Below are 229988 nucleotides of genomic sequence, written 5' to 3' on the forward strand. Positions count from 1 at the left end.
CCGACACCCTCGCCCGGGCCAGGAACCTCGACCGGCCCCCACTCGCCTACGTCGTACGCTTCCCGGCGGCCACAGGCACCGTCGACACCGAGCTGACCTGGGCCGAACTCGCCCGCGACACAGCCTGGGTCAGCGACCGGCTGCGCGGCCACGGCCTCGCCGCCGGACAGCGGGCCCTGCTCACCACCTCCGGCTTCGAGGGCTTCTGGTGCCACTCGGTCATCGGCGCGCTGCGCGGCCTCAAGGTGACGTACGGCATCGCGGAGGCGATGGGCTGGGACCACCGCCGTACGTCCGTCTTCCACCGTGAACTCGCACCGCACGCGGTGATCGGCCTGTCCGCCGAGACCCTGGAAGGGCTCAGCGGCACGGCCGACATCGGCGAGATGTTCCGTACGACATCGGTCGTGCTCGCCCGGCCCGCCGCGGTGCCCGTGCTGCGGGCGGCGGGTGTCGGCGCCTTCCTGATCGCGCCGGTTGGACCGGCTCTGGCGCTGGAGTGCCCGGAACGTTCGGGGGCGCATGTCAACGCGGCCGAGTGGCGGGTGGGCGAGCGGGACGGGGAGCTGTTCGTGGCCGCGGGGGAGGGGCGCACGTCCACGCTGCCCGAGACCCCGCTGGGCCTGCCGGGGCGGGTCGAGACCGGCCGCTGCGGATGCGGGAGCGAGGATCCGCGCGTTCTGTTCGCCGACTCGCCGTCATCACATAGGAGTTGAAGAGATGTCTGAAGGAGTGGCCGACGGCCGGGTCGTGGTCGTCACCGGCGCCGGCAACGGGATCGGCCGGGCCCACGCGCTGGCCTTCGCCGCACAGGGAGCCAAGGTCGTGGTCAACGACCTCGGCGGCGCCCGCGACGGAGGCGGTGCCTCGACCGGGCCAGCCCAGGCGGTGGTGGACGAGATCACCGCGGCCGGCGGCCAGGCCGTGGCCAACACCGACGACATCGCGTCGTGGGACGGCGCCGAGCGACTCGTGCGCCAGGCCGTGGAGACGTACGGCGGGCTGGACGTGCTGGTCAACAACGCCGGCATCCTGCGGGACCGGACGATCGTGTCGATGACCGAGCAGGACTGGGACAGCGTGATCGCCGTCCACCTCAAGGGCACCGTCGCGACCCTGCACCACGCGGCCGCCCACTGGCGCGCCCGTACCAAGGCGGGCGAGGCCAACGACGCCCGGGTCATCAACACGACGTCTCCCTCAGGCGTCTTCGGCAACCCGGGCCAGTCCAACTACGGCTCGGCGAAGGCCGGAATCGCCGCCCTCACCATCATCGCCGCCGCCGAACTCGCCCGCTACGGAGTGACGGTGAACGCCATCGCGCCGACCGCGCTCACCCGGCTCACCGAGGACATCGAGGTGATGAAGCAGGCCGCCGAGACGCAGGACCTGACCCCGGAGGCCATCTCGCCCCTGGTGGTGTGGCTGGGCTCGGCCGCCTCGCGCGAGGTCACCGGCCGGGTCTTCGGAGCCGTCGGCAACCGGATCACCGTGCTCGAGGGCTGGGTCAACGGGCCCGGCGCGAGCGCCGAGTCCCGCTGGACCCCGGAGGAGCTGACCTCCGTCGTGCCGAACCTGGTCGCCAAGGCGGCACCGAACGCCGACGCGCTCGGCAACCGGAGGGGCTGACATGACGACCCAGAAACCGGTAGCCGAAGGCCTGTTCACCACCGAGCCCCGTCTCATCGGCTCCGAGTGCACGGCGTGCGGCGAAGTGGCCTTCCCCGCAACCGAGTTCTGCGTGCGATGCGGCGGCGACGCCTCCAAGGAACGGCTGCTGGCGGACCGTGGCACGCTCTGGACGTTCACCACCCAGAACTTCCGCCCGCCGTCACCGCCGTACGACGGACCGGAGTCCTTCGAGCCGTACTCCGTCGGCTACGTCGAACTCCCCGGCGAGCTGCTGGTCGAGGCCCGCCTCACCGAACCCGACCCGGCGAAGCTCGCGATCGGCCAGGACATGCGGCTGACGCTCGTGCCCTACCGGGTCGACGACGACGGTACCGAGGTCCTGACGTTCGCGTTCGCCCCGGTCGAGGAGGAGGTCTGATGGAAGCGGTCATCATCGGCGTGGGGCTGCATCCCTTCGGCCGGTTCCCGGGCAAGCCGGCGATGGAGATGGGCACGGAAGCGGTCCGTATGGCCCTCGCCGACGCCGGCGTGACCTGGCCGCAGATCCAGGGTGGCTACGTCGGCAGCTATGAGGTCGCCAATCCGGACGCGATCGTCGGTGGCCTCGGTCTGACCGGCGTACCCCTGCGCGGTGTCTTCAACGGCTGTGCCACGGCCGGTACGGCGGTGGCGTTGGCCGCCCGTGCCATCGAGACCGGCGAGCACGACCTCACCATCGCCATCGGCATGGACAAGCACCCGCGGGGCGCCTTCGCCGCCGACCCGTCCGTGGCGGGCATCCCCTCCTGGTACGGGCAGACGGGGCTCTTCCTGACCACGCACTTCTTCGGCATGAAGATCAACCGCTATATGCACGACCACGGCATCTCCCACGAGACCCTCGCGCGCGTGGCGTCGAAGAACTTCGGCAACGCGGCGGGCAACGACAAGGCCTGGCGCCGTACACCGCTGTCGGTGGAGGAGATCCTGGCCTCACCGGTCCTCAACCACCCCCTGCGCCAGTACATGTACTGCGGGCCCGACGAGGGCGCGGCAGCGCTCGTGCTGTGCCGCGCCGACCAGGCCCACAAGTACACCTCGACTCCCGTCCGGGTCCGTGCCACCGCCCTGCGCAGCCGCCGCCTCGGCGCCTTCGAGGTGCAGAGCCCGTCGTTCCCGGTCGGGGAGCCGACGCCCAGCCCCACCGTGGACGCGTCCCGGGCGGCGTACGAGAGCGCGGGCATCGGCCCCGAGGACCTCGACGTCGCCCAACTCCAGGACACCGACGCCGGGTCGGAGATCATCCACATGGCCGAGAACGGGCTCTGCAAGGACGGCGACCAGGAACGCCTCATCGCCGAGGGCGCCACCGAGATCGGCGGCCGGCTCCCCGTGAACACCGACGGCGGTCTGCTCGGCAACGGCGAGCCCATCGGCGCGTCCGGACTGCGCCAGATCCACGAGATCGTGCTCCAGCTGCGCGGCACGGCCGGATCCCGGCAGATCCCCGGCACCCCACGCGTCGGCTACACGCATCTGTACGGCGCCCCCGGCGTGTCCGCGGTCACCATCCTGAGCACGTGAGGACCTGAGCGCACATGGACGACGACATGCAGGACTTCACCGCCGACGTACGCCGCTTCCTCGACGCCCACGCGGCCAAGGCCCCCGACCGCACCGCCTTCACCTGGGGCGAGGGCGACGACTCGATGGCGTACTTCAGCAGCCTCCCGCCCGAGGAGGACCGCGAACACGTCCAGCGGGCACGCGACTGGCAGCGCGTCCGCTACGAGAACGGCTTCGGCTGGATCACCGGACCCGAGGAGTACGGCGGTCGCGGACTGACCCCGATCCATGACGTCGTCTACGACGCGATCGAGGCCGAGTACGACGTCCCCGACACCGGCACCATCAGCGTGGTCGGCCTGGGCATGATCGGCCCGACGATCCTCGCCCACGCCCAACCGCACCTCAAGGACCGCTGGCTGCCCGCGATGTACCGCGGGGACGCCATCGCGTGCCAGCTGTTCAGCGAGCCCGGCGCCGGGTCCGACCTGGCGAGCGTGACCACCCGCGCCGTACGCGACGGCGACGAGTGGGTGCTCGACGGACAGAAGGTGTGGACGTCCGTCGCCCAGCACAGCCAGATCGGCCTCGCCCTGACCCGGACGAACCCGGAGGCGCCCAAGCACCGCGGCATCACGGCGTTCCTGGTGCCCATGGACGCCCCCGGCGTCGAGGTGCGGCCGCTCCGGCAGATGACCGGCGGCGCTGACTTCAACGAGGTGTTCCTCACCGGCGTACGCATCCCCGACGACCACCGCCTCGGCGAGGTCGACGGCGGCTGGACGGTCGCCCTGACCACGCTGATGAACGAGCGGGCGACCGTCGGCAGCGAGGGCGCGGGCCCCGTGGGCGCCGCCCTCTCCCCGGACCGGCTGGCCGCCCTGATGCGCGCCACCTGGACCGGGGAGGACCGCGCCCTGCGTGCCCGCCTCGCCGAACTCCTCGTGGACGTCATGGCCACCGGCTACCTCAACGCACGCGCCACGCGCGCCCTGCGCTCCGGAGTCACGCCCGGCCCCGAGAGGTCCGTCTCCAAGCTGATGTACGGCCAGAACCTCACCCGGGCCGCCCACTTCGCGTCCGACGTCCTCGGTCCACGGATGATCGCCGACACCGGCGAGTGGGGCACGTACGCCTGGTCCGAACTCCTTCTGGCCACCCCCGCGTTGCGCATCCTCGGCGGCACCGAGGAGATCATGAAGAACATCCTCGCGGAACGCGTCCTCGGACTGCCCAAGGAGGCACGCTCGTGACCGTCGACGACAGCGGACTGCGCGAACTGCGGTCAGCCGTACGGGAGTTCCTGGAGGCCAAGTCGCCCGAGGACGTCGTCCGCAAGCTCATGGAGAGCGAGCCGCGCTTCGACCCGGCGGTATGGGCACAGGCCGCCGACCAGCTGCGGCTGCCCGCGCTGACCGTCCCGGAGGAGTACGGCGGTGACGGCTTCGGGATGGTCGAACTCGGCGTGGTCCTGGAGGAGATGGGCCGCGCGCTGCTGTGTGCGCCCTTCTTCGCCACGGTCGTCCTCGCGGTCCCGGCCCTGCTCGCGTCCGGCGACGCGGAGGCCTGCGCCCGGCATCTGCCCGGTATCGCTGACGGACGGACCACGGCGACGCTTGCTGTCGCCGAGGACGCCGGATCCTGGGACCCCGCGCTGGTCTCCGCACGAGCCGTGGGGGACGGCCGATGGCGGCTGACCGGCGGCAAGAGCTTCGTCATCGACGGGACGACGGCCGACCTCATCCTGGTCGTCGCCCGTACCGTCGCCGGTCCTTCGCTGTTCGCGGTCGACCGTACGGCCGCGGGTCTGAACGCCGAGCCGATGGAGACGCTGGACGCCACCCGGGCGATGGCGCGGCTCACCCTCGACGCCGTACCCGCGACGCTCGTCGGTGCGGAGGGCGCGGCCGAGCGGATCGTGAGCCGGGTCCTGGACCTCGCGTCCGTCGGACTCGCCGCCGAGCAGGCGGGCGGGGCGCGGCGCTGTCTGGAGGAGAGCGCCGCATACGCCCGCACCCGGCACCAGTTCGGCCGGCCCATCGGCTCCTTCCAGGCCGTCAAGCACAAGTGCGCCGACATGCTGGTCCAGGTGGAACTCGCCGAGGCCGCGAGCCGGGAGGCCGCGCGGCTCGCCGCCGAGGGCTCGGACGAGTTCCCGGTCGCCGCCGCGGTCGCCCACGCCTGCTGCTCCCGGGCGTACATGGTCGCGGCGATGGAGAACATCCAGGTCCACGGCGGCATCGGCTTCACCTGGGAGCACTCGGCCCACCTGTACTTCCGGCGAGCCAAGTCCTCCCAGCTCCTGTTCGGCGGACCGGCGGTGTATCACGAGCGGCTGCTGGACAAGCTGGGCATCTGAGAGGCATCTGAGACCGCGCCGTCAGTCGCGACGGAGGGGCCGCCGGCACAGCCGGCGGCCCCCTAAGCGGGTCCGCCGGAAGTCCGGTGCGGTTCGGCAGCGCCCCGAAGGGGCGCGGGGCTGTATCAATATGCGGCTCCGCCGCGTGGGCGCGACCAGCCACGACGGACCCGCGGCCGACGCACCGGACTTCCGGCGGAGCGCTTAGTGTCTCCCTCAGCCGCGAGCGGCCTCCCCGAGCAGCGCCTTGGCGATGATGACCTGCTGGATCTGGCTGGTGCCCTCGTAGATGCGGAACAGCCGGGCGTCGCGGTAGAAGCGTTCGACCGCGACCCCGCGCATGTATCCCGCGCCGCCGTGGATCTGCACCGCCCGGTCGGCGACCCGCCACACCATCTCGCTGGCGAAGTACTTCGTACAGGACGGGCCGACCTTCAGGTCAGTCCCCGCGTCGAAGCCCCGGGCCGCCTCCAGGACCGTGGCGCGTCCGGCGTAGTAGTCGGTCATGGAGTCGGCGATCAGACCCTGGATGAGCTGGAAGGAGCCGATGAGTTTGCCGGACTGCCTGCGGGTGCTCGCATACGCGACCGACTCGTCGACCAGCCGCTCGGCCATTCCCACCATCAGGGCCGAGATGTGCACCCGCCCGTGCGCGATACAGCCCATCGCCGTGGCGAAGCCGCGGTTCAGGCCGTCCTCGCCGCCGACGAGCGCTTCGGCCGGTACGCGTACGTCGTCGAAGTAGACGTCCGCGGTCCAGGCGCCGAGCTGGCCCATCTTGTGGTCCTTGGGCGCCACGGTGAGGCCGGGCGTGCCGGCCGGGACCAGGAAGGTGGAGATGCCGCGGGTGCGCGGGGCCTCGTCGTCGGTGCGGGCGAAGACCATGAAGACGTCGGCGAGCGGGGCGTTGGTGATGTACCGCTTGGCCCCGTTGATCACCCACTCGTCGCCCTCCAGGCGAGCCTTGGTCGTGAGCGTCGACGGATCGGAGCCGGCGTCCGGTTCGGTCAGCGCGAACGACGCCAGTACGTCGCCGGAGGCGATCCTCGGCAGCCAGTGGGCCTTCTGCTCCTCCGTCCCGCCGACCATCAGCACGTGCCCGGCGATACCGTTGTTGGTGCCGAACATCGAGCGCAGGGACGGCGTCGTATAGCCCAACTCGAACATCAGCTGGGCCTCTTCGTACATCGACAGCCCCAGCCCGCCGTACTCCTCGGGCAGCGCGAAGCCGAACAGGCCCATCTTCTTGGCCGCCTCGCGGATCTCCGCGGGCATCTCGTCCTTCTCGTCGATCTCCGCCTCGAGCGGCACGACGCGCTCCCGGACGAAACGCCGGACCTCGGACAGCACCGCGGAGAAGTCGTCCGCGTCCATGTCGCCTCCCTGGCTCACTGCTGCTCTGAACTCGTCGCTCACTGCTCTGGCGCGGTCTCGTCGGGATCATCGGGATCAGCGGGAGCCGGCCGATAGCACAGGGCGAGCAGCGCCGCCGCGCTCGCCACCCCGACCCCGGCGGCCAGCACGGCCGGCCCCGCGCCCGCACGCCCGCGCCTGAGCAACCCGTCCACCGAATACCGGCCGTTGCCGAGCGCGGCCAACGCCACCGCCGCGCCGCCCACGACACCGACGTACTCCCAGCCGCCCTTGAAGACGAAGAAGCCCTTGCCGCGGTGATCGGTCCGCGCGGCCACCGTCATCAAGCCCACCGTCGCCGCGGCGGGCAGCGGACCGGCGGCCCCCAGCGCGATGGCCGCGCCCGCCGCCATCTCGGTCCCCGCCGCCATCCGGGCGTGCACCTCGGCCGGTTTCAGCCCGAGTGCCTCGAACCAGCCTGTCGTCCCCTTGAGCCCGCCCGGCCCGGCGACCTTGTTCCAGCCGTGCGCGAACAGCATCGGGCCGAGCGTGGCACGCAGGGCCAGCGCGGCGGCGTCCTGGCCCTTCACTGACCCACTCCGGTGGCGCGTCCGGCGGGGGCGACGCCGTACAACTGCGGTACTGCTTCGAGGAGTTCGTCGTAGGTGAGGGCCTTGCCGGTCCGGCTGGGGTGGACGCCCGCGACCGTCCAGCCCTGGAGCCGGTTCAGCCGGTTGCCCTCGATGCGCAGGACCTGACCGGTCAGCCAGGCCGCGCTGTCGGAGGCCAGGTAGACGACGACTCCGGACGCGTTGGCGGGATCGCGCGGGTCGAAGTCGTCGGTGGCCTGGAGGGAGTCGCCGACCGCCAGTCCGTCCGTCATCCGGGTGGCGGCGATCGGCGAGATGGCGTTCGCGGTGACGCCGTACCGGCGCATCTCCAGGGCCGTGAGGACGGTGAGCCCGGCGATCCCGGCCTTCGCGGCACCGTAGTTGGACTGCCCCGCGTTCCCGAACAGCCCTGTCCCCGACGTCGTGTTGATGACGCGCCCGGCGACCCGCTCTCCCCGCTTCGACGCCTCACGCCAGTACGCGCACGCGTGCCGCGTCAGCGCGAACGAGCCCTTCAGATGGACGGCGATCACCGCGTCGAACTCGGCCTCGCTCATCGAGAACAGCATGCGGTCCCGCACGATGCCCGCGTTGTTCACCACGATGTCGAGCCGCCCGAACTCCGCGACGGTGTCCGCCACCATGGCTTCGGTGGCCGCCCAGTCCGAGACCGAGCCGTGATTGGCGACGGCCCGTCCGCCGAGCTTGGTGATCTCGGTGACGACGTCGTCGGCGGGGGAGTCGCCGGTCTGCTCACCGTGCACGCCCGCGCCGAGGTCGTTCACCACCACCGTGGCGCCCGCTTCGGCGAGGGCCAGACAGTGCGCACGGCCCAGCCCCCGTCCACCTCCGGTCACGATCGCGACCTTGTCGTCGAGGATGCCCACGACCTACCTCCCGAGCTCGTTGAGTATGTCGTCCGTGTGCTCGCCGAGTGTCGGCGCACCGGTGCGCGGCTTGTCGTCAACTCCCCAGAAACTGACGGGTGTCGCGACCGTCCGCAGTGGCGGCGCCTCGCCCATGCCGGGCTGCTCGACGAACGCCCCGACCGCCTCCGCCTGCGGATCGGCCGCCACCTCCGCGAGCGTCTGCACGGGTGCCCACCACACGCCTTCGGCGTCGAACCGCTCCGCCCACTCGGCCAGCGGTCGCTTCGCGAACTCCTCGTCGAACACGGCGATCAGCTCGCGTACGTGCCCCCGCCGGGCCTTGCCGGTGGCGAACCGCTCGTCCTCACCCAGGTCCTCACGGCCCAGCGCCTTCAGCACCCCCGGCCAGTGCCGGTTGCCCTCCAGACCGACCAGCCACAACCAGCGGTCGTCGGCGGCCCGGTAGGAGTTGTAGAGGGGCGACTCGTGCTCGGTGCGCGGGCGGGTACGGCCGCGCTTGCCGAAGAAGTTCTGCAGGGCGAGGTCGTTGCCGTTGGCGTACGTCCCGGAACGGAGCAGCGATACGTCGACCACGCCGCCCTCCCCGGTGCGCTCGCGTCGCAGCAGCGCGGCCAGCACGCCGGCCACGAGGTTCGCCGCGGCCGTACGGTCGCCCAGCCCGGGGCGTATCCCGGGCGGCGGCTCACCGGCGGGGTTCAGCATCGCGGCGATCCCGGGACGGGCCCAGAACGCGGAGACGTCGTAGCCCGCCCGGTCACGCTCGGCGCCCGTCCAGCCGTACCCGGTCAACGTGCCGACGACCAGGCGCGGATGGCGTGTGCGTATCTCGTCGGGGGACAGACCCAGTCGCTCCAGGGCGCCCGGTCGGAGGTTCGTCACGAACACGTCGGCACGCTCCAGGAGTTGCTCCAGGTGCGCCTTGCCGTCCTCCGCCCGCAGATCCAGCACGATCCCGCGCTTGCCCCGGTTGTCCGTCTCGAACGGGGGCGCGCTGTCGATCTCCTGGCCGACATGGCGCAGGGTGTAGCGGTTGGGGTCGCCGGTCGGCGCCTCCACCTTGATCACGTCCGCGCCCCAGTCGGCCAGCATGGTGGCCGCGGCCGGTGCCGCCACCCACATGCCCAGCTCGACGACGGCAATGCCCTCCAGTGGCCGCACGACCCACCTCCACTTCGTCAGATCCGCCAAGGCCGCCAACGTGCGCTAAAGGCCCCGGAAATCACCGGGCCGGCGCTCCCGGAACGCCTTCAGCCCCTCCGCGCGGTCCTCGGTCGAGAACAGCACCGTCACGCTCTCGCGCTCGTACGCGATCGCCGCTTCCAGGTCCATGCCGAGCCCGTAGTCGATCAGCCGTTTGCCCGCGGCGAGCGCCAGCGGGGCGCCGGCCGCCAGTCGGCCCGCGAGCGCCTCGGCCGCCGCGAGAGCACCGCCGGGCTCGGCCACCTCGTTGACCAGGCCAAGCTCGCAGGCCCGCGCGGCGTCGATCGGCTCGCCGGTGAGGATCATCTGCTTGGCGATGGCCGGGGGCAGCAGCCGCGGCAGCCGCTGGGTACCGCCCGCCCCCGGCAGCACGCCGAGCTTCATCTCGGGCAGCCCGAGCAGCGCGCCCCGCTCGGCGACCCGCAGGTCACACGCGAGCGCCAGCTCAAGACCGCCGCCGTACGCGAACCCGTGCACGGCCGCGACGGACGGCTTCGGAAAGCCCTCAAGCAGCGCGTACGTCTCCGTCAGGCGCCCCACGAAGGCACGGAACTGTCCGGGCGCGGTGAACGACTCCATCTCCCCGAGGTCGGCACCCGCCGAGAAGCCACGCCCCTCGCCGGCCAGGACGAGAGCCCGTACGTCGTCGTTGTGGCGCACCTCGGCGAGGGCGTCCTTCAGCAGGCCGACCGTCTCGGAGCCGATGGCGTTGAGCCGCTTCGGCCGGTCCAGGGTCAACACCGCGATCCGGTCGCGGAGTTCGACACGCAGCACGCTGTCCACCTCATACCATCGTGAGGCCGCCGCTGACCGAGAGCGTCTGCCCGGTCATATAGGCGGCGTCGTCGGACGCGAGGAAGGCGACGACACCGGCGATGTCGGCCGGCTGCGCGATACGGCGCAGCGGGATCGCGCGGGCAGTCGCCTCGTACATCTTCTGGCTGTACTCGGCGACTTGGCCGAGCAGCGCGGTGTCGGTCGGGCCGGGGCAGACGCTGTTGACGGTGATGCCGTGCCGGGCGATCTCGCGGGCCAGTGTCTTGCCGAAGGCGATCACTCCGCCCTTGGTCGCGGAGTACACCGCCTCCCCGGAGGAGCCGACCCGGCCGGCGTCGGAGGCGATGTGGATGACGCGCCCGCCGCCCCGCTCGATCATCGGGTCGAGAACCGCCCGCGTCATGGTGATCGTGCCGCGCAGATTGACCGCGATGATGCGGTCCCAGTCCGCTTCGCGGCTGTCGGTGAAGCGCGCGATGACATCGACGGCGGCGTTGTTGACGAGGATGTCCACCGGCCCCAGCTCCGCGGTCACCCGCTCCACCGCGACCCGCACCGAAGCGCTGTCGGAGATGTCCGCGCCGACTCCCGTGGCGCGGACCCCGTAGCGCTCGGCGAGTCCGGTGGCGACCTTGGCGGCGGCCTCCGTGTCCAGATCGCAGACGGCGATCGAGCATCCCCCGGCCGCGAGCCGGTCGGCGATCGCCTCGCCGATACCGCGTCCCGCTCCGGTGACGAGTGCCACCCTGTCCCGTTCGCTCACGCGCCCTCCCTGTCCCGGCCGTCGATACAGCGCTATCGTATAACTACTTCAGCTTAATAAGCGAGATGTGTGAGTTGGGGAGCCGAGCATGCGCCGTACGATCTTCACCGCCGAGCACGAGATGTTCCGGGAGACCGCTCGCTCCTACTACCTGCGCGAATGTGCCCCGCACGCGGAGGAGTGGGAACGGGACGGACAGGTGAGCCGGGTCGCCTGGACGGCCGCGGGAAAGGCCGGACTGATCGGCTGGCAGTTCCCGGAGGAGTACGGCGGCCAGGGCATCCGGGACTTCCGCTACAACGCCATCATGGCGGAGGAGATGCACGCCACGGGGTCCGTCGGCATCGGGCTCGGGCTGCAGAACGACGTCATCCCGCCGTATCTGACGCACCTCACCAGCCCGGAACAGAAGGCGCGCTGGCTGCCCGGCGTGACCAGCGGCGAGACGATCTGCGCCCTCGCTCTGTCCGAACCGGCCGCCGGATCCGACCTCAAGGGCATCCGCACCACCGCCCGCCGCGACGGCGACGAGTGGGTGATCGACGGCTCGAAGACCTTCATCACCAACGGCATCCTCGCCGACCTGGTCATCGTCGCCTGCAAGACCGACCCCGAGGCCGGGCACAAGGGCATCAGTCTGATCGTCGTCGAGCGCGGCGCCGAGGGCTTCGAGCGCGGGCGCAAGCTCGACAAGGTCGGCATGAAGGCGCAGGACACCGCCGAGCTGTTCTTCCACGAGGTCCGCGTTCCGGCCGAGAACCTCATCGGCCAGGAGGGGCGCGGTTTCTACCACATGATGGGCAACCTGCCGACCGAGCGGCTGGCCATCGCGGTCGCCGCCCTCGCCTCGGCCGAGCGGGCCTTCGAACTCGCCCTGGAGTACGCCAAGACACGCGTCGCCTTCGGCCGGCCGATCGGCGAGTTCCAGGCCAACCGCTTCGCGCTCGCCGACATCAAGGCGAAGCTCGGCGCCGCCCGGGTCTATCTGGACGGCTGCATCATGGCGCTCTACGAGGGCGAGCTGACCGCCGAGGAGGCCGCCGCCGCCAAGTACTGGACCACGGAGACCGGCTGGGAGGTCATCGACCGCTGTATGCAGCTCTTCGGCGGCTATGGCTACGTCAACGAGTACGAGATCGCGCGGATCTGGCGCGACAGCCGGGTCCAGCGGGTGTTCGGCGGGACCTCGGAGATCATGCAGGAGATCATCGGGCGCTCGCTGGGGCTGTGAGTGTGTCACGCGCATTGATTACCTTCGATAAATAGGTTATCTATTTAAGCGGTAAGGGTGGGGCGGCTCGAGGAGGCATCCATGGTCACGGTCGATGTGAAGCTGCACCAGGACAGGGCCGAGCGGGACCTCCCCCGGCCGCGGCTGGTCATCGGCGGCAAGGACGTCACCGACGGCAGCGGGGGAGCGTACGAGCACCGGAACCCCGCGACCGGTCTCATCCAGGCGTACGTCCCGCTCGCGGGCGCCACCGAGGTGGACCAGGCGGTGGCGGCCGCCCGGGGAGCCTTCGAGGTGTGGGGCCGGATGCGTCCCGCCGAGCGGCGCCGGCTGCTCACCCGGTTCGCCGGGCTGATCCGCGACCACATCGCGGACTTCGCGGCGATCTGCCCGCTGGAGAACGGCGTCTGCATCGGCGGCTGGGCGGAGAACGTCGGGCCGCATGTCGCCGAGTGGACCGAGTACTACGCCGGCTGGGCCGACAAGATCGAGGGCATGGTCGGCGCGGCCTACAGCCCGCACGAGAACGTCGAGTACACCATCGCCGAGCCGTACGGCGTGATCGGCCACATCATCACCTGGAACTCACCCGCGCTGTCGCTGGCGATGAAGGTCCCGCCGTCGCTCGCCGCCGGGAACACGGTCGTGATCAAACCGGCCGAGTCGACGCCCTTCTCCGCGCTGCTCTTCGCCGACCTCGCGCACGAGGCCGGAATCCCGGAAGGCGTCATCAACGTCGTCACCGGGCTCGGCGACGCTGGCGAGGCCCTGGTCTCGCACCCCGGCATCGACAAGATCTCCTTCACCGGCGGCCCCGCCACCGCCCGCCGCATCATGGCGACCGCCGCCCAGAGCCTCAAGCCGGTCCTGTTCGAACTCGGCGGCAAGTCCGCCAACCTCCTCTTCGCCGACACCGACCTGGACGCCGTCGTGCCGTACTGCGCGGCCTTCGCCATGAGCAACACCGGCCAGGGCTGCGCGCTGCCGACCCGGCTGCTGGTCGAGCGGCCGATCTACGAGGAGGTCGTCCAGCGGGTGACCGGCGTCGTGGCGCACTTGCCCGTCGGCGACCCGCTCGACCCGGCCACCTACATCGGCCCGCTCATCAACGCCACCGCCCGCGACCGCGTCCAGAGCATGATCGACAAGGCCGTCTCGGGCGGCGCGGGACGGCTCGTGCACGGCGGCGAACGCATCGACTCCGAGGGCTACTTCGTCACGCCGACCGTCTTCGCGGACGTCGACAACCGCAGCGACCTCGCCCAGCAGGAAGTCTTCGGCCCGGTCCTGGCCATCACGCCCTTCGACACGGAGGACGAGGCGGTCGCGCTGGCCAACGACACCGAGTACGGACTGTCCGCGTACATCCAGTCCCGTGACATCGGACGCGTCAACCGACTGGTGCCGCGCCTGAAGGCCGGGACGGTCTACGTCAACCCCGGCCCCAACCCGATCAGTTCGCCCACCACGCCCTTCGGCGGCGTCGGCATGAGCGGGTTCGGGCGGGAAGGCGGACGGGCCGGGCTCGACGAGTTCATCAACGTCAAGGGCGTCGGCGTCGGCCGCGTCTGACCGAGCATGGGGAGCAACGACGTGCAGACCTTTCCTGGGGGATTCCCCCCAGACCCCCGCGCCCGCCGCCTGACCTTCGGTGACCTCGTCCGCGAGCACCGCCGGTCCTTCCCGGACGCCCTCGCCCTGGTCGACGGTGAAACCCGCCTGACCTGGCCGGAGTTGGACGAACGCACCAACCGGCTCGCGAACGCGCTCAGCGTGACCGGCGTCGGCCCCGGCGACCGCATCCTCTGGCTCGGCCAGAACTCCTTCCGCATCTGGGAACTGCTCGGCGCCGCCGCGAAGCTCGGCGCCATGGTCTGCCCCGGCTACTGGCGCTGGGCCGTCCCCGAGATGGCGTTCGCGGTGCGGGACTTCGATCCGAAGGTCGTGGTCTGGCAGGACGAGGAGATCGGCGAGACGGTCGGCAAGGCGCGGGCCGAACTCGGCGACGGACAGCGGGCGTTGTGGCTGCGCCACGACACCGAGGGCCCGGGCTCCTACGAGGACTTCCTGGCCTCGGGATCGGCCGACGACCCGGACAACGACGTCGACCCCGACTCCGCCCTCCTGGTCATCTACACCGCCGCGATCACCGGACGCCAGTCCGGCTCGATGCTCTCCCACCGCAACCTGCTCGCGATGGGCGCGAGCGCCGCCTGGATGGGCGACATCGGCCACGAGACCGCCTTCCTCAGCGCCGGACCCATGTTCCACATCGGCAACTACCAGTTCTGGGGCGTCCCCGCCTTCGTGCACGGCGGCAAGAACGTGATCGTCCGCCGCGTGGTCGCCGAGGAGCTCCTGCCGCTGCTGGCCGCCGAGCAGTGCACCCACGCCTATCTGATGCCCCCGACCATCGCCCAGCTCGTCGCCCTCAACCGCGAGGCCGGGCACGACCTGTCGCACCTCCGCGCCAGCGTCGCCGCCCAGGTCTGGGAGGGCATGGTCCCCACCGACGTCAGCCGCTTCACCCGCAACGGCGGCGGCGAGGGCCGCGGCTACGGCCAGACCGAGGTCACCGGCTTCGCCGTCACCGGCGCTTACGGCGGCATGGGCGCCGGCAACGCGGGACGCCCCGGCCCCTTCACCGCCGTACGCATCCTCGACGAGCGGGGTGCGGAGTGCGAGGTCGGCGAGATCTGCGTCCGCGGCGACCTCGTCCACCTCGGCTACTGGAACCGCCCCGAGATCAACGAGGAGCGCTTCCGCTTCGGCTGGTGGCACACCACCGACCTCGGACGCCGCGAGCCCGACGGCACGATCAGCTTCCTCGGCACGACGACCCGCATGCTCAAGTCGGCGGCCGAGAACATCTTCCCCGCCGAGGTGGAGAACTGCCTCGAAGCCCACCCGGCCGTGAAGGAGGCCGCCGTGATCGGCGTGCCCAACCAGCGCTGGTCGCAGGACGTCAAAGCGGTCGTGGTCCTCAAGGAAGGGGCGGCGGCCACCGCGGAGGACATCATCGACCACTGCCGGTCCCGGATCGCCTCGTACAAGAAGCCGAAGACGGTCGAGTTCATCGACGCCCTGCCCCGCACGGGCGGCTACGCCAAGGACTACGAGACCCTCGACACCCGCTTCGGCGGCGGCGGTTACCCGGGCGGCGACACGCTCGGCGCGGGACGATGACCGACCGGACGCCCGTCGTCGCGGGCGTGTACGCCACCGAGCAGGCCCTGTCGCTCCCCCACCGGGACGCCATGGACCTCGCCCTGGAAGCGGTACGCGGCGCGATCGAGGACGCCGGTCTCACCCCGGCCGACGTGGACGGCGCCCAGGTCGACTGGCCGGGCCCGGGCGGCGTACCCGGCGAGGGCAGCTCCTGGGCGCGGATGCTCGGCCGGGATCTGCGGTGGACCAGCGACTCGATGCTGGACAACGCGGGATCGAGAGGCCTGCTGAAGGCGGCGGCCGCCATCAGGTCCGGATACGCGGACACCGTGGTCGTCGGCGGCTGCAAGCTCGTCTCCCGCGGCACCGGACCGGTCGGCGCCGGCGTGCCGCTGGAGTTCGCGGACGTGTGGGGCAGCTACGTCGTCGCCCAGTTCGCCCTGGTCGCGGCCCGGCACATGCACGAGTACGGCACGACCTCCCGCCAGCTCGCGGAGGTCGCCGCCACCATCCGCAACAACGGCACCACCAACCCGGAGGCGATGATGTACGGCCGCGGCCCGTACACCGCCGACGACGTCCTCGCCTCCCGCATGGTGGCCACGCCCTTCCACCTGCTGGACTGCTGCATCGTGGGGGAGGGCGGCGCGGCACTCGTGGTGACCACCGCCGAACGGGCCCGGTACCTCAGCCAGCCGCCCGTCGCCGTGCTCGGCGGCGGCATGGAGTACCACCAGGCCGCGTACGCCAACCCCGCACTCCACCGGGAGGTCGGGCAGCTCGGCCGGGACGCGGCCACCCGCGCCTACGCGATGGCGGGCGTGAGCCCTCACGACGTCGACGTGTTCTCCCTCTACGACCCCAACTCCTTCGAAGTCATCCGCCAGTTGGAGATCCTCGGTCTCTGCGGCGAGGGCGAGGGCGGCCCACTCGCCGCGAGCGGCGCCATCGCCGTCGGCGGCAAGCACCCCGTCAATCCGGACGGCGGCTGCCTGGCGTACGCGTGGAACGGGACGCAGCAGATGACGCTCAAAGTCGTCGAGGCCGTACGGCAGTTGCGCGGCACCGCCGTGCATCAGGTCGAGGGCGCCGAGCTGGCCGTGGTGGGCAACGCCGGGTCGGGAGCCCAGCATTACGAGATGAGCGTGCTGGGGAGGATGCGATGACCGGCAGACCTGTGCCCCAGCCGACGGAGTTGTCGAAGCCGTTCTGGGAGGCGGCCCGGCGCGGCGATCTCGTCGTCCCGCACTGCCCCAGCTGCGACCTGCGCTTCTTCGTCCCCGAACCCGCCTGCCCGGGCTGTATGGCGAAGGACTGGCGGTACGCCCCGAGCGCGGGCCGGGGCACCGTCTACTCGGTGACCGTGGTCCACCGCGCCCCCGGCCCGGGCTTCGACGGGCCCTTCGCGCTCGCCGTGGTCGACCTGGACGACGGGGGCACCCTGCTGACCCACGTCGACGCCGGCGACCCCGACAACGTCGTCATCGGCATGCGGGTCCGAGTCGACTTCCGCCCGCTCACCTCGGAGATCACCCTGCCGTACTTCGTACCGGACTCCGGTCACTGAAGGAGATGGACGCCGTGACGAACACGCCGGTACGGGTGCCCAAGATGGCCGAGCTGGTCGCGGCGCAGCTGCGGCGGATGATCGTACGCGGGGAACTCGCCGAAGGAGACGCGCTGCCCGCCGAGACCGCGCTCATGGAGGAGTTCGCCGTGTCGCGGCCGACGCTGCGCGAGGCGTTCCGGGTGCTGGAGTCGGAGGCGCTGATCAGCGTGCGCCGGGGAGCCCGCGGCGGGGCGCGGGTGCAGGTTCCGGAGGGCACGGTGGCCGCCCGGTACGCGGGCGTGGTCCTGGAGTACCGGGGCACGACCCTGAAGGACGTCTACGACGCGCGTACGGTGATCGAGGCGCCCTGCGCCGGGCTGCTGGCCCAGCGCCGCACGGACCAGGACCTTCAGCGGCTGCGGTCGGCGGTCGCCGAGGCCGAGCGGCTGATGGACGATCCGTCGGCGTTCATCCGCGCCCATATGGAGTTCCACGCCCTCGTCGTCGAACTCGCCGGCAACCAGACCCTGACCGTCCTCAACGGCATGGTCCGGCACATCATCGACCAGGCCAACTGGTCCCATGTCGACCTCGACGCGGGCAGTGCCGAGAACGTCCGGGCCAACCGGCGGGGCTTCCGCGCGCATGTCGCCCTCGTCGACCTGGTGGAGTCCCGGCGGTCCGAGGACGCGGAGGAGCTGTGGCGGGTGCACCTTCAGGAGGCCGAGGACTATCTGTTGCAGAACAGGTCCATGACGACCGTCCTTGACCTGCTCGGCTGAGCCGGGCCCCTCATACGGGGCCTCATACGGGGTCGGTGGGCGGCGGCGGGGGAAAGGCCGTGCCGCCCAGCCACACCGGAGTCACCCGCACACCGCTGATGCGCCACTCGCCGCCCTCGCGGAGGTAGGTGTTGTCGTACCAGCCGCCGACCGACCACCAGTGCGTGGGATCGGCCTCTTCCGGCAGGTGAACGGCTTGGAGGTACGAGCGGGAGGCCGCCTCGTCATCGTCCACGGTGATCTGGTGGTTCGTGCTGATGTGGTGGGTGCGGTGGTAGCGGCCGAGGTCCCTGGCCACCAGATCGGCGAGTCCCGCGCGCCCCTGGTGCACGAGGCCGGGCAGTTCCAGCGTCCCTTTCTCGGTGAACAGGGCCGCGTAGCCCTCGAAGTCCTTCTCGTCCAGGCGACTTGCGAAAGCCACCAGCAGGTCGCCGATGGCCATACGGTCGAGGAGCAGGCGCACGTCAGCGTCGGAGGGCATCGTCAGCGAGACCTTTCGTCAAGGTTGATGGGGAGATGGGGAGATGGGGAGATGGGGGGCGCGGGGTCAGGCGCCGCGGAGCAGGACGGCGTAGAAGGTCAGCCCGGGGCCGAAGGCCATCGCCAGGCCGTACTGGCCGGCGGCCAGTGGTGTGCGGCTCTGCAGTTCCCGTATCACCAGGGGCAGGCCGGCGGAGGCGCAGTTGCCGTACTCGCGCAGGACGGACCGGGAGGCGGCGACCGCGTCGGGGGTGAGGCCGAGGCTGCTTTCCACGGCGTCGATGATGCGCCGCCCGCCCGGGTGCACCGCCCACCAGCGGACGTGGGTGAGGCTCAGCGAGTGGCGTGCCAGCAGCTCGCCGACCGCGTCCGGCACCAGGCGTTCGAGGACGTCGGGCACCTCCGGGGACAGGCCCATCCGGAACCCGTGATCTCCCACGGTCCACAGCATGTGGTCCTCGTGCTCGGTGTCCGTGTGTGCCAGCACGTCCACGATCCGCAGACCGGCGCCGCCGTCGGCCGGCGCGTCCGGATGGACGACGGTGGCGGTGACCGCGTCGCCGAACAGGACGTGCACGACGATCTGGTCGCCGTCCCACGGCGGGGGTTGCAGGTGCAGCGACGACAGCTCCGCGTTCAGCAGCACGGCCGGGCGCCGGTGGAGGCGTACGTAGTTGGCGCAGGCGGCCAGCGCGGGCAGCGCCGCGAAGCAGCCCATGTGGCCCACGAGGAGCCGCTCCACCTGCGGTGACATCCCGACGTCCCGGGCGACCCGGGTGTCCAGGCCGGGCGCCGCGTAACCGGTCGAGGACGCCACGCACAGCAGGCCCACGTCGGCCGGGTCCACCCCGGTGGCGTCCAGGGCCGAGGCGACGGCGTCCTTGCCCAGCGGCAGCGCTTCCTGCAGATAGCGGCGCATGCGCGCGGCCGTGGACCAGTCGCTGATGTCCTCCAGCAGCGGGCTCACCGCCAGGTGACGCCGTGCGACGCCGGAGTGCGCGGCGATCCGGGCGGCGACCCGCTGGTTCGGGCTGCTGGCCCGCAGCAGGTCGACGACGTCGTCCTGACGGCAGGCGATCGCCGGCAGCGCGGCACCGAATCCGGCGATCACCGATGACTCAGACATGCGCACCAGGTCCTTCCGCCGGCGACTGATCGAACAGCCTAGGGCGAGTGATCGCGGTGGCGGAGAGGCGCGCGGGGGCACTGTCGATCAGGGCGCAGGGGGCGCGAGCCGGAGTGAAGGGCGTGCTTCCGGCGTGCGGGCGGATCACCGCGCCCGGCCGGTCAGCTGTCGCGCAGCTCCTGCACGATCGGCTCCCATACCTCGGCGTCGATCTCGTACGCCGTGTAGAACGACACCCGGTCGACCAGCGCGCCGTACCGCCGCCGGATCTCCGCCGCCACCCGATCCGGCTCGGCCACCACCGAGAAGGTGTGCAGGACCTCGTCGTCGACCAGCCCGCCCATCGCCTCCCACTTGTCGTCGCGTGTGCTCTTGGACAGCGCGTGCAGTTCGTCGCCGAGGTCGCCCCAGCCGTGCAGTTCCAGGACGCCGCGATAGGCGGGGGTGCTGCCGTAGAAGGCGATCTGGCGGCGGGTGCCGGCCACCGCGCGGGCCATTTCCTCCTCGGTGCGGCCGGTGGCGGTGAGGAGGAGATGGCTGACGGAGAAGTCCTCGCGGCTGCGGCCGGACTGGGCGAGCCCGGCTTCGGCGGTCGGCAGTGTGACCTCGCGCAGATACCGCTCGGTGGTGAAGCCGTGGGCCAGGAGGCCGTCCGCCACCTCGCCTGCCACCCGGGTCATCGCCTCGCCGACGGCGGCCACGAACACCTTCGGCGCGCCTCCCGGTGCGGGCGGCGGGGAGAAGAAGGGGGCCATCAGGGTGTGCGTGTAGAAGTCGCCGCGGAAGTCGAGTTTCGTGCCGTCGTTCCAGGCCGCCCAGATGGCGTGCAGCGCGCTCACGTACTCGCGCATCCGGGCCGCGGGCCTGCTCCACGGCATCGAGAACCGCCGCTCGATGTGCGGCTTGATCTGGCTGCCGAGGCCGAGACAGAAGCGGCCGTCCGCGTAGGTCTGGAGGTCGTGCGCCGTGTACGCGAGCTGCATGGGGGAGCGGGCGAAGGCCACCGCGATGGCGGTGCCGACCTCGAGGCGGTCGGTGTGCTCGGCCGCGAGCAGCAGCGGCAGGAAAGGGTCGTGCTTGGACTCCGAGGCCCACAGGCCGTCGTAGCCCGCCTTCTCGTGGTGCCGGGCCTCCTCGACGACCTCGCTGGTGCGCCATACGTTGAGTTTGCCGTCGACCTTCATGCCGCTCCCTGGACTCGGATGACGCGCTGTGCGAGGCGTTCCCGGTGGTAGGCCGGGTCGCCGAACAGCAGTTGTGAGGTCTTGGCCCGTTTCAGATAGAGGTGGGCCGGGTGCTCCCAGGTGAAGCCGATGCCGCCGTGCACCTGGATGTTCTCGGCGGTCGCCTGGAGACAGGCGTCGGAGCAGAAGGCCTTGGCCAGGCTTGCCACGGCGGGCAGTTCGGGGTCCTCGGCGTCGGCGGCGAGCAGCGCGTAGTGGGCGGCGGCCCGGGCCGACTCCACCTCCAGGAGGACATCGGCCAGCAGGTGCTTGACCGCCTGGAAGGAACCGATGGGCCGCCCGAACTGGTGCCGCACCTTCGCGTACTCCACGGCCATGTCGAGCGCCTGCCCGGCCACCCCGACCTGCTCGGCGGCCAGGGCGACGGCGGCCCGGTCGAGCACCTCCGCCACCAGCCGCCACCCGTCGTCGCCGTGCGCCCGCAGCAGGGTCGCCGGTACGTCGTCGTAGTCGAGGCGGGCCTGGCGGCGGGTCGGGTCCATGGTGGGCAGAGGGGTGCGGGTCAGGCCGGGTGCGTCACCGTCCACGCAGAAGACGCCGATGCCGTCGTCGCCGGTGCGGGCGACGGTGAGGACGACGTCGGCACTCGCGCCGTCCAGGACGAAGGTCTTGTGGCCGCTCAGACGCCAACTCCCCGCTGATTCCCGCGCGGTGAGACACACCCCTGCGGCGTCCCACCGCGCGGAGTCCTCGGTCAGGGCGAGCGTCCCGACCAGTTCGCCGGAGGCCAGTCCGGGCAGCAGGCGCTTGCGCGCGTCCTCGTCGTCGCAGCGCAGCAGCGTGGTGGTGGCCAGGACCGCAGAGGCGAGGAACGGCGCGCACAGCAGTGCGCGGCCCGACTCCTCCATGACCACGCCCATTTCGACCGGTCCGCACCCGGCGCCGCCGTACTCCTCGGGCACGGCGAGCCCTTGAAGGCCCAGCTCCGTCCCCATCCGGCGCCACAGCGCCCGGTCGAAGCCCTCGGGGGTCTCCATCAGCCGCCGCACCTCCGTCTCCGGCGAGGTGTCCGCCAGGAACGCCCTCACGGTGCGGCGCAGTTCCTCCTGCTCCTCGCTGAATGCGAAGTCCACGTGCCTGCTCCTGTTCCGCTCAGCGGGCGCCGCGCGCGGCGATGATCTTCTCGACGGCCGCGATGTGCTCCGGGTCGGTCATGCTGTCCTGCTCGGCGAGCAGAGCCGGTTCCAGTACGGCGGCGATCGCCTGCTCCAGATGGAGGTTCACCGCCCGCTTGGTCTGGCGCAGCGCCTTGACGGGCAGCGTGGCCAGGCGCTGGGCGAGGTCCATGGCCTCGGTGAGGATCTTGTCCTTCGGTACGACGCGGTTGGCGATGCCCAGCCGGACCGCCTCCTCGGCGCTCACCCGGTCGCCCAGGAACAGCAACTCCTTGGCGCGGGTCAGCCCGACGAGCAGCGGCAGCACCAGCGCGCCCCCGTCGCCCGCGACGAGCCCGACCTGGACGTGCGGGTCCGCGATGTAGGCGTCGTCGGCGATCAGGACGAGGTCGCTCAGCAGGGCGAGGCTGCAGCCGAGGCCGACCGCGGGCCCGTTCACCGCCGCGATGACCGGCAGCGGGCAGCGGACCATGCCGGTGATGATCCGGCGGGCCTCGTCGACGTTCCGCTTCCGGAAGGCCGCGTCCTGCTGGACCCGGGTCATGATGCCGAAGTTGCCGCCCGCGCTGAACGCCCGGCCCCGCCCGGTGAGGACGACGACCCGCGCCTCCGGATCGGCTGCCACGTCCTCCCACACCGACGCGAGACCGGCGTGCGACTCCTCGCTCATCGCGTTGAGTTGCTCGGGCCGGTTCAGCTCGACCAGCCGGACCGGCCCCCGGGCCGTCACCACCAGATCCGTCATCTCCACCGCCGTCGACCGCTTGCTAATGAGTCAGTAGAGTTGAATGCTATAACTAATTAAGCGGACTGGGAACCGAATGCGGAGGGCATGTATGCCGGAGCAGGAGTACGAGACCGTCACGGCGGAGTCGGCCGACCGGATCCTCACCGTCACGCTCAACCGGCCCGAGAAGCTCAACGCCTTCAACCCGCGCATGATGCAGGACCTGCTGGACGTCCTGGACGCGGCCGACGCCGACGACGACGTGCGCGTGATCGTGGTGACCGGGGCCGGACGAGGCTTCTGCGCGGGCGCCGACGTCAGTGCCGGCGGCGGCTCCTTCGACCACCGCAAGGCGGGTGACTGGCACCGGGACACCGGCGGACGGGTGGCGCTGCGGATCTTCTCTTCCACCAAGCCGGTCATCGCCGCGATCAACGGCCCGGCGGCCGGCGTCGGCGCCAGCATGACCCTGCCCATGGACATCCGGCTCGCCTCGACCTCGGCGAAGTTCGGCTTCGTCTTCGCTCGCCGCGGCATCGTCCCGGAGTCCGCGGCGAGCTGGTTCCTGCCGCGCGCGGTGGGCATGCAGCGGGCGATGGAGTGGGCGGCCACCGGCCGCGTCTTCGGCCCCGACGAGGCGCTGGCCGCCGGGCTCGTACGCTCCGTCCACCCGCCGGAGGAACTGCTCCCGGCGGCGTACGCCCTCGCGCGCGAGATCGCGGAGAACACCTCGGCCGTGTCGGTCGCCCTGGCGCGGCAGATGATGTGGCGGATGCTCGGCGAGGCCCACCCCATGACCGCGCACCGCCTCGACTCACGGATCATGAGCCAGATCGGCGGCGGCCCGGACCCGACGGAGGGCATCGAGTCCTTCCTCGCCAAACGGCCGCCCGAGTTCCCGGGTCGGGTCAGCAAGGACATGCCGCCGGTGTTTCCCTGGTGGGAGGACGAGGAATTCCGTCCCTTCGGCGCGTAGGCCGCAAGCACCGGGAGGTGTGATGACGACGTTCGACTACATCGTGGTGGGGGCGGGTTCGGCGGGGTGCGTGCTCGCGAACCGCCTGTCCGCGGACCCCGGGACGACGGTGCTGCTGATCGAGGCGGGCGGCAGGGACTCCACGCCGCTGATCAAGATGCCCAAGGGGTTCGGCAAGCTGCTGGGCGACCCCCGGTACGCCTGGCACTACCCGGTGGAGCCGGTGGGCCCGACCGGGCGGGTCGAGCACTGGGTGCGGGGCCGCACGCTCGGGGGATCGAGTTCGGTCAACGGCATGGTCTACAACCGCGGCGACCGGGCCGACTACGACGAGCTGGAGCGGCTCGGCAACCCCGGCTGGGGCTGGGACACCATGCTCCCGGTCTTCCGGCGGATCGAGGACAACGCGCTCGGCGCCTCCGAAGTCCGGGGCGGGGGCGGGCCGTTGCACATCTCGACCGCGTCTCGGCCGGAACCGCTCTGCGAGGAGGTGATCGCAGCCGGAACCGCACTCGGCTGGCGCCGCACCGACGACCTCAACGCGAGCGACGACGAACGCATCGGCTATGCCATGGCCACCATCAAGAACGGACAGCGCTTCAGCGCCGCCCGCGCCTTCCTGCACCCGGTCGCGCACCGGCCCAACCTGACCGTCGCCGTCGACACCCTGGTCACCGCGGTCGTCACCGAGAACGGCCGGGCCGTCGGCGTACGGACTCGCAGCGAGGGACAGCGGACCGAGGTCCGCGCCCGACGTGAGGTGATCCTCTGTGCCGGCAGCATCGCCACCCCGAAGATCCTGCAGCTCTCGGGCATCGGACCGGCCGAGACGCTCAAGGCGGCCGGCGTCGACGTCCTGGTCGACAGCCCGCACATCGGCGGCCGGATGCGCGAGCACCGCTGCTTCGTCGTCCAGTACCGGCTGGGAGACAACCTCGGCTACAACAAGGCGCTGAGCACCCCGCTGCGACAGGGCCTGTCCGGCCTGAAGTACCTGACCACCCGCCGGGGACCGCTGGCCGCTCCCGCCTTCGATGTCATCGCCTTCTTCAAGAGCCGCCCCGAACTCGACCGCCCGGACGCCCAGTTGCTGATGGCACCGGTCTCCCTGACCCCGGAGGTCCCCGGCAAGGAGCCCGGAGTCGAGCGCGAGCCCGGCGTGATGGGCCTCGGCTACATCCTGCGCCCCACCGCCGAGGGAAGCCTGCACATCACCTCGGCCGACCCCGAGGCACCCCTGACGATCACGGCCAACTACTACGGCTCCGACCACGACCGCACAGTCGGCACCGCCCTGTTCCGCAGGATGCGCGAACTCTTCGAGACCGCGCCGATCTCCGGACGGATCACGGCCGAGACCCTGCCCGGCCCCGCGGTGCGGGAGGACCAGGAGATCATCGACGCGGGCCTCGAGCACGGCCGCTGCGGCTACCACGCCATCGGCACCTGCGCCATGGGCCCGGCCGAGGACGACCCCGTCGACGCCCAGCTGCGCGTGCGCGGCATCGAAGGCCTGCGGGTCGTGGACTGCTCGGTCATGCCGAGGATGGTGTCCGGCAATCTCAACGCGCCGATCATGGCGATGGCCTGGCGAGCGGCCGACCTCATCCTCGAGGGGAAGTGATCACCGTGGCCGGTTCGAAGAGATCTGGCTGAAACATTGTCGTAGTTTCCCCGAAGTGTTAGCGTCCGGACGGCGAGCATTGAGTTGAATGCGCTAAACCATTCATCGCCTGGACGGTGACCATGAGCGATGGTTCTCTGTACGACTCCTACCGCGGTGTCGACTGGGGGACGGCCACCGCGGACGCCCTTGCGGCGGCCCCGATGCCCCCGCCCGACCAGGGCGGACATTTCCGGCAGTGGACCGACGACGTCCGGCAAGTGCTCGGTGTCGCCCCCACGACCCACCGGGCCGTGGCGGGCTGGCCGCAGCTCCAGCCCGAGGGGCCGGGCCTGTGGGACCGGACCGCCCTCGACCGCTGCGACCGCGCCCTCGACTCCCTGCTCGCCCTCGGTCTGAAGCCCAGCCTCACCCTGCTCCATCTGTCGCTGCCGCCGTGGCTGGACGCCTCCGGCGGCTGGCTCGTACGCGACACCGCGAACCGCTTCGCCGAGTACGCGGCCGAGATGGGCCGCCGCTTCGGCGACCGGGTGGACCGCTGGGTCACCTCGACCGACCTGGCGAGCCCCACGCTCGCGGACCACGTGGCCGGAATGTATCCCCCGAGCCGAGGTATCGGCAGGGCGGGACTGCCCGCGGTCCACCACATCCTGCTCGCCAACGGGCTCGCCACCCAGGCGCTGAGGGCGACCGGCGCGCAGGGCCGGATCGGCACCACGGTCACCCTCGTCGGCGGCTATGCGGCGACCGACGACCCGTACGACCGCCTGGCCGTGGAGCGGCTGGAGAGCTGGACCAACCGGATGTTCCTCGATCCGATGCTGCTCGGCGAGCACATGGTCACCGAGGACGACGTCTCACCGGTCGAGGCCACCGGCTGCGTACGCCCCGGCGACCTGGACACCATCGCCACCGCGCAGGACCTGCTGAGCCTGTCCTGGTACACCCCGTTCCGCGTCACCGCGCCGGAGAACCTGCCCAGGGCGCTCCCGGTGATGAAGTGCCTCGGCGCACTCAACGAGGTGAACCGGCTGCTCGTCGGTCTCGGTTTCGCCCTGATCCCCTTCGACGACGTGGAGACCACGGCGTACGGCTGGCCGATCCTCCCCGAGGGCCTCGCCGATGCCGTCGCCGACCTGCACGACCTCTACGGTGACCTCCTGCCACCCCTGTCCATCGTCGACAACGGCATGGGCGACCTGGACCTCGTCGACCACCGGGGCCGCCGCGACGACGCCCGGCGCCGGGCGCAGCTCGGGGCCCGGCTGTCCTGGCTGGCCCGGGTCGTGTCGCGCGGAGTCGACGTGTGCGGCTACGAGTACTGGTCGGTGCTCGACAACATCGAGGCGAAGCTGCGCTACACCCGCCTGTACGCGATGGGCGTCCCCGAGCGCACACCGCCGCCCCGTCCGCCGATGCCCGCGGACTGGATCCACGGGGGAGCGTTCGCACCCGCCCCCACCGGATCGCCCACCGGACTCCACGCGGTGCCGCGGGCTCAGAGCGCCGGAGCCTCGTAGTCCCTGCCGCGGATCAGCCGCACCGGCGTGTAGACGAGCACCTCCTCGTCGCGCTGGTTGCGGACGGAGATGCGGCTGGTCACCACGCCCCGGCCCGGTTTGCTGGACGGCCGCGAGTCCGTCGTCTCGACGACGGCGTACAGCGTGTCACCGACGTACACCGGACCCTTGACCGACAACTCCATGTGCAGGAATGCCAGGCCCGTGCCGTGCAGCACGTTCGTCTGCAGCACCAGTCCCTCGGCGAGGCAGTACGTCAGCCCGCCCGGCACCAGCCGGCCCGTGTAGCCGCCGTCCGCGGCGTGCGAGGCGTCCCAGAAGAGCGGCTCGGTGAAACCGCCCCAGGTGACGAAGTTGACCAGGTCGGTCTCGGTAATGGTGCGGCGGGCGGTGCGGAAGATCTGCCCGACGGGCATCTCCTCGTACGTCAACCCCCGGACGAGCAGGGGGACTTCACTGATGGTGGGCTCCGATGTCATCGTGGGCTCCTCAGAGGTCGAGCGGGTGCTTGGCGGCCACGCCCTCGAAGTCCGGGGCGCGCTTGTCACGGTGGGCGGCGAGACCCTCGGTGACCTCGTGCCCGCCGAACCCGAAGAACTCGAGTCCGAGCGAGGCCTCGAAGAGCGGCCCCGCCGTGCGGTACCAGTGGTTGAGGGAGCGCTTGGTCCAGCTCAGCGCGCTGGCCGGGCCGGCGGCCAGCGCGGTCGCGAGGCGCAGCCCCTCGGCGTGCACCTCCCCGTCGTCGACACACTTGGAGACCAGGCCGATCCGCTCGGCCTCCTCGCCGGTGAGGGTCTCGCAGGTCAGCAGGTAGTACTTGGCCTTGGCCATGCCGCACAGCAGCGGCCAGCAGATCGCCGCATGGTCGCCGGCCGCCACGCCGAGCCGGGTGTGCCCGTCGACGATCTTCGCCCGGCGCCCGGCCACGGAGATGTCCGCCAGCATGCCGATCACCAGCCCGGCGCCGACGGCGGGACCGTGGATCGCGGACACCACGGGCTTGGAGCAGTTGATCACCCCGTACACCATGTCCCGCGCCTCACGCATCACCCGCGCCCGCACCGAGTAGTCCTCCGTCATGGCCTCGATGGAGTCGAAGGTCCCGCCCGCCGAGAAGGCCTTGCCCGCGCCCTGGACCAGGACCGCGCGCACGTCGTCGTCCCGGTCGACGACCGGCCAGATGTCGGCCAGCTCGCCGTGCATCCTGGGGTCGACCGCGTTGAGGTGGGGGGCGTCGAGCACGATCCGGAGCACCCCGGGCGCGGGCCGCTCGAAGGTCAGGCTGGTGAACTGCTCATAGGGATCCGTCACGTCATGCTCCTGGTGTATTCCGTTCGGATACTATAATTATCTAACTGTATCTGGGCGGGCAACACCGAGGACGGGAAGCTCGGGATGGATCTCACCTTCAGCGAGGAGCAGGACGAACTGCGCAAGGTCGTACGCGCGTTCCTCGCCCGGCACTCCGGCGAGGCCGCCGTACGCCGCCTCGCCGCCGACCCGCACGGTCTCGACGCCGTGGTCTGGCGGCGCATGGCCACCGAACTCGGCCTGCAGGGACTCGCCATACCGGAGGAGTACGGCGGCTCGGGCTTCGGTTACGTCGATCTCGGCATCGTCTTCGAGGAGGCGGGCCGCGCCCTGCTCTGCGCGCCGTACTTCGCGACCGTGGCCCTGGCCGCCGAGGCGCTCCTGCGCTGCGACGACGAGCAGGCCCGCGCCGACCTCCTGCCCGGCATCGCGTCCGGCGCGACGGTGGCCACGCTGGCGCTGACCGAGGAGAACGGCCGCTGGGACGAGACGGGCATCGGCCTCACGGCAGGCGACGACAACCGGCTCACCGGAGTCAAGACGTACGTCCCCGACGGCCATCTCGCCGACCTGTTCCTGGTCGCCGCCCGCACCGCGTCCGGCATCAGCCTCTTCGCCGTCGAAGCCGACGCCCCGGGCCTCACCCGCACCCTCCTCCCCACCCTCGACCAGACCCGCAAACAGGCCCGCGTGGAGTTCCGGGACACCCCCGCCCGGCTGATCGGCACCGAGGGCACCGCCTGGCCCGCACTGCGCCGCACCCTCGCCACCGCCTCCGTCCTGCTCGCCGCCGAACAGGTCGGGGGAGCCGCCGCGGCCCTGGACACCGCCGTGTCCTACGCGAGGATCCGCGTCCAGTACGGCAGGCCGATCGGCTCCTTCCAGGGCGTCAAGCACAAGTGCGCCGACATGCTCACCGAGATCGAGTCGGCGCGCTCGGCGGCGTACGGCGGCCTGTGGGCACTGGACGCCGGGGACGAGACGCGGACCGCGATCGCCGCGGCGCTGGCCCAGGCCTTCTGCTCGGAGGCGTTCACCAAGGTCGCGGGCGACAGCATCCAGGTGCACGGCGGGATCGGCTTCACCTGGGAACACCCCGCCCACCTCTATCTGAAACGGGCCAAGAGCTCCGAGGTGCTGCTGGGGACGCCCGCGTACCACCGGGAGCTGCTGGCCGCCCGGCTCGGCATCTAGGAGATCTAGGAGATCTAGGAGAGCGTCATGGAGATCCCGGAGAGCGACATGGAGCTGGACTTCGGACCCGCGGTACGCGACTTCCGCGACGAGCTGCGCGACTGGCTCGCCGAGCACCTGGTGGGGGAGTTCGCCGAGCACAAAGGGGTGGGCGGCCCGACCGACGGCGCCGCCTGGGAGGTGCGGCTGGCCTGGGACCGCGAGCTGTCCGCCGGGAACTGGCTGGGCGTGGGCTGGCCGAAGGAGTACGGCGGCCGGGGGCTGGGCCTCGTCGAGGAGATCGTCTTCGAGTATGAGTACGCGCGGGCCAACGCCCCCTACCGGGCCACCTGCGGCGCCCTCGACCTGCTCGGCCCGATGCTGCTCGCGACGGGCAGCGAGGAGCAGAAGAAGCGCTTCCTGCCGCCGATCCTCGCCGTGGAGGAGCTGTGGGGCCAGGGCTTCAGCGAACCCGGCGCCGGCTCCGACCTGGCGTCCGTCCGCACCAGGGCCGGACTCGACGGAGAGGAGTGGGTGATCGACGGGCAGAAGGTCTGGATGTCCTTCGGCGACCACGCCGACTGGCTCTACGTCCTCGCCCGCACCGACCCGGATTCCCAGCGGCACAAGGGCCTGACCATGCTGCTGGTGCCGACCGACCAGCCCGGCGTCGACATCCGCCCGATCCGCAATCTGGCCGGCCAGGACGAGTTCGCCGAAGTCTTCCTGTCCGGCGCACGCACCTCCGCCGACCTGGTCGTGGGCGAGGTCGGCGGCGGCTGGCGCACGGCGATGACCACCCTCGGCATCGAACGCGGCACCACGCTGCTGCCCCTCCAGCTCAGCTACGAGCGCGAGGCCGACGCCCTGATCGAACTGGCCCGGGAGCGCGGCGCCCTCGACGATCCCATGCTGCGCCGCCGGATCCTGGACGCCTGGATCTCCGTACGCATCATGCGCACCACCAACATGCGGACCGTGGCCGAACTGATCGCGGGCCGCACGCCCGGCGCCCAGGCGACCACGGCGAAGCTGTACGCCTCCACGCGCCACCAGCAACTCGGCCATCTGGCCATGGAACTGGCGGGCCCCGCCGGGCAGATCGTCGGCGAGGACTACGGCCTGGACACCCGGCAGCGGTCCTTCCTGCTCTCCCTCGCGGAGACGATCTACGGCGGTTCCAGCGAGATCCAGCGCAACATCATCGGCGAGCAGGTGCTCGGACTCCCGAAGGACCCGCGGCCATGAGCGGGCCGGCGGACCGTATCGACCGCATCGAGTCCCAGCTGGCCATCCAGCAACTCCCCATCCGCTACGCCCTCGCGGTCGACGGCCGTGACCTCGACGCCTGGGTCGGCTGCTTCCGGCCCGACGTGGACATGGGCCGCCACGGCAGCGGCAGGCAGGCCCTGCGCGCCTACATCGAGCCGCTCGTCCGCGGCTTCCACCGCTCCATCCACCAGATCTGCGGTCACCGCGTCGAGTTCACCGGCCGCGACACCGCGACGGGCTCGGTGTACTGCCGGGCCGAACACGAGGTGGGGGAGCGGTGGATCGTCATGGCGATCCGCTATCTCGACGACTACGCGCGCGTGGGCGGCGAGTGGTACTTCTCCCGTCGCCGCGAACAGCACTGGTACGCGGCCGATGTGACCGAACGCCCGCAGTCCGTCGGCTTCGACAGCTGGGCGAGGGCCGGTGAACCAGCACTGCCGGACGCCTTTCCCACCTGGGCCGCCTTCTGGAAGGAGACGTGAATGCGACTCAAGAGGAAGGTCGCGCTGGTCACCGGCGGCGGCCAGGGCGTGGGCCGCGGCATCGCGCTCGCGCTGGCCACCGAGGGCGCCGCCGTCGTCATCACGGGCCGCACCGAGAGCAAGCTGAAGGACACGGCCGCGGAGATCGCCGGGCGCGGGGGCCGGGCACACACCGTCGTGGGGGACGTATGCGAACGCTCCGACGTCGACCACATGGTGGCTCAGACGCTACGGGAGTTCGGCGCGCTGGACGTGCTCGTCAACAACGCGCAGTCCTCGGTTCAGCGGCGGCTCGAGCAGACGTCGTACGACGATCTCGAACTCGCCTATCGCAGCGGCCCGTTGGCGACCTTCCACGCGATGCAGGCCGCGTTGCCCTGGTTGCGGGAGAGCCGGGGCAGCGTCGTCAACCTCGGTTCGTCGACCGCCGTCCAGGGCGATCCGACCTTCGCGTCCTACGCGATGGCCAAGGAGGCGATCCGCGGTCTGACCCGGGTCGCCGCACGGGAGTGGGGCACCTACGGCATCCGGGTGAACGTCATCTGCCCGGCCGCCCTCAGCCCGGCCGCGGAGCTGTATCTCACCGCCCATCCCGAACACGCCGAACGTCTCGCCGCGGACATTCCGTTGGGGCGGCTCGGTGATCCGGAGGAGGACATCGGCCGGGCGGTGGCGGCGCTGGTGAGCGACGACATGGCGTATCTGACGGGGGCGACGCTGATGTTGGAGGGTGGTCGGACGCTGATCGGGTGAGGGATGCGGTTCGCCGGCTGCGGGCCGGTGGGGGCTGGTCGCGCAGTTCCCCGCGCCGGCGATTTCAGGTACGGGCGCGGATCGCGCTCGCGACCACATCGAAGAGGCGATCGGCACGTGGCGCGAGCGAGGGTTGATCGCCGAGCCAGGCGAGCGCCGCGATCAGTGCGAACAAGTCGGTGCCGTCGATATCGCTCCGCGCCGTGCCGGCGGCCTGGGCACGGGTGAGGAGTCGCGCACCCGCTGCGCGCAGGGTGACGCACGAGGCGTGGAGTGCGGATTCGGGGTCATCGATGGCGGCTGCCATCAGCACGGTCACGCCCCGGTACTCGGTGGTCCACGCCACGCAGTCGCGCAGCCACGACACGAGCGCGTCTTCGGGCGAGCCCGACGTCTCGAACTCGCCTGCCTTTGCCGTCAGTTCCTCGAAACTCGTGTGGAGCAGGGCCTCGAGCAGCGCCTCGCGCGTCGGGAAGTGCCGCAGCAGGGTCGCGAGCCCGACATCGGCCCTGCGCGCGATGTCGCGCAGTGACACATCGACGCCTTGCTCTGAGATGGCGGCGCCCGCTACGGCGAGCACGTGGTCGCGGTTCTTCCTGGCGTCGGCCCGCATCTGTCCCTCTTGACTATCCGGATCAGTGGTCCATATATTCGGATCAGTGGTCCACTTATGTGGATCGCTGATCCGAATAAGCCTATCCCGCAGTGCGGGCAGGAGAAAACGATGCCGACACACACGATGAGGGCGGTCCGGCTCCATGAGCACGGCGGCCCTGAAGTCCTGCGCTACGACGAGGTGCCGATTCCCGAGCCGGGGCCGGGTGAGGTGCTCGCTCGCGTGCACGCGGCCGGCGTCAACCCTCCGGACTGGTACCTGCGCGGCGGACTGACCAAGATGCCCGGGGAGGCGGAGTCGACGGTCAGCCTGCCGGTGATTCCCGGGACCGACGTGTCGGGCGTCGTCGAGGCCGTCGCCGCGGACGTGGACGGCCTCGCCGTAGGTGATGAAGTCTTCGGTCTTCTGCGTTTCCCCAGCTTCGACGGCCGCGCATACGCCGAGTACGTGGCCGCGCCCGTGTCGGACCTCGCACGCAAGCCGGCCGGCATCGACCACGTGCACGCCGCCGGGGCGCCCATGGCCGGGCTGACGGCATGGCAGTTCCTGATCGACGTCGGACACGATCACCCGTCGCCCTTCCAGGAGGCGCGGCATCGTCCGACGGCGCTCGACGCCGACACGACGGTGCTCATCAACGGAGCCGCGGGTGGAGTGGGGCACTTCGCGCTACAGCTGGCGAAGTGGAAGGGTGCGCGTGTCATCGCGGTGGCGTCGGCCGCGCACGAATGGTTCCTGAGTGAGCTCGGCGCCGATCAGTTCATCGACTACACCAAGAGCCGTCCCGAGGAACTCGTGCACGACGTCGACCTCGTTCTCGACACCGTCGGCGGCCCCCACAGCAGCCGCCTCCTGCGCACACTCAAGCGCGGCGGGGCCCTCTTCCCGGTGTTCCCGGGCGAATTCGACGAAGCGGAGACCGCCAAGCTGGACGTCACGGTCTCGATCGCCCAGGTCCGCTCGCACGGCACGCAACTCGCTGAACTGGGACGCCTGCTCGACACCGGCACGGTCCGCGTCGCGATCGACAGCACGTTTCCGCTCGCGGAGGCCCGAGCGGCACACGAACGCGCCGCCCGAGGGCACATCCAGGGCAAGATCGTGCTCACGGTCGCTTAGGCGGACAGTTCCTAGCGTCAGGCCACTTCCGTATCGATCGGTGCAGATGTGCTACGGTCCCGTTCGGCATCGTTCAGTACCGATCGGTGCGGAAATTCGTGGAGGTCATGGGCATGGGACAGCTCGAAGGTAAGACCGCCGTCATCACCGGCGGCAGCAGCGGGATCGGCCTGGCGGCTGCGAAGCGACTCGCGGCCGAGGGTGCGCATGTGTTCATCACCGGCCGCCGCAAGACCGCGCTGGACGCGGCCGTGGAGGCCATCGGCCCGTCGGCGGCCACCGCGGTGGCCGGTGATGTCTCCGACCTGGCCGACCTGGACCGCCTGTACGACGCGGTCCGCGCCCGGGGCCGGGGCCTGGACGTGGTCTTCGCGAACGCGGGGAGCGGCGCGCTCGCGACACTGGAGCAGACCACCGAGCAACACCTGGACCAGATCTTCGGTGTCAACGTGCGCGGCACGCTGTTCACCGTGCAGAAGGCGCTGCCTCTCCTCAACGACGGCGCGTCGGTGATCCTGAACTCCTCGGTGCGCGCCGACGACGGGGTCGCGGCGTTCGGCACGTACGCGGCCTCCAAGGCGGCGATCCGGTCCTTCGCCCGGACCTGGGCCAACGAGCTCAAGAGCCGCAACGTCCGGGTCAACGCGATCTCCCCGGGCACCATCGACACGCCCGGACTCGACGCCGTGGTCAGCGCGGAGGACGCGTCCGTCACCAAGGCGCAGTTCGCCGCGGGCGTCCCGCTCGGCCGGATCGCGGACCCGGCCGAGGTCGCCCATGTGGTCGCCTTCCTCGCTTCCGAGCGGAGCAGCTTCATCCTCGGAGCCAACCTGTACGTCGACGGCGGCGAGAACCAGATCTGACCAGCGCTGTCCCAGCTTTCCCAACCAGGCCCTAGACGACCCCCCGCGCACGCAGCTCCGCCAGCCGCGTCTCCGTCACCCCCGCCAGCCTGCCCAGCACCTCGGCCGTGTGCTCGCCCAGTGCGGGCGGCGGGGTGTAGCCGTCGACGGGGGTGGCGGACAGGCGGATCGGATTGGCGAGCAGGGGGAGTCGGCCGGAGAGCGGGTCCTCGACCTCGACCAGCATCTCGCGGTGGCGGATCTGGGGGTCGGCGAAGACCTCGGGCATCTCGTTGAACGGGCCCGCGGGGACGTCGTGTTCGTCCAGGACGGCCAGCCATTCGTCGCGGGTCCGGGTGCGGAGGATCTCCTCCAGCACCGGCAGGATCTGCTCGCGGTGCGCGATCCGGGCGGACGTCGAGGCGAACCGCGGGTCCTGCAACAGATCCGTACGGTCGGCCGCCGTGCAGAAGGCGGCGAACTGTTTGTCGTTGCCCGCGACCAGGAAGATCGGCTTGTCCTTGCACTCGAAGGCCTGGGACGGGATGCCGCCGTAGCCCCCGTTCCCGCGCCGCTGCGGGACCTGACCCGACACCAGGTAGTTCATCGCGAAGTGGGACAGCGAGGCGAGCCCGCAGTCCAGCAGGGACAGGTCGATGAACTGGCCCTCGCCGGTGGTGTCCCGGTGCCGCAGAGCGGCGAGCACGGCCGTGGCGGCGTACAGGCCGGTGAGGATGTCGACCATGCTGACGCCGACCTTCATCGGCTCCTCGGGGTGACCGGAGACGCTCATCATCCCGGACATCGCCTGGAAGATGCCGTCGTAGCCGGGGCGTTGCGCATACGGCCCGGTCTGGCCGAAGCCGGTCACGGAGAGGTACACGAGCCGGGGGTTGAGCGCGCGCAGGCTCTCGTGGTCGAGCCCGTACTTCGCGAGCGTCCCCGCGCGGAAATTCTCCACCACGACGTCCGACCGGGCGGCCAGCGCACGGATCAGCTCCTGGCCCTCGGCGGTGGCGTGGTTGACGGTGACCGACCGCTTGTTGCGGTTGCAGGCGAGATAGAACGCGGCCGTGTCGGTGCGCTCGCCGTCCGGGCCGGCGGGGAAGGGCGGCCCGTACGTCCGGGAGTCGTCGCCGCTGCCCGGCCGCTCCACCTTGATCACCTCCGCGCCCAGGTCGCCCAGCATCTGCGTGGCCAGCGGGGCCGCGAGGATGCGGGACAGGTCGAGGACGCGGATCCCGGCCAGGGCGGTAGACGGCATCGAGCACCCTCCCCTTCTCGAGTTTCTAATGAGTTAGATAAATGCTACATCTACTCCTCGCGGATGGCGTTGAATCATGTAACTATATGGATCTGCACTGCGAGGCAGAGACCGGAAGGTGCGCGGATGACCGTCGCGGCGAGGAGCCTCACCGACCAGGAACAGCGCGAACGCCGCGAGTGGTTCCGGACCCGCTGGGAGCGCGGGGTCAAGTTCAACCGCGACTGCGGCATGCGCATCCTGCGCTGGGACCCGGACGGCATCGAGATGGTCCTGCCCTACGCCGAGTCGCTCTCCGCCCACGAAGGCGTCTTCCACGGCGGGGTGATCTCGGCGCTCATCGACACCGCGGGCGCCGGAGCCGTGATCGCCGGGCACGACTTCGACAAGGGCAGCCTGCTGAGCACCGTGTCGATGTCCGTGCAGTACCTCGCGCCCGCCCGCGGCCGGGAGGCCGTCGCCCACGCGCGCTGCGTCCGACGCGGCCGGCGGCTGCACTTCGCCGACGTGGAGGTACGTATGCCGGACGGCCGGATCTGCGCGCGAGGCCAGGTGGTGGTGACCATCTCCGGGGAACGGGCCGGTGTCGGCGACCCCATCGAACCGCTGACGGAGGAGTGACGACGTGCCCGAGCAAGCCGATCAGGACCTGGTGCTGTACGAGGTCGACGAGGACGGAGTCGCCACCCTCACCCTCAACAGGCCCGAACGCAAGAACGCCTGGAGCATCCCCATGGAGCGCCGCTTCTTCGCGCTCCTGGAGGAGGCCGCACACGACCCGTCGGTGAAGGTCGTGATCATCACGGGCTCGGGCCGGGCGTTCTGCCCCGGCATGGACGTCCAGCGGCTGGAGCAGAACTCCCAGCCCGGCCAGTCCCTCAATCTCCAGGCCCGGGTGCCGATGTACAGCAAGCGCGACATGCCGAAGCCGCTCATCGCCGCCATCAACGGCGCCTGCGCGGGCATCGGCCTGGTCCAGGCCCTCATCTGCGACATCCGCTTCGCCGCCCGAGGAGCCCGCTTCACCACTGCCTTCACCCGCCGGGGCCTGGCGGGCGAGTACAACATGCCGTACGTCCTGCCCCGCGTCGTCGGCCTGGAGAACGCCCTCGACCTCCTGCTCTCCGGCCGCGTCTTCGACGCCGACGAGGCAAAGGAACTCGGGCTCGTCAGCCGGGTCGTGGAGCCCGAGGACCTGCTCGACGCGGCCCGCGCCTACGCCCGCGACATCGCCCGCAACTGCTCGCCGCGCGCCATGGCCGTCGTACGCCATCAGGTGTACGGCGATCTGGACCGGCCGTTCGAGGAGGCGCTGGCCCGCTCGTACTCGGCCATGGAGTTCTTCGCCGGGTCGCCGGACTTCCGTGAGGGCGTGGCGAGCTTCGTGGAGAAGCGGGAGCCGAAGTTCGAGGGGCTGCCCGCCGACTTCGATCCCGAGGACGCCACCCGCGACGCGTTTCTGCCGTACTGACCGAGGAGACGACGAGACATGACAGGGCAGCCATTCCCCGTCGAGGCCGGGCACATCATGATGTTCGCCCGCGCCATCGGCGACGAGAACCCGGAATACGAGCGGTTCGCGCCGCCGACGTTCGCCATGGCGAGCGCGCACTACGACCCGGAGTACCACCTGCGTCCCAAGCCGGGACAGGAGTGGTTCGGCTCCGGAGGCGGCCCCGGGACGATGCCCGAGGGCGGCGGAGGACTCCACGCCGAGCAGCACTTCGAGTACCACCGCCCGGTACGCGCGGGGGAGACGCTGTACGCGCACACCGTGCCCGGGCGCAGCTGGGAGAAGCGGGGCCGCACCGGGCTGCTGCTGTTCAGCGAGCGGATCACCGAATACCGGGACGCCGACGGCGAGAAGGTCGTCACCGCCCTGACCGTGGCCGTCGTCCCCGAGGGCCCCGCCACCCGGAAGGACTCGTGATGCACGTCGACGACATCAAGGCCGGCGAGACCCGCGAGAGCGTGCTCGTCGAGGACCTGAAACGCACCCGGATCGTCCAGTACGCGGGTGCGTCCGGGGACTTCAACCCCCTGCACACCGACGAGCTGTTCGCCAAGCAGACCGCGGGCTACCCCGGCGTCTTCGCCCACGGCATGCTCACCATGGGCATGACCGGACGGGTGCTCACCGACTGGGTCGGCATCGAGTCGCTGCTGACCTTCGGCGTGCGCTTCAAGGCCCAGGTGTGGCCCGGTGACACCCTCACCGCCACGGCCACGGTCGAGTCCGTCGAGGACACACCGGCCGGTCCGGTCGCCCACTTCTCCCTGCGCACGGTGAACCAGGACGGCGGCGAGGTGGTCACCGGCACCGCGACGGCCCGCCTGGAGCCCTGAACCGTGGACCGCCCAGGCGCAGTCGAGCAGGACACCTGGACCGCTATGGTCAACCGCGCCTACGACCACGCACGCCCCGCCACCCGGTTCGGCGGCGAGTGCTGGACCGGACGCGAACTCCTCGACCGGGCGGGCGGCGCCGCCGACTGGCTCGACTCACTCGGCCTCGCAACCGGTGAACCCGTCCCCGCCCTCATCGCCACCTCCGCCGACGCCCTCGCCCTGGTGATCGGCGGCGCGGGCTCCGGACACCCCCTGGCACCGCTCGGGGTGCGGATGACGCCGTACGAGATCGCGGCGGTGGTCTCGGCGGGCACGTCAGAAGTCATGGTCGTCCAGGCAGAGTTCGCGCACCTCGGTGACGAAGTCGCCCACCTCACCGGCCGCAAGACGGTCGTGATACCCGAACTGCCTTGTATCTCCAGGTCACTTACAGCTGCTCCGGACGAACTCGCCGCCGTCCTGCACACCTCCGGCACGACGGGAGCACCCAAGCCCGTCCCCATGAGCCAACGCCGGCTCGCCGCCCGCGCACGCGTCAACGGCGGACTCTGCGCGCTGGACGCCGACAGCTTCTACGGCGGCAGCGCGCCCTTCCACCACATCGCGGGCCTGGGCAACATCGCCGTCGCGCTCGCCGCCGGAGCACTGATCACCGGGCTGCCGCGGTTCACCGTCGACGGCTGGGCCCGGCTCCGCGAACTCGGCACCACGCACACCAGCATGGTCCCCGCCATGCTGGAGACGCTGCTGGCCGCCGGACAGGCCCGGCACGAGAGCCTGCGCGTCCTCCAGTACGGCGGTGCGCCCATCCGCCCCGGCACGCTGCGGCGGACGTACGAGCAGATGCCCGGGGTCCGGATGCTCAACATGTTCGGGCAGACCGAGGGCTCACCGATCAGCGTGCTCACCCCGGACGACCATCGCGAGGCCATCGCCGGGCGCACCGAGTTGCTGCGGTCCGTCGGACGGGCGGCGCCCGGCGTCGAGTTGCGGGTGCGGGACCCCGGGCCGGACGGGATCGGCGAGATCGACGCCCGCGCGGACCATTTCTTCCGGATCGACGAAGCGGGCTGGCTGCGCAGCGGCGATCTGGGGCGGGTCTCGGCGGACGGCTATCTCTATCTCGCCGGGCGGCAGACCGACATGATCATTCGGGGCGGGGAGAACGTCCATCCACTGGAGGTGGAGACCGTCCTCGCCGCCCATCCCGATGTCGCCGACGTGGCGGTCACCGGCGTACCGGACGACCGCCTCGGGCAGACGGTCGTCGCCTTCGTCGTCGCCGCCGACCCCACCGCACCGCCCGGACCGGACACGCTCAGGGCGTACGCCCGCGCCAGGCTGTCCGGCTTCAAGGTCCCCGTCCGCTGGAGCTTCGTCGCCGACCTGCCGCGCAACGCCAACGGCAAGGTGCTGCGCCGCAGTCTGAGCAGGAGAGTGACATGACACGCGAATCCGCGGGCGTCGACCCGCACCGGCTGGATGTGCTGCTGCGCAGGATCAGGCTGGAGGTGGAGCACGGCCCGCTGCCGTCCACACAGGTCGCCGTCGCCCACGCGGGGAAGTTGGTGGCTTTCGAGACCTGGGGGGAGGCCCGGCCGGGCACCCGCTACATCCTGCAGTCCGTGGGCCGGTCGATCGTCGCGGGCGCGGTGTGGAAGCTGATCGGCGACGGCCTGCTCGACCTCGGGGAGCAAGTCGCCGCGATCATCCCGGAGTTCGCGCCCAACGGGAAGGAGACGGTGACGGTCGAGCAGGTGCTCACCCACACCGCCGGCTTCCCCTTCGCGCCGCTCGGCCATCCGAAGATGCTCGACCGCGAGCAGCGCCTGGCCGCCTTCGGCCGCTGGCGGCTCGACTACCCGCCGGGCAGCCGTTTCCAGTTCCATCTCACCTCGGCCGCCTGGCTGATCGCGGAGATCGTGGAGCGCCGGACGGGCCTGCCCTTCGCCGACCATCTCCGCGAGCGGATCGTCGGTCCGCTGGGCCTGGCGTCGATCGAGCTGGGCGTACCGGTGGACCAACAGCCCGGCACGGTCGCCCCGATGACGGCCACCGATCGCACCGACGACGACCAGAAGCCCGACCCCTGGGGTCCCTGGTATCTGTCCGACCCTGAGGTGCTGGCGGCGGGCGAGCCGAGTCACGCGCTCGTCGCCACCGCCGCCGATGTCGCCCTGTACTTCCAGGCGCTGGAGCACTCGGGCCTGTGGAAGCCGGAGGCGGTGGCCGAGGGCACCCGGATTCGGCTGACCGAGCATCCCTACGGCGACCAGGTCTACGGCGGCGGGGGCAGCCGGCGGACGAGCATGGGGCTGTTCGTCACCGTCGCCGGACCCGACGCGGGCAGCGGGCTGCCGTCCACCGGCTCGCCGTCACTCTTCGGGAACGCCGGAGCCGCCTATCAACTGGGCTTCATGGACCCGGAGACGGGGGTGTCCTTCGCGCTGCTGAGCAACGGCTACCCGCTCGCCGGCTACGACCACTCGCGGCGCGGTACGGCCTTCATGACGAACGTCGCCGATCTGGCGGCCGACCTCACGGACTGAGTGGGCTGAGCGGTGTCAGTCGATCAGTTCGAGGACGGTCTTCGGGCCGGCCGAGTTCACCACGTCGTCGGCGCTGGAGATGTGCCGCTGCCACAGCTTCTCGGCCTCGTCGGCCTTGCCGGACTCGATCAGCCCGACCAGCCGGACATGCGCGCGATGACCCTTGAGCGCCTGGGCCTTCTGGGTCTCGGTGTCCGTGGCGGCCGCGGTGTACGAGGCGTTCGCCCGGTCGACGATGGTGCGCAGCATGCCGCACAGCAGGATCAGGGTCTGGTTGCCGGTGAGCTCGACCAGCAGGGCGTGGAAGGCGTCTTGAGCGTCCACGAGCGCGAGCGGGTCGTCCAGCACGGACTTCTCGGCGGCCACCGCGTCACGCAGCCGCTTGATGTCGTCCGCCGTGTGCTTGACGGCGAGCTGGCGGGCGCACGGCGGCTCGATGAGCGCGGCGGCGCGGTAGACGTCGCCGAGGGTGGCGCCGCGGTACTCGAGGATCAGACCGGCGAAGCGGGCCGCGACATCGGCGTCCGGCGCGCTCACCCGGGCGCCGCCGTGGGCGCCGCGGCGCACCGTGATCAGCGACTCCGACTCCAGGACACGGAAGGCCTCACGCAGGGTCGGCCGGGAGATGCCGAACTGCTCCATCAGCCCCGACTCCGGCGGCAGAGCGTCGTCGGGCTTCAGCTCGCCCCGCACGATCTGGCGGCGCAGATGCGCGGCGACCAGCTCGGCCGTCTTCGGTACGCGCACCTGGCGTCCGACGCGGGCGCGGGAGGGGGCGGGCATGGGGGGCGCTTCTGCGCGGGCTGCCTCGGCCACGGCGGAGTCTCCTCGCTGACGATGTGTGCCGTATATAGCAAAATGAATCTGCTTAATGTATCGAGGGTACCAGGTCAAGGGGTCGGTGATCGCGGTCGGGCGGCCCCGGATCTGGCGTCCGTCCACCCCTTGGGTATATAGATGATTCATCTATCTATTTTGTGTCTATTTTGGAGACGCGATGGTGATCCTCTCCGACCTCACCGACGACGGGGTCATGCTGCTGACCCTCAACCGGCCCGAGCGGCACAACGCCTGGACCCTGGAGATGGAGCTGCTCTACAACGAGCTGTTCGACCGCGCCGAGTCCGATCCCGACGTACGGGCCGTGGTACTCACCGGCGCCGGGCGCAGCTTCTGCCCCGGGATGGACATGAGCGTGCTCGACGGGGCGTCCTCCGGGGCCAAGCCGTGGCCGACCGATCAGCTGCCGCCGCGCACCCGGCCGATGACCTTCCCGAAGCCCGTCGTGGCCGCGATCAACGGTGCCTGCGCCGGTATCGGCTTCAACCAGGCGCTGATGTGCGATGTGCGGTTCGCCGTGCCGGGCGCCCGGTTCGCCGCCGCGTTCAGTGCGCGCGGGCTGGTCGCGGAGGACGGGGTGTCCTGGATTCTGCCCCGGCTGGTCGGCTATGGGAACGCCAGCGATCTGCTGCTGTCCTCGCGCCGGATCGAGGGGCCGGAGGCGCTGGCGATGGGGCTGGTCAACCGTCTCGTCGAGCCGGAGGAGCTCTTGCCTGCGGCACTCGCGTACGCCACCGAACTCGCCCGCTCCGCCAGCCCGTACGCGATGTCCCTGATCAAGCGGCAGCTCGCTGACGACCAGGCGCGCGGCTTCGTGGCGAGCCGGGACAGTGCGGCCGCCCTGCTGGCCACGGCGAAACGCGCCCCCGACTACCGGGAGGGCGTGCGCAGCTTCATCGAGCGACGGCAGCCGGAGTTCGCCGCGCTGGGTGAGGCGGCGTCGTGACCCGCGCGGAGCTGCCTCTGCACCGTCGCACGATCACCATCAGCGCCTACGAGGAGGACGGCGGCGGCGAGCTGTCCGTCGAGGCGGAACTGGCCGACGTACGGCCGCGGGAGGACGCGTCGGCCGCGACGGTCCACCGGATGGTGCTGGCCGTGAGGGTTCGGCTCGCGGACATGGTCATCGTGGACGCCGACGCGGACATGCGGACGTTTCCGCATGCCGAATGCCCGTTGATCGTCCCGGCGTTCGAGGGTCTGGTCGGGTTGAGTGTGGCCGCGGGGTTCAATCGGGCGATCCAGGGGCGGTTTCGGGGGACCTCGGGCTGCACTCATCTGTACGAGCTTGCCCGTGCGCTGGGGCCCGCCGTCGTGCAGGCCGCGATCTCGGCGAATGCGCGGCGGCGGGATTCGGGGCGGCCGTCTCATGGTCCGCGCTCCACCGCCGGCGTCCTCAACAGCTGCCATATCTGGGCGCCGGACGGTGTGGGGTTGCGGAAGTTGGATGCGGGGTGGCGGCCGGGGGAGGGGCCGGTGCCGGTGCCGGAGGTTGAAGCGTTCGAGGGGCGTTAGCTGCGCCGGTAGGGTTGTTCGCTGGCTGCGGGGCGGTGGGGGCTGGTCGCGCCCACGCGGCGGAGCCGCAAATTAACACAGCCCCGCGCCCCTAACGGGGCTCTCTCGGCAGCCCCAATACCCGCTCCGCGAGGATGTTCCGCTGTACCTGGGACGTGCCGGCGTAGATCGTGCCGGAGCGGGCGATGAGGTAGGTCGTTGACCAGGATGCCGAGGAGTTCGCGGCGCCGGGGTCGTCGGTGCGGTAGGTGCGTAGGGGTGGGCGGCCCTGTGGGACCTGGGCGTGGAGGCCCATGATGTCCATCGCCAGGTCGGTGACCTCGGTGTGGTACTCGCTCCAGTACAGCTTGGCGATCGACGTCTCCGGGCCGGGCTCGGCGCCCTTGAGCCAGCCGGTGAGGATGCGGTAGCCGAGGAAGCGCATGATCTCGACCTTGGACCAGCACCAGGCGATGCGCTGCCGTACGACGGGATCCTGGTCCTTGCCGTACTGGCGGGCGAGTTCGACGAGACGCTCTACCTCGGCCTTGAACAGGATCGGGTTGGTCGCGGCCTCCTCCCCGCGCTCCACGCCGAGCAGGCTCTGGGCGACCGTCCAGCCGTTGTCGACGCCGCCCACAACGAGGTCGGCCCGGGTGCGGGCGCCGGTGAAGAAGACCTCGTTGAAGTGGAGCTGGCCGCTCATCATGCGGAACGGGCGGACCTCGACGCCGGGTTGGCCGAGGGGGACGAGGAGGAAGGAGATGCCGCGGTGCTTGGGGGCGTCGCGGTCCGTGCGGGCCAGGACGAAGATCCAGTCGCAGTGGTGGGCGCCCGAGGTCCACACCTTCTGGCCGTCGATCACCCAGTCGTCGCCGTCGCGTACGGCCCTGGTGGTGAGCGAGGCGAGGTCGGAGCCCGCGTCCGGCTCGGAGTAGCCCTGGCACCAGGTGTCCTCGCCGCTGAGGATGCGCGGCAGGAAGTGGCTCTTCTGCTCCTCCGTCCCCCAGCGCAACAGGGTGTTCGCCAGCATCTTCACGCCGAACGTGTCCTGTGGCAGCCCGAACGGCACGCCCGCCAGCGCCAGTTCCTCCATCAGGACGACCTGGTGGAGCTTGGAGAGGCCGAGGCCGCCGTACTCCTCGGGCCAGGTGAGCGAGAGGTAGCCGCGCTCCGCGAGCCGCCCCCGCCAGTCGCGGGCGAAGGCCCACGCGGCCTCCTCGTCGAGGGCGCCGATGCCGTGCCAGTCGGCCGGAAGGGCGTCCGCGAGGAACGCCTTGACCTCGCTCCGGAACGCCTGGGTCTGAGGGGGATAAGTGATGTCCACCTGCGCTGTCTCCTCTCGCGGACGGGGGCTCGCCTTATTGATACTTTCAGCGTAATAGGTTATCTATTTAAGTGGAATAGCGTCGAGCCAGGGGACGGGCGGGCATGGGACTGCTGGACGGCCGTAGCGCGGTGATCACCGGTGGCGCACAGGGCATCGGCTTCGAGATCGCCGGTGTGCTCGGCAGCGCGGGTGCGTCGGTGGTCCTCGGCGACATCGACGAGGACGCGGCGGCCGAGGCCGCCGAGCGGCTCACCAAGAACGGTGTCGCCGCCACCTCCCTGCGCTGCGATGTCACGGACGAGGGCGAGGTCGCCGCCCTCGTCGCGCACTGCGCCGACACCTTCGGGCCCGTCGGCGTGATGATCAACAACGCCGGCATCACCCGGGACGCGACCCTGCGCAAGATGCGGATCGCCGACTTCCGCGCCGTCGTCGACGTCCACCTCACGGGCGCCTGGAACGGCACCCGGTTCGCGGCCGAGTCGATGCGCGCGCACGGCGTGGGCGGCAGCATCGTCAACATCTCCTCGATCGCCGGCAAGGTCGGCAACTTCGGCCAGACCAACTACAGCGCCGCCAAGGCAGGCCTCGTCGGCCTCACCAAGGCCTCCGCCAAGGAACTGGCCCGCGCCGGCATCCGCGTCAACGCCGTCCAGCCCGGGCTGATCCGTACGGCCATGACCGAGGCCATGCCGCAGGCCGCCTGGGACGCCAAGCTGGCCGAGATCCCGATGAACCGCGCGGGCGAACCCGCCGAGGTCGCCCAGGCGGTCCTCTTCCTCGCCTCCGACATGGCGAGCTACGTCACCGGAGCGGTTCTCGAGGTGACCGGTGGCCGATACATGTGACGCCCGTTCCCCTGACGAAAGGCATGACCGATGCGTGACGCGGTGATCTGCGAACCCGTGCGCACCCCCGTCGGCGGTTACGGAGGTGTCCTGAAGGACGTCACCGCGGCCGAACTCGCGGCCACGGTCGTGCGGGCGGTGCTGGAACGGACCGGCATACCGCCCGGCGCCGTGGACGACGTACTCCTCGGCCAGTGCTACCCCAACGGCGAGGCACCCGCGATCGGCCGGGTCGCCGCCCTGGACGCGGGCCTGCCCGTCGAGGTGCCGGGCCTCCAGATCGACCGCCGGTGCGGCTCCGGGCTCCAGGCCGTGATCATCGCGGCCATGCAGGTGCAGACCGGCGCGAGCGACCTCGTCCTGGCCGGGGGAGTGGAGTCGATGAGCCAGGCCGAGTTCTACACCACCGACGTACGGTGGGGCGTACGCGGCGCGGGCACCACTCTGCACGACCGGCTGGCCCGTGGCCGGGTGACCTCCGGGGGCGTCAACCACCCTGTCCCCGGCGGCATGTTGGAGACGGCCGAGAACCTGCGGCGCGAGTACGGCATCCCGCGCGAGGAACAGGACCGACTGGCCCTGCGCTCCCACGAGAAGGCCGTCGCCGCCCAGCGGGAAGGCCGGTTCACGGACGAGATCGTGCCGGTCACCGTACGCACCCGCAAGGGCGAGACGGTCGTAGATACCGACGAACACCCGCGCCCCGACTCGACGTTGGAGAAGCTCGCAACACTGCGCCCCGTCCTCGGCCGCACAGACCCCGACGCGACCGTCACCGCCGGAAACGCCAGCGGCCAGAACGACGGCGCCTCGCTCTGCATCGTCACCCACCCCGAACGCGCCGCCGAACTCGGCCTGCGCCCGCTGGGCCGCCTCGTCTCCTGGGCCGTCGCGGGCGTACCGCCGGAGACGATGGGCATCGGCCCGGTACCCGCCACAGCCAAGGCCCTCGAACGAGCGGGACTCAAGCTCGCCGACATCGACCTCATCGAACTCAACGAGGCCTTCGCCGCCCAGGTCCTCGCCTGCACCCGCGAATGGGCCCTGACCGAGGCCGACTTCGAGCGGTTCAACGTCAACGGCTCCGGTATCTCGCTCGGTCACCCCGTCGGCGCCACCGGCGGCCGCATCCTCGCCACCCTGCTGCGCGAACTCGACCGCCGCGACGCCCGCTACGGCCTGGAGACCATGTGCCTCGGCGGCGGACAGGGCCTGGCCGCGGTCTTCGAGCGGCCCAACGACATCACTGCCCAGGGAGGACGCTGATGGCCGGACTGATCGCATACGGCGCCTATGTGCCGTACCACCGCCTCGCCCGCGCCGATCTCGCCGCCGTGCTCGGCACACCGCCCGGCAAGGGCACACGCGCGGTCGCGGGCTACGACGAGGACACCACCTCGATGGCCGTCGAGGCGGCCCGCGGCGCCCTCGCTCCTGACGGGCTGCGCCCCCGCATCGGCCAGCTCTTCCTCGCCACCGCGGCCCCCGCCTACCTCGACAAGACGAACGCCACCGCCGTCCACGCCGCCCTCGGCCTCGACGAGCACGTCCTCGCCGCCGACATGGCGGGCTCCGTACGCTCCGGCCTCGGCGCCCTCGTCACGGCCGCCCGCTCCACCGTCCCGACCCTCACGGTCCTGTCCGACCTGCGCACCGGCCTGCCCGGCGGCAGCGACGAGTCCGCGGGCGGCGACGGCGCGGCGGCGTTCGTGTTCGGCGGCCACCGCGACAGCACCCCCGTCATCGCGGAACTCCTCGCGCACGACACGGTGAGCGACGAGATCCTGGACCGCTGGCGGCTGCCCGGCTCGCCCACCTCCCGGGTGTGGGAGGAGCGGTTCGCCGAGGAGATCTACGTAGACCTCGCGGGCAAAGCTCTCACCGCCGCGCTCGACCGGGCGGGACTCGACATCGACGCCGTCGACCACCTCATCGTCTCCGGCCTGCACGCGCGCGCGTGCGCCTCGGTACGACGCAGGACCGGCGCCCGCCCCGAGGCCGTCACCGCCGACCTCACCGCGGCGATCGGCAACGCCGGCACGGCCCAGCCCGGCCTGCTCCTCGCCGACGTCCTCGACCGCGCCCGCCCCGGCGAGACCATCGCGCTGGTCGTGCTCGGCGACGGCGCCGGAGTCATCCTCCTGCGCACGACGGACGCCCTGCCGACCCACCGCGGCGCCCGCCCGGTCGCCGGGCAGATCGCGGCGGGCAGCGCGCCGATGCCGTACGCCACCTATCTCTCCTGGCGCGGCCTGCTCGACCGGGAACCGCCCCGCCGCCCCGACCCCGAACCGCCGTACGCCCCGCCCGCGCACCGCCGCAACAGGTGGAAGTACGGCTTCGTGGCGGCCCGTTGCGAGAAGTGCGGCACCCGCCACCTTCCGCCGGACCGCGTCTGCACGTCCTGCCGCAGCGTCGACGCGATGACTGAGGAACCCATGGCCGACGTACGCGGCACGGTCGCGACCTTCACGGTCGACCGGCTCGCGCACACGCCGAGCCCGCCGATGCTCGTCGTGGTCGTCGACTACGACGGCGGCGGCCGGTTCCGCTGCCAGCTCACCGACGCCACCGAGGCCGACGCCGTCATCGGCGCCCGAGTGGAGATGACCTTCCGGCGCACCGTCACCGCGGCCGGCGTCCACAACTACTTCTGGAAGGCCCGTCCGGTCCGTACGGACGAGGACTGACGAGGACTGACGAGGGGAACGACATCATGGGCTCGCACGGAATTCGGGACCGCGTCGCCATCGTCGGCATGGGCTGCACGCCCTTCGGCGAACACTGGAACCGCTCGGCCGACGACCTGCTGGTCGACGCGGTCGGCGAGGCGGTCACCTCGGCCGGCATCACCGTCGACGACATCGACGCCTTCTGGCTCGGCACACAGGCCTCCGGCGTCTCCGGCCTCACCCTCAGCCGCCCGCTCCATCTGCCCTGCAAGCCGGTCACCCGCCTGGAGAACATGTGCGCGACCGGCTCCGAGGCCCTGCGGAACGCCTGTTACGCGGTCGCCTCGGGCGCCTACGACGTGGCCATGGCGGTCGGCGTCGAGAAACTCAAGGACTCCGGGATGAGCGGGCTTTCGGGTACGACGATGCCGGGCGCCGGTGACGACAGCCGCGGCGAGATCACCGCACCGGCCAACTTCTCCCTCCTCGCCCCCGCCTACGCCGCCAAGTACGGCCTGGACGAAGCCGAGTTGAAGGACGTCATCACCCGTATCGCCTGGAAGAACCACGCCAACGGCGCGCGCAACCCGCGCGCCCAGTTCCGCAAGGAAGTCCCCCTGGAGCGCATCAAGTCCGCGCCCATCGTCGCGGGCATGCTCGGCGTCTTCGACTGCTCCGGCGTCTCCGACGGCTCGGCCGCCGCGATCGTCGTACGCGCCGAGGACGCCTACCGGTACACGGACAAGCCGATCTTCGTGAAGGCGCTGTCGCTCGTGGCGGGACCGGCGGACGGACTCCAGGACCCGGAGTACGACTTCACCACCTTTCCCGAGGTCGTCGCCTCCGCCCAGGAGGCCTACCGCCAGGCCGGTGTCACCGACCCGCGCGCCGAGATCGCACTCGCCGAGGTCCACGACTGCTTCACGCCCACCGAACTGGTGCTGATGGAGGACCTGGGCTTCTCCGGGCGCGGGCAGGCCTGGAAGGACGTCACCAGCGGCGTGTTCGACCTGGACGGCTCGCTGCCGGTCAATCCGGACGGCGGACTGAAGGCGTTCGGCCACCCCATCGGCGCCTCGGGCCTGCGCATGATGTTCGAGGCGTGGCTGCAGTTGCGCGGCGAGGCACCACCGGAGCGCACCGTGCGCACGCTCGCCGAGGGCCGTTCCCTCGCACTCACGCACAACCTGGGCGGCGGACCCGGCGAATGCGTATCATTCGTGTCATTGGTCGGCAGCGAACTCACAGACTGAGAAAGGGAGTTCGCCATGGGACGACTCGACGAGAAGATCACCGTCGTGACCGGCGCCACCTCCGGGATCGGCGCCGCCACCGCCCGCCGCGTGGCGGCCGAGGGCGCGCACACGGTGGTCGCCGATCTGAACCTCGACGGCGCCAAGGCCGTCACGGAGGAGATCCGGGCCGCCGGCGGATCCGCGCTCGCGGTCCAGGTCGACCTCGGGGACATCGAGAGCGTACGGGCCATGGTGGAGGCGACCGTCCAGACGTACGGCGGCCTCGACGTCCTGGACAACAACGCCGCCGCCACCCACCTGGCGGCCCATCAGGACCTGGCGGTCGCGGAGGCCGACCCGGCCGTCTGGGACGACACCATGCGGATCAACCTGCGCGGCACCATGGTCGCGATCCAGGCCGCCGTCCCGCACATGATCGCGCGGGGCGGCGGGTCCATCATCAACACCTCGTCCTGTTCCGGCATCGCGGGGGATCTGCGCAACCCCGCGTACGGCGCCTCGAAGGCCGCGCTCATCAACCTCACGAAGTACGTCGCCACGCAGCACGGCAAGCAGGGCGTCCGCTGCAACGCCATCGCACCCGGATTCATCGTCACGCCGGCGAGCGACGACTCGGCGCACGGAGCCATCCGGGAAGCGATGCTGCGCCATCACCTCACCCCACGGCTGGGGCTGCCGGAGGACGTCGCCTCGGCGGTCGTCTTCCTAGCCTCCGACGAGTCCGTGTTCATCACCGGGCACACCCTGCGCGTGGACGGCGGGCTGCTGGCCCATCAGCCGTATGTGGCGGATCTGCGCGACAGCATGTGAGTCACCGCAGCAGCAGGTCGATCACGCCCGTCAGATCCTCCTCACCGCTGCCTTCGGCGAGGCGTCGGCGCATCAACTCGAAGAAGGGGCTGAGCAGTTCAGGACTGACGCCCTGCTGCTCGGCCGTGCTCAGAAACGTCGGCGTGCCGGCCACCTGCATGGCGATATTGGACAGGACCCCCTTGGTGTAGTCGCCGCTCGTCAGCTGATCGGCGGTCGTGTGCACGGCCGGCGCCATCGCGACGAGCCAGTCCGCGAGCAGCGGGGCGAGCGACGTGGGGTCGATGTCCTCCTTGCGGATCAGCGCGAAGGCATGAGCGGCCCCGGCGAACATCCCGTACATGGCGCTCAGCAGGGCCACGTCGTGCAGGGCCGCGAAGCCCGCGTCCTCGCCCACGTAGTGGGTGCCGACCGGGACGCCCAGAGCTTCCTGATGCCGCTCGAACAGCTCCCGCGAGCCGCTGTAGAAGACGTAGCCGCCCGCTTCCGGGACGCCGACCATCGGCGGCACAGCCATGATCCCGCCGTCCAGGTAGCGGGACCGCGCTCGCGGGCCCACTCGGCGCGGGCGCGGGCCTCGGCCGGAGTTCCGGTGGTCAGGTTGACCAGGTCCCGGCCGGCCAGATCGGTGCCGCCCAGCACCTCCTCGACCGACGCGTCATCCAACAGGCAGACGACGACCAGCGTGTTCGCCGCGACCGCCGCAGCGGCGCTGTCCGCGACCCGCGCACCCTCGGCGCCGAGCGCCGCCGTGCGGGCCGGGGTGCGGTTCCAGACGGTGATCGGGTGCCCGGCGGCCATCCAGGCCCGGGCCAGTGCGGTGCCCATCGCACCGAGGCCCAGCAGCGTGACGGGGGTCTTCTCAACAGTGTTCTGTGTCATGCCGATCAGGCTGGCCGCAGCCCCGAAGGTGATCAAGTACGTACTTCGGAGTGGGTGGTTACTCTGGGGTGAGCGAGCACGTCAGAGGGGTGGGGCATGACGACGCTGAACCGGCCGGTTACACCAGACGGACACGTCTGCGGCATCGACACCGCGATGGAGGTCATCGGCGGCAAGTGGAAGGTCCTGATCCTCTGGGCCCTCCACGAACACCCCCACAGCCGCTTCGGCGAACTACGCCGCCTGCTCCCGGGGATCACCGAGAAGGTCCTCGCCTCTCACCTGCGAGAGATGGAAGCGGACGGGGTAGTACACCGAGTGTCCTACGACGAGGTGCCGCCCCGAGTCGAGTACTCACTGACGGAGGACGGCACGCGGCTGAACGAGGCGCTGGAGCCGCTAGCTGATTGGGGCCGGGACCGGCAGCGTCCCTAGGGGCGCGGGGAACTGCGCGACAAGCCCCCACCGGCCCGCAGCTCACACTTCCACCGGATCCTCTGGGGACAGGTCCCCCAGATAAGCGGCACGCACCCCCGCATCCCCCCGCACCTCCTCCGGCGTCCCCACACAGATCCGCCGCCCGAAGTCGAGAACAACCACCTGATCACACACGCTCATCACCATGTCGACGTCGTGCTCGACCAGCAGAATCCCCATCCCCCACTCCTCCGCGAGCCTCCGCACCAGATGGGCCAGTTCCCGCGTCTCGTCCTCCGACAGCCCCGCGGCCGGTTCGTCGAGAAGCAGCACAGACGGCGACGCGGCCACCGCGCGGGCGATGGCGAGCAGCCGCCGCTCACCGTAGGACAGGTCGCCGACCGGCCGGTTCAGACTGTCCTGGAGCCCGAACTCCCGCACGGCGACCAGCACATGCGCGGGCAGCGGCCGGCTGCCGGGCCGGATCAGGTCCGTGAGGTACGTCCACGGACCGGGCCGATCGCACGCGGCATAGAGGTTGTCCAGGACGGTCATGTCCTCGAACAGCTCCAGTGACTGGAAGGACCGGCTCAGCCCGGCAGCGGCACGCCGGTGCACCGGTGCGCGGGTGATGTCCCGCTCACCGAGCCGCACTTGTCCGGACGCGGCCCGGGTGAAGCCGGTGACGGCGTCGATGGCGGACGTCTTGCCCGCACCGTTGGGTCCGATGAGCCCGACGACCTGGCCCGGCTCGATGCCGAAGGACAGCCCGTCGACGGCGACGACACCGCCGTATCGGACGGTCAGGCCCTCCACGTGGAGGGGCAGAGGTGCCGCCCGGTCCACGGTCTGCTCGGTGAGGGCGTCGACTTCAAGAGGTTTCGTACGGCGGTCAACTCGTGCCGCTTGCTTGGCCAGTTCACGCCCGATGCCGTCCTGGTTGCCCACCAGCGTCAGCACCAGGATGATCCCGCCGATCAGCGGCATCCACTCACTGAGCCCCGGCAGGACCAGGTCCCCGAAGCGAGCCCCGACCGTGCCCGCCGCGAACGTGGCGCCGAACAGCGGGCCGACGAGGAAGCCGACGCCGCCGATCACCGCGAGCCCGAGCACGGTGATGGAGTCGAAGCTCGCGAAGTCGCTCAGCACCACGGACGTCGAGCGGAAGCCGGTCAGCACTCCGGCGAGTGCGGCGATGGCCGAGGACAGCCCGAAGGCGTACAGCTTGGCCGCGCGGACGTCGATGCCGAGGGCCGCCGCGGCCCGCTCGTTCGCCCGGACCGCGACCAGCCGGCGCCCGCTGCGGCTGCGCCGGACGTTGGCGACGACGAGCGTGGCCGCGACGAACATGACCAGCACGACGGTGGCGTACCGCTGTGGATGGTCGACCCCGGAGATGCTGATGCCGAAGAGCGTCTGCTTGCCCACCGCGATCCCGTCGCTGCCCGGGGTCGTGGCGAGGTCGGTGTTCTGGAACACCATCGTCTCCAGCGTGGTGCCGAGCCCGAGGGTGATGATCGCGAGGTTGACCCCGCGGGTCCGGACCGCCGGGAGCGCGAACAGCAGGCCGATCGGGACGGTGCCCAACACGCCCGCGAGCAGCGCGAGTTCGAAGGGCCAGCCCCAGTCGGCCGCCACATGCCCGGCGATGAACGCGCCGGTCCCGGCGAGGGCGTACGCCGCAAGGGACACCTGTCCCGCGTACCCGGTGACCACGATGATCGACAGGATGATCAGGGAGAGAACCAGGGTGGTGGTGATCGCGTCCGCCCACAGCGGCGACGACACGCTCACGAGCAGCAGCCCGACGGCCACGGCGACGGCGAGCGGCACGGGCCGTACCCGTCCCGTGCCCAGGGTCGGCATCCGGTCCAGGAACGTGCCGCGCAGCGGCAGTGCCTTGCCCCGCGCCACCAGCACCAGGGCGATGAAGAGGAACGGCACCGAGGCGGGGAGCCCGGTGACGTCGGAGCCGAAGCGGGTCAGCTCGGACTGCACGACGCCGATCAGCAGACCGCCCGCCAGCGTGACGGGGAACGAGGAGAAGCGGCCGACCAGGGCGGCGGCCAGCGCGCTCAGCAGCAGCGTCGTCAGACCGGTCACCGACAGGCCGATCACCGGCACGATCAGGATGCCCGTCAGACCCGCGAGCGCCGAGCCCAGCCCCCAGTTGGCGGCGGCGATCAGATCCGCGGACCAGCCCAGCGACGCCGCGGCGCTCTGGTTCTCCGCGACCGCCGTGGTGCCCAGGCCGAACAGGGTGCGCCGGTACAGGACATGGAGGACCACGGTGACCGCGATGGCGATCCCGAGCAGCCACACGCGGTCCTCGGACACCTTCGCACCGGCGATCTCCAGCAGCTGGTTCGGCAGCTTGCCCGGCACCAACTGCACGCTGTCGCCGTAGCGCTTGACGGCGACGGCGGTGAGCACGATGAACACCGCGAGCGTGCCGACCAGCCGAGCCAGCGACGACGCCCGGCGCAGCGGGCGGATGACCAGCAGGTGCGTGAGCAGTCCCAGCAGCGCGGACGCGGCCACCCCGCACGCCACGGCCGGCCAGTAGGGCATGCCCTGTTGCACGGCCAGCTCCCACTGCACATAGGCCCCGGCCATCCCGATCGCGCCGTGCGCGAAGTTCAGGACACCGGAGCCCCGGTAGATCAGCACGATGCCCTGGGCCGTGAGCGCGTACAGCGCACCGAGCCCCAGACCGAGCAGCGCGAAACGCAGGATGTCGTCCACGACAGTTACCTCCCAGGGCCCCAGGGCCTACCTCTCAGGGCTCCATGAGTAGCGAACGTCAGGGGGCCCGGCAAGGCTATAACGCACATTCATTTAAATAATTGCTACGAGAGTACTTCTCTAACGAGACATCTCGCTTCATGCTGTCGGCATCTCGACGTCGCCCATCCGGGCCGACTCCCTCGGAGGGATCATGAACGACTCACGCCGACGCAGAACTGCCGCAGCGAGCTGTCTCGCGGTGACCGGAGTGCTCCTGGCCGCCGGTTGCGGGGGAGAGGCCTCGGGCACCTCGACCACCTCCGAGCTCAAGGGCACCCCGGTCAAGGTGATGGTCTGGGCCCCGGAGGACACCCAGGGCAGCGCCCAGCCCGGGGTCCGGCTCACGGCCCAGGCCTACGAGAAGTGGATCAACGACAACGGCGGGATCAAGGGCGGCCCGCTGAAGGTGCTCACCTGCAACGAGAAGAACGAGCCCGACGAGGCCGAGAAGTGCGCCCAGCAGGCCGTCGCCGAGAAGGTGGTCGCGGTCGTCGGCTCGTACAGCCTGGCCGGCGACCGCTACATGCCGATCCTGGAGAAGGCCGGCATCCCGTACATCGGCGGCACCGGCGTCTCGGCCGCGGAGTTCTCCAGCCCGATGTCCTTCCCGGTCAACGGCGGTACACCGGTGGTGTTCGCCGCGCACGGCAAGCAGTTGGTGGACGAGGGCTGCAAGAAGATCTCCGGCGTACGGTACGACGTGGCCGCCGCCGCGATCGTCTCGAAGTTCCTCACGCTGGGTGTGACCGCGGCCGGCGGCGCGGCGCCCAAGGACCTGAAGGTGCCGGTCACCGCGACCGACCTCGCTCCGCAGGTCGCCGCCGCGACCAAGGGCGCGGACTGTGTCAGCGTCATCCTCGGCACCCACTCGGACCTGTTCGTGACGTCGTACGTGCAGTCCGGCGCCGACACCCAGCTGGGCAGCGTCGTCGGCAACCTCACCCCGGAGCTGGCCGAGAGCACCGGCGGCGCGAGCAGCCCGCTGGAGGGCTCCGCCATCACCGGCTACTACCCGCCCGTCTCGGACGCCTCCTGGAAGGACTTCGTCGAGGCGGCCGGCGGCAACAAGGACATCGACACCACCAACGGCGCCAACGAAACCGCCTGGGTGGCGTTCAAGGTCTTCACCGAGGCCGCGAAGACGCTCCCCAGCATCACGTCCAAGGCCCTGGTCGACGAGCTGAACACGACCGACGGCATCGACACCGGCGGCCTCACCCCGAAGCTGACCTGGCAGGAGTCGACGGCTCTCCCCATGGAAGGCATGGGGCGGATCCACAACACCACCGCCACCGAACTGACCATCCGCGAGGGCAAGATCGAGTGGGCCGAGTCCGGCTCCACGTTCGTCGACGTCCGCAAGCTCCTGACCGCGAAGGCGTCGGGGTGATGCACCCACCGAAGGCACCACTGATCGAGGCCCGTGCCGTCTGTGCCGGATACGGCACGCGGCCCGTCGTACGCGACCTCGACCTGGAGGTCCGCCCCGGAGAGGTCGTCGCCCTGCTCGGGCCCAACGGCGCGGGCAAGTCAACGACTCTCCGGGCGCTGGCGGGCGACCTCGCCGTGATGAGCGGCGAGGTGCGGTGGCTGGGCGACGCACGCCGGGCGCCGCTGCACCGCCGGGCCCGCGAGGGCCTGGCGTACGTGGGGGAGCGGGCGGTCTTCACCGGCCTCGACACGGCCGAGAACCTGCGCGTCGGCCGGGTCACCACCGACCGGGCGATCGCGCTCTTCCCCGAGCTCGGCACCCGCCTGACCACCGGAGCGGGCATGCTCTCCGGCGGCGAGCAGCAGATGCTGTCCCTGGCGCGGGCGCTGTGCCGCTCGCCCCGGCTGCTGCTCGCCGACGAACTCTCCCTGGGCCTGGCCCCCCTCGTGGTCGACCGCCTGCTGCGCGCCGTGCGCGAGGCGGCCGACCAGGGCCTCGGCGCCCTCCTCGTCGAACAGCACGTACGCAAGGTGCTGGACATCGCCGACCGCGTGTACGTCCTGCGCCGCGGCCGGATCGTCATGACCGGCACCCCGCAGGAACTGCGCGAGAACCTGAACGCGATCGAGTCGTCGTATCTGGCCGAGGAGCGTTCCCCGCAGAGGACGGATCTCTGAACCTCACCACCTGACGATGATCAACAAGCAGAGGCGCCGCCTGAGTCGGCGACGACAGCGCAGTGACGCAGCGCCGGTTGCCGGTGCTCAGTGGTGGTACGCGGCTGTCGCGATCTTGATGAAGGAACGGATCAACGGGTTGGTGTCACCTTCGTTCCACACGGCCACCACGCGGCTCGGCGCCATGTCGGTCAGCGGGACCACGGCCAGCTCCGCGGGCAGGTCGTGTCCGAGCGGGGCCAGGCCGACCGTGCCGTTCCACAGCACGGCCTGCAGGCATTCCTGGACGGCGCGCACCACCGGGCCCTCGCGCGGCGTGCCGGCGTTCCAGTACGACTGCCAGATGGGGTCGGTGCCCTGCGGGAACTGGAACCAGCGGCGCCCGCTCAGCTCGGCCAGCCGCAGCCGGTCGCGGCGGGCCAGCGGATCGTCGGCGCGCAGGACCACACCCACCGGATCGGTCCGCAGCGCACGCACCCTCAGGGCAGTCTCGTCGAACGGCGCCCGGGTCAGGGCGACGTCGACCAGTCCGGCGCGCAGTCCGCACGTCGGGTCGGTCAGATCGGTGTCGCGGATGCGGATGTCGATGCCGGGGTGGCTGCGGCGGTAGGCGGCGGCCAGCCGGGACATTCCCGGGTCGGTGCCGTCGCCCAGGATGCCCACGGTGAGGGTGGCGACGCCGGCCGCCGCGCTCACGCGTACCCGGACCTGGTCGGCATGGTCGAGCAGGGCCCGCGCCTGGTCGAGCAGCACGGTGCCCACCGGGGTGAGCGTGACGCCGGTGGGCGAGCGGGCGAACAGCAGGGCCCCGACATCGGCCTCCAACTGCTTGATCGCCCGGCTCAGCGGCGGCTGGCTCATGTGCAGTCGGGTGGCGGCCCGGCCGAAGTGGAGTTCCTCGGCGACGGCCACGAAGTAGCGCAAGGTCCGTAGCTCCACGCTGCAACGATACCGACGAGGTATCGGCGCTGTGGAATGGGTTTTGGACACCGGCAGGGTGTCGGCGGTGCACTCGTGAGCATGACCGAAGAAGCAAGGACCAGCGAGCCGCAGGCCGACCCCGCCGTATCGGTGGTGGGTCCCGGCGACGGCGAGACGATCGTTCTGGGCACCACGCGCATGCGCGTTCTGGAGGACGGCGGCCACACCGGGCACCGCCTCGCGATCGCCGAGTCCGTCCTCGCTCCGCACACCCAGGGACCGCCGCAGCACCGCCACGGCCGACACGACGAGGGGTTCTACATCCTCTCCGGCACGGTGCGGTTCACCGTCGGGGACGAGGATTACGACGCCACTACGGGCACGCTCGTGATGGTTCCGCCCGGTGCCCCGCACACGTTCGCCAACCTGTCCGACCAACCCGCCGTCATGCTCAGCACCTTCACCCCCGACCTGTACGTGCAGTACTTCCGAGACCTCCAGCAGGTTCTCGCCGACGGCCGGCCGCTGACGCCACAGGCTCATACCGACGCGATGAGCCGCTACGCGACCGAGCCCGCCACCGACCTCGCCTGAAGCCGACGGGATTATGAACATCGCCTATTGGATCGTTGCGGGACTGCTCGCCCTCTTCTACGTCTACGCCGGCACGCTGAAGGTGAGCCGCAGCCGCGATCAACTCCGACCGATGATGGCCTGGGTCGACCGCGTGCCCTTGCCCGTCCTCAGGGCGCTGGGGACGATCGAAATACTCGGCGCGACCGGCCTGATCCTGCCGCCGCTGACCGGCATCGCTCCCTCGCTGGCACTGGCCGCGGCCATCGGCTTCGTACTCCTGCAGACCGGTGCGATCGCCGTCCACCTGACCGGCGAAGACCGCCGGATCACACTCAACGTCGGACTCACCGCCACCGCGGCCGTGACTGCCTGGCTGGCCACCACCTGGCTGTGACCGAGCACAGTCCTCGACCGGTGGACGCGCCCGCGGGCCGACCGCCCCACGGCCATGGCCTCGAAGTCCAGCCCAGACACCAGCCGCAAGGTAGCGGGTGAGGGATGCCGGCCCCAAGGGGTGGTAAGGCAGTGCCCTCCCGGCTCACTCCGCCCAGTCGAGCTGATGCTCCGGAGTCCCCACCGACCGTCCGTACGCGATCACTTCGGCACGGCTCGCCTCGTCACCGCGTCGGTACCGGAAGACCTTGCCCGCGAAGACGACGACGCGCTCGTCACCCGCGGTGAAGTCCGCGTACCAGCCGTTCGACGGCTCGAGCGTGGCAGCGAGGGCGTCGGCGACGTCCGCCATGTCGTCGGCGTCCGCCTCCCATTCGACGAACGTCCACAGGCTCGGCTGTCTGTCGGTCGCACTCGCCGAGACATCCATCCGGCGGATCCCGCGCAGGCGCAGACCTCGCGGCTGGAACACCGCGTCAGAACGGAGGCTTTCGCCGATGACGTATCCGGTGATCACGTGTGAACTCATGCACCGAAGCTAACCGTTGCCACTGACAGTGGCGTGGTGGCGGGACGTCACCCTCCCCCGAAGGTGGCGTCCCGCCACCGCTCCCCCGGTGCCGGACAGTGGTCCGACCGTCCGTGAGGGGCGGTCATGTGCCGTCACCAGCACATGACCGCCGTATCCCCCGATCCCCACGTCGAGTGGAGGCGCACACGGACGAAGTAGCGGCGGCCCTTGACGAGCCGGACCTTGATGGCTGCGTTGTGCGGTGTGCCGCCGTCGTCCTGGCCGGCGAGGTAGCGGGGTTCGCCGTCCCGCTCCTCGAAGACCACGACGACGGTGTCGCTGTCGCCGAAGGTGCCCACGCTGTACTCGCGGGTCTCCGGCGGCTCGATGGTGAAGTCGGCCTGCTCGCCCGGGGCGAGGCGGAGCGGCGCCGAGCGGAAGGGCTGCAGCTCGGGTGACTGGAGGACGTCCGCCGGCGGGTACCAGCGCAGGACGAACTCCTTGTCGGCGGGGGAGAGCGTGCCGGGCGGGTTCAGGCCCGCGCGGTACTGCTCCGGCTCCAGGATCAGCCCGTCCGAGAAGGGGTACTCCATGATCGACTGCGGGTCCCAGACGGAGCCGTTGACCTCGTCCGGGTCGAGCTTGCGCAGGATGTTGAAGTGGGTCCTGTCGCGGCTCCAGAAGTTCGGCGGGCCCGCCAGATCGGCGTACACGGCCTCGTCGTCCCAGTGGATGCCGGCGAACGGGTTCTGGTGCTCGTGCAGCATGCCGAGCGCGTGCCCGATCTCGTGCAGGGCCGTCCCGCGCTCCCCGGGCGCGGTCAGGTCCCAGCCGAAGTTCATGGTCCGCTCACCACGCCCGACCCGCAGCGCGTCCTTGCCGACGGTCGACCAGGAGCCGTCACCGAGCTGGAACCCGATCCGCAGCTCGGCCTCCGAGCGGTCCCCGACCTCCACGAAGTGCAGACCGATGCCCAGGTCCCGCCACTCCTGGAAGCACTCCCGCACGACGTCCTGCTGCTCCTTGGGGCCGACCCACGACACCCGGCGGCTCTCCCCGGTCCCCGGTACGGCGATGACGGATCCGTCATCGTCTCCGGCGAAGAAGTAGTAGTGCAGCACCGTGCCGTTGACCCACATCTGTCGACCGCTGATGAGCGCACTGAGCCGCTCGGCGGTCAGCCCCGGTGCGAAGACGGGAGCCGACTGCTGCGCGAGGGAGCAGTAGCGTGCGGTCATGCGATCAGGGTGCCGTCGACCGCCCCCGGGGCGCCTGAGTCGAGGGCTACTCAAGTCGCCCTGTATCAGGTGTGAGTAACCGTGCTCTTGTTCACGTGACGACTTACGAACGGGACACGAAGGCCCTTGAGCTGCCCTGGCCGTTCACCGGCCGGGAGAACGAACTGGAACTGATCCGCCGGTCCTTGGGCGCGAGCCGGCACGGCATCGTGGTGACGGGACCCGCGGGCTGTGGCAAGACCCGGCTCGTCACGGAGGCGGTCCGCGGCACCGACTGCGCCAAGGCGGCCGGCACGCCCGAGGCCCGGCACATCCCCTTCGCCGCGTTCGCGCACCTGCTGCCCGAGACGGTCACCCTGCACAAGGCGGTCCAACTGCTCTCCGCCGTACGGACCTTGCTGGTCGACGACGCGCACCTCCTCGACGACGCCTCGGCCGCCCTGGTCCACCAGCTGGCGCTGCAGGGCCGCACCCGGCTGCTGGTCGTGGCCACGGACGACGTACCGGTGCCCGGCGCGGTGTCCCGGCTGTGGACCGGTGAGCTGCTGCCCCGCCTCACCCTGGAGCCGCTGCCGCGCGAGGAGACGGACCGGCTGGCCGCCGCGGGCGCCGGCGGGCGACTGGAGCCGCTCACCGTGAACCGGCTGCACCGACTGTGCGGCGGCGACCTCCGGCTGCTGCGCGACCTGTCCGGCGCGCTGCGCGAACAGGGCTTGCTCACCAGGACCCCGGGCTCGGACGAACAGGCCTGGCGCGGCCCGCTGCCCCTGACCGCGACCGTGCGCGAACGCACCGCTCACGTCATCCACCGCGTCGACCCCGACGAGCGCGAGACCCTCAAACTCCTCGCCTTCGCCGACCCCCTGCCGCCGACCGCCGACGACTTCGACCTGCGCGTCCTCGAATGCCTGGAGACCGACGGCCTGATCGACATCGACGACCACGGCGCCGTACGACTCGCCCACCCCCTGCACGGCCCGGTCCTGCGGGCCACGGCCGGCCGGCTGCGGGCCCGGCGGCTGGCCCGCACCCCGGACCAGTGCGGCCCGGCCCTCAAGGACGAGGCGGTCGAGCTGGCACGGCAGATCGACGAGGCCGACGTACGGACGCTGCGGACACCCGTGGGGGAGTGGCTCATCGAGGAGGGCGAGCCGGTCCCCGCCGAATACGCGGCCGTACGCGCGCGTGCCGTGCGGCTGCGCGGCGAACTGCGCGAGGCCGCGGCCTGGGCACGCGAGGGCCTGCGGGAATCCCCCGACGACCCCTCCTGCCTCCTCGAACTCACCCTCGCCGCCGCCCAGTCGGGCGAGCGCACGCCGGCACACAAGGCACTCACCACACCTCCGGCATCGGGCGAGGCGGCAACCTGGCTGGCGGCGGCACGCGGCGACATCGACACCGCGGTCCGGTCGATCACCGGTGACGATGCGCTGGCCCACTACGACGCCGTACGCCTAGGCGCTCCCGGACAGACCGCCGCCCGGCTGCCCGCGGACAGCCCATTCGCCGCCCACGCGGACGCCCTCACCCGCGGCGACGGACCAGCCCTGGACCGCGCTGCCGAACTCCTCCAGGAGCGCGGCCTCCTGCTCTTCGCGGCCGAGGCACACGCCCAGGCCGCACGCTCCCACCGCGACCCACGCGCCGCCCGAACCTCCCGCACCCGAGCCGTCGCCCTGACCCGCCGCTGCCAGGGCGCCCGCACCCCGGCCCTGTCCGGCCTCGTCCTCGGCGAACTCACCGCCCGCCAACGCCAGATCGTCACCCTCGCGGCCGCAGGCCTCACCAACCGCCAGATCGCCGACCACCTCACCCTGTCCGTCCGCACAGTCGGCAACCACCTCTACAGCGCCTACACGAGACTGGGCGCAAGCGACAGAACGACGTTGCCATGCCTGCTGGACGCTCAACCGGCGTAAGTGAAGCGCCCCGTGAGGGGCGCGGGGAACTGCGCGACAAGCCCCCACCGGACCCGCACCCGAATACAGCCCCACCAGCGGAGCTAAGCCGCCCCGAACGCCGAAAACGCCCACCCCGTAGCCTGATGCACCGCATCCCCCGGCAACGCCCCGCGAGCATCCCGCAAAGCCTCAGCCAACGACAGCCCCACGCTCAGCCCCTTGTGCAGGGCGACCATCAATGGCACAACCGCCGCGTCATTGACAGGCGCACTGCTCGCCACAACCCCCGCCGTCCCCAGCGGCAACAGCGCCGTGACCAGACCAAGGAGTTCATCCGCACCGACGGACGCCAGCCGCGCGGTATCGCAGCTGGACAGGATGATCCGATACGGGCTGCGGTCCAGCCGCTCGAAGTCGTGCACGATGAGCGGCCCGTCGCCCATCCGAAGCGACGAGAACAGCGGACTGTCCGCACGGAACGTGCCGTGCGCGGCGATATGGGCCAGCGCCGCCCCGTCCAGTTCCTCCAGCACTCGCGGTACGCGCGCGTGGTCCTCCTCCAGAACCGTCGACTTGCCGTACCGGTCGGCCAGTTCCGGCACTTCCGCACCGCCGGTCGCGAGCCCCGGCCCGCGCACCAGGACATGACGGCCACCCGGCGGCGGCTCGGTCTCCCTCGCCCGCAGCCAACTGCTCGCCGACGGCGACACGCTGAGCACCCGCTCCCGCAGCGACGGCAGCAGCGCCCACGGCACCCGGTGCAGCCGGCCCGGCGGCACCACCACGACCGGCCCGGAGCCCAGATGCGCGGCTGCCGGGCCGAGCAGCAGCTCCTCCAGCCGCCGCCCCGCCGCCTCCACCACCGGCAGCCGGCCCTCCGCCCCCGGATGCGCCAGCCGCCGCAGCCCGGCCTGTACATGCTCGGCCTCGACGACCGCGTCCGCGAGCCGCCCGGCCTCGTACCGCCTGACCCGCCCCTGTCCGCACAGCAGCACCTGCACGCGCCCGTCGAGCACCACGAGTTCGACCAGCCGCATCTCGCCGAGCCGCTCCAGCAGCCGGGCCGGGTCGAAGGACGCCCCGTCGCCGGGCGCGTCGCCGCGGATGTGCAGGGTGCGGGAGCGGATCTCCCGTTCCAGCCGCCGCTGTTCACGCTCCAGGGCCGGAACGGGTCGGGCCTCCATCCGGGTGGCCTCCGCGCGTGCGGCGATCTCCCGGTAGGCGGTGAGGGCGCGTTGCAGCGCCGGGTCGGCGGGCGGCCGGGTGGGTGGCGCCGACAGCACGGTGGCCCGCCAGCGTTCGCTCCACACCAGCAACTGCCGAGGCCCGCCGGAGAGCAGACTCGCCTGCTGGGCGAGCGCGGCCAGCTCGGCGCCCTGCGCGGTGGCGCGGGCCCGCAACTCCGAGGCGCCGAGCGTCATCCGGTGGTCGTCGAGTACGTCGAGCCCGCGCCGGCACGCCTCCAGCACCCGTCGGCCGGAACCGGCGGCCTGCGCCCGCAGGGCCTGCGCCGCCCAGCCCGTCAGCCGCGCCAGCGGCGGCCCGCTGCGCCGGCTGCGGGCGGCGACGGTCAAGTGCCGTTCCGCGTCGGTCCGCCAGCCCAGCTCGAGAGCGATCCGGCCCGCGAGCAGGGACGCCTCGGGCGCGGCCGGCGCCCCGAACGCGGCCAGCCGGTCCGCCACCGCGGCGGCGTCCGCGACCAGACGGCCCGAGCCCCGCCCGGCGGCCACCCGCGCCTCGATCAGCACCAGCCGGGCGTGCGTCTCCCACCAGGTGCGGCGCTGCGCCGCGAACAGGCGTACGGCCAGATCCGCGCGGGCGATCGCGGTCTGCGGATCGCCCGCGAGCCGTGCCGCGCGGGCGGCAGCCAGCAGCAGCTCCGCCTTGCGCGTGGACTGCCCGCCGATGCCGTCGAGCACTCCTATGGCCGTGTCGGCCTCGGCGAGCGCCTCGGGGGCGAGACCGGCCGCCATCAGGACCTCGCAGCGGCGGATGTTGAGCATGAACGTCGGCGTGCCGAGCTTGGCGTACCGCTCCTCGGCCTCGTCCAGGAGCCGCAGCGCGGCCGGCACGTCCCCCGACCGGAACGCGGCCAGCCCCCGGCTCTCCACCGCGTCCGCCTTGTCGTGCTCCTGGCCGGTGGTGTCCCACAGCGCCTCGGCGGCGGTGAAGTCGGCCTCGGCCCGCTCCACCGCGCCCAGCGCCAGATGCACGGTCGCCCGCAGCGTCAGCGCCCGCGCCGTCCAGATGACGTCGTCGGCCTGCCGCAGCACGGGTATGGCCCGGCGTACGTCCTCCAGCGCCTCCCGATGACGGCCCAGCACCCACCAGACATACGCCCGGCGGTACAGCACCCGCGCCCGGGTGAGTCCCGTGCCGCGCGCGACACCCCGCTCGAACGCCTCCAGGCCCTGCCGGGTGCTGCCCGCGTGGACCAGCGCCACGCCGAGGGTGCCCAGGACGTCGGCCTCCCGGTCGGCCGATCCGGCGCGTGCCGCCAGATCGCGGGCTCGCCGCAGATGCCGCAGGGCGATCCGCAGGTCGCCGAAGTCCCGCTGCCACATGCCGATCACCTGGTGGGCGACACTGGCGTGCAGCGGTGAGGGATCGTCGGCGAGGACCTGTTCCGCCCGCGCCAGAGCCTCTTTCGGTGCGGCGAACACCATCGGCAGCAGTTCGAGAACCGAGTCGCTTCCCGCTGTCACCCAAAGGATGGTAGTGGCCCCGGATACACGCCACACGGGTTTGGCGCTGTATCAAGCGACGGCTCAGTGACTCTGACTGACGACCGACGCCTCAGTGGGAGGGGACACGCGATGGCACCTCAGCGATTCCATGAGCAGTTCGACCAGATCCAGCGCTCCATGCCCGATGTGCCGCTGGCGATGGGGCCGGACGACTCCGCCGAGTTCTTCTACGAGAAAGGCGTGGTCCTCGCCCGGGACGGGGAGGAGGCCCGGGTCGTCGAGGAGACCGTGCGCACGCACTTCACCGAGGCCACCGGCCTCACCTCGGACCGGGTACGCCGGGCGGGCCCGGAGACCAACCGGTCCGGCATCACCCGCATCCAGGTCGGCGACCCCGGCCACGGCGACCGCCGCGGTGACCGCGCCGTCGCGGGCGCCCTGCGTGCCCTGCGGGGGGCGGAAGAGCGCACCGGGCGCAAGCTGGTCAGCCGTAACCACGTGGTGTCCACGACGGTCAACGCCTGCAACCCGGCGGAGCCCGTGCCCGCCCTGCTCAGCCAGACGCCCAACCCGTCCGCGGCCGAAGCGACGTACGACCCCGACACCGCCGTCGGCGTGCTGGTCATCGACACCGGCCTGGTGCACGACTACCGCTCGTACCCGCTCATGACGCATGTGCGGGGAGACGCCCAGATCAAGGAGTGCGACGAGAACGGAATCCTCCAGCAGTACGTCGGTCACGGCACGTTCATCGCCGGACTCGTCGCGGCTCTGTCGCCCAACACGGACATCGACGTCAGCAACTCGCTCAACGACGCGGGCGCCATCCTGGAGTCAGAGTTCGGCGAGAAGCTCTTCGACGCCGTCGACCGGCACGGCTGGCCGGACATCATCAGCCTGTCCGCGGGCACGCCCAACGGCACCGCGACCGGGCTGCTCGGCGTGGAGAACTTCATGCAGGCACTGCGGAACCAGCCCCGCACTCTCCTCGTCGCCGCCGCCGGCAACAACGCCAGCGCCACGCCGTTCTGGCCCGCCGCCTACGCCGACCTGCCCGACTACCAGGACGTCGTGCTGTCGGTCGGCGCGCTGCGCAGCGACGGCGACTTCGGAGCCTGCTTCACCAACCACGGCTCCTGGGTCAAGGTCTACGCCCCCGGCGAGCAGCTGACGAGCCCCCTCATCGGCTTCGACGCCCCCGTGCCGTACGTGTATCAGCACACCACGTACGACGCCTGCCGGTTCGGCTTCTCCTACCTGTGCACCTGCGTGCACCCCTGCCACACCGGTGAACTGACCTCCGGTTCCGCCAAGCCGGACCAGGTGATGTTCGAGGGGTTCGCGCACTGGAGCGGGACCTCGTTCGCCACTCCCGTGGCCGCAGGCCTGGTCGCCGCCCATATGACCGCGCACAAGGAGGCCGACGCCCGCGCCGCCCGACAGCAGCTGCTCGCCGCGAACACCGAGTTCGCCGAAGTGCGCGGGGCGCACGTGCCGGCGCTGCGGCCGTCGACCTGGCGCCCGGTTCCGGTCGTCCGGCATCCGGCAGGCGCATGACTGCCGGAACCGCCCCTTCCACGGCGTACGATGACGTGCCGTACACGAGGGGTGGGGCTGTGGACCGTGCAGATGTCGGCGCGCTCGTCCAGTCAGCCGTGGACGGCGACGCGGCGGCCTGGAAGGCGCTGGTGGAAGGGCTGAGCCCACTGGTGTGGTCCGTCGTGCGCGCGCACCGGCTCTCCGACGCCGACGCGCACGAGGTGTACCAGACCGTGTGGTTCCGCTTCGCCCAGCATCTCGGACGTATCCGAGAGCCCCAGAAGGCAGGGGCGTGGCTGGCCAGCACCGCACGGCACGAGTCCCTGAAGGTGCTCAAGAGCTTGAGACGGTTGACCCCCACGGACGACGCCCAGCTGCTGGACCGGGTCAGCGAGGACCGTACGCCCGAGCAGTCGGTCATCGACTCGGAGGACGCCGCGGCCCAGACCGAGCGCGTCCGGCGGCTGTGGCAGGAGTTCGAGGAACTGGGCGAGCGCTGCAGGCAGTTGCTGCGGATGCTGATGGCCACACCGCCGCCCAGCTACCAGGAGGTGTCCGCCGCACTGGGGATCGCCGTGGGCAGCATCGGGCCGTTGCGCCAGCGCTGTCTGCGACGCCTGAGGGCCCGACTCGAGGGAGCGTTGTGAACGAGAGCGACGACGAGCGCTTCGGCGACGAAGAAGGGCTGGAAGAGGGGCTGGAAGAGGGGCTGGAGGAAGGTCTGGAGGAAGGGCTGGACAAGGACTTGGCCGACGGCCTGCTGGACGAACTCCGCCAGGCCGCCGCCATCCTCGACCCCGTCCCGGCGGAACTGCGGTGCAGTGCCGTCGAGGCGTACGCGCTGCGCGACCTCGACGCCCGGCTGGCCGAGTTAACGTTCGACTCGCTGATCGACGCGATCCCGGTAAGAGGGGTCACGGACGCGCCGCGGATGCTGACCTTCCGCTCGGGGGACGTGACCGTCGACGTGGAGGTGACCGGGCAGGGGCTGCTGGGTCAGGTGCTGCCGCCGCAGTCGGCCAGCATCGAGGTGCTCGGCGGCCCCCCGACGGCTCCGCCCACCACCCTCACCTCCGACGACATGGGCCGCTTCACCAGCGACGCACCCCCGTCCGGCCCGTTCGCCCTGAGGCTACGGACCGGCGCGGAGGTCGTCGTCACGGAGTGGCTGCGGGCCTGACGGGGCGTGGATGTCCCGGCGCGCTCGGGGTCGCCCGGTTTACTGGGCGCGGGCGGGGTTGGTGGGGGCGCGCATGCCCCGGCATGTTCGGAGCCGTCCACCTCACCACGCGCACGGCAGGGTCTGCGGGCCGCGGATCATTGTCTTGCGGCGCCAGACGACCTGGTCGGCGGGGACGGCGAGCCGCAGGCCCGGCAGCCGGTCCAGGAGGGTGCCGATGAGTAGTTCGGTCTGCAGGCGGGCGAGCACGGCACCGGTGCAGTAGTGCGAGCCGTTGCCGAAGGCCAGGTGCGGATTGGGGGCGCGGTCGAGGTCGATCCGGTCCGGCTCGGGGAAGACCTCCGGGTCGCGGTTGGCGGCCAGATAGGAGACGTAGACGGCATCGCCCGCCGCGATGCGCTGCCCCCGCAACTCGACGTCCTCCAGGGCGATACGGGCAAGGCCGACCGAGCTGCGGTGCGGGATGTACCGCAGCAACTCGTCCAGCGCGGCGTCCCGTACCTCGGGCCTGTTGCGCACCCCCTCCATGAGCTCGGGCCGGGTGAGCAGCAGGTAGAGCATCTGGCCGCAGTTGTGGGTGACGGCCTCGCCGCCGATCTGCAGCGGACCGGCGAGACCCACCGCCTCCGTCTCGCTGATCTCGCCGCGCCCGACGGCGGCGGCCAGCAGCGAGTACACGTCGTCGCCCCCGCTGCCCCCGCCGCGGATCGTCTCCGTGATCCAGGCGTACATGCCGTTCTTCGCACGGTCGGCGGCCTCCGCGCCACCGGACGTGGAGATGATCTGCCGCGTCCAGGCGTGCACCTGCTCCCGGTCGGCGGCGGGTACGCCCATGACCTCGCTCACCAGATTGATCGGGAAGGGCTCCAGCACCCGCTCGATGAGATCCGCGGGAGGCCCGTCCTGCACGACGCCGTCCACCAGGCCGTCGAGCATCTCCTGCGCCCGGGGCCGCAACCGCTTCATCGCACCCACGGTGAACGCACCCGCGACGGCCTTGCGCAGCCGGTTGTGGTCGGGCTGGTCGGCGAAGGCGAGCGAACCCGGCCGCGGCTTGAAGTGCGGGGCCATCCGCGTCACCTGACGTTTCGTCACCTCCGCCCGCCCGAACCGCGGATCGTTGGTGATCATCTTCACGTCGTCGTAGCGAGTGGCCAGCCACGCCCACCCCTCGCCGTGCGGCAGCCGGATCCGGGTCAGCGGGCCCTCGCGCATGAGGTCCGCGAGGAACGGATCGAACTCCGTCCCGTCCAGGTCGAGCGCGGGCCAGTCCCGTACCGGCGGCGGGGCCTGGTCGGCGAGCGTGGTGGTCATCTCGTCGGTCATGCCCCCACCCTCACCGCCCCCGCCCGGTCTGTCGCGCGGGAGTGCTCCAGCCGGAGGGCCGAAGAGCCGGGCGGGGGAGGGTCAGCGCGGCACGGAGTCGACCAGCCGCGCCAACGCCGAGGCGAGCCGAGACAGCCCGCTCCCCGCAGGGCCGCCCGGCTCCGTCATATACGTGTCCCGCCGGATCTCCACCATCAGCGCGCTCACCCGCGGCTCGGCCCGGTAGAACTCCAGCGGCACATACGTACCGCTGAACGGGCTGTCCAGCCCCACCTCGCCGAAGGCCTCCCGCGCGGCGGCCACCAGCTCCGGCGGCGTGTGGAAGGAGTCGGTACCGAGACAGACGGGCGGCCGGGGCCCCGATCCGTGCAGCTCGTACGGCAGCGGGGCGCTGGGATAGGAGTGCACGTCGATGATCACGGCCCGCCCGACGGCCGCCAGCCGATCCGCCACGGCGTCCGTCATGGCTTGTGCGTACGGCCGGAAGTACGCGTCGATCAAGGGCTCGGGGTCGATACCGTCCGCCCGCAGCACCCCCCGCTGAGTGGTCCGCGTATACACGGCCCCCATCCCCACGGCCAGCATCTCCTCCCGCTCATCCGGAAACCGCTCGGGGTCGACGACCAGCCGCGAGAGCCGATTGACGAACCGCCAGGGCGCGAGGGCCGCCAACTCGGCCGCCACGTCCGCGAGTTCCCCCGTATGAGCATCGGTGATGAGATCCAACTCCCGCTCAAGTGCCGCGTCGTCCAGCACGATGCCGGAGCGAACGTCGGGCGGCATCTCCCGCGCCCCGTGCGGCACATGGAGGATCACGGGGGAGTCTTCGGCACCGACCACCAGCTCAAAGGAGGGCGGTGAGTAACGGGACATCGGGAGACTCCTTACAAGCTGCGGGCAGTCGTGCCGCCTGGGGCGGCAAACACGGCTCCGCCCCGGCCGGGCAACGCCAACCGGGGCGGAACAGAACACAAGCGGGCCGGGGTCGTAGAACCCCGCCCCTACGTCAGCTCAGCGACGCAAGCGTCTCGTTCCACGTCGTGGACGGCCGCATCACCGCCGCCGCCTTCGCCGGGTCGGGCTGGTAGTAACCGCCGATCTCGGCCGGGCTGCCCTGGACGGCGTTCAGCTCGCCGACGATCTTCTGCTCGTTCGCGGAGAGCGTCTCGGCGAGCGGCGCGAACGCCTTCGCCAGGTCCGCGTCGTCGGTCTGCTGGGCCAGCTCCTGCGCCCAGTACAGGGACAGGAAGAAGTGGCTGCCGCGGTTGTCGATGCCGCCGACGCGACGGGTCGGGGACTTGTCCTCGTTGAGGAAGGTCGCCGTGGCGCGGTCGAGCGTGTCGGCGAGGACCTTCGCGCGGGAGTTCCCGGTGAAGTCGGCGTACTGCTCCAGGGACGGCACCAGCGCGAAGAACTCGCCGAGCGAGTCCCAGCGCAGGTAGTTCTCCTTGACCAGCTGCTGGACGTGCTTCGGCGCGGAGCCGCCGGCGCCCGTCTCGAACAGGCCGCCGCCCGCCATCAGCGGCACGACCGACAGCATCTTGGCGCTGGTGCCCACCTCCAGGATCGGGAACAGGTCGGTGAGGTAGTCGCGCAGGACGTTGCCCGTCACCGAGATCGTGTTCTCGCCGCGGCGGATGCGCTCCACCGACAGCTTGGTGGCCTCGACCGGGTTCAGGATCCGGATGTCCAGGCCCTCGGTGTCGTGCTCCGTCAGGTACGCCTTGACCTTGGCGATCAGGTTGGCGTCGTGCGCGCGGGTCTCGTCCAGCCAGAACACCGCCGGGTCGCCGGAGGCACGGGCGCGGGTGACGGCCAGCTTCACCCAGTCCTTGATCGGCGCGTCCTTGGTCTGGCAGGCGCGGAAGATGTCACCGGCGGAGACGGCCTGCTCGATGACGGCGTCGCCGTTCTGGTCGACCAGGCGGACCGTGCCGGTGACCGGGATCTCGAACGTCTTGTCGTGGGAGCCGTACTCCTCGGCCTTCTGCGCCATGAGGCCGACGTTCGGGACCGATCCCATGGTCGACGGGTCGTAGGCGCCGTTGGCGCGGCAGTCCTCGATCACGGCCTGGTAGACACCGGCGTAGGAGGAGTCCGGCAGCACAGCGAGGGTGTCCGCCTCCTGGCCGTCCGGGCCCCACATGTGGCCGGACGTGCGGATCATGGCCGGCATGGAGGCGTCGACGATGACGTCGGACGGCACGTGCAGGTTGGTGATGCCCTTGTCGGAGTCGACCATCGCCAGCTCCGGGCCCTCGGCGAGCTCGGCGTCGAAGGAGGCCTTGATCTCGGCGCCCGCGGGCAGGGACTCCAGGCCCTTGTAGATACCGCCCAGACCGTCGTTCGGGGTCAGACCGGCGGCGGCGAGCTTGTCGCCGTACTGGGCGAACGTCTTCGGGAAGAAGGCGCGGACCACATGGCCGAAGACGATCGGGTCGGAGACCTTCATCATCGTGGCCTTCAGGTGCACGGAGAACAGCACGCCCTCTGCCTTGGCCCGGGCGACCTGCGCGGTCAGGAACTCGCGCAGCGCGGCGACGCGCATCACGGAGGCGTCGATGACCTCGCCCTCGAGGACGGGTACGGACTCACGCAGGACGGTGGTGGAGCCGTCGTCGCCCTTGAGCTCGATACGGAGCGAACCGGCCTCGGAGATCACGACGGACTTCTCGGTGGACCGGAAGTCGTCGACGCCCATCGTCGCCACGTTCGTCTTGGAGTCGGAGCTCCAGGCGCCCATGCGGTGCGGGTGGGTCTTGGCGTAGTTCTTGACCGAGGCGGGGGCGCGGCGGTCGGAGTTGCCCTCACGCAGGACCGGGTTGACCGCGGAGCCCTTGATCTTGTCGTAGCGGGCCTGGATCTCCCGCTCCTCATCGGTCTTCGGGTCGTCCGGGTAGGCCGGCAGCGCGTAGCCGTGCGCCTGCAGCTCGGCGACCGCGGCCTTGAGCTGCGGGATGGACGCCGAGACGTTCGGCAGCTTGATGATGTTGGCCTCGGGCGTCTTGGCCAGCTCGCCCAGCTCGTGCAGGTCGTCCGGGATGCGCTGGTCCTCGGTGAGGTACTCCGGGAACACCGCGAGGATGCGGCCGGCCAGCGAGATGTCCCGCGTTTCCACGGCGACACCCGCCTGCGAGGCGTACGCCTGGACCACCGGCAGGAAGGAATACGTTGCCAGGGCCGGGGCCTCGTCAGTGTGCGTATAGATGATGGTCGAGTCAGTCACCGGGTGCTCCGCTCCACGTCTGCAACATTGCTCGACATCAAGATATCTCGTGGTCGACCTCGGCTCGACAGGGGTCCTCGCACGGTTTCGCGGATTCTGTGCATCTTCTGAGCGTTCCCGAGCGTCTGATCTTGTGATCGCGCACCTTGATCGCATTTCGATCGAACTCCGATCGAGCTCCGATCGCACTTCATCCGACGGCCGGACCTGACCACCCGGCCGCCCGAGCGAAAGCGGACCATGAGATATCGCAGCAGAGTGACGGCCCCGGCCGCCCTGATCGGCACCGCCGCGGCCCTGTCCGTCGGCGCCCAGGCGCACGCGGCTCCGGCAGCCAAGGGCACGCCCGGCCCGGAGACGTTGGGGGACCCCGTCTACCCGAGCCTCGGCAACGACGGCTACCGCGTGTCGGCCTACCACCTCGACCTCGCCTACGACGCCACGACACAGCTCGTCGACGCCACGGCCACCCTGAAGATCACCACCACCCAGGAGCTCACCCGCTTCTCCCTGGACGCCCTCGGCCTGGACATACGCACCGTCACCGTGGCCGGCCGCACGGCTGCCTTCGAGCAGGCCGACGAGAAGCTGCGGATCACGCCCGCCCGGTGCCTGCCCGCGGGCAAGAAGGCCGCCGTCGCCGTGACGTACACGGCGGACCCGCGCCGCACCCTCGCGCACACGGCGTGGGTCCCCACCCCGGACGGCTTCGCCATCTGCCCCCAGCCGGACTCGGCGCACACCGTCTTCCCGTGCAACGACCACCCCTCGGACAAGGCCGACTTCACCTTCCGCATCACCGTCCCCGACGGCCTGCGCGGCGTCGCCAGCGGCCGGCTCGTCCGCACCGAGCAACTCACCGGCGGCCGGACGGCGTACATCTACCGCTCCAGGGAGCCGATCGCCACCGAGATCGTGCAGATCACGGTCGGCGACTACGTGGTCACGGACCGGCCCGGCCCGCACGGACTCCCGCTCCGGGACGTCGTACCGACCGCCCGCGCCACCGCCCTGGAGCCGGCGCTCGCCCTCACGCCGAACCTGGTGAGCTGGATCGAGCAGCGGCTCGGGGCGTACCCGTTCGAGACGTACGGCCTGCTGCCCTGCAACTCCGACGACCCGAACGCCTTCGACTTCACCGGCCTGGAGACCCAGACCCTCACCCTGTACAAGCCGAACTACCTCCTCCAGGAGGAGTCCAAGATCGGCTCGCACATGATGCACGAGCTGGTCCACTCCTACTTCGGCAACCTGGTCTCGCCGGCCACCTGGGCGGACCTGTGGATCAACGAGGGCCACGCCGACTTCTACGGGTTGCTCTACCGCTACGAGCGCGGCTGGCCGGACTCCATCGGCTTGACCACGATGGAGGCCCGGATGAAGAACACCTACGCGCGGGGCGACCAGTGGCGCCGTGACTCGGGCCCGGTCGCGGCCCCGAACGCGGTGAACCTCTTCGACAGCCAGCGCTACCTCGGCGGCGTCCTCGTGCTGTACGCCCTGCGCAACGAGATCGGCGAGAGCGCGTTCAACGCAGTGGAGCGCGCCTTCCTGGACCGCTTCCGCAACTCCTCGGCGTCCACGGACGACTACATCGCCGTCGCCTCGGAGGTCTCCGGCCGCGACCTGTCCGGTTTCCTGCGGGACTGGCTCTACGGCACGAAGACCCCGCGGATGCCCGGCCACCCCGACTGGACGGTGACCCCGCCGAGCTCGTCACTGCGGCGGCCGGAGAACCGGACGGACGGGCACCACGACAACTCGGCCACCCTGTAAGGGATCAGCCGAGGTAAGGGATTAGTCGGGGTAAGGGATCAGTCGAGCCGGGCGGCGGGGATCGCGCCCGGCTCGACCACGATCTCCGCGCCGCGCGGCTGCGGAATCGACACCGCGCCCTGCTGCAGGGCCACCGTGCGGGTCGGGGAGGGGATGCGGATGCCCTCCTCGTGGTAGCGCTTGTGCAGGCGCTTGATGAACTCGTGCTTGATCCGGAACTGGTCGCTGAACTCGCCGACGCCCAGGATGATCGTGAACCCGATGCGGGAATCGCCGAAGGTGTGGAAGCGCACCGCAGGCTCATGGTCCGGCATGGCGCCGGTGATCTCGGTCATCACCTCGGCGATCACCTCCATGGTGACCCGCTCGACGTGCTCCAGGTCGCTGTCGTAGGCGACGCCCGCCTGGAGCAGGATGGTGAGGTCCTGCTCGGGGCGGTTGTAGTTGGTCATGTTCGTCCCCGCCAACTGGCCGTTGGGGATGATGACCAGGTTGTTGGAGAGGTTGCGGACGGTGGTCTGCCGCCAGTTGATGTCGGTGACATAACCCTCCTCGCCGCTGCTCAGCCGGATGTAGTCACCGGGCTGGACAGTCTTCGAGGCGAGGATGTGGATGCCCGCGAAGAGGTTGGCGAGCGTGTCCTGCAGCGCCAGGGCGACCGCGAGACCACCCACACCGAGGGCGGTGAGCAGCGGGGCTATGGAGATGCCCAGCGTCTGCAGCACCACCAGGCAGCCGATCGCCAGGACCACGACCCGGGTGATGTTGACGAAGATCGTGGCCGACCCGGCGACGCCGGAGCGGGACTGGGTGACCGTGCGGATCAGTCCGGCGACCAGCCGGGCCGCCGCGATCGTCACGATGAGGATCAGCAGGACGGTCAGGCCCTGGTTGACGTTGCGGTGAACCGTCCTGGTGAGCGGCAGCGCCGCCGCCGCGGCCGCCGCGCCGCCCACCATCGCGGCCCACGGGATCACGGTCCGCAGTGCGGCGACGATGACCTCGTCGCCGGTCCAGCGGGTGCGGTCCGCGTGCTTGCCCAGCCAGCGCAGCAGCATCCGCAGCAGGAACGCCGCCAGCAGGCCCGCGGCCATCGCGATGCCCGCGATGACGAAGTCGTGCATGGTGAGTTCGCGGTTCACCGGTCACCTCCGGTGAGAAGATCCGCGGGGACATTCCTCGCCGACAGCCGGATGTGATGTCTCGTCACCTGGTCACCTGCTCGCTTCCGTGATGTGCGCCTCGCGCCGGACAGGTCCTTCGATGTCCGGCGCGAGGGCTCATCCTGCCGTATAGGGCACAGGAGTTCGTACCGGGACCGATGCCCGGATCGCGCAGCTCAGACGATTCCCTCGGCCAGTTCGGCCTGTTCCCGGTCGTCGCCGTACGCCGCTGTGGTGGGCGTTCCGTACGAACGCCGGGCGACGAACCACCACACCGTGGCGAGGACGAGTACGACAGCGAGGGCGACGGAGGCGTAGTTCATTGTGTCGACCGTCACCGGAGACGACTGGGGCAGGCAGAACAGCACCGTCACACAGGCCACCCACGCCACCGCGGTCCAGCCGATGGGCCTGCTCCACCGGCCCAGGCTCCAGGGCCCCGGCTGGAAGCGGTCGCCCGCCCGCAGCCGCAGGAACACCGGGATGACGTAGGCGGGCGTGATGCCGATGACGTTGATGGCGGTGACCGCGCCGTACGCCGTCGCCGAGTACAGGGACGGCAGGGCGAGGACGCAGGCGACCGCCACCGACAGCCAGACGGCGGCGACCGGGGTCTGGGTGCGGCGGCTGACCTTGCGCCACAGGTGGGAGCCCGGCAGCGCGCGGTCCCGGCTGAACGCGAACACCATGCGGCTGGCCGCGGCGACTTCGGCGTTGCCGCAGAACAGCTGGGCGACGATCACCACGAGCAGCAGGGCGCATGCGCCGTCGGTGCCGAGGCCGTCGAGCAGGATCTGCGCGGGCGGCACCCCGGTCTCGCTGGCGCGTGTGGCGTCGTAGTCCTGGATGGCGAAGGTGAGGCCGGCGAGCAGGACGAAGCCCGCGATCCAGGAGACCCAGATGGCGCGCACGATGCCGCGGGCCGCCGTCACCGAGGCGTTGGAGGTCTCCTCGGAGAGGTGGGCTGAGGCGTCGTAGCCGGAGAAGGTGTACTGCGCGAGCAGCAGGCCGATCGCGGCGACGTAGACGGGGTTGGACCAGCCGGTGTCGTTGACGAATTCGGTGAAGACGAAGGACGGCGACTGGTGGTGGTCGGGGACGATGGCCAGCGCGCCGACGATGACCGCGACACCGGCGAGGTGCCACCACACGCTGATGGAGTTGAGGACGCTGACCAGCCGGACGCCGAACAGGTTCAGCGTGGCGTGCAGCAGCAGGATCACCATGAAGATCAGGAACGTCTTCTCCGGCGTCGGCTCGAAGCCCCACTGGAGGTTCATGAAGGCGCCGGTGAACAGGGCGGCCCCGTAGTCGATACCGGCGATCGCGCCCAGCAGACCGAGCAGATTCAGCCAGCCCGTGTACCAGCCCCAGCGTCTGCCGCCGAGCCGGTCGGCCATGTAGTACAGGGCGCCCGAGGTCGGGTACGCGCTGGTGACTTCCGCCAGCGCGAGTCCGACGCACAGCACGAACAGGCCGACGCCGGCCCAGCCCCACAGCATCACGGCGGGCCCGCCGGCGCCCATGCCGAAGCCGTACAGGGTCATGCAGCCGGACAGGATCGAGATCACGGAGAAGCTGATGGCGAAGTTGCCGAAGCCGCCCATACGGCGGGCGAGCACGGGGCGGTAGCCGAGTTCACGCAGGCGCTGTTCCTCGTCGTGGGGCGGGACGCCGGACGGAGCGGGGGTGCGGGACATGCGGAACCAAACCTCCGGGAGAGGACGGGGTCAGGGGTGTGGGTGTAAATCGTCCGCGGCCGACCGGGTGCGGGCGCGCGCCTGGAGGAAGACGTCCACCGCCTGGCTGCGGTCGCCCGCGTCGGAGGTGCGGTAGGCCCAGGGGACGGGCGTCCAGTACGGGCCCAGGGCGTCGAACACCCGGGCCGCGTCCGGGAACCGGAGCGCGCCCCATAGGGCGTGAGCGAGGTGGTTCAGGTCAAGGAGGGAGCGCTCGGCGGGACGGCTGAGTTCAAACCAGGAGCGGAACGCCTGTCGTGCCTCGCGGGTGGCGTCCTCCGCCACCCAGTGCAGATCGAGCGCGGCGTCCCGCCCGCCCGAGCGGCGGTAGCGCTCCACCCGCACATACAGCGGCAGGACGTGCAGCGCGGAGCCCGGGGGCGCCGAGTCCGCGGCCCAGTGCGCATACCCGGACGCCTCCGCCAGCCGCCCGCCCGCACCGCGCCCGTAGAGGAACTGCAGCATCCGGTGGTGGGCCTCGCGGTTGTACGGGTCACGCTTGTCGGCCTCCGCCAGCAGCCCCCACGGGCCCGGCGGCAGCATCGGCTCGGGCGGTCGGCAGCGGTGCTCGGACCAGCGCCGGTCCCGGTCCAGCTGGGCCAGCGCCAGCAGGCACACCCAGGGGACCGGGTCGTGCGGTGCGGTGCGTGTCGCCGTCTCGCACGCCCGCCAGGCCTCCTTCCACAGTTCGTGCGTACGGCGGTGCTCCTCGCGGTGGGCCCGCAGGGCGCGTTCCACGGTGACCCGGGCGTGCATCACGGCGGCCGGGATGCTGTGCGGCTCCTCGGACAGCCAGGCCCGCACCACGTCGGTGCCGGCCGCGGCGGCCGCGAGGATCTGGGTGCGCTGCGTCCACTGCCACCACTCCCCGGTCTCCAGCAGAAGACCGCGCATCGCCATCCAGCGGCCGGTGCGCAGCTCCTGGAGGGCGGCGCGCAGCGCGGAGTCATGGCCGGCGGGATCGTAGGCGGGGCGTGCTCCTTCTCTGGCCATCAGTCGCCCGCCCCCGGAAGAGGGCAGGTCAGGACGGCAGGGGGGAGTAACAACAGCCTTCCTCCGGGCGGCAGTTGAGGAGTCGCGCGGTCGGCGTCACTATAGAGGCGGCGCTTCCGCATGGCTGTCGGTTTGCTGATCCTTTCGAACTCCTTTGCGGGGATGGCCGGTTGGATGCGCGTCTCCCCTCGGCTGCTTGACGGGCCGTGCGGAGCGGCGGCAGGCTGGCGCACGGTGATCGCCCAGGGCTTCGCCGGGCTTCAACTGCCTTCGACGGGCTTCGATCGGCTTCGACGGGAGAGGTGCGATGACAGGTCCGGTCCTCGCCGTCGACCAGGGCACCTCCGGCACCAAGGCCCTGGTGATCTGCCCCGAACGCGGCGTCATCGGCACCGGCTTCGCCGCCGTACGGCCCCGTCATCTGCCCGGCGGTCTGGTCGAGGTCGACCCCGGCGAGCTGTACGCCTCCGTCGTCGAGGCCGCGGACAGTGCCCTGGCCGAGGCACGGGAGCCGGTCACCGCGCTGGGCCTCGCCAACCAGGGCGAGACCGTCCTCGCCTGGGACCCGGACACCGGCCGCCCGCTGACCGACGCGCTGGTCTGGCAGGACCGCCGCGCCGAGAGCGTGTGCGCCGAACTCGCCGACCACGCCGAGGAGTTGCGGGAGCTCACCGGGCTGCCGCTCGACCCGTACTTCGCCGCGCCCAAGATGGCGTGGATACGACGTCACCTGACCGCCGAGGGAGTCGTCACCACCTCCGACGCCTGGCTGGTGCACCGCCTCACCGGCGCGTACGTCACCGACGCGGCCACCGCGGGCCGCACCCAACTCCTCGACCTCGACCGCACATCCTGGTCACCCCGAGCCCTCGACCTCTACGGCCTGTCCGGCGAACGCCTCCCCGAAGTCGTCGACGTCGCCGGACCAGTGGGCACGACCACCGCATTCGGCCACGCCATCCCGCTCACCGGCCTCGTCGTCGACCAGCAGGCCGCACTGCTCGCCCAGCGCGTCACCGAACCCGGCGGCGCCAAGTGCACCTACGGCACAGGGGCGTTCCTCCTCGCCCACACCGGCGACACACCGCGCCGGGGCACCTCCGGGCTGGTCAGCTGTGTCGCCTGGCGCCTCGGCGGACACACCAGCTACTGCCTCGACGGCCAGGTGTACACGGCCGCGTCCGCCGTACGCTGGCTCGCCGACCTGGGCGTCATCGAGAGCGCCGCGGACCTTGATCCGGTGGGCGGTTCGGCGCCCGACAGCGGCGGCGTCACCTTCGTCCCGGCGCTGGCCGGGCTCGCCGCTCCCTGGTGGCGCGGCGACCTGCGTGGCTCGCTCACCGGACTCGGCCTCGACACCACCGCCGGGCACCTGGTGCGCGCCCTGTGCGAGGGCATCGCCGCGCAGGTCGCCGAACTCGCCGAAGCCGCCGCGCTCGATCTGGGCGAGCCCCTCTCGGTACTCCGCGTCGACGGCGGCCTGACCCGCTCCACCCTCCTCATGCAGACCCAGGCAGACCTGCTGCAACGCCCGGTCGAGGTGTCCGCGCTGCCGGACGCGACCGCGCTCGGTGTGGGCGCGCTGGCCCGGCTGGGCACCGAGCCTGGCCTGACGGTCGCCGAAGCGCTGCCCGACTGGAAACCGTCGGCCGTGTACGAGCCACGCATCAGCGCGGACGAGGCCGCCGCACGCCTCGCCGGGTTCCGCCGGGAAGTCGCGGCGCTGCTCGACCGGGGGCCGACGTGAGCGTAAGCGCTCCGCGAGAGGTGGGGCGATGGGCCGTCGAGCGTCTGCGGGCCCGTTGTGGCTGGTCGCGCAGTTCCCCGCGCCCCTTCGGGCGCTGCCACCGCGCCGGACTTCACCGAACCCGCTTAGCGAGCCTGACGCCCGCACCAGCCGCTCCGCGGGGGGTGGGGCGATGGGCCGTCGAGCGTCTGCGGGCGCGTTGTGGCTGGTCGCGCCCACGCGGCGGAGCCGCATATGTCACAGCCCCGCGCCCCTTCGGGCGCTGCCTGACGCCGGCGTCAGGCAGCGGAGCGCCCACATGAACGGGCCGCTCCCCTCGCTGACCTACGACGTCGCGATCGTCGGCGCCGGCGTCGTCGGCTGCGCCATCGCCCGCGCGCTCGCCCGCCACCCCCACCTCCGCGTCGCCCTCGTAGAAGCCCGGGACGATGTCGGCGACGCCACCTCGAAGGCCAACACCGCGATCCTGCACACCGGGTTCGACGCCGCGCCCGGCTCCCTCGAAGCCAGGCTCGTCCGCGAGGGATTCCGCCAACTCGCCGCCTACGCGGCCGAGTCCGGCATCCCGGTCGAAACGACCGGCGCCCTCCTCGTCGCGTGGGACCAGGAACAGCTCGCCGCGCTGCCCCGACTCGTCGAGAAGGCGGAACGCAACGACTACCACGACACCAGCATCCTCGGCCCGACGGACCTCTACGACCGCGAACCGCACCTCGGCCCCGGCGCACTCGGCGCCCTGCACGTGCCGGGCGAGAGCATCATCTGCCCTTGGACGACGACACTCGCCTACGCTACCCAGGCCGTCCGGCACGGAGTCGACCTGCACCTCAACTGCCGTGTGGGGAACGTGAGTCGGCAGGACAGCACGCACATCCTCGACACCGACCGGGGCACGCTGCGCACCCGTTGGCTGGTCAACGCCGCCGGACTGCACGCCGACACACTCGACCGGCAGCTCGGCCACGACGACTTCACGGTCACCCCGCGCCGCGGCCAGCTCATCGTCTTCGACAAGTTCGCCCGCGGCCTGGTCGGCCACATCCTGCTGCCCGTCCCCACAGCGCTCGGCAAGGGCGTGCTGGTCGCCCCCACCGTCTACGGCCACGTGCTCCTCGGTCCCACCGCCGAGGACCTGGACGACAAGCGGGCCACGCACTCCACCGCGGACGGGCTTCAGCTGTTGCGCGACAAGGGCCGCCGCATCCTGCCCGAACTGCTCGACGAGGAGGTCACCGCCGTCTACGCCGGGCTGCGCGCCGCCACCGAGCACGACGACTACCGCATCCGCGCCCACCCGGGGCAGTCCTACGTCACGGTCGGCGGCATCCGTTCCACCGGCCTCACCGCCTCGCTCGCGATCGCCGCCCACGTCACCGGCCTGCTCACCGACAGCGGCCTGGACCCGGGCCCGGCACGGGAGTTGGAGCCGGTGCGCATGCCGAACCTCGGCGAGGCCTTCCCCCGCCCGCACCAGCGGCCCGACCTCATCGCCGCCGACCCCGAGTACGGCACCCTCGTCTGCCACTGCGAACGAGTCTCCCGAGGCGAGATCCGCGACGCCCTCGCCAGCACGATCCCGCCCCACAGCCTCGACGGACTGCGCCGCCGGACCCGGGCCAGGGCGGGCCGCTGCCAGGGCTTCTACTGCGGTGCGGCTGTACGGGCGCTGTTCGAGGGAGCCGGCGCATGACGCCCGAGCGCCGGATCGATGTCCTGATCGTCGGCGCGGGCCCCGCCGGACTCGCGGCGGCCGCCCGTCTCGCCCCCGGAGGCGCGGGCCACGTCGAGGTGCTGGAGCGCGAGCAGCAGGCGGGAGGCGTACCCCGGCACTGCGCGCACGGCGGCTTCGGCACGCTGCCGCGTCCGCTGACCGGACCGGCGTACGCCCGTCTGCTCACCGACGCGGCGACCAGAGCCGGAGCCGTCGTACGGACCGGCGTGACCGCCCTCGACTGGACCGGCCCGCTCACGCTCACCGCGGTCGGCCCGAACGGACCGGAGACGATCACCGCACGGGCGGTCGTGCTGGCCACCGGCGCCCGCGAACGCCCGCGCAGCGCACGCCTGGTGCCCGGCACCCGGCCCGCCGGCGTCTACACCACCGGCGAACTCCAGCAGGCCGTCCACCTCTGCCGGCAGCGGATCGGCACCCGAGCGGTCGTGGTCGGCGCGGAGGACGTCTCGTACGCCGCCGCCGACACCGCACGGGCCGCGGGAGCCGACGTCGTCGCCATGGTCACGGAACTCCCGCGCGCCCGGACGGCACCCGCCCGCGCCCAGTACACCCGCCTCCGCCACGGCATCCCGCTCCTCACCGGCACCACGGTCACCGAACTCCTCGGCCACGGGCGGCTGTCCGGCGTCCGGATACGCCACCGCGACGGCCGTACGGCCGTGCTGCCCTGCGACACGATCGTCTTCACCGGCGACTTCGTACCTGACCACGAACTCGCCCGGCGCGGAGGAATACCGCTCGACCCCGCCACGCGCGGACCCGCCATCGACGGGGCACTGCGCACGCTACGCCCAGGCGTCTTCGCAGTCGGCAGTGTGCTGCACCCCGTGGAGAGCGCGGGTAGGGCGGCCCGAGAGGGCGCGCACGCGGCAACCGCCGTCCAGGCGTGGCTCGCGGGGGCGGACTGGTCCGAAGGCGTCCCCCTAGTGGTCCACCCGCCCCTGCACTGGATCGCCCCGAACCGAGTCACCGCGACCGACCGCCTCCCGTACATCCTGCGCGCGAGGTTCCCGCTCACCCGCCCGATCCTGCACGTCACGCAGGACGGCCGATTCCTGCACCGAACCCTCCTCCTGAACCGCCGACCGACCCTCACCGCACGCTGGACACACCGAATCGACCCGAAGGGCGGCCCGGTACACGTCAGAGTCCGGTGAGGGCAGCGCCCCGAAGGGGCGCGGGGAACTGCGCGACCAGCCACAACGAGCCCGCAGACGATTGACGGCACGGCCCACAGCGGCGCTATCTCAGATGACCTTCATCCGCACCAACGCCCCCAACGTCAACGCCCCCGGCAGAATCGGCACCCACACAGTGATGATCCGGTAGGCAAGCACCACGGCCGTGGCCACGGCAACCGGCCCGCCCGCCGCGACCAGAGCGACGATCAGCGCGGCCTCGACGGAACCGATGCCCCCGGGCGTCGGTATCAGCGCGACCGCGACCGTCGCCGCCAGATACGCGACCACCATGTACGCGGGCGGCACCGGCAGCCCCAACGCCAGCCCCACCGCGACCAGTCCGGCCGCCTGCAGGGCGGGGAAGGCCAACGAGCCGCCCCACAGGGCCACCGCCCGCCAGGGCCGGGTGTGCACGGCCCGCGCCTCGCCCAGCGCGGTCCGCACGAAGGTGAAGACGACGGTGCGCAGCTTCCGTACGAGCAGCAGGACCAGCAGCGCGACGGCGGCCACCACGCCGATGCCGGTCAGCAACGGGCCCGCCACGCCGTCCGGCAGGAGCGAACCGAGTTGCAGCGCGTGCGGGAAGGCGATCAGCAGGGCCGCCAGCATGCCCACACGGGCGATCGACTCGGCCAGCAGATAGAGCGCGACCGCGGCCGACGAGCGGGCCAGCGGAACGCCGCACACCGCCATGAACCGCAGATTGACCGCGCTGGCCCCGAGACCGGTCGGCAACAGATGGTTGGCGGCGCCCGCGGCGAACTGCGTGGCCAGCAACCGCCGTACCGGAAGCCGCTCGACGAGCGCGCCCTGCCGCGCGGCGGACGCGGCGACCCAGGTGCCGCAGGTGGCCGCGCCGGCGGCCAGCAGCCACGGCCACTCGGCGTGGCGCAGGTGTCCGAAGCCCTCCACGAGCACGGACCAGTGGCGCACGGCGACCCACAGCACGAGCGCGAGCGGGACCAGCATCAGTATCTGCCGGTACGGGAGGCGCTTGAGGCCTCGGGGAAGACGCACGACCATCACATCGTGAGAGGTTCTCCGCGCCAGGACAACGGCAGGTTGCGGGAGTGGGGCCGGAGGCTGACACGCCGGGCACGGCCTCGCGTCCATCGTGTGCCCGGACGGTGCCGATTCGGCGTTGACCTCAAGGATGGTTGAGGGCCTACGGTCCCTGTCATGAGTATGGAGATCACAGCCTGGACACAGCTGCAGAGTGTCATGAGCGCCCAGCAGGAGCGCCGTCCCCTCGCCCGCGCGACGCTGCGCCGCATAGGCGCGTTCGCCCGCCCGCACCGTGTGCGCATCATTCGCTTCGTGGGTCTCGGGGTGCTCACGGCCCTGCTCGCCGTCGCCACCCCTGTCCTGGCCGGCTACGTCGTGGACGCGATCGTGACGGGCGACGACGAGGGGACCGTCGTACGCCTCGCGCTCCTCATCGCGCTCATCGCGGTCGTCGAGGCGGCACTCGGCATCCTCGGCCGACGGCTTTCGGCCACCCTCGGGGAGGGGCTCATCCTCGATCTGCGGACGGCTGTGTTCGATCATGTGCAGCGCATGCCGGTCGCGTTCTTCACACGCACGCGTACGGGAGCGCTCGTCAGCCGTCTCAACAACGATGTGATCGGCGCGCAGCGGGCGTTCAGCAACACCCTGTCCGGCGTGGTCAGCAACGTCGTCACGCTCCTTCTCACCCTCGCCGTCATGCTCACCCTGTCCTGGCAGATCACACTGCTCTCGCTCGTCCTGCTCCCGGTGTTCGTCGTCCCCGCGCGGCGGATGGGCAGCCGCATGGCCCGGATGCAGCGGGAGGCGGCGACGCTCAACGCGGCGATGGGCACCCGGATGACCGAGCGGTTCTCGGCGCCGGGCGCCACCCTGGTCAAGCTCTTCGGGCGCCCGGAGGAGGAGTCCGAGGAGTTCGCGGCCCGTGCCCGCCGGGTCCGGGACATCGGCGTACGGACGGCCACGGCCCAGTCGGCGTTCATCACCGCCCTCACCCTGGTGTCGGCCCTCGCACTCGCCCTCGTCTACGGCCTCGGCGGCTGGTTCGCCCTGCGCGGCACACTGGAGCCGGGCGCCGTCGTCGCGCTGGCGCTGCTGCTGACCCGCCTCTACGCACCGCTGACCGCCCTCGCCGGCGCCCGCGTCGAGGTGATGAGCGCCCTGGTCAGCTTCGAGCGGGTCTTCGAAGTCCTCGACCTGAAGCCGCTGATCGAGGACAAACCGGATGCCCGGCAGGTGCCCGACGGCCCGGTCGCCGTCGCCTTCGAGAACGTCCGCTTCGCCTACCCCTCCGCCGACAAGGTCTCCCTGGCCTCCCTGGAGGAAGTGGCCTCCCTCGACACCCGCGGCGGCGACGAGGTCCTGCACGGCATCTCCTTCCGCGCCGAACCCGGCCAGACCGTCGCCCTCGTCGGCTCCTCCGGCGCCGGAAAGTCCACGATCGCCCAACTGCTGCCGCGCCTGTACGACGTGGACGAGGGTGCCGTACGCATAGGCGGCGTCGACGTCCGCGACCTGACCGCCGACTCCCTGCGCTCCACCCTCGGCATGGTCACGCAGGACGGCCACCTCTTCCACGACACCGTCCGCGCCAACCTCCTCCTCGCCGCCCCCACCGCGACCGAGGACGACCTGTGGGACGCCCTGCGCCGCGCCCGCCTGGCCGATCTCGTACGGTCCCTGCCCGACAGCCTCGACACAGTCGTCGGCGAGCGCGGCTACCGCCTCTCCGGCGGCGAACGCCAGCGCATGACCATCGCCCGGCTCCTGCTGGCCCGCCAGCGCGTCGTCATCCTCGACGAGGCCACCGCCCACCTGGACAACACGTCCGAGGCCGCCGTCCAGGAGGCGCTGACGGAGGCCCTGGAAGGCAGAACCGCCGTCGTCATCGCCCACCGGCTGTCCACGGTGCGGGCGGCGGACCTGATCCTGGTCGTCGAGGCGGGCCACATCGTGGAACGCGGCACGCACGAGCAGCTGTTGGCCAAGGGGGGACGCTATGCGGAGCTGTACCGGACCCAGTTCGAGTCCGGTGATGTGACGCCCGCGGACGCAACCGGTGATGTTGTAATGAGCGTCCGGCTGTAGTGCCACGCTGAGGGGGACGAAACGATCATGGAGAACTTGCGGCCGGGCGATCCCAGCCACGTCGGGGAGTACCGGTTGCTCCGGCGGCTCGGAGCCGGGGGCATGGGGCAGGTGTTCCTCGGCCGTTCGCAGCGGGGGCGCACGGTCGCCGTGAAGCTGGTCCATGCGCAGCTGGCGTACGACGCGGAGTTCCGCAGCCGGTTCCGCGCGGAGGTGGCCGCGGCGCGGCGGGTGGGCGGGGAGTGGACGGCTCCGGTCCTGGACGCCGACACCGAGGCGGACACGCCCTGGGTCGCCACCGGGTATGTCGCCGGCCCCACCTTGCACCAGGCGGTGACCGAGATCAGCGGGCCGCTGCCGGAGCGGTCGGTCTGGCACCTGGCCGCCGGTCTGGCACGTGCGCTGCAGAGCATCCACGGCTGCGGACTGGTGCACCGGGACCTCAAGCCGTCGAACGTCATGCTGACGGTCAACGGTCCCCGGGTGATCGACTTCGGTGTCGCGCGTGCGGCGGACGCGAGCGTGCTGACCCGTACCGGTGCGATGGTCGGCTCTCCCGGCTACATGGCGCCCGAGCAGATCCTGGGCCACGAGATCACCGGGCTGAGCGACGTGTTCAGTCTCGGCTTGGTCCTGGTGTTCGCCGCAACGGGCCGACAGGCATTCGGTGGCCCGGACAGCGGCGCCCACGCGCTCATGCTGCGGGCGACCGAGGACGACCCGGACCTGACGGGGATGCCCGGGCCGCTGGCCGAGTTGGTGGGACGGTGTCTCGCCAAGCGGCCCGAGGACCGGATTCCGCTGCCCGAGATCGTGGCGACGGCAGAGGCGGCCACGGCTGACACCCGCTCGGACGCGTGGCTTCCGGGCGACCTGATGGCGGAGCTCGGCCGGCACGCCGCCGGCCTCCTCGACCTCGAGGAGCCGCCGCCGACCCAGGTCGACAACCCGGCCGCGGGCCGTGGCGGGGACAGCGTGCACGCCCTGCCGACCATGCAGGGCGGGCGCGTCCCGCCTCCGCCGCCGGGCACTCCGACGCCGGTACCGATGCCTCCGGTGCCCACGCCGACCTCGACACCCATGCCGCCGATGCCGACACCACGGATGACGGTGACCACACCACCGATGCCGCCGGTACCGGGCGGCCGTCGCAAGAGCCGGGTCGGCCCCGTGCTCGCCGTGGCCGCCGTCGCCGTACTCGGCATCGTCCTGGCCGTGAAGCTTCCCGGCGGAGGGAACGAGAACTCGGCCAACTCGGGGGCGTCCGGGGCAGGTTCCTCCACGACGTCCCCGAAGGCGTCCCCTGCCGACTACAAGGGCAGGTGGACCGGGAACGTGCGCGAGACGGACGGCGGCCTCTACTCGATCAAGGTGAACTACACGGGCGGGAAGCTCAGCGGTCAGGTGGCCACCGTCGAATACCCGTCGCTGGACTGCAGCGGCCGGTGGATCCTCACCATGGACACCGGGAATTCCGTACAGGTCCGAGAGGAAATCACCGAGGAGAGCAGCCCGTTGAACTGCGTCGACGAGGTCGACATCGTTCTGACCCCCGCGGCCGACGGCAGCCTGGGCTACGAGGTGACGAGCGTGGGGGACACCGGAACGCTGCGGCGTGGCAACTGACCGTCAGTCCGGCAGCGGCAGTGGAGGAAGCTGCTGGTACTCGGACCGGCCCCGGTTCAGCACGGAGATCGTCGCGGCGGTCAGCCATGGCACGGTCGGCCCGGCCAACCGCATCGGCTCCCACTGCTGGTAGTCGGTGAACAGCGCCCACTGTTCGAGCACGGGAAGAAAGCTGATGATCTCGTGGTGCCGCACCGTCACCCAACGGTTCTCGGCCGCGACATGCAGCAGCATGCGACGGTCGGTGAGGATCGCGCGGCAGGGGGAGAAGTCGCGCCATTGCGCCTGAGCCATCGCCTGCGCCCGGTTGCGGGCGCTGCTGTTGGCGAGCGCGTCTCCGACCAGCCCGGCGGCGACGAACATCGGTGACCCGAAGTAGAAGCCCGAGCGCTGGTTGTAGGTCACATTCGTGCCGTAGAAGCGCGAGTAGTCCGCCGATACGTCGCCGTACGCGATCTCACCGACTTCGAGCAGCACGCCTGGAGTGGGGATCGGCGCCAACTCACCGCCGCTGCTCAGATGCCGGTGCAGAGAACACGCGGCCTCCCAGCCCTGCTGATGAAGAGCTTGCAGCTGATCGTCACCAGAATTCGGACGTGCCACTGCCCCTCGCCCCCCACTGCGACCCAGAACGGATGGATCTCCGCTCGCCCTCATGATGCCAGGTGACGACGGGCCGGGAGGGCGATCGGTGCCGCGGCGCGATGTTGTGCCTTGTGTTAGTGTCATGCGTTTGCGTGGTCGTCGCGGTGGGTCCTGCCGGGCCTTCCTCGGTACGTTCCCCCTGCGGAAGGCTGTTCATGAAGCATCCCGACGACTTCGGCATCGCTCACGGCGGTCCCGCCCGGTCAGCGGCCACGACTCCGGCGCTGCCCCCGGCCGACTCCTTCGCCGGCTTTGAACTGCCGGTGGAGGTGCTGCGGACACTGAGCGGACTCGGGGTGCGTGAACCCTTTCCGATCCAGGCCGCCACACTGCCTGATGCCCTGGAGGGGCGCGACGTCCTGGGGCGCGGGCGCACCGGAACGGGCAAGACGCTCGCCTTCGGCCTGCCGCTGCTGACACGTACGGCAGGGCGGCGCGCCGAACCGAAGCAGCCCCGCGCACTGATCCTTGTGCCCACCCGAGAGCTGGCCCAACAGGTCGCCCAGGCGCTGGCGCCGTACGCCGAGGCACTACGGCTGCGGATGGCCACGGTCGTCGGCGGCATCTCGATCGGCCGGCAGGTCGCCGCGCTGCGCGAGGGAGCCGAGGTGGTCGTCGCCACCCCCGGACGCCTGCACGACCTGATCGAGCGCAAGGCCTGCCGCTTGGGACAGGTGAGGATCACCGTGCTGGACGAGGCCGACCAGATGTGCGACCTGGGATTTCTGCCGCAGGTCGCCGACGTGCTCGATCAGGTGCGCCCCGACGGTCAGCGGATGCTCTTCTCGGCCACTTTGGATCGCGACGTCGATCAGCTCGTCCGCCGCTATCTCCACGACCCCGTCGTCCACTCGGTCGACCCGTCCGCGGGCACCGTCTCGACGATGGAGCACCACGTTCTGGTCGTCCACGGCCCTGACCGCTACGCCGTCACCACGGAGATCGCCGCCCGCGACGGCCGCGTACTGCTGTTCCTCGACACCAAGCACGCCGTCGACCAGCTCACCCGGCATCTGCGGGCCAGCGGGGTGCACGCCGGGGCCCTGCACAGCGACAAGTCCCAGCCACAGCGCACCCGGACCCTGGCGCAGTTCAAGAACGGCCAGCTCACCGTTCTGGTGGCGACCAAGGTCGCGGCCCGTGGCCTGCACGTCGACGACCTCGATCTCGTGGTCAACGTCGACCCGCCCACCGACCCCAAGGACTACGTGCACCGGGCCGGCCGCACCGCCCGCGCCGGTGAGTCCGGCCGCGTGGTCACGCTCGTGCTGTCGGCTCAGCGCCGCGAGACGAGCCGTGTACTGGCCGACGCCGGTATCGAGCCGACCGTCACCAAGGTGCGCTCGGGCGAGGCGGAACTGAGCCGGATCACCGGCGCCAAGGCCCCCTCCGGCACCCCGCTCGACGGCGGGCCCGCCGTCCCCCGGCCCAAGAACACCAACGCTCCCTTCCGCGGCCTGGGCACCAGCAAGGACACCTCCCGCGGCGCCGGCGGCAAGTCCCGAAAGGCCGGCGAGGCCCGCAAGCTCGCCGAGGCCCGCAAGGCCGCCCTCATGCGTCGCAACGGCTGAGAGCGTTGCATGAGGTTGCCGGTGCCCCGCACCGCGCCCGGCATGACAAGCTGTGCTGGCCCACCCCCGAACCCAGGAGGTCACCATGACCGCAGAGCCCGTAACCCCGGAAGGTTCGGAGTCGGTTGACCCCGAGACGTCCCCTCCGGCGCCGGACAGCGACGGCAACGACGACCTCAAGCGCAAGTTCCGTGAAGCCCTGGCGCGCAAGCGCGGTGCGCAGGCGGACGCGGCCGATGTCGCCGCCAACCCCAACGCGTCAAAGGTCCGCGCGGCCCACGGCCCGGCCGCGAACCAGCGTTCGTTCAGGCGCAAGAGCGGCGGCTGAGTCGATAATCCGACGCGTCACCTGGTGCCGCGAGGAGTGGTCGCGGTTCGTGGGGTTCGCGGCGGGACCTGAGCCGTGTTCGTCCCGGCGGTCGTGGGATGACGTTCACCGCCGGGACACTGGTTCAGCGGAGGTCGGGTTCGCCCGCCTCGGCTATCTCGTCGAGCAGACTGATCTCCTCGTCGGCGTCGTCCGCGACGTCCGGGCCGTCGGGGCTGGTGTCGGGAAACGAACCGGCTGCCTCCTCGTCAGCGAGGTGTGGGTACTTGTCCAGGAGGAACCGCCGCCGGTATGCCATCTCGGCGGCGTCGACGATCCCTTCCAGAGTGGTCCAGTTGAGGGTGCCTCCGACGACGATCCCGAATGCGGGCACGGCCTTGCCGAGCCCCTTCTTGGTGAGGCGGAGCCGAACGACTTCCGAACTTGCCGTCCCGACGTTGACGACCGACATCACGAAGAGCTTCTCGACAGGTTCCTCGGGGTCGTAGCCGTAGAACAGCGAGACCTGGCCGACGGCACGCCGCGGCGGCTGGGTAGTACAGGCTCGCCCCACCGTCTGCCGAACGGACTGAAAAGCGGTACCGCTCCATACCGGGAGGGCGTCGGCGGCTCCACGAGCCCCGCACCGACCCTTTTCCGAGGGCACTTGATCGGGCTGCTGCGGGTACTGCGGGTTGCTCACGGTCCCCTGGGGCGTGGATGGTGATGCACGAGTGAGTGACCGTCCCCCAGGGAGTTGCCGTACTTGGCCTCGCCCTTGCGGCGGACGATGGGAAGCATGCTCAGTGACCCGGCTCTCAATGCGTTCCGGAGTGCTGTTCCGTACGCTGGTTCCGCCTGTCGACACCGACGTCCGAAGCTGGCCGTCGCAGCGTGAAAACCGCCCTTGACCTGCACAAGCAGGCAGGGAGCCGATCAGTGGGAGTGCCCCGATGCTGCGCACTATGTTCAAGTCCAAGATCCACCGCGCCACCGTCACCCAGGCCGACCTGCACTACGTGGGATCGGTGACCATCGACGCCGATCTGCTCGACGCCGCAGACCTGTTGCCCGGCGAGCTCGTCCACATCGTCGACATCACCAACGGCGCCCGGCTGGAGACGTACGTCATCGAGGGGGAGCGCGGCTCCGGAGTCGTCGGCATCAACGGGGCCGCCGCTCATCTCGTGCACCCCGGCGACCTGGTGATCATCATCAGTTACGCTCAGGTCTCCGACGCCGAGGCACGGGCGCTGCGGCCACGGGTCGTGCATGTGGACCGCGACAACAGGATCGTGGCCCTGGGCGCCGATCCGTCCGCACCGGTGCCGGGCTCCGACCAGGAGCGCAGCCCGCAGGCCGTACGGGCCTGACCGTGTCGGCCGCACATTTCGGACGCCGCACTTTCGGACCAGGAGCGTTCCCATGAGCGAGACCGAGATCCGCGACGACCGGGCGGCGGGCCGCCTTGAGGCCCTCGGCGGCGACGGCGAAGTCGTCGGCCACATCGAGTACTTCGTGCTCGAAGCACCGGGGCGCGCCCTGGTCCCCGTGCACACCATCGTGGAACCGGCCCACGAGGGACAGGGCATCGCGGGCTCCCTGGCGCGCGAGCTGTACGGCATGGCGGCGCGCGAGGGAGTCGTCGTGGCGCCGCTGTGCCCCTACGTCGTGAGGTGGGCCGAACGCCACCCCGACGAGGCTCCGGCGGCCGACCCCGATCTGCTGGCGGCGGCCGAGGACTGGCAGCGGGCGCACCCCGAGCGGTTCTGATGCTGACCTTGCTGCACACCTCACCGCTGCACATCCCGGTCTTCGAGGCCCTGCGCCAGGAGCACCACCCCGACCTGGAACTACGGCACTTCGTCGACGAGGAACTACTGGCCCGGGCCCGTCTTGAGGGACCCGAAGCCGTCGCGGACGACGTCCGCAAGGAGCTGCGCCGGGCCGTCGCCGAGGGGGCGCGAGCCGTGCTGTGCACCTGCTCGACCATCGGCGGCGTCGCGGAGACGGCCGCCGCCGAGGTCGGGATGCCGGTGCTGCGCGTCGACCGCCCGATGGCGGCGGCCGCGGTGGCCGAGGGGGAGCGTGTCGTCGTCCTCGCCACGGTGGAGAGCACACTCGGTCCGACGGTGTCCTTGATCGAGGACGAGGCCCGGCGTACGGCACGCCCGGTCGAGGTGCGGGCGCGCCTCGTCGAGGGCGCGTGGGAGCGCTTCGACGCGGGTGACGTCGACGGCTGCGCCCGTCTGGTGGCAGCAGCTGCGGACGAGGTTACGGACGCCGACGCGATCGTCCTCGCCCAGGTCTCCATCGCCCGGGCCCAGCAACTGGTCACGACACAAGTGCCCGTACTGTCCAGCCCTCGCCCTGGCCTGGCTGCGGGAGCGCGGGCGGCGCACCCGCAGTAGGCCCACCTGGGCCTCGGCATTGACGCGGGTGAGTGACTGGCGGCGCGGCCGTCGGGTACGCGGGGGAGTAGTCCAGAGCCGACGTTTCACCACTGGCCGGAGGACACCATGACCAACCCGACCCCTGACCCCGTCCCCCCGGGCCCCACACCCGGCCCGGACCCCGCACACCCCGAGCCCCCACCGTCCCCGGTCCCGACACCGGAGCCCCCACCGGTACCCGGCCCCCCGGGCCCACCACCGGGCCCCAGCCCGGTCCCCGGCCCGGACCCGTCCCCGGTCCCACCGGGCCCAGAACCGGTACCAAACCCGGAACCGGGCCCACCACTGACGTGAGCCGAGGACAAAAAGGGAAATGGGCGGCGCCAGAAAACGCCGCCCATCACAAGCGCCCCTTCAGGGGCGCGGGGAACTGCGCGACCAGCCCCCACACACCCGCACTCGCGAGCGCACCGCTCTCCCCAACCGACTAGGCGGAAACCTCCGACCGATCCCCACCCCACAACGTGTGGAACGACCCCTCCCGATCAACCCGCCGATACGTGTGCGCCCCGAAGAAGTCCCGCTGCCCCTGCGTAAGCGCCGCAGGCAACCGCTCCGCACGCAGCGCGTCGTAGTACGCGAGAGCCGCGGAGAAGCCAGGCGTCGGCACGCCCTGACGGGCCGCGGCGATGATCACCTCACGCCAGTCGTCCTGAGCCGCGCCGATCTCCTGCGCGAACGTGTCGTCGGACAGCAGGCTCGGCAGATCCGCTCGAACGTCGTACGCCGCACGAATGCGATCCAGGAACGCCGCGCGAATAATGCAGCCACCGCGCCAGATGGAGGCCACGGCACCGAGGTCGATGTCCCAGCCGTACTCGTCGCGGGCCGCGTCGATCTGATGGAAGCCCTGCGTGTACGACACGATCTTCGAGGCGTACAAGGCCTGCTCCACCCGGTCGGCAAAGGCCCCGGCCTCCGCCTCGCTCAGTGGCGACGCCTTCGGCCCGGCCAGCCCGCGTGATGCCTCGCGGAGCGCCTCGTGCCCGGACAGCGACCGCGCGAAGACGGCCTCGGCGATACCCGACACCGGGACACCCAGGTCGAGCGCGATCTGCACGGTCCACCGCCCCGTGCCCTTCTGCTCCGCCTGGTCCACCACCACGTCCACGAACGGCTCGCCCGTCGCCGCGTCCACGTGCGACAGCACCTCGGCCGTGATCTCGATCAGGTACGAGTCCAGCCGCCCGGTGTTCCAGGTGCGGAAGATGTCCGCGATCTGCGCGGGCGAGTACCCGGCGACATCACGCAGCAGCTGGTACGCCTCGCCGATCAGCTGCATGTCGGCGTACTCGATGCCGTTGTGCACCATCTTCACGAAGTGCCCGGCGCCGTCCGGACCCACGTGCGCGACACAGGGAGCCCCGTCGGCGGCCTTCGCGGAGATCTTCTCGAGCATCGGGCCCAGTGAGTCGTACGACTCCTTCGGCCCGCCCGGCATGATGCTCGGTCCGTGCAGCGCGCCCTCCTCGCCGCCGGAGACGCCCATGCCGACGAAGTGGATGCCCTGCTCACGCAGGTCGCGCTCGCGGCGGCGGGTGTCGGCGAAGTGCGCGTTGCCGCCGTCGATGATCATGTCGCCGGGCTCCAGGAGCGGGGCGAACTCCTGGATCACCGCGTCCGTCGGCTCACCGGCCTTCACCATGATGACCAGACGCCGCGGCCGCTCCAGCGCCGCCACGAACTCCTTCGCGGTCTCGGCCGCGACGAAGTCGCCCTCACTCCCGAACTCCTCGACCAGGGCGTGCGTCCGCGCCGACGTCCTGTTGTGCAGCGCGACCGTGTAGCCGTTGCGCGCGAAGTTGCGGGCGAGGTTGCGGCCCATGACCGCGAGACCTGTGACGCCGATCTGGGCTGAATTGCTCATTGCGTTGGCTCCTCGTGACCTCGATAGCAGCGGTGCCGGTCCTGCATGCCCGCCAGTATTGCCCCATCGTCCACCCTGACGTGCCGGTACGCCGACCGCACACCCGGATGCCGCGACGTGGCGATGTCGCGCAGGCACATACGCACAGAACGGTGCGCCGCACTCAGCCGTCCCGGAGGGTGGATCAACAGGTGGATCAACAGGCGCCGATTCCTCGCCACTTGGTGTGACCAAGCGGCTGATTGCTGTCTTGTCATGGCCTGTTCGTGGCGCTTACTTTTGGCCCTCCTGACGCATGTCGAGGGGGCTTTCATGGCCGTACGCGGCCGGCACCGCCGGTATCAGCCGAACAGGATCAACCGCGCCTCACTGACCGTCACGGCGGGCAGCGCCGGAATGGCGATACCGCTCATCGGCACCGGTACCGCACACGCCGCGGACGTCGACACCTGGAACAAGGTCGCCGCCTGCGAGTCGACCAGCAACTGGAGCATCAACACCGGCAACGGCTACTACGGCGGCCTGCAGTTCGCGCAGTCGACCTGGGAGGCCTTCGGCGGCACCCGGTACGCTCCGCGCGCGGATCTGGCCACCAAGGACCAGCAGATAGCCATAGCCGAGAAGGTGCTCGACGGACAGGGGCCCGGCGCCTGGCCGACGTGCTCGGTGAAGGCGGGGCTGACCCGGGGCGGCGACACCCCCGACATCAGCCCGGGCGGCACCGCCCCGCGCACCACGAAGAACTCCCTGGCCGACGTCCAGCCGCAGACCACGCCCCAGTCCCGGGCGGGCACCGCCGAGATGTACACCGTCCTCAGGGGCGACACGCTCTCCGGGATCGCCGACGAGCAGGACGTACGCGGCGGTTGGCGCGGGCTCTACGCCGCCAACCGGAAGACCATCGGCGCGGACCCCGACCTGATCCTGCCCGGCCAGCGGCTCAGCCTGCGCGGCAAGGCGGCCACGACGACGAGGACGCCGGTCGAGCCGGCACCCAAGGCGCCCGCCTCGGACAACAAGGCCTCGGACAGCAAGGCTCCGGTCAGGAAAGCCCCGGAGAGCAAGCCCAAGACGGAGACATCCAAGCGCGGCCTCGTCGCGCCCGTGAGCGCCGCGACCGGAACGCCGTACCACAAGGCGGGCTCCTCCTGGTCCATGGGCTATCACACGGGCGTCGACTTCGCCGTTCCCACCGGGACCTCAGTGAAGGCCGTCGCGGACGGGCGGGTCGTCAGCGCAGGCTGGGAAGGCTCCTTCGGCTACCAGGTGGTGATCCGGCACGCCGACGGCCGCTACTCCCAGTACGCGCACCTCTCGGCGATCTCCGTGAAGAGCGGGCAGGGCGTGGGCGCCGGACAGCGCATCGGCCGCTCCGGGTCCACGGGCAACAGCACGGGCCCGCATCTGCACTTCGAGGTGCGGACGGGGCCCGGCTTCGGCACGGACATCGACCCGGTGGCGTACCTCCGGGCCGGTGGCGTCAGGATTTGATACGGGTGCGGTGCCGGTCCAGGACCGGCCTCGGTATGTACGGGCCGATGTAGAGCGGGCCGTACAGCAGCGGGGGCACGTCGGTGTGCGGCTGCTCCTCCTTCTCCAGGTCCGGCGCCGACGCCTGCGTCGCGACCAGGGCCTGGTCCGGGAGTTCGGCCGCGGGCTGCTCGAGAAGCTCCTTGACGGCCTCGGGGGAGTCGCCGGAGTGCTGGGCGAGCAGCGCCTCGACGGGCGCCGGTTCGGCCACGGGTGCGGCGGCTTCCTGCTGCGTCCGCCCGATCCGCTCCGTCGTCAGCAGGATCAGCCCGCCCGCCGCCACGACGCCGCAGCTCAGGGCGAGCGCGGTGCCCGTCGTGCCGTAGCGGAAGGTTTCGCCGAACATCGTGATGCCGACCGCCGCCGCCAGCACGGGGTTCACGACCGTCAGGGTGGCCAGCGGGGCCGCGAGTCCGGCGCCGCGGTAGGAGGCCTGGGAGAGCATCAGTCCGGCCGTGGCGAAGACGCCGATCGTGGCCAGGGACGGCAGGTCAGACGCCGAGACGCCGCCGCTCCAGTCGACCGCGACGGTCTTGGTGAACACCGAGGACATGCCGAAGGCTATGCCGGATCCCGTGGCCAGCAGCACGCTGCGCACCGCCGGATGCCGGTGCGCCGCCCGGCCCGCGATCATCAGCGCCACGACCGCACCCGCGGTGACCAGGGCCACGCCCGCCCGCTGGGCGGAATCCAGCGACTGCGTGTCGGCGGTGCCGACCAGGGAGAGCAGACCCGCGAGTCCGACCGTCGCCATGATCGCGCCCCGCCAAGCGGTCGCCCCGGCCTTGCGGCCCACGAACATCGCCGCCATCGGCAGCGCGAACACGATGGTCAGGGCGCCCAGCGGCTGGACCACGCTCAGCGGTCCGTACGCCAGGGCCACCACGTGCAGCAGACCGCCGAGGCCGTTCAGCGCCACCGCCGCCCACCAGCTCGGCCGGCGCAGCGGCGCGTAGTCGGGGGAGGACTCCGCGACGCGCTCCTGTACGATCGCGCCGCCCGCGTACGCCACAGCGGAGATCAGCGACAGCACCACGGACAACGCGAGGGCACTCATGCGCTGCTCCTCTGCGTGAGGCGGGGGCCCGGGGCCCGTCGCGGCGATCGGTCGTCTTCCATAACCAACACGATGCCGCGAAAAAACCTTCCCGTCGTCGTACCTGAGCACTCATTGGGTCCTACTGCCGATGGAGTACGACCGGGCCTCCGTCCTCCCTCAGGTGGGTGACACCCCTCACCGACCCCCTGGTGGCGCCCCCTACGGGCCTTGGTACTACTGCTCTTCGTGGAACTCGACCCCGACCTCGCCGCGCTCCGCCCGCTCGGCGGCTTCTTCGTACTACGCACCACAGGAGTGCCGCGCGGGCCACTGCCGACCCTCGCGGAGGCGTACGCCGAATCAGCATCGGATGTTTACCGGAATCCCCTGACTCTCCGCCTCCACAAGGTCGCCGACGCCCTGCACGCCCCCGAGCCGCGGATCGCCGCCTCCGTCGCCCAGCAGGGGCTCGCGGCCCGGCTGTGGTCGGCGGCGCTCGGCTGCGCGGCCCTGTACGGCCTCGTCCCCGACCTCGATCCCCGGCTGCTGCGCTGGGACCCCGACGGCAGCGCCCCCGACGACCTCTGGCTGACGGAAGTGCGCCCGCTGCCCGCGGACGCGGCGACCCTCGCCGACACCGTGCTCCACGCCCACCTGGAACCGCTGACCGCGGCCCTGCACACCCGTCACCGCGTCGCCACCGGCCTGCTGTGGGGCAACGCCGCCTCCGCGCTGGCGGGAGCCGCGCGGCAACTGGACATCTGGGCGCGCACCAACCACCGCCCCGACGCCGCCGCCCGGGCCCGCACCCTGACCACGGCGCTACTCGGCCACCCCCGGCTCGCGGGCACCGGAACCCTCACCGGCACCGCCTTCCGGCGCCGCAGCTGCTGCCTCTACTACCGCGTGCCTGGCGGAGGCGTCTGCGGCGACTGTTGCTTCACACGACCCCCGCGCTCTTCCCCGGGCGCCACATCTGGGTGACCATGAAGGGGCCGGGCGTTGAGACAGGGGGTTGCGGGTGCGAGTGGGACTGCTGACCCGGGAGTACCCCCCGGATGTGTACGGCGGCGCGGGCGTCCATGTCGAGTTCCTCGCACGGGAGTTGCGCGACCTCGTCGACCTGGACGTGCACTGCTGGGGCGAGGGCCGCGCGGAGGGCGTGCTGCGGCACCGCCCCTGGTCCGGCCTGGACACCGCCAACGACGCGCTGCGCACCTTCTCCGTCGACCTCGCCATGACCGCGGCCCTCGAAGGCCGCGAACTCGTCCACTCCCACACCTGGTACGCCAACCTCGCCGGCCACCTCGGCAAGCTCCTGCACGGCATCCCGCATGTGATGACCGCCCACTCCCTGGAGCCGCTGCGCCCCTGGAAGGCCGAGCAACTCGGCGGCGGATACGCCCTGTCGAGCTGGGCCGAGCGCACCGCGATCGAGGCCGCCGACGGGGTGATCGCCGTATCCGGAGCCATGCGTGAGGACATCCTCGGCTGCTATCCCACGCTGGACCCGGCCAAGGTCCACGTCGTCCACAACGGCATCGACACCACCCTCTACCGCCCCGACCACGGCACCGAGGCCCTCACCCGGATCGGCCTCGATCCCGACCGCCCGTACGTCCTGTTCGTCGGCCGTATCACCCGGCAGAAGGGCGTGCCCCATCTGCTGCGCGCGGCGCGGCACATCGACCCGGCCGCGCAGGTCGTGCTGTGCGCGGGCGCCCCCGACACTCCGGAGATCGACCAGGAGTTCCGCGACCTGTTCCAGGAGCTCAGCAGCGTCCGCGCGGGCGTCCACTGGATCCCGCAGATGCTGCCGCGCGCCGACGTGATCCAACTCCTCACCCACGCGGCCGTGTTCGTCTGCCCTTCGGTGTACGAACCCCTCGGCATCGTCAACCTCGAGGCGATGGCCTGCGGAACTCCCGTCGTGGCCTCCCGGGTCGGCGGCATCCCGGAGGTCGTGGAGGACGGCAAGACCGGCCTACTGGTCTCCGTGGACGACGACTTCGAGTCGGGTCTGGCGCAGGCGCTGGACTCCGTCCTCGGCGACCTGGAGGCGGCGGGGCGGATGGGCGAGGCCGGACGGGAGCGGGCGGTGGGGGAGTTCGGTTGGGACGCAGTCGCCCGCCGGACGGTTCAGCTCTACCGGGAGATCCTCAAACAGGCTTAGTGTCCACTGATCAAGGGCACATCATGGTCAACCACGGTGAGGGGAGCGGCCATGCGGCGTGGCGGACCTTCGGTGCTCGGCATCGTACTGGCGGGTGGAGAAGGCAAGCGCCTGATGCCCCTGACCGCGGACCGCGCGAAACCCGCGGTCACCTTCGGCGGCACATACCGTCTCGTCGACTTCGTCCTGTCCAACCTCGTCAACGGTGACATCCTGCGCATCTGCGTCCTGACGCAGTACAAGTCGCACTCGCTGGACCGGCACATCACCACCACCTGGCGGATGTCCAGCCTGCTCGGCAACTACGTCACCCCGGTCCCGGCCCAGCAGCGGCTCGGTCCGCGCTGGTTCCTGGGCAGCGCGGACGCGATCCTCCAGTCGCTGAACCTCATCTACGACGAACGTCCCGAGTACGTGGCGGTGTTCGGCGCCGACCATGTGTACCGCATGGACCCGCGCCAGATGCTGGCCCAGCACATAGAGAACGGCGCGGGCGTGACGGTGGCCGGGATACGCGTCCCGCGCAGCGAGTCGTCGTCCTTCGGCGTGATCAGCTCCGCGTCCGACGGCCGTACCGTGGAGCAGTTCCTGGAGAAGCCCGCCGACCCGCCCGGCCTGCCCGATGACCCCGAGTCCGTCTTCGCCTCGATGGGCAACTACATCTTCACCACCAAGTCCCTCATCGAGGCGCTTCAGCGGGACTCCGAGGACCGCAACTCCGTGCACGACATGGGCGGTTCGATCCTGCCGCAGCTCACCGAGCGCGGCGAGGCCCAGCTGTACGACTTCAGCGAGAACCACGTCCCCGGCGAGACCACCCGGGACCAGGGCTACTGGCGCGACGTCGGCACGCTCGACGCCTACTACGACGCCCACATGGACCTCATCGCCGAGCGCCCCGCCTTCAACCTCTACAACCGCCAGTGGCCCGTCTACACCCACTCCGGCCAGCTCTCCCCGGCCCGGTTCAACGCGGGCGGCATCGCGGGGGAGTCCATCATCAGCGCCGGTTGCCTGATCCGCGGGCAGGTCACGCGGTCGGTGCTGTCGCCGGGTGTCGTGGTCGACCCCGGAGCGGTCGTCCAGGGCTCGGTGCTGCACGACAACGTCCACATCGGCCGGGGCGCGGTCGTCCGGGGCGCGGTGCTGGACAAGAACGTCGAGGTTCCGCCGGGCGCGACGATCGGCGTCAACCCGGACCGGGACGCGGAGCTGTACACGGTGTCCAAGGGCGGAGTGATCGCTTTGGGGAAGGGACAGTTGGTGCCGTAGACCGCGGATTCGGTGGAACGGTCCCTGGCGAGCAGGCGTTCGCCAGGGACCGTTGTCATGTCCCTGGACAGGGAAGCGGAAGCCGTGTTGTCATGCCAACTGCCGTTGATTGCAACGATGTAAATCGCAAGAGCCGCCACACGTCCTCAACAAGGAGGATCCGTGCGACACCACAGATCCCGCTTCGTGTTAGTGCTCGCCGCAGCCCTCGCCTTCGCCGGCCTCACCGCCCCGTCGTCCGCCACCGCGGCGGCCGAGGGCCCGGTCGAGATCCACGGTCTGAAGGGCGAGTACTACACCCACTCCGCCCCGGGCGCCTTCGACTTCCACGAGCTGAAGGCCACCGGCTTCGACCAGAACCTCGACTTCGACAACCTGGAGCCGCGCCTGCGCTTCGCCACCGGTCAAGACAACGATGTCAGCGTCCGCTGGACCGGAAAGATCGTGCCGGAGAAGACCGGCCCCACCACCTTCTCGATCATCGGTGACAACGGCTTCCGGCTCTGGGTCGACGGAAAGCCGGTCATCGACCACTGGGTGGACGACTGGGACCGCGAACAGACCGCCGCGCCCATCGAGCTGACGGCGGGCCAGGCCTACGACGTCAAGCTGGAGTACTTCGAGCACTACGGCGGCTCCAACCTCCACCTCCGCTGGACCCCGCCTGGCGGCAGCAAGGTCGCCGTCCCCCAGTCGGCCTTCCGGCTCCCCGACGGCTACGACTACGACGGTGCCATCGCCACCACCGTCCTCAAGGACGGCCGTACGCTCAAACTCGACTTCGCACACGAGCTGTCCGCACCCCCGGCCTCCGTCATCGACCACGTCGAGGCGGTGATCGGCGGCGCCAAGTGGCCCCTGACCACGGCCCGGTTGAACCCGTCCGACCCCAAGTCCCTGCTGGTGGGCCTCAAGGAACCGGTCGTCGGCAACAAGACCGGCACCGCACGCGGCACTGCGGAGGTCCGCTACGACGGCCAGGGCGGACTCACCGCCGACGGCAAGGAGATCGGCTCGTTCTGGAGCAGCGGCGCCAACCGCTCGACGTACGAACTGCGCACCCCCTGGGCCAAGGAGGTCGGCCCGGACAACGCACTCCCCGAGTACCCGCGCCCGCAGCTGACCCGCGACGCCTGGCGCAACCTCAACGGCCGCTGGCAGTTCGCGGCGGCCGAGGCCGGGGAGCAGCCGCCCGTCGGCAAGAACCTCGCCGAGCGCATCCTCGTCCCGTACCCCGTGGAGTCCCAGCTCTCCGGCATCCAGCGGCACGAGGACCGCATGTGGTACCGCCGCACCTTCACGGTCCCGGCCGACTGGCGCATCGGGTCCGGCCAGCGGCTGCGGCTCAACTTCGGCGCGGTCGACTGGCAGTCCGAGGTGTACGTCAACGGCAAGAAGGTCGCCGCACACAAGGGCGGCTACGACAAGTTCAGCGCCGACATCACCGACGCGCTCAAGCCCGGCCGCACCCAGGAGCTGATCGTCGGCGTGTACGACCCGACCGACGCGGCCGAGGGCGAGAACCCGCCCGTCGGCAAGCAGCGCCTGGACCCCAGCGGCATCTGGTACACGTCGAGTTCGGGCATCTGGCAGACGGTGTGGATGGAGCCGGTCGCCCGCGACCACGTCGACTCGCTCAAGGTCACGCCGGACGTGCCGAACGGCCGCGTCACCGTCGAGGCGAAGGGCGTCCGTGACGGCGTACCGATCACGGCGACGGCGTACGACGGCAAGCGGAAGGTCGCCACGGCGCGCGGCCGGACCGGGCAGCCGCTGACGCTGACCATCGACGACCCGCACCTGTGGTCGCCGGACGATCCGTTCCTCTACGACCTGAAGGTGAGCGTCGGCTCGGATCGCGTCGGCAGCTACTTCGGGATGCGTTCCATCGCCGTGGAGAAGGTCAACGGCGTCCCCCGCACGATCCTCAACGGTGAGCCGATCTTCCTGATGGCCACCCTCGACCAGGGCTTCTGGCCCGACGGCCTGCACACCGCACCGACGGACGAAGCACTCGCCTACGACCTGAAGGTGCACAAGCAGCTCGGCTTCAACTCGGTGCGCAAGCACATCAAGGTCGAGCCGGACCGCTGGTTCTACTGGGCCGACAAGCTGGGCCTGATGGTCTGGCAGGACATGCCGGCGATGACCGCCGGGGTGACCCCGAACGCCGCCTCGCGCGCCCAGTACGAGCGCGAGATGAAGGAGATGATCGACGAGCACATCAGCAGCCCGTCGATCGTCATGTGGGTGACCTTCAACGAGGGCTGGGGCCAGTACGACATCGGCCGCGTCGCCGAGCAGGCCAAGGCCTGGGACCCGACCCGGCTGGTCAACGGCCAGTCCGGGCTGAACCTCGGGGCCGACGGCGGCACCGGCGACATCATGGACGAGCACGGCTATCCCAGCCCCGCCCTGCCGCCCCAGCCGGACGGTGAACGGGCCCTGGTCAGCGGCGAGTACGGCGGCCTCGGCCTCGCGGTCCCCGGACACGCCTGGTCCGTGCAGCAGTCGTACGTCGACGTCGACCCGGCGACCTACACCGACGACTACCTCACCAAGCTCGACGAGGTGCGCGCCCTGGCCTGCCGGGGCGGCAACGGCGCCGTCTACACCCAGATCGCCGACGTCGAGGGCGAGCTCAACGGCCTGCTGACCTACGACCGCAAGGTCCTCAAGCCGGACGTGGCGCGCGTGAAGGCCGCGCACGAGGCGCTGATCCGGGACATCTCCCGGCCGGTGCCGGCCGATTGCCCGTAACCCCCTGGAGGAAACCGCAGGATGAGATGGACCCGGCACCTGCGCCTGTGGCTGGCCGGGGCGGTGGCAGCGTCCGCGCTGTGCACCGTCCCGGCCGCCCGGGCCGCCGAGCCGCACGACGGGCGCCTCACCGATCTGGTCAACCCGTTCATCGGCACGGAGAACGAAGGCAACACCTACCCCGGCGCCGCCGTGCCGTTCGGCATGGTGCAGCTCTCGCCCGACACCGGCCACAACACCGGCTACGACTACTCCCACGACCGCATCCGTGGCTTCTCCCTCGTCCACCTGTCGGGTGTCGGCTGCGGTCTCGGCGGTGACCTGCCCGTGCTGCCGACGACGGGCGACGTCACACAGACGGACTACGCGGCCTACGCCGCCGGGTTCAGCCACGACGACGAGCAGGCGAGCCCCGGCTACTACAAGGTCGGCCTGGACTCCGGCATCGACGCCGAACTCACCGCGACCGAGCGCACCGGCGTGCAGCGCTACACCTTCCCGGCCACCGGCAAGGCCAACGTACTGCTCAACGCGGGCCAGTCGCTGCACAAGACGGTCTCCACGAAGGTCGAGATCCTCGACAGCCGGACCGTGCGCACCGCCATCACCGGCAGCGGCTTCTGCCAGGACACCGAGCCGTACACCGTCTACACGATCACCCGCTTCGACCGGCCCTTCACGACGTACGGCACCTGGGACGGCAGCGCGGTGACCGCGGGCTCGAAGACCGGACGGGACGGCGCGTACGTCCGCTTCGACACGACGCGGGACCGCACGGTCGAGGCGACCACCGCGCTGTCGTACGTCGACGCGCGCGGCGCGGCGGTCAACCTCGGGGCCGAGGGCGGGCGTTCGTTCGACTCCGTCCGGGACCGAGCCCAGCGGGCATGGGAGGACCGCCTGGACGACGTACGCGTCCAGGGCGGCGGCGACACCCTGCGCCGTACCTTCTACTCCTCGCTGTACCGGTCGTTCCTGGCACCCAATATCGGCAGCGACGCCGACGGCCGCTACACCGGCTGGGACCAGAAGATCCACCGCGCGAAGGGCTTCACGTACTACCAGAACTGGTCCCTGTGGGACACCTACCGCACCCAGTCCCAGCTGCTGTCCCTGCTCGCGCCGCGTGAGGCCCGGGACATGGCGATCTCGGTGATCAAGATCGACGAGGAGAGCGGCTGGCTGCCCAAATGGGGCTACGGCACGGTCGAGACGAACATCATGACCGGCGACCCGGTGACGCCGTTCCTGACCCACGCGTATCAGCAGGGGCTGCTCAAGGGGTACGAGGAGCGGGCCTACCGGGCGCTGCGGAAGAACGCCGACGGGGTGCCGTCGGCGGACTCACCGGCCGTGGGGCGGGAGGCCAACAAGGAGTACCTCGCCGAGGGCTTCGCGCCGTACATCAAGGGCCGTCCGCATGCCAAGCCCGGTGACTCGGACTACGACCACGGGGCCTCGGCCACGCTGGAGTACGCCCTGTCGGACGCGATGCTCGCGCAGATGGCGAGGGATCTGGGCCACTCGGCGGACGCCGCGCGCTATGCCGCCCGCGCCCAGAGCTACCGGAACATCTTCGACTCCTCGACCGGCTTCTTCCGGGCCCGTGACGCCTCCGGCGCCTTCACCGGCCCCGCCGACCCGGCGCAGAGCGAGGGCTTCCACGAGGGCACGTCCTGGCAGTACCAGTGGCTCGTACCGCAGGACCTGCCGGGCATGGTCGACCTGATCGGCGGAACGCGGGCCACCAACGAGCGGCTCGACTCCTTCTTCGCCTACGAGCAGCTCCTGGCGGACCCGGCGAAGACCGCGCGCGAGGTGTGGGTGAACGGGCCGTACGACTACTACAACGCCGACAAGTACAACCCGCAGAACGAACCCGACCTCATCGCCCCGTACACCTACCTGTCCACCGGTCAGCCCTGGAAGACCACCGACGTGGTGCATGCCGCGCTGACCCTGTTCACCGACACGCCGACCGGCATGACCGGGAACGACGACCTCGGGACGATGTCCGCCTGGAACGTGCTGTCGTCGATCGGGATCTTCCCGGTCCAGCCCGGCTACGACACCTGGGGCCTGTCCACGCCCGTCTTCGACCGCGTCGACCTCACGCTGGACCGCCGCTACTACCCGAGGGGCGGGCTCACCATCACGGCGCCCGGCACCTCGGACACCGACCGCTACATCCAGTCGGCCCGGACGGACGGGTCGGCCTACGAGCGGACGTATCTGACCACCGCCACCCTGCGGTCCCTGCGGTCGCTCGATTTCACGGTCGGCTCGCGCCCGTCTGAGTGGGGAACGTCGGCCCAGGCGGCGCCACCTGCGTTGAAGTAACCCCAGACGCCTCATGAGTCCCGCCCCTTTCACCAGGGGCGGGACTTAATCTCTTGTTAACTGTGCGTAGCTTGATCGTACTTGACCGTAATCGGTCGCGAGGGGTTGACTGCTGGCTCACCCTTCGTCGACGCGAGGCAAGCCATTGACTTCTGACCTGCTCGCACCTCTCGACCTGGCGTTCTGGAACATCGAGTCCGACCGGAACCCCATGCACCTGGGCGCGCTCGGCGTCTTCGCCGCGAACTCGCCCACCGCCGGTGCCCACGCGGCCGATCTGCTCGCCGCGCGGGCCGCCGCCGTGCCCGGACTGCGGATGCGGATCCGGGACGTCTGGCAGCCGCTGGCGTTTCCGCCGACGTTCGCGTCCGCGTTCGGTGGCGCCGCGCGTGAGCCCGCCGCCGACTTCGACCCGCTGGACCACATCCGGCTGCATGCCCCGACCGCGGACTTCCACGAGGTGGCGGGCAGGCTCATGGAGCGCCCGCTGGACCGCGCCCGCCCGCCGTGGGAGGCGCATGTGCTGCCCGGGGAGGACGGCGTCTCGTTCGCCGTGCTGTTCAAGTTCCACCACGCGCTGGCCGACGGGCTGCGGGCACTGACGCTCGCCGCCGCGGTCATGGACCCGATCGACCTGCCCGAGCGCCGGCCTCGCCCCGAACCGCCGGGGCGCGGGCTGCTCCCGGATGTGCGGAAGCTGCCGGGGCTGGTGCGGGGTGCCCTGTCCGACGTGGGCCGGGCCCTCGACATCGGTGCCTCTGTCGCTCTGTCCAACCTGGGTGTGAGTTCTTCGCCCGCGCTCACCACCGAGCCCAGCGGTACCCGCAGCACCGCCGGTGTCGTCATCGACATCGACGATGTGCACATCGTCCGCAAGGCCGTCGGCGGAACCGTCAACGACGTGCTGATCGCCGTCGTCGCGGGCGCGCTGCGCCGCTGGCTGGACGAGCGCGGCGACGGCAGCGAGGGCGTGGCGCCGCGTGCGCTGATCCCGGTCTCCAAACGCCGCCCGCGCACCGCCCACCCTCAGGGCAACCGGCTCTCCGGGTACCTGATGAGGCTTCCCGTCGGCGATCCCGACCCGCTCGGCCGGCTCGGTACGGTCCGCGCGGCCATGGACCGCAAGAAGGACGCGGGTCCGGGGCGGGGCGCCGGTGCCGTCGCGCTGCTCGCCGACCATGTCCCGGCGCTCGCTCACCGGCTCGGCGGGCCGCTGGTCAGCCAGGGGGCGCGCCTCTGGTTCGACATCCTCGTCACCAGCGTCCCCCTGCCCGGCCTCGGCCTGAAGCTCGGCGGACACACCCTCACGGAGGTCTACCCCTTCGCCCCCCTCGCCCGCGGCCAGTCCCTCGCCGTCGCGATCTCGACGTACCGCGGCCACGTCCACTACGGCCTGGTCGCCGACGCGGAGGCCGTCCCGGACCTGGACCGCCTCGCCGCGGCCCTCTCCGAGGAGGTGGAGACACTGATCACGGCTTGCGCGCCGTGAGCGGTGGCGATGCCTCCCGGCGGGGGGTGCGGGTTCCCTCACCGCCGCGGAGGCGATCACCGTTCGCCGTCCGTTGGCACCGCCGGTTCGATCACCGGCCGTTGTCCATGATCAGCGCAGGTTTGGCGTGTGGGCCGGTGCTCCGTAAAATTCCTCGTTCGAAAGCGGACTCGATCGGAGCGCCGCGCGGTGGATCAGGAAGCGGCAGCGGCGATGACGGTGACAGAGGACGGCTCGGCGACCACGGACGAGGTCGTGTACGGGCCCGGCATCGACCCTGAGCGGCTGGCCGTCTGCCTCAGTGTGCTCGAGGAACTGGACAAGCTGGAGGTCGACCACCCCGACGCGATCGCCGTGCGCCGGGCCACCGCGGGCGTCTACCGCACGGTCAAGCAGCGCCGCCGTCAGGAGCGCCGGGCCGCGAAGACCGCGCACGACAAGGCGGTCACGGAGGCCACGGCGACCGGCTCGGCCGAGCGCATCGACGACGAGACCGAGGGCCTGCTGCCCTCCTCACGCACCGAGGAGGGAAGGATCGCGGGGGTTCTCCAGCGCCCGCGCTCCTGCTACACCTGCAAGACCCGGTACGTCGAGGTCGACTACTTCTACCACCAGCTCTGCCAGCAGTGTGCCGCTTTGAACCGGGCCCACCGCGACTCCCGCGCCGACCTCACCGGCAGGCACGCCCTCCTCACCGGCGGCCGGGCCAAGATCGGCATGTACATCGCGCTGCGGCTGCTGCGGGACGGCGCGCACACCACGATCACCACGCGGTTCCCGAAGGACGCCATCCGCCGCTTCAAGGCGATGGACGACTCGGCGGACTGGATCCACCGCCTGGAGGTCGTCGGCATCGACCTGCGCGACCCCGCCCAGGCCGTGGCCCTGGCCGACCAGGTCGCCGAGCGGGGTCCGCTGGACATCCTGATCAACAACGCGACCCAGACGGTACGCCGGCTGCCCTCCGCGTACGCCGCGCTGGTCGAGGGCGAGAGCGCCCCGCTGCCCGCCGGTGAACTGCCCGCCCACCACGTCATCGGCGCCTTCGGCTCCGGCGCGGTCGACGGACTGGCCGCGCTGCCCGCCGGTATCAGCGGCCTCGACGCGCAGCAGGTCGCCGACCTCGCGCTGGTCGCCGGCAACGCCAGCGTGGAGCGGCACCGTGACGGCACCGCCATCGACGCGGGCGGTCTGGTCCCCGACGTCGTCGACTCCAACACCTGGGTGCAGAGCATCGAGCAGATCTCCCCGGTGGAGCTGCTCGAGACGCAGCTGTGCAACTACACCGCGCCGTTCATCCTGATCAGCAAGTTGCGGTCGGTGATGGCCGAGGCCGCGCGCAAAGCGCCGAGCAAGCGCGCGTACGTCGTCAACGTCTCGGCGATGGAGGGCGTGTTCGGCCGAGGCTACAAGGGCGCGGGCCACCCGAACACGAACGCCGCCAAGGCGGCCATGAACATGGTGACGCGAACCAGCGCCCAGGAGATGTTCCAGACCGACGGCATCCTGATGACCTCCGTCGACACCGGCTGGATCACCGACGAGCGCCCGCACTACGACAAGCTGCGCCTCGCCGAAGCCGGCTTCCACGCACCCCTCGACCTGATCGACGGCGCGGCCCGCGTCTACCACCCGATCGTCAGCGGCGAGCAGGGCGAGGACCTGTACGGCGTCTTCCTGAAGGACTACGCGCCGGGCAAGTGGTGAGGCTCGGCCAACGACGAGGGGGGCGTCAGTCGACGGCCCCCAGCCGCGAGTTGCGCGCGGCCACCAGCTCCAGCACCGTGCGCCAGTCCTCCAGCACCCCGGCGTCGAACCCCGCGCCGCGGCCCTCCTCCTCGGCCTGACGCAGACTGACCAGGTCGTCGTCCACGGGAGTGCCGAGCCGGGAGTGGCGGCGTATCAGACGAGCGACCCGTTCACCGAGCAGACCCCGCACCGCGTCGGCCGTACGGTCGTCGTGCCCGGCCGTGTCACCGGGCCACAGCAGCCGGCCGATGGGCCGCACCAGGCCCGCGACTTGGAGCTCCTTGTCGGCGGGACGGCTGCGGCGCAGCAACGCGGCGGTCCGCAGGGCGTGCTCGTGCAGATCGACGCGGTCGCCGGCGCGCTGCCGGGTGTCCCACGTGCCCCTGCACGCATGCAGTAGATCCATCAGCTCCTCGACGCTGCGCAGCTCCATGCGTCAGTCCTCCCGCGAGACAGCCCTTGCCTGACGGCAGCAGATCATGGCGAGCTTTCGGCACAGCCAACGGGACTTGAACTGCGCGACGACCGATACGGCTGTCTCGAATACGTCGTCGCCGGTGTAGGCCGAACGAGTGATGTTCGTGCACCACATTTCATGACAAGACTGGGCATATCATGACCCAGCGAACACGGGCGACTTGTGATGGTTACCCCAAGTTTTCAGCCCCATCGAGCGGACCCCCGCTCATTTGGGTACTCTGAGGGGGACGGACAGCAGCACGGGGTCCTACCCAACACCCAGAGTCCGTCCCGGGGACGAGCCGGATAGCACAGCCAGCTCTCACCTGAGGTACCGGCGCCACCGCGTCCGAACAGTTCTCTACCCAGACCCGAGCGGGCGTCAGGCGCACAGCAGCAGAGTGGCCGGAACGCCCCGAGGGTGACCCGACACATAAGGAGTGCGCGGTGACACCGGAGAAGACGAATCGCGAACAGCGCCCCAAGGAACGCACAGAGCGCGCGGGCCGGCGGCCCGGGGAGATCGGCAGCCTCGACGTGTGGGCCCGTTCGGCCCCCATCCGCCTGGCCGGTTACGAGGACGACCTCGCCGAGCCCCACATCCTGCCCAGCGTCGACTGACGCCCTCAGTCAGGCCCCTTCGCGATCGCAGCCGCGGCCGACGACCGGCCGCGGCTTCGGCATGCGCAGGACCTGGGCGGGCTAGTCCAGCGGTGCCGTTCGCTGCCACGGACGCAGTTTCTCGACCTGCTCCGCCAGTTCCAGCAGCACCGCCTCCGACCCCGGCCGCCCCGCGAGTTGTACGGCGCACGGGGCGCCCGAGGGCAGTGAGCCGAACGGGACGGACAGCGCGGGCCAGCCGGTCAGGTTCCACGGGGGAGTCAGCGGCGAGTAGTTGGTGTCGGCGAGCACATTGCGCAGCCAGCCCCGCTCGTGCCAGGCCACGGCCTTGGGGGAGCGGCGGGCCAGCGCCGGAGTGAGCACCACGTCGTGCTCGGCGAAGAACGGCTCCAGCCTTCTGCGCAACTGCTCCCTGCTGTCGCCGGAGGTGACACGGCCCACGAAGCGCCGCCCCACGGCGGCATGGACCCGGGTGCGCCGGGTCAGCAGGCGCGGGTCGTAGTCCCTGGCGTCCACCGCCGTGCCCGCCGTCCAGTGCGCGAGCGAGGTGAAGCTCAGCGACAGCGGATACGGCGGATCGGCGCGCCGGATCTGGTGACCCGCCTTGGCCAGCACCCCGGCCGCCTCCCGGGTCGCCTCCGCATACGGCCTGCTGATGGTGACGCCGGCGAGCGGGCTGCGCAGCGACACGGCGACCTTGCGCGAGGCCGGCTCGTGCGGTCGTACGGCATCGGTGTCGGCGAGGACCGACAGCATCAGGCGGGCGTCCTCGACGGTCGTCGCCAGCGGGCCGTTCTCGGACATGCCGAACCAGTCGCCCTCGCCGATCCCCGCGGGCACGACGCCGTGGCCCGGCTTGATGGTGACGAGGCCGCAGTTGGCCGCAGGGATGCGCAGCGAGCCCATGCCGTCGTTGCCGAGGGCGATCGGCACCAGCCCCGCGGCGACCGCCGCCGCGCTGCCGCCCGAGGAGCCGCCCGCCGAGCGGGAGGTGTCCCACGGGTTGCGGGCCGTGCCGTGGACGCCCTCGCTGGTGCCGAAGACGCACAGCTCCGGCACGTTCGTCAGACCCACCACCACCGCGCCCGCCGCCCGCAGCCGGGCCACGGTGACATGGTCGTGCTCGGCGGGGGTGTCCGGGGTCGCGGCCGAGCCGATGCGGTTCGACTCGCCCCGCACGGCGAGGTTGTCCTTCACGGCCACCGGCACACCGGCGAGCGGCAGTTCGGCCAGATCCCCGCGCGCCCCCACCTCGTCGGCCTCGGCGAGAGCCGCCTGGGCACGGACCACGCGGAACGCCCCGACGCGGCCGTCGAGCCGCTCGATCCGGGCCAGGTGCTCGGCCACCACCTCCCGGGGTGTGGCCCGCTTCTCCCGTACGGCTGCGGCGATCTCGACGGCGGTCCGGCCGGTCCAGTTGGTCACGTGCGCTCCTTCACAGTGCGTCTACCGGCGAGTATGTAGGGAGAACTGTGCCCGGGACCGGGCGGCACGTCGAGAGGGAGCGGGGCTTGGACATTCGGGCGGCGGTTCTTGGACTTTTCGCGCGGGTGTGCCCAAGAGCCGCCCGCTGAACAGCAGGTCCTCCGATCAATCGCTCAATTCTCCTGCCGTTCCGCCCCATTGACAGGCTCAGAGGCCCGCTCAATCATCGGACATCCGATGAATTGGAGCCGCTCATGAGTACGTATCCAAGACGTCTGGTCCTGGGTGTCGCGGCGGGCGTCGCCGCCTCCGCAGCCCTTCCCCTCACCGTGACCGCCGAGGCGCACGCCGCCGGTCAGTGGGTCCCCGTCCCCGACCCGGTCCCCGTCCCGCTGGACGGGCTGTACGACAACGACGGCATCGACACCGCCGTCGCCCGCGGCGGTGACTTCGACGGCTCGGGCTACACCTTCCCGGGCGAGGAACTCCCCTCCGGCCGGGTCGAGGTCGACGGCATTCCCTTCCTCTTCCCGTCCGCGGACACCGCGAACAACGTTGTCGCGCTCGGCCAGCGCGTCGAACTGCCCAAGGGCCGCTACCTTTCGGCCTTCTTCCTCACCGCCGGCAGTTACGGCAACGCCTCCGGCAAGGCCACCGTCCACTACGCCGACGGCACGACCACGACGGCAGGGCTCGGCGGCGCCGACTGGTACGCGGCGGGCGGCTCACTGTCGGCGCCGTACCGCTATGGCCCGGACGGGACGAAGGACGAGCACAGCGTCGGGATCGGCACGTCGGAGGTGTGGCTCGACCCGCAGCGGGAGGCGGTCGCCGTCACCCTGCCCGTCACCAACCCGGCGGAGGCGAACAAGGCGTCCCTGCATGTCTTCGCCCTCTCCCTCCAACCCGTCGCCCGGGGCCGGGCCTTGGCCCTCCTGGCCGCCCGTTCCACGAACTCGCTGCTGGAGGAGACCGGCGCCCAGAGCGTCGAGGCCACGATCGTCAACGCGGGCACCGTCGCCATACGCTCCGGCGACACCGTGTCGGTACGTGTCGACGTTCCCGGCGCCCGCACCGTAGAGCCCGCCCGGATCCGCCGTCTCGACCCCGGCGAGCAGGCCAGGGTCCGCATCGGCATCCGCAACCGCGCGGGCACGGCACCCGGCACCGTCCGGGACGGCTCGGTGACCGTGAGCGGGCGCGGGACGCAAGTCACCGCCAAACCAGGCAAGTTGAACCTCGGTGTGGCCGACTACCAGCCCACCGAGGCCTCCCTCTCCGGGCATCAGGCGCCGTACTGGTTCCACTCCGCCAAGTTCGGCATCTTCATCCACTGGGGCGTCTACTCGGTGCCCGCGTGGTCGCCCGTCGGCAAGCAGTACGCCGAGTGGTACTGGAACCACCTGCAGGACCCGGCGAACGCCGTGTACGCCTACCACCGCGAGACCTACGGCGAGGACTTCGCGTACGACGACTTCATCCCGATGTTCACGGCGGAGAGGTTCGACCCGCGCGCGTGGGTGGAGCTCTTCCGGGACGCGGGCGCCCAGTACCACGTCCTCACCTCGAAGCATCATGAGGGCTTCGCGTTGTGGGACACCAAGGTCTCCGACCGCAGCTCGGTCAAGATGGGCCCCCGAAGGGACCTGATCAAGGAGCTGTTCGAGGCGTCCCGCCGCTACACGCCCGAACTCCACCGGGGCCTGTACTTCTCGATGCCGGAGTGGTTCAACCCGGACAACCCCTGGATGGGCCACGCCCCGCGCAATCCGTACACCCTCGAACCGGTGCCGTACACCGGCCACACGGCCGGCAAGGACTATGTGAAGGAGTACCAGGCGCCGCAGATGCTGGAGCTGATCCACGGCTACGACCCGTCGGTGCTGTGGTGCGACATCGGCGGCGTCAACGACAGCGTCCATGTGCTCGCCGAGTACTTAAACCACGCCAAGAACCGCGCCCGGCCGGTCGAGGTCACCGTCAACAACCGTTCCGGCATCGGCTTCCACGACTTCACGACCCCCGAGTACACGACGTACGAGAACACGGTCGTCGCCAAGTGGGAAGCCAGCCGCGGACTCGACCCGTTCAGCTACGGCTACAACAAGGCGACGCCCGACGACGCCTATATGACGGCCGAGGAGGTCGTGCACAGCCTCGTCGACATCGTCTCGAAGAACGGCAACTTCCTCCTCGACATCGGCCCGCGCGCCGACGGCACCATCCCGGAGATCATGCAGACGCGGCTGCGCGAGACGGGCCGTTGGCTGCGCACCAACGGGGAGGCGATCTACGACACCACGTACTGGTCGCGGATGGCACAACTCGGCGAGGACCTCAGGTTCACGGTCCGCCCGAACGAGGCCTTCTACATCCACTCCCTGGCCCGGCCGGGCGCCCGGCTCACCGTCGAGGCGCCGGTCCCGGTCCGGGCCGGCGACAAGGTGACGATGCTCGGCCACGACCGGCCGCTGACCTGGACCGTACGGAACGGAGCACTGGTGATCGACGTACCCGAGGCGGCCCGGACGGCCGGTCGTCACGCGTGGGTGTTCAAGGTGGAGTGGCATGGCTGAGCGCGGGAAGAGACGGTTCGCACTGATCGGCCTGGTCGCGGTGCTGATGCTCTTCGGGGTACCGGCGCAGGCGGCACCGAAGGAGAAGGCCCCGCCGGTCACCGTGCCCGCGCTGGCCAACTGGACGGCAGAGGCGGGCAGTTATGCCTATGGGAACGGGAGTCGTCTGGTCGCCGGTTCCGGGGCCGAGCGCCGGGTCGCTCAGACCCTCGCCGACGATCTGCGGGCCGCGGGACACGGCACGGTTCCTGTCGTACGGGGCGGGGCGCGCGCCGGTGACGTCGTGATCGACGTTCAGCCCGGGAGGACCTCGCTCGGCGGGGAGGGCTACGAACTCCACGCCGGCAAGCGGCTGTCGGTGACCGGCGCGACCGAGACCGGCGCCTTCTACGGCACCCGGACCCTCCTGCAACTCCTCGCGCAGGGCGACAGGATCCCCGCCGGACGCACGGTCGACGTGCCGCGCTACCGGGAGCGGGGCGTCGGCGTGTGCGCGTGCTACATCCACATCTCGATGCCCTGGCTGGAGAACCTCGTCCGCGAGATGGCGTACCACAAGCTCAACCAGCTGCTCCTCGAACTGAAGGTGAAGAGCGACGCCCACCCCGAGGCCAACACCTGGGGCTACTACACCAAGGACGAGATACGCCGCCTCGTCGCCCTCGGCGCCAAGTACCACGTCGAGATCATCCCCGAGATCAACTCGCCGGGCCACATGGACCCGTGGATAGAGAACCGCCCCGACCTGCAGCTCACCGACACCGATGGCAACAAGCAGCCCTCGCGCCTCGACATCACCCGGCCGGAGGCCCTCGCCTACTACACGAGCCTGATCGACGAATACGCGCAGGTCTTCACGTCCACGTCCTGGCACATGGGCGCCGACGAGTACATGCTCGGCTCCGACTTCGCCAAGTACCCGCACATCCTTCAGTACGCGCGGGAGAAGTACGGCCCCGACGCCACGCCCCAGGACGCGTTCGTCGACTTCGTCAACCGCGTCCACGCCTACGCGGCAGCCAAGGGCAAGAAGCTGCGCATCTGGAACGACGGGCTCACCGGCGCCAACACCGTGCCCGTGGCGGCGGGCACGACGGTCGAACACTGGCTGAACGTCGCTGTGAAACCGAGCCAACTCATCGACCAAGGCTACCCGTTGATGAACGCCGCCTACGCCCTGTACCTCGTCCGCGGCGGCTTCCACTCCGACACCCAGGGCTTGTACGAGCAGAGCTGGGATCCGCGCAGCTTCGAGGGCGAGAAGCTCGCCTCGGCCGACGGCATCACCGGCGCGAAGATCAGTCTCTGGCCCGACAACGGCCGCGGGGAGACGGAGAACGAGGTCGCCGAGCGGCTGTGGCCCGCGCTGCGCCATATCGCCCAGGCCACCTGGGGCGATCCGCACCCCGACGCCACCTACGCCGAGTTCATCGCCCGCGGATCGGCCGTGGGGCACGCGCCCGGGTGGCGGGACCTGACGCGGACGCCGGTGGCGGACGGGACGTACACCTTCCGGACGGACGGGCTGTCGTTCACGGCGCAGGTGAAGCGCACGGCCGACGGCTATCTGACCCTGCGGACCGCGGACGGCTGCCTGGAGGTGCGCGGCGGAAAACTGACGCTCAACGTGCCGCTCCAGCCGGGCGCCGAAGCGACCGCTCAGGTCTGCGACGCCGCGAACACCTTGCAGCGCTGGCAGTTGGAGCCGGCCGCAGGCGGATACCGGCTCGTCAACGCCATCACGCGGATGACCCTGAGCCCGGACGACGGCCGGCTCGTGCAGTACCCGCCGGACCAACTCCCCTCCGCCGTCTGGCACTTGAGCTGAGGAGTCTCACCGATGACTGTCTCCAGACGCCTCTTCGTCACCGGCGCGACCGCCGTCACCGCGCTCGCCGCGACCGGAATCCCCGCGGCGGCCGCACCCGCCGAGGCCGAAGACCCCCGCTACCGCATCCCCGTCTCCCCGGACGACACCGCGGCCGATCTCGTCCGCAAGGCGTCCCAAGTCCGGCCCACCGCACGGCAGATCGCCTGGCAGCGGCTGGAGCGGACCGCGTTCCTGCACTTCGGCGTGAACACCTTCACCGGTCTGGAATGGGGCACCGGCGACGAAGACCCGGACGTCTTCCAGCCGACCGGACTCGACACCGACCAATGGGCCAGAGCCCTCCGCGACGGCGGCTTCCGGCTCGCCATCCTCACCGTCAAGCACCACGACGGCTTTGTGCTTCACCCCTCCCGCTACACCGACCACACCGTGGCCTCCAGCAACTGGCAGAACGGACACGGCGACGTACTGCGCTCCTTCGCCGACTCCATGCGCCGCCACGGCCTCAAGGTCGGCGTCTACATCTCGCCCGCCGACGAGAACCAGTACCTCCACGGCGTCTACGCCAACGGCAGCGCCCGCACCACGCACACCATCCCCACGCTCGTCGAGGGCGACGACCGCACACCACGGGAGTCGTACAGCCTCCCGGCCACCGACTACGGCGCCCACATGCTCAACCACCTCTACGAAGTGCTCACCGAGTACAGCCCGATCGACGAGGTCTGGTTCGACGGAGCCCAGGGGCGCATCCCGCCGGACAAGGTCGAGAAGTACGACTGGGACAGCTGGTACACCCTGGTGCGGTCGCTCGCCCCGGACGCGGTGATCGCGGTCTCCGGCCCGGATGTGCGGTGGGTCGGCAACGAGGGCGGGCTGGCCCGCGAGGACGAGTGGAGCGTCGTCCCGGTCCAGGAGAAGGACTACGGCCGGACCGACTACGCCCTCGCCTATGACGCCCCGGACATGGGCAGCCGTGACGCGCTCGTGGCGGCGCAGCCGGTGGCGGACTACCTCCAGTGGTGGCCGGCCGAGTGCGATGTGTCCATCCGGGACGGCTGGTTCTACCATGCCGACCAACAACCCAAAAGCGTGGCGCAGTTGACGGACATCTACTTCCGGTCCGTCGGGCGCAACTCGGTTCTGCTGCTCAACATCCCGCCGGACACCGACGGGTTGCTGCCCGCCGCCGACGTGGTCCGGCTGCGGGAGTTCCGCGAGCGCGTCGACCGGGAGCTGCCCGAGGACCTGGCGCGGGGAGCCCGTGTCACGGCCTCACCGGGGCGGGTCACCGTCGACCTCGGAAAGGAGCGGGAGGTGGACCGTGTCCGGCTGGCCGAGGACATCGGGCACGGTCAGCAGGTGGAGAGCTTCGTCGTAGAGGCCTACATGAACGGCGCCTGGACGGAGGTGACCGGGGCGGGGACGGTCGGCGCGAGCCGGATCCTCCTGCTGGCGGCTCCGGCGCGGGCCCGGCGGTGGCGGCTGCGGGTGACCGGCGCGCGGAGTGCCGTACGGATCACGGAGTTCGGGCTGTACCGGTCCCGGGTCTGAGGAGCAGGTGGCCACCAGGGCGTCGGCGACCTGGTGGCCACCGTTCAGCGCAGATGCTCCTCGAAGAAGTTCATCGTGGTCTCCATCGAGCGCGGCCACTGCCCGTAGAAGGTGTGGCCCTCGCCGCGATAGGTCCGCAACTCGACATCCTTCCCCGCCTTCTCGAACGCGGCCACCGTGTGTCGCGTCCAGGCGATGGGGCAGGTGTCGTCGACGGTGCCGTGATGGATCAGGAGAGGCTCGGTGACCCGGTCGAGGTAAGTGAGCGGGGACGCCTCACGCCAGAACTTCGGGTTCTCCTCGGGCGTACCGTGCTCGGCCTCGATCTGGCCGACGAGCGGATCCCCTTCCGGTCGCTGGAACTGGTCGATGTTCTCCTCCGGGTGCCCACTGACCGGAGCGAAGGCGACGGCGGCGTCGAACAGACCCGGAGCCACCACCAGGCTGTTGTAGACGACACCCCCACCCATCGACCGCCCCAGCAGCCCGATCCGGTCACCGTCGATCTCCGGCCGCCCGGCCGCCCGCAGCGCCTTCGCCGCGCCGATCACGTCCTCGGTGTACCCGAGCCGGAGATTCACGTCGTTGTCGGCATCCTTGTCCGACCTCGCGTGGTTGCGGTAGTCGGTGTGCAGGACGACATAGCCGTTACGGGCGAGCAGATCCTGCTCGCGGGAGAGCCCTCGGCCGGTGGTGTAAATGTCCGGGTCTATGTATCCGTGCGCGAGCACGAGCGCCGGGAAGGGGCCCTTCCCCTCGGGAATGTTCATGAGGCCCGAGATGGTCAACCCGTTCGCCTCGTACGTCACTTCGTAGCTCGTGTAGGCGTCGGTACGGGCCAGCACGGTGCCGAGCTTCAGCCCGGAACCGGTGTGCTCGCGCTCGATCAGACCGGGGATGGACACGGGGTTGACCGGGGTGGGCGTGGGGCTCTGCGTGGCAGTTCGGCTCGACGCCGATGGACTAGGGCGCGCTTGGTCGTCGTCGCCGCCGTCTTTGGCCGTACAGCCCACGGCGGCCGACAGCACCAGAGCGACGGCGACACATATGGTTCCCCTCAACCGCATACGCCCATTGTCCCTGACGAACTCGGCGACGGTCCGGCATCGCTGCTAAGGGGCGCGGGGAACTGCGCGACCAGCCCCTACGGCGCCGCAGACGACGAACGACCGATCCCGGCACAACCCGCGGAGCGCCCCGTACTGTCGCGCACGATCAACCGCGGCACCGGCACCCGAACCGTCCGCGCCGGCCCCCCGTCCACCAGCGCGGTCAGCTCCCTCGCCGCCGTACGCCCGAACTCCACGCTGTCCCGGGACAGGGCGGAGAGCCACGGCTTGACCATGCGGCACAGGGCCGAGTCCTCCCAGGCGACCACCGACACGTCCGCCGGCACCGAGAAGCCCAGCTCCGTGGCGGCGGCGACCCCGGCGAGGGCCATCACGTCGTTGTCGTAGATGAGCGCGGTCGGGGGAGCGGGGGCAGCGAGCACGCGGCGGGTCACGGCCGCGCCCTCCGCGTCGGAGTAGTCGGTGGTCACCGAGTCCACGCCGGTGAGCCCGCGCCGCCCGGCCTCGGCGCGCAGCGTGCGGACCCGGCGCTCGGTGTGGGCGAGCCCCGGCAGGCCCGCGATGTGCACGATCCGCCGGTGCCCGAGCGCGTACAGCTCGTCGACGACCGCGGCCATCGCGCCCGCGTCGTCCGCCCACACGGTCGACAGGCCGGGGTGCCGTTCGTCCGGGGCGCCGCCGATCACCACGGCCGGCAGACCCAGCTCGTCGAGCAGGTCCGGCCGGGGATCGTCGGTGCGCGGGTCGACCACGAGGACGCCGTCCACGCGGTGCTCGGCCCACCAGCGCCGGTACACCGCGCACTCGTCCTCGATGTCCTCCACGACCTGGAAGAGCAGCCCGAGATGACGCTCCGCCAGCACCTCCTGGATGCCCGAGACGAGTTGCAGGAAGAACGAGTCCACACCCAGCGTCTCGGCCGGCCTGGCGAGGACGAAGCCGACCGTGGCCGCGCCCTCCCCGGACAGCGCGCGGGCCGCCGTGCTGGGCCGCCAGCCCAGTTCCTCGGCGACCTGCCGCACCCGGTCGCGGGTGTCCTCGGAGACCCCGGGCCGGCCGTTCAGCGCGAAGGAGACGGCGCTCTGGGAGACGCCGGCGTGCCGCGCGATGTCCTTCATCGTCGGTCTGCGGGCCGGTGACCGCTTGCCTGACATGGTGATTCCTCATTCCCCGACGCATTCCCCGGTCAGTATGCACTAATGCGGTTCAGCTCGGTGATCCTAATACGCATTAGTCACTAAAGAAATTAGCTCCGCGAAAGCCATTGACGGGCCGGTGAGGCGGCGTGCAAGGTCTGCGTCGTTGGCCAACTCCGCCACAAAGGAGGCCGTTCCGGTGCCCATTTCCCGCAGAGCCCTAGCCGCCGCTTTCGCCGTCTGTGTCCTGCTGCCGCTGAGTGCCTGCGGCTCCGGCGACGACGGCGGCTCGACCGACGCCTCGGGCAAGGTCGAGGGCGACATCACCTTCCAGACCTGGAATCTCCGCGCCAACTTCAAGGACTACTTCGAGGGTCTGATCACGGACTTCGAGAAGAAGTACCCCGGCACGAACGTCAAGTGGGTCGACCAGCCCGCCGAGGGCTACGCCGACAAGATCAGCGCGGACGCCGCCGGCGGCACCCTCCCCGACGTCGTCAACGTCTCGCCCGACCTGGTCGCCCCGCTCGCCAAGGCGGGCCTCGCGCTCGACCTCGACAAGTCCGCCGCCCAGTACAAGAAGGAGTACCTGGACGGCGCCTGGGCCAGCCATCAGATACCGGGCATGACGGGGACGTACGCCTTCCCCTGGTACCTGAACACCGGCCCGCTCTTCTACAACAAGTCCCTGTTCGAGGAGGCCGGCCTCGACGCCGACCAGCCGCCGACGACGTACGACGAACTCTTCGCCGACGCCCTGCAGATCGCGGAGAAGACCGACGGCAAGGTCGCCACGCTCGCCAACGTCCCCACCATCGAGGACTTCGGCCGCTACGGCGTCCCGCTCATGAACAAGGGGGGCACCGCCTTCACTTTCAACGACGCGAAGGGCGTCGAACTCCTCACCAAGTACAAGGAGTTGTACGACGCCAAGGCCCTCGACCCGCAGGCGCTGACCGCCACCCCCGAGTCGTCCGGCAAGAAGTTCCTCACCGAGGCCGTCGCCATGAACCCCGGCAGCGCGCTGGACCTCGGCAACTTCAAGAAGCAGGCGCCGAACCTGTACAAGAACATCGGCATCACCGACCAGATCACCAGCACCGGCCACGCCAACATGTACGTGATGGGCGTGATGGTGAACGCGCAGACCAAGCGGACGCCCGCCGCGGTCGCCTTCGCGCACTACGTCACCGACGCCGCGCACCAGATGTCCTTCGCCAAGAAGGTCGCGATCTTCCCGAGCACCGCCGGCTCGCTGGACGACCCGTACTTCACCAAGGAGGACGGGACCGACGAGACGCGGGTGCGGGTGGCCGCCGCCAAGTCGCTGAAGACCGCCGTGAATTACACGCCCGTGCTGTTCAGCGAGCAGATGAAGACGGAGCTGCGCAACGAGGTCGCCAAGGCGTTGCAGGGCAAGGAGAGCCCCAAGGAGGCCCTCGACAACGCTGTCGAGGCCTGTGACCGGCTCCTTCAGCAGCAGGGGTAGCGATGTCCACCATGTCCCGGGTGCGGCGCCAACTACCGGCGAGTCCCTGGCTGTTCGCCGCTCCCGGCCTGCTGGTCATCGGCGCGTTCATCCTCTACCCGTTCATCTCCACACTGATCAACGCCTTCACCGACCGCCGCACCCTGATCCCCGGCGAGTTCGTGGGCCTCGCCAACTTCCGCGAGCTGCTGCACGACGACATGTTCTGGATCGGGCTGCGCAACAGCACGCTCTACGTCGTCGGAGTCGTCCCCGCGCTGGTGATCCTGCCCCTGCTCCTCGCACTGCTGGTGCAGAAGAACATCCCCGGCATCACCTTCTTCCGCTCCGCCTTCTACACCCCGGTCGTCGCGTCGATCGTCGTGGTCGGGCTGATCTGGGTGTGGCTGCTCGACGAACGCGGCCTGGTGAACTCGCTGTTGGAGACGGTTGGCGTGGGCCGCATCGGTTTCCTCAGCGACCAGTGGCTGCTGCTGTTCAGCGCGATGGCGGTCACGGTCTGGAAGGGCCTCGGCTACTACATGATCATTTACCTGGCCGCGCTCGCCCATGTGCCGCGCGAGCTGCACGAGGCCGCCGCCGTGGACGGCGCGGGTGCCGTGCGGCGCTTCCTCACCGTCACCGTGCCCGCTGTCCGGTCGACCATGGTGCTGGTCGGGGCGCTGTCGTCGGTGGCCGCCTTCAAGGTGTTCTCGGAGGTCTACCTGATGGCGGGGCCGAGTGGTGGTCCCGCCGGTGAGGACACGACGCTCGTGATGCTCGTCCAACGCACTGGTACGGGTCTGACGGGCCGGGTCGGTTACGCCTCCGCCATCTCGGTCGTCGTCTTCGTCGTCACCGTCGCGCTGATGCTGCTGGTGCTGCGGGCCGATCGGAGGGAGGACGGATGAGCGTGCTCGAGAAGGCACGGCCCGTCGAGCGGCCGGCCGCCGCACGGGAACCCCGCGTCACCGACGAACACGGCCGCCGGGTCCGTGGCTGGGAACTCGCCCTGCGGTACGCCCTGTTGCTGGCCGTCCTCGCCCTGACCATAGGCCCGTTCCTCTGGCAGCTCTCCACATCGCTGAAGGGCCCGACCGAGGACATCTACACCTCCCCGCCGAAGTTCCTGCCGAGCGACCCGACGCTCCACAACTACGAGCGTGTCTCCGAGACCATCCCGGTCTGGGACTACGCCCTCAACTCGCTCAAGGTCGCCACGGCCAACGTCGTCACCAACTGCGTCGGCTCGGCACTCGCGGGCTACGCCCTCGCCCGGCTCCGCTACCGGGGCCGCCGGGCCGCCACGCTCGCCTTCATCCTGGCGATGCTCGTGCCGGTGGAGGCCATCATCATCGCCCAGTTCACCACCATGCGGGAGCTGGGCCTCAACAACACCCTGGTCGGCGTGGTCCTGCCGGGCTGTATCGGCGCGATGAACGTGCTGCTGATGCGCAACGCCTTCCTCAACCTGCCGTACGAGATCGAGGAGGCGGCCTTCGTCGACGGCGCCAACGTGTGGCAGCGGTTCGCGCGGATCGCCCTGCCGTCCGTGAAGGGCACCATCGCCGTCGTCGCCATCTTCGCCTTCATGGGCGCCTGGGACGACTTCCTGTGGCCGCTCATCGTGCTGAGCGACCCGTCCAGGTTCACGCTGACCATCGGCCTCAACTATCTGCACGGCACCTTCGCCAACGACGAACGGCTCGTCGCCGCGGGCACGGTCATCGCCGTGGCACCGCTGATCGTCCTCTTCGCCTGTCTCCAGCGGTACTTCTTCCGCGGGGTCGGCGAGGGAGCGGTGAAGGGCTGACACCCCCTCCTTTCGTGTTTGACCGTGTATGACCGTGTTTTGACAAGGACACCGCATGCCTGCTGCCGTGCGCTTCGGCGTCAACTACACCCCCAGCGAGGGGTGGTTCCACCACTGGCTCGACTTCGACCTGGACTCCGTACGCGCCGACCTCGACTCGATCGCCGCGCTGGACCTGGACCACATCCGGGTCTTCCCGCTGTGGCCCTACTTCCAGCCCAACCGCACCCTCATCCGCCCGCGAGCCGTCGAGCAGCTCCGCCAACTCGTCGACGCCGCCGCCGAACGCGGCCTCGACGTCAACGTGGACGGTCTGCAAGGGCACTTGAGCAGCTTCGACTTCCTGCCGTCCTGGACGCGGACCTGGCACCGGCGCAACCTGTTCACCGACCCGGACGTCATCGAGGGCCAGGCGACCTTCCTGCGCACCCTCGCCGCCGCGCTCGCCGACCGGCCCAACTTCCTCGGCATGACCCTGGGCAACGAGGTCAACCAGTTCTCGGCCGGTCCGCATCCCGACCCCGACCGGGCCACCGGCGCGCAGATCGACGCCTGGCTGGAGCGGATGCTCGCCGCCTGCGAGGAGGGCGCCCCCGGCAAGCTCCATCTGCACGCCGAGTACGACGCGACCTGGTACCAGGACGACCAGCCGTTCACCCCGGCCCAGGCCGCCCGGCGCGGCGCGCTGACGGCCGTGCACTCCTGGGTCTTCAACGGCACCGCCCAGCGACACGGCCGTACGTCCGTGCCCACCGAGCACCACGCCGCCTATCTCATCGAGCTGAGCAAGGCGTGGGCCGACGATCCGCACCGGCCCGTCTGGCTCCAGGAGGTCGGCGCCCCCGCGCCGCTCATCCCGGCCGAGCACGCCGCCGCGTTCACCGAGGCGACCGTCACGCACGCGCTGGACTGCACGGACCTGTGGGGCATCACCTGGTGGTGCTCCCACGACGTGTCCCGGGACCTGGCCGACTTTCCCGAACTCGAGTACGGGCTCGGGCTGTTGACCAATGACCGGCGGCCCAAGGAGGCGGGGCTCGTGCTGGCGCGCGCGGCCCGGGAGCACACCTACGCCCCCAAACCCCGGACCATCGCACTCGTCGTACCCGACAACCCCGCGGTCCGCTCGGCGTGCGCTCCGGGCGGACCCGTCTTCGAGGCGTTCTTCCGGCTCACCGCCGACGGCTCCCGCCCCACCACCGTCCTCGACGTGCGCGCCGACGACAAGGACCACCTCGCCGCGCGCGGCGTCACCGAGGTCGTACGTCCCGATCAGGTTCTCCCCACCCCACAAGGAGGCACCCGCTCGTGAACCCCACCAGACGCACCGTCCTGCTCGCCGGAGCCGGCGCGGCCACCGCGCTGCTGCCCTCGTGGCAGGCGGCGGCCGCTCCGAAGGCCGGAGCCTCCGCGCCGTACGCCTCGTACTGGTACCCGGACTCGCTGTCCTCCGGCTCCCCGGGCACCGGCATCACCTGGCGCAGCCTCAAGGCGTGGCGCGCGGCCGATGACGCCGACCTCGCCTTCAACGCGGCGTCCGTTCCGCTCGCCGCGCGCTTCACGCCGGCCCCGGCGAACCCGACCGCCCGCGCCGGGAGGGCGCGCATCCAGTCGCTGGTGTCCTTCGGGCCGACGGCGAGCAACCCCTCGCAGGGGTCTTCGACGGCGGACTACTACGCGCTCACGCACTGGGCGTACATCGATGAGCTGGTGTTCTGGGGCGGGTCGTCGGGCGAGGGGCTGATCCTCGCCCCCAACGCGCCGATCGTGGACGCCGCCCACCGTCATGGCGTGACCGTCCTCGGCAACATCTTCCTGCCGCCGGTCGCCTACGGCGGGCAGTTGCAGTGGACGCGGGATCTGGTGCAGAAGGACGCGGCCGGGCGGTATCCGCTCGCCGCGCAGCTTGTCGCGGTCGCGGAGGCGTACGGGTTCGACGGGTGGTTCGTGAACGCCGAGACCGGGGGCGGGAATGCCGCCCTCGGGGCCGACATGCTCGGCTTCATGCGGGAGCTGAAGTCGCTTGCCAGGGCCAAGGGGCAGCGGGTGACCTGGTACGACTCGATGACCGTGAACGGATCGGTGAGCTGGCAGGGGGCGCTGAACTCGCAGAACCAGCCGTTCTTCGAGGCCGCCGACGACATGTTCGTGGACTTCCGCTGGACGGCGGGCAGTCTGGCGTCCTCGGGGCAGCGGGCGGACCAACTGGGCCGCAGCCGCTACGAGTTGTGGGCCGGGGTGGACGTCGAGGCCAACGGCTGGAACAAGTCCGTGAACTGGGACGCCATGGTGCCGACGGGCAGCGCGCATGTCGTGTCCGTCGGCTTCTACCGGCCCGAGTGGACACGCAACCATCTGCCCGAGGGCCGTACGCCCGGCGACTTCCACGCCGCCGACGACCGCTTCTGGACGGGACGGTCACTGGATCCCTCGAAGCCGGACGGTGCGGACAGCTGGCGGGCGCCCGCGGTGTCCGTGGCGGATCGGTCCACGGTGACGTCCGTGCCGTTCGCGAGCGTGTTCAACACCGGGCACGGGCTGCGGTGGTACGAGGACGGAAAGGTCACGTCCCAGACGCCCTGGAACCATCTGGGGCTTCAGGACCGGTTGCCGTCCCGGCGATGGGTGGTCCGTACGGAGGGTGAACGGCCGTTGGTCACCTTCGACTTCGCGGACGCCTGGCGGGGCGGCAGCAGTGTGCTGGTCGACGGCGCACTGGACGAGCCCGCGACCGTGGACCTGTATGCGACGCGGCTGCCGGTCACCGGCGACACGGTGGTCGAGCTGACCCATCGGGTCGACGCCGGGACCGTGAGCGTCGAGCTGGCCGTCGCGACCGCCGAGCCGGGCACGCCGGGCGGGACACCGCCGTACACCTACCTCCCGGTGGACTCGGCGGGCGGCTGGCAGACCGTGACCGTCCCGCTCACCGGCCTGACCGGGACCGTCCGCTCCCTCGGCGTCCGGCTCACCGCCACCGAAGGCCCCGTCCGCTGGCGGCTCGGCGCTCTCGCCGTACGCGGCGGTCAGACCGCGGCCCCGGCCGCCCCCGCCGGCCTCCGCATCACCGGCGCGACCGGCGGCGACCTGCGCTTCGCCTGGAACGCCACACCCGGCGACGTACGCCACTACACCCTCCACCGCCTCCTGCCCGACGGCACCCGGCGCTTCCTCGGCGGCACCTGCCAGCGGGCCTACTTCGTCGGCGGCCTGCGGCCCGAGCAGGGTGAGCAGGCGGCACGGTTCGAAGTGCGTGCCGTGGGGGAGCTGTACACCTCGTCGGCACCTGTGACCGTCAGCCACACCTGGTAAGCACCCGCACCCGGACGAACTGAGCACTCGGCCCGGACGACCTACGGAGCACCCCGCATGCATGACGACCGCAGCCTGGTCGAAGCCCGCCTCAAGCGCGTCCTCGACGAACGTGTCCGCCCCGCCGTGTACCCCGAGTCCGTACCGTTGGACGTGGCGGTGTGGCACGCGCCCGGCGAGCCCGTGCCGGTCGAGGAAGGGCTCGCGGCCGTACCCGAGCCGATCGGGGTGGGCGCCCGCTGGGGTGCTCCGTGGGGCACCAGCTGGTTCCGGGTCACCGGGACCGTCCCCGAGGCCTGGGCCGGGCGGACCGTCGAGGCGCTCCTCGACCTCGGCTTCGACGAGAACATGCCCGGCTTCCAGTGCGAGGGCCTGGTCTACCGGCCCGACGGCACCCCGGTGAAGGGAGTCAACCCGCGCAACCAGTGGGTGCGGATCGGCGCGCCCGTCGAGGGCGGCGAGGAGGTCCGGCTGCACATCGAGGCCGCGTCCAACCCCGTCATCCTCGACTACCACCCCTTCCTGCCCACCCAGCTGGGCGACAAGGAGACCGCGGGCAGCGACCCGCAGTACACGCTCACCCGCATGGACCTCGCCGTCTTCGACGAGACCGTGTGGCAGCTCGTCCTCGACCTGGAGGTGCTCGGCGAGCTGATGGCCGAGCTGCCGGTCGACTCGGCCCGGCGCTGGGACATCCTGCGGGCGGTGGAGAAGGCCCTCGACGCCATCGACCTTCAGGACGTGGGCGGCACCGCGGCGCGGGCGCGTTCACAGCTCACCGATGTCCTCGCCACCCCCGCCGCCCCGTCCGCGCACCGCGTCAGCGCCGTCGGACACGCGCACATCGACTCGGCGTGGCTGTGGCCGCTGCGCGAGACCGTGCGCAAGGTGGCCCGTACGACCTCGAACATGACCGCGTTGATCGAGGACGAGCCCGAGTTCGTCTTCGCCATGTCGCAGGCCCAGCAGTGGGCGTGGGTGAAGGAGCACCGGCCCGAGGTGTGGGCGCGGGTGAAGAAGGCCGTGGCGGACGGGCGGTTCGTGCCGGCCGGGGGCATGTGGGTGGAGTCGGACACCAACATGCCGGGCTCGGAGGCGATGGCCCGGCAGTTCGTGCACGGGAAGCGGTTCTTCCTCGACGAGTTCGGCATCGAGAACGACGAGGCGTGGCTGCCCGACACCTTCGGCTTCGCCGCGGGACTGCCGCAGATCATCAAGGCGGCCGGCTCCAAGTGGCTGCTCACGCAGAAGATCTCCTGGTCCCGGACGAACACGTTCCCGCATCACACCTTCACCTGGGAGGGCATCGACGGCACGCGGATCTTCACGCACTTCCCGCCCGTCGACACCTACAACTGCTCCATGAAGGGCAGCGAACTCGCCCACGCCGCCCGTAACTTCAAGGACAAGGGACGGGCCCGGCACTCCCTCGCGCCCACCGGCTGGGGCGACGGGGGCGGCGGCACCACGCGCGAGATGGTCGCCAAGGCGGCCCGCCTGCGCGACCTCGAAGGATCGGCGACCGTGGTGTGGGAGACCCCGGCCGCGTTCTTCGAGAAGGCGGAGGCCGAGTACCCGAACCCGCCCGTCTGGGTCGGCGAGCTCTACCTCGAACTCCACCGCGCCACGCTCACCAGCCAGGCGAAGACCAAGCAGGGCAACCGGCGCAGCGAACACCTCCTGCGCGAGGCCGAACTCTGGGCGGCCACCGCGGCCGTACGCACCGGATTCCCTTACCCGTACGAGGAGTTGGACCGCATCTGGAAGACGGTCCTGCTGCACCAGTTCCACGACATCCTGCCCGGCTCCTCCATCGCCTGGGTCCACCGCGAGGCACGCGCGACGTATGAGCGACTCGCCGGCGAGCTGAACGGGATCATCGACGCGGCCCAGCGCGCGCTGGCGGGAGAAGGCTCGACCCCGCTCGTCTTCAACGCGGCACCGCACGCGCGCGGCGGCGTCCCGGCCGGGGGCGCCCAAACCCCCGTCACCGAAGGCCGCACCACGCTCGCCCCGCGCACCGACGGCAGCCACGTCCTCGACAACGGCCTGCTGCGCATCGAGATCGACAACCGGGGTCTCGTCGTCTCCGCGTACGACATCGAGGCCGACCGCGAGTCGATCGCCCCCGGACGGGCCGCGAACCTCCTCCAGCTCCATCCCGACTTCCCGAACATGTGGGACGCCTGGGACGTCGACGAGTTCTACCGCAACACCGTCACCGACCTCACCGACGCCGACGAGGTGACCGCAGGTGACGACGGCGTGTCGGTCCGGATCGTACGGTCCTTCGGCGCGTCGCGGGTCACGCAGGTGCTGTCGCTCGCGCCGGGGGAGCGGCGGCTGGTGCTGGACACCGAGGTCGACTGGCACGAGACCGAGAAGTTCCTCAAGCTGGCCTTCCCGCTCGACGTGCACGCCGAACGGTATGCGTCCGAGACCCAGTTCGGGCACTTCCACCGGCCCACGCACACCAACACCAGCTGGGAGGCGGCCAAGTTCGAGGCGTGCAACCACCGGTTCGTGCATCTGGAGGAGCCGGGCTGGGGTGTGGCGATCGTCAACGACTCGACGTACGGCCATGACGTGACCCGCGCGGTCCGCACGGACGCCGACGGTGGTACGACCACGACCGTGCGGGTGTCGTTGCTGCGTGCCCCGCGCTTCCCCGACCCGGAGACCGACCAGGGCGTCCACCGGTTCCGGCACGCCCTGGTGCCGGGTGCGCACATCGGTGATGCCGTCCGGGAGGGCTGGCGGATCAACCAGCCGGAGCGGCGGATCACGGGCGCGTCCCACGTGGCGCCGCTGGTGAGCGTCGACCAGGACACGGTCGTCGTCTCCGCGGTCAAGCTCGCCGACGACGGCAGCGGCGATGTGGTGGTCCGGTTCCATGAGGCCCACGGTGGGCGCGCTCGCGCGACGCTCACCGCGGGGTTCGAGGTCGCGGGCGTGGCGGTGACGGACCTGCTGGAACGTCCGCTGCCGGAAGCCTCGCCTCAGCGCGACGGCAACAGGATCACCGTACGGCTGCGGCCTTTCCAGTTGATGACCCTGAGGCTGAAGCGGGCCTGACCCGATGGGTGCGGGCTCAGTCGGGCAGCTGCGTCCGCAGCCACTCCTCCACCTCGCCCACATGCGCGGCCGCCGCCGCCCGTGCCGCCTCCGGGTCGCGGGCGGCGAGGGCGCGGTGGATCGCGGCGTGTTCGCGGCGGGTGCGGGCGAAGGCGCCCTCTTCCTGGTAGCCGCGCCAGACGCGGGCGCGGAAGGTGCGGGAGGAGAGGCCCTCCAGGATGGCGGCCATGGTGTCGTTGCCTGCGGCGACGGCGATCTCGCGGTGGAAGGCGAGGTCGTGGGCGAGGATCTCGTCGGGGTCGTCGGTGGCGTTCATCGCCGTGAGGTGCTTCTCCACCTCGGCGAGCTGGTCCGGGGTGATGCGCGCGGCGGCCAGCGCGGTCGCCGTGGACTCCAGGATGCGGCGGACCTCCAGCAACTCCACCAGGCGCGGGCCGCGGGAGAGGTCGGCGACCACCCCGAACGTCTCCAGCAGGTCACCGGCCTGGAGCTGGGTGACGTAGATGCCGGAGCCGTGCCGCGCCTCCAGGACGCCGAGCACGGTGAGCGCGCGGATCGCCTCGCGCATCGAGCTGCGGGAGATGCCCAGCTGAACCGCGAGATCGCGCTCGGTCGGCAGCCGCTGGCCCGGCTCAAGCCGGCCCTCGCCGATCATCGCCTTGATCTGCTCGATGGCGCGCTGCGTCACCGTGCCCTTCTGCGGGGCGGTCTCGTCCACGCCACTCCTCCTGTCGACGGTGCGCCCGCAGTCTAATCTCCGATGTGGTCGGACCACTATGGCCGGATACCGGCATTATTTGCTGCGCGAGGGTGTTGTCAGGCCGAAGTGGTCTGATAAATATGCGGGCAAGTGCTCGATCACGCTCGATGAGGAGCTGGCAGATGGCCGACGGATCTGTGCGGAACGGACGGGGACGGGTCTCCCCGCGGATGGTGCGCGTGGCGGCGGTCGCCGTCGCGGGCGCCCTCGCTCTCACGGCATGCGGCAGCACCAAGGACACCGGGTCGGCGAGTGCGGGAGCCGGCGGCACCGGCAAGGTCGGGGTGATCCTGCCCCTGCTGACCTCGCCGTTCTGGCAGTCGTACAACGACTACGTACCGAAGATGGCCAAGTCGGAAGGGGTGGAGGCGCTGAAGACGGTCAACTCCAACAGCGATCCCTCCCAGCAGATCACCGACATCAACAACCAGCTCAACCAGGGCGTGAAGGGCGTGGTGGTGGCCCCGCTGGACAGCGCCGCCATCGAGGCCGGGCTCGACCAGGCCGAGCGCAAGGGCGTGCCCGTGGTCGCCGTCGACGTGGCGCCCGAGAAGGGCAAGGTCGCCATGGTGGTGCGCGCCAACAACGTCGCGTACGGCGAGAAGGCCTGCGAGTACCTCGGCAAGCAGATCCCGTCCGGCAAGGTCGTACAGATCATGGGCGACCTCGCCTCGGTCAACGGCCGTGACCGCTCGGAGGCGTTCCGCGACTGCGTCAAGAAGAAGTACCCGAAGCTGAAGGTCCTGGAGATACCGGCCAAGTGGGAGTCGGACACGGCCGCCTCCAAGCTCGACACGCTGCTGAACGCCAACCCCGACATCAAGGGCATCTACATGCAGGCGGGCGGCGTGTACCTCGCGCCTACGCTCCAGACCCTGAAGTCCAAGGGCATGCTGAAGAAGACGGGCCAGGCGGGCCACATCACGATCGTCTCCAACGACGGCATCCCGCAGGAGTACGACGCCATCCGCAAGGGCGAGATCGACGCCACCGTCTCCCAGCCCGCCGACCTGTACGCCAAGTACGGCATGTACTACATCAAGGCGGCGATGGAGGGGAAGACCTTCAAGCCGGGCCCGACGGACCACGGTTCCGAGATCGTCAAGCTGCCCAGCGGCATCCTCGAGGACCAGCTGCCCGCGCCGCTGGTCACAAAGGAGAACGTCGACGACCCCGAGCTGTGGGGCAACACGGTCGGATGAGTACCCCACTTGTCGAGGCGCGTGGCATCACCAAGCGATACGGCCCCACCACCGCCCTGTACGAAGGCCAACTCACCGTGTTCCCCGGCGAGTCCCACGGCCTCGTCGGCCGCAACGGCGCCGGAAAGTCCACGCTGGTGAACATCCTCACCGGCCTCCAGCCCGCCGACGAGGGCACGGTCCGCTTCGACGGCGAGCCCGCACCCCCGCTCGCCGACCGGGACGCCTGGCGCCGCAAGGTGGCCTGCGTCTACCAGAAGCCCACGGTCGTCCCCGAGTTGACGGTCGCCGAGAACCTGTTCATCAACCGGCAGCCGCTGCAGCGCGGCTTCATCAGCTGGCGCACGCTCAGGTCCGAGGCCGCCGCGCTCCTGGACACCTGGGACGTACGCGTCGACCCCGAGGCCCGCACCGCCGACCTCAAGGTCGAGGACCGTCAAATGGTGGAGATCGCCCGCGCGTTGAGCTTCGGCGCCCGGTTCATCGTGCTCGACGAACCCACCGCCCAGCTCGACAACCGCGAGATCGAGCGGCTCTTCACCCGCATGCGGGCACTCCAGGACTCCGGCGTCACCTTCCTGTTCATCTCGCACCACCTCCAGGAGGTCTACGAGGTCTGCCAGACCGTCACCGTGCTGCGCGACGCCCGCTGGATCACCACGGCCCCGGTCGCCGAACTCCCGCGGCGGGCCCTGGTGGAGGCCATGGCGGGGGAGTCCATCGAGGCCATCGCCGAACAGGCCGTGGATCCCAGGGACGTCGATCACGACGCCCCCGTCCTCCTCGAAGCCCGCGGACTCACCTCCCCGGCGTACCGGGACATCGACCTCACCGTCCGCCGCGGCGAGGTCGTCGGGCTGGCCGGCATCAGCGGCAGCGGCAAGGTCGAACTCGCCGAGTCCTTCGCGGGACTGCACACCCCGACGGGCGGGAGTGCCCGACTGAACGGGGAGCGGCTTCCGTTCGGCGATGTGCAGGCCGCCCTCAAGGCGGGCGTCGGCTGTGTGCCCCGGGACCGGCACGAGCAGGGCCTGGTCGCCGGCATGACCGTCGGCGACAACGCCACCATGAGCGTCCTGAACCGGCTCGGCCGGTACGGCTTCGTCGGCACCGACCGCAAGCGCGGCTTCGCCACCGCCCTCATCGACCGCCTCGACATCCACACCCAGGGCCCCGACCAGCCCGTCTCCGACCTGTCCGGCGGCAACGCGCAGAAGGTCGTCATGGCCCGCGCCCTCGCCTCCGACCCCAAGCTCCTGGTCCTCATCAACCCCACCGCGGGCGTCGACGTGAAGTCCAAGGAGTCACTGCTGGCCCGGATGGACAGCGCCCGCGAGGACGGCACCGCCGTGCTGGTCGTCTCCGACGAACTCGACGACCTGCGGCGCTGTGACCGCGTCCTCGTCCTCTTCCACGGCCGTGTCGTCGCCGAGCACCCGGCGGGCTGGCGCGACCACGAGCTGATCGCCTCCATCGAAGGAGTGGACCATGGCTGACACCAAGGCTCCGCCGGTGAAGCTGCCGCGGGTGCCCGAGGCCGGGGCGGCCCGCACGGTGCTGCTGCGCCGCGCCCGCGAACTGGCCCTCGTACCGGCCCTGTTGCTGCTCATGGTGCTCGGCGCGGTGGTCAACGACTCGTTCCTCACCGAGCGCAACCTGATCTCGATCCTCGGCGCCTCGGCCGCGCTCGCGATGGTCGTGCTGGCCGAGTCGCTGGTGCTGATCACCGGCAAGTTCGACCTGTCGCTGGAGTCCGTCGTCGGTATCGCGCCCGCCGTCGGAGCGCTGCTCGTGCTGCCCGTCGCGCAGTCCGGCTGGGGCACCGAGTTCCCGGCCGCGCTGTCCCTGCTGGCGGTCCTGGTGGTCGGTGCGGCGATCGGCGGGTTCAACGGGATCCTGGTCGTGAAGTTCCGGCTGAACGCGTTCATCGTGACGCTGGCGATGCTGATCGTGCTGCGCGGTCTGCTGGTCGGCGCGACCAAGGGCAAGACACTGTTCGGGATGCCCGACAGCTTCTACTCCCTCGCGACGACGACCTTCCTCAACGTCCCGATGTCGGTGTGGCTGGCCGCCGTCGCCTTCGCGGTGGCCGGGTTGGTGCTGAAGTACCACCGCATCGGGCGTGCGCTGTACGCCATCGGCGGCAACGCGGACGCGGCCCGGGCGGCCGGTATCCGGGTCGAGCGCGTGATGCTCGGCGTGTTCGTCGTCGCGGGTGTGCTGGCGGCGGTCGGCGGGATCATGCAGACCGGCTACGTCGGTGCGATCAGCGCCAACCAGGGCAACAACATGATCTTCACCGTGTTCGCGGCGGCGGTGATCGGCGGCATCAGCCTGGACGGCGGCAAGGGCACCATGTTCGGCGCCCTGACCGGCGTACTGCTCCTGGGCGTCGTACAGAACCTGCTCACCCTCGCCCAGGTGCCGTCCTTCTGGATCCAGGCCATCTACGGCGGAATCATCCTCGTCGCCCTCATGATCGCCCGCGTCACGACGGGCCGCGCCCAGGACTGACCCGCGTCGTTCCCCGCCAGCCACCGAAAGGCCCTCTGTGTCCCAGACGCCCGACCCCTCTTCACGTATCTCCGCGCTCGACACCTATGACATCCGTTTCCCCACCTCGCGGGAGCTCGACGGCTCCGACGCGATGAACCCGGACCCCGACTACTCGGCCGCCTATGTCGTGCTGCGCACAGACTCCGACGGCGCTGCGGACGGTCCGGAGGGGCACGGTTTCACCTTCACCATCGGGCGGGGCAACGAGGTCCAGGTCGCCGCGATCCACGCACTGCGCCATCATGTGGTCGGACGGTCCGTCGACGAGGTGTGCGCCGACCCCGGAGTGCTGTTCCGGGATCTCATCGGCGACAGCCAACTGCGCTGGCTCGGGCCCGAGAAGGGCGTGATGCACATGGCGATCGGCGCGGTGACCAACGCCGTGTGGGACCTCGCCGCCAAGCGGGCAGGCAAGCCGCTGTGGCAGTTCCTCGCCGACGCCGACCCCGAGTGGCTGGTCGGCCAGATCGACTTCCGCTACCTCACCGACGCGCTCACCCCCGAAGAGGCGCTGACCCTTCTCCGACGCGGCCGGGACGGCGCCGAGGACCGCAGGGCCCGGCTCCTGGAGCACGGCTACCCCGCCTACACCACCTCCGCCGGCTGGCTCGGCTACGACGACGACAAGCTCACCCGGCTCGCCGCCGAGGCGGTCGCCGACGGCTTCCGGCAGATCAAGCTGAAGGTCGGCGCAGATCTGGAGGACGACATCCGGCGCTGCCGGGTCGCCCGGTCCGTGATCGGCCCGGACATCCGCATGGCGATCGACGCCAACCAGCGCTGGGACGTCGACGAGGCGATCCGCTGGACCAAAGCGCTGGCCGAGTTCGACCCGTACTGGATCGAGGAGCCCACCAGCCCCGACGACATCCTCGGGCACGCCGCGATCCGCAAGGCCGTGACCCCGGTGAAGGTCGCCACCGGAGAGCACGTCCAGAACCGGGTCGTCTTCAAGCAGCTGCTCCAGGCCGGCGCGATCGACGTCGTGCAGATCGACGCGGCCCGCGTCGCCGGCGTCAACGAGAACCTCGCGATCCTGCTGCTCGCCGCCAAGTTCGGCGTGCCGGTCTGCCCGCACGCGGGCGGCGTCGGCCTGTGCGAACTCGTCCAGCACCTCTCGATGTTCGACTACGTCGCCGTCTCCGGCAGCATCGACGACCGCGTCATCGAGTACGTCGACCATCTGCACGACCACTTCCTCGCCCCGGTGGTGATCCGCGAGGGTCACTACACGGCACCCACCGCACCGGGCTTCTCCGCGGACATGCGGCCCGAGTCCATCGCCCGGTACACGTTCCCCGGCGGCGCCTTCTGGGCCGCCGACCTCAAGACGCAGCAGAAGGGGCAGGCGGCATGAACGACTTCGAGGGACTGAGGGCCCTGGTGACGGGCGGTGCCTCCGGCATCGGCCGGGCCACCGCGGAACTCCTGGCCGCGCGCGGCGCCCAGGTCGCCGTCCTCGACCTGGACCCGTCCTCCGTGGAGAAGCCGCTGCTCGCCCACCGCGCCGACGTCACCGACGACGCCTCCGTCCGCCAGGCCGTCGCCGCCGCCGTCGCCGAACTCGGCGGACTCGACATCCTGATCAACAACGCGGGCATCGGCGCCCAGGGCACCGTCGAGGACAACGACGACGCCGAATGGCACCGCGTGATGGACGTCAACGTCGTCGGCATGGTCCGCGCCGCCCGCGCCGCCCTCCCGCACCTGCGCGAGTCCTCCCACGCCGCGATCGTCAACACCTGCTCCATCGCCGCCACCGCGGGACTCCCGCAACGCGCCCTGTACAGCGCGACCAAGGGCGCCGTGTACTCCCTCACCCTCGCCATGGCCGCCGACCACGTCCGCGAGGGCATCCGCGTCAACTGCGTCAACCCCGGCACCGTGGACACCCCGTGGGTCGGCCGCCTCCTCGGCGCCGCCGCCGACCCGGCCGCCGAACGCGCCGCCCTCGAGGCCCGCCAGCCCACCGGCCGCCTGGTCAGCGCGGCCGAAGTCGCGGGCGCCATCGCCTACTTGGCGAGCCCCCTCTCCGGCGCCACCACCGGCACGGCACTGCCCGTCGACGGCGGCATGCAGGGTCTGCGCCTGCGCCCGGCGGGCCAGTGAGCACCCCGCCAGCGCCCGGCGGACGGCCGGTGAACACCCTCGGCAGGAGCGGCGTCGAGGTCTCCCCGCTCGCCCTCGGCACCGCCCCGATCGGCAACCTCTTCGCCGAAGTCACGGAAGAACAGGCGGAGGAAAGCGTCGCCGCCGCCTGGCAGCAAGGCATCCGCTACTTCGACACCGCCCCGCACTACGGCCTCGGCCTGTCCGAACGCCGCCTGGGCGCCGCCCTGCGCGAGCACCCACGAGACGCGTACACGATCTCGACGAAGGTCGGCCGCCGCCTGGAACCGGTCGACACCCCGGGCGACGACCTTGCGCACGGCTTCGCCGTACCCGCCTCCCACCGCCGCGTCTGGGACTTCAGCGCCGACGGCATACGGCGCTCCCTGGACGCCAGCCTGGAGCGGCTCGGCCTGGACCGCGTCGACGTCGTCTACCTCCACGACCCCGACGACCACGCCGAACAGGCCTTCCACGAGGGCTACCCGGCGCTGGAGAAGCTGCGCTCCGAAGGCGTCGTCGGCGCCATCGGAGCCGGCATGAACCAGGCCGGCATGCTGACCCGCTTCGTCCGCGACACGGATGTCGACGTCGTGCTGTGCGCCGGCCGCTACACGCTGCTCGACCAGAGCGCGCTCACCGAACTGCTGCCCGCCGCCGTGGACCGCGGTACGTCCGTCGTCATCGGCGGCGCCTTCAACTCCGGTCTGCTGGCGAATCCGAGGCCGGAATCGACGTACAACTACGACCGGCCACCACAGGAGATGCTGGACCGCGCCCTGCGCATGAAGTCGGTCGCCGACCGCCACGGCATCACCCTGCGAGCCGCCGCCCTCGCCTACTGCGCGGCGCACCCGGCCGTCGCGAGCGTCCTCGTCGGCGCACGGTCGGCGGCCGAAGTCCGGGACTGCGCCGAGCAGTTCGCGTCTGAGGTGCCGGAGGCGTTCTGGCGGGAGCTGAGAGAGACCGGCCTGCTGTCCGACGAGGAGCCGTCATGAGAGTCGCCCTGCACACCAAGGTCCGCGCGGACCGCGTCGCGGAATACGAGGCCGCGCACCGCGAGGTCCCCAAGGAGCTGACGGACGCCATCCGCGCCGCCGGCGCCACCTCCTGGACGATCTGGCGCAGTGGCACCGACCTCTTCCACGTCCTGGAGTGCGCGGACTACGCCCGGCTCCTCGCCGAGCTGGAGCAGCTGCCGGTCAACGTGGCCTGGCAGGCGCGGATGGCGGAACTCCTCGACGTGGTGCATGACTACAGCGGCGAGGGAGCCGACGCGGGCCTGCCCGTCGTATGGGAGCTGCCGTGACCGTCGACGCCCACCACCACGTCTGGGACCTCTCCGTACGCGACCAGGACTGGATCACCGGAGACGAACTCCTTCCCATCCGGCGGAACTTCACCGTCGCCGACCTGGAACCCGAGGCGCGGGCCGCCGGAGTGGACCGTACCGTCCTCGTCCAGACCGTCACCGTGCCCGACGAGACCCCGGAGTTCCTCGCCCTCGCCGCCGCGCACGACCTGATCGGCGCGGTCGTCGGCTGGACCGACCTCACCCGCCCGGACGTCGCCGACGAGCTGGCGCGGCTGCGTGAACTCCCCGGCGGCGACCACCTGAAGGGCATCCGCCACCAGGTCCAGGGCGAACCCGACCCCGAGTGGCTGCTGCGTCCCGACGTCCGCCGTGGACTCGCCGCCGTCGCCGACGCGGGCCTCGTCTACGACCTCGTCGTCGTGCCCCACCAACTGCCCGCCTGCGCCAAGGCCGCCGCGGACCACCCGGACCTCATCTTCGTCCTGGACCACCTCGGCAAACCCCCCATCGCCTCCGGCCGGCGGGAACCCTGGGCGAGCGCCGTCCGCACCCTCGCCGCACGGCCCAACACGGTCTGCAAGCTCTCCGGCATGGTCACCGAGGCCGATCCGAGGTCCTGGACGGTCGACGACCTGCGCCCGTACGCCGACACCGTCCTCGACGCCTTCGGCCCGGACCGCCTGATGTTCGGCTCGGACTGGCCGGTGTGCACACTGGCGGCGACCTACGGTGAAGTGCTGTCGGCGGCAAGGGAGTTGACGGACCCGAGCGACCGCTCCCGCATCTTCGAGGCCACCGCCACCCGCGTCTACGACCTCTGAGCCACCCCCGCCAGCCGCGTCGGCGGCAGATACTCCCGCACATACGTCCGCTCCCAGCACGCGCCCGTCTCCCGCAACTCACGCCAGGTCGTGTAGCGGTAACGGAAGAGACGGGCGCGGACGAACCGCGGGGGCTCGTCGGGCGGGAAGGGCGAGCGGCGCAGCAGTTTCAGGGTGGCGCGGTCGTTCTCCAGGAGCCGCTCCACCAGGGCGCCGAACCAGGAGCCGGCATACGCGGGCGACAGCGCGGCGAACCACATCATCCAGTCGAGCCGCAGATGGTACGGCGCGAACTGGCGCGGCCAGTGCCGGGGATCACCCGGCTTGCCCTTGAACTCGTACTCCCGCCAGTCCGAGTCCTCGCGCGGCACCGGCTCGGTCGTGCCCTCGACGACCACCTCGTAGCGGATCCGGCTGACGCTGCCGAACGCCCCGTAGGTGTTGACCAGGTGCAGTGGGTCGAAGGAGCGGTTCATCACCTGGCGGCGGGAGATCATGTTGCGGACCGGCTGGTAGCTCAGGCCCACGAGCAGCGCGGCGACGGCGAGGACGACGATCTCGTACCAGAGCGGGGCGTCGGCGACGGACGGCGGTGTGGTGGGGAACTCGATCGCCGACAGGGCCAGCACGATCGTGATCCAGTTCAGCCAGGAGAAGTTGCCCGACAGGACCAGCCACAGCTGGGTGACGATCATCAAGGACGCCGCGGCCGTCGCGATCGGCTGCGGTGTGAAGAGGAGGAAGGGCACGACGAGCTGGGTGACGTGGTTCGCGGCCACCTCCGCGCGGTGCAGAGGCCGGGGGAGATGGTGGAAGAACCAGCTCAGCGGGCCCGGCATCGGCTGGGTCTCGTGGTGGTGGTACAGACAGGTCAGGTTCCGCCAGCAGGCGTCACCGCGCAACTTGATCAGCCCGGCGCCGAACTCCACCCGGAACAGGATCCAGCGCAGCAGGAAGAGGACGACGATCGGCGGGGCCACCTCGTCATTGCCGAGGAAGACCGTGAGGAAGCCGACCTCCAGGAGGAGCGACTCCCAGCCGAAGCCGTACCAGGTCTGGCCGACGTTGACGATCGACAGATACAGCACCCACGGCACCAGCCACAGCAGCATGGCGCCCCACAGCGGCAGCAGCGAGTCCAGCCCCGCCAGCAGCGCCGCGGACACCGCGCAGCCCGCCCACGCGCAGGCCGCGAAGAACCGGTCCGAGTAGTGCAGTTGGAACAGGCTCGGGGCCCGCTTGAAAGGCACCCGCGCGACGAACCGGGGGATCGGCAGCATGCCGCGCTCGCCCAGCAGCGCGCGGAACTGCAGCGCTGCCGTGAGGAACGCGACCAGATACACGGCGGCCAGAGCCCGCTGGAAGACCAGCCGGCTCAGCCAGTAGTCGGGTGCGGTGAACCACTCCACGGCCGTTCTCTCCTGACACCATTGTCGCGCCGGAACCTCGGGTCACTCTCTGTACCCGTACCCTCGCTCCCCCGACCACTGCCAGATTGTTTGCGGGAACTCCGCTCACCGGTCGAAGAATGAGTCGAATCCTGGCAAGGTAGGCCCATGGTTGATCGGGGAGCGAGCGCCCTGTCACTCCCGGACGACTGGCCCGCCCACCCGGATCCGATCCTGGCGCTCAATCGCATGGGCAGCTTCGACTGGGACCTGGACACCGGCCTCTTCCACATGGACGCCCAGGCCCACGAGGTCTTCGACCTGCGCCCCGACGAATACGACGGCGACCCGGGAACCCTCTCCGTCCGGGTCCCGCCCCCGGAGGCCTACCGGCTCGACGGCCTGGTCGCGCAGGCCATGAAGGACGGCAGCGAGAACTACGGCACCTACTTCCGCATCCGCCGCCGCGACGGCAGCCTCCGCTGGACCCACACCCAGGGGTACATCCGCCGCGACGAGACCGGCCGACCGCGTCGGATCATCGGCATCGTCCGGGACGCCACCCAGGAATTCGAGGAGATCGAGGCCCGCCGGGACCAGGCGGCCCAGGACGAGGCCCGCCGCCGGCAGACCAACGTCGTCCAGCTCACCACCGCCGCCCTCGCGTACGCCCGTACCGTCCAGGACGTCATCGACGTCCTCAAGGACACCCACGGCCTCACCCACCTCGGCGCCACCAGCCTGGTCATGGGCCTGGTCGAGGCCGGCCGGATCCGGCTGATCGCCGAGGGCCCGGCGGGCAGCTTCGTGCCCGGCACCCTCGTCACCCGCATCGACGAGCCCTACCCCATGGGCGAGGTCGTCCGCACCCTCGCCCCGCGGTTCATCGAGTCGCCGGAGGAGTTCGCCGAGAGCTATCCGATCCTGTGGCCGCACATCACCGACCTGAACATCACGTCGGCCGCCTATCTGCCGCTGATCGCCCAGGCGAAACCCATCGGCGCGATGGGCCTGCTCTACAGCGACCGGCGCGGCTTCACCGCCGACGAACGCAACGTCCTCGTCGCCCTCGGCTCCAGCATCGCGCAGAGCCTGCAGCGGGCCATGTTCTACGAGCAGGAGAAGGACCTCGCGACCGGCCTCCAGCAGGCGATGCTGCCGCGCACCATCCCCAGCGTGCCCGGCGCCGACATCGCCGTCCGCTACCGCGCCGGTTCCGCCGCGGGCTCCCTGGGCCGGGACATCGGCGGCGACTGGTACGACCTGATCCCGCTGCCGGGCGGCCGGGTCGGCGCCGTCATCGGCGACGTCCAGGGCCACGACACCCACGCTGCCGCCGTCATGGGACAGCTGCGCATCGTCCTGCGCGCCTACGCCGCCGAGGGCCACACCCCCGCCACCGTGATGGCCCGCGCCTCCGTCTTCCTGCACGAACTGGACACCGACCGCTTCGCGACCTGCCTGTACGCGGAGGCCGACCTGTCCACCGGAGTCGTCCAGGTGGTCCGGGCCGGCCATATCGACCCGCTGATCCGGCAGACCGACGGGACCTGTCGCCGGATAGCCGTGGAGGGCGGGCTGCCGCTCGGTCTGTCCGCCGAGTTCGGCCGCCTCGAATACCCGGTCGGCACCATCGAGCTCGACCCCGGCCACACCCTGGTGCTGTGCACCGACGGCCTGATCGAACAGCCCGGCGCCGACCTCGACGACGGCATGCAGACCCTCGTGGCCATGATCAAGACCGGCCCGGACGACGTACGCGACCTCGCCGAACGGCTCATCGACGTGGCCGAGGAACGCGGCGCCGACGACGACGTGGCCCTGCTCCTGCTGCGTCGCCGCAGCCTGGACACCCCCCAGTCCGGCGGCCGGCTCCAGCAGCACGTGGCACCCGGCGACCCCGAGGCCCTCACCCAGGCCCGGCACATGATCCGCGCCGCCGTCCTCGCCTGGGGCGCCCGCGAGCGCGCCGACGAGATCGAACTCGTCGCCGACGAGCTGATCACCAACGCCCTGATGCACACCGAGGGCTCCGCCGTCGTCACCCTGCGGGTACTGACCGCCACCGACCGGCGGCTGCGCGTCGACGTCGAGGACTCCTCCAGCGCCCTGCCCCGCCGCCGCGACGCCGGCGAGGCGGGCGTCTCCGGACGCGGACTGCTCCTCGTCGACCTGCTCACGGACGTGTGGGGCGTGGAGGCGCGGGGCGGCGGGAAATGCGTGTGGTGCGAGTTCGTGGTGGGGGAACGGAGCTGAGTCCACCGGTCCCGGATGGCACTCTGGACGTATGCCGGAACTGCCCGAGGTGGAAGCGCTCAAGGACTTCCTGACCGAGAACCTGGTCGGCCACGAGATCGTCCGGGTGCTGCCCGTCGCGATCAGCGTGCTGAAGACGTACGACCCTCCGCTCACGGCCGTCGAGGGCCACGCCGTCACCGCCGTGCACCGGCACGGCAAGTTCCTCGACCTCGAGACCGACGGCGGCCCGCACTTCGTCACCCACCTCGCCCGCGCCGGCTGGCTGCACTGGAAGGACAAGCTCCCCGACGGGCCGCCCAAGCCCGGCAAGGGCCCTCTCGCACTGCGCGTCGCCCTGGAGACCGGCGAGGGCTTCGACCTGACGGAGGCCGGCACCCAGAAGCGGCTCGCGGTGTATGTCGTCCACGACCCGCAGGAGGTCCCCGGTGTCGCCCGCCTCGGCCCCGACCCGCTCGCCGACGACTTCGACGGACCCCGGTTCGCGGCCCTGCTGGGGGGCGAGCGGCGGCAGCTCAAGGGTGCCCTGCGCGACCAGAGCCTGATCGCCGGCGTGGGCAACGCCTACAGCGACGAGATCCTGCACGCCGCGAAGATGTCCCCCTTCAAACTGGCCGCGTCCCTGACCCCCGAGGAGACCACCCGCCTGTATCAGGCGCTGCGCGGCACCCTCACCGAGGCCGTCGAGCGCTCCCGCGGCGTCGCCGCCGGACGCCTCAAGGCCGAGAAGAAGAGCGGCCTGCGCGTACACGGCAAGACCGGCGAGCCCTGTCCGGTGTGCGGCGACACGATCCGCGAGGTCTCCTTCAGCGACTCGTCACTGCAGTACTGCCCGACCTGCCAGACCGGCGGCAAGCCGCTGGCCGACCGGAGGATGTCCCGGCTGCTGAAGTGAGACGTCGGTCAGCGCACTGGTCTCCGTCGCCGCCTGGTCTACTGCGCGTCGAGGGTCACCAGATGCTCGCCGTCCGTCGTGCGCACCTCGTACCGGGCGATCTGGTCGATGTGCATCGACGAACTGCCGTGCATGGTGTTCGGGCGGGCGTCGTGGCGGGGCGTCATCCAGTGGGTGACCGTCTCCTCCGAGCCGTCCTGGCCCCGGACGACCAGGCGGCAGGGGCGCGGCCCTGCCCCGTCCTTCACGCTCAGCTCGATCTGACTGCCCGAAGCCGCGTTCTCCGCCGTGACCTGCGCCCATACGCCCGACCGCTCGTCGGTCGCGGTGATGCGCACGGAGCCGGCGTCGCCGCCGCCCGCCGTGATCGCCACCGCGGGCGCCGCCACCGCGATCGCCACCGAGGCCGCCACGGCATACAGCACCCGCCTGCGCCCGACCCGGCGCCGTGCCGACACCTCGCCGAGCAGCCGGTCAAGGAGCCGGTTCCCGGGCTGCGTGAGGGGGTTCACAAAGCGCGGCGTGGCTCGCCGGTACAACATCAACTGCCGGGTCACCGGCCCGAATTCGGTCACGTGTGCCGTACAGCTGGGGCACTCCATGAGGTGGTCCTCGAAGCGGAAGGCGTCCGCCTCGTCCAGCACGCCGAGCGCGTACGCGGCGACGTCGCGATGCCTCTCCAGGGACCTCATGCCGAATCCTCGTGCCGTTGGGTGCGGGTGGGGTTACTCCTTGCTCCCATCGGTACGCACCAAACCGAAGAATCACTCAAGCCCCTTACCGAATCGCAACCTAGGGATTCGGAGCCGGTGGGGCCGGGGATTGGTCGGATCGCCGCGAAATCTCAAAAAAGATGGATGGCGAGATGTCCCAGCGGCAGCCCCAGCTGCCAGGCCGGCGTCCACACCTTCGGCCCGTCGTCCTCGCCGGCCATCGCGGCGCCCTCAGGCACCGCGTTCAGGTCGGGCGCGAGCAGCTCGGTCTCCTCGAGCCAGCGCCAGGCCGCCTCCGCCAGCTCCAGGTCGGGTGCGGGATCTCCCGACTCGATCGCCTCGGTGGCCAGCTTCGCCAGGCGCTCGCGCACCCAGTCCTGCCACGGCTGGTCGTACGCCGTCAGCGAAAGCCAGGTCTCCAGCTGGGTGACGACCCGGATGCCGGAGAGCTCGCCGTCGGTGTCGGACAGGAAGATGGTCAGCGCCAGCGCATCCCGTCCGGCGCGGAACTCGAAGGACGTCGGCGGCATCAGATCGCCGGTCCGCAGCAGTTCGTCGGCGATGTACTCGGCGTACAACCACGCCATGGGGACGGTCAGTTCACCGCCGCCGGTGCCGTCCGTGCTCTCTTGACCTCTGTGCAGCATCCCTTCCTGCCTTCCTCCGGTGCGTGCGCGTCGCCCGACCCCGGGCCCCAGTCCGGAACACGGATGAAGACAGCTGATTGCTCAACGGGGGTCTTCAGCAAGGCGCTTTACGGAGGTTTGACTCATCCATTGGTTTCACCGCAGGTCGGCCGCGTATCCCGGAAGCACCCTGCGCAGGGCGCGCAGCGCGTAGTACGCGCGGGACTTCACCGTACCGGGCGGAATTCCGAGCGCCGCCGCGGCCTCCGCCACACTCGCCCCGTGGAAATACACGAGCACCAGGACTTCACGGTGCTCCGGAGTGAGTGTCTTCACAGCCTCACGCACATCGAGCGCCGCCGCCGCCCGCTCGGCATGGTCGGCTATCACACGCGCGTTCTCCAGCACCGCGTCCCCGACCTCGGCGGGCCGCGCCTGCCGGGCCCGCCGCGCGTCGATGGCGAGCCGCCGTCCCACGGTCAGCAGCCACGGCCGTACGGAGTCGAAGTCATCGGCGCGCAGCGCCTCGGGATGCTGCCAGGCGCGTACGAGCGTCTCCTGCACGAGGTCCTCGGCGCGCTGCCGGTCACCGTCGCAGAGCCGGAGCAGCAGCGCGAAAAGAGGCCGGCCGTGCTCCCGCTGCAGTGCGGCGAGCTCGTGCTCGGCGGTCGTCGTCCCGTTCGAGAGGGTGATTCCGGCCGTCATGGCCGTATGGCATCGCAGGGTGTGCCGTTCGGACAGAGAGCTCACACGGATCTGCGGCGGACGGTCGATCGCGTCGACGAACGGTACGACGAACGGTTCATTCCGCTGCCGGTGAGCGCCGGACGGGCTAATGAAACCAGTCAGGTTGTTTGCGGAAGCGTTCAGATTCATACCTATTTGTCTGGAAATATGATCGCGACGGGGTGAGCGATGATTGCACGCAGACAGCAGGTTGCCCTGGCCCTCACGGCCGTTCTCGCCGCAGGCGCCGCCTGCCAGGCCGAGGCCCGCGACGACACCGACCCGGCAGGGCGTCCGGCGCCCTCCGCGGCCGGCGGATTCACGCTCGTCGCCTCCGGCGACGTCCTCCCGCACAGCGCGATCATCGACCGGGCGCGCTTCGACGCGGGCGGCACCGGCTACGACTTCCGCCCGATGTTCTCCGGCGTCGCACCCGTGGTCTCCCGCGCCGACCTGGCGCTGTGTCACATGGAGACCGTGTACGGAGAGAACGGCGAGTACACCGGCTACCCCACCTTCAAGTCCCCGCCCGAGGTCGCGACCGGCCTCGCCGCCACCGGCTACGACGGCTGCTCCACCGCCTCCAACCACAGCCTGGACGACGGTGCGGACGGCGTCCGCCGCACGCTGGACACGCTCGACCGCGCGGGCGTACGGCACGCCGGATCGGCCCGCGACGAAGCCGAGGCGCGCACCGCCACCGTCCTGCCCGCGGGGAAGGCGAAGGTCGCCCACCTCGCCTACACCTACGGCACGAATGGCTTCCCGCTGCCGCCGGGACAGCCCTGGGCCGTCAACCTGATCGACGAGCGCAAGATCATCGCGGACGCCCGCGCCGCCCGGCAGGCCGGCGCCGACGTGGTCGTGGTGTCCATGCACTGGGGCACGGAATGGCAGGACGCCCCCGACCGGGGCCAGCAGTCCCTGGCCCGGACCCTCACCGCCGCCCGCACCGGGAACCGCCCGGACATCGACCTCATCCTCGGCACCCACGCCCATGTCCCGCAGGCGTACGAGAAGGTCAACGGCACCTGGGTCGTCTACGGAATGGGCGACCAGATCGCAGGCGCCATGTTCAACCACCAGGGCGCACAGGACCCGCGGGGCAACCAGTCCACCCTCGCCCGCTTCACCTTCACACCGCCCGTGAAGCCCGGCGCCCGCTGGCAGGTGACGAAGGCCGAGTTCATCCCACAACTCTTCGACATCGACGCAGGCCGAGTGGTGAACCTCAACGAGGCCCTGAAAAAGGGCGCCGAGCTACAAGGCGTACGCGACAGAATCCGAGACGTGGTATTCAGCCGAGGCGCAGCAAAAGACGGCCTGATGATGGGCGCCCCATAGGGGCGCGGGGAACTGCGCGACCAGCCACAACGGCGCGGCACACAACCAACGACCTATCGCGGCACCCCCAGCGGAGCGCTACGGCACGACCGTCACCGGCCACCGCCCCGCCTTCACCAACCGAATCGCGACGGACCCGATGATCCGGTGCCCCGCCTGCTCCGACGCCCCCACCACCACCGCGTCCGCCTTGAGTTCGTCGGCCGCCTTGACCAGGCCGTTGTAGGGGTCGCCGCGGAACGTGTGGAACTCCCAGCGGACGTCGAATATCCCCTTCACGCGCTCCGTCGCGTCCCTGATCTCCGCGACGATGTTCTCGGCGATCGCGTCCGTCGTCTCCGCGACCGGCGCCCCGAGCGCCGCGCCGGCGCCCATCACGGGCTGCACGTACACGATCGCGAGGAGCGCGCGCTGCCGCCGGGCCAGGCCACCGGCGTAGGCCGCGGCCCGTAGTGAGGAGTCGGAGCCGTCCACGCCGACGACGATGACCTTCGGCCCGTCCGTGCCCCGTTCGAACCCTTGCGAGGGCGAGTGCTGCTGATCCGTCACGCCTGTGAGGCTATCGGAACCCCCAGGTCCCGCAGCCGTCGCCGGGCTTCTCATCGATTCGCCCCCCCGGGAGACACCCGCCGTTTCCCTGACGAACCGTCATACGCCGCCCGGGTGGAATCATGCCGCCGCTGAGGTGCCGCCGTGGTGCGTCGGGGCCCAGAGGGGCGACTGATGAGTCATGAAGAAGGATCAGTTGCTCACCCGGCGCCGGGCGTTGGCCGTCGGCGCCGCCACGGTCGGGGCGGCCGGCACCGCCGGACTGCTCACGGTGCGCGCGGGCGACCAGCCGGTCCTGCCACCCGCCGCCGGGGCCGCGGGTCCGCAGGCGCGCAGCGCCCTCAAGCCCTCCGCCTACCGGCTGCAGCCCCTCACCGGCCACGGTCCGCCACGGGCCGCGGCACGGCGGCTCCTGGTGCGGCGTGAACCCTTTCTACGAGTCTCCGGCCGCGGCCGGACCATGGTGCTGACCTTCGACGACGGCCCGGACCCCCGCTACACCCCGGACATCCTGGACACGCTGCAGGCGTACGACGTCCGCGCGATGTTCTTCGTCTGCGGCGAGATGGCCGCCGAGAACCCGGACCTGGTGGAGCGCATGGCCGACGAGGGGCATGTCGTCGGCAACCACACCTGGTCCCACCCGCTGCTCACCCGCCTCACCCGGAGGCAGATCCGCTCCGAGATGAAACGTACCTGCGAGGTCATCGAGGACGCGGCCGGCGAGTGGCCCCGCTGGTTCCGCGCCCCCTACGGCGCCTGGAACCGCGCGGCCTTCCAGCTCGGCGCCGAACTGGGCATGGAGCCGCTGGCGTGGACGGTCGACACCCTCGACTGGACCGAGCCCGGCGCCCGCACCATCGTCGACCGGGTCGAGAACGGCGCAGCCCCCGGCGTCGTGGTGCTCTCGCACGACGCCGGGGGCGACCGCTCGGCGAGCGTCCGGGCCCTGCGCGACTATCTGCCGCAACTCCTGGACGACGGCTACCACATCACCGTCCCGCGCCGGCGGCACGTCTGACGGGCCGCGCCCGCCCGGCCGGCAACGCTCAGCGCACCTCGACCAGTCGGGCGAAGACCACGACGTTCCCGTCGTAGCCGTTCTGCTTGGAGAAACCGCCGCCGCAGGTGATGACCCGCAATTCGGGGCTGCCCTTGGAGGCGTAGACACGGTCGCCGGGGAAGTTGTTCTTCTCGAAGACCTCGATGCCGTAGATCTCGAACACGGCCGTCTTCGCGTCCTTGCGGGCGACCTCGACGCGATATCCCTTTTTGAGGGCGCCCAGTCCGTAGAACACGGCGGGCCCCTGAGTGTTGTCGACATGGCCGACGATCACGGCCGTGCCCTTTTCGCCGGGGGTGACGGCACCGGTGAACCAACCGGCGAGATTCGGGTCCTCCGGCGGCGGCGCGTCGACCCAGCCGGCCGCGTCCAGGCCGACCGGCATCATGGGTGCGTCGATCTGGATCGCCGGGATCCTGACCCGGTCCGGCACGGCGTACGGCAGCGCGCTGGGGACCCGCAGGAAGGCGCCCTGCGGTGTCCGGGCCTCCGCGGCGGCTGCCGAGGCGGGTTGTGGGGGGCCCTCGTCGAACTCTCCCGAACCATTCCGAATGAGCGCGAGGCCGGTCAGCAGAACAAGCGCTATCACGCCCCAAGGAGCGCGCTTCTTCCGCTGCTCCTCCTCTTCGGCCACCTCGTACCCAGACATTCGACTTCCCCTCTCGACGCGGCCGTCGCCACGTCAATGGCGCATAGGAGAACGCTAAGTCCCGCGAGCACCGCCAGCGACGGGGCGGAAGCGAACGGGTGGCCCGAACGCCATCGTGGTGCGCCATCCGAGTCGCCGCGAACAGGAATTTTCTGACGGTGCGTGACCTGCGGCAATATCCGATTGTGTGGTTTTCCTTCGGCGTGTCTTCTCACCAGGACGGACCATTCCCGAAATGCGGGCGCGAGCAGGGCATCTGAGGGTCTTTCTTGGAGGCGCTTTCTCGCCGATCGACCGGGGACGGGTCCCGGGGCGTCTTCCGCGGAGGATCACATGCGTACAACTCGTTCCCTGGCGGTCTCGGCCGCCGCGGTCGCCGTCCTCGGGCTCGCCGCTCCCGCGGCCGTCGCCTGGGACGGCATGAACGACCCCGACGGCAGCGGCGGCTACGGCGGTGGGTTCGGTGGCAACGGCGACCACCACGGTGGCTTCGGCGGAAATGGCGGCTTCGGCGGCGACGGCTTCGGTCGCGACGGCTTCGGTGGCAACGGTGGTGGGTTCGGTGGCAACGGCGGCGATCACGGTGGCGGCTTCGGCGGACATGGCGGCCACGGCGGGCACCACGGCGGCAACGGCCGGTTCTTCCCGAGCAATATCGTCGTAATGCCCAGGGTCATCGCGCGAGGCGGTCAGCTGACCGTCACGGTCGACGGCTGCCCCAACGGCGGCACCGCGACCTCCCGTGCCTTCCCACGGGCGAGGCTGTTCCCGGTCGGAGGCCCCAGAGACACAGCCAGAGGCACCGCGACCGTCCACACCAACGCCAGACCCGGCCCGTACGACGTCACCGTCCATTGCTCCGGTTCGACCCTGACCCGGCCGAACGCCTTCACCGTCATCGGCGGTGTCCGCGGCGGCATCGGCGGCAGCAGCTCCACCGGGGCGACCCCGACCGACATGGTCATCGGCGGCGGTCTCGTGGCCGCGGCCGTCGTCGGCGGCGGAGTGTTCTGGATGCGGCGCCGGTCCGAGAAGCGGATCTGACCACCGCCGATCCCCGGAGCCGATTCGCCCCGGACCCTTCGAAAGGGTCCGGGGCGAACGTCTGGGGGGACGGGGTCGGTCAGGCGCCGTCCTCGTCCGTGCGGCGCCGTGAGAAGTGGTACGCCGCTCCGATCGAGCCGGTGATGAGCGCGAGGCCGAGCCCGATCTCCTGGAGGTCGAAACCGCCGAGGCTGCCGCCTTCACCGGCGTGGACGCCCTTCGGCGGGACCCGGTGGTGGCCCGGGCGGCCCTCGGCGATCGTGAGGTCCACCTCCTGCCAGAAGGTGCCGCAGCTGAACTTCACCGAGTACACCGCGCCCTCGCGCGCGTCCCGGTCGACCACCGCCGTGGCCGAGCCCTGGCCCCTGCGGATCGTCACCGTGTCGAAGACCCCCGAGGAGACGTACACATCCTGGTCGCAGCCGGTGACGCGCAGGGACACCTGCCCGCCGGCCTCGATGGTCGTCGGCAGCACACTGGCCCGGAAGCCGGTGTGCTCGTCACCGCGTGCGTGAGCGGCGGGAGAGGCCAGTGCCAGGGCGGTGACGCCCAGCAGTGCGGCCGAGGCGACGCGTATCGCGCGCATGGTGGACCTCCGGTCCCCGAGGAGCAGCCGCGGACTTTTTCCGCTTGCGCCAGAAATGCACCTCGATGACCGGAACGCTAGAAAGGTGCGTGCGGGGGCGCGATCGCAGTAGCGCGAACGGGTCAACCGTGTGGGCCGTACAGGGGATGGTGCCGCCTCGATCGGGGGACCGCCGCGGTGTGGCGGCCGTCCCCCGAGGATGTCCCGGCGCGGGCCCGTCAGCCGATGTGGGGGAAGAGGTCCAGGAACGGATCGGCCGAGGCGGTGACACCCCGGCTGTAGGGCGCGTCGAAGTCCCAGATGAGGAAGAGCAGGAAGGCGATCAGCGCCGAGAACAGCCCGGCGAGGATCAGCTCCCGTGCCGTGCGCCGGATCTGCAGGACGAAGATCATCCCGATCGTGACCACGCCCCCGATGATCAGCCCGAACCACACCACCCCCGGCATCGTCTCCCCGGTGGCGCCGGCGCGGGCACTGCGTGCCTGGTCCGCCGCGGTGACCTGGTCGACGAGCGGCTGGTAGGCCTGGGCCTCGAAGTCGGTCCTCGGCCGGTAGTCGGTGACGTCCTCGCGGATGCGGTCGAGGAGCTCGGTGCCCCGCTCGGTGACCTTGCCGTCGTCGGACATCGCCTTCCACTCGGTGTTCACGACGTGTCCGACATAGGCGTTGACATCGTCGCGAATACGGTCACGGACGTCGGTTGGATAGACCCGGACCCGTTCCGAGATCTCGTGCAGGGCGACCGCCTCGGCCTGGACGTGGTCCTGGGCGGCGCTGCGGCCCTCCCAGACACCGGCGATGGCCAGGCCCAGGACGATGGCGTACACCACTCCGATCCACATCGTCATGTACTCGATGACGTCGGGCGTCTCGTCGGGATCCTCGTCGTCCGCCGCCGTCCGATGGCGGAGGACGGTGATGATGACCACCACGACGCAGACAGCCAGCATCGCGAGGATGAGAACAAGCCATTCCGGCAAGAGGTGCCTCCAGAAATCAGCGGGGACGCAGCGCGGCGATCGCGACCACCGCGGGCACGGTGATGAGCAGGACGAAGGTGAGCGGCGACGTGGCACTGCGCGTCGTCCGCTTGCGCGGTGCGGGGTGGTACGCCGGATAGCTCACCGGGGTCACGGACGCACGCGGGGTCGGCTTGGCCGGCGGGGTCGGTGTGGGTGTGGGGCTGGGCGGGGGTGTGGGCGCCGGCCGTGGGGCCGCGGGCTGGGGAGCTGCTGGGGCCGGTGCGGGCGGCGGCTCGGGGGGCGGCGCGGGCCGTGGCTTCGGTGGCGGTTTCGGCGTGGGCGTCGGGTCCGGGGTGGGGGTGGGCTTCGGCGGTTCAGGAGTCGGCGTCGGGGTGGGAGTCGGTGTCGGCGTGGGCGCTGGGCACGCGGGGTGGGTGGGCCAGGTCGCGGGGGCGGGCCAGGTGGCGCTTCCGACGACCGCCACCGCCTCCGTGCCGCCGGGGCCGGTCGACGCGTACGCGCAGACATCGGCGGCCGCCGTGCCCGCCGGGGCGCCGACGACCATCCATGCCAGCGTGACGAGGGACAACACCCGTATGGCGATGGGGCCGTGGGTCGGTTCGGGTCCATGCACGACGAAGATCATGGGCCTTGGCGCACCGGCGTACGCCCGGGCGACGGGGGATTGCCCCGAAGGAGGGACAGCAGGGTGTCGCCGGTTTGATCCGCGCGCGTTCGCGTGTCCGGGGATACGCACGCTCATACGAGTGTCATCGCGGCAGGGGCGCAGGTCGCGGGCGCGGTGTGGCACAGGTTTCGGAAAGAAATCCGCGGGGCGTTTGAACACAACGGCGGTCACTGCTCGTACTTAGGACCGTGCGCGGCGCAGCAGGGCGCTGCAACATCGTTGCGATGATCGGGGAGTTGAAGATGAAGACCTCCTGGCGGAGCGCCTCACTCGTGGCGAGCGCTGCGGCTGTTCTGGCGCTGACGACGGCGTGCGGTCAGGAAAGCAGCCCGTCGCCGAGCCAGAACGTGGGCGCCACGGCCGCGGCCGGTGACTACGGACAGGCAGGCGCCGGGGCCGGAGCCGGCACCGGCGCCCAGAACGAACAGAGCAACGCCAACCAGGCTTCTCTCGCGGGCCAGTTGGCCGTCTCCGCCAACGCGGAGGTCGGCAACATGGTGACCGACAGTGCGGGCATGACCCTGTACCGGTTCGACCAGGACACCGCCGAGCCGCCGAAGACGAACTGTGACGGCGACTGCGCCACGACGTGGCCGCCGGTACCGGCGGACGACGCCACGGCCGGCGCCGGCATCGACAAGGCGCTGCTCGGCGAGGTCACCCGCGCCGACGGCACCAAGCAGCTCACCGTCGGCGGCTGGCCGGCGTACCGCTACGCGAAGGACACCACCCCCGGCGACGTCAAGGGCCAGGGTGTGGGCGGCAAGTGGTACGCGCTGGCGCCCGACGGCAAGAAGGCCCAGCAGGGCGGCGGCGCCGATGAGGGCGAGGGCGGTGGGGTCGAGCAGGCCGGCCTGCCCGGGCTCTCCACCCGCAACGACCCCGAGCTCGGCGAGATCGTCGTCGACAAGAACGGCCACACGGTCTACCGCTTCCTGAAGGACTCGCCCTGGCCGATGAAGACGGCGTGCCTCGACGACTGCCTGGAGAAGTGGCCGGTCATCGAGCCGGTCGACGCCAAGAACACCAAGGGCATCGACCTGAAGGGGTCCGGTCCCAGGGGTCAGGGTTACGTGGTCTTCGACCGGCCCGACGGACTGAAGCAGCAGACCATCGACTGTGTCCCGATCTACACCTTCGCCGGTGACAAGAAGCCCGGTGACACCAACGGCCAGGGTGTGGCCGGTGCCTGGTACGCCGTCGCACCCGACGGAAAGGCAGTGAAGGGCTGACCACAGCCTTCCGCCATCAACCCCGGTTCGCCCCCTCCGCGCCGCACGGAGGGGGCGGCCGGTTTTGCCGTTGGGAACTCTCCGGAACGACTCGGCCACTTTTAGTAGAGGCGAAACAGGGCATCAATTCGGCACGTGCCGCAGGCAGTGACCGGGAACGGATGGTCAATTTCCGTTTCCGCTCGCTCCTTTGGCGGGCGATCAGTAGCCTCAGCTCGAACACCGGATCGCCTACGCCTTGGAGAGATTGATGGAGCGTCCCGCCTGGGCCCCCCGGAGCATCGACATCTCGGTGCCGAGCGTGTCCCGGATCTACGACTTCTACCTGGGCGGTTCGCACAACTTCGAGGTCGACCGGGAGGCGGCCCGCAAGGCCATGGAGTTCATGCCGGGACTCCCCAAGATCATGCAGGCGAACCGGGCGTTCATGCGCCGCGCGGTGCGCTTCGCCGCCGACGAGGGCATCACCCAGTTCCTGGACATCGGCTCCGGCATCCCGACCTTCGGCAACGTCCACGAGGTGGCCCGGGCGGCGAGCCCCGGCGCGCATGTCGTCTACGTCGACCACGACCCGGTGGCCGTGGCACACAGCCAGGCGGTCCTCGAGGGCAGCACCGACACCGACGTGGTCGCGGCCGACCTGCGCAAGCCCCAGGAGGTCCTCGCCGCCCCTCAGGTGCGGCGACTGATCGATCTGAACCGCCCTGTGGCGCTGCTTCTCGTTGCCATACTGCACTTCGTGGAAGACGCGGACGACCCGTACTCAGCGGTGGCCGAACTGCGCGACGCCCTCGCGCCCGGCAGCCTGCTGATCCTCACCCATGCCTCGTACGAGGGAATCCCTCTTCCGGCGGAGCGGGCCGAGGGCACGGTGGGCGTATACAAGGACATTCGCAACCCGCTGATCATGCGCTCGCGCGACGAGATCGCGCAGTTCTTCGAGGGGTACGACATGGTGGAACCCGGACTGGTGGCTATGCCGCGCTGGCGGCCGGACACCGCGCCGGAGGACGAGGATCCGTATGCCTTCTCCGGTTTCGCCGGCGTGGGGCGCAAGGCGTGAGCGCGGAGCCGGACGGGCCGGAGGACAGACTGCGCCGGTTCGCGACGATCTGGAGCCGGGCGGTGTTCCCGGTGACCTCGACGTCGCTGACCCGGCCCGAGCTGGAGGAGCAACTGCTGCCGCTCGCCCGGCGGTTGAGCGAGGCGCTGCGGACCAGGACCTTCCAGGCGGACGAGGCGCGGGCGGTGGGTGCCGCGCTGGTCGCCGTGCACTGCACCGACCCGGAGGCGCTCAGCCGCACCCTGGACTGCGTCGACGCCTACCTGGTGCTGTACTGCGGCGGGGACGGAGCGCAGGACCAACTGCGCGCCCGTTCCTCGCGGTTGCAGCACTCCATGGCCGCCGGGTTCGCCGCGGCGCTGCGTGAGCGGACCCTCGCCGAGCAGGAGTCGATCTCCTCGGCCGCGCTGAAGGCGCAGGGCGTGGTGGCGCAGGCCCTGCACGCGACCGAGGCCCGCTTCCGGGCGGTCTTCGAGGGCGCCGCCATAGGGATCGGCATCGCCGACCTCGAGGGCAACATACTGCAGGTCAACGGGGCGTTGGTGCGCATGTTCGGCGGCGTCGAGCAGACGGTGCGCACCCGCAACGTGATGGAGTGGACCCACCCCGAGGACGCGCCCCAGATCTGGCGGCTGTACGAGGAGCTCGTGCGCGGCGAGCGCGAGCACTACCACGTGGAGAAGCCGTTCTACCGCCCCGACGGAACGGTCCTGTGGACCAATCTGACGGTCTCGCTGCTCCGCGACCCGGACGGCAACCCCGAGTACCAGCTCGCTCTGATGGAAGACACCACCGAGCGGCGGCTGCTCAACCTCCGGTTGCGTTACGAGGCGACGCACGACGCGCTCACCGGACTGCCCAACCGCACGCTGTTCTTCGAGCGCCTGGAGAAGGCCCTCACGGCGGGCGAGGGCCAGCGCTTCGGCCTGTGCTATCTCGACCTCGACGGCTTCAAGACCATCAACGACAGCCTCGGCCACGCGGCCGGCGACCGGCTGCTCGTCGAGGTCGCCGACCGGCTGCAGTCCTGTGCGACCGCGCCCGGCGAGATGGTCGCCCGGCTCGGCGGCGACGAGTTCGTGGCGCTGACCACCGGCACCGACACCGAGCGCGAGGTCGACGAACTCGCCGCGCGCATCATGAACGCGCTGGTCGCCCCGGTCAGCGTCGACGGCCGGGAGCTGACCGTGCGCGGCAGCATCGGCATCGTCGAGGGGCCGGCGGGGGAGCGGAGCGCGGCCGAGGTGCTGCGCAGCGCCGACATCACGATGTACCGCGCCAAGTCGGCGGGCGGCAACCGCTTCGAACTGGCCGACGCCGAGGCCGACGCCCGCGCCATCACCCGGCACGGGCTGACCACGTCGCTGCCGACGGCCCTGGACCGCGGCGAGTTCTTCATCGAGTACCAGCCGCTGGTCCACCTCGGCGACGGCAGCGTCCGCGGCGCCGAGGCCCTGGTGCGCTGGCTGCATCCGCAGCACGGCGTCCTCAGCCCGGACCGGTTCATTCCGCTCGCCGAGCACACGGGGCTGATCGTTCCACTGGGCCGCTGGGTGCTGGAGCAGTCGGTGCGCCAGGCCCGCGAGTGGCGGGAGCGGTACGGCGCCACCGGGGCCGGTGGCCCGCTGCGCATCAACGTCAACCTCTCGCCCTGCCAGCTCACGCACCCCGGACTGGTCCAGGACACCGTCGACATCCTGGAGCGCGCGGGCGTCGCACCCGACGCGCTCTGCCTGGAGGTGACCGAGTCGGCGTTGATCGGCGCCGACGACGACCTGCTCAAGCCGCTGCGCCGGCTGGCCGAGATGGGCGTCGACATCGCCCTGGACGACTTCGGCACCGGCTACTCGAACCTCGCCAATCTGCGCCGGCTGCCGGTGAGCATCCTCAAGCTGGACCGGTCCTTCACCCAGAGCATGCAGCGCTTCCCGGCGGACTCCGTCGACCTCAAGATCGTCGAAGGGATCGTTTCTCTCGCCCACAGCCTGAACCTCGCGGTGACGGTGGAGGGCGTGGAGACGGGCGCCCAGGCCGAGCAGCTCCGGATACTGGGCTGCGACACGGCCCAGGGCTGGTACTACGCCCGCCCGGGCCCACCGGAGCGGCTGCACGAGCTGGCGTTGGTGGACGCGACGGGCTGAGGCCCGGGGCTCAGGGCAGCGGCAGCGAGCGCAGGGAACCGTGGGTACGGGCCATGACGACGACGTGGCCCGTGTCCCCGCCCGGCGCGACGATCACGGGGTGTTCGCCGTCTCTGGTCTGCGAGTACGCCGCGGACATGCGGGGCGCGGCGGTTCCGGCCCCCTGCGGACCGGCGTGCAGGTCGATCGAGAGCACGCGGCCCCGCGCAGTGCGGTCGTTGACGGGGGTGAAGGTCACGAACCGGCCGTTGGTCACGGCGGCGTCCGCCTCGGTGGCGTACGTGCTCCACAGTTTGCGGTCGTTCTCGAGGTCGTACGCGTTCCAGTTGCCCGCGCTCGGGTCCTCGGCGCCGGCCTCGTACAGCACCAGGACCCCGTCGTCGGAGATCACCCCGCGTACGGGCTTGTCGATCGTGTTCCTCGGGGTCGGCAGCGGCCTCAGCGTCGCCGGATCCAGGCGCCGCATGGGCGGGAAGATGTCCCCGGCGGAGGACGGGCTGCCGGTGCAGACCAGGTAGTGGCCGCCGGTGACGAGGTGCGGGCACTTGACGCCCGTGGGGCTGGTCGCCACGATGTCGCCGGTGCGGGCGTCGCGGGCGGTGACCCGGGTGCCGTCGGCCGTGTAGACGCGGCCCCGGAAGGCGGCCAGAGGTTCGCCCGTGCTCCAGGCGACGGTCCGGTGCCAGAGGGGCGTGCCGTCGGATGCGCGAACGGCGTCGAGGCCGGCGGTGTGGTTGACGGGATCCGGTGCGCCGAGAGCGTAGACGATCCCGTCCGCAGCGGCGAGAACGACGTAGGCGCCGCTGGTGCGCAGTTGACGGGTCCACGCCTGCGCACCCGTCCGCAGGTTCGCCGCGCGGAACCTACCGGCGACTGCGGTCACGGCCCGTTCGCCGGCCGCGTCGACGACCAGTCCGGCGCTCTCGCCGTGGTCGCTCGCGGGCACGGTCCAGGTGATACGGCCGTCTGCCCGCGAACGCCCCACGAATCCGCCGGAGTCGGTCGCGCACACCACCTGGTGCGCCGTCGCGCCGCAACTGCCGCGGGCCTCACGGCTGGAGAGGGACGCCGTCCACGCGCGCCACGGGCCCGAGACGGACTTCGAGGGCGCCTCCACTGTCGGCCCTGAGTCACCGGACGGCGAGGAGACCGGGTTCTTCGGTCCGCCGGACGCGGTGTTCCCCGCGCACCCCGCCAGCACCAGCAGTGCCGCACCCACCGCAACGATCCGCCGTTTCATCCCCGCCCATCCCGCCGCCTGATAAAGCCCCATGATGCTACGGCCGTTCAGCGCTCCAACAGCATCCGCTGCAACTCCCTCGCCGCCCGCGGCGGCGCCACATCACTGCGATGCGCCAACGCGATCGTCCGATGCAGCCCGGGCCGGGCCAGCGGCGTCACCCGCAGCCCGCGCCCGGCCCGCGTGGCCACCATGCGCGGCACGACGGCCAGCCCCAACCCGGCCCGTACGAACCCCAGGACCGCGTCCATCTCCCCGCCCTCTACCGCGAAGTCCGGCTCGAACCCCTCGGCACGGCATGCGGCCACCGTCAGTTCGCGCAGGTCATAGCCGTGCCGGAACATCACAAGCCGTTCGCCCTCCAGATCGGAGATCCGCACGGCACGCTGGCCGCGGCCGGGCTTGGGGGCGTCCGGCGAGGAGACCACGACCAGGTCCTCGCGCAGCAGCTCCACCGAGGTGAGCGCCGGGGAGGGCGTCGGCAGCGGCAGGACGATCAGCGCGAGGTCGAGGGCGCCGCGCGCGAGTTCCCGTACGAGATCGTGCGAGCCTCCTTCCTCGATCATCAGCCGGATGCCGGGATAGCGGTCGTGGAAGGCGCGCAGCACGTCCGGCAGCAGACCGGTGCACAGGCTCGGGGTCGCGCCCAGCCGGACCCGGCCGCTGCGCAGCTGCACCAGCTCCTGCACCTCGTGCCGGGCCGTGTCCGCGTCGGCCAGGATCCGGCGGGCCAGCGGCAGCAGCGCCTCGCCCGCGTCGGTGAGCGTGATGTTGCCGCGCGCCCGCAGGAACAGATCCGCCCCCAACTCCCGCTCCAGCGCCTTGATCTGCTGGGAGAGGGACGGCTGCGCCACGTGGACCAGATCGGCGGCCCGGGTGAAGTGCCTGGTCTCGGCGACCGCCACGAAGTACTGGAGCTGCTGGAACTGCATGGCCCTACGATAGCCATTACCTATGGAATCGAGCCGGACCATGTCTTGGACCGATCAGCGGTCTCAGCCCTAGCGTCTGCGACATGGCTCTGGCAACGCGGACGGACCGACGGCCGTCCATGGCACGCACGGTGTGGGACAGCTCCGTCGGCAAGAAGACCGTGATGGCGGTCAGCGGTCTGATCATGCTGCTGTACCTGGTCGTCCACATGATCGGGAACCTGAAGATCTTCTTCGGGCCCGGCGAGTTCAACCACTACGCGCACTGGCTGCGCACCATCGGCGAGCCGTTCATGCACTACGAGTGGACTCTCTGGCTCATCCGTGTCGTCCTCGTCGTCGCGGTCGTCGCTCACGCCACCTCCGCCTACCAGCTCAGCCGCCGCGACATCAAGGCACGCCCCACCAAGTACGTGCACAAGAAGCCGCGGGCCAGTTACGCGACGCGCACCATGCGCTGGGGCGGGATCATCCTCGGCCTGTTCATCGTCTGGCACATCCTCGACCTGACGACCGGCACCGTGCACTCCGGCGGCTTCCAGGAGGGCCACCCCTACCAGAACGTCGTGGACACCTTCTCCACCTGGTACGGCAACGTCATCTACCTCGTAGCGATGCTCGCCCTCGGCCTGCACATCCAGCACGGCTTCTGGAGCGCCGCCCAGACCCTCGGCGCCGGCAGCCGCACCCGCGACCGCGCCCTGAAGACCACTGCCAACGCCCTCGCGCTGCTCCTCACGGTCGGCTTCATCGCCGTACCCGTGGGTGTCATGACTGGAGTCGTGAGCTGATGACCTACACCGACTACGAGACCGGCGAACCGGTCGTCGACACCAAGGCCCCCTCCGGGCCGGTCAACGAGCGCTGGGACAAGCGCCGTTTCGAGGCCAAGCTGGTCAACCCCGCCAACCGGCGCAAGCACACCGTCATCGTCGTCGGCACCGGCCTCGCGGGCGGCTCCGCGGGCGCCACGCTGGCCGAACAGGGCTACCACGTCGTCCAGTTCTGCTACCAGGACTCCCCGCGCCGCGCCCACTCGATCGCCGCGCAGGGCGGCATCAACGCGGCGAAGAACTACCGCAACGACGGCGACTCCATCCACCGGCTGTTCTACGACACCGTCAAGGGCGGTGACTTCAGGGCGCGCGAGTCCAACGTGCACCGGCTCGCGCAGATCTCCGTGGAGATCATCGACCAGTGCGTGGCGCAGGGCGTGCCGTTCGCGCGGGAGTACGGCGGTCTGCTCGACACCCGCTCCTTCGGCGGCGTCCAGGTGTCCCGGACCTTCTACGCCCGCGGTCAGACGGGCCAGCAGCTGCTGCTCGGCGCCTACCAGGCCCTGTCCCGGCAGATCGCCGCGGGCAACGTCGAGATGCACCCGCGCACCGAGATGCTCGACCTGATCGTCATCGACGGACGGGCGCGCGGGATCGTGGCCCGCGATCTGATCACGGGTCGCATCGACACGTACTTCGCGGACGCCGTCGTACTCGCGAGTGGTGGCTACGGGAACGTCTTCTACCTGTCGACCAACGCCATGAACTCCAACGCCACCGCGATCTGGCGGGCGCACCGGCGCGGCGCGTACATCGCCAACCCCTGCTTCACCCAGATCCATCCGACCTGCATACCGCGCACCGGCGACCACCAGTCCAAGCTCACCTTGATGAGCGAGTCGCTGCGCAACGACGGCCGCATCTGGGTGCCGAAGGCCCAGGGCGACACCCGGCCCGCGAGCCGGATCCCCGAGGAGGAGCGCGACTACTACCTGGAGCGCATCTATCCGTCCTTCGGCAACCTGGTCCCGCGCGACATCGCCTCCCGCGCCGCGAAGAACGTCTGCGACGAGGGCAGGGGAGTGGGCCCCGGCGGACAGGGCGTCTATCTCGACTTCGCGGACGCCATCAAGCGGATGGGTCGGGGGGCGGTCGAAGCCAAGTACGGCAACCTCTTCGACATGTACCAGCGGATCACCGACGAGGATCCGTACGAGGTGCCGATGCGGATCTACCCCGCCGTCCACTACACGATGGGCGGACTGTGGGTCGACTACGACCTCCAGACCACGATCCCGGGCCTGTTCGTGATCGGCGAGGCCAACTTCTCCGACCACGGGGCCAACCGGCTCGGCGCCTCCGCGCTGATGCAGGGCCTGGCCGACGGCTACTTCGTGCTCCCGGCGACGGTCAACGACTACCTCGCCCGCAACCCGCACCAGGAGTCCGTCACCGCCGAACACCCCGTCGTGCAGGAGGTGTTGGCGGAGACCGAGGATCGCCTCAACCTCCTCCTGTCCGTCGACGGCGACCGCACTCCCGACTCCTTCCACCGCGAGGTCGGCGAACTCATGTGGGAGTTCTGCGGCATGGCCCGCACCGACTCCGGACTGCGCAAGGCCCTGGAGCGGATCCCGCAGATCCGCGAGGAGTTCTGGCGGCGGATCAAGGTGCCCGGGACCGGCGAGGAGTTCAACCAGTCGCTGGAGAAGGCCAACCGGATCGTCGACTACCTGGAGCTCGCCGAGCTGATGTGCCTCGACGCGCTGCACCGATCCGAGTCCTGCGGCGGGCACTTCCGCGAGGAGTCCCAGACCCCCGACGGCGAAGCCGCTCGCCGGGACGACGAGTTCACCTACGCGGCCGCCTGGGAGTTCACGGGCACGGGAGAGGCCCCGGCCCTGCACAAGGAAGACCTGGTCTTCGAGTACGTCCACCCCACCCAGCGGAGCTACGCATGAAGCTCACCCTGCGCGTCTGGCGGCAGCCGAACGCCGACGCCGACGGCGCCATGTCCACGTACGAGGTCGATGGCATCTCTTCGGACATGTCCTTCCTGGAGATGCTCGACACGCTCAACGAGGAACTCATCCTCAAGGGCGAGGACCCCGTCGCCTTCGACCACGACTGCCGCGAGGGCATCTGCGGCGCCTGCTCGCTCGTCATCAACGGCGACGCCCACGGACCCGAGCGCACCACCACCTGCCAGTTGCACATGCGGTCCTTCCAGGACGGCGACACGATCGACATCGAGCCGTGGCGGGCCTCCGCCTTCCCGGTGATCAAGGACCTGGTCGTGGACCGGACCGCGTTCGACCGGATCATCCAGGCGGGCGGCTACATCACCGCCCCGACCGGCGCCGCGCCGGAGGCCCACGCCACGCCCGTGCCCAAGCCGGACGCCGACTTCGCCTTCGAGCACGCCGAGTGCATCGGATGCGGCGCCTGTGTGGCCGCCTGCCCGAACGGCGCGGCGATGCTCTTCACCTCCGCCAAGGTCAACCACCTGAACGTCCTGCCGCAGGGCGCGCCGGAGCGCGAGACCCGGGTGCTCGACATGGTGGCGCAGATGGACGAGGAGGGCTTCGGTGGCTGCACGCTCACCGGAGAGTGCGCCACCGCGTGTCCGAAGGGCATCCCGCTGGTGTCCATCACGAGCATGAACAAGGAATGGCTGCGCGCGACCCGGAAGGTGGCCGGGCGCTAGAGGCCGCAGCTCAAGAAACGTTCGCCGACAGGGTGCGGACGGGCGGGACCGGGGTGGTGCTCAGACCCGGTCCCGCCAGGCACCCCTGGGATTCAACAAGCCCACACCCGCTCTCCCTTCGCGGGTCACGCGCAGGACGCCCGGCATAGGAAGAACTGTTGCGGCCGGACGTAGTGAACCGGCCAGCCAGCCGCTCTGCCGTCCCCGGCCCGTGTTCAGGAGAGTGCCATGACCGGCGTTTCCACGCTCGACCGCCCCCCGCAGCCGTCGGCGCCCACCCGCTACACCGTCACCGTCGCGCGAACGGAGGACGACGTCCGGGCCGCGCAGCGGCTGCGCCACGACGTCTTCGCCGGCGAGATGGGCGCGCTCCTGTCCACCCCGCAGCCGGGTCACGACATCGACGCCTTCGACGCGTACTGCGACCACCTGCTGGTCCGCGACACGATCACCGACCAGGTCGTCGGCACCTACCGGCTGCTGCCGCCGGACCGCGCCGCGGTCGCCGGACGCCTGTACTCGGAGGGCGAGTTCGACCTCTCCGCGCTCGACCCGATCCGCCCGGGCCTGGTCGAGGTCGGCCGCTCCTGCGTCCATCCCGACCACCGGGACGGCGCGGTGATCGGCCTCATCTGGGCCGGGATAGCGCGCTACATGGTCGAGGGCGGCCACGAGTGGCTCGCCGGCTGCTGCTCCATCCCGCTCGCCGACGGCGGCGCCCTCGCGGCCGGCACCTGGGACCGGGTGCAGGACAAGTACCTGGCTCCGGAGGAGTACCGGGTACGTCCGCTGCTGCCCTGGAGCGCGGAGGGCGTGGCGCGTCCCGCCACCCGGACCGAGCTGCCGCCCCTGCTGCGCGGCTACCTGCGCCTCGGCGCCTGGGTCTGCGCGGAGCCCGCTCACGACCCGGACTTCGGGGTCGCCGACCTGTACGTGCTGCTGTCGATGCGCCGGGTCAACCCGCGCTATCTGAAGCACTTCCTCTCCCTTGTCCCGGCGTGATGAGCGTCCTGCGTACGGGACTGCCGCAGCGCCTCGGCCCGGCCGCGGCCGTCGGACGGACCTGGACCCAGCGGCGCGGGGCGGGGGCGACGGCCGTGCACCGCCCCGTCGTACCGAGCAGCGCCTGGCTGCCCACCGCGCCCTGCTCGCCGCAGATCTGTGTCACGTCCGTGCGGTCTGTGACGGACGTGCCGCGCGCCGTGCTGCGGATCGTGGCGATGCTGGCGGTGCTCCTGTTCGGCATCATGCTGATGCCGGTGTTCGGGACCGTCCCCGCGGCCCGGCGCGACGCGCTGGTCCGCCGGTGGTGCCGGGCCGTCGTGCAGGCGGCCGGCGTCCGGGTCCGCCTCACCGGCACGGCCGCGCCCACCGGGGGCATGCTGCTCGTCGCCAACCACATCTCGTGGCTGGACATCCCGCTGCTCGCCGCCGTACGCCCGGCCCGCATGCTCGCCAAGGCGGAGATCCGGCAGTGGCCGGTGGCGGGCGGGCTCACCGCCGCCAGCGGCGCCCTGTTCATCGAGCGGGACCGGCTGCGGGCGCTGCCCGAGACGGTCGCCCGGATCGCCGAGGCGATGCGGGCGGGAGCCGCGGTCGTGGCCTTCCCGGAAGGCAGCACCTGGTGCGGCCGGGCGCAGGGCCCCTTCCGCCGGGCGGTGTTCCAGGCCGCGCTCGACGCGGGCGTGCCCGTCCAGCCGGTCCGCCTGCACTACCGGTTCGACAACGGGCCGTCCAGCACGGCTCCCGCCTTCGTCGGCGAGGACTCCCTGCTCTCCTCGATGTGGCGGGTGGTCACGGCCCGCGGGCTCGTCGCCGAGGTCGAGGTACGGGACGCGATCCCGGCGGGCAGCCACCCCGACCGCCGCGCACTCGCCCATGCCGCTCAGCCCGGCATGATGGGCGCGGAACTGGGATGGGCCCATGCCGCCCTGATCTCCGAGGAGTCACGGGCACGCGCGCTGGCCGTCGGCGCGGGAACGGCGGGCCTTCCCGCCGCGGACTACGGGGACTACGCGGCGGGGAGACTCGCCCGACCCGCGATCCGGGCGAGCCGCCGGTAGGACTCCAGCAGGGCCTCCCGGCCATACGTGCTCGTGGTGACCAGGACCTCCTGCGCGCCCGTCTCCTTGAGCACCGTCTCCAGTTCGTCGGCGACCTGCTCCTCGGTACCGGCGAGATGTCCGGTGAGGCCGGACTCGTAGAAGCCGCGCTCCTTGGCGGTCATGGCGAGGGTCTCGACACGTTCGGCGGGTGGGAGGGGCGGGAAGGTGCCGTGGGTGCGTGAGTGGGCCATCGACCAGGCCTCGGGGACGAGGAGGCGCCGGGCTTGTTCGGGGGTGGCGGCGACGGCGATCGTGCCGGAGATGACGACGTACGGTTCGCTCGCCCAGGGCGACGGGCGGAAGTGGGCGCGGTAGTGGTCGATGCCGCGCCGCATCTTGTCTCGGTTGCGGAGGTCGCCGATCACCATCGGCAGGCCGGCGCGGGCGGCGATCGCGGCGCCCTCGCCCATGGCCAGCACGAACGGCGGGACGGCCAGGCCCTCCGCGGGACGCGCGTGCACACGCGTCGGGGACGTACCGGTGAACCAGCCCAGCAGCTCGTCGAGTTGGGCCGCGAAGTCCTCGGCGTCGTCCTTGTCGCGCCCCAGTGCCCGGCGGACGCCGTCCGTGAAGCCGACGGACCGGCCGAGACCCATGTCGATCCGGCCCGGGAAGAGGGACTCCAGCACCCCGAACTGCTCGGCCACGACCAGGGGCTGGTGATTGGGCAGCATCACACCGCCCGTCCCGACCCGGATCGTCCGGGTCGCCCCCGCCACGGCGGCGGCCAGCACGGTGGGCGCGGAACCGGCGACACCGGGGACGCCATGGTGCTCCGAGACCCAGAAGCGGTGATAGCCGAGCTCCTCCAGCCGCCGCGCGAACCGTACGGTGTCGCGCAGTGCCTCGGCATCGGTGCCGCCCTCGCGGGTGCGGGAGCGGTCGAGCACGGAGAAGCGGGTCGAGGCGATCAGGGAGCTCATACCGGGTTCAACGCCCGGGTGACGGTGGCATTCCCGCCGTCACCCGGCGTGGCGCCCGGTCAGGATTCGGGACGCAGCAGGCCGCGCTCGTAGGCCTTGACCAGGTGCTGCGGTACGAGGTGACGGACGCCGTCGACCGTGACCGGAACCAGCTGCGCGGGCGTGGCCTTCCACTGGGCGCGGCGGTGCCGGGTGTTGCTGCGGGACATCTTCCGCTTGGGGACGGCCATGGGACTCCTTCTTCGCGAGCGGTGCGGGGTGCACCGGCGGGGGCACCCCGCGACGCTATATGAAAATGGATCCCATTAACAAACGGCACCCGGTCCATTGGCTAGGGTGAGGGCGTGACCGACAGCAACAAGCGCCCGCTGGCCGTGTTCGATCTGGACAACACCCTCGCCGATACGGCCCACCGGCAGCGGTTCCTGGAGCGCAAGCCTCGCGACTGGGACGCCTTCTTCGCCGCCGCGCCGCAGGACCCGCCGATCGCGGAGGGCGTCGCGCTGCTGCTGGAGCGGGCCGAGGAGTGCGAGGTCGTCTATCTGACGGGTCGCCCCGAGCGCTGCCGGCGCGACACGCTCGACTGGCTGGCGGCGCAGGGGCTGCCGGAGGGGCGGGTCTTCATGCGCAGCAACGCCGACTTCCGGCCCGCCCGGCGCACCAAGCTGGAGATCCTGCGTCGCCTCGCCCGGGACCGGGAGATCAGGGTGCTCGTGGACGACGACGAGTTGGTGTGCGAGGACGCCGAACGGGCCGGGTTCACCGTCGTACGCGCGCGCTGGACCGTCCCTTCCGCCGCGCTGAAGGTGGCGCAGGAGCGGGAGGGGCGGACCTGAGCGCCGGTGTCCGAACCTCAGCCCGGCTCGTCCAGCCGGAACCCCACCTTCAGGCCGACCTGCCAGTGCGCGACCTGCCCGTCCTCGATCTGGCCCCTCACCTGGGTCACCTCGAACCAGTCCAGGTTGTGCAGGGTCTGCGAGGCGCGGGTGATGCCGTTGCGGATGGCCTGGTCGACACCGTCGGGCGAGGTGCCGACGATCTCGGTGACCCGGTAGATGTGGTTCGTCATGCGGGTGCTCCTCTCCGCCGTGACACCTGCGTCACTCATCACTCCACCGTGCCCCAAGGCGCGGCGGAGCGCGACACCTCCGGACCACATCGGTTCGTGGCGCGGCGGCCATGGTCATGGGCCGCCGCGCCACGAAGTGTGCGTCGGGTGGTGCGGGGGATCAGCTGAGCGCCGCTGTTGCCGCCGTGGGGGACACGGCGCGACCGGTCTGCGGGGAGATCATGCCGGCGCACAGATTGCGTGCGGCCAGCCCCTGTGCGATGCGCGGGATCGCGGCGACCGTGTTGGCGGGCCCGTCGTGCATGAGGATGACCTGGCCGTCGGTGAGCCGGCCGGCGGCCGCCGCGATCGCGTCGGGGCCGGCGCCGTTCCAGTCCTGCGAGTCCACGTTCCAGAGGATCTCGGTGAGCCCGTACTTGGCCGCGACCGCCTTCACCGTCGCGTTGGTCTCGCCGTAGGGCGGGCGGAACAGCTTCGGCGTCCCACCGCCCGCGCCGGCGATGGCCTGCTGGGTCCGGGCGATCTCCGAGTCGATCTGGGCCTGGCCGAGCCGGGTCAGGTGCGGGTGGGTGTAGGTGTGGTTGCCGACCCACATCCCCGCGTCGACCTGGGCCTTCACCTGTGTCGGGTTCGCGGATGCGTCCTGGCCCTCGTTGAACATCGTGGCCCGCAGCCCGTTCTGCTTCAGCGCGTTGAGCAGGGCGGGTGTGGTGCCGGACGGGCCGTCGTCGAAGGTGAGTCCGACGTATCCGTTGCAGGCGGCGGCCTGCGCCGGAGTGGCGTAGACGGTGACGGTGCCCGTGGCGGCCAGCGCGACGGCGGCCAGGGCCGTCGTCAGGGGACGTAACGGGACACCCGGTGCGGTTCTCATCCCGACACCGTGATGTTGGAGTTCCCGCTGCTCTGGTACCCCTCGGTTGCCATGATCATGTAGTACCGGAAGTTGCCGAGGGGCATCCCGGCGCGGCCCCAGGCGTCGAAGTGGTTGCCGGTGGTGATCGAGCCGCCCGTCCGCCTCTGCTGCCGCACGCTCCAGTACTGGTTGAAGGTCCTGATGCCCTCGACGGAGGGAGCGTTGTACCGCGTCGTCTGGTAGATGTCGTACGTACCGCCATCGCTGTTGACGGTGCCCTTGTACGTTCCCGTGGGCCGCCAAGTGCCCCAGTTGTCGACGATGTAGTACTCGACGAGCGGATTCGACGTCCATCCGTACAGCGTCAGGTAGGAGTTGCCGGACGGGTTGAAGCTGCCCGAGTAGCTCACGGTCCTGCGTGAGCCGTTGCTCCAGCCCTTGCCGGCGACGAAGTTCCCGGTGTTGCGCCAGCTGGTGCTGTAGTTGCCGCCGTTGTTCAGGGTCATCGAGACGGTGCCCTGCGCGTCGGTCCAGAACGAGTAGTAGAAGCCGTTGTTGGTGCCCTCCTGGTTCGTGGTGATCACCGTGGCGGCGCGGGCGGTGCCGGGCAGTGCCAGCGCCGCCGTGGTGCCCAGCAGCAGCCCGCAGGCGGCCCTGCGGTTCATCGGGTGTGCGGATGCGATGTTCATGTGCGGGTTTCCTCCTCGTTGGCCGGGGCCGGGATTTGGTCCATCAGTGTTGGCCTGTCTCTGTCAAGCGTCAATAGTTTCGGCAATGATCGCGAAACATTCGCCTTGTTGTGCAGCAGATATATGTTGATGTGCGCAATGAGGCGGCAATGGCCGAGACTTTGCGTTCGAATGTTTCGAAGAAATTCCGGACAACGAAAGGGGGCAGGTGCCCAAGATGGCACCTGCCCCGACTGCGTGCGTGAACGTCAGCGCACGACGCTCAGCGACAGTGCGAACCGGCCCTCGCCGTCTGTCCACCAGTGGGCCAGTTCGAGCCCCGCCGCGGACAACTCGGCGCGCACGCCCTCCTTCCGGAACTTCGCCGACACCTCCGTGCGCAGCTCCTCACCCGCCGCGAAATCGATGGCGAGATCGAGCGCGGGCACCTTGACGGTCTGCGCGGTACGGGAGCGCAGCCGCATCTCGATCCATTCGTTCTCGGTGTCCCAGAGCGCCACGTGCTCGAACGCCTCGGGATCGAAGTCGGCTCCCAACTCACGGTTGACGACGGTCAGTACGTTCTTGTTGAACGCGGCCGTCACCCCGGCCGCGTCGTCGTACGCCCGCACCAGGACCTGCTCGTCCTTGACCAGGTCCGTGCCGAGCAGCAGCGCGTCGCCGGGGGAGAGCAGGGCACGGATCGAGGCGAAGAAGGTCGCACGTTCCGCGGGCAGCAGATTGCCGATCGTGCCGCCGAGGAAGGCCAGCAGCCGGGGTCCCGGCGTGTCCGGCAGCTCCACCCGGGCGGTGAAGTCGGCGATCAGCGCGTGCACGCTCAGCCCCGGCCGCTCCTCGATGAGGGCGTGCCCGGCCTGGGTGAGGGCGCTGTCGCTGACGTCGACCGGGACGTACGTGTGCAGGTCGGTGAGCGCGTCGATGAGGTAGCGGGTCTTCTCGGAGGAGCCGGAGCCGAGTTCGACCAGGGTACGGGCGTGCGTCGCGGCGGCGATCTCGTCGGCCCGGGTGATCAGGATCTCCCGTTCGGCGCGCGTCGGGTAGTACTCGGGCAACTCGGTGATCTGCTCGAAGAGTTCGCTGCCGTGGGCGTCGTAGAACCACTTCGGCGGCAGTGTCTTGGGTGTGCGGGTCAGGCCGTGCAGGACGTCGGCGCGCAGGGCGGCCTCGGTGGCGTCCTCGGGCAGGGTGCGGGTGAGGTGGAACGGGCTCACGTACGAGGCTCCTTCGATGGTGCCGTTGCCATGTCGCCGGTGGGGTCCTTGAGCGGGGTGAGCAGCACGTCGGTGCGGCTCGCCATGAGGAGGGTGCGGTCGGGGACCTCCTGCCAGCGCGGGTCGTCGTCGTAGGGCTCGGAGGCCACGACCGTGCCGGGGCCCGGGAGATACCAGAGGGTGTCGCCCCAGGCCGTCGCGGCGATCGTCGCGCCGTCCGAGAGGAGCAGGTTGAGCCGGGAGCCGGGGGCCGCCGCGGCGACCTCCGTGACCGTGTCGGCGAGCGCCTGGCCCGCGTCGTCGCCGGTGCGCAGCCGGTTCAGCACCACGGCCCAGACGAGTGCCGAGTCGCAGCGGGCCTCCAGCGACAGCAGGTCAGCCGCGGGCAGTTGCCGGGCGAGCGGGGCGAGTGAGCCGGGCCAGCCCTTGACGGCGCCGTTGTGGCTGAACAGCCACCGGTCCGCGGCGAACGGTGCCGCCGCGGCCTCCCCGTCCGCGCCCGCCTCGGTCGCGTCCCGGACGGCGGCGAGCAGCGCCGTCGTCCGGACGACCCGGGCGAGGTCCGCGAAGGACAGGTCCGCCCAGATGGGCCCGGCGCGGCGGTAACGCGCCGGCACCGGGTCCCCCTCCGCGTACCAACCGACGCCGAAACCATCGGCGTTGACGGTGCCGTACCGCTGCCGCCGGGGCGCCCACGACTGCTGGTACAGGCCGTGCGGCGGCTCCACCAGCAGTCGGCGCACCGGCAACGGCGGGCCGACGTACGCCAGGTGACGGCACATCAGACGTCCCCCGAGCGCGCGGTGCGGAAGCCGGAGAAGATCTGCCGCCGGATCGGATAGTCCCAGTTGCGGAAGGTGCCCCGGCACGCGACCGCGTCCACGGCGAACGCACCGCCGCGCAGCACCTTGTACTCGGGGCCGAAGAACACCTCCGAGTACTCCTTGTACGGGAACGCCTGGAACCCCGGGTACGGCAGGAAGTCGCTCGCCGTCCACTCCCACACGTCACCGATCAACTGCCGTACACCCAGCGGCGATTCGCCCTCCGGATAGCTGCCCGCCGGGGCCGGGCGAAGGTGCCGCTGGCCGAGGTTGGCGTGTTCCGGCGCCGGATCGGCGTCGCCCCACGGATAGCGCATCGAGCGGCAGCCGGCCGGGTCGTGCCGGGCGGCCTTCTCCCACTCCGCCTCGGTGGGCAGCCGGCGCCCGGCCCAGCGGGCGTAGGCGTCCGCCTCGTACCAGCACACGTGCAGCACGGGCTCGTCGGGCGGTACGACCTCGGTCACGCCGAAGCGGCGGCGCAGCCACTGCTTGCCGTCGCGGTTCCAGTACAGCGGCGCGGTGACGGAGTTCTTGCGGATGTGCGCCCAGCCCTCGGACGTCCACCAGCGCGGGTCGTCGTAGCCGCCGTCCTCGATGAACGCCTGGTAGGCGCCGTTCGTCACCGGCGTCGTGTCGATGTAGAAGGGCGCCACCTCGCGCCGGTGCGCCGGACGTTCGTTGTCCAGGGCCCAGGGCTCGGTGGAGGTACCCATGGTGAACGGGCCGCCGGGGACCAGGACTTCGGCCGGACCGGTGAACAGCGCAACGGGCTCGGGGTCCGGAGCGGTGAGCGCCTGCGGGCCCTTGCGGAGCTGATGGGTGATCAGCATCGTCTCGTCGTGCTGCTGTTCATGCTGGGCGATCATCCCGAAGGCGAACCCGGCCTCCGTGAGCCGCGTCCCGTGGAACGCGGTGCTCTCCAGCACGTCCATGACTCGTCCGCGCACCTCCGACGCGTACCGCCGGGCCTCGTCGGGCGGCAGCAGAGGCAGCGATGGGCGCTCCGCGCGCGGGTGCTCGAAGGCGTCGTACAGGCCGTCGATCTCGGGCCGCATCGCCTCCCGCCCGGCGACGGTCCGCAGCAGCCACTGCTCCTCCTGGTTGCCGATGTGGGCGAGGTCCCACACCAGCGGGGACATCAGCGGCGAGTGCTGCGCGGTGAGGTCGGGGTCCTCGACACAGGAGGTGAGGAGCGTGGTGCGGTCGCGGGCCGTCGTGAGAGTGGCCAGCGCCTGCTCCCGGAGCTTGTCTTCCTCGGGGGCGGTCATGTGCGGATGTCCTTCCCGTGCGAGGGCCCGTGCGAGGGGCCGCTCGTACCGTTCAACCCGTCCAAGAAGTCGTCGGCCGGACAGCGGCCCTTGATGACGTAGCGGTCCTGGTACGCCCGGACGGCGTCCGTGACCTGGGTGGTGGCGCCGAGCCGGGGCAGGGCGTCCAGCGCGGCCGTGAAGCAGGCGAGAGCCGCCTCGTGCAGCTCGGGGTCGGACAGCCCGTGCCGGGCCGCGTCGAGCCAGAGCGGATTGTGCGGCGCGGGCAGCGCCAGGGCGCGCTCGGCCAGCGGTTTCACGGTCCGGTAGGCGGTCTCGGCGGCCTCCGCGTCGTCGAAGAGGGCCGCCGTCACGGCGAGCGGCACGATCCACCCGTCGTCGCCGGGCTGCGCGTCGATCATGCGCAGCTCCAGATGACCGCGCGGTCTGACCGGCGGGAACAGGGTCGTGAGGTGGTAGTCGAGATCCTCCTGCGTCGGCGGCCGGCGCGCGGCCGATCTGGTCCACTCCCGGAAGGTCAGCCCGTCCGGGACGTCCCACGGGCCGCCGTCCTGCCGTACGCACATCACCGGCGCGTCCAGCACATGCCGGGCCCAGGTGGCACGCGGGTCCCCGTCCAGCGGGGGCGCGCCCGCGCGGCCCGCGCCGATCTCGACCCACTGCAGCTGCCGGCTGGAGCGCCAGCCAGTGGGCTGCCGTGCGGCGAGCGGGGAGTTGGCGAACGCGGCGAGGAGCACAGCGCCCAGCTGATGCGCCAGCCACCAGCGCCGCCCGTGCCCGAGCGGGCCGGGCTCCTCGTATCCCGCGTCCAGGCAGACCTGCACCGATGCCGACGTGCACATCATGGCGCGGCCGGCCGGGCCGGTGCGGTCGAAGTAGGTCTCCATGGCTTCGTAGCGCGGTTCGTGGAGGAACCGGCGGGGCGAGTGCCAGGGATCCTGGCCGACGCCGACGAGGCCGAGATCACTCCCGGCGAGCACCGTGCGGACGGCGTCGAGGTCGGCGGAGACGGTACCGATGCACTCCATCAGGGAGGTGGCAGGCAGCGAGCTGAGCTCCAGCTGGCCGCCGGGCTCGACGGTGAGCGCCGACCTCAGGGGCACGGTACGCAGTGCGGCGTAGGCCGCTGCGAGTCGTTCGGGTGTCACGGGGAGCTGCGGTGTCCGCAGCTCGTGGACGAGCCATTCCACTTCGACCCCGAGGGTGCGAGGCGGGCCGGTCTTGAAGCAGATGCCGCGGACGAGCGCTTCGACCTCGGCTTCGGAGATGGATGTACGAGGCTTCGTACAACCACTTGCCGAATCGGACATGTCGGGATCCTCCTGAGATTCCACCATGCCGCCGGCCCGGCTTCCGGGTAGGCCGGAGGCGGCACACCGATCCACCCAAGACCCTCGCGTCGCTTCGCACAAGAGTGCGTACCGGCACGTTCGGGGCCCGTAACCTTCGCGCCCCGGGTGCTTGTCCGGGTGTTTTCCGGGGGCGGAAAACTCTGTTGCACCCCATGACCAGCATCGCTCACGATGCCTGCATGAGCACGACGGGGGAGCGCGCGGGACGCGCGGTCATGACGCCTACGGGGGTGGCGCCATGAGCGCGCGCCTCCGTGACATCGCACGGCAGACCGAGCAGATCGTGGCGGCGGGCGGGTACCGCGCCTCCGACGGCCGCGAGGTGTCCCTCGCGGCGGCGATCGAGGCCGCGCGGTCCGGCACGCGGATGTACGGCCCGGCCCCGGTGCCGGTGACTGCGACGCCTTCGGCTGACACGTTCGTCGAGGTCACCGGCGAGAGCAGCCTGGAGGCCGCCCGCCGGCTCGGCCCCGGAACGGCCGTCCTGAACTTCGCCTCGGCCCACAACCCCGGCGGCGGCTTCCTCAACGGCGCGCAGGCCCAGGAAGAGGCCCTGTGCCGGGCCTCCGCGCTGTACACGTGCCTGGCCGGGGTGCGGGAGTTCTACGACCACCACCGCGCCCACCGCGACGTCTTCTACACGGACCGTGTCATCCACTCACCGGCCGTACCCGTCTTCCGCGACGACCGCGGCCACCTGCTGGACGAGCCCTACACCGCCGGATTCCTGACGGCGGCGGCACCGAATGCGGGGGTGGTGCTGCGTACGGTGCCGGAGCGCGCGCATGAGCTGCCGGGCGCTGTCGCGGTGCGCGCCGAGCGGGTGCTGGAGGTCGCGGCGGCCCAGGGCTACCGGCGGCTGGTGCTGGGTGCCTGGGGCTGTGGGGTGTTCCGCAACGACCCGGCGCAGGTGGCGGGGGCGTTTCGGGGGCTGCTGGTGAAGGGCCGGTTCGCCGGGCGCTTCGAGCACGTGGTGTTCGGAGTACTGGACGGCACGAGGCAAGCGAAGACCCGCGGCGCTTTTGAGCAAGCCTTTGCTTGAGCGCCCCGAAGGGGCGCGGGGAACTGCGCGACCAGCCCCCACCGGCCCGCAGCATGAAGCATCACGCCCATCCGTACCGCAACCGCAGCCGGTGCACCACGAGATTGAACCGCATCCGGTCCAGCGCGCACGCCTCCCGCCGCATGCCCTCCTCGTGCAGCCGCAGCACCCGGTCGACGTCGACCCATGAGTCGCGCCCCGACTTGTCCCACGGCCCGTTCCCGATCGGCACCCACTCACGGTCGCCGTCATGCCGCTTGCTGGACAACTGCACGGCGAGAAACGTCCCGGCGGCCTCGCGGGCGACCACGAGAACGGGCCGGTCCTTGCCCCGCCCGTCGTTCTCTTCGTACGGCACCCACGTCCAGACGATCTCCCCGGGATCGGGGTCGCCGTCGTGCGCGGGCGAGTACTCGGTGCGCACCCGGCCGACCTCGCGGGGGTCGGCCTCGATGGTGGCGGTGGGACCGTAGCGGCCGGGGATGTCATCGGTGGGTGCGCTCACCCGGCTCACAGTAGAGGGTGAGTGCGGGCCCCCGGCAACGAGGGCCCGCGGTCGGTCAGTTCCCGTCCTTCTCCACCGGCACCTGCTGCACGGGCCGTTTCACCGGCCCGTCCAGCGTCACCGGGCCGTCCCGCGTCACCGGCCCGTCCGGCGTCGACGTCCCGTTCGGGTTCTGCCCGTTCTGGTTCATGGACGCCAGCAGCTGCCGGGCCAGCCCCAGCCCCGTGCCGCCCATCGTGAGCGCCTTGGCCAGCATGTCGGCCATACCGTCGGCGCCGTTGAGCACCACCATGTTGTCGACACTGCCGAAGGCGCTCGCTCCCGCCTTCACGATCTCCGGCCAGTTCTCGGCGAGTTGCTGGGCGACCACGGCCTCCTGGTTCTCCGCGAGCGCGGCGGCCCGCGCCTTGATGGCCTCCGCTTCGGCGAGGCCCTTCGCCTTGGTCGCCTCGGCCGCCGCCAGACCCTTGGCCTGAGCGGCAGCAGCCTCGGCCTCGCCGGTTGCCCTGGTCGCCGTAGCCGCCGCGGCGCCCCGCGCCTTCGTCGCCTCGGCCTCGGCGCCCGCGGCCGTCTTCACCCGGGTCGCCTCGGCGGCAGCCGCCAGCTCCGTCTCCTTCGCCTTGGCCTGCGCGGCCGAGATCCGCGCGTCGCGTTCCGCCTCCGCCAGCGTCCGCTTCTCGTACGCCTGCGCATCCGCGGGCTTACGCACGTCCACCTGGAGCTGCTGCTCACGCCGCTGCGCCTCCAGCTCGGCGACCCGCGTCTCCTGGACGACGACTTCCTGGCGGGACGCGGCATCTTCGAGCGGACCCGCCTGACGCGCCTTCGCCGCGGCCTTGTCCCGCTCGGCCTGGTAGCCGGCCTGAAGGATCTCGCTGTCCCGGGTGGCCTCCGACATCCGGGCGGCGGCCTGCTGCTCGGCCTCGGTGGCGAGCCGGTTCGCCTCGGCCTGCGCGATGCGCGCGTCCCGCTGCACGGCGGCGGCGTGCGGCATGGCGAGATTCTTGATGTACCCGGTCGGGTCCTCGATCTCGTGGATCTGCAAGGAGTCGACGATCAGACCCAGCTTCTCCATCTCCGTGCCGCACGCGGCCCGGGTCTGCCCGGTCAGTTTGTCCCGGTCCCGGATCATGTCCTCGACCGTCAACCCACCCACGATGGACCGCAGATGACCGGCGAACACGTTGTGCACCCGTTCCGCCATCAGCTTCTGCTGGTCCAGAAAGCGGCGGCCGGCGTTGGCGATCGACACGAAGTCGTCGCCCACCTTGAAGATGACCACGCCGCGCACCTTCAGCGGAATGCCCTGGTGGGTCACGCAGTCCACGGACAGTTCTGTCTCGTTCAGATCGAGCGAAAGCTTGCGCACCGCCTGCACACCGGGCAGCACCAGCGTGCCGCGCCCGGTGACGATGCGGAATCCCATGCCCTCCTCAAGGCCCTCGGTCCGGTGCTTGGAACCGGAGATGATCAATGCCTCGTTCGGTTCCGCGACCCGCCACATCAGCTTGAACAGACCGATCACGACGAGGACGGCGACCAGCGCCACCCCCGCAACGACGCCGACAACCATCGGCATTCGCCCCCTTTTCATGGTGCCCGTCCGGCACCGAATGAAGGGGAGTGTGCGCCTGTCCGGGGCCGGGGTGAAGACACCGGCGGATCCTTGTCACAACCTTGACGCATGCGTCTCTCACCTGCGCCAGTGAGGACTCAACTGTCGTACGCCGCCTGGACGTAGACGGTCCTCGGCGGCAGGTACTCCACGACCATCACCACCGTGCCGCGCTCGATGCGGTCCGTCCCCGACGCGGGATAGGCGAGGAAGTGCTCGGCGCCCCCGCGCACCCGGACGATCACCTCGCCCACCAGCCCGGGCCCGACCGCCCCGGTGACCCGCCCCATGAGCCCGACCATCGACGCATCGTCCATCGTCACAGCGTACGGGCTCCATGGTCACGGCGTGATGGGCCCAACCTCCCTACGCCGCCGGGAAATCAGCGGTGGCCTGCTGCGGCGGCCACCGCTCGTGCCAGCGCAGGTCAGCCTCCAACTGGGCGGCCAGGGACACCAGTAGAGGCTCGCTGTTGGCCGGTCCGAGGAGTTGCGCGCCGACCGGCAGTCCGCCGCAGGCGAAGCCCGCGGGGACGTTGACGCCGGGCCAGCCCAGCACGTTCCACGGCCAGGCGTACGGGCAGGCGGCGATCATCGCGCGGTCCGTGGCCAGGCCGCCGAGGTTCAGCATCGAGCCGATGCGCGGCGGGGGAGCGGCCGTCGTGGGCGCGAGGATCACGTCGTACGACGTGAAGAACGCGCCGATACGGCGGTGCAGGACCGCCTCCGCCCGCCGCGCGGCACGCAGCGGCGGCCCGCCCAGCAGCCTGCCGAGGCGTGCGGCGTCCCGGGTGCGCCGGTCGAGGAGGCCGGGGAAGGGCACGTCGCGGACGCGCTCGGCGATTCCGGCGGTCGCGCGGGGGACGAAGGTCAGGCCGATCTGCCCGTACGGTGGGTCGGCCTCCTCGACGGTGTGCCCCAACCGGCCCAGTTTCTCGGCGAGTTCGACGACCCGGTCCCGCACCTCCGGAAGGAGCCGCGCGGGCAGGGCGGTGAAGGGCGGCTTCAGGGAGAGCGCGATACGCAGCCGTCCGGGGTCGCGGCCCACCGCCTCGGAGATGTTCAGGGCGGGCGGCCGGTGCGGGTCGTGTGCGTGGTTGCCGCTCGCCGCGTCGAGGAGCAGGGCGGCGTCGGCGACCGTGCGGGCGAGGGTGCCGTTGACGGTGATGCCCTGGAACGACTCGCCGCGCGGCCAGGTGGAGATACGCCCGCGCTGCGGCTTGATGCCGATCAGATGGGTCCAGGACGCCGGGATCCGCACCGAACCGGCGCCGTCCGAACCGAGCGCTGCCGGCACCAGACCCGCGGCGACCGCGGCCGCCGAACCGCCGGACGAGCCGCCTGGGGTGTGCTCCGGGTGCCATGGATTGCGGGTCGCGCCGAAGGACGGTCCCTCGGTGAACGGCCACTGGCCCAGCTCGCAGGTGTTGGTCTTGCCGATGATCACGGCTCCGGCCGCGCGCAGCCGCCGTACCGCCTCACCGTCCTCCGCGACGGGCGGGAACTCGCCCGGACACCCGAACGCGGTCGGTTCCCCCGCCACGTCCATGTCGTCCTTCACCGCCACCGGCACCCCGAGCAACGGCCGGCGCACCCCGGCCGCCAGTTCCTCGTCGGCGGCGTCCGCCTCGGCGAGCGCGGCCTCGGCCCGTACGATCCGGAAGGCGTTCAGCGATCCCTGGCTCGCCTCGATCCGCGCCAGGGCCTCGGTCACCATGGCCCGGGACGTCACCTCCCCGTCGGCCAGGGCACGGACGGACTCCGTGAGGCCTGCGGCACGGTCGAGCGTCATACGGACACCTCCGGAAGGACGTTGTCTACCGAACGGTAACGTCCGCGGGGCGGTGACGGAACGTCCAAAGCATTGACGGCCCTCCACCTCGCCCTTACCTTCTGATCGATTTACCGGACTGTGTTCGGTATTTCGTACACCCGTGTTTGCGGCCCAGTGCCTTTTGCGGGCCCAGTGTCTGAGGGAGAGCCGCCCGTGACCACCACACGTCCCCCCACGCCGTCCCGCCGCACCCTGCTGCGCGCCATGGCCGTCCTGCCCGCCACGGCACTCGTACTGGGCGAAGTTCCGGGCCTCCTCGGCACGGCCGTGGCCGCCGCACCGCCGAGCGGATCGGCCACCCGGTACACGATCGTGCCGTTCCTCAACAGCGACGACGGCACGGTGAACGTCTACACGTCGGACGACGCGACCGACTTCCGTCTGACCAGGTCCTCCGCGTACACGCCACCCAGCAACCGCATCCGTGACGCGAGCATCTTCAGACACACGAACGGCTACTACTACATCACCTACACCACGCACACCTGGCAGGACACCAGCACCACCATCGGCTTCGCCCGCAGCTCCGACCGCGTCAACTGGACCTTCCTGTACGACTACACGGTCCCGATCGCCAACCTGTTCCGCGCCTGGGCGCCGGAGTGGTTCGTCGACAGCGACGGCAGCGTGAACGTGATCGTGTCCTGCTCGACGACCAACGACGAGTGGATCTTCACGCCGTACCTGCTGAGGGCGACCAACTCGGCGCTCACGGCGTGGAGTTCACCGGTGGCCCTGTCGGGCATCGGCGCCAACCACATCGACACGTTCCTCGTGAAGACCGGCTCGACCTACCACGCGTTCACGAAGAACGAGACGACGAAGTACATCGAGTACGGCACCTCGTCGAGCCTCACCGGCCCCTACACCATCCGCCGGACCGGCAACTGGGCAGGCTGGGGCAGCTACCGCGAGGGCCCGGCGCTGGTGCAGCTCGACAACGGCGGCTGGCGCATCTTCTTCGACGGCTACGGCGACGGCACGTACTACTACAGCGACAGCTACGACACCTTCGCCACGTGGTCCGCCCCGGCCGGACTCCCCGCCGTGTCCGGAACGGCCCGCCACTTCACGGTGATCAAGGAGACGGTTTCCGGCGGTCCGGCCCTCGCGAAGGGCATCACCCGCTCCTTCCAGTCCGCCAACTACCCCACCCGCTACTGGCAGACCCAGTCCTCCCTGCTCAACCTCCCCGTGGTCAGCGGCTCCAGCACGACGGCGGAGAAGCAGGCCGCCACCTTCTCGGTGGTCGCCGGACTGGCCGACGCGAACGCCTACTCCTTCCACGACGCGTCCGGCAACTACCTGCGCCACTACGACTTCCGCGCCCGCTTCGACGCCAACGACGGCACGACCACCTTCGCCAGAGACGCCACCTTCATCGCCCGCACCGGCACGAGCGGCGGCGCGCTGCGTTTCGAGTCCTACAACTACCCGGGCCACTACCTGCGCCACTACGGCTACCAACTCCGCGTGGAGCGCTCGAACGGCACGGATCTCTTCCGCCAGGACAGCTCGTTCGTGCCGGTGGGGGCCTGGGGCTGAGCTGCGAGGGCGCGATGACGCGGCCCGAATCTGACTACCAGGTGACCGGGAGTTCACGCACGCCGTAGACCGGCATGGCCGACCGCAGGGGCACTTCCTCGGGCGCGACACTGAGACGCAGTGCCGGGAAGCGGCGAAGCTCGGCATCGATCCGGTCAAGCCGATCACCCTTCTGAGTGCCACGGCGTCGTCGGCTGGATGTCGGCCGTCCGGCGGGGCTGTCGGTCATCCGTAGGCGATGTGTCGGGGGCCGCTGGAACCGTGGGCGTCGAGCTGCCCTGGAAGGCAGCCGCAGCCGCCTTCACCGTCAAGGGAGTCCCGCCGCCATGTCGTCCACGTCCTCCATCCTGCCCTGGGATGTTCAACGGTTGCCGCGTGCCGATGGCAGCGTCTTCCTGGTTACCGGCGGCAACGCCGGCATCGGGTACTTCGTCGCGGAGCAGTTGTCCGCGACCGGAGCCACTGTCGTACTGGGCAGCCGGAATCCCGCGAAGGCCGAAATCGCCACGGCCTCGATCCGCTCGCGTGTCCCTGGCGCGCGGGTGCGGGCCGTACGGCTGGACCTCGCCGACCTCTCGTCGCTCAGAACGGCGGTGGAATCACTGGAGGTGGAATGCCTCGACGCGGTGGTCCACAACGCCGGCGTCGCGCTCGACGATCCGCCGCGCCGGGAGACCGGGGACGGTCACGAGCTCATGTTCGGCACGAACCACCTCGGGCACTTCGCGCTGACCCACTGGCTGATGCCGCTGTTGTCGGCCGCACCGGCGGCCCGCATCGTGACCATGGGCAGCTTCGCGGCGAAGTCCGAGCGGCTCGACCTCGACGACCTGCAGTCCCGGAAGGACTACCGGCCCAAGCGCACCTACGGACGCTCCAAGCTGGCGCAGATGTACTTCGGCCTCGAACTCGACCGCCGCCTGCGCGCCGTCGACAGCGCGGTGGCAAGCGTGGTGGTCCATCCCGGCGGCGCGCTGGACTCCCTGACCCCGTCACGCCCGCCAGTCCATGTGCGGACCGCTGGTGCGCGGCTGCGCACGGCCCCCGCCGCCCTCTTCGTCCAGGGCAAGCACGCCGGCGCATCGCCCGCGGTCCGAGCGGTGCTCGACCCGGCCGTGCGCGGAGGGCAACTGTGGGGACCGCGCGTCTTCGGCCTGCGCGGCAAGCCCCGACGTGAACCGGCGTGGAACCACCTCACCGACACCTCCGTAGCGGCGCGGCTGTGGGACGCCAGCCGTGACCTGACTGGCGTCGACCTCGGCACCATCCCCGGATAGCCCCCAGACGCGCCGGCGCACTCCGCGCCGCCCATGTCCGCCGGCAGACATAAGCATGCTCGGTACAACAGCCTCTGGATGACTGTGAGTCAGGTGGTGAAGCTGGGCGGGTGTCCAGTCCTCCGTGCCGCCCGATACCTGGAACAGCCCGCCTGAGTAGCCGGTGCGCCCTCGCAATCGACGCGACCACCGGTACGCCCTTCACCACCACCCGTACCCACACCCAGGGAGCGTGGACATGTCCACCGAACATCCCGACCCAGCAGTGACTTCCCCCGTCGACCCCCTTGTGTCCCCCTCCGTGCCGTCCCGGCGTACCTTCATCGCCGCGAGCACGGCCGTCGGGGGAGCGGTCGTGGCCGGTGGTCTGGTCGCCGGGCCGCCTCCGCTCGGCGCCGAGGCGGCGGCCGCTGCCGAGGCGGCGCCCGGCAGCCGCGTCTCCTTGACGGTCAACGGCGTCCGGCACACCGTGACGGTCGACAACCGCACCTCGCTGCTGGACCTGCTGCGCGAACATCTCGCCCTGACCGGTTCCAAGAAGGGCTGCAACGCCGGTGCCTGCGGCGCCTGCACGGTCCTGGTCGACGGGCGACGGGTCAACTCCTGCCTGACGCTGGCGGTGCGGCTGGAGGGTGCCGAGGTCACCACGATCGAGGGTCTGGAGAAGGGCGACCGGCTCCACCCGCTGCAACAGGCGTTCATCGACCAGGACGCCTTCCAGTGCGGCTTCTGCACGTCGGGCCAGATCGTGTCCGGCGTCGGGTGCATCCAGGAGGGGCACACCGGCTCCGCGGAGGAGATCCGGGAGTGGATGAGCGGCAACCTCTGCCGGTGCGGCTGCTACGTGAAGATCGGGCGCGCGGTCGAGCAGGCCGCCGGCCGGAAGTGAGGACCGATTCCCATGTATCCCTTCACCTACACCAAGGCCGCGGACACGCGAGAGGCTCTCAACGCCGGTCGGCGCGGCGGGCGTTACATCGCGGGCGGCACCACTCTGGTCGACCTGATGCGGGAGACCGTCGAACGCCCCGGCTCGCTGGTCGACATCAGCGCCCTGCCGCTGCGCGAGGTCACCGTCACCAGGAGCGGGGGCCTGCGCATGGGCGCCCTGGTCCGCATGGCCGAGGCCGCCGCCCATCCCAAGGTGCGCTCCCTGTACCCCGTCATCTCCCAGGCGCTGGAGCTGAGCGCCTCGGCCCAACTGCGGAACATGGCCACCATCGGCGGCAACATCATGCAGCGCACCCGGTGCGCATACTTCCGGGACGTGACTGCGGCCTGCAACAAGCGCGAGCCGGGCTCCGGGTGCGCGGCGCGGGAGGGCTACAACCGCAGCCACGCGATCCTCGGCACCTCCGACAGTTGCGTGGCCACGCACCCCTCCGATCTCGCGGTCGCCCTCGCCGCACTGGAGGCCACCCTCCATCTGCTGGGCCCGGACGGCGAGCGCGCCCTGCCCTTCGCTGACTTCCTGCTCCGGCCGGGCAGCACCCCGAACCGCGAACAGGCCCTCAAGCCAGGCGAGTTGATCACCGCTGTGGAGATCCCGGCCCACCCGCGCCCACTGAGGTCCGGCTATCTGAAGGTGCGCGACCGTCAGTCCTACGAGTTCGCGCTCACCTCGGCCGCGGTCGCGCTGCACGTACGCGGCGGCGTCATCCGCGAGGCCAAGGTCGCCGCCGGTGGTGTGGGCACCGTGCCCTGGAAGCTGCCCGCCGTCGAGCAAGCCCTCATCGGCGAACGTCCCTCCGACCGGCTGTGGACCGAGGCCGCCGAGCACGCTGCCGACGGGGCCCGCCCCCTCACGCACAACCGGTTCAAGGCCGAGCTGCTCAAACGCACCGTCGAACGCCAGCTGCGCACCGTAGGAGGCACGCCATGAGCCAGCCACAGGCAGCAGTCGGTGCGGCGGCGCCCCGGGTCGACGCACGGCTGAGGGTGACCGGGAGAGCGAAGTACGCCGCCGACAACAGCCCCGACGGGGTCGTGCACGCGGTCATCGTCGACAGCAGCGTCGGCCGTGGCCGTGTCACCGGCATCGACCCCCGCGCCGCCGAAGGCCAGACCGGCGTCCTGAAGGTGATCAGTCACCTCAACGCACCCGAACTGCCGCCCGTCGAAGGGGGATTCCCGCCGGGTGAGCCGCTGCGCCCGTTCCAGGACGACCGGGTCCGGTTCTTCGGACAGCCCGTCGCGGTCGTGCTGGCTACCACACTGGAGGTCGCACAGCACGCCGCGAGCCTGGTGGAGGTCGCCTACGACGCCGAGCCCGTCTCGACAGACATCAGCGTGGCCGACCCCGCCGACGAACCGGAGACATACGCACGCGGCGACGCCGACGGCGCCTTGGATTCCGCCCCGGTCCGGCTGGACTTGACGTACCGGATGGCCCGCAACCACCACAACCCGATAGAACCGGCCGGCATCGTCGCCCGCTGGGAAGGTGACCGGCTGACCGTCTGGGAGAAGACCCAGGACGTGCAGGGCACCGTGTCCACCCTGTCCGGCGAGTTCGGCATTCCGCCGGACCACGTCCGCGTCATCTCTCCGTTCGTAGGAGGCGGCTTCGGTAGTGCCGCCCGCGCCTGGGTGCACTCCGTCATCGCGGCCCTGGCCGCCCGCGAAGTGAAACGCCCGGTGAAACTCGTGCTCACCCGCAGGCAGTTGTACTTCGGCGTGGGATACCGGCCCGCATACGAGTACGAACTGCGGCTGGGCGCCAACCGGCAGGGCCGCCTGACCGCGTCGGCGCACGACATCCGCACCGAGAGCTCCCGCTACGAAAGGCACAGCGAAGGCGTTCTGCAACCCGGCCGGATGCTCTACAGCACGCCCAACGTCCGCCAGGCCTATCGTCACGTCCCGCTGGACGTGAGCACGCCGTGGTTCATGCGCGGTCCCGGCTACTCCACCGCCTCCTACGCCATCGAGTCGGCGATGGACGAGCTCGCCCACGGACTGAGCCTGGACCCGATGAAGCTGCGGTTGCGCAACGAACCCTCCGATGACGAGTCCCGCGGGCTGCCGTTCTCCACCCGCCGCCTGCGCGAGTGCTACCGCGCGGGCGCTCGCGAGTTCGGCTGGCACCGGCGCAACCCCAAGCCCCGCTCGACGCGTGACGGTGACTGGCTCATCGGTATGGGGATGGCCGCCGGTGTCTACGACACCGAGCGCAGCGAGGCCCAGGCCTCAGTCCGGCTCGACGCCGACGGCACCGCCCTGGTGCAGTCCTCGACCAGCGACATGGGCCCCGGCACGGCCACGTCCATGACCCAGGTCGCCGCCGACGCCCTCGGCCTGACCATGCGTCAGGTGACCTTCCGGCTCGGCGACTCCCTCATGCCCCCGGCCCCCGGTCACCACGGCTCGCGGACCATGGCCAGTGTCGGATCCGCCGTCCAGGACGGCTGCGACAAGCTGCGCAAGCAGGCGATCACGCTCGCGGTCAAGGACGAGGACTCACCGCTGTACGGAGCGGACGCCGCGGACATCGTCGTACGCGGCGGTCGGCTGTACGTGAAGGACGAGCCCACACGCGGGGAGACGTACCAGCGCCTCTTGGCCCGCAACAACCGCAGTCACCTCGAAGCGATGGGCTCGTACGCCGGGGCGTCGGAATCGGAGAAGTTCTCCTTCTACGCCTACGCCGCGACGTTCGCCGAAGTGGCCGTCGACGCCCGCCTCGGCCTGGTACGGGTGCGGCGCATGGTCGGCGTGTACGACGCCGCCCGGATCATCAACCCGAGACTCGCCGACAGCCAGGCCATCGGGGCCATGACCGGCGGTATCGGTCAGGCTCTGCTGGAGCACACGGTCACCGACCACCGCGACGGCCGGATTGTCAACGCCAACCTCGCCGACTACCTCGTGCCGACCCACGCCGACATGCCCGACATGAAAGCGATCTACATCGAGGGGGAGGACTACGAGGCCGACCCGATCGGCGTCAAGGGACTCGGCGAGATCGTCATCGTCGGAGTGGCGCCCGCCATCGCCAACGCGGTCTTCAACGCCACCGGCCGCCGGATCCGGGAACTGCCCATCACGCCCGAAGCTCTGCTCTGAACACCACGGGCGCCGCCGTGTCGTTTCCCCCAGGGCGCGGCGGCGGTCCCCTGAAGGCACCCATCTCACGGAAAGCCCGCCATGCTGAACATCGCGGACACATTGCGCCAGTGGTGCCGCGAGGCGCGCCCCTTCGCCCTCGCCACCGTCGTCCAGGTCAGTGGCAGCGCACCGCTGCCCGTCGGCACCGCCCTGGCCGTCGACGCGGACGGCACCGCGGTCGGCAGCGTCTCCGGCGGCTGCGTCGAAGCGGCGGTCTACGAACTGTGCCAAGACGTCCTCGCCCACGGCGGGCCACCCGCCCGCGCCGGCTTCGGCTACTCCGACGACGATGCCTTCGCCGTCGGCCTGACCTGCGGCGGCGAGATCGACGTCCTGGTCCAGCGCGTGGACCCCGCCGCCGAGCCCCACCTCGTGGCAGCCCTCGAAGCCGTGGTCGCGGGACGCTCCTGCGCCGTGGCTCACATCATCGACGGCCCCGGCGAACTCCTCGGCCGCACCCTCCACGTCCCCGACGGCGGCCCTCACGACGGCACGCTCGGCGGCGAGAACGAGGACCAGGTGGTCGTGGCGCACGCCCGCGCGCTCCTGCGGGCGGGCCGCACCGCCCGCGTCGAGGTCGGCGGCGACACCGACACCTGCCCCGAGAAGTTGACGGTCCTCGTCCACACCCACGCACCCCGCCCCCGCATGCTGATCTTCGGCGCCGTCGACTTCGCCGCTGCCCTCAGCCAGGCCGGCCGCTTCCTCGGCCACCACGTCACCGTCTGCGACGCCCGCCCCGTCTTCGCCACGCGGGCCCGCTTCCCGCACGCCGACGAGATCGTCACCGACTGGCCCCACCGCTACCTCGCGGCCACCGAGACCGACGCCCGCACCGCCGTATGCGTCCTGACCCACGACGCCAAGTTCGACATCCCCCTGCTGCGGTTGGCGCTCGCCCTCCCCGTCGGCTACGTCGGCGCCATGGGCTCCCGACGCACCCACGGCCACCGCGTCGACCTGCTCCGGGAAGCCGGCGTTCCCGAGGCGCAACTGGCCCGGCTGCACTCACCGATCGGCCTGGACCTCGGTGCCCGTACTCCCGAGGAGACGGCCATATCCATCACCGCGGAGATCATCGCCCACGCCAACCGCGGCACGGGCCTGCCCCTGTCGCACGGCACCGGCCGCATCCACCAGCCCGCACCGCCTCTGCCCCGCCTGGCGACAGCGCCGTAACTCCCGCACAGACGGCAACCAAGGGTTTCTGATCCAGGGGTTGGCAACCCCTGGAAAGCGAGGAGCGGTCAGATCAGAGTGGTGGGGTGAACCTTTCCGAACTGGGCGGCTTTTTGAAGTCACGCCGTGATCGCATACGACCCGCGGATGTCGGCCTGCCGACCGGGCGAGGCCGCCGTGTATCGGGTCTTCGCCGTGAAGAGGTCGCTCAGCTGGCCGGTGCTTCGGTTGACTACTACATCGAGCTGGAGCGCGGGGCGGGCGTCCAGCCCTCCGAGCAGATGCTCGCCGCGCTCGCCCGGGCACTCCGACTGAGCCGGGAGGAGTGCGATCACCTCTTTGCCCTGGCGGGCCGTCCGGTGCCCCGGCCCGGTGGTCCGGCCGACCACGTCCACCCAGGGATGCTGGACTTGATGCACCGCCTGGACGGCACACCGGCCCAGGTGGTTACCGACCTGCGCGTCATGCTCGTACAGAACCCGCTGGCCCGTGCGTTGCTCGGCCCGCCACCGTCCACGACCGGATGGACCGCGAGCTTCCTGTACCGGTGGTTCACCGACCCGGCGGCGCGGACGCTGTACCCGCCCGAGGACCACGCCAAGGTCACCCGATCCTTCGTCGCCGACCTGCGTGCGGCCTCGGCCCGGCGCGGCAACGACCCTGAAGTCACCGCGATCATCACGGCGCTGACCACGCGCAGCCCCGAGTTCTGCGAACATTGGGCGCGGCACGATGTCGAGTTCCGACGCCATGACAGAAAGCGTCTGATACATCCAGAACTCGGGCTGCTCGAGGTCAATTGCCTCAGCTTGTTCAGCGAGGACGGACGGCAACGGCTCCTCTGGTTCACCCCGGCCGTTGGAACCGACTCGGTCGCCAAACTGGAGCTACTCGCCGTGCTCGGCACCAACGTGGTTCAGTCCGACCGCAGCACGGCAGATATCGAGGGTCTGGACGCGTGAGACGCGGTGAGAAGTGCGCCGTGGACGGCTGAGGACGCCGCCCGGGTGGCATAGCGAGCGGTGTCGGGAGGCCATGCGTCACGTTCCTGGTGGATCAGGAGGGAAACCGCGCCGTGCACGCCGGCACAGAGCAGTCTGGCGGTTTCGGTCCTGCTCTCCACCGGTACTCCGGTATCGCGACAGGCGGTGACCTTGTCCCGGAAATAGCGGAAGCACGCGTCTTCGTTCCGGCGACTGGCTTCGGTGGCCTCGCCATCCATCACCAGTCGGTACTGGGAGGGATGGCGAAGCCCGAACGCGATGTATGCGACGCAGGTTTCGTAGAGCGCCGTCACAGGATCCGAGATCCCCCGGGACACCGTTTCCAACTCGATGAACAGTGAATCCCACAGGCGCAGGCACGTGGCGTGGACGAGTTCCCTCTTCGAGGCGAAGTGGAGGTAGACGGCCGGCGGGGTGACGCCCGCACTTGTCGCCACCGCGCGAATCGTCAGAGCGTCGGCGCCACCGTCTTCGAGTAGCTGACCGGCGATGTCGAGAAGCTGGTCGCGGAGCAGACCGCCCTGGCCCTTGGCGGCGCGAACGCGGGAGCCGGTCACAGTCAGGAGCCTTCGAGAGAGAGCGACGTCAGGATGTCTTCGGGTTGACGGTGGTGACCACCTGGGTCACCCGGGCGCACAGTTCGCCTTGGGCGTCATGCACGTTGACCTCGACGACGGTGTTGCGACCCACCCGCAGGGGACGAGCTGTCGCGACGACGTCTGTGTGGGCCGGCCGAAGGAAGTGCGTGGTCGACTCCACGGTGGCCGGTGCGGCGCCGACCGGACCGTTCAGAGCGGCGCATACGGCACCGCTCACATCGGCGAGTCCCATCAACGCTCCTCCGTGGAGCCCACCGCCCACCGTGGACAGCGAGAGATCGTGCGCCAGCGTGGCTCGAACGCCGGCTGCCGTCATCTCGTCGAACACGACTCCGAGGGTCTTGGCGTACGGCGCGAGAGCGTAGACGTCTTCGGCGGCAAGCGTGGGCACAGGCTGCTCCCATCTGAGTTAATGGCGATAAGTTATCGGCGTTAACTCACCTCGTCAACCCGGTACTTCCGGCGGGGCCGGCGTCGCCGGGTGTTGTGCCGACGCCGCTCAATGACCGGTCGGCGATGCAGAGAAGCAGGAACAGGGCGGCCACGCCGATGAGCAGCCAGGCCATGGCATGCAGTCCGGAACTGGTGGCGCCGTCGTGGAAGAACACGGCGCTCGCCGCCGCCGCGAACAGTGCGCCGATGTACATGAACGTGCGCAGCAGTCCCGCGGACGAGCCCATGCGGGCCGGATCGGCCTGCGCGTACAGGGCATTCTGGTTGGCCAGCCCGATCAGCCCGTGAGGGATGCCGACGACCGCGCTGAGCACGATGAGCAGCCAGACCGGAGTGTCGGCACTGAGGAGCAACAACGCCGCGCAGCCGAGGCATTGGAAGAGCGCGCCGACGACGAGTCTGCCCCGCACCCCGCTACGGCGTCCCGTCAGCGCGGTGACACCGACGGCCGTCGCCGACAGCGGCAGCAGAAGCAGACCGGCCTGCGACGCGCTCAGTGCTCGGCCCTCCTGGAGCCACTGGCTGTAGCCGTAGAAGAAGGCGTACGAGGTGGTGTACGCGAGGCACTGCCGGGTGAACGTGGTAAGCAGCGGTACGTTTCCGCCGAGGACCCGAAGATCTATGAACGGTTGGTCGGTGCGGAGTTCTCGGCGGACGAACACCGCGCCCGTGGCCAGGCCCAGCACTGGCAGATACCAGTGTGCGACTGCCGGGTTCATCAGGAAGAACATGAACGCGGTGAGTGATCCGGCGAACCACGCCATGCCCGGCACATCGATGCGTGCCGTCCTGCCCGTGGGCGTCGCGCGTGGCAGCCACAGTGCGCCCAGGACAAGACACATGAGCGACAGCGGCACGTTGATGCCGAAGATCAGGTGCCAGCCACCCGCGCCGATCAGCAGGCCCCCGAGGGCCGGGCCGACGACCGCGATGACCTGGTTGGAAATCGACAGCGCGGCGAGGACGCCACTTGGGTTCTTCCCGCCGGTGCGCTCGGACTCGGAGCGCAGCAGCGACATGGAGGCCGGGAAGGCCGCCGAGGTTCCGAAGCCGAGGAGGACGCGGGAGGCGACCAGCACCCACAGGTTCGGAGCGAGGGTGCCGAGCAGTCCGGCCAGGCCGGCCAGCGCGGTGCCCAGCAGGTAGAGCCGACGCGGACCGAACGCGTCGACGAGTCGGCCGATCACCGGCTGGCCGACGGCCGTCGCGAGGTAGAGGCCGGAGACCAGCCATGCCGTCTGCGAGGGCGGCACGTCGAAGGCGCGGCCGATGGGGATCAGCGCGACCGCGAGCATCGAGGAGTTGATGGGGTTGAGAATCGAGCCCAGGATCATCGGTGCGATCAGGCGACGGTCGAAGCCGCCCCTCTCTGCCCGACGCTGTCTGCGCGCGGCGGTCCGAGTCATGCCTGCGCCACTTTGTCGAGCAGCGCCATGGCGGTGATGACCGCACGCACCTCCTCCTCGGTGCCGTGCTGTTGCAGGGCACGGGCGAGCCACGCCTGACGGTCGAGGCGCTCGCCCCTGCGCCGTTCGTGGCCCCGGTCGGTGAGCGAGACGAGTTGCCGCCGCCCGTCATCGGGGTCGGGGCTGCGCGAGACGAGTCCGGCCTCTTCCAGGGCGATGACGGTCTTGGCCATCGACTGAGGCCGTACGCCCTCGGCCGCGGCGAGACCACTGGCGGAGGCGGGGCCGTTCCTGGCGAGGCGGCGCAGTACGGAACTCTGCGACGGGGACGGTTCCTTCTCCCTGCCCCCGTCTCCACCCGTCGGTTCCTCGGCCGCTTCCAGGGCGTGCAGCTTGCGGCGGAGCCGGCCGACCACCACCCAGATGTCGCCGGCCGCCTGAACGGCGGCCTCGGTCAAGGGCACTTCATCCGCCGGCAGCATGCCCTCATGGTAGATAGACAGCCCAGGCTGTACAACCCCGGCTGTCTATCTGAGGCCCTTTCGAAGGACAGCAGCAGCGGTCGACCATCAGCTGGGGGACGCGGACACCTGGGTTTCGAGGAACTGCTGGACCGCGGGGAGGACCGCGAAGTGGTGGTGGCCGGTGCCGGGCACGATGTCGAGGCGTGCGTCGATGCCGTGTTCGCGCCAGTTGGCGCGCAGCGCGTTGATGCGTTCCATGCGGTTGGTTCCCGCGGGCACGGGCCGGCGCTCGTCGTCGGGTGCGAGTTCGGCTGCGTCGGTGTCGTTCGCGCCGATGACCAGCTGCACGGGAAGGCCGCGCAGAGCTGCCGGGTCGGCGTCGGTCCCGAATTGTTCCTTCATGTCGGCCGTGCCGTGCCACCACGTCGTCGTGGGGTCGAGGAGGGTGACGCGCCCGGGGGCGCCCACCGACAGGGACGCCACTCGGTCGGGATGGAGATAGGCGAAGCGGTGGGCGAACTGGCCTCCTCCGGAGAAGCCGTGGAGGTGGAAGCGGTCGGCGCGCACATGCCAGCGGGCCGCGGTTTCGTCGACCATGCCGAGCAGGGCTTCGTCGGGGCGGAATCCGGCAGGGGAGAGGAGCTTGTAGCTGTCCACGTCGTTCGGGCCGGTGATTCCGGCGGGGAAGAGCGGGGCGAGGACAACGCAGTTGTGGCGGTCGGCGAAGTCGGCGAAGGCATCACGGAGTGCTTCAGCGCGGCGTCGTGTTCCGTGGACGGTGACCACCAGGGGGAGCGGTGGACCGGCGGGGGTGTGGTCGGAGGGGACGTAGAGGCAATAGGAGAAGCGGGGGTCGCGGGCGAGGGCGAAGAAGGTCGTGGGGCCGGTGAGAAAGGTGATCCCAGGGTGCCCGGCGGGCAGGTCCCAGGGAGCCAGGGGGCGTTCGGCGGTCATCCGAGGTGCTCCTTGTCCACGTCGCTCACGGCGAGGTCCATCAGAGGGGCGTACTGCTGGCCCGCGTAGCAGTCGCTGTCGTGCAGGTCGCCCTGGACGGTCGGGCGGGGGAGGGAGACCTTCACGGCGAGAGCGAGCGGGTGGTTGACGAGCAGGATGTCGGCGGGGTCGGCGCCGTAGAGGTCGGCGAAGAGTTCCCTGCTGAGGAAGCCGCTGGCGACGAGGGCGTCATAGGCGGCCTGGTCGTGGCACATGAAGTCGAAGGTGAGGGTGAAGGGACCGGCGTTCTTGGACCGCACCAGGGAGCAGTAGTCGAGCAGAGTGGTCATGGGTCACAGCTCCTCGGTGGTGGTGCGGAACAGTTCTGTGGGACTGACTCCGGTGACGACGTGGTTGAGGGTGAACCGGTAGAGGGGGCCGCGGTCGATCTCGGGCGGGGAGTAGGGGTAGGCGAGGGTGGAGACCAGCCCGTCGTATTCCGGTATGGGCAGGTGGCTGCTGGCGTGCGCGACGAAGGTGGCGACCGCGTGGGCCGTTGGCTGGTCGGGTGCCGTAACCGTGATGAGGACGCCGAGTTCGCGAGGGTGCAGCGACTCCGGTTCTGCGGTGGCCAGTACGGCCCCGTCGCCGTAGAGGCGGAAGTCGATGTCGACGTCGTCGGGGTCCACGACGCCGCCGAACACGTCGATTGTCTTCTCCGCGAAGTACTTCTTGGCGAAGGGGAGCAGCTCGGGCAGGCGCCGGATGACCACCTGGTCGCGTACTCCTCCGACGACGACGGTCTGGTAGCCGACGAGTTCGGCCCCTTCGAGTTTGTTGCTGTAGCCGTTAGCGGGGACGAAGCGTGCTCCGCGCGCCCGGACGGTGCGTTCGTCGATCGCCTCATAGGTGGCGTCGCTGGTGTCGAGGGTGCCCGACGGCTCCGCGACGCGATACGGGTCGGCGTTCTCGTACAGCGTGTGGGCGGCGACGGACCGGGGGGTGAGACGGCTGCCGTCGGCGAGTGTGGTGACATCGAAGTGGTCGTCCCGCAGGTGCACGAGCAGGCCGTTGGCGGACGGGGGTATGGCGCAGGCGGCGCCGCATTCGATGGTCTTGGCCATGTGCCAGGTCAGGCCGGGGTCGGCGCCGAGCATGTGGGGGAGCGCGGCGAAGAGCGCGGTGTCGCTTGCTCGTCCGGCCAGGATGACGTCGCAGCCGGCGTCCAGAGCCTCCTGGATGGGTTCGACACCCATCATGGCGACCGTGTGACTGCGGGCGAACAGCTCCCGGTCGATCTCGGGGGCATGCGGCAGCGGCTGGAGGCGGTCGGCGTCGTAGAGGTGCTGGAGACGTTCGGTCGGCTGGTCGGAGTAGATCAGAGCCAGTTTGAAGTGCAGATTCCGCGCCGCGGCGATGTCGCGTACGAGGGCGGCGACGCGGTCGACTCCGGCGTCCCGGCCGCTGGTGCCGCAGGACCCGATGATCAGCGGCACGCCCAGTTCGTCGCGTGCGGTGAGCAGAAGGCGCAGGTCGCGCGTGACGGCCTGGTCGGAGAGCTTGGGGTTTCCCGAGCCGAGTGCGGCCGGTCCGGAGTCGGTCGATCCGGCGTCACACGCGATGACGTGCGGGCGGGCCGCGACGCCGCGCTGGAAGGCGGCGGCGTCGAAGCCGGCGCCGAGTGCTCCGGTGGGAGCGAGGATGCGCAACTCCATGAGGGTCTCTGTCTTTCCTGGTGAGGGGATATGGGGCGACGGGTCAGTGCGAGGGGGGAGTGATACGGCGGGCCAGGCGGGTGAAGACGGCGAAGGTGATCGTCGCGAACACCGCGCCGTTCAGGAGCATGAAGCGCCATCCGGTCGCGTCGACGGTGAGGCCGAGCAGGGCGGGGCCGAGTGCCGCGCCGGTGGACGAGGCGACGGTGTACAGACCGGTGTAGGTGCCCAGGACGTGTCTGCTGGGAGCGAGGTTCCACAACGCGACAAGAGCGTTGACGGCGAAGGCCGCGTAGCCCACGGAAGCGATCACCATGGAGATGACCGTGCCGGGAACCGTGGGGACACAGAAGCCGATGAGCAGGCCGACGATGAACACGCCGACGCCGTAGCGCATGGCGCGCACCTGGCCCAGCCGGGACGAGGCATAGGCGAGGGGGACGACGCAGACCAGGAAGGCGACGGCGCCGGGCAGCGCGAGCCCGCCCGCCGAGCCGCGGGACAGGTCCAGTGCCTCGGTGCCGTACGGGGTCATGAGCGAGCGCAGAGCGGACCACATACCGGCGAAGCAGAAGATGCCGAGCATGAGCAGGGCCCGGGCGCGGGACGGGTCGCGCACCATGTCCTTGATGACCGCCCAGGGTGAGGCGAAGTGGGCGGATGGTGGGTTCGCGGCGGGGTGCGTCTCGGAGGCGGAAGGCTCACCGGCGTGCGTCGGCGTGGCGGCGTGGTGTCGGCGGCCCAGGAAGAACCAGGACGTCGTGAGCAACAGCAGCATGAGGACGGGCGGGATGGCGAACGCCAGGGTGATGCTGCGGTCGACGACGAGCAGGCTGATCAGCGACGAGACGACGATCGTGAGACTGACGCCGGCCTTCACGAAGCCCTGGGCCTTGCCCCGGTGGGAGGGGGCGACGTAGTCGGAGACCAGGGTCTCCGTGATGCCCTTGAACGCGTTGGCCATGGCCGCGAAGCAGACGACGCAGAGCATGAGCAGCGGAAGGCCGTGCGTCCAGGGGATCAGGGCGAAGGGCACCGAGGCCAGGGCGGCTCCGGTCAGGATGATCGCCCAACGGCCCTTGCCGTCGCGAGCGCGACGGTCGGACAGGAATCCCATCCAGGGCTGGATCAGGACCCCGAGGACGTTGTCCATACCCATGATCAGCCCGACGAGGCCGGCGGAGGCGATGTACTGCCGCAGCTCGGAGGGGACCTGCGCGTCGTAGAAGTTCCACACCGATTCCTGGGCGAAGACGGCCAGGGTCACCCACAGGACGGTGCCGGCGCTCATTCGCCGCGGGACGGTGGACTCTCCGTCGGAGGGCCCTTCCACGGGCGCGGAGATGTTGGGCATGGCGGCTCCTTTGCCATATGCCATAGCACGTACGTGGTTAGACGCCTCTGTAGCTATTTGCTATAGCTTCGAAGAGGGCGGGCGAATGGCCCCTTCAGGCGACTTTCAGTTCGAGAAGCGCGCCGTGAGCAGGGAGGAGCTGGACGACCGGCTGTGCGCGTTCATCAGCTCCTCCGCCCGCCTGCCGTCTCCGGCGGCGATGGCGTCGTAGATGGCACGGTGCTGGTGATAGCGCGCATCCACGGCGCTGCGCCGTTCGTCGCTGATCTCGGACAGGACGCTGTTGCGTCGTTCGTCCGGACCGAAGGCGTCGACCATGTGCAGCATCTGCAGCAGGGTCGCGTTCCCGCTGGCCTGGTCCACCAGCTCATGGAACTGTCGCATGCAGCGCAGGATCTCCTCGATCAGCTTCCGCTCGTCGGCGCTGCCGGGACTGACTTCGGCCGTCTGGCTGCACAGCCGGTCGGCCTCGTCGAGGACGGTACGCATCTGCCGTCTCTGTGCCGCGGTCGACTTCTCCGCGGCCAGCCGCGCGGCCAGCGCGCGGAGCGAGTCGCCGATCATGGAGAACTCCCGCAGTTCCTCCTCCGCGTACTTCGCGATGCGCACGGAGCGGGGGCCGGTCCTCTCCACCAGCCGGTCCTGCTCCAGGCGGCGCAACGCCTCGCGCACCGGTGTCGCGCTGATGTCGAGAGACTCGGCCAGCCCTCGCTCGGTCACCTTCTGACCCCGCTCGAGGACACCCGAGACGATCGCCTCACGGATCGCCGTGTACGCCTGGTCACCCAAGGTCGCGGAGACCGTGAGCTGCGGAAGCTGTCCCATGAGCAGTACGGTATTTGCTACAGCAGGATTGTCAACCGGTTGCGGGCGGACGAATACCTGAGGCAGCCGTCAAGAAACGCTCAGGCTGGCTGGCCAAGGTGATCGATTCGAGCAGCTCCATGAGGGTGGCCGGCACCGCCGTGCACAGCGGCGACCTCAGGGACCTGCTCCATGGCGGCGTCGAGGCGGACCTCGTCCTGCTCGACAGCTCCATCCAGGCGGATGAGCCGGACGGCTTCACCGCTCTGATCGGCGAGACCTGTGCCGTGGCCCGGACCGTGGTCTTCGGCGCTTCCCGCGCTCAGGAGGTCGACGCCCAGGTGCGCGCCGGCGCCACGGGCATTCTCGCCGCCGACGTCAGCGCGTCACAGCTGATCGCGGCCCTGGAAACCGTGAGCCGGGGTGGGCTTGTTGTGGCTCTGGGCACGGCTCCGGCTGTCAACACGGCTCAGCCACGGGTCACGCCCGAACTCACCCGAGATCTCTCCCTCAGAGAACGCGAGATCCTCATGATGCTGTCGCGCGGTCAGGACAGCGCCTCCATCGCCCGCGATCTGGACATCAGTCCGCTCACCGTGAAGACCCACATCACGCACATGCTCAGCAAGCTCGGACTCCGCCGGCGAGGGCACCTGATCGTCTTCGCCTATGAGAGCGGGCTCATCGTGCCCGGCATCACCCACACGAGTTTCATCGCGAACCGGCTGCGAGCGGCCTCGTAAGGGACCGACCGCACAGAGGTGCCCGCACGTTCAACGGCGGTCAGCCAGACGCACAGGCCCTACGCCTCCCGTGCCCGGCGTGCCGTGCGTGAGTCGTCATGGCCGATGGCCGCGCGGGAGCCGGATGGTGACGGTGGTGCCGACTCCCACGTCCGAGTACACGGCCACCTGTCCGTGGTGGGCGTGGACGATGGCCTCCACGATGGCCAGGCCGAGACCGGAACCGCCGTACGCGCGGCTCCGGCTGGCCTCGGCGCGCCAGAACCGCTCGAAGACGCGGGGCAGGTCCTCGGGGGAGATTCCAGGACCGTTGTCGATGACACTCAGCTCCACGGTGCCACGGCTGAGAGTGACCTCGACGCGCACGGAGGTCTGAGCCGGGGTGTGCTGGACGGCGTTGCCGACGAGATTGCGCAGGACCTGCTGGAGACGGGCGGCATCCCCGATGACGGGTGCGGGCAGGGCGGGTGCCATGGCGATGTCGCGTTGGGGGTAGATGATCTGGGCGTCCTCGATGACGCCGGCGGCCAGGACGGTGAGGTCCACGTCGTCCTGCTCGACGGGCCGGCCGGCGTCCAGGCGGGCGAGCAGCGAGAGTTCCTCCACGAGCAGGCGCATCCGCCCCACTTCGTTCTCGATGTGCTCGAGTGCGGTCTCCAGGCCAGGTCCGGAAAGGCCGCCTTGGCGGTGCAGATCGAGCCATCCGGAGATGGTGGACAGAGGGGTGCGCAGTTCGTGGGAGGTGTCGGCGGCCAGCGAGCGCACGGTCGCCTCCGCGCGGGCCTGGGCGTCGAACGCCCGGTTGACCGCTTTGGCCAGCAGGTCGGCTTCGCTGCCGTTGCGATGGGTGGGCAGCCGCTCGGTCAGGGAGCCCGCGGCGATGGCGTCGGCGCTGCGGGCCATGCGGGCGAGCGGGCGCATACCCAGGCGCAGAACGATGACGGACAGCCCCAGCAGCACCAGCAACGTGCCGCCGATCAGAGCCAGTTGCCGTCTGAAGGTGACCTCAGCCACCGCGGTGCGTCCGTCCTCGGAGACGGTCCCGCTCTCGGACGGGTCACTGACCTCGCTCACCCCGGGGACCCGGCCCATGGCCTCCAGCGGCGTACGCAGATCCGCCTCGGTCACCTTGCGGCCGGCCGGCGCCTGGAACACGACCTGCGCCGACTGGACGTCCGGCTCGGGGAAGTGCCGTTCCATCTTGGTCAGAGCGGTCTGGGCCGGTGAGCCCGGAATGGAGCTGCTGTCCGTGAAGGAGCCGGCGAAGGAGAAGCCGAGACCGACCACCGCACCTAGGGCGAGGAGCCACCCGATCAACATCCTTCGCCACCGCCGAGCACCCCACGCGCCCAGCCGGTACAAGAGCGTAGCCATCAATGATTCCCTCACTGTTCGGAAGACGACCCGCCACATCCTTCTGAGTGGACTTGACGACCGCCTCACAGCGAACCTGAGGGTTTTTTGACGGTTCGGTTCCGGCACCGTCAGGTGCGTTCGTCCTTCACGTGTCCCAGCCGCAGCGGGAGCTGTGCCGCGAGGTAGTCGATGAGAGCGCTGACACGTCGCGGGACATGACCGTCCTCCTCGATGAGGGCGTAGATGTCGGCGGCCGGTGTCGACAGGTGCGGCAGGACCCGGACGAGTTCGCCACGGTCCAGATGCGGCCCGACGTGCCACTCCGAGCGCATGATCACGCCTCGGCCCTCCAGCGCCCAGCCGGTCACCACGTCGCCGTCATTGCTGGACAGGCTGCCGTGCACCCGCACATGCCGGGGACGGTCCGCGTCCCCGAAGCGCCACAGCGCGAAATCGCTCTCGTTCTCCCGCAGCACGATGCAGTTGTGGTGGGCCAGATCCTCGACGTCGGCCGGGGCGCCGTGCTCGGCGAGGTAGGACGGTGCCGCGCAGGGCACGCGCCGGTTCTTGGCCAGCCGCCGCATGCGCAGCGAGGAGTCGGGCGGCAGGCCGACGTGGACTGCCACGTCGAACTCACGCTGGTGGGGCCGTAGCGGAAGCGCGGATGTCTGCATCCGGACGCGCAGTTCCGGATGGGCCGCGGCGAACTCGCCGAGCAGCGGCGCGATGTGGGCGCGGCCGAGACCGAGCGTGGCCTCGACGACCAGGGATCCGCGCACCCCCGCGGCCGTGTCACTGATCGTGTCCTCCAGCTCTCGTACCTGGTCGAGGATGGCTTCCACGCGCGCCGCGTACAGCTCACCCTCCGACGTCAGCACGAGTCGGCGGGCGCCGCGCTGGACGAGCCGGACATCCAGACGGCGCTCCAGCGCGCTGAGGCGTTTGCTGACGACGGGCAGCGAGCAGCCGAGTTCTCGCGAGGCGGCCGTCAGCGTCTCGCTCGCCGCGACCACGTGGAAGAACTGAAGGTCGTCCACGGCTGAACGGCTCTTGGACCAGGGGCGACCAGAACGCTCGGGGCTTTCCACAGGGGAAAACGTACCTTGCCAGTTACGGCCTTGTAACGGGTGTCGTCGCTGGCCAAGGTAGGGCCCAGTCGCGCCGCGGGCCGGAACGCCTCCTCTCCTGGACCGAGTGTTCATCGCCGCACGAGCGCATCGATCACCTGGACTGGAGAGTGGATTCGTGCCGCAGAGCTATCGCATCGCAGCGATTCCGGGCGACGGGATCGGCCGCGAGGTGGTCCCGGAGGGCCTGAGGTGCCTGCGGGCCGCCGCGGAGGTACACGGGTTCGAACTCGACGTCACCGAGTTCGACTTCGCCAGCGCCGACTACTGGCTGCGACACGGCACGATGCTCCCCGAGGACTGGCGGGACGTACTCGGCGCCTTCGACGCGATCTTCTTCGGCGCGGTCGGATGGCCGGAGGTGGTCCCGGACCATGTTTCGCTGTGGGGCAGCCTGCTCCAGATGCGGCGGGGCTTCGACCAGTACGTCAATCTGCGTCCCGTCCGGCTGCTGCGCGGCGTACGCAGTCCGCTGCGCGACCACCGGCCGGGCGACATCGACTTCTACGTGGTGCGGGAGAACACCGAGGGCGAGTACTCCAGCATCGGCGGCCGGATCTTCGAGGGCACCGATCGCGAGACGGTGGTGCAGGAGACGGTCATGACACGGACCGGGGTCGATCGGGTCCTGCGCTATGCCTTCGAACTCGCCTCGTCCCGCCCGCGCAAGCACCTGACCTGGGCGACGAAGAGCAACGGGATCTCGATCTCCATGCCCTACTGGGACGAGCGCGCGACCGAGATGGCCGCCCGGTTCCCGGACGTGACCGCCGACAAGGACCACATCGACATCCTGACCGCGAAGTTCGTCCTCCAGCCCGACCGGTACGACGTGGTCGTCGCCAGCAATCTGTTCGGTGACATCCTCTCGGACCTCGGCCCGGCCTGCACCGGAACGATCGGCATCGCCCCCAGCGCCAACATCAACCCCGATCGCTCCTTCCCCAGCCTCTTCGAGCCGGTGCACGGATCGGCCCCGGACATCGCCGGTCTCGGTGTCGCCAACCCCGTCGGCCAGATCTGGAGCGGCGCCATGATGCTCACCCACCTCGGCGAGCACGAGGCGGCCGCGCACGTCGTGGCCGCGATCGAGAGCGTTCTGGACGAGCAGCCCGATGTGGTCACCCCCGACCTCGGGGGCACGGGGACCACGGTGGGGCTGGGCAAGGCCATCACGGCCCGGATCACCGCGAGGTCACTCGCCGGCCACGGCGCGGGAGCGGCGGCCGGCGACTCGGCCGGCCGCGCGGTCGAAGAGGGGGTCGCGGCGTCATGATCAGACCTGTCTCCGACCCGGTAGGCCTCGAAGTGCGCTGGGACCGGCTCGCCGCCGCCACCGACGAGGCGGCCTCCACGATGCTGCGCACGGCCTTCTCCACGATCATCCGTGAGTCGAACGACTACACCGTGGTCCTGATGGACCGGGCGGGCCGCACGATGGCCGAGTCACGGGCGGGCATCCCCGCCTTCGCCGCCCTGATGAGTTCGCTGACCGCGCTGGTCCTCGAACGGTTTCCGGCGGACGAGTGGCAGGACGGCGACAGCGTCATCACGAACGACCCGTGGATCGCCACCGGGCACCTGCCCGACATCGCCATGATCTCCCCGGTCTTCCACCGAGGACGGCTCGTCGCGTTCTCGGGCACCGTGGCGCACTCACCGGACATCGGTGGCACACCCTCGATGAGCGCGACCGAGCTGATCTCCGAGGGCATCCTGATTCCTCCGCTGCGCCTGTTCCGGGCCGGACGGGTCGAGCAGGGTGTCAAGGACCTGCTGCTGGCGAACGTACGACTGGCGGACCAGGTGTGGGGCGACCTGGAGGCGCAGGCCGCGGCGCACGCCGTATGCCGCCGACGCGCCCGGGAGTTCCTCACCGATTTCCGTGAGCCGGACTTCCAGGCGTTCGCGGCCCAGGTCCACGCGGTGACCGACGCCGCGATGCGGGCGGGCGTCCGCGACCTGCCCGACGGCGTCTACCGCGCCGCCCTGGACGCGGACGGCGTCGACGGCCACCCCACGCACATCGAGTGCGCGTTGACCGTGCGCGGCGAGGAGGTCGGGATCGACTACACCGGCAGCTCCCCCCAGGTGCCCTTCGCGACGAACTCGACGCTGAACTACACCCGCGCCTACTCCATGTATCCCCTGAAGATCCTGCTGGACCCGTCCACGCGGACCAACTGGGGTTCCTACCGGTCCATCCAGGTCACCGCGCCGCAGGGCACGATCGTCAACCCGAGGTTTCCCGCGCCCGTGGTGGCACGGCACCTCACCGGCCACCTCCTGTCCTGCGCGGTGTACCAGGCACTGGCCCCGGTGCTGCCGGACCGTGTCATCGCCGACAGCGGCGGCGCCCCCGCCCTGCGGGTCCGCTTCGCGGGCATCGACGACTCCGGCCGGCCTTTCAGCCTCATGCTCTTCGCCAACGCGGGCATGGGCGCGGCCAAGGAGTCGGACGGGCTGTCCACCACCGCCTTCCCGACCAACTCGGGCGGCGGCAGCATCGAGGCCCTGGAGGCCGCGTCCCCGCTGCACTTCCTCCGCAAGGAGCTGCGCGCCGGATCGGGCGGACGGGGCCGACGCCGCGGAGGGCTGGGCCAGACCATCGAGGTCCGCAACCCGACGAGCCGGCCGGTGCAGATGGTGCTGCTCGGAGACCGCGCGCGGCATCCCGCGCTCGGCCTGGCCGGCGGCGAACCGGGTGCCACCGCACAGGTCGTCCTGGACTCCGGCGAACGCGTCCCGCTGAAGTCGATCTCACAGCTGGCCCCCGGCGCGTCGGTGGTCATCTCCTTCGCGGGCGGCGGCGGGTTCGGCCGGGCCGAGGAGCGCGAGCCCGAACTCCTGATCGCCGACGAGATCGCCGCCTACACCGTCCCAGCCCGTCAGCAGGACCCGCGCACAGCCCGGACGGCGGGCGGAAGCGCACGTGAGGAGGTGGACCGATGAGCCGTACGGTCCGGATCGGCGTCGATGTCGGCGGAACGTTCACCGATCTGCTGCTGCACGACCCCCGCCGGGGACTGACCTGGCCCGGAAAGCTGCCCACCACGCCCCACGCCCCCAACGAGGCCATCACCGCGGGGATCGCCCGCCTGCTGGAGGAGACGTCCACGGCCCCCGGCGACGTCGCGGGCATCGTGCACGGCACCACGCTGGTGACGAACACCCTGCTGGAACGCACCGGAGCGGTCGTCGGCCTGCTGACCACCAGCGGGTTCAGCGACTCCCTCGAAATGGGGCGGGAGACGAGGTTCGACACCACCGACCTGCTCGCCCGGCCGGCCCAGCCGCTGGTACCGCGCCACCTGCGCCGCGGCGTACCCGGGAGGATCGCCGCGGACGGCCGTGAACTCGAACCGCTCGACGACCGCGCCGTCCTCACGGCGGTGCGGGACCTGGCGGAGCAGGGCATCGAAGCCCTGGCCGTGGCGCTGATGCACTCCTACCGCAACGCCGGGCACGAGCACCGAGTCCGGGACCTGGTGGCACGGGCCCACCCCGGCCTCCCCGTCACGATCTCCAGCGCCGTGGCCCCGGTCATCGGCGAGTACGAGCGGGCCGGCACCGCCTGCCTGAACGCGTACGTGCAGCCCCTGATGTCGCGCTACCTCGACGACCTGCGGGACGACCTGACCGCCATGGGGATCGACGCGCCCCTGCGCATCATGCTCTCCGGCGGCGGCGTCACCACCTTGGAGGACGCCAAGCGTTTCCCCGTACGGCTGCTCGAGTCGGGACCCGCGGCCGGTGCCATCGCCGCGGCCACCGTCGCCCGGGCGCTGGGGGAGGAGGATGTCGTCTCCTTCGACATGGGCGGCACGACGGCGAAGATCGCCGTCGTGCGGGGGGGCAGGCCCCGGCTCAAACACGACTTCGAGGCGGGGCGGGTCGACAAGTTCAAGCCCGGCTCGGGGCTGCCGGTGCGCCTGACCGTCGTCGACATGATCGAGATCGGTTCGGGAGGCGGCTCGATCGCGGCACCCGACGCACTCGGACTGCTCAAGGTGGGACCGCGCAGCGCCGGTTCGGTACCAGGCCCCGTCGCCTACGGGCGTGGGGGCGAGCGGCCCACCGTGACGGACGCCGACCTGGCGCTCGGCCACCTCGACGCGGAGAACTTCCTCGGCGGCGAGATGAGGCTGCGGACCCGCGAGGCCCACAAGGCGCTGACGCGTGAGGTGGCGGGCCCTCTGGGACTCGACACCACCGACGCCGCCGCCGGGATCGTCGAGGTCGTCACCGAAAGCATGGCCGCCGCCGCCCGTATGCACCTGTCCGAGCAGGGCAAGGACCCCGCCGACTTCGCGCTGCTGGCCTTCGGCGGAGCCGGGCCCGTCCACGCCTACGGACTGGCGAAGGCGCTGAAGATCCCCCGCGTGATCGTGCCGATGCGCGCCGGAGTCATGTCCGCCTGGGGGCTCCTGGCCGCCGCTCCGACGGTCGACGAGGTCCGCAGCCTGCCGTCGCCTCTCGCCGACGTCGACTGGGACCAGGTCGCCGCGCTGTACGGCGAGATGACGACCCGCGCCACCGAGACGCTCCAGCCGGCAGACCCGGAGCTGGTCCATGTCCGCCGCTCGGTCGACATGCGGTACCTCGGCCAGGGCTTCGAGATCGAGGTCGGCGTGTCCGAGCAGGACCTGGGCCCGGCCGGTCTCGGGCGCATCAGGACCGCCTTCGAGTCCACGTACCGCTCCGTGTTCGGTCGTTCTCTCGACGGGGCCGCCGAGGTCGTGAACTGGCGGCTCTCGATGCGACTGCCCGGTCATGAGATGTCGACTGAGGGCGGCCATGCACGAGGACCTGACGCGAGCCGCGGCGTACGGCCGGTCCACTTCCCCGGCCACGGGCTGCTTGAGGCCACGGTCTGGAACCGCCGCGCACTCACACCGGGAACGGAACTTCAGGGCCCGGCGATCTTCGAGGAACGCGAATCCTCCTGCTCCTTCGGGCCGGACTGCCGGATCCGGATCACCGACGACCTGACCCTCGTGGCCGAGGTAACGCGAAGGGACGACCCCTCATGACGACGACGTCAGTAGGGCAGCGCACACGGACCCGGCGCATCACGTTCCTGGTCGCTCTCGCGGTCTTCGCGCAGGAGTCGACCTGGAACTTCTACGAATCCCAGGTTCCGCCGCTGCTGCGGGAGCACCTCGACAGCGCGGCCGTGGTGGGCCTGCTGATGGGCATGGACAACCTGCTGGGCATCTTCATCCAGCCGTGGATCGGCAACCGGTCCGACCGGACGAGGACCTCCTGGGGACGACGGATGCCCTACCTGGTGGTCGGGATGCCGATCGCCGCCGCGCTGTTCCTCATCATCCCGCACAGCGCGGCCTCCCTGCCGCTCCTGATCGCGGTGATGTTCTCCTACGCGCTCGTCGCCAACACCTTCAAGCCGATCGCCGAGGCGCTCGTACCGGACTTCATCGCACCCGAGCGACGCAGCCGGGCCAACGCCGCGGTCAAGATCGCCTCCAGCATCACGGCCATCGTCGCCGCGCTCATCAGCATCTTCCTGATCGACAACCACCTGAGCCTCGCGTTCGCGATCCCCGCGATCATCATGCTGATCTCGATCGGGGTGCTCGCGGCCACCGTGCGCGACAGCCGGTCCCCGGCCTACCAGGCGGCGGTGGCCGAGAGCGATGGGAAGCACGGCGCCCAGCGCCGCGAGCCACGGGTCCGGGACACCTTCGTCGAGATCCTCAAGGACAGCGACCGTAGCCGGCTCCTGCTCCTGGTCGCGATCCTCCTCTTCGGCAGTGCGTGGGCCGCGTCCCGGTCGCTGATCACGCCGTACGGGATGGAAGCCCTCGACATGTCGAAGGGGGCCGCCGGCGGTCTCACCCTGCCCGGCGGTGTCGCCTTCATCCTCGCGGCCTACCCGGCGGCCGTGCTCGCCGAGCGCTACGGACGGCTCCGGGTCATGGCCGTGGGCATGTCGGTCTTCGCCGGTGCCATGGTGCTGGGGACGCTCATCCAGACCCCGACGGGGGCCACCGTGGCCCTGTGCCTCGGGGCGGCCGGCGCCACCTGCTTCCTGGTCAACGCGGTGGTCGTCCTGTGGAACCTCGCACCCTCGGCGCGGGTCTTCGGAACCTACGCCGGTATCTACACCGTCGGCTGGGCCTGCGGCGGCTTCCTGGGCCCGGCGGTGGTCGGCGGGATGGTCGACATCACCGGCTGGCCCCTGATGCTCACCGACATCGCCATCGTCGCCACGCTGTCGATCATCGTCGTGGCCAGGATCAGTGTGCTGCAGCGGCGCACCGCCCTGACGCTCGCCAAGTGACCAGCCCATCCCCGCAGCCCGGCACGAGCCCAGCGACGGGCGCCGCCAGAGACGAGGAACTGTGCCCCGCATCCTGATCACCACGGACTACCTGCGGCCCGGCGACGAGGTCGATCACTGTCTCCGGGCGCACGGCCACACGACGGTGCACGCCCCCCTGGCCGGCCGAGGCGGCTGCGATCAGCTCGTCGCAGCCCTCGACGGGATCGACGCGGCGCTCGTCGGCCATGAGCCCCTGACCGCCCAGGTCCTCGCCGAGGCTCCCCGCCTGCGCGCCATCGTGCGCACCGGCGTCGGCTACGACTCGATCGACATCGTCGCCGCGGGCCGGCTCGGCATCACGGTGAGCAACCTGCCGGGGATCAACGCGAACGCCGTGGCGGAGTACACCCTCGGCCTGCTGCTGGCGGCGGCGCGGCGACTGGTGCAGAGCGCGGTGGGCGTCGTGGCCGGCCGGTGGCCGCGGGAGGACGGTCACGAGTTGCGCGGGTCGGTGCTCGGCCTGATCGGATACGGGGCGGCAGCGCGGGCCGTGGTGCCGCTGGCGCAGGCCTTCGGCATGGAGGTGCTCTGCACGACCGGTGTGCCTAAGGACGAGCGGTCGGATCCGTCGGTGCGGTTCGTCGCGCTCCCCGAGCTGCTGGCGGCATCCGACTACGTGTCGGTGCACACCGCGCTGACGGACCGCACCCGAGGTCTCCTGGACGCCGCCGCCTTCCGGCGGATGAAGTCGACGGCGGTGCTGGTCAACACCGCGCGGGGCGCCGTCGTCGACGAACGGGCCCTCGCCGACGCCGTGCGCGGCGGCGAGATCGCCGCGGCGGCCCTGGACGTGGTGAGCGAGGAGCCGCTTCCGGCCGACAGCCCGCTGCGGGACGTCGAGGGAATCGTCGTCTTCTCCCACCTCGCGGGCCAGACCGCCGAAGCCCGTGCCGCCGCCGGCCTTGAGGGGGCGGCCGAGGTGGTGGCCGCCCTCGCGGGCCGCCCCCGGTTCGCGGTCAACGCCCACCTGCTGCCCGACACCAACAAGGAACCCGCCACATGCCCGGCACCGACAAGGAAGAGGAACATGGACAACGAACGGGTTGACCAGGTCAAAGTCCTGGCACCGACCGGCATGCTCGGAGCCGGCTTCCCCGAAGCCACGATCGAGCGCGGTCTGGCGCTCGGCGCCGACGTCATCTCCGTCGACGGGGGCAGCACCGACTCCGGTCCCCACTATCTCGGCGCGTCGCAGCCCAAGACCACGCGCGCCGCGGTCGCCCGTGACCTGCGCATGCTGCTCAAGGCCGCGGCAGGTGCCGGAATCCCGCTGATCGTGGGCTCGTGCGGCACCAGCGGCACCGACTCCGGTGTCGACTGGGTCGCCGGTATCGTCGCCGACGTCCTGGCGGCCGAGGGCCTCGATCTTCGCGTGGCCCGTATCTACAGCGAGCAGAGCGCCGACACGCTCCTGGAGCGCCTGGACGAGGGCCGGATCCATGCCCTGCCCCCGCTGGGCGAACTGGAGCCGGAGACGCTGCGAAGCTGCACGCACATCGTGGGCGCGATGGGGCACGAGCCGATCGTCGCCGCGCTCGAGGCCGGTGCCCAGGTCGTGCTCGCCGGTCGCGCCACCGACACCGCCATCGCCGCCGCCTACCCGCTGATGAAGGGGATGCCGGCCGGGCCGACTTGGCACGGTGCCAAGATCATCGAATGCGGCGGGCAGTGCACCAGCGATCCGCGGGCGGGTGGGGTGCTGGCCACCATCGACGCCGACGGCTTCACCATCGAGCCGCTCGATCCGACCGTCGCCTGCACACCGATCCTGGTCGCCGCCCACATGCTCTACGAGACGGTGAACCCGTTCGAGATGCGTGAGCCGGACGGCACCCTGGACGTCCGTGAGTCCGTCTACACCGCCCTGGACGACCGCACCGTGCGGGTCGAGGGTTCGCGGTTCCATGTCGCCGACCAGCACACCATCAAGCTCGAAGGTGCCCGGATCACCGGCTACGAGACGATGTCGTTCAGCGCGATCCGGGATCCGCACATCCTCGCGAACATCGAGGACTGGGCCGAGCTCATGCGCACGATGATCAGGCAGCGGGTGGCGCAGACGACAGGCCTGGGCGAGGACAAGTACGCCTTCGATCTGCGCCTGTACGGCCACAACGCCGTTCTCGGTGATCTCGATCCGGCAGCGGGTCCGCCTCGCGAGGTAGGAGTCATGCTCCTCGTCAACGCGCCGGACCAGAGCACCGCCACCGCCGTCGCGAAGATCGCCAACCCCTTGATGCTTCATCTGCCGACGCCCGACATGGACTACCTGCCGAGCCTGGCGTTCGCCACCTCACCGGCCGAGGTCGAGCGCGGTCCGGCGTACGAGTTCGTGCTCAACCACGTCGTCGACACCCTCACCCCCACCGACATGTTCCGCACCGAGTTCGAGGAGGCCTCCCACCATGGCTGAGACCGCCCCCACCACCCTGGGCGACCTGGCGTACGAGGTCCGGTCCAAGAACGCCGGGCCCTTCTGGGTCACCATGGAACTGTTCATGCGTGACGCGGACGGCTATCGCATCGCCGCCGACGAGACGTTCCTCAGCGAGGCCACGGTCGCCCGGCTCTACGGACTCGACGAGACCGACGTGCAGATGTTCCGCATCCCGTCCCTGAACGTCGTGAAGATCTCTTTCCCGCGTCCCGTCAGCCAGGCGTCGCTGCGCGACCGTGACGTCCACTCCGGTCAGCACCATGTGCCGCTGGCAGTACTGCCCGTGCCCACCACCTGAAGGAGCAGTTCCTTGAACACGGCAACGCTGACGGCACTGCTCGCGGCCGCGGTCGTGGGCACGCTCGGCACTGCGCCCGCCGCCCCGGCCGACACCACGCGGCCCGCTGCGGCCACCTGTCCGGCCGGCCTGGAGGGGAAGGCCGGCTGCTACACCGGCCGGGATGCCAACGGCGCGTACTACACGATGGCCGTCCCGAAACACTGGAACGGTTCCCTCGTCGTCCACGCCCACGGCGGTCCTGACTTCTCCTACGACGAGTCCACCACCACCGAGGACCTGGAGCGCTGGGCGGTCATGGTCGACGAAGGCTATGCCTGGGTGGGCTCCTCGTACCGGCGAGGCGGCTACGGAGTCAGAATGGCCGCCGCCGACACGGAGAACATACGCCGCTTGTTCGTCCACCACTTCGGCCGCCCCGACCGCACCTACCTCCATGGCCAGTCCTGGGGCGGCAATGTCGCCGCCAAGGTCGCCGAGACCCACGGCGAGAAGCGCGGTACCTACGACGGAGTCCTGCTGACCAACGGCTTCCTGGCCGGCGGCTCGCGCGGCTACGACACGCGCGTGGACCTGCGGATGGTCTACCAGTACTACTGCCGCAACCTGCCCCGTCCCACCGAGCCGCAGTACCCGCTGTGGCAAGGACTGCCCGCGGACTCCACGATGACACCCGACGACGTCCACGGCCGGCTCCAGGAGTGCACCGGCATCGACTCCGACCCGGCGGACCGGACCGCGGAGCAGCAGCGCGACCTCGACGACATCCTGGCGGTCACCCGCATCCCGGAACACTCACTGGCCACGAACATGCAGTACGCGGCCTTCCTCGTCCAGGACATCGTGGCCAACCGGCTCGACGGCCGTAACCCGTTCAGCAACCGCGGGGTGCGCTACGACGGTTCGCGCGACGACAAGGCACTCAACGCCGGCGTGGCACGCTTCTCGGCCGATCCCACCGCACGCCGCGACCTCTCCTACGACAGCGACCTCACCGGACGGATCGCACTCCCGGTCCTCACGCTGCACGCGATCGACGACCCACAGGTCTTCGTCGAGCACGAGGCGGCCTATCGTGCCACGGTCCAGGCCGCCGATCGAGGCGAGAACCTCGTCCAGACCTTCACAAGGGAGAGCGAGCACAGCACGCTCAGCAACGCCGAGTACGCCAACTCCCTGGCGGCTCTGGACACATGGGCGCGCACCGGCCGGAAGCCCACCCCCAGTTCCATCGCGCGTGCGTGCGGCGCGTTCGACACCACCTACGGAGAGGGCTGCTTCTACGATCCGGCGTTCCGCCCCGCGCCGTTCGCCACGAAGGTCCGCCCCCGGCCCGGTGGCCTCCACTGGCCCGCCATGTCCGCCACGCAGGAACACGTGTGGAGCCGCATCGACGGCGTGGGCATCACGCCCTGAGGGCTGACTTGTTGTCAGCGTGCGGGGAACCGCAGGACTCGATCGTCGCCCTCGCGGGGCTGACGCGGTTGGTTGGACGTGGTGAGCCAGAGTGCGCCGTCGGGGGCGATCTCCACGGTCCGCAAGCGCCCGTGGACGCCGGGGAGATATTCCTTCGGCTCACCGATGCGACCGTTGACGAGCGGCATGGTGTACAGCGTCTGGCCGGTCAGGCCGGCCATGTAGAGCGTGTTGCCGGCGATGGCGATGCCCGAGGGGCCAACGGTGGTGGGAAAGGTGATCAGCGGATTGGTGAGGCGGCCGTTGTCGGTGTCCCCGGTGCCTTCCACCATCGGCCAGCCGTAGTTGCGGCCGGGTTTGATCAGGTTGATCTCGTCGAAGGCATCCTCACCGAACTCGGCGGAGTACATCCGGCCCCGGGCGTCCCAGGCGAGGCCCTCCGGGTTGCGGTGGCCGTAGCTCCAGATGGGCGAGTCGGGGAACGGGTTGCCCGGCGCCGGCCGGCCGTCCGGGGTGACACGCAGGATCTTGCCGTTGAGGTTGGTCAGGTCCTGCGCGTTCTCGGGGGTGCGGCCATCACCGACGGTGGCGTACAGCATGCCGTCCGGGCCGAACTTGAGGCGCCCGCCACTGTGATTCTCCCCGCGGTCGAAGGCCAGGACGACATCGAGGGGCTCGTCGGAGCCGAGCTTGAAGCGGGCGATGCGGGACTCGCCATCGACGGCGGTGTAGTACACGTACACCAGCTTGTCCCGGGCGAACCGGGGGGATACGTCCAGCCCGAGCAGCCCGCCATCGCCACCCGGGAGGTACACGTCGGGGATGGTGCGGACGTGCTCGGGCGCGTGCCCCGGCCCGATGCGCAGAACGCGGCTTGTCTGTCGTTCGGTGATCAGGGCGTCCCCGCCGGGCAGGAATGCCATGCCCCACGGCATCTGGATGTCAGTGGCGATCACGTCGGGGACGGCGGAGAGGTCTGGCTTGCCCAGGTGCGAGCCGGCCGACGATGCCGCCACCGGTGATGCCGGTGCAGCTGCCACCCCACCGGTGGTCGCGGTGGTGAGAGACAGAACAACCAGGGCGGCAGCCGTCCATCGCAGCGGTGACACGTATGTGTTCATTGATGTTTCCTCCATCAGGGCAACCAGGGGTGCCGACCGCAGTGGCTGAATCACGGCAGCGCTGATCGCGCCCCTCGCTCAATGGGTTGAGGCGGTTGACTGCCACAGCCCGGGTTCGGGCCAATATGACGCGTTGCCGAGGCGCGTAACCAGGGGCTGTCACCCCCTGGCTGAGCAGCCGTCAGGTAGCTGAGAAACACAGGATCGGCCTCGGCCGTTGGTGCAACTTTGGTCGCGGCGCCCCGCCCCTGCTTCATCCCTTTGTCGGCCGCCGCGCGACCACCGATCGATATCGGGACGGGTCAGGACCTTCCTAGCGTGGGTCCATGACGATCACGAGCAAAGAGCAGCCGGTGCGGCGCGGAGGCGTACGGGCCGAGGAGCGGGCGCTCGCACCCGACCTCGCGCGCGGGTTCATGTTGTTGCTCATCGTCCTTTCCAACACGGCCTTCCACCTCTGGGCGGCGCGGGGCGGACCTGCGGGATGGCAGCCCGTGGACGGCTCGTGGCTCGACCACTCGGTGCAGTTCACCATGATCACCGTGCTGGACCTGCGGATCTATCCGCTCTTCGCGTTCCTCTTCGGCTACGGGATGATGCAGCTCTATCTGCGGCAGACGACCGCAGGCACCTCCGAGCGGGACACGGTCCGGATCCTGCGCAGGCGCAGTCTCTGGCTGATCGTCATCGGCCTGACGCACTCCGCTCTGCTGATGGCGGGCGACATCGTCGGCTACTACGGAGTGCTGAGCCTCGTCCTCGGCCTCGTCTTCCTGCGTCGAAGCGAACGCGCACTGAAGTGGTGGATCTGGATCGGCGGCGCCCAGATGGTGCTCCTGGCGCTGCAGCCGGTCGTATCGGCTCTGTTCCAGGGGGAGTTGGGGTCTCTCGGAGACGCCGCCGACGCGGATGCGGGCTACGTGGCGTACGCCGCGGAGGAGAAGAGCTGGCTCGACGCGGCCGGCACCCGCGTGTCCACCGGCCTGTTTGTCACCTCCGGCGGCCTGCTCGCGCTCGTCGGTGGCGGCTACGTCATCTTCCTGCTCGGGTTCTGGGCGGCCCGCCGCCGGGTTCTGGAGGAACCTGGGCTCCATCGGACCCTGCTGCGCCGCACGGCCGTCATCGGCATCACGGTCGGCTGGCTCGGCGCACTGCCCGCCGCGCTCGCCCACGTCGGGGCCCTCGACGTACCGGACGACGCGCAGAGCGAAACGGGAGCGCTCTACCTGCTCCGGGAACTCACGGGCAACGCCGCCGGACTCGGCTACGTCGCCGCTGTCGCCCTGTTCGCGCACTGGTGGACGAGCAGGAGGAGCCGACGGGGTTCAGCAGCCGTGGCGGCGGTCTCGGCGGTCGGCAAGCGGTCCCTGTCCTGCTACCTCGCGCACTCGCTGCTCTTCGCCCCGGTGCTGGCCGCCTGGGGCCTCGGGCTGGGCGAACACCTGACCAGCGCGACCATGGCGCTCTTCGCGGTCGGCGTCTGGCTGATCACTGTGGCGGGGGCGTACGCCCTTGAGCGGGCGGGGCGCCGAGGGCCGGTGGAGGTGGTGCTGCGGCGGCTAATGTACGGGACGCGGGGCCGGGCGGGGTGACGCGGCTGGGCTGGGACGCTGCGGACGGCCCGGGCCGGTGAGGGTCCGGGCCGTCCGTCGCGCTACTTCCCCGCGAGTGGTGTCACGGTGATGCGGTCGATGACCGGTGCGTACGGGGACCGCTGGTCGTACTGGTTGTAGGTGTCGCCGTTGAAGTCGGGCAGCTCCTGCGCGGTGAAGGTGAGCCGGTTCGTGCCCTTCTTCAGGGTGACCGGGACGGTCAGTTCCCAGAAGTTGTTGAAGTGGAAGGTCGTCGGGAACAGCACGCGGCGGGCCGCTCCGCCGTTGACCGAGAGGTCGGCGTGGCGGGCGATCGGGTCGGGGTTGTAGTGGGTGGCGGGTGCCTGTTCGGCGTTGGAGTAGCGGATGGTCACGGCGTGCCGGCCGGAACGTTCGGCGACGACGTCGAGGGAGAGCGCGTTGGCCTTGCCGTCGCCGATGTCCGTGACGGCCTTTCCAGCCGTGGCGAAGGTGTAGGCCTCAGTCACCTTGGCCGCACCCGTCAGAGCCCCGTCCTCCGCCTGGTACACCTTCGACGGCAGGGTGCCGCCGGAGGGCGTGACCTGGAGCCGGTCGAGGACGAGTTCACGGGAATCGCCGGTGACAGTGATCTTGTTGATGCCGCCGGACAGGAACATCCGGACGGTGTCCGTGCCCTTCTTGGCGCCGCCGATCCCGGGTACGTCGAGCTTCTCGCCGTTGAGCGACAGGCTCGCCCGGCCGCCGCCGAGGTGGCCGACGGACACGGTCGCCTCGCCGTCGGCGGGCGCGTGGACCCAGAAGGTGGCGGAGTCGCCCTTGCCGAGCGGCACCGCGCCGGGGCCCGAGGCACCGCGGTAGGTGTAGTCGGGCCGGGAGCCGGACAGCGTGGCGTACTCGGCCTCGTAGACCGCCGGTGCGGTCACGTGCTCGTCGCGCAGCGCCAGGTCGACCTTGTCGATGATGGCGTCGCCCTTGGTGACGCCCAGATCCGCGTCCTTCGCGGCGAGGGTGATGCGGTGTTTGCCGGCGGTCAGCTTCACGGTGGTGTCGGTGTGGCCCCAGACCACCCACTTGTAGCCGAGGGGCAGTCGTAGCTCCTGCGGGTCCTTGTCGTCGACGCGCAGGAAGACGTTGGTGGGCCCCTGCTCCTTCACCAGGTCATACAGGTTGTAGGAGTTGGCGAACACGCTCAGGTCGTAGGTGCCGTCCTTCGGTACGTCCACGTCGAAGGCGAGCACCCCGTCGGAGCCGGTGCGCAGCCCGCCGACGTTGTAGGCGCCGGAGGTCGCGAACTTGCCGACGTCCTGCGGGGAACCCTCGGGCCCGTTCTTCGAGTAGCCGCCGCCGGTGTAGGTGGCGTTCTCCGCCTCGTACGTCTTCCGCCAGCTGACGGAGGGTTCGGCCGGTGCGCCGCCGTCGCCGCCGGGGGAGAGGATGACCTGGTACGCCGACATCTCGTTCATGCCGGTCATGGGGAGGGTGACGGTGCCGTCGGCGCCGACCGTGAGCTCCTGGTCGGCGAGTCGAAGGGGCTGGGCCGAGTCGCCGACCTGTCCGGTCCACGGGATTTCCTGGACGGTGGCGTGCACGGTCGTACCGAACAGCGTGGGGTCGACGTTCTTGAAGACGACGTCCGCGTCACCGCTCTTGCCGCCGAAGATCGCCCGGGACTGCCTCTTGTCCTCGTCCAGCGTGGCGACGCCCTGGAGGGTGTACTGCTCGTTGGGGTGCGGGGCGGTCACCTCGACGGTGTGGCCGGACATCTGGCCGTAGGCGTTGAACAGCCACCACTGGCCGTTGCCCTTGTTGGCCTCGACGGCCGAGTCGTTGAGGTTGCCGTCGATGTTCCAGTAGGCCAGGTCGGCGTCGATCTTGGACTCCTCGATGGCGGAGACCCACTGGACGACCTGACCCGGTACGGAGAGGTGGTAGTTGTGGCCGTACTCGTTGACGTTGATCGGCAGTGGGCCGACGCCGACGTCCTTCTCCATCTGCCGGTACTTGGCCACGTTCGTGCGGACCGCGGCGGGCGACGACAGCTCGTGCCAGGTCATCACGTCCGGCACCACGTCGTTGGCCTTCGTGTACCGGAGGAAGTCCTTGACCTGGCTGTAGAGGACGCTGGTGTTGGGGCCGGCGATCCGAGCGTCCGGGTCGAGGCCCTTGATGAGGTGGTAGACCTCCTTCCAGGCCGCGAAGTACTCCTTCGGGTCGTCCAGCCAGGAGACCTTGTCATAGCTCCATTCGCCGGTGCCGAACATGTTCCCTTCGGGTTCGTTGAAGGGGACGTAGACGACGTTGTCCTTGTAGTCGCCCATGGTCAGGACCTGATGGACCTGCTTCTTGATCTTCGCCTTGAAGTCGGCGAGCCGCGCCGGACCGTCCGCGCCCGGCCACTGGTACGGGAATCCGCGGTAGATGTCGGTCATGTAGATGTAGACGTCCTTGCCGCCGGAGTCCACGAATGACGGCAGGACCTCCAGGGCGTCCGCTCCCGGGTGCTGGGGCCCGTCCTGCGCCTTCGTCGAGACGGTGCGGACGTGCATGCCCTCGAGGACGTTGCGGCTGGGCACACCGTCGCCGTAGATCCCGTACAGCGAGCCGGAGGCGCCACCGTGGAAGGCGCCGGTGTCGGTGCCGAGGTCGATGGTGAGCTGCTCCGGTTCCGCCGCGCTCGCGGCACCGGCGGCGGGTACGGCCAGTAGGGCGGCGAGGGCTGCTACGGCGGTGGCACCGGCGGCTGCTGTTCTTGTGCTGCGTTTGCGTCGCACTGAGGTCTCCGTGGGGGTGATCCGTCCCGTCCATGACGTGAACCGGTTCGAGCGGTGGTGAGCTGGACGGGCCCGGAACGGCATGGCCCAGCTCGGGCGGACGCGGCGGCTGTGAGCGGCTCGGTCGAACCGGTTCGCCGGAAGCTAGCACCGCCGGAAACAGAGCAGCAATACCTCCGACGCGGATTGGGCGGCGGTTTCCCGGAGTTGTGCGCAAGGCATTGACAGCGTCTCCGGGCACTCCTAGCTTCCGTCAAGCGAACCGGTTCGACAATCGGCTCGCTTGCGAACCGGATCGACGAAGGAGTGCCGTGAACATCGGGGAGATCGCCGAACGGGCCGGTGTCTCGCGGAGCACCGTGTCCTACGCGCTGAGTGGCAAGCGCCCCGTGTCGGAGGAGACGCGTCGCAAGATCCAGCGGGTCATCGACGAACTGGGCTACCGGCCCAACGCGAGCGCCCGTGCCCTGGCCAACGGCCGGACCAGCACCCTCGGTCTGGTATTCCCGCCCGCCGGCAACCACTACACCGGCATGCAACTCGACTTCATCGGCAGCGTGGTGGAAGCGGCGGCGGCCTACGACTACGACGTGCTGCTCTCCCCGAGCGGCGCGGACAGCGACCGCTCGTTCCAGCGGCTGCTGGCCGAGCGGCGGGTCGACGGCGCGATCCTGATGGAGATCAGGCTCCAGGACGACCGCGTCGACCACCTGGCCGCCCTGGACTTTCCCTCCGTGGCCATCGGCCGCACCGCGCATCCGGAGCGCGGCTGGTGGGTCGGCCTGGACCACACCGCGCTGGCGGCAGCCTGCGTGCACCACCTCGCGGACCTCGGCCACCGCAGGATCGCCTTCGTCAACCGGCCCGAGCACCTGCTCCGCGCGGGGTACGAGTCGGCGCACCGCGGTCTGGACGGCTTCACCAAGGCGGCGGCGGAGCGCGGGCTCACCGTGCGGACGTACTGCTGCGGGGACGATGCCGCGTCGGGCCAGGCGTGCGTGGAACGGATCCTGCACGACGACCCGGCCACCACGGCACTGGTCACCCTGAACGAGGCCGCGCTGGGCGGTCTCTACCGGGGCCTGGCCGTGGCGGGCCGCCATGTGCCGCGCGACTTCTCCGTCACCGGAGTCGTGGCCGGCCGGTGGGCGGAGACGGTGACCCCGCAGCTCACCGCGGCGGACGTGCCGGCGGCACAGATGGGAAGTCTGGCCGTCGACCTGCTGGTCGAGCAGCTCGGCGCTCCCGACTCGGCACCGCGCCACCACCTGCTCACGCCGCCCATCTCGCTGCGGGCCAGCACCGGACCCGCCCACGTCTGACCGGACCCCCGGTTCCGGCTCGAACGCCCGATTCCAGCCCCTCGTACACCTGCCTCGGCCCGCTTGCCCGGCCGCCTCCTCGGCATGCCCTTGCCTAAAACACGTCGGCATGCCCTGCCGAATACACAAAGGAACGCGCCATGAACGGATCCACCGGACGGCGGCTCACCGCCGCGGCCCTGACCGTCGTCGCCGTCGTCAGCGGCACCACCGCGTGCTCGTCGGACGGCAGTTCGTCCGCGAAGGGGGACGACAGCGGCACGTACACCATCTGGGACCCCTACCCACAGTTCGCCAAGGGCTCGGCGTGGGCGAAACTGCTCGACGGCTGCGGCAGCAAGGCCGGCGTGAAGATCAAGCGGACCGCGTTCGACACCAGTGACCTGACCAACAAGGTGCTCCTGGCGGCGCAGCAGGACAACTCGCCGGATGTGCTCATCGTCGACAACCCCGTGGTGTCGACCCTGGCCGAGGCGGGCGTGCTCACCACCACCGACGACACCAAGCTGGACACCTCGAAGGCCGACCCCAACCTGCTCGCGGCAGGCCAGGCGGGCGGCAAGACCTACGGAACGCCGATCGGCGCCAACACCCTTGCCCTCTACTACAACAAGGACGTCCTCAAGGCGGCCGGGGTCGACATCGCGTCGGTCAAGGACTGGACAACGCTGACGGCGGCGCTGGAGAAGGTGAAGAAGGCCGGGAAGAAGGGCATCACGTTCTCCGCGATCGGCACCGAGGAGGGCAGCTTCCAGTTCCTGCCCTGGTTCTGGGGCTCGGGCGCGCAGCTCACCGAACTCGACTCCGCCCAGGGCGTGTCGGCGCTGTCCCTGTGGACCGACTGGCTGGAAAAGAAGTACGCCCCCAACTCGGTGCTCAACAACACCCAGACCACCAGCTGGCAGGAGTTCGCCGGCGGCGACTACGCGTTCGCCGAGAACGGCACCTGGCAGCTCGCCAACGCGGAGAAGGCCGGCTTCGACTACGGCGTCCTGCCCATCCCGGCGTCCGGCGGGGGCAACGCGGCGGCCCCGACCGGCGGCGAGTTCGTCACCGTCCCCGTCCAGGGCGACACCGGCCGCTACACCACCGCACAGAAGCTGGCGACCTGCCTGACCAGCACCGACAACCTCTACGAGACCGACACCACCCTGTCCTACGTCGCCCCCACCACCGAGGTGCAGGACAAGCAGATCGCGGCCAATGCCGAGTTGAAGCCCTGGGTCGAGGCGGTCAAGGCGGCCAAGGGCCGCACCAGCGACGACCTCGGCACCAAGTACCCCAAGATCTCCGAGCAGTTGTGGAAGGCGGTCCAGTCCGCCCTGAGCGGGTCCAAGTCACCCAAGGACGCCCTCACTTCGGCGCAGGCCGCGGTCAAGTGACGTGGGGCCGATGAAGCAGCTCACCCATCCGCCGGAGCGTCCCCCGGCGCTCGACCACCAAGGAGCACCCGCTCCCCACCCGCCACGCCGGCGACCTGCCTCCCAGCAGTGGGCCGCCTGGGCCTTCCTCGCCCCCGTCACCGCCTACCTCGCCCTGTTCTACGCCTATCCCCTCTACCGCAACCTCGATCTGAGCCTGCGTAACTACACCGTCCGCTCCTTCGTCCAGGGCGACGCCCCCTTCACCGGCCTCGCCAACTACCGCACCGTCTTCGACGATCCGACCTTCACCCCCGCCCTGCTGCACACCGTGGTGTTCACCGCCGTGTGCCTGGCCTTCCAGTACGCCATCGGCCTGGCCCTGGCGGTCTTCTTCAACCAGCACTTCCGGCTGTCGGCGACCCTGCGCGCCCTGTTCCTGGTGCCGTGGCTGCTGCCGCTCATCGTGTCGGCCTCCACCTGGTCGTGGATGCTCAACAGCGAATCGGGCGTCGTCAACACCGCCCTGAACGTGTTCGGCATCGGCCCGGTGAACTGGCTGACGTCACCGGAGTGGTCACTGACCTCGGTGATCATCGCGAACATCTGGATCGGCGTGCCGTTCAACCTGGTCGTGCTCTACAGCGGCCTGCAGTCGATCCCCGCTTCGCTGTACGAGGCGGCCGCCCTCGACGGCGCGAACGCCTGGCGCCGGTTCTGGAGCATCACCTTCCCGCTGCTGCGCCCGGTGTCCGCGATCACCCTGCTGCTGGGCCTGGTCTACACGCTCAAGGTCTTCGACATCATCTGGATCATGACCAAGGGCGGCCCGGCCGACTCCTCCACCACCTTCGCCACCTGGTCCTACCAGCTCGGCTTCGGCAACCTGCTGCCCGCCTTCGGCCCCGGCGCGGCCGTCGGCAACCTGCTCGTCGTCGCCGCCCTCGTCTTCGGCCTGGTGTACCTCAGGGTCCAGCGAAAGCAGTACGCCTCATGATCACCGCACGGAACACCTGGTGGAAGACAGCCACCGGCCTGCTCCTGACCGCGCTCATGCTCTTCCCGGTCTACTGGATGCTGAATGTGTCCTTCACCCGCGACGAGGACATGCGCAAGAGCCCGCCCGACCTGTTCCCGGTCAACGGCACCCTGGCCGGCTACCGGACCGTCCTGAACGACCAGTTGCCCTACCTCGCCACCAGCCTCGTCATCGGCCTCGGCACCGTCGTCCTGACCGTCGCCCTCGCCGCACCCGCCGGCTACGCCCTGGCCAAGCTGCGCCCGCGCGGCGGCGGTGTCCTCAGCTTCCTCTTCCTGGTCGCCCAGATGATCCCCGGCATCATCATGGCGATGGGCTTCTACGCCATCTACCTCAGCCTCGGGCTCCTGCAGTCGGTGCCAGGCCTGATCGTCGCGGACTCCACACTCGCTGTCCCCTTCGCGGTGCTGATCTTCACCGCGTTCATGTCGGGCATCCCGGAGGAACTGCTCCAGGCCGCGAAGACGGACGGGGCCGGACCCCTGCGCACCTTCTGGTCGATCGTGCTGCCCATGAGCCGCAACGCCGTCGTCACCGTGTCGCTGTTCGCGTTCCTGTGGTCCTGGTCCGACTTCGTCTTTGCCAGCACTCTCGCGAACGGCGGCACCCACGAACCGATCACCCTCGGCATCTACCACTACATCGGCAACAACAACCAGGAATGGAACGCCATCATGGCCACCGCCGTCGTGGCCTCGCTGCCCGCCACGGTGATCCTCGTCCTCGCCCAGCGCTACATCGCCGCCGGCGTCACCGCCGGAGCCGTGAAGGACTGACCCCTCCGCGCTCCGTCGGCCAACTCCGCTGCCGACCAACCCTGCTGAAGAATCGAGTAACTCCGCATGACCGCCGCCCGATCCGGCCCGGCCTTCTCCCTCCATGACATCCCGTTCAGCACGCATGGCTCCTGGTTCGGTATCTCCCCTGTGCTGGCGGAGAAGACGTACGCCGACGACCTCCACCTCGTCTCCCACCAGAACGGCATGCACCCCGTCCTGCGCTTCGTCCCCCTCGACGCCACCACGGGGGAGCGGGCCGAGACCAGTGTCACGGCGACGCCGAGTCTCCTCAGCTGGGCCCACGGGGGAGGGCGGATCGACCTCGCCTACGAGTCGCCGGACACCGTACGCCTGCGCGGGGAAGGAACGAGCCTGCGCATCACGGCGGCGGCGTCGACACTGACGCCGTTCACGGGGACGTACTTCTACCGGGATCCGGTGGACGGGGCGCACGTCTTCACGTCGTACGAGACCGGCCGCCGCTACCGGGTCACCGTGCTGTCGGGCGTCGTGCGGGGTGCCACTGGCAGTCAAGCCCTGGGCCACGCCGATCGCGGTCTCACCATCAGCGCGGAGGCCGGGGGCATTTGGGAGGCCGCGGTCGAGGAACTCGACACCGCACGCGGCCCCGTCACAGACCGGACGACGTTCAGCGAGGTCGTCACCGCGGCGGAGCAGGACTTCGCGGCCTTCGCCGACGCGGTGGCCCCCTGGCGCTCGCCCGGCACCGCGGCAGCCGAACTCGCCGTGTACGTCCTGTGGTCAGCGACCGTGGCGCCGACAGGCCTGGTCACGCGACCCGCGGTGCTGATGTCCAAACACTGGATGGACAAGGTCTGGAGCTGGGACCACTGCTTCAACGCCCTCGCCCTGGCCCCCGGAGCGCCCGCCCTCGCCCGGGACCAGTTCGCGCTGCCCTTCGACCACCAGGACGAGAGCGGCGCCCTGCCCGACTCGGTCACCCACTCGGAAGTCCTCCGCAACTTCGTGAAACCACCCATCCACGGCTGGACCTTCAGCCACCTGCGCAGACGCCTCAGCGAACCCCTCGATCGAACCGAACTCGCCGAGATCTACGACAGACTGGAGCGCTGGACGGACTTCTGGCTCACCGCACGCCGCGCACCGGGGGCCGCCCTGCCCCACTACCAGCACGGCAACGACAGCGGCTGGGACAACGCCACCACCTTCGACGCCGAGCAGGTGATCGTCAGTGCCGACCTCGCCGCGTTTCTCGTCCTGCAACTGCGCGAACTCGCCGCCCTGGCGAAGGAACTCGGTTTCGCCGGCGACGCGCGGCAGTGGACACGTAGCGCGGAGGACGTCCAGGCGGCCCTGTTCGACGAACTCTGGACGGGGGAGCGGTTCGTCGCCCGCGGCGTGGACAGCGGCGACACCAGGAGCAGCTCCAGCCTGCTCGACCTGATGCCGATCGTTCTGGGCGAGCACCTGCCCGAGCACATCGCCAAGAGCCTGGCCGCACGCATCGAGGCCCACCTGACCCCCTATGGACTGGCCACCGAACTCCCCACCTCCCCGCACTACCGCCCTGACGGCTACTGGCGCGGCCCCATCTGGGCACCCGCCACCGTCCTCATCGAGGACGGCCTGCGCCGCAGCGGCCACCAGCGCCTGGCCGACGAGATAAGCGCCCGCTTCCGCGGCCTGTGCGAAACCAACGGGTTCGCGGAGAACTTCGACGCCTTGACCGGTACGGGCCTGCGCGACCGCGCCTACACCTGGACCGCCGCCGGCTACCTCCTCCTCGCCGAAGCTCACGAACACCGGCTGAAGAAATTCCGCGAGACTGTCGATCCGGCCGTCTCCCGTTCGACGCAGGGGTGAGAGGCGGGGAAGGCCCGCCCGGCGACGGCACAGGAGAGCACATGGATCAGCTGCTGAGAGTCCAGAACTTCAACGTCTCGAGCGACGGAGTGGGCGCCGGCGTGGACCAGAGCTTCGAGAGCCCGTTCGGCCTTCCCGATGCCGCGAGGCTGTTCTCCTGGGCCGGTGCCACGGCGAGCTGGCCCAACCGCACCGACCCTGGGGGCAGTCGGGGCCTCGACGACTACTTCACTCGGGACTTCGCATCCAACATCGGCGCCGAGATCATGGGCCGCAACAAGTTCGGCCCCCAGCGCGGGCCCTGGCACGACCATGAGTGGCTCGGCTGGTGGGGTGACGAACCCCCGTTCCACACGCCGGTGTTCGTCATGACACACCACAAGCGTCCGTCGTTCACCCTCTCCGACACGACGTGCCACTTCGTCGACGGCGACCCGGCCACGGTCCTGGAGCAGGCCCGCGAGGCGGCGCAGGGCAAGGACGTCCGGCTCGGCGGCGGGGTCACCACCATCCGGCAGTTCCTCGACGCGGACCTCGTCGACACGATGCATGTGGCGGTCTCGCCGGTGAAGCTCGGCTCAGGAATTCGACTTTGGGAGTCCCCCGATGAACTGCTCGACCGGTTCCACCTGGACGTCGTGCCCAGCCCGAGCGGCGTGACGCACCATCTGTTCTGGCGCAAGTGACACTTCCGGCCACTCCCGGACACTCCCTCAGGATCTCCCCGCCGAGAACACCGCCCGCACCTCCCACCCCACGCCGCCCCGCGGTCCGGCCTCCAGTTCGCCGCCCAGTGCGGTGACCCGCTCCTTCAGGCCGACGAGACCAAAGCCGCCACCGTGGGCGGCGGCCGGGAGTTGAGTGCCGCCGCGGCCGTCGTCCGCCACCGACACCACCAGGCGATCGGTGTCGGTGTCGTATCGCAGGCGGACCTCGATGTGCGTGGCGTCGGCCGCGTGCCGGCGGATGTTGGTGAGGGCCTCCTGGACGACCCGGAAGGCCGCGGCCTGCACCTCGTGGGGGAGGGCGTCGGGGGACAGGGCGGGGTCGCGGTGCAGGGCGACCTGCTGGCCCGGCGTCGCGAAGCCCTCGACCAGTTCCGTGATGCCCGCGAGGTCGCCGACCGGACGGCGGTCGGCCGCCTCGGCACCGGTGTCACGCAGCACGCCGACGGTGCGGCGCATCGAGGCGAGGGCCTCGGTCGCGGCGCGTTCGATGCCGGCCAGGACGGGGTCCAGGTCCTGTGGCTGAGTGGTCGCCATCATGCGGGCCACCTGGGTCTGCACGAGGATGCCCGTCACGTGGTGGGCGACGAAGTCGTGCAGGTCGGCGGCGATGGCCAGGCGTTCGCTGCGGCGGGTGTCGCTGACGGCGACGGTGCGGCGGTAGTCCAGCGAGCGCAGATAGCCCGCGAACCCCGCGACGAGGCCGATCAGCAGCAGCCCGATGACCTGCATGCCCTGCACCTCGCTGCTCAGCGCCGCGTCGCCGCGTACCGGCAGGATGAGCAGCGCGCCCGCGTCGAGGGTGCCGCACACCACGGCCCAGCGCGGCGGGCAGTGCCGTACGGCGATGAAGAGCAGGCACAGCAGGGTCAAGATCTCGCCCGGACCGAGCATGACCTCGCCCCGGACCAGCAGCGAAGCGGCTGTGAGGAGGGCCGAGGCGAGAGCGGGCACGGCGGTGCGCACCTGCGGCGTGAGCCACTTGGGCCGCCGCCCGGCCGGCCACAGCACGGCGGCCAGCCCGACGAGCACCACGGCCAGGGTCGGCCAGACGGGGCCCGCCGTCGGCAGGATGCTCGTCCCGTCGGAGCCCGCGAAGAGCACGTCGACGACACATGCGGCGACCAGGACACCGACGGCGAGGCCGCGGACGCAGCCCTGGGCGGAAACGGAGTTCATGCCGATCACCGTAGGCCGAACCCCCGGCAGCGGGATCGGCCGAATGACCGAGGGACCTGCCGCTGACGCCGACCTTATGACCGAGGCGCACTGCCCCAACCAGCCCTAGGCGTACGCCCCCCAAAATGTTGAAGAAGTGACGTATAGCCACACCTGGGAAAAGATGCGTGCTCTGTGACTCTGTGGTGATCTGGGTTGTGGAGGGGGTGAACCCAGAGGAGATGGTGATATGCCTTCCACTGACAAGGCGTTCAAGGAAATCACGGGCGTCCCGAGCATCGACATCGAGGCGGCGCTCGACCCCGCGGAGCCCGACGGTGTCTTCCGCGACAGCCGGGAGTGCGCCGCTCTGGCGCTGCTTTCCGCCGACACCAAGCTGCTGCTGTCCCCGCCGACCCCTCGCCCCAAGAAGGGCTGAGCGGACCGACGGGAGCAGCTGAGCATGGAGCAGTCAGGCGCTACGACCCTCTTGCAGGGCGCGGTGCAGGACGTTGCGTCGGACGTGGTCTCCGCCCTGCGGGGCGGGGACCACGTGCGAGTGTCCGGCACCGAGGCCGTCGACGGCCATGGGGGAAGCCTCGCGTTCGCCGCCGTACGCGTGTTGGGAGCGGATCTGCTGCTGCCGCACGTCCTCTTCCGCACCCCGCCCGTTCCCGAGACCCTCACCGTGTTCCGGGAGACCGTGGAGGCCTTTCCGCCCCGCGCGGACGCGGCTCCCACCGTCCTGTGGAGCCACTGGGCCATGAGTCGCACGCTACGGCGGTTCGACTCGCCCCAATCCGGCCCGCCCCCGACCGGCCCGCCCGGCACGGACGCGACCGCGGAACCCGACGCCCGCTGGCTCGACGAGGCGACCTGGCAGGTGCTGACGCACCAACTCGCCGTCCTGGCCCCGCTCGCGGTGCCCGGCGGTGACTGCGCGGTGGCGCGCGCGGCCCGGCGCCGCACGGTCGACGTGGCCCGGGGCTTCGTACGGGCGGTGCGCCGCAGGGACTGGCAGCAGGCGGCCGGTGCCGGACGCTGGCTGACCCTGCTCGAAGACGTACCGGACGCACTCGGCCTCGAAGCGGGGCTGGACTTCGTGGAACTGATGGGCGGCACCGACCCCCGTGTGGCCCTCCAGGCACAGGCGGCACGCGTCATACGGGCCGCCGGAGCGCTCGTATGACGGCGATGGACGTCGACAAGATCCGGGAAGTGGCAGCGGGCGCCTTCGCCTGGCTGTCCGCGCACCGCGGCGACTTCACGCTGGGGGAGGACGCACTCACCGCGGACGGCCATGTGGACGCCACCTGGAAACCCCTCGGGGAACTCGCCCAGACCTGCGTGAGCGTACGCGCGCACACCCCGCCGTCGGACCCTCTGCACGCGTGCGCCTCCGACCTGTTGGGGTTCGCGTGGCAGCAGACCGGGCGGGGCGAGCTGTTCCTACGGCTCCAGGCGCTGGAGCCCTTCGCGACGTATCCCCTGGAGGTCTACTCCGTCTTCGCCTCGGCCGGACTGCGGCACTCCGGGTACGAGGCCGCCGCCGCGACGACGGCCCGCACGCGGGGCTGGCGGCTGACCGAGCAGGAACCGACCCGCCGGCTCGGCGTCCTGAAGGCCGAACACCGCAGCGGCATCCACCGGCCGGAACAGGACCCGCGGTTACTGCGCCGGACCTGGCTGGGCGGACTGCCGGAACCCTGGACGTTCGAGCGCTCCTCGGGGTACGCGCTCACCCACGTCGTCTTCCACCTCACCGACTGGGGCCGCACCCCCGAGGGCGTCCCCGCGGACGTGGCCGCCTATCTCGCAGACTGGCTGCCCGCCTGGCTCGACACCTGCCTGGACGCTGGGATGTGGGACCTCAGTTGCGAGCTGCTGATCGTCGCCGCGAGCCTCCCGTCCCCGCCCGACCCCGGGACCCTGCAGCACGCCTGGCCGCGGATCGCGCGGGCGCAGCACGCCTCGGGCGCGCTCCCGGAGCAGGGCCCGCGGGGCGACGGCGAAGCGGATACGGAGCCGGACTTCCGCCGCTGTTACCACTCCACGCTGATGGCCGCGTTCGCGGCGGCACAGACCCTCAAGTGCCTTACAGGCGAGGGCGGTATGCACCACGGGTACGAGGAACAAGGAGCGCCTGGATGACCGACACCCGTCTGATACACACCGTCGGCGTCCGCGCCCTGGAGTGGCTGTGGGCCCATCGCGACGGATTCCGCCTGGAGCCCGACGTCGATCCGGAAGTGGGCTTCCTGGAGCGTTTCAAACCGGTCGGCGAACTGGCCCTGATCTGCCGGGTGTTGTTCCGCGAGGGGGTGGCCGGATCGCAGCAGGCCGAGCTGGCGCGCAAGCTCGTGGACCACACCTGGCGGCACACGCTGGACGGCGGCCGCATGCTGGTCCGGGGGCAGCGCATCGAGCCGCTCTCGCCCATCCCGTTCGAGGTGTACCTCCCGTATAAGGAACTCGGGTACAGCGAACCCGAGGTGGAGCGCGCCACCGTCCTCTACCACCGGCTCGACAGCTGGGCGGCCCTCGAACTCGACCCGACCCGACGCCTCGGACTGGCCGCGTTCCAGCGCCGCTTCGGCCTCACACCCAGCCCGCCCGAAGCGGACCTCGTCGGCGCCACCTGGCTGGCCCGCACGCCCGAGCCCTGGACGGTCAGCGGGCACATCGCCTACGACGTCACCCACGCGGTGTTCCACCTCACCGACTGGGGAGAGCACCCCGACGGCCTGCCCCCGGACATCGCCGACTACCTCGCCATGTGGCTGCCGGCCTGGATCGACGACTGGCTGGACCTGAAGCGCTGGGACCTGCTCGGTGAACTCCTCGTCGTCGACGCCTGTCTACCCCGCCCCACCCTGGACGCACGGGCATGGGAGGGCTTCGCCGCCGCACAGCAGCCCGACGGTTCCATGCCCGCCTTCGGGAAAATGCCGGAGGGCGATCCGGACGAGGTGTTCGACCTCGTCTACCACCCGACGCTGGTCGCCGCCTTCGCGTCCGTGCTGGCCACCTCCCGCGCCCTCACCGAGCTGGCGCACGCCACCCCATGACCGGCCGCTCCACGCCCTGGCCGGGCGGCGCCGACGACAGTGACCAGGACGGCAGGGGTGGCACCCTCGGCAGCGACCAGGACGGCACGGGCGCCCCCCTCGGCAGCGACGACCCGGTGCGGGAGCGGCTGGAGAGCGCCGTCCACGCCGTCGACGCGCCCGACACCGTCTTCGCCGTGTCCCGGGCCGGTCGCCGCACCCTGCACTGCGGCGGCACGGCCCCGCCCCCGCCGGTCCCCCGCGAAGACCTGCGGTACGAGATCGGGTCGGCGTCCAAGACGTTCACGGGACTGCTGCTGGCCCAGCTCATCCAGCGCGGCCTGCTGACCGGCGGCGAACCGGCCGCCGCCTGCCTGGACCCGGCCCGGCGGACCGAGCCGGCCCCGGTGACGCTCGCCCACCTCATCACGCACACCGCCGGACTGCCCACCCTGCCGGCCGACTTCTACGTACGGGCGCTGCCCGCCTGGCGCACCAACCCCTACGGCCGCTATCCCGCCGAGCGCGTGACCCGGGCGTTCCTGCGACACCGCCCCCGGCACCGGCCCGGCACCCGGTGGGAGTACTCCAACTTCGGCGTCGCCGTGCTCGGCCACGCCCTCGCCGCGGTCACGGGCACGGCCTGGGGCGAGCTGCTCGGCGCGCACATACTGCGTCCGCTCGGCCTGAGCGGCACCGCTCTGCGGCCGGAGGACCCGAAGACCGACGCCGTCGGACACGGCAAGGACGGCCGCACCCGCACCGCCCCCTTCGACGCGGGCGGCTTCCAAGCGGCCGGTGCCGTCCGCGCCACCCCGCACGACCTGCTGACCTTCCTCGAAGCCCACCTCGACCCGGCCGACTCCCCGCTGGCCGGCGCACTGCGGGCGGTGCGCACGCCCCTGCTGCGACGCGGTCTGGGACATCGGCACACGCACACGATGGCGTGGTTCCGGCATCCCACGAACGGCGGACCGATGTACTTCCACAGCGGGGCGACCCTCGGCCAACAGGCATTCCTCGGCTTCAGGCCCGACACCGGCACGGCCCTGGTCGCGCTGTGCACCCGCCGGTTCCGCGCCCGCGACTCCTTCGTCGCCACCGCGTACGCGCTCCTCGCGGAGGAGCAGTAGACGACGTCGGGTGCGGGGACCGTGCTCCCGCACCCGACGTCGTACGACTACAGCTTCTGCCAAAGGGCCGGAGTGGCGCTCGGCGACCACACGCCCTGCGCCTGGTGGGTCTGCAGGCAGAGGTAGCGCGCACCGGAGTGGGTCACCGTGGTGCCGGCCTCGTAGACGCGGCCGGCGGCCCATGCGCCCTGCACCGCGTTGTCCTGCTGACCGGGCGGCAGGGCCTCGGCGGACGCGGTCTTCAGGACGAGGCCGAAGTCCTTGAGGATCGGGTTGACCGGCTGGTAGTAAGTGGTCCCGCCGCTCGTGCAGTCGCCCGAGCCGCCGGAGGTCACGCCCTGTGCCTGGCTGCCGGAGGCGAAGGGGCCGCCGGAGTCGCCCGGCTCGGCGCACACGTTGGTCTTGGTGACGCCGTCGACCTTGCCCTGGGAGTAGTCGACACTCGTGTCGTGCTGCTGGATGGTGCCGCAGTGCCATCCGGTGGTGGAGCCGGAGCGGCAGACCGACGCCCCGACGAGCGCCTGGACCGAGCCGGTGATCTCCGTCTTCTCGCCGCCCTCGCCCTTGACGTCGGGTGTGGCGGTCCAGGCGGTGTTGGCGGCGACCCAGGACATGTCCTTGCCGGGGAACGTGGAGGCCTTGAACGTGCCCTGGTCGGCCTTGTTGTAGCCGGTGGTCTTGTCGCCCGGGTCGCCGCAGTGGCCGGCCGAGGCGAAGCCCTGCTGTGTGCCCTTGGTGACGGAGAAGCCGACGGAGCAGCGGGCCGTGGTCCCGATGTAGTAGGCGTCGCCGCCGACGATGTCCGCCAGCAGCCGTGGCCGCGCCGACGACACGCGGACGCCGACGTTCTGGCCCTGGACGCCGGCCGCCTTGATGAAGGCGGTGGCGGCCGACTGCCTGACCGCCTCGACGACGACCCGGTTCGCCGGTACGTCGACGTACCAGACCGGTGTGTCCCGCGTCGTGACGCGGGTGGCGGCCGTGTCCAGCTTCTCCTTGACGGCCTGCAGTTCGCGCAACGTCCGCTTGACGACCGCGGCCTTCGCGCCCTGGGCCCGGATCAGGGACACGTCGGCGGCCCGCGTGGTCGCGACGGTGAGCTCGGCGGCGGTCGCCCCCCGCACCCAGGCCCCCGCGAAGCGCTCGCCCAGGGCGCTGCGGAGACGGCCCGCACGGACGCCCGCCTCCGCCTCGTTGACCAGCCGCTCGGCCGCCTGACCCGGCGTCAGCCCGAGGTCACGCTGCAGCGCACGCAGCACCGCCGCCGAGGGCCGGTCGGCACCGACCGTCTGCGCGGCGCTGGACCCGGGCGCCGGCTTCGGGGGCTCGGCCGCCGCGGTCGAGGTGATCCCCGTGAGGGTGAGAATCCCGAGAGCGGTCAGGGCGGTGCGGCGACCGGCCGCGGCATGTCTGCCGATCATGCGATGTACCTCCATCGAGTACGGGTGAGAATGCGACGGAGTCAAGGCGTTCACGGAAAGACATGAGTTCATGTCAACGGCGCTGATTTTTCGCGCTTTGGGGGACGTCGAGCGTGCCATGTGCGCTATGCGGGCCGCACGCGAACCAGAGGAGAGGGAGGCGTCGCCGTTGCGGACGGTCAGCCCGCGCGGCGCAGCGCCGCCGGTGTCGTACCGAGGTGGGAGCGGAGCACCCGGGTCAGGTGCTCCTGGTGGGAGAAGCCGCACGCGGCCGCCACCTGCGCGATCGGCAGGGTGCCCGCACGCAGCAGCCGGGCCGCCTGCTCCACCCGCAGCCGCACGAGATACCGGTGCGGAGGGCACCCGGTGCGGGCCTTGAACCGCCGGGCGAACTGGCTGACGCTCAGCCCGGCGGCCGATGCGAGGTCCGCCAGCGAGAGCGGCTCGGAGAGCCGGGCGTCGAGAAGTTCCCGGACGGCCGCGAACTGCCGGTCGTCGAGCCCCACTTGCCGCACCGGCGCCTCGGCGTCGAGCTGCCGCACACTGTGTCTCCGGCCCAGCTGCGCCGCGGTCATGAGGGCGAGTTGGTCCGCGTAGACGGCCCCGCTGGGCTCCCAGCGCCGTACGACTCCGTCGAGCGCGAGCACGAGCTGTTCCAGCAGCGGGTCCGTGGTGCCGAACTCCTCCTTCAGCCGCACGGTCCGCTCGTCGTCCGCCGTCGCCTGGAGCGCGGCGTCCGAGAGGTAGACGTGCACCGTGTTGAGGTGGCCGCCGAGTTCCACGTCCAGCTCGGTGGCGGCCGGATGCAGGAACAGTCCGCCGGGGGGCACCTGCCGGGCGGCGGTCAGTCCCCGGCGTCCGCGCCGGACGGTCACGGGTCCGTCCAGGTGCAGGATCAGCAGATGGCTGTCGGCTCCGGGGAAGGCGTCCCGGTACGGCACCTCCCGCTGCGTCGACACGAACAGCCGCTCCCAGCCGAGCCCCGCGCTGCTGCGGACGGGACGCACACCCGGCCGCGCCAGGATGCCGTGGGTGTCACCGAGTCCCATCTCGCCCATACGGCCCTCCTTCGCGCCCCGGTCAGTCTCCCGGTCCGGCGCTCACGTGGGCAAGCGGCGATGGAGGTCGCCGTTTTCGTGCAGCGGGATGCGGCGATTGTGCAGGCGCGACGCGCCACCGGGTACGGATACTGCCGCAGACGCCCCGACCCCCACAGAGCACAGCTGGAGAGCGGCCTCATGAGGAGTTTCGTCCATACGGCCGGACCGAGCCGGGTGATCTTCGGTGCGGGCACCCTGGACCGGGTGCGCGAGGAGGCCGAGCGGCTCGGCGGGTCGCGGGTCATGCTCCTGTCGGGCGGGTCACGGGCCCTGCGCAAGGACACCGAACGGCTCCGTGGAGTCCTGAGCGAGCTGGTGACGGCCGAGTTCGCGGGCGCGGCCATGCACACGCCCGTCGAGGTGACCGAGCAGGCCCTGCGGCTGCTGCGGGACCGGAGCGTGGACTGCCTGGTGGCGATCGGCGGCGGCTCGACGACCGGCCTCGCGAAGGCGCTGGCGGTTCGCACGGATCTGCCCCAGGTGATCGTGCCGACCACGTACGCCGGGTCCGAGGTCACCCCCGTGCTCGGCGAGACCGTCGACGGCCGCAAGACCACCCGCTCCGCGCCCGCGATCCTGCCCGAAACGGTCGTGTACGACGTCGAGCTCACCCTCGGACTGCCCGTCCCGGCGACCGTGACCAGCGGCATCAACGCCCTGGCCCACGCCGTGGAGGCCCTCTACGCGCCGGACGCCACTCCGGTCACCGACGCCATGGCCGCGGAGGCGGTCACCGCCATCGGCCGTGCGCTCCCCGCCCTCCACGACGACCCGACCGACGGGGAGGCACGGGCCGAGCTGCTGCAGGCCGCCTGGCTGGCGGGCATGTGCCTGGGGGCCGTGGGCATGGGACTGCACCACAAGCTCTGCCACACACTGGGCGGCGCCTTCGGCCTGCCGCACGCCGAGACCCACACGGTGGTCCTCCCGCACGCGATGGCGTACAACGCGCCCGCCGCCCCGGAGGCGATGGAGCGCGTCGCACGCGCCCTGGGCGTGCCCGACGCCCCCGCGGGCGTCTTCGACCTGATCCACCGGGTCGGCGGCCCCACCTCCCTCCGGGAACTCGGCCTGTCCGAGTCCGACCTGGACCGCGCGGCGGAACTGGCCACCGCACAGCCGTACCCCAACCCGCGCGAACTGACCCGCACCGGACTCGACGGCCTGCTGCACAGCGCCTGGCAGGGCCGCCGCCCCGAAGGGCCTCCCGACCTGCGTCCGCTCACCGAAGAGGTCGAGGCGAGCTTCGCCGGCTGCGAGAACCCGCGCCTCAGGCAGCTCCTGACCGATCTCGCCCGCACCCTCCACGCCTACACGATCCGCAACGACCTCACCCCGCGGGAGTGGCAGTCCGCGATCGACTTCCTCACCGAGGCCGGTCACATCACCACCGACACCAGGCAGGAGTTCATCCTGCTCTCCGACACCCTCGGCGTGTCCAGCGTGGTCGACGCGCTCACCAACTCCCGTACGCCCGACACCACTTCGTCGGCGATCCTCGGCCCCTTCTACGTGGCCGGGCCGCCCGCAGCCGAGCACGGCAGCGACATCGCGGGGGACCTCACCGGCACACCGCTGTGGGCGGACATCCGGGTCACCGACCGCGAGGGCGCACCGGTCCCCGGCGCCGTCGTGGACGTGTGGCAGTCCAACGAGGAGGGCTTCTACGACGTCCAACTCCCGGAGCTGGACGGGCCGGTGCTGCGCGCCCGGTTCACCACCGACGAGGACGGGCGGTTCACGTTCTGGTCGATCCTCCCGTCCGAGTACCCGATCCCGGACGACGGGCCGGTGGGCAGGATGCTCTCCGCGGTGGGCCGCCACCCCTACCGCGCACCGCACGTCCACTTCCTCATCGACGCCCCCGGACACCAGCCCCTGATCACCCAGCTGTTCGTCCGCGGCGGCGCCTACCTCGACGGCGCCCCCGGGCAGCGCGACGCGGTCTTCGGCGTCAAGGACGACCTGATCACGGACTTCGTCCCGCGCACCGGCCCCACACCCGACGGCCGGCCGGTCGAGGGCGAGTGGCGGCTGCTCGAGTTCACGTTCCACATCGCGCGCCTCGGCGACTGAACAGCCACTGAACAGCCTTTTCTCTCACGGTTTTTGACGAAGCTTCACGGAGACAGCATGAGCACGCCTGAGCAGCACTACGACACCGACGTCCTCGTCATCGGCAGCGGCCCCGCCGGCGGTACCGCGGCCCTGCTGCTGGCGACCTACGGGATACGCACCCACCTGGTCACCAAGTACGGGTGGCTCGCGGACACCCCACGCGCCCACATCACCAACCAGCGCGCGATGGAGGTCTTCCGCGACCTGGGAATCGAGCAGGAGGCCCTGGAGAAGGGCACACCGAGCCATCTGATGGGCGACACCGTCTTCGCCACGTCGCTCCTCGGCGACGAGATCGGCCGCATCCGTACCTGGGGCACCGCGGACGAGAGCCTGACCGAGTACGCGGCACAGAGCCCGTGCGGGATGATCGACCTCCCGCAGACCTACCTGGAGCCGATCCTCCTGTCCAACGCGGCCAGGCGGGGCGCCGTGGTCAGGCTCAACACCGAGTTGGTCGACTTCGAGCAGGACGTGGACGGTGTGACCGCGCGCCTGCGCGACCGGCCCGGCGGCACCGAACACACCGTACGCGCCCGGTACATGATCGGCGCCGACGGCGGCCGCAGCCTCGTCGCGGAGAAGCTCGCACTGCCCATGGAGGGGCAGATGGGCAAGGCGGGCAGCATGAACATCGTCTTCCAGGCCGACCTCGCGCGATATGTCGAGCACCGCCCCAGCGTCCTGTACTGGATCATGCGCCCGGGCGCCGACGTCGGCGGGATCGGCATGGGCCTGCTGCGTATGGTGCGGCCGTGGAACGAGTGGCTCATCGTCTGGGGCTACGACATCGACAACCCCCCGCCGGAGGTCACCGACGAGACCGCGGCGGCGATCGTCCGCGACCTCGTCGGCGACGACCAGCTCGACGTCCGCATCGACAACGCCTCGCTCTGGACGGTCAATCACGCCTACGCGACCCGGCTGCACGCCGGACGCGTCTTCTGCGCCGGAGACGCCGTCCACCGGCACCCGCCGTCGAACGGCCTCGGCTCCAACACCTCCGTCCAGGACTCCTACAACCTCGCCTGGAAGCTGGCGGCCGTCCTCAACGGGCACGCCGGGCCCGAGCTGCTGGACACCTACTCCGACGAACGTGCCCCGGTCGCCCGGCAGATCGTCGAGCGCGCGAACCTCTCCCGGGACCAGTTCCTGCCCCTCTTCGAAGCCCTCGGCGTCGTCGGAGGGTCCGCAGAGAACGCTGAGGGCATCACCAAGGCGCTGCACGCGGCGCGGCAGCCGGACGCCGAGGGGGCGAAGAAGCGGCGGGCGATCCGCGAGGCGATCGAGCTGAAGCACTACGAGTTCAACGCCCACGGCGTCGAGCACAACCAGCGCTACGA

201 protein-coding genes and 2 pseudogenes (2 of these 203 only partly in view) are annotated in these 229988 nt (G+C 70.7%); 124 read left to right on the top strand and 79 right to left on the bottom strand.

The genetic code is table 11. From position 1 onward, the window contains the following. The 6 genes in view from KCH48_RS00995 to KCH48_RS01020 are tightly spaced (at most 14 nt apart) and all read left to right on the top strand, a layout consistent with a single transcriptional unit that may run on beyond the window. Positions 1–716 carry the 3' portion of a hypothetical protein gene (locus tag KCH48_RS00995; protein ID WP_210569377.1) on the top strand. Its footprint begins 10 nt before the window's first position, so the window shows 716 of its 726 coding nt (coding positions 11–726); its start codon lies beyond the left edge, outside the window; its stop codon occupies positions 714–716. 4 nt (positions 717–720) lie between these two features. Beyond that, positions 721–1629 (top strand): SDR family oxidoreductase, encoded by a 909-nt coding sequence (locus KCH48_RS01000; protein WP_210569379.1) that lies wholly within the window; start codon positions 721–723, stop codon positions 1627–1629. A 1-nt stretch (position 1630) separates the two neighbouring features. Continuing rightward, complete coding sequence (locus KCH48_RS01005) at positions 1631–2050, top strand: Zn-ribbon domain-containing OB-fold protein (protein WP_210569381.1); 420 nt, start codon at positions 1631–1633, stop codon at positions 2048–2050. After that, positions 2047–3195: a thiolase family protein gene (locus KCH48_RS01010; RefSeq protein WP_210570873.1), complete on the top strand. Its 1149-nt coding sequence runs from the start codon at positions 2047–2049 to the stop codon at positions 3193–3195. The genes KCH48_RS01005 and KCH48_RS01010 overlap by 4 nt, the downstream gene beginning before the upstream one ends. Before the next feature lie 14 nt (positions 3196–3209). Next, on the top strand, positions 3210–4430 hold the full coding sequence (locus KCH48_RS01015; protein WP_210569384.1) for an acyl-CoA dehydrogenase family protein: 1221 nt from the start codon (positions 3210–3212) through the stop codon (positions 4428–4430). Continuing rightward, the gene (locus tag KCH48_RS01020; protein WP_210569385.1) at positions 4427–5536 is read left to right on the top strand and encodes an acyl-CoA dehydrogenase family protein; all 1110 of its coding nucleotides are present in this window, start codon (positions 4427–4429) and stop codon (positions 5534–5536) included. The genes KCH48_RS01015 and KCH48_RS01020 overlap by 4 nt, the downstream gene beginning before the upstream one ends. A gap of 216 nt (positions 5537–5752) precedes the next feature. Here the strand turns inward: KCH48_RS01020 and KCH48_RS01025 are convergent, their stop codons facing one another. Genes KCH48_RS01025 through KCH48_RS01050 form a run of 6 tightly spaced genes read right to left on the bottom strand, consistent with a single transcriptional unit; the run spans position 5753 to position 11130 of the window. Then, positions 5753–6910 carry an acyl-CoA dehydrogenase family protein gene (locus KCH48_RS01025; protein ID WP_210569387.1) on the bottom strand — a complete coding sequence of 386 codons (1158 nt, stop codon included), beginning with the start codon at positions 6908–6910 and terminating at the stop codon, positions 5753–5755. 38 nt (positions 6911–6948) lie between these two features. Further along, positions 6949–7479, bottom strand: coding sequence for a DoxX family protein (locus tag KCH48_RS01030; protein ID WP_210569389.1), 531 nt, complete (start codon positions 7477–7479; stop codon positions 6949–6951). Then, positions 7476–8387 (bottom strand): SDR family NAD(P)-dependent oxidoreductase, encoded by a 912-nt coding sequence (locus tag KCH48_RS01035; protein WP_210569391.1) that lies wholly within the window; start codon positions 8385–8387, stop codon positions 7476–7478. Before KCH48_RS01035 ends, KCH48_RS01030 begins: the two co-directional genes overlap by 4 nt. A gap of 3 nt (positions 8388–8390) precedes the next feature. Continuing rightward, a complete protein-coding gene (locus tag KCH48_RS01040; protein ID WP_210569393.1) occupies positions 8391–9548 on the bottom strand; it encodes a CaiB/BaiF CoA-transferase family protein in 1158 nt (385 codons plus the stop codon). A gap of 45 nt (positions 9549–9593) precedes the next feature. Continuing rightward, positions 9594–10364, bottom strand: a complete 771-nt coding sequence (locus KCH48_RS01045; protein WP_307840766.1) for an enoyl-CoA hydratase/isomerase family protein — start codon at positions 10362–10364, stop codon at positions 9594–9596. Positions 10365–10374: 10 nt separating this feature from the next. Continuing rightward, on the bottom strand, positions 10375–11130 hold the full coding sequence (locus KCH48_RS01050; protein WP_210569397.1) for an SDR family NAD(P)-dependent oxidoreductase: 756 nt from the start codon (positions 11128–11130) through the stop codon (positions 10375–10377). Positions 11131–11218: 88 nt separating this feature from the next. Between KCH48_RS01050 and KCH48_RS01055 the strand changes: the two genes are divergently transcribed. The 6 genes from KCH48_RS01055 to KCH48_RS01080 all read left to right on the top strand — a co-directional run bounded on the left by KCH48_RS01055 (position 11219) and on the right by KCH48_RS01080 (position 17860). Continuing rightward, positions 11219–12361, top strand: coding sequence for an acyl-CoA dehydrogenase family protein (locus KCH48_RS01055; protein ID WP_210569399.1), 1143 nt, complete (start codon positions 11219–11221; stop codon positions 12359–12361). An 81-nt stretch (positions 12362–12442) separates the two neighbouring features. Beyond that, on the top strand, positions 12443–13933 hold the full coding sequence (locus tag KCH48_RS01060; protein WP_210569401.1) for an aldehyde dehydrogenase: 1491 nt from the start codon (positions 12443–12445) through the stop codon (positions 13931–13933). 21 nt (positions 13934–13954) lie between these two features. Further along, the gene (locus KCH48_RS01065; protein ID WP_307840767.1) at positions 13955–15547 is read left to right on the top strand and encodes an AMP-binding protein; all 1593 of its coding nucleotides are present in this window, start codon (positions 13955–13957) and stop codon (positions 15545–15547) included. Continuing rightward, positions 15544–16695: a thiolase family protein gene (locus tag KCH48_RS01070; RefSeq protein WP_210569405.1), complete on the top strand. Its 1152-nt coding sequence runs from the start codon at positions 15544–15546 to the stop codon at positions 16693–16695. Before KCH48_RS01065 ends, KCH48_RS01070 begins: the two co-directional genes overlap by 4 nt. Continuing rightward, positions 16692–17096 (top strand): Zn-ribbon domain-containing OB-fold protein, encoded by a 405-nt coding sequence (locus tag KCH48_RS01075; protein ID WP_210569408.1) that lies wholly within the window; start codon positions 16692–16694, stop codon positions 17094–17096. Before KCH48_RS01070 ends, KCH48_RS01075 begins: the two co-directional genes overlap by 4 nt. A gap of 5 nt (positions 17097–17101) precedes the next feature. Next, positions 17102–17860, top strand: a complete 759-nt coding sequence (locus KCH48_RS01080; RefSeq protein ID WP_210569410.1) for a FadR/GntR family transcriptional regulator — start codon at positions 17102–17104, stop codon at positions 17858–17860. A 22-nt stretch (positions 17861–17882) separates the two neighbouring features. Here the strand turns inward: KCH48_RS01080 and KCH48_RS01085 are convergent, their stop codons facing one another. From KCH48_RS01085 to KCH48_RS01105, 5 genes are all read right to left on the bottom strand, one after another. After that, positions 17883–18341, bottom strand: a complete 459-nt coding sequence (locus tag KCH48_RS01085; protein WP_210569412.1) for a nuclear transport factor 2 family protein — start codon at positions 18339–18341, stop codon at positions 17883–17885. Between the two features lie 66 nt (positions 18342–18407). After that, positions 18408–19466: a type III polyketide synthase gene (locus KCH48_RS01090; RefSeq protein ID WP_210569415.1), complete on the bottom strand. Its 1059-nt coding sequence runs from the start codon at positions 19464–19466 to the stop codon at positions 18408–18410. 161 nt (positions 19467–19627) lie between these two features. Further along, positions 19628–20650: an LLM class F420-dependent oxidoreductase gene (locus KCH48_RS01095; protein WP_210569417.1), complete on the bottom strand. Its 1023-nt coding sequence runs from the start codon at positions 20648–20650 to the stop codon at positions 19628–19630. Next, positions 20647–21783 carry an acyl-CoA dehydrogenase family protein gene (locus tag KCH48_RS01100; RefSeq protein WP_210569419.1) on the bottom strand — a complete coding sequence of 379 codons (1137 nt, stop codon included), beginning with the start codon at positions 21781–21783 and terminating at the stop codon, positions 20647–20649. Before KCH48_RS01100 ends, KCH48_RS01095 begins: the two co-directional genes overlap by 4 nt. 19 nt (positions 21784–21802) lie before the next feature. Beyond that, the gene (locus KCH48_RS01105; RefSeq protein ID WP_210569420.1) at positions 21803–22570 is read right to left on the bottom strand and encodes an enoyl-CoA hydratase/isomerase family protein; all 768 of its coding nucleotides are present in this window, start codon (positions 22568–22570) and stop codon (positions 21803–21805) included. 91 nt (positions 22571–22661) lie between these two features. Between KCH48_RS01105 and KCH48_RS01110 the strand changes: the two genes are divergently transcribed. The 3 genes from KCH48_RS01110 (at position 22662) to KCH48_RS01120 (ending at position 26672) form a co-directional block, all read left to right on the top strand. Beyond that, positions 22662–23528 carry a crotonase/enoyl-CoA hydratase family protein gene (locus tag KCH48_RS01110; RefSeq protein ID WP_210569422.1) on the top strand — a complete coding sequence of 289 codons (867 nt, stop codon included), beginning with the start codon at positions 22662–22664 and terminating at the stop codon, positions 23526–23528. 22 nt (positions 23529–23550) lie between these two features. Beyond that, a complete protein-coding gene (locus tag KCH48_RS01115) occupies positions 23551–25152 on the top strand; it encodes a GMC family oxidoreductase (RefSeq protein WP_210569425.1) in 1602 nt (533 codons plus the stop codon). Positions 25153–25274: 122 nt separating this feature from the next. Continuing rightward, complete coding sequence (locus tag KCH48_RS01120) at positions 25275–26672, top strand: glycoside hydrolase family 1 protein (protein ID WP_210569427.1); 1398 nt, start codon at positions 25275–25277, stop codon at positions 26670–26672. Here the strand turns inward: KCH48_RS01120 and KCH48_RS01125 are convergent. Both KCH48_RS01125 and KCH48_RS01130 read right to left on the bottom strand, forming a co-directional pair. After that, positions 26651–27151, bottom strand: coding sequence for a MaoC/PaaZ C-terminal domain-containing protein (locus KCH48_RS01125; RefSeq protein ID WP_210569430.1), 501 nt, complete (start codon positions 27149–27151; stop codon positions 26651–26653). The two genes, KCH48_RS01120 and KCH48_RS01125, sit on opposite strands and share 22 nt — an antisense overlap. A 10-nt stretch (positions 27152–27161) precedes the next feature. After that, positions 27162–27983: an enoyl-CoA hydratase/isomerase family protein gene (locus KCH48_RS01130; RefSeq protein WP_210569431.1), complete on the bottom strand. Its 822-nt coding sequence runs from the start codon at positions 27981–27983 to the stop codon at positions 27162–27164. Positions 27984–28067: 84 nt separating this feature from the next. On the opposite strand from KCH48_RS01130, the gene KCH48_RS01135 reads away from it, so the two are divergent. Genes KCH48_RS01135 through KCH48_RS01150 form a run of 4 tightly spaced genes read left to right on the top strand, consistent with a single transcriptional unit; the run spans position 28068 to position 31666 of the window. Next, positions 28068–29177 carry an acyl-CoA dehydrogenase family protein gene (locus KCH48_RS01135; protein ID WP_210569433.1) on the top strand — a complete coding sequence of 370 codons (1110 nt, stop codon included), beginning with the start codon at positions 28068–28070 and terminating at the stop codon, positions 29175–29177. Between the two features lie 48 nt (positions 29178–29225). Beyond that, positions 29226–30404 carry an acyl-CoA dehydrogenase family protein gene (locus KCH48_RS01140; RefSeq protein WP_210570874.1) on the top strand — a complete coding sequence of 393 codons (1179 nt, stop codon included), beginning with the start codon at positions 29226–29228 and terminating at the stop codon, positions 30402–30404. Next, positions 30401–30913 carry a nuclear transport factor 2 family protein gene (locus KCH48_RS01145; RefSeq protein ID WP_210569435.1) on the top strand — a complete coding sequence of 171 codons (513 nt, stop codon included), beginning with the start codon at positions 30401–30403 and terminating at the stop codon, positions 30911–30913. Before KCH48_RS01140 ends, KCH48_RS01145 begins: the two co-directional genes overlap by 4 nt. Next, entirely contained in the window at positions 30914–31666 is a 753-nt protein-coding gene (locus tag KCH48_RS01150) for an SDR family NAD(P)-dependent oxidoreductase (protein WP_210569437.1), read from the top strand. 64 nt (positions 31667–31730) lie between these two features. Here the strand turns inward: KCH48_RS01150 and KCH48_RS01155 are convergent, their stop codons facing one another. Continuing rightward, entirely contained in the window at positions 31731–32279 is a 549-nt protein-coding gene (locus KCH48_RS01155; RefSeq protein ID WP_210569439.1) for a TetR/AcrR family transcriptional regulator, read from the bottom strand. Positions 32280–32390: 111 nt separating this feature from the next. On the opposite strand from KCH48_RS01155, the gene KCH48_RS01160 reads away from it, so the two are divergent. Further along, positions 32391–33401 (top strand): NADP-dependent oxidoreductase, encoded by a 1011-nt coding sequence (locus KCH48_RS01160; RefSeq protein WP_210569442.1) that lies wholly within the window; start codon positions 32391–32393, stop codon positions 33399–33401. A 113-nt stretch (positions 33402–33514) separates the two neighbouring features. Next, positions 33515–34264 (top strand): SDR family NAD(P)-dependent oxidoreductase, encoded by a 750-nt coding sequence (locus KCH48_RS01165; protein WP_210569445.1) that lies wholly within the window; start codon positions 33515–33517, stop codon positions 34262–34264. A gap of 31 nt (positions 34265–34295) precedes the next feature. On the opposite strand, the gene KCH48_RS01170 is transcribed toward KCH48_RS01165, so the two are convergent. After that, the gene (locus tag KCH48_RS01170; protein WP_210569449.1) at positions 34296–35507 is read right to left on the bottom strand and encodes a CaiB/BaiF CoA-transferase family protein; all 1212 of its coding nucleotides are present in this window, start codon (positions 35505–35507) and stop codon (positions 34296–34298) included. Between the two features lie 126 nt (positions 35508–35633). On the opposite strand from KCH48_RS01170, the gene KCH48_RS01175 reads away from it, so the two are divergent. The 6 genes from KCH48_RS01175 to KCH48_RS01200 are packed head-to-tail and all read left to right on the top strand — an operon-like array spanning position 35634 to position 40405. Continuing rightward, on the top strand, positions 35634–36128 hold the full coding sequence (locus KCH48_RS01175; RefSeq protein WP_210569452.1) for a PaaI family thioesterase: 495 nt from the start codon (positions 35634–35636) through the stop codon (positions 36126–36128). Positions 36129–36132: 4 nt separating this feature from the next. Beyond that, positions 36133–36978: an enoyl-CoA hydratase-related protein gene (locus tag KCH48_RS01180; protein ID WP_210569455.1), complete on the top strand. Its 846-nt coding sequence runs from the start codon at positions 36133–36135 to the stop codon at positions 36976–36978. Positions 36979–36996: 18 nt separating this feature from the next. Continuing rightward, a complete protein-coding gene (locus KCH48_RS01185; RefSeq protein WP_210569458.1) occupies positions 36997–37437 on the top strand; it encodes a MaoC family dehydratase N-terminal domain-containing protein in 441 nt (146 codons plus the stop codon). Further along, a complete protein-coding gene (locus KCH48_RS01190) occupies positions 37437–37853 on the top strand; it encodes a MaoC/PaaZ C-terminal domain-containing protein (RefSeq protein WP_210569460.1) in 417 nt (138 codons plus the stop codon). The genes KCH48_RS01185 and KCH48_RS01190 overlap by 1 nt, the downstream gene beginning before the upstream one ends. A gap of 3 nt (positions 37854–37856) precedes the next feature. After that, positions 37857–39302 carry a class I adenylate-forming enzyme family protein gene (locus KCH48_RS01195; protein WP_307840768.1) on the top strand — a complete coding sequence of 482 codons (1446 nt, stop codon included), beginning with the start codon at positions 37857–37859 and terminating at the stop codon, positions 39300–39302. Continuing rightward, positions 39299–40405 carry a serine hydrolase gene (locus KCH48_RS01200; RefSeq protein ID WP_210569462.1) on the top strand — a complete coding sequence of 369 codons (1107 nt, stop codon included), beginning with the start codon at positions 39299–39301 and terminating at the stop codon, positions 40403–40405. The genes KCH48_RS01195 and KCH48_RS01200 overlap by 4 nt, the downstream gene beginning before the upstream one ends. 15 nt (positions 40406–40420) lie before the next feature. Here the strand turns inward: KCH48_RS01200 and KCH48_RS01205 are convergent, their stop codons facing one another. Next, the gene (locus tag KCH48_RS01205) at positions 40421–41188 is read right to left on the bottom strand and encodes a FadR/GntR family transcriptional regulator (protein ID WP_246884673.1); all 768 of its coding nucleotides are present in this window, start codon (positions 41186–41188) and stop codon (positions 40421–40423) included. A 214-nt stretch (positions 41189–41402) separates the two neighbouring features. Here KCH48_RS01205 and KCH48_RS01210 point away from each other — a divergent pair, with 214 nt between their 5' ends. Together KCH48_RS01210 and KCH48_RS01215 are read left to right on the top strand one after the other, a co-directional pair. Then, complete coding sequence (locus KCH48_RS01210; RefSeq protein WP_210569465.1) at positions 41403–42191, top strand: enoyl-CoA hydratase-related protein; 789 nt, start codon at positions 41403–41405, stop codon at positions 42189–42191. Then, positions 42188–42760 (top strand): DUF2889 domain-containing protein, encoded by a 573-nt coding sequence (locus KCH48_RS01215; RefSeq protein WP_210569468.1) that lies wholly within the window; start codon positions 42188–42190, stop codon positions 42758–42760. The genes KCH48_RS01210 and KCH48_RS01215 overlap by 4 nt, the downstream gene beginning before the upstream one ends. Before the next feature lie 91 nt (positions 42761–42851). Here KCH48_RS01215 and KCH48_RS43095 read toward each other — a convergent pair whose 3' ends face one another. After that, on the bottom strand, positions 42852–44066 hold the full coding sequence (locus tag KCH48_RS43095; protein WP_210569470.1) for an acyl-CoA dehydrogenase family protein: 1215 nt from the start codon (positions 44064–44066) through the stop codon (positions 42852–42854). 104 nt (positions 44067–44170) lie between these two features. Here KCH48_RS43095 and fabG point away from each other — a divergent pair, with 104 nt between their 5' ends. Genes fabG through KCH48_RS01245 form a run of 5 tightly spaced genes read left to right on the top strand, consistent with a single transcriptional unit; the run spans position 44171 to position 49655 of the window. Then, positions 44171–44917 carry a 3-oxoacyl-ACP reductase FabG gene (gene fabG / locus KCH48_RS01225; protein WP_210569472.1) on the top strand — a complete coding sequence of 249 codons (747 nt, stop codon included), beginning with the start codon at positions 44171–44173 and terminating at the stop codon, positions 44915–44917. Between the two features lie 30 nt (positions 44918–44947). Then, positions 44948–46183 carry an acetyl-CoA C-acetyltransferase gene (locus KCH48_RS01230; protein ID WP_210569474.1) on the top strand — a complete coding sequence of 412 codons (1236 nt, stop codon included), beginning with the start codon at positions 44948–44950 and terminating at the stop codon, positions 46181–46183. Continuing rightward, entirely contained in the window at positions 46183–47607 is a 1425-nt protein-coding gene (locus KCH48_RS01235; RefSeq protein WP_210569476.1) for an OB-fold domain-containing protein, read from the top strand. Before KCH48_RS01230 ends, KCH48_RS01235 begins: the two co-directional genes overlap by 1 nt. Before the next feature lie 26 nt (positions 47608–47633). Further along, a complete protein-coding gene (locus KCH48_RS01240; RefSeq protein ID WP_210569478.1) occupies positions 47634–48842 on the top strand; it encodes an acetyl-CoA acetyltransferase in 1209 nt (402 codons plus the stop codon). 15 nt (positions 48843–48857) lie between these two features. After that, complete coding sequence (locus KCH48_RS01245; protein ID WP_210569480.1) at positions 48858–49655, top strand: SDR family NAD(P)-dependent oxidoreductase; 798 nt, start codon at positions 48858–48860, stop codon at positions 49653–49655. 1 nt (position 49656) lies between these two features. Here the strand turns inward: KCH48_RS01245 and KCH48_RS01250 are convergent. Next, positions 49657–50537, bottom strand: a pseudogene (locus tag KCH48_RS01250) (NAD(P)-dependent oxidoreductase). A gap of 96 nt (positions 50538–50633) precedes the next feature. Here KCH48_RS01250 and KCH48_RS01255 point away from each other — a divergent pair. Further along, complete coding sequence (locus tag KCH48_RS01255; RefSeq protein WP_210569488.1) at positions 50634–50972, top strand: helix-turn-helix domain-containing protein; 339 nt, start codon at positions 50634–50636, stop codon at positions 50970–50972. A 42-nt stretch (positions 50973–51014) separates the two neighbouring features. On the opposite strand, the gene KCH48_RS01260 is transcribed toward KCH48_RS01255, so the two are convergent. Beyond that, positions 51015–53699, bottom strand: coding sequence for a branched-chain amino acid ABC transporter permease/ATP-binding protein (locus KCH48_RS01260; protein WP_210569490.1), 2685 nt, complete (start codon positions 53697–53699; stop codon positions 51015–51017). Between the two features lie 193 nt (positions 53700–53892). On the opposite strand from KCH48_RS01260, the gene KCH48_RS01265 reads away from it, so the two are divergent. Continuing rightward, positions 53893–55131, top strand: coding sequence for an ABC transporter substrate-binding protein (locus KCH48_RS01265; protein ID WP_210569499.1), 1239 nt, complete (start codon positions 53893–53895; stop codon positions 55129–55131). Then, positions 55131–55850, top strand: coding sequence for an ABC transporter ATP-binding protein (locus KCH48_RS01270; RefSeq protein ID WP_210569501.1), 720 nt, complete (start codon positions 55131–55133; stop codon positions 55848–55850). Before KCH48_RS01265 ends, KCH48_RS01270 begins: the two co-directional genes overlap by 1 nt. 87 nt (positions 55851–55937) lie before the next feature. On the opposite strand, the gene KCH48_RS01275 is transcribed toward KCH48_RS01270, so the two are convergent. After that, positions 55938–56789: a LysR substrate-binding domain-containing protein gene (locus tag KCH48_RS01275; protein WP_307840769.1), complete on the bottom strand. Its 852-nt coding sequence runs from the start codon at positions 56787–56789 to the stop codon at positions 55938–55940. Between the two features lie 81 nt (positions 56790–56870). Here KCH48_RS01275 and KCH48_RS01280 point away from each other — a divergent pair, with 81 nt between their 5' ends. Both KCH48_RS01280 and KCH48_RS01285 read left to right on the top strand, forming a co-directional pair. Next, the gene (locus tag KCH48_RS01280) at positions 56871–57365 is read left to right on the top strand and encodes a cupin domain-containing protein (protein ID WP_210569503.1); all 495 of its coding nucleotides are present in this window, start codon (positions 56871–56873) and stop codon (positions 57363–57365) included. A gap of 13 nt (positions 57366–57378) precedes the next feature. Beyond that, positions 57379–57741, top strand: coding sequence for a DoxX family protein (locus tag KCH48_RS01285; protein ID WP_210569506.1), 363 nt, complete (start codon positions 57379–57381; stop codon positions 57739–57741). Between the two features lie 144 nt (positions 57742–57885). Here the strand turns inward: KCH48_RS01285 and KCH48_RS01290 are convergent, their stop codons facing one another. Both KCH48_RS01290 and KCH48_RS01295 read right to left on the bottom strand, forming a co-directional pair. After that, a complete protein-coding gene (locus tag KCH48_RS01290) occupies positions 57886–58269 on the bottom strand; it encodes a hypothetical protein (RefSeq protein WP_246884674.1) in 384 nt (127 codons plus the stop codon). A 134-nt stretch (positions 58270–58403) separates the two neighbouring features. Next, positions 58404–59489: a M12 family metallopeptidase gene (locus tag KCH48_RS01295; RefSeq protein ID WP_210569508.1), complete on the bottom strand. Its 1086-nt coding sequence runs from the start codon at positions 59487–59489 to the stop codon at positions 58404–58406. 95 nt (positions 59490–59584) lie between these two features. Here KCH48_RS01295 and KCH48_RS01300 point away from each other — a divergent pair, with 95 nt between their 5' ends. After that, complete coding sequence (locus KCH48_RS01300; protein WP_210569510.1) at positions 59585–61408, top strand: LuxR family transcriptional regulator; 1824 nt, start codon at positions 59585–59587, stop codon at positions 61406–61408. A gap of 83 nt (positions 61409–61491) precedes the next feature. Here KCH48_RS01300 and KCH48_RS01305 read toward each other — a convergent pair whose 3' ends face one another. After that, positions 61492–64095, bottom strand: a complete 2604-nt coding sequence (locus KCH48_RS01305; RefSeq protein WP_307840770.1) for a CHAT domain-containing tetratricopeptide repeat protein — start codon at positions 64093–64095, stop codon at positions 61492–61494. A 111-nt stretch (positions 64096–64206) separates the two neighbouring features. Here KCH48_RS01305 and KCH48_RS01310 point away from each other — a divergent pair, with 111 nt between their 5' ends. Genes KCH48_RS01310 through KCH48_RS01320 form a run of 3 tightly spaced genes read left to right on the top strand, consistent with a single transcriptional unit; the run spans position 64207 to position 66796 of the window. Beyond that, the gene (locus KCH48_RS01310) at positions 64207–65634 is read left to right on the top strand and encodes a S8/S53 family peptidase (protein WP_210569512.1); all 1428 of its coding nucleotides are present in this window, start codon (positions 64207–64209) and stop codon (positions 65632–65634) included. Positions 65635–65693: 59 nt separating this feature from the next. Then, the gene (locus tag KCH48_RS01315; protein ID WP_210569514.1) at positions 65694–66263 is read left to right on the top strand and encodes an RNA polymerase sigma factor; all 570 of its coding nucleotides are present in this window, start codon (positions 65694–65696) and stop codon (positions 66261–66263) included. A 50-nt stretch (positions 66264–66313) separates the two neighbouring features. Beyond that, positions 66314–66796: a hypothetical protein gene (locus KCH48_RS01320; RefSeq protein ID WP_210570879.1), complete on the top strand. Its 483-nt coding sequence runs from the start codon at positions 66314–66316 to the stop codon at positions 66794–66796. 102 nt (positions 66797–66898) lie between these two features. Here the strand turns inward: KCH48_RS01320 and KCH48_RS01325 are convergent, their stop codons facing one another. The 3 genes from KCH48_RS01325 to KCH48_RS01335 all read right to left on the bottom strand — a co-directional run bounded on the left by KCH48_RS01325 (position 66899) and on the right by KCH48_RS01335 (position 71348). Then, a complete protein-coding gene (locus tag KCH48_RS01325; RefSeq protein ID WP_210569516.1) occupies positions 66899–68122 on the bottom strand; it encodes a cytochrome P450 in 1224 nt (407 codons plus the stop codon). 81 nt (positions 68123–68203) lie between these two features. Further along, positions 68204–68995 carry an N-formylglutamate amidohydrolase gene (locus tag KCH48_RS01330; protein ID WP_210569518.1) on the bottom strand — a complete coding sequence of 264 codons (792 nt, stop codon included), beginning with the start codon at positions 68993–68995 and terminating at the stop codon, positions 68204–68206. A gap of 133 nt (positions 68996–69128) precedes the next feature. Beyond that, a complete protein-coding gene (locus tag KCH48_RS01335; protein ID WP_210569520.1) occupies positions 69129–71348 on the bottom strand; it encodes an NADP-dependent isocitrate dehydrogenase in 2220 nt (739 codons plus the stop codon). Positions 71349–71606: 258 nt separating this feature from the next. Between KCH48_RS01335 and KCH48_RS01340 the strand changes: the two genes are divergently transcribed. Continuing rightward, the gene (locus KCH48_RS01340) at positions 71607–73124 is read left to right on the top strand and encodes a M1 family metallopeptidase (protein WP_374104637.1); all 1518 of its coding nucleotides are present in this window, start codon (positions 71607–71609) and stop codon (positions 73122–73124) included. Between the two features lie 38 nt (positions 73125–73162). Here KCH48_RS01340 and KCH48_RS01345 read toward each other — a convergent pair whose 3' ends face one another. From KCH48_RS01345 to KCH48_RS01355, 3 genes are all read right to left on the bottom strand, one after another. Next, positions 73163–74266: a mechanosensitive ion channel family protein gene (locus tag KCH48_RS01345; protein WP_210569523.1), complete on the bottom strand. Its 1104-nt coding sequence runs from the start codon at positions 74264–74266 to the stop codon at positions 73163–73165. Between the two features lie 197 nt (positions 74267–74463). Beyond that, a complete protein-coding gene (locus tag KCH48_RS01350) occupies positions 74464–75987 on the bottom strand; it encodes an amino acid permease (protein WP_210569524.1) in 1524 nt (507 codons plus the stop codon). A 30-nt stretch (positions 75988–76017) separates the two neighbouring features. Beyond that, positions 76018–77019, bottom strand: a complete 1002-nt coding sequence (locus KCH48_RS01355) for a hypothetical protein (RefSeq protein ID WP_210569525.1) — start codon at positions 77017–77019, stop codon at positions 76018–76020. 307 nt (positions 77020–77326) lie between these two features. Between KCH48_RS01355 and KCH48_RS01360 the strand changes: the two genes are divergently transcribed. From KCH48_RS01360 to KCH48_RS01370, 3 genes are all read left to right on the top strand, one after another. Beyond that, positions 77327–78766 carry an FGGY family carbohydrate kinase gene (locus KCH48_RS01360; RefSeq protein ID WP_210569526.1) on the top strand — a complete coding sequence of 480 codons (1440 nt, stop codon included), beginning with the start codon at positions 77327–77329 and terminating at the stop codon, positions 78764–78766. 298 nt (positions 78767–79064) lie between these two features. Next, positions 79065–80456 carry an FAD-dependent oxidoreductase gene (locus tag KCH48_RS01365; protein ID WP_210569527.1) on the top strand — a complete coding sequence of 464 codons (1392 nt, stop codon included), beginning with the start codon at positions 79065–79067 and terminating at the stop codon, positions 80454–80456. Next, a complete protein-coding gene (locus KCH48_RS01370; RefSeq protein WP_210569528.1) occupies positions 80453–81658 on the top strand; it encodes an NAD(P)/FAD-dependent oxidoreductase in 1206 nt (401 codons plus the stop codon). Before KCH48_RS01365 ends, KCH48_RS01370 begins: the two co-directional genes overlap by 4 nt. A 90-nt stretch (positions 81659–81748) precedes the next feature. Here the strand turns inward: KCH48_RS01370 and KCH48_RS01375 are convergent, their stop codons facing one another. Continuing rightward, a complete protein-coding gene (locus tag KCH48_RS01375) occupies positions 81749–82705 on the bottom strand; it encodes a lysylphosphatidylglycerol synthase transmembrane domain-containing protein (protein WP_210569530.1) in 957 nt (318 codons plus the stop codon). 162 nt (positions 82706–82867) lie between these two features. Between KCH48_RS01375 and KCH48_RS01380 the strand changes: the two genes are divergently transcribed. Continuing rightward, positions 82868–84775, top strand: a complete 1908-nt coding sequence (locus tag KCH48_RS01380; protein WP_210570880.1) for an ABC transporter ATP-binding protein — start codon at positions 82868–82870, stop codon at positions 84773–84775. A gap of 27 nt (positions 84776–84802) precedes the next feature. Continuing rightward, entirely contained in the window at positions 84803–86401 is a 1599-nt protein-coding gene (locus tag KCH48_RS01385) for a serine/threonine-protein kinase (protein WP_210569532.1), read from the top strand. Positions 86402–86404: 3 nt separating this feature from the next. Here KCH48_RS01385 and KCH48_RS01390 read toward each other — a convergent pair whose 3' ends face one another. Further along, complete coding sequence (locus KCH48_RS01390; RefSeq protein WP_210569534.1) at positions 86405–86878, bottom strand: hypothetical protein; 474 nt, start codon at positions 86876–86878, stop codon at positions 86405–86407. A gap of 323 nt (positions 86879–87201) precedes the next feature. On the opposite strand from KCH48_RS01390, the gene KCH48_RS01395 reads away from it, so the two are divergent. Next, complete coding sequence (locus tag KCH48_RS01395; RefSeq protein ID WP_210569536.1) at positions 87202–88617, top strand: DEAD/DEAH box helicase; 1416 nt, start codon at positions 87202–87204, stop codon at positions 88615–88617. An 85-nt stretch (positions 88618–88702) separates the two neighbouring features. Then, complete coding sequence (locus tag KCH48_RS01400) at positions 88703–88945, top strand: DUF5302 domain-containing protein (protein WP_210569538.1); 243 nt, start codon at positions 88703–88705, stop codon at positions 88943–88945. A 124-nt stretch (positions 88946–89069) separates the two neighbouring features. Here the strand turns inward: KCH48_RS01400 and KCH48_RS01405 are convergent, their stop codons facing one another. Further along, the gene (locus tag KCH48_RS01405; protein ID WP_246884676.1) at positions 89070–89498 is read right to left on the bottom strand and encodes an EcsC family protein; all 429 of its coding nucleotides are present in this window, start codon (positions 89496–89498) and stop codon (positions 89070–89072) included. 379 nt (positions 89499–89877) lie between these two features. Between KCH48_RS01405 and panD the strand changes: the two genes are divergently transcribed. The 3 genes from panD to KCH48_RS01420 are packed head-to-tail and all read left to right on the top strand — an operon-like array spanning position 89878 to position 91335. After that, complete coding sequence (panD, locus tag KCH48_RS01410; RefSeq protein WP_210569540.1) at positions 89878–90297, top strand: aspartate 1-decarboxylase; 420 nt, start codon at positions 89878–89880, stop codon at positions 90295–90297. A 52-nt stretch (positions 90298–90349) separates the two neighbouring features. Continuing rightward, on the top strand, positions 90350–90697 hold the full coding sequence (locus tag KCH48_RS01415) for a GNAT family N-acetyltransferase (protein WP_210569541.1): 348 nt from the start codon (positions 90350–90352) through the stop codon (positions 90695–90697). Then, on the top strand, positions 90697–91335 hold the full coding sequence (locus tag KCH48_RS01420) for an aspartate/glutamate racemase family protein (RefSeq protein WP_210569542.1): 639 nt from the start codon (positions 90697–90699) through the stop codon (positions 91333–91335). The genes KCH48_RS01415 and KCH48_RS01420 overlap by 1 nt, the downstream gene beginning before the upstream one ends. Positions 91336–91804: 469 nt before the next feature. Here KCH48_RS01420 and gndA read toward each other — a convergent pair whose 3' ends face one another. Continuing rightward, the gene (gndA, locus tag KCH48_RS01425) at positions 91805–93244 is read right to left on the bottom strand and encodes an NADP-dependent phosphogluconate dehydrogenase (RefSeq protein WP_210569544.1); all 1440 of its coding nucleotides are present in this window, start codon (positions 93242–93244) and stop codon (positions 91805–91807) included. A gap of 312 nt (positions 93245–93556) precedes the next feature. Between gndA and KCH48_RS01430 the strand changes: the two genes are divergently transcribed. Then, positions 93557–94735, top strand: coding sequence for a transglycosylase family protein (locus tag KCH48_RS01430; protein WP_210569546.1), 1179 nt, complete (start codon positions 93557–93559; stop codon positions 94733–94735). On the opposite strand, the gene KCH48_RS01435 is transcribed toward KCH48_RS01430, so the two are convergent. Continuing rightward, the gene (locus KCH48_RS01435) at positions 94725–95831 is read right to left on the bottom strand and encodes a DMT family transporter (protein ID WP_210569548.1); all 1107 of its coding nucleotides are present in this window, start codon (positions 95829–95831) and stop codon (positions 94725–94727) included. The genes KCH48_RS01430 and KCH48_RS01435 overlap by 11 nt on opposite strands. Before the next feature lie 210 nt (positions 95832–96041). Here KCH48_RS01435 and KCH48_RS01440 point away from each other — a divergent pair, with 210 nt between their 5' ends. The 7 genes from KCH48_RS01440 (at position 96042) to KCH48_RS01470 (ending at position 107554) form a co-directional block, all read left to right on the top strand. Continuing rightward, positions 96042–96797 carry a (2Fe-2S)-binding protein gene (locus KCH48_RS01440; RefSeq protein WP_210569550.1) on the top strand — a complete coding sequence of 252 codons (756 nt, stop codon included), beginning with the start codon at positions 96042–96044 and terminating at the stop codon, positions 96795–96797. A 37-nt stretch (positions 96798–96834) separates the two neighbouring features. After that, positions 96835–97986, top strand: coding sequence for a glycogen synthase (gene glgA, locus KCH48_RS01445; RefSeq protein ID WP_210569552.1), 1152 nt, complete (start codon positions 96835–96837; stop codon positions 97984–97986). Between the two features lie 51 nt (positions 97987–98037). Further along, complete coding sequence (gene glgC, locus KCH48_RS01450; RefSeq protein ID WP_210569554.1) at positions 98038–99258, top strand: glucose-1-phosphate adenylyltransferase; 1221 nt, start codon at positions 98038–98040, stop codon at positions 99256–99258. Between the two features lie 186 nt (positions 99259–99444). Then, entirely contained in the window at positions 99445–102018 is a 2574-nt protein-coding gene (locus KCH48_RS01455) for a PA14 domain-containing protein (protein ID WP_210569556.1), read from the top strand. Between the two features lie 21 nt (positions 102019–102039). Beyond that, on the top strand, positions 102040–104358 hold the full coding sequence (locus tag KCH48_RS01460) for a GH92 family glycosyl hydrolase (RefSeq protein ID WP_210569558.1): 2319 nt from the start codon (positions 102040–102042) through the stop codon (positions 104356–104358). A 145-nt stretch (positions 104359–104503) separates the two neighbouring features. After that, a complete protein-coding gene (locus KCH48_RS01465) occupies positions 104504–105847 on the top strand; it encodes a wax ester/triacylglycerol synthase family O-acyltransferase (protein WP_210569560.1) in 1344 nt (447 codons plus the stop codon). A 213-nt stretch (positions 105848–106060) separates the two neighbouring features. Continuing rightward, positions 106061–107554 (top strand): SDR family NAD(P)-dependent oxidoreductase, encoded by a 1494-nt coding sequence (locus KCH48_RS01470; RefSeq protein ID WP_210569562.1) that lies wholly within the window; start codon positions 106061–106063, stop codon positions 107552–107554. Between the two features lie 25 nt (positions 107555–107579). On the opposite strand, the gene KCH48_RS01475 is transcribed toward KCH48_RS01470, so the two are convergent. Further along, on the bottom strand, positions 107580–108029 hold the full coding sequence (locus KCH48_RS01475; RefSeq protein WP_210569564.1) for a hypothetical protein: 450 nt from the start codon (positions 108027–108029) through the stop codon (positions 107580–107582). Between the two features lie 473 nt (positions 108030–108502). On the opposite strand from KCH48_RS01475, the gene KCH48_RS01480 reads away from it, so the two are divergent. Then, the gene (locus KCH48_RS01480) at positions 108503–108676 is read left to right on the top strand and encodes a hypothetical protein (protein ID WP_107082809.1); all 174 of its coding nucleotides are present in this window, start codon (positions 108503–108505) and stop codon (positions 108674–108676) included. A gap of 81 nt (positions 108677–108757) precedes the next feature. Here KCH48_RS01480 and KCH48_RS01485 read toward each other — a convergent pair whose 3' ends face one another. Next, a complete protein-coding gene (locus KCH48_RS01485) occupies positions 108758–110101 on the bottom strand; it encodes an amidase (protein WP_210569566.1) in 1344 nt (447 codons plus the stop codon). 254 nt (positions 110102–110355) lie between these two features. On the opposite strand from KCH48_RS01485, the gene KCH48_RS01490 reads away from it, so the two are divergent. From KCH48_RS01490 to KCH48_RS01500, 3 genes are read left to right on the top strand one after another with little or no spacing between them, the layout of a single operon-like run. Next, complete coding sequence (locus tag KCH48_RS01490; RefSeq protein ID WP_210569567.1) at positions 110356–112677, top strand: alpha-L-fucosidase; 2322 nt, start codon at positions 110356–110358, stop codon at positions 112675–112677. Next, positions 112670–114505: a family 20 glycosylhydrolase gene (locus KCH48_RS01495; protein ID WP_210569569.1), complete on the top strand. Its 1836-nt coding sequence runs from the start codon at positions 112670–112672 to the stop codon at positions 114503–114505. The genes KCH48_RS01490 and KCH48_RS01495 overlap by 8 nt, the downstream gene beginning before the upstream one ends. Before the next feature lie 12 nt (positions 114506–114517). Next, positions 114518–116062 carry an alpha-L-fucosidase gene (locus tag KCH48_RS01500; protein ID WP_210569571.1) on the top strand — a complete coding sequence of 515 codons (1545 nt, stop codon included), beginning with the start codon at positions 114518–114520 and terminating at the stop codon, positions 116060–116062. A 44-nt stretch (positions 116063–116106) separates the two neighbouring features. On the opposite strand, the gene KCH48_RS01505 is transcribed toward KCH48_RS01500, so the two are convergent. Beyond that, positions 116107–116967 carry an alpha/beta fold hydrolase gene (locus tag KCH48_RS01505; RefSeq protein ID WP_307840771.1) on the bottom strand — a complete coding sequence of 287 codons (861 nt, stop codon included), beginning with the start codon at positions 116965–116967 and terminating at the stop codon, positions 116107–116109. A gap of 239 nt (positions 116968–117206) precedes the next feature. After that, complete coding sequence (locus KCH48_RS01510) at positions 117207–118286, bottom strand: LacI family DNA-binding transcriptional regulator (RefSeq protein ID WP_210569574.1); 1080 nt, start codon at positions 118284–118286, stop codon at positions 117207–117209. Positions 118287–118467: 181 nt separating this feature from the next. Between KCH48_RS01510 and KCH48_RS01515 the strand changes: the two genes are divergently transcribed. The 6 genes from KCH48_RS01515 to KCH48_RS01540 are packed head-to-tail and all read left to right on the top strand — an operon-like array spanning position 118468 to position 127936. Continuing rightward, positions 118468–119757 (top strand): ABC transporter substrate-binding protein, encoded by a 1290-nt coding sequence (locus KCH48_RS01515; RefSeq protein ID WP_210569576.1) that lies wholly within the window; start codon positions 118468–118470, stop codon positions 119755–119757. A 2-nt stretch (positions 119758–119759) separates the two neighbouring features. Beyond that, positions 119760–120647, top strand: coding sequence for a carbohydrate ABC transporter permease (locus KCH48_RS01520; RefSeq protein ID WP_210569578.1), 888 nt, complete (start codon positions 119760–119762; stop codon positions 120645–120647). Further along, positions 120644–121549, top strand: a complete 906-nt coding sequence (locus KCH48_RS01525) for a carbohydrate ABC transporter permease (RefSeq protein ID WP_210569580.1) — start codon at positions 120644–120646, stop codon at positions 121547–121549. The genes KCH48_RS01520 and KCH48_RS01525 overlap by 4 nt, the downstream gene beginning before the upstream one ends. Before the next feature lie 55 nt (positions 121550–121604). Further along, positions 121605–122861, top strand: coding sequence for a cellulase family glycosylhydrolase (locus KCH48_RS01530; RefSeq protein ID WP_210569582.1), 1257 nt, complete (start codon positions 121605–121607; stop codon positions 122859–122861). Beyond that, positions 122858–124861, top strand: coding sequence for an endo-beta-N-acetylglucosaminidase (locus KCH48_RS01535; protein WP_210569584.1), 2004 nt, complete (start codon positions 122858–122860; stop codon positions 124859–124861). The genes KCH48_RS01530 and KCH48_RS01535 overlap by 4 nt, the downstream gene beginning before the upstream one ends. A gap of 57 nt (positions 124862–124918) precedes the next feature. Then, entirely contained in the window at positions 124919–127936 is a 3018-nt protein-coding gene (locus KCH48_RS01540; RefSeq protein WP_210569586.1) for a glycoside hydrolase family 38 C-terminal domain-containing protein, read from the top strand. Between the two features lie 16 nt (positions 127937–127952). Here KCH48_RS01540 and KCH48_RS01545 read toward each other — a convergent pair whose 3' ends face one another. Further along, positions 127953–128654, bottom strand: a complete 702-nt coding sequence (locus tag KCH48_RS01545; RefSeq protein WP_210569588.1) for a FadR/GntR family transcriptional regulator — start codon at positions 128652–128654, stop codon at positions 127953–127955. A 212-nt stretch (positions 128655–128866) separates the two neighbouring features. On the opposite strand from KCH48_RS01545, the gene KCH48_RS01550 reads away from it, so the two are divergent. The 8 genes from KCH48_RS01550 to KCH48_RS01585 are packed head-to-tail and all read left to right on the top strand — an operon-like array spanning position 128867 to position 136699. Next, positions 128867–129898 carry a sugar ABC transporter substrate-binding protein gene (locus tag KCH48_RS01550; RefSeq protein ID WP_210570881.1) on the top strand — a complete coding sequence of 344 codons (1032 nt, stop codon included), beginning with the start codon at positions 128867–128869 and terminating at the stop codon, positions 129896–129898. After that, complete coding sequence (locus tag KCH48_RS01555; RefSeq protein ID WP_210569590.1) at positions 129895–131394, top strand: sugar ABC transporter ATP-binding protein; 1500 nt, start codon at positions 129895–129897, stop codon at positions 131392–131394. The genes KCH48_RS01550 and KCH48_RS01555 overlap by 4 nt, the downstream gene beginning before the upstream one ends. Beyond that, complete coding sequence (locus KCH48_RS01560; RefSeq protein WP_210569597.1) at positions 131387–132412, top strand: ABC transporter permease; 1026 nt, start codon at positions 131387–131389, stop codon at positions 132410–132412. Before KCH48_RS01555 ends, KCH48_RS01560 begins: the two co-directional genes overlap by 8 nt. A gap of 37 nt (positions 132413–132449) precedes the next feature. Next, a complete protein-coding gene (locus KCH48_RS01565) occupies positions 132450–133811 on the top strand; it encodes an L-fuconate dehydratase (protein ID WP_210569599.1) in 1362 nt (453 codons plus the stop codon). Then, on the top strand, positions 133808–134563 hold the full coding sequence (locus KCH48_RS01570) for an SDR family NAD(P)-dependent oxidoreductase (protein ID WP_210569601.1): 756 nt from the start codon (positions 133808–133810) through the stop codon (positions 134561–134563). The genes KCH48_RS01565 and KCH48_RS01570 overlap by 4 nt, the downstream gene beginning before the upstream one ends. A 29-nt stretch (positions 134564–134592) precedes the next feature. After that, on the top strand, positions 134593–135561 hold the full coding sequence (locus tag KCH48_RS01575; RefSeq protein ID WP_210570882.1) for an aldo/keto reductase: 969 nt from the start codon (positions 134593–134595) through the stop codon (positions 135559–135561). Next, the gene (locus KCH48_RS01580; RefSeq protein WP_210569603.1) at positions 135558–135872 is read left to right on the top strand and encodes an L-rhamnose mutarotase; all 315 of its coding nucleotides are present in this window, start codon (positions 135558–135560) and stop codon (positions 135870–135872) included. The genes KCH48_RS01575 and KCH48_RS01580 overlap by 4 nt, the downstream gene beginning before the upstream one ends. Then, positions 135869–136699 carry an amidohydrolase family protein gene (locus KCH48_RS01585; protein ID WP_307840772.1) on the top strand — a complete coding sequence of 277 codons (831 nt, stop codon included), beginning with the start codon at positions 135869–135871 and terminating at the stop codon, positions 136697–136699. Before KCH48_RS01580 ends, KCH48_RS01585 begins: the two co-directional genes overlap by 4 nt. On the opposite strand, the gene KCH48_RS01590 is transcribed toward KCH48_RS01585, so the two are convergent. Further along, the gene (locus KCH48_RS01590) at positions 136687–138108 is read right to left on the bottom strand and encodes a lipase maturation factor family protein (RefSeq protein ID WP_210569607.1); all 1422 of its coding nucleotides are present in this window, start codon (positions 138106–138108) and stop codon (positions 136687–136689) included. The two genes, KCH48_RS01585 and KCH48_RS01590, sit on opposite strands and share 13 nt — an antisense overlap. 147 nt (positions 138109–138255) lie before the next feature. Between KCH48_RS01590 and KCH48_RS01595 the strand changes: the two genes are divergently transcribed. Together KCH48_RS01595 and KCH48_RS01600 are read left to right on the top strand one after the other, a co-directional pair. Continuing rightward, a complete protein-coding gene (locus tag KCH48_RS01595) occupies positions 138256–140343 on the top strand; it encodes a SpoIIE family protein phosphatase (RefSeq protein ID WP_210569609.1) in 2088 nt (695 codons plus the stop codon). 31 nt (positions 140344–140374) lie between these two features. Further along, positions 140375–141238 carry an Fpg/Nei family DNA glycosylase gene (locus KCH48_RS01600; protein WP_210569611.1) on the top strand — a complete coding sequence of 288 codons (864 nt, stop codon included), beginning with the start codon at positions 140375–140377 and terminating at the stop codon, positions 141236–141238. A 38-nt stretch (positions 141239–141276) separates the two neighbouring features. Here the strand turns inward: KCH48_RS01600 and KCH48_RS01605 are convergent, their stop codons facing one another. The 3 genes from KCH48_RS01605 to KCH48_RS01615 all read right to left on the bottom strand — a co-directional run bounded on the left by KCH48_RS01605 (position 141277) and on the right by KCH48_RS01615 (position 143282). Next, positions 141277–141930, bottom strand: a complete 654-nt coding sequence (locus tag KCH48_RS01605; RefSeq protein WP_210569613.1) for a zf-HC2 domain-containing protein — start codon at positions 141928–141930, stop codon at positions 141277–141279. Between the two features lie 152 nt (positions 141931–142082). Further along, complete coding sequence (locus tag KCH48_RS01610) at positions 142083–142598, bottom strand: hypothetical protein (RefSeq protein ID WP_210569615.1); 516 nt, start codon at positions 142596–142598, stop codon at positions 142083–142085. A gap of 135 nt (positions 142599–142733) precedes the next feature. Then, positions 142734–143282: a sigma-70 family RNA polymerase sigma factor gene (locus KCH48_RS01615; protein WP_210569617.1), complete on the bottom strand. Its 549-nt coding sequence runs from the start codon at positions 143280–143282 to the stop codon at positions 142734–142736. A 210-nt stretch (positions 143283–143492) separates the two neighbouring features. Between KCH48_RS01615 and KCH48_RS01620 the strand changes: the two genes are divergently transcribed. Then, on the top strand, positions 143493–144647 hold the full coding sequence (locus KCH48_RS01620; RefSeq protein ID WP_210569619.1) for a CapA family protein: 1155 nt from the start codon (positions 143493–143495) through the stop codon (positions 144645–144647). 78 nt (positions 144648–144725) lie between these two features. On the opposite strand, the gene KCH48_RS01625 is transcribed toward KCH48_RS01620, so the two are convergent. Further along, positions 144726–145196 carry a universal stress protein gene (locus KCH48_RS01625; RefSeq protein ID WP_210569622.1) on the bottom strand — a complete coding sequence of 157 codons (471 nt, stop codon included), beginning with the start codon at positions 145194–145196 and terminating at the stop codon, positions 144726–144728. 181 nt (positions 145197–145377) lie between these two features. On the opposite strand from KCH48_RS01625, the gene KCH48_RS01630 reads away from it, so the two are divergent. Beyond that, the gene (locus tag KCH48_RS01630; RefSeq protein WP_210569623.1) at positions 145378–146217 is read left to right on the top strand and encodes a polysaccharide deacetylase family protein; all 840 of its coding nucleotides are present in this window, start codon (positions 145378–145380) and stop codon (positions 146215–146217) included. Positions 146218–146245: 28 nt separating this feature from the next. Here the strand turns inward: KCH48_RS01630 and KCH48_RS01635 are convergent, their stop codons facing one another. Further along, positions 146246–146908, bottom strand: coding sequence for a class F sortase (locus KCH48_RS01635; RefSeq protein WP_210569625.1), 663 nt, complete (start codon positions 146906–146908; stop codon positions 146246–146248). Positions 146909–147553: 645 nt separating this feature from the next. On the opposite strand from KCH48_RS01635, the pseudogene KCH48_RS43100 reads away from it, so the two are divergent. Next, positions 147554–147952 (top strand): annotated as a pseudogene (locus tag KCH48_RS43100) (hypothetical protein); the annotation flags it as partial. 79 nt (positions 147953–148031) lie between these two features. Here the strand turns inward: KCH48_RS43100 and KCH48_RS01645 are convergent. The 3 genes from KCH48_RS01645 to KCH48_RS01655 form a co-directional block, all read right to left on the bottom strand. Beyond that, positions 148032–148538, bottom strand: coding sequence for a hypothetical protein (locus KCH48_RS01645; RefSeq protein ID WP_210569629.1), 507 nt, complete (start codon positions 148536–148538; stop codon positions 148032–148034). A 218-nt stretch (positions 148539–148756) separates the two neighbouring features. Further along, positions 148757–149488, bottom strand: coding sequence for a DUF4239 domain-containing protein (locus tag KCH48_RS01650; protein WP_210569630.1), 732 nt, complete (start codon positions 149486–149488; stop codon positions 148757–148759). 46 nt (positions 149489–149534) lie between these two features. Further along, positions 149535–150134, bottom strand: a complete 600-nt coding sequence (locus KCH48_RS01655) for a hypothetical protein (protein ID WP_210570953.1) — start codon at positions 150132–150134, stop codon at positions 149535–149537. Positions 150135–150430: 296 nt separating this feature from the next. On the opposite strand from KCH48_RS01655, the gene KCH48_RS01660 reads away from it, so the two are divergent. The 3 genes from KCH48_RS01660 to KCH48_RS01670 all read left to right on the top strand — a co-directional run bounded on the left by KCH48_RS01660 (position 150431) and on the right by KCH48_RS01670 (position 154624). Continuing rightward, complete coding sequence (locus KCH48_RS01660) at positions 150431–151420, top strand: SCO0930 family lipoprotein (protein ID WP_210570883.1); 990 nt, start codon at positions 150431–150433, stop codon at positions 151418–151420. A gap of 250 nt (positions 151421–151670) precedes the next feature. Continuing rightward, complete coding sequence (locus KCH48_RS01665) at positions 151671–152483, top strand: SAM-dependent methyltransferase (RefSeq protein ID WP_210569632.1); 813 nt, start codon at positions 151671–151673, stop codon at positions 152481–152483. Then, entirely contained in the window at positions 152480–154624 is a 2145-nt protein-coding gene (locus KCH48_RS01670; RefSeq protein WP_210569634.1) for a bifunctional diguanylate cyclase/phosphodiesterase, read from the top strand. Before KCH48_RS01665 ends, KCH48_RS01670 begins: the two co-directional genes overlap by 4 nt. Positions 154625–154634: 10 nt before the next feature. Here KCH48_RS01670 and KCH48_RS01675 read toward each other — a convergent pair whose 3' ends face one another. Both KCH48_RS01675 and KCH48_RS01680 read right to left on the bottom strand, forming a co-directional pair. After that, on the bottom strand, positions 154635–155864 hold the full coding sequence (locus KCH48_RS01675) for a PQQ-binding-like beta-propeller repeat protein (protein WP_210569636.1): 1230 nt from the start codon (positions 155862–155864) through the stop codon (positions 154635–154637). Between the two features lie 47 nt (positions 155865–155911). Next, positions 155912–156796, bottom strand: a complete 885-nt coding sequence (locus tag KCH48_RS01680; protein ID WP_210569638.1) for a LysR family transcriptional regulator — start codon at positions 156794–156796, stop codon at positions 155912–155914. A gap of 119 nt (positions 156797–156915) precedes the next feature. Between KCH48_RS01680 and KCH48_RS01685 the strand changes: the two genes are divergently transcribed. The 5 genes from KCH48_RS01685 (at position 156916) to KCH48_RS01705 (ending at position 162342) form a co-directional block, all read left to right on the top strand. After that, positions 156916–157587: a succinate dehydrogenase gene (locus KCH48_RS01685; protein WP_210570884.1), complete on the top strand. Its 672-nt coding sequence runs from the start codon at positions 156916–156918 to the stop codon at positions 157585–157587. Next, a complete protein-coding gene (locus KCH48_RS01690) occupies positions 157587–159533 on the top strand; it encodes a fumarate reductase/succinate dehydrogenase flavoprotein subunit (RefSeq protein ID WP_210569640.1) in 1947 nt (648 codons plus the stop codon). Before KCH48_RS01685 ends, KCH48_RS01690 begins: the two co-directional genes overlap by 1 nt. Continuing rightward, positions 159530–160279 (top strand): succinate dehydrogenase/fumarate reductase iron-sulfur subunit, encoded by a 750-nt coding sequence (locus KCH48_RS01695; RefSeq protein WP_210569642.1) that lies wholly within the window; start codon positions 159530–159532, stop codon positions 160277–160279. Before KCH48_RS01690 ends, KCH48_RS01695 begins: the two co-directional genes overlap by 4 nt. Before the next feature lie 228 nt (positions 160280–160507). After that, entirely contained in the window at positions 160508–161281 is a 774-nt protein-coding gene (locus KCH48_RS01700; RefSeq protein ID WP_210569644.1) for a GNAT family N-acetyltransferase, read from the top strand. After that, the gene (locus KCH48_RS01705) at positions 161281–162342 is read left to right on the top strand and encodes a 1-acyl-sn-glycerol-3-phosphate acyltransferase (protein WP_210569646.1); all 1062 of its coding nucleotides are present in this window, start codon (positions 161281–161283) and stop codon (positions 162340–162342) included. Before KCH48_RS01700 ends, KCH48_RS01705 begins: the two co-directional genes overlap by 1 nt. Here KCH48_RS01705 and KCH48_RS01710 read toward each other — a convergent pair. Together KCH48_RS01710 and rpmF are read right to left on the bottom strand one after the other, a co-directional pair. Further along, positions 162291–163307, bottom strand: coding sequence for an LLM class flavin-dependent oxidoreductase (locus KCH48_RS01710; protein WP_210569648.1), 1017 nt, complete (start codon positions 163305–163307; stop codon positions 162291–162293). The genes KCH48_RS01705 and KCH48_RS01710 overlap by 52 nt on opposite strands. A 59-nt stretch (positions 163308–163366) precedes the next feature. After that, a complete protein-coding gene (gene rpmF, locus KCH48_RS01715) occupies positions 163367–163537 on the bottom strand; it encodes a 50S ribosomal protein L32 (RefSeq protein WP_210569650.1) in 171 nt (56 codons plus the stop codon). A 114-nt stretch (positions 163538–163651) separates the two neighbouring features. Here rpmF and KCH48_RS01720 point away from each other — a divergent pair, with 114 nt between their 5' ends. Beyond that, a complete protein-coding gene (locus KCH48_RS01720; RefSeq protein ID WP_210569651.1) occupies positions 163652–164143 on the top strand; it encodes a hypothetical protein in 492 nt (163 codons plus the stop codon). Positions 164144–164160: 17 nt separating this feature from the next. On the opposite strand, the gene KCH48_RS01725 is transcribed toward KCH48_RS01720, so the two are convergent. The 7 genes from KCH48_RS01725 to egtA all read right to left on the bottom strand — a co-directional run bounded on the left by KCH48_RS01725 (position 164161) and on the right by egtA (position 170531). Continuing rightward, on the bottom strand, positions 164161–164376 hold the full coding sequence (locus KCH48_RS01725) for a dodecin (protein ID WP_210569652.1): 216 nt from the start codon (positions 164374–164376) through the stop codon (positions 164161–164163). Between the two features lie 160 nt (positions 164377–164536). Continuing rightward, positions 164537–165247: a polysaccharide deacetylase family protein gene (locus KCH48_RS01730; protein ID WP_210569658.1), complete on the bottom strand. Its 711-nt coding sequence runs from the start codon at positions 165245–165247 to the stop codon at positions 164537–164539. After that, positions 165244–165894, bottom strand: a complete 651-nt coding sequence (locus tag KCH48_RS01735; RefSeq protein WP_210570885.1) for a glycoside hydrolase family 11 protein — start codon at positions 165892–165894, stop codon at positions 165244–165246. The genes KCH48_RS01730 and KCH48_RS01735 overlap by 4 nt, the downstream gene beginning before the upstream one ends. A gap of 272 nt (positions 165895–166166) precedes the next feature. Next, complete coding sequence (gene egtD, locus KCH48_RS01740) at positions 166167–167129, bottom strand: L-histidine N(alpha)-methyltransferase (RefSeq protein WP_210569660.1); 963 nt, start codon at positions 167127–167129, stop codon at positions 166167–166169. Beyond that, the gene (egtC, locus tag KCH48_RS01745; RefSeq protein WP_210569662.1) at positions 167126–167911 is read right to left on the bottom strand and encodes an ergothioneine biosynthesis protein EgtC; all 786 of its coding nucleotides are present in this window, start codon (positions 167909–167911) and stop codon (positions 167126–167128) included. The genes egtD and egtC overlap by 4 nt, the downstream gene beginning before the upstream one ends. Further along, positions 167911–169221, bottom strand: a complete 1311-nt coding sequence (gene egtB, locus KCH48_RS01750; RefSeq protein WP_210569664.1) for an ergothioneine biosynthesis protein EgtB — start codon at positions 169219–169221, stop codon at positions 167911–167913. Before egtB ends, egtC begins: the two co-directional genes overlap by 1 nt. Further along, a complete protein-coding gene (egtA, locus tag KCH48_RS01755) occupies positions 169218–170531 on the bottom strand; it encodes an ergothioneine biosynthesis glutamate--cysteine ligase EgtA (protein ID WP_210569666.1) in 1314 nt (437 codons plus the stop codon). Before egtA ends, egtB begins: the two co-directional genes overlap by 4 nt. 280 nt (positions 170532–170811) lie before the next feature. Here egtA and KCH48_RS01760 point away from each other — a divergent pair, with 280 nt between their 5' ends. After that, positions 170812–171615, top strand: coding sequence for a TIGR02452 family protein (locus tag KCH48_RS01760; RefSeq protein WP_210569668.1), 804 nt, complete (start codon positions 170812–170814; stop codon positions 171613–171615). A gap of 61 nt (positions 171616–171676) precedes the next feature. Here KCH48_RS01760 and KCH48_RS01765 read toward each other — a convergent pair whose 3' ends face one another. The 4 genes from KCH48_RS01765 to KCH48_RS01780 all read right to left on the bottom strand — a co-directional run bounded on the left by KCH48_RS01765 (position 171677) and on the right by KCH48_RS01780 (position 175526). Next, positions 171677–172120 (bottom strand): type II toxin-antitoxin system PemK/MazF family toxin, encoded by a 444-nt coding sequence (locus tag KCH48_RS01765; RefSeq protein ID WP_210569670.1) that lies wholly within the window; start codon positions 172118–172120, stop codon positions 171677–171679. Between the two features lie 55 nt (positions 172121–172175). Further along, positions 172176–173699, bottom strand: a complete 1524-nt coding sequence (locus KCH48_RS01770; protein WP_210569672.1) for a flotillin family protein — start codon at positions 173697–173699, stop codon at positions 172176–172178. Between the two features lie 134 nt (positions 173700–173833). Beyond that, complete coding sequence (locus KCH48_RS01775) at positions 173834–174052, bottom strand: hypothetical protein (RefSeq protein ID WP_234390510.1); 219 nt, start codon at positions 174050–174052, stop codon at positions 173834–173836. 49 nt (positions 174053–174101) lie between these two features. Further along, positions 174102–175526 (bottom strand): amidase, encoded by a 1425-nt coding sequence (locus tag KCH48_RS01780; RefSeq protein ID WP_210569674.1) that lies wholly within the window; start codon positions 175524–175526, stop codon positions 174102–174104. Between the two features lie 246 nt (positions 175527–175772). On the opposite strand from KCH48_RS01780, the gene KCH48_RS01785 reads away from it, so the two are divergent. The 7 genes from KCH48_RS01785 (at position 175773) to KCH48_RS01815 (ending at position 184638) form a co-directional block, all read left to right on the top strand. Beyond that, positions 175773–177113, top strand: a complete 1341-nt coding sequence (locus KCH48_RS01785; protein ID WP_210570886.1) for a glycoside hydrolase family 43 protein — start codon at positions 175773–175775, stop codon at positions 177111–177113. Positions 177114–177439: 326 nt separating this feature from the next. Then, a complete protein-coding gene (locus tag KCH48_RS01790; protein WP_210569676.1) occupies positions 177440–178390 on the top strand; it encodes an SDR family NAD(P)-dependent oxidoreductase in 951 nt (316 codons plus the stop codon). A 238-nt stretch (positions 178391–178628) separates the two neighbouring features. Continuing rightward, positions 178629–179279, top strand: coding sequence for a (2Fe-2S)-binding protein (locus KCH48_RS01795; protein ID WP_210569677.1), 651 nt, complete (start codon positions 178629–178631; stop codon positions 179277–179279). 12 nt (positions 179280–179291) lie between these two features. Then, positions 179292–180272 (top strand): xanthine dehydrogenase family protein subunit M, encoded by a 981-nt coding sequence (locus tag KCH48_RS01800; RefSeq protein ID WP_210569678.1) that lies wholly within the window; start codon positions 179292–179294, stop codon positions 180270–180272. Beyond that, positions 180269–182455, top strand: coding sequence for a xanthine dehydrogenase family protein molybdopterin-binding subunit (locus KCH48_RS01805; protein ID WP_210569679.1), 2187 nt, complete (start codon positions 180269–180271; stop codon positions 182453–182455). Before KCH48_RS01800 ends, KCH48_RS01805 begins: the two co-directional genes overlap by 4 nt. Positions 182456–182536: 81 nt before the next feature. Then, positions 182537–183676 carry an XdhC family protein gene (locus KCH48_RS01810; RefSeq protein ID WP_210569680.1) on the top strand — a complete coding sequence of 380 codons (1140 nt, stop codon included), beginning with the start codon at positions 182537–182539 and terminating at the stop codon, positions 183674–183676. An 86-nt stretch (positions 183677–183762) separates the two neighbouring features. Then, a complete protein-coding gene (locus KCH48_RS01815) occupies positions 183763–184638 on the top strand; it encodes a helix-turn-helix domain-containing protein (RefSeq protein ID WP_210569681.1) in 876 nt (291 codons plus the stop codon). Here the strand turns inward: KCH48_RS01815 and KCH48_RS01820 are convergent. The 9 genes from KCH48_RS01820 to KCH48_RS01860 all read right to left on the bottom strand — a co-directional run bounded on the left by KCH48_RS01820 (position 184593) and on the right by KCH48_RS01860 (position 192429). Then, on the bottom strand, positions 184593–185237 hold the full coding sequence (locus KCH48_RS01820; protein WP_307840773.1) for a TetR/AcrR family transcriptional regulator: 645 nt from the start codon (positions 185235–185237) through the stop codon (positions 184593–184595). The two genes, KCH48_RS01815 and KCH48_RS01820, sit on opposite strands and share 46 nt — an antisense overlap. Before the next feature lie 28 nt (positions 185238–185265). Then, a complete protein-coding gene (locus KCH48_RS01825; protein ID WP_210569682.1) occupies positions 185266–185670 on the bottom strand; it encodes a PaaI family thioesterase in 405 nt (134 codons plus the stop codon). A gap of 46 nt (positions 185671–185716) precedes the next feature. Continuing rightward, positions 185717–187138: an MFS transporter gene (locus KCH48_RS01830; protein ID WP_246884682.1), complete on the bottom strand. Its 1422-nt coding sequence runs from the start codon at positions 187136–187138 to the stop codon at positions 185717–185719. After that, positions 187135–187620: a MarR family winged helix-turn-helix transcriptional regulator gene (locus KCH48_RS01835; protein WP_210569683.1), complete on the bottom strand. Its 486-nt coding sequence runs from the start codon at positions 187618–187620 to the stop codon at positions 187135–187137. Before KCH48_RS01835 ends, KCH48_RS01830 begins: the two co-directional genes overlap by 4 nt. 87 nt (positions 187621–187707) lie before the next feature. Then, complete coding sequence (locus KCH48_RS01840) at positions 187708–188556, bottom strand: PHB depolymerase family esterase (RefSeq protein ID WP_210569685.1); 849 nt, start codon at positions 188554–188556, stop codon at positions 187708–187710. Beyond that, a complete protein-coding gene (locus tag KCH48_RS01845) occupies positions 188553–188885 on the bottom strand; it encodes a DUF4387 domain-containing protein (protein ID WP_210569687.1) in 333 nt (110 codons plus the stop codon). The genes KCH48_RS01840 and KCH48_RS01845 overlap by 4 nt, the downstream gene beginning before the upstream one ends. Positions 188886–188888: 3 nt before the next feature. After that, complete coding sequence (locus tag KCH48_RS01850) at positions 188889–190250, bottom strand: acyclic terpene utilization AtuA family protein (RefSeq protein ID WP_210569689.1); 1362 nt, start codon at positions 190248–190250, stop codon at positions 188889–188891. Between the two features lie 43 nt (positions 190251–190293). Further along, positions 190294–191604: an MFS transporter gene (locus KCH48_RS01855; RefSeq protein ID WP_246884683.1), complete on the bottom strand. Its 1311-nt coding sequence runs from the start codon at positions 191602–191604 to the stop codon at positions 190294–190296. 105 nt (positions 191605–191709) lie between these two features. Continuing rightward, complete coding sequence (locus KCH48_RS01860) at positions 191710–192429, bottom strand: GntR family transcriptional regulator (RefSeq protein ID WP_210569693.1); 720 nt, start codon at positions 192427–192429, stop codon at positions 191710–191712. 119 nt (positions 192430–192548) lie between these two features. Here KCH48_RS01860 and KCH48_RS01865 point away from each other — a divergent pair, with 119 nt between their 5' ends. Next, positions 192549–193151 (top strand): response regulator transcription factor, encoded by a 603-nt coding sequence (locus KCH48_RS01865; RefSeq protein ID WP_210569695.1) that lies wholly within the window; start codon positions 192549–192551, stop codon positions 193149–193151. 96 nt (positions 193152–193247) lie between these two features. Here the strand turns inward: KCH48_RS01865 and KCH48_RS01870 are convergent, their stop codons facing one another. Continuing rightward, positions 193248–194525 (bottom strand): cell wall metabolism sensor histidine kinase WalK, encoded by a 1278-nt coding sequence (locus tag KCH48_RS01870; protein ID WP_210569697.1) that lies wholly within the window; start codon positions 194523–194525, stop codon positions 193248–193250. A 110-nt stretch (positions 194526–194635) separates the two neighbouring features. Beyond that, positions 194636–195544, bottom strand: coding sequence for a LysR family transcriptional regulator (locus tag KCH48_RS01875; RefSeq protein ID WP_307840774.1), 909 nt, complete (start codon positions 195542–195544; stop codon positions 194636–194638). 208 nt (positions 195545–195752) lie between these two features. Between KCH48_RS01875 and KCH48_RS01880 the strand changes: the two genes are divergently transcribed. The 7 genes from KCH48_RS01880 to KCH48_RS01915 all read left to right on the top strand — a co-directional run bounded on the left by KCH48_RS01880 (position 195753) and on the right by KCH48_RS01915 (position 206131). Beyond that, on the top strand, positions 195753–196910 hold the full coding sequence (locus KCH48_RS01880) for a tartrate dehydrogenase (RefSeq protein WP_210569701.1): 1158 nt from the start codon (positions 195753–195755) through the stop codon (positions 196908–196910). After that, positions 196907–198586, top strand: coding sequence for a hydantoinase B/oxoprolinase family protein (locus KCH48_RS01885; RefSeq protein WP_210569703.1), 1680 nt, complete (start codon positions 196907–196909; stop codon positions 198584–198586). Before KCH48_RS01880 ends, KCH48_RS01885 begins: the two co-directional genes overlap by 4 nt. Further along, positions 198583–200667: a hydantoinase/oxoprolinase family protein gene (locus KCH48_RS01890; RefSeq protein ID WP_210569705.1), complete on the top strand. Its 2085-nt coding sequence runs from the start codon at positions 198583–198585 to the stop codon at positions 200665–200667. Before KCH48_RS01885 ends, KCH48_RS01890 begins: the two co-directional genes overlap by 4 nt. After that, positions 200664–201938 (top strand): MFS transporter, encoded by a 1275-nt coding sequence (locus KCH48_RS01895; RefSeq protein ID WP_210569707.1) that lies wholly within the window; start codon positions 200664–200666, stop codon positions 201936–201938. Before KCH48_RS01890 ends, KCH48_RS01895 begins: the two co-directional genes overlap by 4 nt. A gap of 61 nt (positions 201939–201999) precedes the next feature. Then, a complete protein-coding gene (locus KCH48_RS41920; protein ID WP_307840775.1) occupies positions 202000–204393 on the top strand; it encodes an NAD(P)-dependent oxidoreductase in 2394 nt (797 codons plus the stop codon). Further along, positions 204386–204715, top strand: a complete 330-nt coding sequence (locus KCH48_RS01910) for a DUF4387 domain-containing protein (protein ID WP_210569709.1) — start codon at positions 204386–204388, stop codon at positions 204713–204715. The genes KCH48_RS41920 and KCH48_RS01910 overlap by 8 nt, the downstream gene beginning before the upstream one ends. Before the next feature lie 12 nt (positions 204716–204727). Then, entirely contained in the window at positions 204728–206131 is a 1404-nt protein-coding gene (locus KCH48_RS01915; protein ID WP_210569711.1) for a DUF6351 family protein, read from the top strand. Positions 206132–206145: 14 nt separating this feature from the next. On the opposite strand, the gene KCH48_RS01920 is transcribed toward KCH48_RS01915, so the two are convergent. Beyond that, positions 206146–207252 (bottom strand): sorbosone dehydrogenase family protein, encoded by a 1107-nt coding sequence (locus KCH48_RS01920; RefSeq protein ID WP_246884684.1) that lies wholly within the window; start codon positions 207250–207252, stop codon positions 206146–206148. 326 nt (positions 207253–207578) lie between these two features. Here KCH48_RS01920 and KCH48_RS01925 point away from each other — a divergent pair, with 326 nt between their 5' ends. Beyond that, on the top strand, positions 207579–208844 hold the full coding sequence (locus KCH48_RS01925; RefSeq protein ID WP_210569713.1) for a DUF418 domain-containing protein: 1266 nt from the start codon (positions 207579–207581) through the stop codon (positions 208842–208844). A gap of 62 nt (positions 208845–208906) precedes the next feature. Here KCH48_RS01925 and KCH48_RS01930 read toward each other — a convergent pair whose 3' ends face one another. Then, positions 208907–211597: a cellulosome protein gene (locus tag KCH48_RS01930; RefSeq protein ID WP_210569714.1), complete on the bottom strand. Its 2691-nt coding sequence runs from the start codon at positions 211595–211597 to the stop codon at positions 208907–208909. Positions 211598–211908: 311 nt separating this feature from the next. On the opposite strand from KCH48_RS01930, the gene KCH48_RS01935 reads away from it, so the two are divergent. The 6 genes from KCH48_RS01935 (at position 211909) to KCH48_RS01960 (ending at position 218629) form a co-directional block, all read left to right on the top strand. Continuing rightward, positions 211909–212919 carry a LacI family DNA-binding transcriptional regulator gene (locus tag KCH48_RS01935; protein ID WP_210569716.1) on the top strand — a complete coding sequence of 337 codons (1011 nt, stop codon included), beginning with the start codon at positions 211909–211911 and terminating at the stop codon, positions 212917–212919. Positions 212920–213059: 140 nt separating this feature from the next. Further along, positions 213060–214301: an extracellular solute-binding protein gene (locus KCH48_RS01940; RefSeq protein ID WP_210569718.1), complete on the top strand. Its 1242-nt coding sequence runs from the start codon at positions 213060–213062 to the stop codon at positions 214299–214301. A 10-nt stretch (positions 214302–214311) separates the two neighbouring features. Then, positions 214312–215277: a carbohydrate ABC transporter permease gene (locus tag KCH48_RS01945; RefSeq protein WP_210569720.1), complete on the top strand. Its 966-nt coding sequence runs from the start codon at positions 214312–214314 to the stop codon at positions 215275–215277. Further along, positions 215274–216095 (top strand): carbohydrate ABC transporter permease, encoded by an 822-nt coding sequence (locus KCH48_RS01950; RefSeq protein WP_210569722.1) that lies wholly within the window; start codon positions 215274–215276, stop codon positions 216093–216095. The genes KCH48_RS01945 and KCH48_RS01950 overlap by 4 nt, the downstream gene beginning before the upstream one ends. Positions 216096–216161: 66 nt before the next feature. Continuing rightward, entirely contained in the window at positions 216162–217943 is a 1782-nt protein-coding gene (locus tag KCH48_RS01955; RefSeq protein ID WP_210569724.1) for an amylo-alpha-1,6-glucosidase, read from the top strand. A gap of 41 nt (positions 217944–217984) precedes the next feature. Next, positions 217985–218629 (top strand): dihydrofolate reductase family protein, encoded by a 645-nt coding sequence (locus tag KCH48_RS01960; RefSeq protein WP_210569726.1) that lies wholly within the window; start codon positions 217985–217987, stop codon positions 218627–218629. 27 nt (positions 218630–218656) lie between these two features. Here KCH48_RS01960 and KCH48_RS01965 read toward each other — a convergent pair whose 3' ends face one another. Continuing rightward, the gene (locus KCH48_RS01965; protein ID WP_210569728.1) at positions 218657–219847 is read right to left on the bottom strand and encodes a sensor histidine kinase; all 1191 of its coding nucleotides are present in this window, start codon (positions 219845–219847) and stop codon (positions 218657–218659) included. Positions 219848–220076: 229 nt separating this feature from the next. Here KCH48_RS01965 and KCH48_RS01970 point away from each other — a divergent pair, with 229 nt between their 5' ends. From KCH48_RS01970 to KCH48_RS01990, 5 genes are read left to right on the top strand one after another with little or no spacing between them, the layout of a single operon-like run. Continuing rightward, positions 220077–220265, top strand: coding sequence for a hypothetical protein (locus KCH48_RS01970; RefSeq protein WP_210569730.1), 189 nt, complete (start codon positions 220077–220079; stop codon positions 220263–220265). Between the two features lie 24 nt (positions 220266–220289). Continuing rightward, positions 220290–221015, top strand: a complete 726-nt coding sequence (locus tag KCH48_RS01975) for a hypothetical protein (protein ID WP_210569732.1) — start codon at positions 220290–220292, stop codon at positions 221013–221015. Next, positions 221012–221977 carry a hypothetical protein gene (locus tag KCH48_RS01980; protein WP_210569734.1) on the top strand — a complete coding sequence of 322 codons (966 nt, stop codon included), beginning with the start codon at positions 221012–221014 and terminating at the stop codon, positions 221975–221977. Before KCH48_RS01975 ends, KCH48_RS01980 begins: the two co-directional genes overlap by 4 nt. Beyond that, complete coding sequence (locus KCH48_RS01985) at positions 221974–222894, top strand: hypothetical protein (protein ID WP_210569736.1); 921 nt, start codon at positions 221974–221976, stop codon at positions 222892–222894. The genes KCH48_RS01980 and KCH48_RS01985 overlap by 4 nt, the downstream gene beginning before the upstream one ends. Continuing rightward, positions 222891–224006 (top strand): serine hydrolase, encoded by a 1116-nt coding sequence (locus KCH48_RS01990; RefSeq protein WP_210569743.1) that lies wholly within the window; start codon positions 222891–222893, stop codon positions 224004–224006. Before KCH48_RS01985 ends, KCH48_RS01990 begins: the two co-directional genes overlap by 4 nt. 47 nt (positions 224007–224053) lie before the next feature. On the opposite strand, the gene KCH48_RS01995 is transcribed toward KCH48_RS01990, so the two are convergent. Together KCH48_RS01995 and KCH48_RS02000 are read right to left on the bottom strand one after the other, a co-directional pair. After that, complete coding sequence (locus tag KCH48_RS01995) at positions 224054–225427, bottom strand: alpha-lytic protease prodomain-containing protein (protein ID WP_210569746.1); 1374 nt, start codon at positions 225425–225427, stop codon at positions 224054–224056. Between the two features lie 179 nt (positions 225428–225606). Beyond that, entirely contained in the window at positions 225607–226485 is an 879-nt protein-coding gene (locus KCH48_RS02000) for a helix-turn-helix domain-containing protein (RefSeq protein WP_210569748.1), read from the bottom strand. 180 nt (positions 226486–226665) lie between these two features. Here KCH48_RS02000 and KCH48_RS02005 point away from each other — a divergent pair, with 180 nt between their 5' ends. Both KCH48_RS02005 and KCH48_RS02010 read left to right on the top strand, forming a co-directional pair. Beyond that, a complete protein-coding gene (locus tag KCH48_RS02005; protein ID WP_210569749.1) occupies positions 226666–228603 on the top strand; it encodes a maleylacetate reductase and hydroxyquinol 1,2-dioxygenase domain-containing protein in 1938 nt (645 codons plus the stop codon). A 57-nt stretch (positions 228604–228660) separates the two neighbouring features. Next, positions 228661–229988, top strand: partial view of an FAD-dependent monooxygenase gene (locus KCH48_RS02010; protein ID WP_210569750.1) — the 5' portion only. 445 nt of this gene lie beyond the right edge of the window; 1328 of the gene's 1773 nt are visible here — the first part of the coding sequence; it begins with the start codon at positions 228661–228663; the stop codon falls past the right edge of the window.

Source organism: Streptomyces sp. GESEQ-4 (assembly GCF_017948455.1).
Taxonomy (GTDB): Bacteria; Actinomycetota; Actinomycetes; order Streptomycetales; family Streptomycetaceae; genus Streptomyces.

Excerpts from the sequence above, each read along its gene's own strand:
- KCH48_RS01255 (WP_210569488.1), top strand. The coding sequence starts at position 50,634 with ATGACGACGCTGAACCGGCCGGTTACACCAGACGGACACGTCTGCGGC.
- KCH48_RS01790 (WP_210569676.1), top strand. The coding sequence starts at position 177,440 with ATGTCGTCCACGTCCTCCATCCTGCCCTGGGATGTTCAACGGTTGCCG.
- KCH48_RS01350 (WP_210569524.1), bottom strand. The coding sequence starts at position 75,987 with ATGTCCCGCACCCCCGCTCCGTCCGGCGTCCCGCCCCACGACGAGGAA.
- KCH48_RS01615 (WP_210569617.1), bottom strand. The coding sequence starts at position 143,282 with ATGACGGCCGGAATCACCCTCTCGAACGGGACGACGACCGCCGAGCAC.
- KCH48_RS01415 (WP_210569541.1), top strand. The coding sequence starts at position 90,350 with ATGAGCGAGACCGAGATCCGCGACGACCGGGCGGCGGGCCGCCTTGAG.
- rpmF (WP_210569650.1), bottom strand. The coding sequence starts at position 163,537 with ATGGCCGTCCCCAAGCGGAAGATGTCCCGCAGCAACACCCGGCACCGC.
- KCH48_RS01865 (WP_210569695.1), top strand. The coding sequence starts at position 192,549 with ATGAGGGTGGCCGGCACCGCCGTGCACAGCGGCGACCTCAGGGACCTG.
- KCH48_RS01185 (WP_210569458.1), top strand. The coding sequence starts at position 36,997 with ATGACAGGGCAGCCATTCCCCGTCGAGGCCGGGCACATCATGATGTTC.
- KCH48_RS01540 (WP_210569586.1), top strand. The coding sequence starts at position 124,919 with ATGCATGACGACCGCAGCCTGGTCGAAGCCCGCCTCAAGCGCGTCCTC.
- KCH48_RS01280 (WP_210569503.1), top strand. The coding sequence starts at position 56,871 with ATGACCGAAGAAGCAAGGACCAGCGAGCCGCAGGCCGACCCCGCCGTA.
- KCH48_RS01955 (WP_210569724.1), top strand. The coding sequence starts at position 216,162 with ATGACCGCCGCCCGATCCGGCCCGGCCTTCTCCCTCCATGACATCCCG.
- KCH48_RS01245 (WP_210569480.1), top strand. The coding sequence starts at position 48,858 with ATGGGACGACTCGACGAGAAGATCACCGTCGTGACCGGCGCCACCTCC.
- KCH48_RS01990 (WP_210569743.1), top strand. The coding sequence starts at position 222,891 with ATGACCGGCCGCTCCACGCCCTGGCCGGGCGGCGCCGACGACAGTGAC.
- KCH48_RS01430 (WP_210569546.1), top strand. The coding sequence starts at position 93,557 with ATGGCCGTACGCGGCCGGCACCGCCGGTATCAGCCGAACAGGATCAAC.
- KCH48_RS01160 (WP_210569442.1), top strand. The coding sequence starts at position 32,391 with ATGCCGACACACACGATGAGGGCGGTCCGGCTCCATGAGCACGGCGGC.
- KCH48_RS01070 (WP_210569405.1), top strand. The coding sequence starts at position 15,544 with ATGACCGACCGGACGCCCGTCGTCGCGGGCGTGTACGCCACCGAGCAG.
- KCH48_RS01730 (WP_210569658.1), bottom strand. The coding sequence starts at position 165,247 with ATGAGAACCGCACCGGGTGTCCCGTTACGTCCCCTGACGACGGCCCTG.
- KCH48_RS01175 (WP_210569452.1), top strand. The coding sequence starts at position 35,634 with ATGACCGTCGCGGCGAGGAGCCTCACCGACCAGGAACAGCGCGAACGC.
- KCH48_RS01210 (WP_210569465.1), top strand. The coding sequence starts at position 41,403 with ATGGTGATCCTCTCCGACCTCACCGACGACGGGGTCATGCTGCTGACC.
- KCH48_RS01760 (WP_210569668.1), top strand. The coding sequence starts at position 170,812 with ATGAGCGCGCGCCTCCGTGACATCGCACGGCAGACCGAGCAGATCGTG.
- KCH48_RS01025 (WP_210569387.1), bottom strand. The coding sequence starts at position 6,910 with ATGGACGCGGACGACTTCTCCGCGGTGCTGTCCGAGGTCCGGCGTTTC.
- KCH48_RS01270 (WP_210569501.1), top strand. The coding sequence starts at position 55,131 with ATGCACCCACCGAAGGCACCACTGATCGAGGCCCGTGCCGTCTGTGCC.
- KCH48_RS01400 (WP_210569538.1), top strand. The coding sequence starts at position 88,703 with ATGACCGCAGAGCCCGTAACCCCGGAAGGTTCGGAGTCGGTTGACCCC.
- KCH48_RS01115 (WP_210569425.1), top strand. The coding sequence starts at position 23,551 with ATGACGACGTTCGACTACATCGTGGTGGGGGCGGGTTCGGCGGGGTGC.
- KCH48_RS01520 (WP_210569578.1), top strand. The coding sequence starts at position 119,760 with ATGTCCACCATGTCCCGGGTGCGGCGCCAACTACCGGCGAGTCCCTGG.
- KCH48_RS01630 (WP_210569623.1), top strand. The coding sequence starts at position 145,378 with ATGAAGAAGGATCAGTTGCTCACCCGGCGCCGGGCGTTGGCCGTCGGC.
- KCH48_RS01365 (WP_210569527.1), top strand. The coding sequence starts at position 79,065 with ATGAACGGGCCGCTCCCCTCGCTGACCTACGACGTCGCGATCGTCGGC.
- KCH48_RS01475 (WP_210569564.1), bottom strand. The coding sequence starts at position 108,029 with ATGGAGCTGCGCAGCGTCGAGGAGCTGATGGATCTACTGCATGCGTGC.
- KCH48_RS01385 (WP_210569532.1), top strand. The coding sequence starts at position 84,803 with ATGGAGAACTTGCGGCCGGGCGATCCCAGCCACGTCGGGGAGTACCGG.
- KCH48_RS01845 (WP_210569687.1), bottom strand. The coding sequence starts at position 188,885 with ATGACCACTCTGCTCGACTACTGCTCCCTGGTGCGGTCCAAGAACGCC.
- KCH48_RS01055 (WP_210569399.1), top strand. The coding sequence starts at position 11,219 with ATGCGCCGTACGATCTTCACCGCCGAGCACGAGATGTTCCGGGAGACC.
- KCH48_RS01690 (WP_210569640.1), top strand. The coding sequence starts at position 157,587 with ATGACCTACACCGACTACGAGACCGGCGAACCGGTCGTCGACACCAAG.
- KCH48_RS01140 (WP_210570874.1), top strand. The coding sequence starts at position 29,226 with ATGGAGCTGGACTTCGGACCCGCGGTACGCGACTTCCGCGACGAGCTG.
- KCH48_RS01110 (WP_210569422.1), top strand. The coding sequence starts at position 22,662 with ATGCCGGAGCAGGAGTACGAGACCGTCACGGCGGAGTCGGCCGACCGG.
- KCH48_RS01945 (WP_210569720.1), top strand. The coding sequence starts at position 214,312 with ATGAAGCAGCTCACCCATCCGCCGGAGCGTCCCCCGGCGCTCGACCAC.
- KCH48_RS01125 (WP_210569430.1), bottom strand. The coding sequence starts at position 27,151 with ATGACATCGGAGCCCACCATCAGTGAAGTCCCCCTGCTCGTCCGGGGG.
- KCH48_RS01965 (WP_210569728.1), bottom strand. The coding sequence starts at position 219,847 with ATGAACTCCGTTTCCGCCCAGGGCTGCGTCCGCGGCCTCGCCGTCGGT.
- KCH48_RS01980 (WP_210569734.1), top strand. The coding sequence starts at position 221,012 with ATGACGGCGATGGACGTCGACAAGATCCGGGAAGTGGCAGCGGGCGCC.
- KCH48_RS01295 (WP_210569508.1), bottom strand. The coding sequence starts at position 59,489 with ATGACCGCACGCTACTGCTCCCTCGCGCAGCAGTCGGCTCCCGTCTTC.
- KCH48_RS01570 (WP_210569601.1), top strand. The coding sequence starts at position 133,808 with ATGAACGACTTCGAGGGACTGAGGGCCCTGGTGACGGGCGGTGCCTCC.
- KCH48_RS01680 (WP_210569638.1), bottom strand. The coding sequence starts at position 156,796 with ATGCAGTTCCAGCAGCTCCAGTACTTCGTGGCGGTCGCCGAGACCAGG.
- glgC (WP_210569554.1), top strand. The coding sequence starts at position 98,038 with ATGCGGCGTGGCGGACCTTCGGTGCTCGGCATCGTACTGGCGGGTGGA.
- KCH48_RS01645 (WP_210569629.1), bottom strand. The coding sequence starts at position 148,538 with ATGCGCGCGATACGCGTCGCCTCGGCCGCACTGCTGGGCGTCACCGCC.
- KCH48_RS01355 (WP_210569525.1), bottom strand. The coding sequence starts at position 77,019 with ATGGCCAGAGAAGGAGCACGCCCCGCCTACGATCCCGCCGGCCATGAC.
- KCH48_RS01150 (WP_210569437.1), top strand. The coding sequence starts at position 30,914 with ATGCGACTCAAGAGGAAGGTCGCGCTGGTCACCGGCGGCGGCCAGGGC.
- KCH48_RS01560 (WP_210569597.1), top strand. The coding sequence starts at position 131,387 with ATGGCTGACACCAAGGCTCCGCCGGTGAAGCTGCCGCGGGTGCCCGAG.
- KCH48_RS01095 (WP_210569417.1), bottom strand. The coding sequence starts at position 20,650 with ATGAAGGTCGACGGCAAACTCAACGTATGGCGCACCAGCGAGGTCGTC.
- egtB (WP_210569664.1), bottom strand. The coding sequence starts at position 169,221 with ATGACCGCCCCCGAGGAAGACAAGCTCCGGGAGCAGGCGCTGGCCACT.
- KCH48_RS01580 (WP_210569603.1), top strand. The coding sequence starts at position 135,558 with ATGAGAGTCGCCCTGCACACCAAGGTCCGCGCGGACCGCGTCGCGGAA.
- KCH48_RS01940 (WP_210569718.1), top strand. The coding sequence starts at position 213,060 with ATGAACGGATCCACCGGACGGCGGCTCACCGCCGCGGCCCTGACCGTC.
- KCH48_RS01835 (WP_210569683.1), bottom strand. The coding sequence starts at position 187,620 with ATGCTGCCGGCGGATGAAGTGCCCTTGACCGAGGCCGCCGTTCAGGCG.
- KCH48_RS01665 (WP_210569632.1), top strand. The coding sequence starts at position 151,671 with ATGGAGCGTCCCGCCTGGGCCCCCCGGAGCATCGACATCTCGGTGCCG.
- KCH48_RS01420 (WP_210569542.1), top strand. The coding sequence starts at position 90,697 with ATGCTGACCTTGCTGCACACCTCACCGCTGCACATCCCGGTCTTCGAG.
- KCH48_RS01435 (WP_210569548.1), bottom strand. The coding sequence starts at position 95,831 with ATGAGTGCCCTCGCGTTGTCCGTGGTGCTGTCGCTGATCTCCGCTGTG.
- KCH48_RS01155 (WP_210569439.1), bottom strand. The coding sequence starts at position 32,279 with ATGCGGGCCGACGCCAGGAAGAACCGCGACCACGTGCTCGCCGTAGCG.
- KCH48_RS01920 (WP_246884684.1), bottom strand. The coding sequence starts at position 207,252 with ATGAACACATACGTGTCACCGCTGCGATGGACGGCTGCCGCCCTGGTT.
- KCH48_RS01530 (WP_210569582.1), top strand. The coding sequence starts at position 121,605 with ATGCCTGCTGCCGTGCGCTTCGGCGTCAACTACACCCCCAGCGAGGGG.
- KCH48_RS01785 (WP_210570886.1), top strand. The coding sequence starts at position 175,773 with ATGGCCGTCCTGCCCGCCACGGCACTCGTACTGGGCGAAGTTCCGGGC.
- KCH48_RS01550 (WP_210570881.1), top strand. The coding sequence starts at position 128,867 with ATGGTGCGCGTGGCGGCGGTCGCCGTCGCGGGCGCCCTCGCTCTCACG.
- KCH48_RS01330 (WP_210569518.1), bottom strand. The coding sequence starts at position 68,995 with ATGTCCCGTTACTCACCGCCCTCCTTTGAGCTGGTGGTCGGTGCCGAA.
- KCH48_RS01085 (WP_210569412.1), bottom strand. The coding sequence starts at position 18,341 with ATGCCCTCCGACGCTGACGTGCGCCTGCTCCTCGACCGTATGGCCATC.
- KCH48_RS01235 (WP_210569476.1), top strand. The coding sequence starts at position 46,183 with ATGGCCGGACTGATCGCATACGGCGCCTATGTGCCGTACCACCGCCTC.
- KCH48_RS01830 (WP_246884682.1), bottom strand. The coding sequence starts at position 187,138 with ATGACTCGGACCGCCGCGCGCAGACAGCGTCGGGCAGAGAGGGGCGGC.
- KCH48_RS01780 (WP_210569674.1), bottom strand. The coding sequence starts at position 175,526 with ATGACGCTCGACCGTGCCGCAGGCCTCACGGAGTCCGTCCGTGCCCTG.
- KCH48_RS01890 (WP_210569705.1), top strand. The coding sequence starts at position 198,583 with ATGAGCCGTACGGTCCGGATCGGCGTCGATGTCGGCGGAACGTTCACC.
- KCH48_RS01800 (WP_210569678.1), top strand. The coding sequence starts at position 179,292 with ATGTATCCCTTCACCTACACCAAGGCCGCGGACACGCGAGAGGCTCTC.
- KCH48_RS01240 (WP_210569478.1), top strand. The coding sequence starts at position 47,634 with ATGGGCTCGCACGGAATTCGGGACCGCGTCGCCATCGTCGGCATGGGC.
- KCH48_RS01510 (WP_210569574.1), bottom strand. The coding sequence starts at position 118,286 with ATGTCAGGCAAGCGGTCACCGGCCCGCAGACCGACGATGAAGGACATC.
- KCH48_RS01495 (WP_210569569.1), top strand. The coding sequence starts at position 112,670 with ATGGCTGAGCGCGGGAAGAGACGGTTCGCACTGATCGGCCTGGTCGCG.
- KCH48_RS01370 (WP_210569528.1), top strand. The coding sequence starts at position 80,453 with ATGACGCCCGAGCGCCGGATCGATGTCCTGATCGTCGGCGCGGGCCCC.
- KCH48_RS02000 (WP_210569748.1), bottom strand. The coding sequence starts at position 226,485 with ATGGGCGAGATGGGACTCGGTGACACCCACGGCATCCTGGCGCGGCCG.
- KCH48_RS01060 (WP_210569401.1), top strand. The coding sequence starts at position 12,443 with ATGGTCACGGTCGATGTGAAGCTGCACCAGGACAGGGCCGAGCGGGAC.
- KCH48_RS01265 (WP_210569499.1), top strand. The coding sequence starts at position 53,893 with ATGAACGACTCACGCCGACGCAGAACTGCCGCAGCGAGCTGTCTCGCG.
- KCH48_RS01460 (WP_210569558.1), top strand. The coding sequence starts at position 102,040 with ATGAGATGGACCCGGCACCTGCGCCTGTGGCTGGCCGGGGCGGTGGCA.
- KCH48_RS01850 (WP_210569689.1), bottom strand. The coding sequence starts at position 190,250 with ATGGAGTTGCGCATCCTCGCTCCCACCGGAGCACTCGGCGCCGGCTTC.
- KCH48_RS01770 (WP_210569672.1), bottom strand. The coding sequence starts at position 173,699 with ATGCCGATGGTTGTCGGCGTCGTTGCGGGGGTGGCGCTGGTCGCCGTC.
- KCH48_RS01285 (WP_210569506.1), top strand. The coding sequence starts at position 57,379 with ATGAACATCGCCTATTGGATCGTTGCGGGACTGCTCGCCCTCTTCTAC.
- KCH48_RS01205 (WP_246884673.1), bottom strand. The coding sequence starts at position 41,188 with ATGCCCGCCCCCTCCCGCGCCCGCGTCGGACGCCAGGTGCGCGTACCG.
- KCH48_RS01970 (WP_210569730.1), top strand. The coding sequence starts at position 220,077 with ATGCCTTCCACTGACAAGGCGTTCAAGGAAATCACGGGCGTCCCGAGC.
- KCH48_RS01635 (WP_210569625.1), bottom strand. The coding sequence starts at position 146,908 with ATGTCTGGGTACGAGGTGGCCGAAGAGGAGGAGCAGCGGAAGAAGCGC.
- KCH48_RS01775 (WP_234390510.1), bottom strand. The coding sequence starts at position 174,052 with ATGGACGATGCGTCGATGGTCGGGCTCATGGGGCGGGTCACCGGGGCG.
- panD (WP_210569540.1), top strand. The coding sequence starts at position 89,878 with ATGCTGCGCACTATGTTCAAGTCCAAGATCCACCGCGCCACCGTCACC.
- KCH48_RS01870 (WP_210569697.1), bottom strand. The coding sequence starts at position 194,525 with ATGGCTACGCTCTTGTACCGGCTGGGCGCGTGGGGTGCTCGGCGGTGG.
- KCH48_RS01075 (WP_210569408.1), top strand. The coding sequence starts at position 16,692 with ATGACCGGCAGACCTGTGCCCCAGCCGACGGAGTTGTCGAAGCCGTTC.
- KCH48_RS01840 (WP_210569685.1), bottom strand. The coding sequence starts at position 188,556 with ATGACCGCCGAACGCCCCCTGGCTCCCTGGGACCTGCCCGCCGGGCAC.
- KCH48_RS01910 (WP_210569709.1), top strand. The coding sequence starts at position 204,386 with ATGGCTGAGACCGCCCCCACCACCCTGGGCGACCTGGCGTACGAGGTC.
- KCH48_RS01860 (WP_210569693.1), bottom strand. The coding sequence starts at position 192,429 with ATGGGACAGCTTCCGCAGCTCACGGTCTCCGCGACCTTGGGTGACCAG.
- KCH48_RS01660 (WP_210570883.1), top strand. The coding sequence starts at position 150,431 with ATGAAGACCTCCTGGCGGAGCGCCTCACTCGTGGCGAGCGCTGCGGCT.
- KCH48_RS01895 (WP_210569707.1), top strand. The coding sequence starts at position 200,664 with ATGACGACGACGTCAGTAGGGCAGCGCACACGGACCCGGCGCATCACG.
- gndA (WP_210569544.1), bottom strand. The coding sequence starts at position 93,244 with ATGAGCAATTCAGCCCAGATCGGCGTCACAGGTCTCGCGGTCATGGGC.
- KCH48_RS01600 (WP_210569611.1), top strand. The coding sequence starts at position 140,375 with ATGCCGGAACTGCCCGAGGTGGAAGCGCTCAAGGACTTCCTGACCGAG.
- KCH48_RS01605 (WP_210569613.1), bottom strand. The coding sequence starts at position 141,930 with ATGAGGTCCCTGGAGAGGCATCGCGACGTCGCCGCGTACGCGCTCGGC.
- KCH48_RS01325 (WP_210569516.1), bottom strand. The coding sequence starts at position 68,122 with ATGACCGACGAGATGACCACCACGCTCGCCGACCAGGCCCCGCCGCCG.
- KCH48_RS01490 (WP_210569567.1), top strand. The coding sequence starts at position 110,356 with ATGAGTACGTATCCAAGACGTCTGGTCCTGGGTGTCGCGGCGGGCGTC.
- KCH48_RS01310 (WP_210569512.1), top strand. The coding sequence starts at position 64,207 with ATGGCACCTCAGCGATTCCATGAGCAGTTCGACCAGATCCAGCGCTCC.
- KCH48_RS01360 (WP_210569526.1), top strand. The coding sequence starts at position 77,327 with ATGACAGGTCCGGTCCTCGCCGTCGACCAGGGCACCTCCGGCACCAAG.
- KCH48_RS01610 (WP_210569615.1), bottom strand. The coding sequence starts at position 142,598 with ATGCTGCACAGAGGTCAAGAGAGCACGGACGGCACCGGCGGCGGTGAA.
- KCH48_RS01200 (WP_210569462.1), top strand. The coding sequence starts at position 39,299 with ATGACACGCGAATCCGCGGGCGTCGACCCGCACCGGCTGGATGTGCTG.
- KCH48_RS02005 (WP_210569749.1), top strand. The coding sequence starts at position 226,666 with ATGAGGAGTTTCGTCCATACGGCCGGACCGAGCCGGGTGATCTTCGGT.
- KCH48_RS01555 (WP_210569590.1), top strand. The coding sequence starts at position 129,895 with ATGAGTACCCCACTTGTCGAGGCGCGTGGCATCACCAAGCGATACGGC.
- KCH48_RS01985 (WP_210569736.1), top strand. The coding sequence starts at position 221,974 with ATGACCGACACCCGTCTGATACACACCGTCGGCGTCCGCGCCCTGGAG.
- KCH48_RS01700 (WP_210569644.1), top strand. The coding sequence starts at position 160,508 with ATGACCGGCGTTTCCACGCTCGACCGCCCCCCGCAGCCGTCGGCGCCC.
- KCH48_RS01975 (WP_210569732.1), top strand. The coding sequence starts at position 220,290 with ATGGAGCAGTCAGGCGCTACGACCCTCTTGCAGGGCGCGGTGCAGGAC.
- KCH48_RS01620 (WP_210569619.1), top strand. The coding sequence starts at position 143,493 with ATGATTGCACGCAGACAGCAGGTTGCCCTGGCCCTCACGGCCGTTCTC.
- KCH48_RS01380 (WP_210570880.1), top strand. The coding sequence starts at position 82,868 with ATGGAGATCACAGCCTGGACACAGCTGCAGAGTGTCATGAGCGCCCAG.
- KCH48_RS01695 (WP_210569642.1), top strand. The coding sequence starts at position 159,530 with ATGAAGCTCACCCTGCGCGTCTGGCGGCAGCCGAACGCCGACGCCGAC.
- KCH48_RS01500 (WP_210569571.1), top strand. The coding sequence starts at position 114,518 with ATGACTGTCTCCAGACGCCTCTTCGTCACCGGCGCGACCGCCGTCACC.
- KCH48_RS01015 (WP_210569384.1), top strand. The coding sequence starts at position 3,210 with ATGGACGACGACATGCAGGACTTCACCGCCGACGTACGCCGCTTCCTC.
- KCH48_RS01525 (WP_210569580.1), top strand. The coding sequence starts at position 120,644 with ATGAGCGTGCTCGAGAAGGCACGGCCCGTCGAGCGGCCGGCCGCCGCA.
- KCH48_RS01000 (WP_210569379.1), top strand. The coding sequence starts at position 721 with ATGTCTGAAGGAGTGGCCGACGGCCGGGTCGTGGTCGTCACCGGCGCC.
- KCH48_RS01120 (WP_210569427.1), top strand. The coding sequence starts at position 25,275 with ATGAGCGATGGTTCTCTGTACGACTCCTACCGCGGTGTCGACTGGGGG.
- egtC (WP_210569662.1), bottom strand. The coding sequence starts at position 167,911 with ATGTGCCGTCACCTGGCGTACGTCGGCCCGCCGTTGCCGGTGCGCCGA.
- KCH48_RS01650 (WP_210569630.1), bottom strand. The coding sequence starts at position 149,488 with ATGCTGGCTGTCTGCGTCGTGGTGGTCATCATCACCGTCCTCCGCCAT.
- KCH48_RS01290 (WP_246884674.1), bottom strand. The coding sequence starts at position 58,269 with ATGAGTTCACACGTGATCACCGGATACGTCATCGGCGAAAGCCTCCGT.
- KCH48_RS01170 (WP_210569449.1), bottom strand. The coding sequence starts at position 35,507 with ATGCCGTCTACCGCCCTGGCCGGGATCCGCGTCCTCGACCTGTCCCGC.
- KCH48_RS01230 (WP_210569474.1), top strand. The coding sequence starts at position 44,948 with ATGCGTGACGCGGTGATCTGCGAACCCGTGCGCACCCCCGTCGGCGGT.
- KCH48_RS01105 (WP_210569420.1), bottom strand. The coding sequence starts at position 22,570 with ATGACGGATCTGGTGGTGACGGCCCGGGGGCCGGTCCGGCTGGTCGAG.
- KCH48_RS01735 (WP_210570885.1), bottom strand. The coding sequence starts at position 165,894 with ATGAACCGCAGGGCCGCCTGCGGGCTGCTGCTGGGCACCACGGCGGCG.
- KCH48_RS01135 (WP_210569433.1), top strand. The coding sequence starts at position 28,068 with ATGGATCTCACCTTCAGCGAGGAGCAGGACGAACTGCGCAAGGTCGTA.
- KCH48_RS01685 (WP_210570884.1), top strand. The coding sequence starts at position 156,916 with ATGGCACGCACGGTGTGGGACAGCTCCGTCGGCAAGAAGACCGTGATG.
- KCH48_RS01005 (WP_210569381.1), top strand. The coding sequence starts at position 1,631 with ATGACGACCCAGAAACCGGTAGCCGAAGGCCTGTTCACCACCGAGCCC.
- KCH48_RS01165 (WP_210569445.1), top strand. The coding sequence starts at position 33,515 with ATGGGACAGCTCGAAGGTAAGACCGCCGTCATCACCGGCGGCAGCAGC.
- KCH48_RS01190 (WP_210569460.1), top strand. The coding sequence starts at position 37,437 with ATGCACGTCGACGACATCAAGGCCGGCGAGACCCGCGAGAGCGTGCTC.
- KCH48_RS01080 (WP_210569410.1), top strand. The coding sequence starts at position 17,102 with ATGGACGCCGTGACGAACACGCCGGTACGGGTGCCCAAGATGGCCGAG.
- KCH48_RS01960 (WP_210569726.1), top strand. The coding sequence starts at position 217,985 with ATGGATCAGCTGCTGAGAGTCCAGAACTTCAACGTCTCGAGCGACGGA.
- KCH48_RS01925 (WP_210569713.1), top strand. The coding sequence starts at position 207,579 with ATGACGATCACGAGCAAAGAGCAGCCGGTGCGGCGCGGAGGCGTACGG.
- fabG (WP_210569472.1), top strand. The coding sequence starts at position 44,171 with ATGGGACTGCTGGACGGCCGTAGCGCGGTGATCACCGGTGGCGCACAG.
- KCH48_RS01375 (WP_210569530.1), bottom strand. The coding sequence starts at position 82,705 with ATGGTCGTGCGTCTTCCCCGAGGCCTCAAGCGCCTCCCGTACCGGCAG.
- KCH48_RS01885 (WP_210569703.1), top strand. The coding sequence starts at position 196,907 with ATGATCAGACCTGTCTCCGACCCGGTAGGCCTCGAAGTGCGCTGGGAC.
- KCH48_RS01675 (WP_210569636.1), bottom strand. The coding sequence starts at position 155,864 with ATGAAACGGCGGATCGTTGCGGTGGGTGCGGCACTGCTGGTGCTGGCG.
- KCH48_RS01810 (WP_210569680.1), top strand. The coding sequence starts at position 182,537 with ATGCTGAACATCGCGGACACATTGCGCCAGTGGTGCCGCGAGGCGCGC.
- egtA (WP_210569666.1), bottom strand. The coding sequence starts at position 170,531 with ATGTCCGATTCGGCAAGTGGTTGTACGAAGCCTCGTACATCCATCTCC.
- KCH48_RS01725 (WP_210569652.1), bottom strand. The coding sequence starts at position 164,376 with ATGACGAACCACATCTACCGGGTCACCGAGATCGTCGGCACCTCGCCC.
- KCH48_RS01395 (WP_210569536.1), top strand. The coding sequence starts at position 87,202 with ATGAAGCATCCCGACGACTTCGGCATCGCTCACGGCGGTCCCGCCCGG.
- KCH48_RS01795 (WP_210569677.1), top strand. The coding sequence starts at position 178,629 with ATGTCCACCGAACATCCCGACCCAGCAGTGACTTCCCCCGTCGACCCC.
- KCH48_RS01855 (WP_246884683.1), bottom strand. The coding sequence starts at position 191,604 with ATGCCCAACATCTCCGCGCCCGTGGAAGGGCCCTCCGACGGAGAGTCC.
- KCH48_RS01145 (WP_210569435.1), top strand. The coding sequence starts at position 30,401 with ATGAGCGGGCCGGCGGACCGTATCGACCGCATCGAGTCCCAGCTGGCC.
- KCH48_RS01470 (WP_210569562.1), top strand. The coding sequence starts at position 106,061 with ATGACGGTGACAGAGGACGGCTCGGCGACCACGGACGAGGTCGTGTAC.
- KCH48_RS01950 (WP_210569722.1), top strand. The coding sequence starts at position 215,274 with ATGATCACCGCACGGAACACCTGGTGGAAGACAGCCACCGGCCTGCTC.
- KCH48_RS01805 (WP_210569679.1), top strand. The coding sequence starts at position 180,269 with ATGAGCCAGCCACAGGCAGCAGTCGGTGCGGCGGCGCCCCGGGTCGAC.
- KCH48_RS01705 (WP_210569646.1), top strand. The coding sequence starts at position 161,281 with ATGAGCGTCCTGCGTACGGGACTGCCGCAGCGCCTCGGCCCGGCCGCG.
- KCH48_RS01710 (WP_210569648.1), bottom strand. The coding sequence starts at position 163,307 with ATGAGCTCCCTGATCGCCTCGACCCGCTTCTCCGTGCTCGACCGCTCC.
- KCH48_RS01995 (WP_210569746.1), bottom strand. The coding sequence starts at position 225,427 with ATGATCGGCAGACATGCCGCGGCCGGTCGCCGCACCGCCCTGACCGCT.
- KCH48_RS01595 (WP_210569609.1), top strand. The coding sequence starts at position 138,256 with ATGGTTGATCGGGGAGCGAGCGCCCTGTCACTCCCGGACGACTGGCCC.
- KCH48_RS01090 (WP_210569415.1), bottom strand. The coding sequence starts at position 19,466 with ATGTCTGAGTCATCGGTGATCGCCGGATTCGGTGCCGCGCTGCCGGCG.